The 225,885-nt window shown below is 34.9% G+C and carries 195 protein-coding genes, 4 tRNA genes, 1 rRNA gene and 1 riboswitch (1 of these 201 cut by a window edge); of the genes, 100 read left to right on the top strand and 100 right to left on the bottom strand.

What is annotated here, in order from left to right; all coding sequences use genetic code 11:
• Positions 1-1,050: ribosomal RNA gene (locus tag R1X58_RS07090) — 16S ribosomal RNA — on the bottom strand (it extends 468 nt beyond the left edge of the window).
• A gap of 900 nt (positions 1,051-1,950) precedes the next feature.
• Positions 1,951-2,955, bottom strand: coding sequence for a class 1 fructose-bisphosphatase (gene fbp / locus R1X58_RS07085; RefSeq protein WP_240572653.1), 1,005 nt, complete (start codon positions 2,953-2,955; stop codon positions 1,951-1,953).
• Between the two features lie 120 nt (positions 2,956-3,075).
• Between fbp and R1X58_RS07080 the strand changes: the two genes are divergently transcribed.
• The 3 genes from R1X58_RS07080 (at position 3,076) to R1X58_RS07070 (ending at position 6,764) form a co-directional block, all read left to right on the top strand.
• Positions 3,076-3,555 carry a GNAT family N-acetyltransferase gene (locus R1X58_RS07080; protein ID WP_240572652.1) on the top strand — a complete coding sequence of 160 codons (480 nt, stop codon included), beginning with the start codon at positions 3,076-3,078 and terminating at the stop codon, positions 3,553-3,555.
• Between the two features lies 1 nt (position 3,556).
• Positions 3,557-4,807: an aspartate kinase gene (locus R1X58_RS07075; protein ID WP_240572651.1), complete on the top strand. Its 1,251-nt coding sequence runs from the start codon at positions 3,557-3,559 to the stop codon at positions 4,805-4,807.
• 112 nt (positions 4,808-4,919) lie between these two features.
• On the top strand, positions 4,920-6,764 hold the full coding sequence (locus tag R1X58_RS07070; RefSeq protein ID WP_240572650.1) for a GNAT family N-acyltransferase: 1,845 nt from the start codon (positions 4,920-4,922) through the stop codon (positions 6,762-6,764).
• Positions 6,765-6,805: 41 nt separating this feature from the next.
• On the opposite strand, the gene R1X58_RS07065 is transcribed toward R1X58_RS07070, so the two are convergent.
• The 15 genes from R1X58_RS07065 to R1X58_RS06995 all read right to left on the bottom strand — a co-directional run bounded on the left by R1X58_RS07065 (position 6,806) and on the right by R1X58_RS06995 (position 21,694).
• Positions 6,806-7,165: a TM2 domain-containing protein gene (locus tag R1X58_RS07065; protein ID WP_240572649.1), complete on the bottom strand. Its 360-nt coding sequence runs from the start codon at positions 7,163-7,165 to the stop codon at positions 6,806-6,808.
• Between the two features lie 71 nt (positions 7,166-7,236).
• Positions 7,237-8,001, bottom strand: coding sequence for a sulfite exporter TauE/SafE family protein (locus tag R1X58_RS07060; RefSeq protein WP_240572648.1), 765 nt, complete (start codon positions 7,999-8,001; stop codon positions 7,237-7,239).
• 30 nt (positions 8,002-8,031) lie between these two features.
• Entirely contained in the window at positions 8,032-8,418 is a 387-nt protein-coding gene (locus R1X58_RS07055) for a VOC family protein (protein ID WP_240572647.1), read from the bottom strand.
• A 2-nt stretch (positions 8,419-8,420) separates the two neighbouring features.
• Positions 8,421-8,879 carry a DUF1801 domain-containing protein gene (locus R1X58_RS07050; protein WP_240572646.1) on the bottom strand — a complete coding sequence of 153 codons (459 nt, stop codon included), beginning with the start codon at positions 8,877-8,879 and terminating at the stop codon, positions 8,421-8,423.
• 22 nt (positions 8,880-8,901) lie between these two features.
• Entirely contained in the window at positions 8,902-9,837 is a 936-nt protein-coding gene (locus tag R1X58_RS07045; protein WP_240572645.1) for a 2-hydroxyacid dehydrogenase, read from the bottom strand.
• Positions 9,838-10,024: 187 nt separating this feature from the next.
• Entirely contained in the window at positions 10,025-11,434 is a 1,410-nt protein-coding gene (mgtE, locus tag R1X58_RS07040) for a magnesium transporter (RefSeq protein ID WP_240572644.1), read from the bottom strand.
• 3 nt (positions 11,435-11,437) lie between these two features.
• Positions 11,438-12,238, bottom strand: coding sequence for a 16S rRNA (adenine(1518)-N(6)/adenine(1519)-N(6))-dimethyltransferase RsmA (rsmA, locus tag R1X58_RS07035; protein WP_240572643.1), 801 nt, complete (start codon positions 12,236-12,238; stop codon positions 11,438-11,440).
• Between the two features lie 93 nt (positions 12,239-12,331).
• Entirely contained in the window at positions 12,332-12,655 is a 324-nt protein-coding gene (locus tag R1X58_RS07030; RefSeq protein WP_240572642.1) for a DUF4286 family protein, read from the bottom strand.
• Between the two features lie 88 nt (positions 12,656-12,743).
• On the bottom strand, positions 12,744-14,522 hold the full coding sequence (locus R1X58_RS07025; RefSeq protein WP_240572641.1) for a tetratricopeptide repeat protein: 1,779 nt from the start codon (positions 14,520-14,522) through the stop codon (positions 12,744-12,746).
• A 531-nt stretch (positions 14,523-15,053) separates the two neighbouring features.
• Positions 15,054-16,325, bottom strand: a complete 1,272-nt coding sequence (serS, locus tag R1X58_RS07020; RefSeq protein WP_240572640.1) for a serine--tRNA ligase — start codon at positions 16,323-16,325, stop codon at positions 15,054-15,056.
• Between the two features lie 73 nt (positions 16,326-16,398).
• Positions 16,399-17,337 (bottom strand): bifunctional riboflavin kinase/FAD synthetase, encoded by a 939-nt coding sequence (locus R1X58_RS07015; protein ID WP_240572691.1) that lies wholly within the window; start codon positions 17,335-17,337, stop codon positions 16,399-16,401.
• A gap of 68 nt (positions 17,338-17,405) precedes the next feature.
• Entirely contained in the window at positions 17,406-19,376 is a 1,971-nt protein-coding gene (locus R1X58_RS07010) for a M43 family zinc metalloprotease (protein WP_317293014.1), read from the bottom strand.
• 56 nt (positions 19,377-19,432) lie between these two features.
• On the bottom strand, positions 19,433-19,999 hold the full coding sequence (gene pth, locus R1X58_RS07005; RefSeq protein WP_240572638.1) for an aminoacyl-tRNA hydrolase: 567 nt from the start codon (positions 19,997-19,999) through the stop codon (positions 19,433-19,435).
• An 87-nt stretch (positions 20,000-20,086) separates the two neighbouring features.
• Positions 20,087-20,692: a 50S ribosomal protein L25/general stress protein Ctc gene (locus tag R1X58_RS07000; protein WP_240572637.1), complete on the bottom strand. Its 606-nt coding sequence runs from the start codon at positions 20,690-20,692 to the stop codon at positions 20,087-20,089.
• Between the two features lie 60 nt (positions 20,693-20,752).
• On the bottom strand, positions 20,753-21,694 hold the full coding sequence (locus R1X58_RS06995; RefSeq protein WP_240572636.1) for a ribose-phosphate pyrophosphokinase: 942 nt from the start codon (positions 21,692-21,694) through the stop codon (positions 20,753-20,755).
• Between the two features lie 147 nt (positions 21,695-21,841).
• On the opposite strand from R1X58_RS06995, the gene R1X58_RS06990 reads away from it, so the two are divergent.
• The 3 genes from R1X58_RS06990 (at position 21,842) to R1X58_RS06980 (ending at position 23,260) form a co-directional block, all read left to right on the top strand.
• Positions 21,842-21,921, top strand: a tRNA-Leu gene (locus R1X58_RS06990).
• Positions 21,922-22,209: 288 nt separating this feature from the next.
• Entirely contained in the window at positions 22,210-22,782 is a 573-nt protein-coding gene (locus tag R1X58_RS06985) for a hypothetical protein (RefSeq protein ID WP_240572635.1), read from the top strand.
• 46 nt (positions 22,783-22,828) lie between these two features.
• On the top strand, positions 22,829-23,260 hold the full coding sequence (locus tag R1X58_RS06980; protein WP_240572634.1) for a DUF2147 domain-containing protein: 432 nt from the start codon (positions 22,829-22,831) through the stop codon (positions 23,258-23,260).
• A gap of 68 nt (positions 23,261-23,328) precedes the next feature.
• Here the strand turns inward: R1X58_RS06980 and R1X58_RS06975 are convergent, their stop codons facing one another.
• The gene (locus R1X58_RS06975) at positions 23,329-25,155 is read right to left on the bottom strand and encodes a LamG-like jellyroll fold domain-containing protein (RefSeq protein ID WP_258226838.1); all 1,827 of its coding nucleotides are present in this window, start codon (positions 25,153-25,155) and stop codon (positions 23,329-23,331) included.
• Positions 25,156-25,404: 249 nt separating this feature from the next.
• On the opposite strand from R1X58_RS06975, the gene R1X58_RS06970 reads away from it, so the two are divergent.
• From R1X58_RS06970 to nadD, 3 genes are all read left to right on the top strand, one after another.
• On the top strand, positions 25,405-26,262 hold the full coding sequence (locus R1X58_RS06970) for a YicC/YloC family endoribonuclease (protein WP_240572632.1): 858 nt from the start codon (positions 25,405-25,407) through the stop codon (positions 26,260-26,262).
• A gap of 21 nt (positions 26,263-26,283) precedes the next feature.
• Positions 26,284-26,856: a guanylate kinase gene (gene gmk, locus R1X58_RS06965; RefSeq protein WP_240572631.1), complete on the top strand. Its 573-nt coding sequence runs from the start codon at positions 26,284-26,286 to the stop codon at positions 26,854-26,856.
• 71 nt (positions 26,857-26,927) lie between these two features.
• Positions 26,928-27,506: a nicotinate (nicotinamide) nucleotide adenylyltransferase gene (gene nadD / locus R1X58_RS06960; protein ID WP_240572630.1), complete on the top strand. Its 579-nt coding sequence runs from the start codon at positions 26,928-26,930 to the stop codon at positions 27,504-27,506.
• 87 nt (positions 27,507-27,593) lie between these two features.
• Here nadD and R1X58_RS06955 read toward each other — a convergent pair whose 3' ends face one another.
• The gene (locus R1X58_RS06955) at positions 27,594-28,535 is read right to left on the bottom strand and encodes a nicotinic acid mononucleotide adenyltransferase (RefSeq protein WP_240572629.1); all 942 of its coding nucleotides are present in this window, start codon (positions 28,533-28,535) and stop codon (positions 27,594-27,596) included.
• A 133-nt stretch (positions 28,536-28,668) separates the two neighbouring features.
• Here R1X58_RS06955 and R1X58_RS06950 point away from each other — a divergent pair, with 133 nt between their 5' ends.
• The gene (locus R1X58_RS06950; protein WP_240572628.1) at positions 28,669-29,670 is read left to right on the top strand and encodes an NAD(P)H-dependent glycerol-3-phosphate dehydrogenase; all 1,002 of its coding nucleotides are present in this window, start codon (positions 28,669-28,671) and stop codon (positions 29,668-29,670) included.
• A gap of 63 nt (positions 29,671-29,733) precedes the next feature.
• On the opposite strand, the gene R1X58_RS06945 is transcribed toward R1X58_RS06950, so the two are convergent.
• The 7 genes from R1X58_RS06945 to R1X58_RS06915 form a co-directional block, all read right to left on the bottom strand.
• On the bottom strand, positions 29,734-30,129 hold the full coding sequence (locus R1X58_RS06945) for a hypothetical protein (protein ID WP_240572627.1): 396 nt from the start codon (positions 30,127-30,129) through the stop codon (positions 29,734-29,736).
• Between the two features lie 39 nt (positions 30,130-30,168).
• Positions 30,169-30,747 carry a TetR/AcrR family transcriptional regulator gene (locus tag R1X58_RS06940; protein ID WP_240572626.1) on the bottom strand — a complete coding sequence of 193 codons (579 nt, stop codon included), beginning with the start codon at positions 30,745-30,747 and terminating at the stop codon, positions 30,169-30,171.
• A 97-nt stretch (positions 30,748-30,844) separates the two neighbouring features.
• Positions 30,845-32,275, bottom strand: a complete 1,431-nt coding sequence (locus R1X58_RS06935; protein ID WP_240572625.1) for a TolC family protein — start codon at positions 32,273-32,275, stop codon at positions 30,845-30,847.
• A 1-nt stretch (position 32,276) separates the two neighbouring features.
• Complete coding sequence (locus R1X58_RS06930; RefSeq protein ID WP_240572624.1) at positions 32,277-35,414, bottom strand: efflux RND transporter permease subunit; 3,138 nt, start codon at positions 35,412-35,414, stop codon at positions 32,277-32,279.
• A gap of 11 nt (positions 35,415-35,425) precedes the next feature.
• Entirely contained in the window at positions 35,426-36,550 is a 1,125-nt protein-coding gene (locus tag R1X58_RS06925) for an efflux RND transporter periplasmic adaptor subunit (RefSeq protein WP_240572623.1), read from the bottom strand.
• A gap of 217 nt (positions 36,551-36,767) precedes the next feature.
• Positions 36,768-37,787 carry a phenylalanine--tRNA ligase subunit alpha gene (gene pheS / locus R1X58_RS06920; protein WP_240572622.1) on the bottom strand — a complete coding sequence of 340 codons (1,020 nt, stop codon included), beginning with the start codon at positions 37,785-37,787 and terminating at the stop codon, positions 36,768-36,770.
• 128 nt (positions 37,788-37,915) lie between these two features.
• A complete protein-coding gene (locus R1X58_RS06915; RefSeq protein ID WP_240572621.1) occupies positions 37,916-38,272 on the bottom strand; it encodes a hypothetical protein in 357 nt (118 codons plus the stop codon).
• A gap of 73 nt (positions 38,273-38,345) precedes the next feature.
• Between R1X58_RS06915 and R1X58_RS06910 the strand changes: the two genes are divergently transcribed.
• Positions 38,346-38,888, top strand: a complete 543-nt coding sequence (locus tag R1X58_RS06910; protein ID WP_240572620.1) for a CvpA family protein — start codon at positions 38,346-38,348, stop codon at positions 38,886-38,888.
• Between the two features lies 1 nt (position 38,889).
• On the opposite strand, the gene R1X58_RS06905 is transcribed toward R1X58_RS06910, so the two are convergent.
• The 11 genes from R1X58_RS06905 to R1X58_RS06855 all read right to left on the bottom strand — a co-directional run bounded on the left by R1X58_RS06905 (position 38,890) and on the right by R1X58_RS06855 (position 51,081).
• On the bottom strand, positions 38,890-39,516 hold the full coding sequence (locus tag R1X58_RS06905) for a carbonic anhydrase (protein ID WP_240572619.1): 627 nt from the start codon (positions 39,514-39,516) through the stop codon (positions 38,890-38,892).
• 39 nt (positions 39,517-39,555) lie between these two features.
• Complete coding sequence (locus R1X58_RS06900) at positions 39,556-40,305, bottom strand: SH3 domain-containing protein (RefSeq protein WP_240572618.1); 750 nt, start codon at positions 40,303-40,305, stop codon at positions 39,556-39,558.
• 1 nt (position 40,306) lies between these two features.
• Positions 40,307-42,079 (bottom strand): BatD family protein, encoded by a 1,773-nt coding sequence (locus R1X58_RS06895; protein ID WP_240572690.1) that lies wholly within the window; start codon positions 42,077-42,079, stop codon positions 40,307-40,309.
• A gap of 82 nt (positions 42,080-42,161) precedes the next feature.
• The gene (locus R1X58_RS06890) at positions 42,162-43,037 is read right to left on the bottom strand and encodes a tetratricopeptide repeat protein (protein ID WP_240572617.1); all 876 of its coding nucleotides are present in this window, start codon (positions 43,035-43,037) and stop codon (positions 42,162-42,164) included.
• Positions 43,038-43,145: 108 nt separating this feature from the next.
• On the bottom strand, positions 43,146-44,183 hold the full coding sequence (locus tag R1X58_RS06885) for a vWA domain-containing protein (protein WP_240572616.1): 1,038 nt from the start codon (positions 44,181-44,183) through the stop codon (positions 43,146-43,148).
• A gap of 37 nt (positions 44,184-44,220) precedes the next feature.
• Positions 44,221-45,228: a vWA domain-containing protein gene (locus R1X58_RS06880; protein WP_240572615.1), complete on the bottom strand. Its 1,008-nt coding sequence runs from the start codon at positions 45,226-45,228 to the stop codon at positions 44,221-44,223.
• Positions 45,228-46,904, bottom strand: coding sequence for a BatD family protein (locus tag R1X58_RS06875; protein WP_394804319.1), 1,677 nt, complete (start codon positions 46,902-46,904; stop codon positions 45,228-45,230). The genes R1X58_RS06880 and R1X58_RS06875 overlap by 1 nt, the downstream gene beginning before the upstream one ends.
• A 7-nt stretch (positions 46,905-46,911) precedes the next feature.
• The gene (locus tag R1X58_RS06870; protein ID WP_240572613.1) at positions 46,912-47,781 is read right to left on the bottom strand and encodes a DUF58 domain-containing protein; all 870 of its coding nucleotides are present in this window, start codon (positions 47,779-47,781) and stop codon (positions 46,912-46,914) included.
• The gene (locus tag R1X58_RS06865; RefSeq protein WP_240572612.1) at positions 47,778-48,638 is read right to left on the bottom strand and encodes a hypothetical protein; all 861 of its coding nucleotides are present in this window, start codon (positions 48,636-48,638) and stop codon (positions 47,778-47,780) included. Before R1X58_RS06865 ends, R1X58_RS06870 begins: the two co-directional genes overlap by 4 nt.
• A gap of 114 nt (positions 48,639-48,752) precedes the next feature.
• Positions 48,753-49,754, bottom strand: coding sequence for an AAA family ATPase (locus tag R1X58_RS06860; protein ID WP_368734525.1), 1,002 nt, complete (start codon positions 49,752-49,754; stop codon positions 48,753-48,755).
• A gap of 187 nt (positions 49,755-49,941) precedes the next feature.
• Positions 49,942-51,081 carry a DUF4382 domain-containing protein gene (locus R1X58_RS06855; RefSeq protein WP_240572610.1) on the bottom strand — a complete coding sequence of 380 codons (1,140 nt, stop codon included), beginning with the start codon at positions 51,079-51,081 and terminating at the stop codon, positions 49,942-49,944.
• Between the two features lie 271 nt (positions 51,082-51,352).
• Here R1X58_RS06855 and R1X58_RS06850 point away from each other — a divergent pair, with 271 nt between their 5' ends.
• Positions 51,353-52,105: an SDR family NAD(P)-dependent oxidoreductase gene (locus R1X58_RS06850; protein ID WP_240572609.1), complete on the top strand. Its 753-nt coding sequence runs from the start codon at positions 51,353-51,355 to the stop codon at positions 52,103-52,105.
• Positions 52,106-52,108: 3 nt separating this feature from the next.
• On the top strand, positions 52,109-53,242 hold the full coding sequence (locus R1X58_RS06845) for an ATP-binding protein (protein ID WP_240572608.1): 1,134 nt from the start codon (positions 52,109-52,111) through the stop codon (positions 53,240-53,242).
• Between the two features lie 151 nt (positions 53,243-53,393).
• Here the strand turns inward: R1X58_RS06845 and amaB are convergent, their stop codons facing one another.
• Positions 53,394-54,947 (bottom strand): L-piperidine-6-carboxylate dehydrogenase, encoded by a 1,554-nt coding sequence (gene amaB / locus R1X58_RS06840; protein ID WP_240572607.1) that lies wholly within the window; start codon positions 54,945-54,947, stop codon positions 53,394-53,396.
• Positions 54,948-54,995: 48 nt separating this feature from the next.
• Positions 54,996-56,360, bottom strand: a complete 1,365-nt coding sequence (gene nhaA, locus R1X58_RS06835) for a Na+/H+ antiporter NhaA (protein WP_240572606.1) — start codon at positions 56,358-56,360, stop codon at positions 54,996-54,998.
• A gap of 150 nt (positions 56,361-56,510) precedes the next feature.
• Between nhaA and R1X58_RS06830 the strand changes: the two genes are divergently transcribed.
• On the top strand, positions 56,511-57,533 hold the full coding sequence (locus R1X58_RS06830; protein WP_240572605.1) for an isoaspartyl peptidase/L-asparaginase family protein: 1,023 nt from the start codon (positions 56,511-56,513) through the stop codon (positions 57,531-57,533).
• Here the strand turns inward: R1X58_RS06830 and R1X58_RS06825 are convergent, their stop codons facing one another.
• From R1X58_RS06825 to R1X58_RS06815, 3 genes are read right to left on the bottom strand one after another with little or no spacing between them, the layout of a single operon-like run.
• Positions 57,534-58,070, bottom strand: a complete 537-nt coding sequence (locus tag R1X58_RS06825; RefSeq protein ID WP_240572604.1) for a YciI family protein — start codon at positions 58,068-58,070, stop codon at positions 57,534-57,536.
• Positions 58,061-58,531 carry a CYTH domain-containing protein gene (locus R1X58_RS06820; RefSeq protein WP_240572603.1) on the bottom strand — a complete coding sequence of 157 codons (471 nt, stop codon included), beginning with the start codon at positions 58,529-58,531 and terminating at the stop codon, positions 58,061-58,063. The genes R1X58_RS06825 and R1X58_RS06820 overlap by 10 nt, the downstream gene beginning before the upstream one ends.
• Positions 58,518-59,186 (bottom strand): NAD(P)H-binding protein, encoded by a 669-nt coding sequence (locus R1X58_RS06815; RefSeq protein WP_240572602.1) that lies wholly within the window; start codon positions 59,184-59,186, stop codon positions 58,518-58,520. Before R1X58_RS06815 ends, R1X58_RS06820 begins: the two co-directional genes overlap by 14 nt.
• A gap of 56 nt (positions 59,187-59,242) precedes the next feature.
• Between R1X58_RS06815 and dinB the strand changes: the two genes are divergently transcribed.
• Positions 59,243-60,340, top strand: a complete 1,098-nt coding sequence (gene dinB, locus R1X58_RS06810) for a DNA polymerase IV (protein WP_240572601.1) — start codon at positions 59,243-59,245, stop codon at positions 60,338-60,340.
• A 64-nt stretch (positions 60,341-60,404) separates the two neighbouring features.
• On the opposite strand, the gene pyk is transcribed toward dinB, so the two are convergent.
• From pyk to R1X58_RS06785, 5 genes are all read right to left on the bottom strand, one after another.
• The gene (gene pyk, locus R1X58_RS06805) at positions 60,405-61,838 is read right to left on the bottom strand and encodes a pyruvate kinase (protein ID WP_240572600.1); all 1,434 of its coding nucleotides are present in this window, start codon (positions 61,836-61,838) and stop codon (positions 60,405-60,407) included.
• 3 nt (positions 61,839-61,841) lie between these two features.
• Complete coding sequence (locus R1X58_RS06800; protein ID WP_240572599.1) at positions 61,842-62,324, bottom strand: IPExxxVDY family protein; 483 nt, start codon at positions 62,322-62,324, stop codon at positions 61,842-61,844.
• Positions 62,325-62,443: 119 nt separating this feature from the next.
• A complete protein-coding gene (gene rnc, locus R1X58_RS06795) occupies positions 62,444-63,184 on the bottom strand; it encodes a ribonuclease III (protein WP_240572598.1) in 741 nt (246 codons plus the stop codon).
• 7 nt (positions 63,185-63,191) lie between these two features.
• Positions 63,192-64,442, bottom strand: a complete 1,251-nt coding sequence (gene fabF / locus R1X58_RS06790; RefSeq protein WP_240572597.1) for a beta-ketoacyl-ACP synthase II — start codon at positions 64,440-64,442, stop codon at positions 63,192-63,194.
• 12 nt (positions 64,443-64,454) lie between these two features.
• On the bottom strand, positions 64,455-64,688 hold the full coding sequence (locus tag R1X58_RS06785) for an acyl carrier protein (RefSeq protein ID WP_008269813.1): 234 nt from the start codon (positions 64,686-64,688) through the stop codon (positions 64,455-64,457).
• A gap of 187 nt (positions 64,689-64,875) precedes the next feature.
• Here R1X58_RS06785 and purN point away from each other — a divergent pair, with 187 nt between their 5' ends.
• From purN to R1X58_RS06765, 4 genes are all read left to right on the top strand, one after another.
• Positions 64,876-65,448, top strand: a complete 573-nt coding sequence (purN, locus tag R1X58_RS06780) for a phosphoribosylglycinamide formyltransferase (RefSeq protein ID WP_240572596.1) — start codon at positions 64,876-64,878, stop codon at positions 65,446-65,448.
• A gap of 37 nt (positions 65,449-65,485) precedes the next feature.
• The gene (locus R1X58_RS06775) at positions 65,486-66,127 is read left to right on the top strand and encodes a ribonuclease H1 domain-containing protein (protein WP_240572595.1); all 642 of its coding nucleotides are present in this window, start codon (positions 65,486-65,488) and stop codon (positions 66,125-66,127) included.
• 55 nt (positions 66,128-66,182) lie between these two features.
• A complete protein-coding gene (locus tag R1X58_RS06770) occupies positions 66,183-67,109 on the top strand; it encodes a PfkB family carbohydrate kinase (RefSeq protein ID WP_240572594.1) in 927 nt (308 codons plus the stop codon).
• Positions 67,110-67,190: 81 nt separating this feature from the next.
• Positions 67,191-69,089, top strand: coding sequence for an amidophosphoribosyltransferase (locus R1X58_RS06765; protein WP_240572593.1), 1,899 nt, complete (start codon positions 67,191-67,193; stop codon positions 69,087-69,089).
• Between the two features lie 716 nt (positions 69,090-69,805).
• On the opposite strand, the gene R1X58_RS06760 is transcribed toward R1X58_RS06765, so the two are convergent.
• On the bottom strand, positions 69,806-70,414 hold the full coding sequence (locus R1X58_RS06760) for a superoxide dismutase (RefSeq protein ID WP_240572592.1): 609 nt from the start codon (positions 70,412-70,414) through the stop codon (positions 69,806-69,808).
• Between the two features lie 126 nt (positions 70,415-70,540).
• On the opposite strand from R1X58_RS06760, the gene R1X58_RS06755 reads away from it, so the two are divergent.
• The 6 genes from R1X58_RS06755 (at position 70,541) to R1X58_RS06730 (ending at position 81,037) form a co-directional block, all read left to right on the top strand.
• On the top strand, positions 70,541-73,672 hold the full coding sequence (locus tag R1X58_RS06755) for a UvrD-helicase domain-containing protein (RefSeq protein WP_240572591.1): 3,132 nt from the start codon (positions 70,541-70,543) through the stop codon (positions 73,670-73,672).
• A 135-nt stretch (positions 73,673-73,807) separates the two neighbouring features.
• Positions 73,808-75,115 carry an OmpA family protein gene (locus R1X58_RS06750; protein ID WP_240572590.1) on the top strand — a complete coding sequence of 436 codons (1,308 nt, stop codon included), beginning with the start codon at positions 73,808-73,810 and terminating at the stop codon, positions 75,113-75,115.
• Between the two features lie 127 nt (positions 75,116-75,242).
• Complete coding sequence (locus R1X58_RS06745) at positions 75,243-76,634, top strand: OmpA family protein (RefSeq protein WP_240572589.1); 1,392 nt, start codon at positions 75,243-75,245, stop codon at positions 76,632-76,634.
• A gap of 79 nt (positions 76,635-76,713) precedes the next feature.
• Positions 76,714-79,482, top strand: coding sequence for a PD-(D/E)XK nuclease family protein (locus R1X58_RS06740; RefSeq protein WP_240572588.1), 2,769 nt, complete (start codon positions 76,714-76,716; stop codon positions 79,480-79,482).
• Complete coding sequence (locus R1X58_RS06735; RefSeq protein WP_240572587.1) at positions 79,483-80,325, top strand: alpha/beta hydrolase family protein; 843 nt, start codon at positions 79,483-79,485, stop codon at positions 80,323-80,325.
• A complete protein-coding gene (locus tag R1X58_RS06730) occupies positions 80,318-81,037 on the top strand; it encodes an NUDIX hydrolase (RefSeq protein ID WP_306468583.1) in 720 nt (239 codons plus the stop codon). Before R1X58_RS06735 ends, R1X58_RS06730 begins: the two co-directional genes overlap by 8 nt.
• Before the next feature lie 65 nt (positions 81,038-81,102).
• Here R1X58_RS06730 and R1X58_RS06725 read toward each other — a convergent pair whose 3' ends face one another.
• The 13 genes from R1X58_RS06725 to R1X58_RS06665 all read right to left on the bottom strand — a co-directional run bounded on the left by R1X58_RS06725 (position 81,103) and on the right by R1X58_RS06665 (position 100,243).
• On the bottom strand, positions 81,103-82,290 hold the full coding sequence (locus R1X58_RS06725; protein ID WP_240572586.1) for an aldose epimerase family protein: 1,188 nt from the start codon (positions 82,288-82,290) through the stop codon (positions 81,103-81,105).
• A 66-nt stretch (positions 82,291-82,356) separates the two neighbouring features.
• Positions 82,357-84,342, bottom strand: a complete 1,986-nt coding sequence (locus R1X58_RS06720) for an alpha-L-arabinofuranosidase C-terminal domain-containing protein (protein ID WP_240572585.1) — start codon at positions 84,340-84,342, stop codon at positions 82,357-82,359.
• Between the two features lie 22 nt (positions 84,343-84,364).
• Positions 84,365-86,728, bottom strand: a complete 2,364-nt coding sequence (locus R1X58_RS06715) for a glycoside hydrolase family 127 protein (RefSeq protein ID WP_240572584.1) — start codon at positions 86,726-86,728, stop codon at positions 84,365-84,367.
• A gap of 2 nt (positions 86,729-86,730) precedes the next feature.
• Entirely contained in the window at positions 86,731-87,717 is a 987-nt protein-coding gene (locus R1X58_RS06710; protein WP_240572583.1) for an arabinan endo-1,5-alpha-L-arabinosidase, read from the bottom strand.
• Positions 87,718-87,726: 9 nt separating this feature from the next.
• Complete coding sequence (locus R1X58_RS06705) at positions 87,727-88,701, bottom strand: glycoside hydrolase family 43 protein (RefSeq protein ID WP_240572582.1); 975 nt, start codon at positions 88,699-88,701, stop codon at positions 87,727-87,729.
• A 30-nt stretch (positions 88,702-88,731) separates the two neighbouring features.
• On the bottom strand, positions 88,732-90,432 hold the full coding sequence (locus R1X58_RS06700; RefSeq protein WP_240572581.1) for an arabinan endo-1,5-alpha-L-arabinosidase: 1,701 nt from the start codon (positions 90,430-90,432) through the stop codon (positions 88,732-88,734).
• An 11-nt stretch (positions 90,433-90,443) separates the two neighbouring features.
• Positions 90,444-92,000: an alpha-N-arabinofuranosidase gene (locus tag R1X58_RS06695; RefSeq protein WP_317293013.1), complete on the bottom strand. Its 1,557-nt coding sequence runs from the start codon at positions 91,998-92,000 to the stop codon at positions 90,444-90,446.
• A gap of 255 nt (positions 92,001-92,255) precedes the next feature.
• Complete coding sequence (locus R1X58_RS06690; RefSeq protein WP_240572579.1) at positions 92,256-93,821, bottom strand: RagB/SusD family nutrient uptake outer membrane protein; 1,566 nt, start codon at positions 93,819-93,821, stop codon at positions 92,256-92,258.
• A gap of 31 nt (positions 93,822-93,852) precedes the next feature.
• The gene (locus R1X58_RS06685; protein ID WP_240572578.1) at positions 93,853-97,212 is read right to left on the bottom strand and encodes a SusC/RagA family TonB-linked outer membrane protein; all 3,360 of its coding nucleotides are present in this window, start codon (positions 97,210-97,212) and stop codon (positions 93,853-93,855) included.
• Between the two features lie 99 nt (positions 97,213-97,311).
• Positions 97,312-98,466: a FecR family protein gene (locus R1X58_RS06680; protein WP_240572577.1), complete on the bottom strand. Its 1,155-nt coding sequence runs from the start codon at positions 98,464-98,466 to the stop codon at positions 97,312-97,314.
• A gap of 180 nt (positions 98,467-98,646) precedes the next feature.
• Positions 98,647-99,180: an RNA polymerase sigma-70 factor gene (locus tag R1X58_RS06675; RefSeq protein WP_240572576.1), complete on the bottom strand. Its 534-nt coding sequence runs from the start codon at positions 99,178-99,180 to the stop codon at positions 98,647-98,649.
• Between the two features lie 190 nt (positions 99,181-99,370).
• A tRNA-Ala gene (locus R1X58_RS06670) sits at positions 99,371-99,444 on the bottom strand.
• Between the two features lie 4 nt (positions 99,445-99,448).
• Positions 99,449-100,243: a universal stress protein gene (locus tag R1X58_RS06665; RefSeq protein ID WP_240572575.1), complete on the bottom strand. Its 795-nt coding sequence runs from the start codon at positions 100,241-100,243 to the stop codon at positions 99,449-99,451.
• Between the two features lie 175 nt (positions 100,244-100,418).
• Here R1X58_RS06665 and R1X58_RS06660 point away from each other — a divergent pair, with 175 nt between their 5' ends.
• Together R1X58_RS06660 and R1X58_RS06655 are read left to right on the top strand one after the other, a co-directional pair.
• Complete coding sequence (locus R1X58_RS06660) at positions 100,419-101,753, top strand: MATE family efflux transporter (protein ID WP_240572574.1); 1,335 nt, start codon at positions 100,419-100,421, stop codon at positions 101,751-101,753.
• 36 nt (positions 101,754-101,789) lie between these two features.
• The gene (locus tag R1X58_RS06655; protein ID WP_240572573.1) at positions 101,790-101,948 is read left to right on the top strand and encodes a hypothetical protein; all 159 of its coding nucleotides are present in this window, start codon (positions 101,790-101,792) and stop codon (positions 101,946-101,948) included.
• Between the two features lie 136 nt (positions 101,949-102,084).
• Here the strand turns inward: R1X58_RS06655 and R1X58_RS06650 are convergent, their stop codons facing one another.
• Positions 102,085-102,726 (bottom strand): 2OG-Fe(II) oxygenase, encoded by a 642-nt coding sequence (locus tag R1X58_RS06650; RefSeq protein WP_240572572.1) that lies wholly within the window; start codon positions 102,724-102,726, stop codon positions 102,085-102,087.
• 115 nt (positions 102,727-102,841) lie between these two features.
• On the opposite strand from R1X58_RS06650, the gene R1X58_RS06645 reads away from it, so the two are divergent.
• The 3 genes from R1X58_RS06645 to R1X58_RS06635 all read left to right on the top strand — a co-directional run bounded on the left by R1X58_RS06645 (position 102,842) and on the right by R1X58_RS06635 (position 105,069).
• Positions 102,842-103,294 carry a 6-pyruvoyl trahydropterin synthase family protein gene (locus R1X58_RS06645; protein WP_240572571.1) on the top strand — a complete coding sequence of 151 codons (453 nt, stop codon included), beginning with the start codon at positions 102,842-102,844 and terminating at the stop codon, positions 103,292-103,294.
• A gap of 213 nt (positions 103,295-103,507) precedes the next feature.
• The gene (locus tag R1X58_RS06640) at positions 103,508-104,269 is read left to right on the top strand and encodes a UDP-2,3-diacylglucosamine diphosphatase (RefSeq protein ID WP_240572570.1); all 762 of its coding nucleotides are present in this window, start codon (positions 103,508-103,510) and stop codon (positions 104,267-104,269) included.
• Between the two features lie 29 nt (positions 104,270-104,298).
• Positions 104,299-105,069: a M90 family metallopeptidase gene (locus R1X58_RS06635; RefSeq protein WP_240572569.1), complete on the top strand. Its 771-nt coding sequence runs from the start codon at positions 104,299-104,301 to the stop codon at positions 105,067-105,069.
• A gap of 42 nt (positions 105,070-105,111) precedes the next feature.
• Here the strand turns inward: R1X58_RS06635 and R1X58_RS06630 are convergent, their stop codons facing one another.
• The 3 genes from R1X58_RS06630 to R1X58_RS06620 all read right to left on the bottom strand — a co-directional run bounded on the left by R1X58_RS06630 (position 105,112) and on the right by R1X58_RS06620 (position 110,108).
• Positions 105,112-106,377 carry an MFS transporter gene (locus R1X58_RS06630; protein WP_240572568.1) on the bottom strand — a complete coding sequence of 422 codons (1,266 nt, stop codon included), beginning with the start codon at positions 106,375-106,377 and terminating at the stop codon, positions 105,112-105,114.
• 3 nt (positions 106,378-106,380) lie between these two features.
• A complete protein-coding gene (gene recJ, locus R1X58_RS06625) occupies positions 106,381-108,072 on the bottom strand; it encodes a single-stranded-DNA-specific exonuclease RecJ (protein WP_240572567.1) in 1,692 nt (563 codons plus the stop codon).
• 149 nt (positions 108,073-108,221) lie between these two features.
• Positions 108,222-110,108, bottom strand: a complete 1,887-nt coding sequence (locus R1X58_RS06620; RefSeq protein WP_240572566.1) for a hypothetical protein — start codon at positions 110,106-110,108, stop codon at positions 108,222-108,224.
• 163 nt (positions 110,109-110,271) lie between these two features.
• Between R1X58_RS06620 and R1X58_RS06615 the strand changes: the two genes are divergently transcribed.
• The 7 genes from R1X58_RS06615 to R1X58_RS06585 are packed head-to-tail and all read left to right on the top strand — an operon-like array spanning position 110,272 to position 116,481.
• Positions 110,272-112,515, top strand: a complete 2,244-nt coding sequence (locus R1X58_RS06615) for a molybdopterin-containing oxidoreductase family protein (RefSeq protein ID WP_240572565.1) — start codon at positions 110,272-110,274, stop codon at positions 112,513-112,515.
• Positions 112,512-113,045, top strand: a complete 534-nt coding sequence (locus tag R1X58_RS06610; protein WP_240572564.1) for a 4Fe-4S dicluster domain-containing protein — start codon at positions 112,512-112,514, stop codon at positions 113,043-113,045. Before R1X58_RS06615 ends, R1X58_RS06610 begins: the two co-directional genes overlap by 4 nt.
• 12 nt (positions 113,046-113,057) lie before the next feature.
• Complete coding sequence (gene nrfD / locus R1X58_RS06605) at positions 113,058-114,014, top strand: NrfD/PsrC family molybdoenzyme membrane anchor subunit (protein ID WP_240572563.1); 957 nt, start codon at positions 113,058-113,060, stop codon at positions 114,012-114,014.
• A 10-nt stretch (positions 114,015-114,024) separates the two neighbouring features.
• Positions 114,025-114,555 carry a YeeE/YedE thiosulfate transporter family protein gene (locus tag R1X58_RS06600; RefSeq protein ID WP_240572562.1) on the top strand — a complete coding sequence of 177 codons (531 nt, stop codon included), beginning with the start codon at positions 114,025-114,027 and terminating at the stop codon, positions 114,553-114,555.
• A gap of 18 nt (positions 114,556-114,573) precedes the next feature.
• Positions 114,574-115,164: a YeeE/YedE thiosulfate transporter family protein gene (locus R1X58_RS06595; RefSeq protein ID WP_240572561.1), complete on the top strand. Its 591-nt coding sequence runs from the start codon at positions 114,574-114,576 to the stop codon at positions 115,162-115,164.
• A 33-nt stretch (positions 115,165-115,197) separates the two neighbouring features.
• Positions 115,198-115,842, top strand: a complete 645-nt coding sequence (locus tag R1X58_RS06590; protein ID WP_240572560.1) for a rhodanese-like domain-containing protein — start codon at positions 115,198-115,200, stop codon at positions 115,840-115,842.
• A 21-nt stretch (positions 115,843-115,863) separates the two neighbouring features.
• Positions 115,864-116,481 carry a rhodanese-like domain-containing protein gene (locus tag R1X58_RS06585; protein WP_240572559.1) on the top strand — a complete coding sequence of 206 codons (618 nt, stop codon included), beginning with the start codon at positions 115,864-115,866 and terminating at the stop codon, positions 116,479-116,481.
• 57 nt (positions 116,482-116,538) lie between these two features.
• Here R1X58_RS06585 and R1X58_RS06580 read toward each other — a convergent pair whose 3' ends face one another.
• From R1X58_RS06580 to R1X58_RS06540, 9 genes are all read right to left on the bottom strand, one after another.
• Positions 116,539-118,443, bottom strand: coding sequence for a peptide-N-glycosidase F-related protein (locus R1X58_RS06580; protein WP_240572558.1), 1,905 nt, complete (start codon positions 118,441-118,443; stop codon positions 116,539-116,541).
• A gap of 12 nt (positions 118,444-118,455) precedes the next feature.
• On the bottom strand, positions 118,456-118,875 hold the full coding sequence (locus tag R1X58_RS06575) for an OsmC family protein (protein WP_240572557.1): 420 nt from the start codon (positions 118,873-118,875) through the stop codon (positions 118,456-118,458).
• 92 nt (positions 118,876-118,967) lie between these two features.
• The gene (locus tag R1X58_RS06570; protein ID WP_240572556.1) at positions 118,968-119,996 is read right to left on the bottom strand and encodes an aminotransferase class I/II-fold pyridoxal phosphate-dependent enzyme; all 1,029 of its coding nucleotides are present in this window, start codon (positions 119,994-119,996) and stop codon (positions 118,968-118,970) included.
• A 5-nt stretch (positions 119,997-120,001) separates the two neighbouring features.
• Entirely contained in the window at positions 120,002-121,012 is a 1,011-nt protein-coding gene (locus tag R1X58_RS06565) for a dipeptide epimerase (RefSeq protein ID WP_240572555.1), read from the bottom strand.
• Positions 121,013-121,103: 91 nt separating this feature from the next.
• Positions 121,104-121,673: a uracil-DNA glycosylase family protein gene (locus tag R1X58_RS06560; RefSeq protein WP_240572554.1), complete on the bottom strand. Its 570-nt coding sequence runs from the start codon at positions 121,671-121,673 to the stop codon at positions 121,104-121,106.
• 32 nt (positions 121,674-121,705) lie between these two features.
• Positions 121,706-122,260 (bottom strand): hypothetical protein, encoded by a 555-nt coding sequence (locus R1X58_RS06555; protein ID WP_240572553.1) that lies wholly within the window; start codon positions 122,258-122,260, stop codon positions 121,706-121,708.
• A gap of 91 nt (positions 122,261-122,351) precedes the next feature.
• Positions 122,352-122,696: a HopJ type III effector protein gene (locus tag R1X58_RS06550; RefSeq protein WP_240572552.1), complete on the bottom strand. Its 345-nt coding sequence runs from the start codon at positions 122,694-122,696 to the stop codon at positions 122,352-122,354.
• 21 nt (positions 122,697-122,717) lie between these two features.
• Positions 122,718-123,392, bottom strand: a complete 675-nt coding sequence (gene rsmI / locus R1X58_RS06545; RefSeq protein WP_240572551.1) for a 16S rRNA (cytidine(1402)-2'-O)-methyltransferase — start codon at positions 123,390-123,392, stop codon at positions 122,718-122,720.
• Positions 123,392-124,135, bottom strand: coding sequence for a hypothetical protein (locus R1X58_RS06540; protein WP_240572550.1), 744 nt, complete (start codon positions 124,133-124,135; stop codon positions 123,392-123,394). Before R1X58_RS06540 ends, rsmI begins: the two co-directional genes overlap by 1 nt.
• A 106-nt stretch (positions 124,136-124,241) precedes the next feature.
• Here R1X58_RS06540 and R1X58_RS06535 point away from each other — a divergent pair, with 106 nt between their 5' ends.
• The 4 genes from R1X58_RS06535 to R1X58_RS06520 all read left to right on the top strand — a co-directional run bounded on the left by R1X58_RS06535 (position 124,242) and on the right by R1X58_RS06520 (position 127,600).
• The gene (locus tag R1X58_RS06535) at positions 124,242-124,895 is read left to right on the top strand and encodes a thymidine kinase (RefSeq protein WP_240572549.1); all 654 of its coding nucleotides are present in this window, start codon (positions 124,242-124,244) and stop codon (positions 124,893-124,895) included.
• Positions 124,888-125,994, top strand: coding sequence for an alanine racemase (gene alr / locus R1X58_RS06530; protein ID WP_240572548.1), 1,107 nt, complete (start codon positions 124,888-124,890; stop codon positions 125,992-125,994). The genes R1X58_RS06535 and alr overlap by 8 nt, the downstream gene beginning before the upstream one ends.
• A gap of 64 nt (positions 125,995-126,058) precedes the next feature.
• Positions 126,059-126,460 carry a large-conductance mechanosensitive channel protein MscL gene (gene mscL / locus R1X58_RS06525; protein ID WP_240572547.1) on the top strand — a complete coding sequence of 134 codons (402 nt, stop codon included), beginning with the start codon at positions 126,059-126,061 and terminating at the stop codon, positions 126,458-126,460.
• Positions 126,461-126,610: 150 nt separating this feature from the next.
• Positions 126,611-127,600 (top strand): aspartate-semialdehyde dehydrogenase, encoded by a 990-nt coding sequence (locus tag R1X58_RS06520; RefSeq protein WP_240572546.1) that lies wholly within the window; start codon positions 126,611-126,613, stop codon positions 127,598-127,600.
• Positions 127,601-127,658: 58 nt separating this feature from the next.
• Here R1X58_RS06520 and R1X58_RS06515 read toward each other — a convergent pair whose 3' ends face one another.
• Positions 127,659-128,615: a M28 family metallopeptidase gene (locus R1X58_RS06515; protein WP_240572545.1), complete on the bottom strand. Its 957-nt coding sequence runs from the start codon at positions 128,613-128,615 to the stop codon at positions 127,659-127,661.
• A 181-nt stretch (positions 128,616-128,796) separates the two neighbouring features.
• Here R1X58_RS06515 and R1X58_RS06510 point away from each other — a divergent pair, with 181 nt between their 5' ends.
• Positions 128,797-130,881: a prolyl oligopeptidase family serine peptidase gene (locus tag R1X58_RS06510; protein WP_240572544.1), complete on the top strand. Its 2,085-nt coding sequence runs from the start codon at positions 128,797-128,799 to the stop codon at positions 130,879-130,881.
• A gap of 47 nt (positions 130,882-130,928) precedes the next feature.
• Positions 130,929-131,843: an ABC transporter ATP-binding protein gene (locus R1X58_RS06505; protein ID WP_240572543.1), complete on the top strand. Its 915-nt coding sequence runs from the start codon at positions 130,929-130,931 to the stop codon at positions 131,841-131,843.
• Between the two features lie 2 nt (positions 131,844-131,845).
• On the opposite strand, the gene R1X58_RS06500 is transcribed toward R1X58_RS06505, so the two are convergent.
• The 9 genes from R1X58_RS06500 to pdxA all read right to left on the bottom strand — a co-directional run bounded on the left by R1X58_RS06500 (position 131,846) and on the right by pdxA (position 139,283).
• Positions 131,846-132,310: a GreA/GreB family elongation factor gene (locus tag R1X58_RS06500; protein WP_306468582.1), complete on the bottom strand. Its 465-nt coding sequence runs from the start codon at positions 132,308-132,310 to the stop codon at positions 131,846-131,848.
• Positions 132,297-132,980 (bottom strand): monofunctional biosynthetic peptidoglycan transglycosylase, encoded by a 684-nt coding sequence (gene mtgA, locus R1X58_RS06495; RefSeq protein WP_240572542.1) that lies wholly within the window; start codon positions 132,978-132,980, stop codon positions 132,297-132,299. Before mtgA ends, R1X58_RS06500 begins: the two co-directional genes overlap by 14 nt.
• 25 nt (positions 132,981-133,005) lie before the next feature.
• The gene (locus R1X58_RS06490; protein ID WP_240572541.1) at positions 133,006-134,121 is read right to left on the bottom strand and encodes an NAD(P)/FAD-dependent oxidoreductase; all 1,116 of its coding nucleotides are present in this window, start codon (positions 134,119-134,121) and stop codon (positions 133,006-133,008) included.
• 186 nt (positions 134,122-134,307) lie between these two features.
• Positions 134,308-135,660 (bottom strand): acetyl-CoA carboxylase biotin carboxylase subunit, encoded by a 1,353-nt coding sequence (gene accC, locus R1X58_RS06485; RefSeq protein WP_240572540.1) that lies wholly within the window; start codon positions 135,658-135,660, stop codon positions 134,308-134,310.
• A 65-nt stretch (positions 135,661-135,725) separates the two neighbouring features.
• Positions 135,726-136,211, bottom strand: a complete 486-nt coding sequence (gene accB, locus R1X58_RS06480; protein WP_240572539.1) for an acetyl-CoA carboxylase biotin carboxyl carrier protein — start codon at positions 136,209-136,211, stop codon at positions 135,726-135,728.
• A 23-nt stretch (positions 136,212-136,234) separates the two neighbouring features.
• Positions 136,235-137,230: a beta-ketoacyl-ACP synthase III gene (locus R1X58_RS06475; protein ID WP_240572538.1), complete on the bottom strand. Its 996-nt coding sequence runs from the start codon at positions 137,228-137,230 to the stop codon at positions 136,235-136,237.
• A gap of 180 nt (positions 137,231-137,410) precedes the next feature.
• Positions 137,411-137,614 (bottom strand): 50S ribosomal protein L32, encoded by a 204-nt coding sequence (rpmF, locus tag R1X58_RS06470; RefSeq protein ID WP_027138009.1) that lies wholly within the window; start codon positions 137,612-137,614, stop codon positions 137,411-137,413.
• Between the two features lie 9 nt (positions 137,615-137,623).
• Complete coding sequence (locus R1X58_RS06465) at positions 137,624-138,163, bottom strand: YceD family protein (protein ID WP_240572537.1); 540 nt, start codon at positions 138,161-138,163, stop codon at positions 137,624-137,626.
• Between the two features lie 73 nt (positions 138,164-138,236).
• Complete coding sequence (pdxA, locus tag R1X58_RS06460) at positions 138,237-139,283, bottom strand: 4-hydroxythreonine-4-phosphate dehydrogenase PdxA (protein ID WP_240572536.1); 1,047 nt, start codon at positions 139,281-139,283, stop codon at positions 138,237-138,239.
• A 66-nt stretch (positions 139,284-139,349) separates the two neighbouring features.
• Here pdxA and R1X58_RS06455 point away from each other — a divergent pair, with 66 nt between their 5' ends.
• On the top strand, positions 139,350-139,946 hold the full coding sequence (locus R1X58_RS06455; RefSeq protein WP_240572535.1) for a riboflavin synthase: 597 nt from the start codon (positions 139,350-139,352) through the stop codon (positions 139,944-139,946).
• On the opposite strand, the gene R1X58_RS06450 is transcribed toward R1X58_RS06455, so the two are convergent.
• Positions 139,943-140,131 (bottom strand): hypothetical protein, encoded by a 189-nt coding sequence (locus R1X58_RS06450; RefSeq protein ID WP_240572534.1) that lies wholly within the window; start codon positions 140,129-140,131, stop codon positions 139,943-139,945. The genes R1X58_RS06455 and R1X58_RS06450 overlap by 4 nt on opposite strands.
• Positions 140,132-140,446: 315 nt before the next feature.
• Here R1X58_RS06450 and R1X58_RS06445 point away from each other — a divergent pair, with 315 nt between their 5' ends.
• From R1X58_RS06445 to R1X58_RS06405, 9 genes are all read left to right on the top strand, one after another.
• Entirely contained in the window at positions 140,447-141,736 is a 1,290-nt protein-coding gene (locus R1X58_RS06445; protein ID WP_240572533.1) for a phage integrase SAM-like domain-containing protein, read from the top strand.
• 25 nt (positions 141,737-141,761) lie between these two features.
• Positions 141,762-142,538 (top strand): hypothetical protein, encoded by a 777-nt coding sequence (locus tag R1X58_RS06440; RefSeq protein ID WP_240572532.1) that lies wholly within the window; start codon positions 141,762-141,764, stop codon positions 142,536-142,538.
• 78 nt (positions 142,539-142,616) lie between these two features.
• Entirely contained in the window at positions 142,617-142,904 is a 288-nt protein-coding gene (locus R1X58_RS06435; RefSeq protein ID WP_188229079.1) for a helix-turn-helix domain-containing protein, read from the top strand.
• Positions 142,905-142,962: 58 nt separating this feature from the next.
• Positions 142,963-143,409 (top strand): hypothetical protein, encoded by a 447-nt coding sequence (locus R1X58_RS06430; RefSeq protein ID WP_240572531.1) that lies wholly within the window; start codon positions 142,963-142,965, stop codon positions 143,407-143,409.
• Between the two features lie 225 nt (positions 143,410-143,634).
• Entirely contained in the window at positions 143,635-144,099 is a 465-nt protein-coding gene (locus tag R1X58_RS06425; RefSeq protein WP_240572530.1) for a PEGA domain-containing protein, read from the top strand.
• Positions 144,100-144,204: 105 nt separating this feature from the next.
• Complete coding sequence (locus R1X58_RS06420) at positions 144,205-144,330, top strand: hypothetical protein (protein WP_255802816.1); 126 nt, start codon at positions 144,205-144,207, stop codon at positions 144,328-144,330.
• A 53-nt stretch (positions 144,331-144,383) separates the two neighbouring features.
• Positions 144,384-144,599: a hypothetical protein gene (locus tag R1X58_RS06415; protein WP_240572529.1), complete on the top strand. Its 216-nt coding sequence runs from the start codon at positions 144,384-144,386 to the stop codon at positions 144,597-144,599.
• A gap of 15 nt (positions 144,600-144,614) precedes the next feature.
• A complete protein-coding gene (locus R1X58_RS06410) occupies positions 144,615-145,025 on the top strand; it encodes a hypothetical protein (RefSeq protein ID WP_240572528.1) in 411 nt (136 codons plus the stop codon).
• Between the two features lie 8 nt (positions 145,026-145,033).
• The gene (locus tag R1X58_RS06405; RefSeq protein ID WP_240572527.1) at positions 145,034-145,222 is read left to right on the top strand and encodes a hypothetical protein; all 189 of its coding nucleotides are present in this window, start codon (positions 145,034-145,036) and stop codon (positions 145,220-145,222) included.
• A gap of 54 nt (positions 145,223-145,276) precedes the next feature.
• Here R1X58_RS06405 and R1X58_RS06400 read toward each other — a convergent pair whose 3' ends face one another.
• Positions 145,277-145,975 carry a hypothetical protein gene (locus R1X58_RS06400; RefSeq protein WP_240572526.1) on the bottom strand — a complete coding sequence of 233 codons (699 nt, stop codon included), beginning with the start codon at positions 145,973-145,975 and terminating at the stop codon, positions 145,277-145,279.
• An 834-nt stretch (positions 145,976-146,809) separates the two neighbouring features.
• Between R1X58_RS06400 and R1X58_RS06395 the strand changes: the two genes are divergently transcribed.
• The 21 genes from R1X58_RS06395 (at position 146,810) to R1X58_RS06295 (ending at position 178,555) form a co-directional block, all read left to right on the top strand.
• Positions 146,810-148,267 (top strand): hypothetical protein, encoded by a 1,458-nt coding sequence (locus R1X58_RS06395; protein WP_240572525.1) that lies wholly within the window; start codon positions 146,810-146,812, stop codon positions 148,265-148,267.
• 2 nt (positions 148,268-148,269) lie between these two features.
• Positions 148,270-148,698 (top strand): hypothetical protein, encoded by a 429-nt coding sequence (locus R1X58_RS06390; protein WP_240572524.1) that lies wholly within the window; start codon positions 148,270-148,272, stop codon positions 148,696-148,698.
• 2 nt (positions 148,699-148,700) lie between these two features.
• Complete coding sequence (locus tag R1X58_RS06385) at positions 148,701-150,167, top strand: hypothetical protein (RefSeq protein ID WP_240572523.1); 1,467 nt, start codon at positions 148,701-148,703, stop codon at positions 150,165-150,167.
• Between the two features lie 6 nt (positions 150,168-150,173).
• Positions 150,174-153,545, top strand: coding sequence for a hypothetical protein (locus tag R1X58_RS06380; protein WP_240572522.1), 3,372 nt, complete (start codon positions 150,174-150,176; stop codon positions 153,543-153,545).
• A 12-nt stretch (positions 153,546-153,557) separates the two neighbouring features.
• Positions 153,558-154,286 (top strand): hypothetical protein, encoded by a 729-nt coding sequence (locus tag R1X58_RS06375; RefSeq protein ID WP_240572521.1) that lies wholly within the window; start codon positions 153,558-153,560, stop codon positions 154,284-154,286.
• A 3-nt stretch (positions 154,287-154,289) separates the two neighbouring features.
• The gene (locus R1X58_RS06370; protein WP_240572520.1) at positions 154,290-155,945 is read left to right on the top strand and encodes a hypothetical protein; all 1,656 of its coding nucleotides are present in this window, start codon (positions 154,290-154,292) and stop codon (positions 155,943-155,945) included.
• A gap of 1 nt (position 155,946) precedes the next feature.
• Positions 155,947-156,582, top strand: coding sequence for a hypothetical protein (locus R1X58_RS06365; RefSeq protein ID WP_240572519.1), 636 nt, complete (start codon positions 155,947-155,949; stop codon positions 156,580-156,582).
• A gap of 13 nt (positions 156,583-156,595) precedes the next feature.
• On the top strand, positions 156,596-157,321 hold the full coding sequence (locus R1X58_RS06360) for a transglutaminase-like domain-containing protein (RefSeq protein WP_240572518.1): 726 nt from the start codon (positions 156,596-156,598) through the stop codon (positions 157,319-157,321).
• 5 nt (positions 157,322-157,326) lie between these two features.
• Positions 157,327-158,253, top strand: coding sequence for an endonuclease/exonuclease/phosphatase family protein (locus R1X58_RS06355; protein WP_240572517.1), 927 nt, complete (start codon positions 157,327-157,329; stop codon positions 158,251-158,253).
• A 12-nt stretch (positions 158,254-158,265) separates the two neighbouring features.
• A complete protein-coding gene (locus R1X58_RS06350; protein WP_240572516.1) occupies positions 158,266-158,979 on the top strand; it encodes a fibrobacter succinogenes major paralogous domain-containing protein in 714 nt (237 codons plus the stop codon).
• Positions 158,980-159,193: 214 nt separating this feature from the next.
• A complete protein-coding gene (locus R1X58_RS06345) occupies positions 159,194-159,946 on the top strand; it encodes a hypothetical protein (protein WP_240572515.1) in 753 nt (250 codons plus the stop codon).
• A gap of 222 nt (positions 159,947-160,168) precedes the next feature.
• Positions 160,169-162,517, top strand: coding sequence for a type I restriction-modification system subunit M (locus tag R1X58_RS06340; protein WP_240572514.1), 2,349 nt, complete (start codon positions 160,169-160,171; stop codon positions 162,515-162,517).
• A gap of 8 nt (positions 162,518-162,525) precedes the next feature.
• The gene (locus tag R1X58_RS06335) at positions 162,526-163,854 is read left to right on the top strand and encodes a restriction endonuclease subunit S (RefSeq protein ID WP_240572513.1); all 1,329 of its coding nucleotides are present in this window, start codon (positions 162,526-162,528) and stop codon (positions 163,852-163,854) included.
• Positions 163,855-163,856: 2 nt separating this feature from the next.
• Complete coding sequence (locus tag R1X58_RS06330; protein WP_240572512.1) at positions 163,857-164,981, top strand: hypothetical protein; 1,125 nt, start codon at positions 163,857-163,859, stop codon at positions 164,979-164,981.
• A 118-nt stretch (positions 164,982-165,099) separates the two neighbouring features.
• A complete protein-coding gene (locus R1X58_RS06325; RefSeq protein ID WP_240572511.1) occupies positions 165,100-165,459 on the top strand; it encodes a hypothetical protein in 360 nt (119 codons plus the stop codon).
• A complete protein-coding gene (locus R1X58_RS06320; RefSeq protein ID WP_240572510.1) occupies positions 165,446-169,225 on the top strand; it encodes an NACHT domain-containing protein in 3,780 nt (1,259 codons plus the stop codon). The genes R1X58_RS06325 and R1X58_RS06320 overlap by 14 nt, the downstream gene beginning before the upstream one ends.
• A gap of 126 nt (positions 169,226-169,351) precedes the next feature.
• Entirely contained in the window at positions 169,352-170,770 is a 1,419-nt protein-coding gene (locus R1X58_RS06315; RefSeq protein ID WP_240572509.1) for a DUF262 domain-containing protein, read from the top strand.
• Positions 170,771-170,772: 2 nt separating this feature from the next.
• Positions 170,773-172,716 carry a DUF262 domain-containing protein gene (locus tag R1X58_RS06310; RefSeq protein WP_240572508.1) on the top strand — a complete coding sequence of 648 codons (1,944 nt, stop codon included), beginning with the start codon at positions 170,773-170,775 and terminating at the stop codon, positions 172,714-172,716.
• A complete protein-coding gene (locus R1X58_RS06305) occupies positions 172,709-175,765 on the top strand; it encodes a type I restriction endonuclease subunit R (protein WP_240572507.1) in 3,057 nt (1,018 codons plus the stop codon). Before R1X58_RS06310 ends, R1X58_RS06305 begins: the two co-directional genes overlap by 8 nt.
• A gap of 194 nt (positions 175,766-175,959) precedes the next feature.
• Entirely contained in the window at positions 175,960-176,607 is a 648-nt protein-coding gene (locus R1X58_RS06300; RefSeq protein WP_240572506.1) for an 8-oxoguanine DNA glycosylase OGG fold protein, read from the top strand.
• A gap of 256 nt (positions 176,608-176,863) precedes the next feature.
• The gene (locus tag R1X58_RS06295) at positions 176,864-178,555 is read left to right on the top strand and encodes an A1S_2505 family phage non-structural protein (RefSeq protein WP_240572505.1); all 1,692 of its coding nucleotides are present in this window, start codon (positions 176,864-176,866) and stop codon (positions 178,553-178,555) included.
• 253 nt (positions 178,556-178,808) lie between these two features.
• Here the strand turns inward: R1X58_RS06295 and R1X58_RS06290 are convergent.
• Positions 178,809-178,882: transfer RNA gene (locus R1X58_RS06290), tRNA-Ile, on the bottom strand.
• A gap of 47 nt (positions 178,883-178,929) precedes the next feature.
• The gene (mce, locus tag R1X58_RS06285) at positions 178,930-179,340 is read right to left on the bottom strand and encodes a methylmalonyl-CoA epimerase (RefSeq protein ID WP_240572504.1); all 411 of its coding nucleotides are present in this window, start codon (positions 179,338-179,340) and stop codon (positions 178,930-178,932) included.
• Between the two features lie 191 nt (positions 179,341-179,531).
• Here mce and rbfA point away from each other — a divergent pair, with 191 nt between their 5' ends.
• From rbfA to R1X58_RS06270, 3 genes are read left to right on the top strand one after another with little or no spacing between them, the layout of a single operon-like run.
• Entirely contained in the window at positions 179,532-179,936 is a 405-nt protein-coding gene (gene rbfA / locus R1X58_RS06280) for a 30S ribosome-binding factor RbfA (protein WP_240572503.1), read from the top strand.
• Complete coding sequence (locus tag R1X58_RS06275) at positions 179,937-181,142, top strand: ABC transporter permease (protein ID WP_240572502.1); 1,206 nt, start codon at positions 179,937-179,939, stop codon at positions 181,140-181,142.
• Positions 181,143-181,153: 11 nt separating this feature from the next.
• Positions 181,154-182,221, top strand: a complete 1,068-nt coding sequence (locus R1X58_RS06270) for an endonuclease/exonuclease/phosphatase family protein (protein WP_240572501.1) — start codon at positions 181,154-181,156, stop codon at positions 182,219-182,221.
• A gap of 102 nt (positions 182,222-182,323) precedes the next feature.
• On the opposite strand, the gene dusB is transcribed toward R1X58_RS06270, so the two are convergent.
• The 6 genes from dusB to R1X58_RS06240 all read right to left on the bottom strand — a co-directional run bounded on the left by dusB (position 182,324) and on the right by R1X58_RS06240 (position 189,854).
• Positions 182,324-183,319 carry a tRNA dihydrouridine synthase DusB gene (gene dusB, locus R1X58_RS06265; protein ID WP_240572500.1) on the bottom strand — a complete coding sequence of 332 codons (996 nt, stop codon included), beginning with the start codon at positions 183,317-183,319 and terminating at the stop codon, positions 182,324-182,326.
• Between the two features lie 79 nt (positions 183,320-183,398).
• Complete coding sequence (locus tag R1X58_RS06260; RefSeq protein WP_240572499.1) at positions 183,399-183,773, bottom strand: hypothetical protein; 375 nt, start codon at positions 183,771-183,773, stop codon at positions 183,399-183,401.
• Positions 183,774-183,827: 54 nt separating this feature from the next.
• Entirely contained in the window at positions 183,828-184,166 is a 339-nt protein-coding gene (locus R1X58_RS06255) for a roadblock/LC7 domain-containing protein (protein ID WP_240572498.1), read from the bottom strand.
• A gap of 350 nt (positions 184,167-184,516) precedes the next feature.
• Positions 184,517-185,275, bottom strand: coding sequence for a LytR/AlgR family response regulator transcription factor (locus R1X58_RS06250; protein ID WP_240572497.1), 759 nt, complete (start codon positions 185,273-185,275; stop codon positions 184,517-184,519).
• Positions 185,265-187,298, bottom strand: a complete 2,034-nt coding sequence (locus R1X58_RS06245) for a sensor histidine kinase (RefSeq protein ID WP_240572496.1) — start codon at positions 187,296-187,298, stop codon at positions 185,265-185,267. Before R1X58_RS06245 ends, R1X58_RS06250 begins: the two co-directional genes overlap by 11 nt.
• Before the next feature lie 96 nt (positions 187,299-187,394).
• Positions 187,395-189,854, bottom strand: a complete 2,460-nt coding sequence (locus tag R1X58_RS06240) for a TonB-dependent receptor plug domain-containing protein (protein ID WP_317293012.1) — start codon at positions 189,852-189,854, stop codon at positions 187,395-187,397.
• Between the two features lie 211 nt (positions 189,855-190,065).
• Between R1X58_RS06240 and lepA the strand changes: the two genes are divergently transcribed.
• The 5 genes from lepA (at position 190,066) to R1X58_RS06215 (ending at position 199,151) form a co-directional block, all read left to right on the top strand.
• Positions 190,066-191,862 (top strand): translation elongation factor 4, encoded by a 1,797-nt coding sequence (lepA, locus tag R1X58_RS06235; protein ID WP_240572494.1) that lies wholly within the window; start codon positions 190,066-190,068, stop codon positions 191,860-191,862.
• 148 nt (positions 191,863-192,010) lie between these two features.
• Entirely contained in the window at positions 192,011-193,429 is a 1,419-nt protein-coding gene (locus R1X58_RS06230; RefSeq protein WP_240572493.1) for a glycogen synthase, read from the top strand.
• Positions 193,426-194,691 carry a glucose-1-phosphate adenylyltransferase gene (locus R1X58_RS06225; protein ID WP_240572492.1) on the top strand — a complete coding sequence of 422 codons (1,266 nt, stop codon included), beginning with the start codon at positions 193,426-193,428 and terminating at the stop codon, positions 194,689-194,691. Before R1X58_RS06230 ends, R1X58_RS06225 begins: the two co-directional genes overlap by 4 nt.
• Positions 194,692-194,694: 3 nt before the next feature.
• Entirely contained in the window at positions 194,695-196,602 is a 1,908-nt protein-coding gene (gene glgB, locus R1X58_RS06220; RefSeq protein WP_240572491.1) for a 1,4-alpha-glucan branching protein GlgB, read from the top strand.
• A 149-nt stretch (positions 196,603-196,751) separates the two neighbouring features.
• Positions 196,752-199,151: a glycoside hydrolase family 31 protein gene (locus R1X58_RS06215; protein ID WP_240572490.1), complete on the top strand. Its 2,400-nt coding sequence runs from the start codon at positions 196,752-196,754 to the stop codon at positions 199,149-199,151.
• Between the two features lie 61 nt (positions 199,152-199,212).
• On the opposite strand, the gene R1X58_RS06210 is transcribed toward R1X58_RS06215, so the two are convergent.
• Positions 199,213-201,042: a cation:proton antiporter gene (locus R1X58_RS06210; RefSeq protein WP_240572489.1), complete on the bottom strand. Its 1,830-nt coding sequence runs from the start codon at positions 201,040-201,042 to the stop codon at positions 199,213-199,215.
• Positions 201,043-201,169: 127 nt separating this feature from the next.
• On the opposite strand from R1X58_RS06210, the gene R1X58_RS06205 reads away from it, so the two are divergent.
• The 15 genes from R1X58_RS06205 (at position 201,170) to R1X58_RS06135 (ending at position 217,702) form a co-directional block, all read left to right on the top strand.
• A complete protein-coding gene (locus R1X58_RS06205) occupies positions 201,170-202,954 on the top strand; it encodes a cation:proton antiporter (RefSeq protein ID WP_240572488.1) in 1,785 nt (594 codons plus the stop codon).
• 150 nt (positions 202,955-203,104) lie between these two features.
• A complete protein-coding gene (locus R1X58_RS06200) occupies positions 203,105-203,965 on the top strand; it encodes an MBL fold metallo-hydrolase (protein WP_240572487.1) in 861 nt (286 codons plus the stop codon).
• A 29-nt stretch (positions 203,966-203,994) separates the two neighbouring features.
• The gene (locus tag R1X58_RS06195) at positions 203,995-205,608 is read left to right on the top strand and encodes a S8 family peptidase (RefSeq protein WP_240572486.1); all 1,614 of its coding nucleotides are present in this window, start codon (positions 203,995-203,997) and stop codon (positions 205,606-205,608) included.
• 111 nt (positions 205,609-205,719) lie between these two features.
• Positions 205,720-207,564 carry a M1 family metallopeptidase gene (locus R1X58_RS06190; RefSeq protein ID WP_240572485.1) on the top strand — a complete coding sequence of 615 codons (1,845 nt, stop codon included), beginning with the start codon at positions 205,720-205,722 and terminating at the stop codon, positions 207,562-207,564.
• 107 nt (positions 207,565-207,671) lie between these two features.
• Positions 207,672-207,771, top strand: a riboswitch (TPP riboswitch).
• A 107-nt stretch (positions 207,772-207,878) separates the two neighbouring features.
• Entirely contained in the window at positions 207,879-208,082 is a 204-nt protein-coding gene (gene thiS, locus R1X58_RS06185; protein WP_240572484.1) for a sulfur carrier protein ThiS, read from the top strand.
• 22 nt (positions 208,083-208,104) lie between these two features.
• Positions 208,105-209,964, top strand: a complete 1,860-nt coding sequence (gene thiC / locus R1X58_RS06180) for a phosphomethylpyrimidine synthase ThiC (protein ID WP_240572483.1) — start codon at positions 208,105-208,107, stop codon at positions 209,962-209,964.
• A 9-nt stretch (positions 209,965-209,973) separates the two neighbouring features.
• Positions 209,974-210,564 carry a thiamine phosphate synthase gene (locus tag R1X58_RS06175; protein ID WP_240572482.1) on the top strand — a complete coding sequence of 197 codons (591 nt, stop codon included), beginning with the start codon at positions 209,974-209,976 and terminating at the stop codon, positions 210,562-210,564.
• A gap of 15 nt (positions 210,565-210,579) precedes the next feature.
• Positions 210,580-211,380, top strand: coding sequence for a hydroxymethylpyrimidine/phosphomethylpyrimidine kinase (locus R1X58_RS06170; protein ID WP_240572481.1), 801 nt, complete (start codon positions 210,580-210,582; stop codon positions 211,378-211,380).
• Positions 211,381-211,384: 4 nt separating this feature from the next.
• A complete protein-coding gene (thiE, locus tag R1X58_RS06165; protein ID WP_240572480.1) occupies positions 211,385-212,026 on the top strand; it encodes a thiamine phosphate synthase in 642 nt (213 codons plus the stop codon).
• A 2-nt stretch (positions 212,027-212,028) separates the two neighbouring features.
• Positions 212,029-212,799: a thiazole synthase gene (locus tag R1X58_RS06160; protein ID WP_240572479.1), complete on the top strand. Its 771-nt coding sequence runs from the start codon at positions 212,029-212,031 to the stop codon at positions 212,797-212,799.
• Between the two features lie 7 nt (positions 212,800-212,806).
• Complete coding sequence (gene thiH, locus R1X58_RS06155; protein WP_240572478.1) at positions 212,807-213,919, top strand: 2-iminoacetate synthase ThiH; 1,113 nt, start codon at positions 212,807-212,809, stop codon at positions 213,917-213,919.
• 61 nt (positions 213,920-213,980) lie between these two features.
• Positions 213,981-214,634, top strand: a complete 654-nt coding sequence (locus R1X58_RS06150) for a DUF3826 domain-containing protein (protein ID WP_240572477.1) — start codon at positions 213,981-213,983, stop codon at positions 214,632-214,634.
• 90 nt (positions 214,635-214,724) lie between these two features.
• On the top strand, positions 214,725-215,114 hold the full coding sequence (rnpA, locus tag R1X58_RS06145) for a ribonuclease P protein component (RefSeq protein WP_240572476.1): 390 nt from the start codon (positions 214,725-214,727) through the stop codon (positions 215,112-215,114).
• The gene (locus R1X58_RS06140; RefSeq protein ID WP_240572687.1) at positions 215,114-216,748 is read left to right on the top strand and encodes a S41 family peptidase; all 1,635 of its coding nucleotides are present in this window, start codon (positions 215,114-215,116) and stop codon (positions 216,746-216,748) included. The genes rnpA and R1X58_RS06140 overlap by 1 nt, the downstream gene beginning before the upstream one ends.
• Positions 216,749-216,817: 69 nt before the next feature.
• The gene (locus R1X58_RS06135; protein ID WP_240572475.1) at positions 216,818-217,702 is read left to right on the top strand and encodes an OmpA family protein; all 885 of its coding nucleotides are present in this window, start codon (positions 216,818-216,820) and stop codon (positions 217,700-217,702) included.
• A gap of 7 nt (positions 217,703-217,709) precedes the next feature.
• Here R1X58_RS06135 and R1X58_RS06130 read toward each other — a convergent pair whose 3' ends face one another.
• Genes R1X58_RS06130 through rpiB form a run of 3 tightly spaced genes read right to left on the bottom strand, consistent with a single transcriptional unit; the run spans position 217,710 to position 219,559 of the window.
• Positions 217,710-218,153 (bottom strand): GNAT family N-acetyltransferase, encoded by a 444-nt coding sequence (locus R1X58_RS06130; protein ID WP_240572474.1) that lies wholly within the window; start codon positions 218,151-218,153, stop codon positions 217,710-217,712.
• 53 nt (positions 218,154-218,206) lie between these two features.
• Entirely contained in the window at positions 218,207-219,124 is a 918-nt protein-coding gene (locus tag R1X58_RS06125) for a cation diffusion facilitator family transporter (protein WP_240572473.1), read from the bottom strand.
• On the bottom strand, positions 219,125-219,559 hold the full coding sequence (gene rpiB, locus R1X58_RS06120; RefSeq protein WP_240572472.1) for a ribose 5-phosphate isomerase B: 435 nt from the start codon (positions 219,557-219,559) through the stop codon (positions 219,125-219,127). It abuts the gene before it with no gap.
• Between the two features lie 780 nt (positions 219,560-220,339).
• On the opposite strand from rpiB, the gene rnr reads away from it, so the two are divergent.
• The 3 genes from rnr (at position 220,340) to R1X58_RS06105 (ending at position 224,182) form a co-directional block, all read left to right on the top strand.
• The gene (gene rnr, locus R1X58_RS06115; protein ID WP_240572471.1) at positions 220,340-222,532 is read left to right on the top strand and encodes a ribonuclease R; all 2,193 of its coding nucleotides are present in this window, start codon (positions 220,340-220,342) and stop codon (positions 222,530-222,532) included.
• 138 nt (positions 222,533-222,670) lie between these two features.
• Complete coding sequence (locus tag R1X58_RS06110) at positions 222,671-223,345, top strand: head GIN domain-containing protein (protein WP_240572470.1); 675 nt, start codon at positions 222,671-222,673, stop codon at positions 223,343-223,345.
• A 153-nt stretch (positions 223,346-223,498) separates the two neighbouring features.
• A complete protein-coding gene (locus R1X58_RS06105; RefSeq protein WP_240572469.1) occupies positions 223,499-224,182 on the top strand; it encodes a LysE family translocator in 684 nt (227 codons plus the stop codon).
• Between the two features lie 40 nt (positions 224,183-224,222).
• On the opposite strand, the gene R1X58_RS06100 is transcribed toward R1X58_RS06105, so the two are convergent.
• Together R1X58_RS06100 and R1X58_RS06095 are read right to left on the bottom strand one after the other, a co-directional pair.
• Entirely contained in the window at positions 224,223-225,488 is a 1,266-nt protein-coding gene (locus R1X58_RS06100; protein WP_240572468.1) for a hypothetical protein, read from the bottom strand.
• Positions 225,489-225,618: 130 nt separating this feature from the next.
• Positions 225,619-225,690 (bottom strand) — tRNA-Cys (locus R1X58_RS06095).
• Between the last annotated feature and the right edge of the window lie 195 nt (positions 225,691-225,885).

Here is a 225,885-nt window from a genome sequence, read left to right as displayed (position 1 = left end):
GACGACAACCATGCAGCACCTTGTAAGTAGTCCGAAGAAAGATCTATCTCTAAATCATGCAACTTACATTTAAGCCCTGGTAAGGTTCCTCGCGTATCATCGAATTAAACCACATGCTCCACCGCTTGTGCGGGCCCCCGTCAATTCCTTTGAGTTTCATTCTTGCGAACGTACTCCCCAGGTGGGATACTTATCACTTTCGCTTAGCCACTCAGACCGAAATCCGAACAGCTAGTATCCATCGTTTACGGCGTGGACTACCAGGGTATCTAATCCTGTTCGCTCCCCACGCTTTCGTCCATCAGTGTCAATACATTATTAGTGATCTGCCTTCGCAATTGGTATTCTATGTAATATCTATGCATTTCACCGCTACACTACATATTCTAACCACTTCATAATGATTCAAGATAACCAGTATCAAAGGCAATTCTACAGTTGAGCTGCAGGATTTCACCTCTGACTTAATCATCCACCTACGGACCCTTTAAACCCAATGATTCCGGATAACGCTTGGATCCTCCGTATTACCGCGGCTGCTGGCACGGAGTTAGCCGATCCTTATTCTTACGGTACCGTCAGAACTCTACACGTAGAGTGGTTTCTTCCCGTATAAAAGCAGTTTACAACCCATAGGGCAGTCTTCCTGCACGCGGCATGGCTGGATCAGTCTTTCGACCATTGTCCAATATTCCTCACTGCTGCCTCCCGTAGGAGTCTGGTCCGTGTCTCAGTACCAGTGTGGGGGATAACCCTCTCAGGCCCCCTACCTATCGTCGCCATGGTGTGCCGTTACCACACCATCTAGCTAATAGGACGCATACTCATCTTGTACCGTAACCTTTAATAAAAACTCCATGCGAAGTAATTATACTATGGGGTGTTAATCTTCATTTCTAAAGGCTATCCCCCAGTACAAGGCAGATTGTATACGCGTTACGCACCCGTGCGCCGGTCGTCAGCAGAGCAAGCTCCCTGTTACCCCTCGACTTGCATGTGTTAGGCCTGCCGCTAGCGTTCATCCTGAGCCAGGATCAAACTCTTCATCGTTAAATTTTAAATATTATTTAACAACTAATTGGAATCTCTAGTACTCAAAATGGTTTATTCTCTTAGTCGATTTAAATCGTTTCCAATTTAAATCTTACGCTGTCAATTCAATATGTTTATGAACTTATTTCTCTTTATCTCTTAACTCGTTTCCTCGTTAAGCGGGTGCAAATATAAAACCCTTTTTTTAACCTCACAATAGTTTTGATACTTTTTTTTTTGAAAAAATTTTTGAAGCTTTAAAACTTCGTTTTCTCAACTATATCAGCACTTCTTACAAGAACTTCGCTACTCATAACCTTCGCTATTTTTGCGGCTGCAAACATACAACCTTTTTTAATTCCGACAAGATGTTTTTGATATTTTTTTGAAGTTTTTCTCTTTGACCTGAAAATCAAATCTCTAAACCTCGTATCGCTATCTTTTTATGAACTTACCGCAGCAGACTCGCCGCTAACGGGCTGCAAATATACCACCCTTTTTCTCTACCAAACAAACTTTTTTATGCCTTTTTTAAAAAGTTTTTTATTCTCTCTTTATTACCAACGAGTTACAAATAAATTATTTTTAAGTTAACTCATTGTTTCTCTCTGATTAAGTCAAAAACCTTCGGTTTTATAGTACCTATATAAGGAAGAACTCTACTATTATATATTATAGGAAGATGATTTTGCCTTAGGGATGGAAGCAGTATCCTTTTTATGGCTACCTCCTACTTTCTTTATTTTATACTATATATATAAGTATTAACTAATACTACATATTATACTATTATGTATAGTAGCATAAAATGATATTGTCTTTCGGCTATACTCAGGACAGGGGAACGCCAAAAGGAAAACCATGTTATAAAAAAAGCGAACTTCTCAGTCCGCTTTCCTTACATCATTATATTGTATGTTATGAATTCTTCATAAACTCTTCACATTTATCGACCATATTTTTGCTTCCACAAATAAACGGCACACGTTCGTGTAACTCGGTTGGCTGAATATCCATTATTCTAGTAAATCCATCGCTAGCTTTTCCGTTTGCCTGTTCTGCTAAGAATGCCATTGGATTACATTCGTAAAGCAATCGTAACTTTCCTTTAGGATTTTTAGAACTTTGCGGATACATATAAATACCTCCTTTAATCATATTTCTATGAAAATCGGAAACTAGTGAGCCTATGTATCTGGATGTATAAGGTCTGTCTCCCTCATTTTTCTGACAATACTTAATATAGTCTTTAATTCCCTGAGGGAACTGAAGATAATTTCCTTCGTTAACTGAATAAATATAACCATCTTCAGGAAACTCCATTTTCGGGTGTGATAAATAAAACGACCCAATTGCCGGATTCAATGTAAAACCATTAACTCCATCGCCGGTAGTATAAACCAACATGGTTGATGTTCCGTAAACGATATACCCCGCAGCCACCTGCTTGCTTCCTTTTTGTAAAAAGTCTTCGATAGTCACAGGTGTTCCTACCGGCGTTACGCGACGATAAATTGAAAATATAGTTCCTACCGATACATTTACATCAATATTTGAAGACCCATCTAAAGGATCAATCAATACTACATATTTGTTACCATGATTTTCATCAATACTATTAATAGTAATAAAATCATCTTCCTCTTCACTGGCAATACCACAAACAATATTTCTCTTGGTAAGGGTTTGAATAAACTTTTCGTTAGCGTAAACATCCAACTTTTGCTGATCTTCACCTTGAATATTGGTATCTCCGGCAGCCCCAATAATATCAACCAGTCCTGCTTTATTAACTTCGTGGTTTACTATTTTTGCAGCTAAACGAATGGAATTAAGGAGACTGGAAAGTTCACCAGAAGAATATTTAAACGACGCTTGGTTTTCGATTATAAATTCTCCTAATGTTTGTTTTTTATGTGACATAAAGCGACGGTTTAGTTTGTACAAATATCCATTATTTTTTAATGAACTACAACGTTTTCAATTAAGAAAACAAATTAAATAATACAGTTTAAACTATCTTTGAAATAATTATTAATTATTATGAATTTCACAATTAGAAAAGCTATTAAAGCAGATATGACACGCGTACTGGAACTAATTAACCAGCTCGCTGTATTTGAAAAAGAACCTGATGCCGTTGAAGTTACCATTGAAGATCTTGAAAATGATGGCTTTGGAAATAAACCTGCATTTGAATGTCTGGTTGCCGAAGTAGATGGTAAAGTACAAGGTACAGCCATCATGTTTCACCGCTATTCAACCTGGAAAGGGCGCATATTACACCTCGAAGATTTAGTGGTTAGTGAAGATATGCGTGGTTCTGGTATTGGCACAGCTTTACTTGACGAGGTTGTTAAATTTGGTCACAGCTTAGGTGTTAGACGTATTAACTGGGAAGTTTTAGACTGGAACACTCCGGCAATAAATCTTTACGAGAAAAAAGGAGCCAATGTATTAAGAGATTGGAATGTTGTACATTTAAGCGAGCAAGGCATAAAAGATTATATAGCGAACTTATAACATGCAGGTATTTAAATTTGGTGGCGCATCGGTTAAAGATGCTGAAGGTGTAAAAAACCTGGCATCTGTACTTCAAAAAACAGGGTACAAAAATACGCTGATTGTGGTTTCGGCTATGGGAAAAACAACCAATGCCTTAGAACTTGTTATTAAAAACTATTTTGATAACAAACCAGAATTGCAAAGCTCCCTTCAGGATGTTATTAAATACCACAACGAAATACTATTAACACTTTTTGAAGACGATTCACACCAGGTTTATGCGAATGTAAAATCATTATTCGACGAACTTAACAGCATTTTAAAAAGTAATAAATCGCCCGATTATAATTTTGTTTACGATCAGATTATCGGTTTTGGCGAACTTATATCCACAACCATTGTCAGCGAATATTTAAACAGTATTGGCATTACCAATAACTGGATTGATGTTCGAAACCATATAAAAACCGACAATTATTACAGACGCGCACATGTAAACTGGGAAGCCACCCAAGAACGCATTACAAAACAATTTAACCCTAAGATTTTAAACATTACGCAAGGCTTTTTAGGAAGTGACGATAATAATTTCACAACTACGTTAGGACGTGAAGGCAGCGACTATACAGCAGCTATTTACGCTTACTGTTTAAATGCGAACAGTGTTACTATCTGGAAAGATGTGCCTGGTGTTTTAAATGCAGATCCGAGATTTTTCGAAAACGCGCAGTTGTTAAACAAAATAAGTTATCGAGAAGCTATAGAATTGGCTTTTTACGGCGCTTCGGTTATTCACCCGAAAACCCTACAACCACTACAGGCAAAAGAAATTCCGTTATACGTTAAATCGTTTTTACATCCAGAAGCAGCAGGAACGCGCATTGGCAAAAACATTACCCTCGACCCGATGATTCCCTGTCTTATTGTGAAAAAAAATCAAATATTAATATCGCTATCATCGTTAGATTTCTCGTATATCGTTGAAGAGAACATTAGCGAAATTTTTTATTTACTGCATCAATACAAAATGAAAGTAGATGTTATCCAAAATTCCGCGATTAGTTTTTCGGTTTGCATTGATGACAATTATAACAATCTTGAAAAATTACTACATCATTTAAAAGCAAAATTTAAGGTAACTTGTCAAGAGAATGTTTCACTATACACTATCAGACATTATAATCAATTAGCCATTGACCAAATTGAAAAAGACAAAACAATATTATTAAAACAATTAACTCAAGAAACCGTACAAATTGTTAGCAAGTAAAATTTAAAAGCCAACTAATTAAGGTTTAACAACCTACCTGTTTTACAGCAAACTTTAAAGGATTTTAAATCTCAATTATTGAGTAAATAAACAATTTAGTACTTTTACACCCATGACTAAACAGCAAAATACAGGGTTGGTTACTGCCAAAGAAGTCGCTAAAGTAATACATGTAGCGAAATATGGTTTTATAGGTACTTTTTTAGGATGGCTCCTGATGAAAGTGCTTAAAATTTCTACACTCAACAAAATTTACAACCGAAATAAACATTTAAACGAACTTCCTTTTTTGGATGCTATTTTAGATGATTTTAAAATAAAATTTGAAATCCCTGAAGAGGATTTAAAACGTTTACCTAAAGACGGGGCGTATATTACAGTTTCAAACCACCCACTAGGTGGAATAGACGGTATTTTACTTTTAAAATTGATGCTTGAACAACGCAAAGATTTTAAAATTATAGCCAACTTTTTGCTGCATAGAATTGAGCCATTGGTTCCTTTTATTATGCCGGTAAACCCATTTGAAAACCGAAAAGATGCCAAATCAAGTCTTGCCGGATTTAAAAACGCTATTCTACATTTAAGAGAAGGGCATCCGCTTGGTATTTTCCCTGCCGGAGAAGTTTCAACCTATCGCGACGGCAAACTCGTTGTCGATCGCCCATGGGAAGAAGCTGCCATGAAACTGGTTAAAAAAGCAGAAGTTCCTGTGGTCCCTATTTACTTTCATGCTAAAAACAGTAAATTGTTTTACAAACTTTCGAAAATTAGTGATACACTAAGAACGGCCAAATTACCTTCGGAGTTACTAACACAAAAACGCCGTACTATTAAAGTACGTATAGGCAGACCTATTTCTGTAGCCGACCAAAAGGAATATGCAAATCTTGACGATTTCTCAGAATTTTTAAGACGTAAAACCTATATGCTGTCTAATGCTTTTGAAGACAAACCAAAAATTTTAGACAATATTTCATCGACTCTAAAAACACCTAAACCTCCTAAAAATATTGTAACTCCGGTAGACAATGCCTTAATGACAAAAGAAGTTGATGCGTTACGTGAAGAAGATGCCAGATTGTTACAAAGTAAAAACTACGAGGTCTTTTTAGCCGAGCCAGGAAAGATTCCAAATGTATTAAGAGAGATTGGTCGTTTGCGCGAAATCACGTTTAGAGAGGTTGGCGAAGGCACTAACGAATCTATCGATTTAGATAATTTCGATACCTACTATCACCATATGTTTTTATGGGATAACGAAACCAAACTTATCGTTGGCGCCTACCGTATGGGTCTTGGTTCTCAGATTTTTGAAAAATACGGTATCAACGGGTTTTATTTACAGGATTTATTCAGGTTCGAACCCGAATTGTATAAAATGATGAGCCAGTCTATTGAAATGGGACGTGCGTTCATTATTAAAGAGTATCAGCAAAAACCAATGCCTTTATTCCTGTTATGGAAAGGTATCGTACATATCACGCTTCGTTACCCGGAACACAAATACCTGATTGGAGGCGTGAGTATTAGTAATCAGTTTTCAAACTTCTCAAAATCGTTGATGATTGAATTTATGAAATCGCATTACTACGACCCATATATTGCACAATATGTGCGCCCGAAAAAGGAATTTAAAGTCAAGCTGAAAGATGCCGATAAAGACTTTGTGTTTGATGAAACCGAAGCCGATTTAAATAAATTCGATAAAATTATTGATGAAGTAGAGCCAGGAGCATTACGTTTGCCTGTGTTGCTTAAAAAATATATTAAACAAAATGCGCGTTTAGTTGCTTTTAATGTCGACCCGCTATTTAATAATTCGGTAGACGGGCTAATGTATATTAAAATAGCCGACTTGCCTGAAAGCACCGTAAAACCGGTAATGGAAGAATTTCAGGCCGAATTGGAACGCAAGTTTATGAATGGTAATAACGAAGAAGAGAGCAACGACTAATTGCTCTCTTCTTTTTTTATAGCTCTATTTGATTTATTTTATTAAAACCAAGGTTTCTTTCCAACTTGATAGGTGTTATAAAAATCGGCATCCGTTTTCGTTAAATAAATGATTCCTTCAATAATAGGAATAATACTGGCAATTCCACACGTTACAACACTTGCGATTAACTGAATAATTCCCTCTTTAGTATAGCCTAAAACGAATTTATGAATTCCTAAATAACCCACTAAAATCGCTAAGATTCCTGCTAGTATCTTTTTATTTTCAGCCGGATTCTCAAAACTGCTGTAAGCCTCCTTTGCACCTTCTGTAAATTCTTTAGCAGTTTCCTTTGCTCCATCAGCAAATTCCTTTGCTTTATCCTTTAAATCGTCGTTTAAATTTTTATCTTCTGACATAAGTAAAACGTTATTAATTGATTAGACTCACTAAAATTAGTGAAAAATTCTATTCTATTGTAAACAATATATTACCTGAATAACATTACAACACCTCCAACGGCCGTAACAACAAGAATAAAGCGTCGGTAATTAACGTTTGAAATTAACCTGACGGCGTAGGCTCCTAAAAAGAAACCAATAATAACAAAAGGTATCAACACGGAATTCAATACTAAAGATTCTACACTTACCGTATGCCATACAAAAAAGTGGAAAGGCAATTTAAATACGTTTATTATAAAAAATAGCCAGGCTGCTGTACCAATAAATTCATTCTTTGGTAATCGTGTTGCCAGAAAATAAATGTTAGCAATTGGCCCTGCAAGATTACCAACCATGGTAGAAAAACCTGCTAAAAATCCCATCGATGAAGCAAACCAAACATTATTTGGCACATCGTTAAGCGGTTTTCTTTCGGTGTAAAACATAATAAATACCGAACCGATTATGATAATAGCCATAATGCGTTTAAAGAGCTCTTCTGAAATATCATTACCCACCCAAACACCTACTAATACACCAATTACCATGGCCGGCATAAGTTTCCAGATATAGTTCCATTTGGCATGTTTATTATAGTAAACCACCGCAAAAATATCTGCGACAATAAGCATAGGAAGTAAAATACCTGTAGAAGCCTTTTCTCCAAAAACAAAAGCCAGAACAAGAATGATAATAATACCTATACCTTTAATTCCAGATTTTGACAATCCTAAAACAAAAGCTGCAAAGGCAATAGCCACCCATTGAAATATAGTAAGATTAAATGCCTGAAGAATGTCTGAGTAATTCAATGGTATAACATGTTTGTTTGGAATACTAAATTACAAAAAGGCTTTATCTATAGGTTCCCAAAGTTCAATTTTATTCCCTTCATTATCCAGAATCCAGCCAAACTTACCATAATCGTATTCTTCCATTTCTCCAATTACAGTAACGCCTTCGGCTTTTAAAGTTTCTAATAATTCAGCTAAATTCTCAACCCGATAATTAAACATGAATTCCTTTTTAGAAGGCTCGTAATATTTTGTATCCTCAGGAAACGGACTCCATTGTGTGGAACAATCTTTACCTTCTGCATCGTTCCACCAAAAGGTACACCCGTAATCGTCTGTATTAAACCCTAAATGTTTTTTATACCAATCCTTGGAAGCCTTTGGATCTTTCGATTTAAAAAACAATCCGCCAATACCTGTAACACGTTTCTTCATAATTACTTCTTTTTAATGTTAGTCTCGTAGATAACAATCCATTGCTCAGGGGTAAGTTTCGTGCATAGCTCTGCAATTAAATCAATAGGAATATCCTCTACTTTTTTAAACCGAATGCAACTTTTACCCATATCCAGTTTACGTTTGCAATGTTTTGGATATTCACTCACAAACCAATCGTAAATTTCCGGAACTGCATACACCCCCATATGATAGAGGTTCACCGAATTTTTCTGTGAAGCAAAACTCATAAATGGCAAAGGTTCACTTGGTTTACAATGGTAACCATCAGGATAGATGGTATGCGGTACAAAATAGCCAATCATACCATATTGCATACCTTCCTGAAATCCTTCCGGAAGATTTTTATTGATAGTTTCTCGAAGTTCTCTCAATGCTTCCTGACGCTCTTCAGGAACTTGTTTTATGTATGCCTCTGGTGTTTCAGCTTGATATTGCATAATTAACTTTAGTTTCCTAAAGTTAACAAAATTTAGCTTTAATCTTATCGACTATAGTTTGGGCTAATCTTTCTTTGCTTTCCACTGTCCAACCGGCAACATGTGGCGTTAGCAATACATTTTCTGAATCGATTAAATACTGAAATGCCTCCGGCAACTCTGAAGAAAACAACGTTTCAAACGATGCTTTTTCGTATTCTAATACATCAAGACCTGCTCCAAGTATTTTACCTGATTTTAAGGCATCGACCAAATCCTGAGTCACAACACTTTTACCACGTGCGGTATTGATGAACCAAAACGGCTTTTTAAATCCATTGATAAAATCGGAATTAATCATTCGTAAGGTTAACGGGGTTTGTGGTGTATGTAAGCTAACCACTTCTACCTTTTCCTGAAATTCTTCTAAACGTACTTGTTTCGCATTGGCATCGCCAACACCATCTTTTATGTCATAACACAATACCTCAACATCAAATCCGCGAAGTTTTTTAGCAAAGGCTTTCCCCATATTTCCATAACCAATAATTCCAACCGTTCTGCCATCAAGCTCTATGCCTCTATTGGCTTCACGTAACCATTGGCCATGTCGCACTTCTCGATCGGCCTTATTAAGTTTATTGAATAATGACAACAACATACCTAAAGCATGCTCGCCAACCGCATTTCTATTTCCTTCAGGAGCAGCAATAAGGGCAATGCCTTTTTGCTCGGCATACTCGCAATCGATATTTTCCAAACCAGCACCAACACGACCGATGAATTTAAGATTCGTTGCAGCATCTAGAAATTGCTTATCGATAGTAAAGCGGCTACGAAGAATAATACCATCATAATCTGAAATTTTTGCTTCGACTGCTTCCTTTGAAGAAGTATAATCTTCATGATTGGTGAATCCTAAATCGTTTAACTGATTTAGCATAAGCTCGTGATTGGTGTCTAAATGAAGGATTTTCATGTGAAATAATTAGACCACAAAAATAACGATAATCGAGACACTGAAACAAGTTCAGTATGACAAATAATAGGCCGCGTTAGGGATGGCAGCGATATCCTTTTTTGAGATGCTGAAGAATTTCAGCACGAAGAAAAGATTTAGCGAACAGCCCGACCCTGAGCTTTGGCGAAGGATAACGCCCTAAACATTAAAATCCTAAAATAAGTTTAGCGATTGAAAAGTAAATTAAAATACCGAAAATATCGTTACTGGTTGTAATAAAAGGTCCCGTTGCAACCGCGGGATCGATACCTCTTTTATCAAGGAAAATAGGAATAAAAGTTCCAATTAAAGCAGCAATAACAATAACTGCTATAAGAGCTATACAAATTGTAGTTGATACTAAATATGGGGTATCGAATAAAAAGTGTGTTATTGGCAAAACGATTAATGCAATACCTAAACCATTAATCAATCCCAGTAAAAACTCTTTAAATAAACGTTTAAATATTTTGCCGTCAATGGTATCGTTAGCCAGACCCTGCACGACAATAGCTGAAGATTGCACCCCCACATTCCCTGCAGTGGCCTGAATTAAAGGCACGAAAGAAGTTAGCATTGCCAATTCCTTCATTAATGTTAAGTCACTTATTTTTGTTAAGTCACTTATTGCCGATTGAAATACAGTAATAATTGCCGCTGCTCCAAGTCCGCCAAACATACCAATAAGTAACCATGGCAAACGTGCTTTGGTGAGTTCGAAAATACTATCATCGGCTTCTACGTCCTGCGAGATACCGGCAGCTAACTGGTAATCACGCTCGGCCTCTTCTTTCATAACATCGACAATATCGTCGATGGTAATTCTACCTAAAAGCTTCATATCATCGTCTACCACGGGAATAGCCTCCAAATCGTATTTCTGCATGACTCTCGCCACATCTTCGGCATCGTCGTTGACGTTAACATAATCTACACTGGAAATATAGATATCGGCAATTTTCTGTTCGTTTTTAGCAACTATTAAGTCTTTTAGCGACAAACGACCAACAAGTTTTTCCTGCTTATCGACCACATACACCGAATGTACACGGGTTACTTCTTTGGCCTGTCCGCGCAAACGACGTAAGCAACCGGCCACCGTCCAGGTGTCATAGACCTTAACCAGCTCTTTTGCCATAAGTCCGCCGGCAGAATCTTCATCATATTTAAGAAGTTCTGTAATTTCAGCCTTATGATCTTCATCTTCAATTTGTGAGATTACTTCCTGGCGACGTTCTTCTGGAAGTTCAGCAATAATGTCGGCGGCATCATCGGTATCCAGCTCGGCAATTTCTTCGGCAATTTCTTTGGTCGATAAATTTCTAAGGACTTTTTCCCGATTGTCTTCATCGAGCTCCATTAAAATATCTGCCGTGGTTTCAGAATCCAGAAGTTTAATAACATACATCGCTTCTTCGAGATCCAGTTCATCAAGAATCTCGGCAATATCGGCGTAATGGAAATCGTCTAACAGGTTTTTAAGGTCCTTATCGCGGTTTAGACGGATAAGACTTTCTACCTGATTTACTAAATCGTCCGTTAGCTCAAATTGTATGTTTTCTGTTTCTTCTGCCAAATGCTATGCTTTAATATCGTTTTCTATTAATTGAGTAAGTTCTATAAACTGCTGAACATTTAATTGTTCCGGGCGTTTATCAAATATACTATTTGCTTTTAAATTATCGCTTAAATCGAATGTTTTTAAGCTATTACGAATGGTTTTTCTTCGCTGCTGAAATGCGGCTTTTACTACTTTAAAAAATAAAGCATCGTCGCATGGCAAACTGTAATCGGCTTTACGGATTAATCGCATCACTCCTGAATCGACCTTTGGTGGCGGATTAAACACATTTGGCGGTACCGTAAATAAATATTCGGCATCATAATATGCCTGAGCCAAAACAGATAAAATACCATAAACCTTACTGCCTTCTTTAGAGCAGATGCGCTCGGCTACTTCTTTTTGAAACATCCCTGAAAACTCCGGAATCTGGTCGCGCATCTCCAACATTTTAAAAACAATCTGTGTTGAAATATTATACGGGTAGTTTCCAATAATTGCAAAAGGTTCTCCCTTAAAAATTTCGTTTAAATCGTACTTTAAGAAATCCTTTTCAATGATTCTTGGTGCTAAATTCAGGTAATTAGCCTGTAAATATTCTACCGACTCCGTATCAATTTCAATCACATACGTTGTAATGTCTTTTTTAAGCAGATATTTTGTAAGTACACCCATACCCGGACCAATCTCTAAAACAGATTTGTAACCGTTTAAGGTAAGGGTATCTGCTATGTCTTGTGCTACGCTCTCATCATTTAAGAAATGTTGTCCTAAATGCTTTTTAGCTTTTACCTGATGTTGATTGGAATTATTTGCCACAGAATATAGAATATTTTAAATGCAAAAGTAAGTTTTATAATTCGGAATACCTGAGTTTACAATGAATTCAAGCTGAATTCCTAAAAACAGGGTTTACTTAAAGTCTACCGTATACTCGTCTACAATTTGTAACTCTGTTCTAAACGATAACACTTTATCTCCAAATCGTTTTACGGCATCGTTTCTTAGCACAGCCGCATGGTCTCTAAAATATTCATCTAAAGCCTCTCGAGAAATTGCTCTGTATTGCACTGAATACGTAACACCTCCCATTTCTTCTTCAACCAATACCCGTGTTAAAGTGGCTGTTTTAAACTTTCCAGTAGATAATACCTGCGGAATATGTTCTTTAATCCATGCTAACCATTGCTCGTGAATCGAGTCTTCTATATTTGAAGTTACGTTGTATATGTACATAATGAAACTATTTTTTGCAAAGTACCGTAGTTCTGTAACAGCATCAAAGTAATTTACCTTAAAATTGGAGTTTAAAGTTAATTTAAGGCTAATTAATAAAATCGCCACGTAAGGCACGATAGCGTTTTCTGGCATCTACAAAGTAAATGCTATCGGCATGATTAAATATAATTTGTTCGTAATAACTTTTAGCTTTTTCCGGCTGATTGAGAATATGCTCGTAAATATCGGCTATGCTAAAAAGTGCATCATCTACTAAAATACCATCACTATAATTTTCTACAATAGTTTCATAATTGGCTTTAGCCTGCTCAAACTGTTCAAGAGCTTCAAACAACTGGGCTTGCTTAAACAAGGCCTGAGGAATTATCGCTTCGGTTTTATGTTCATTCAGAATTTTATTCAGCAAACCTATCGCCTCTTCTTCCTTATTTTGAAATGCCAACAAGTCGGCTTTAGCATAAAGTTTTAATGCCGTCTGTAAAGAATCTGAATCGTATTTGTTATCGGTAATCAGGAGTTTTAAATCTAACGCATCATTAGCTATTAATTGTGATGTTGAGGCTTTAAGAATATTAAGCTGTGATTCCGCCCATTTAAAATCACCTTTATAATAACTCGTTTTTGCAACTTTAAAACGTGCTTCCTGAGAAATAGTGCTATTTTTTAAATTACGTTGAATCTGAGTATAATAAATTAAGGCATTGTTGAACTTTTCCTGTAGTACTAAAATATCGCCAAGCTCGAGCTTAACCTCTGCCTTTTGCATTTCATTTAACGGCAATTTTAAAGTGTCTTCTAAAAATTTAGTAGCCTTATCCGGTTCATTATTTGTAAACGCTAAAAAATGAGCATAGCCCAACTGTAATTTAAAAGTTAGTAAGGACACCCCATACTGATTAAATAAATCCTGATATTTTTTATCGATAGCCGAATAATCTTCCTTTGGTGTTTGCCTGGTTTCAATCTGTATTAAATTATAATGTGCATTGAGTAATACTTCTGTATCCTGAGCATTTTCAATAATGAACATTAAAATATCTTTAGCAATGTCCAGTTCGTCTTCACTTATGGTAATTTCTGCCAGATCTTCAATTTTATCGAGACTTTCAGGCTGACGCATAAAAATGGCCTTCTCCTGCATAAATGCCTTATTGTAATCCTTCTGTTGAATAAACAACCAACTCAGCAATTCATTCCAAAGTATTTGTGGTTCCTGTTGTAATTTTTTAAGCAGAATTTTTCTGAAAATGACATTGTTTTCATTATCGTCATTCTCACTTATAAACTCACTTATAAATCGTTTTACATTACTCAAGGCAATAGGATTGGCTTCGGCAAAATCGACGTAGCCAACAAACATCTCTTCAATATTTCCCAGCTCTCCATTTAATTGTGCCAATTGCAAATTGAAATTATACTCCGGGTTTAAAACCATTGCCTTTTCGTACGCCTGAATGGTTTCGTTTAATAAGGTGTGATTCTGAAAACTTTTTGAAACCGCAAATACATTACTCGGTCTTTCTTCTATACTTTTAAGTGCTTCATCGTAATAGAATCTGGCATTTTCCATATCGCCTTTAAGCTGATAATTATAACCTAGATCGACTTTAAAGGCCGGATAATTTATGCGCTCTATTAATTTTAAAAGAAATACCTCTGCTTCAGTATATTGTTCAAGCTCCTGATGAGTTGTTACAATTTGATTAATGTAATTCACATTTGAAGGTGATTCGGCATACAACTTCTTGTATTCAAATAACGCCTTTTCGAAATCGCCATTATTAAAATACTCGCGCGCCAGCACATCACTTTGTGAAAAAGCAGCCGAACTAACTATTAGAAATAAAATAATAAGACATCTCATACCGTAAATATAATAAATGCCCTTTGTAGAAGTGACATCTTCCTAAAATAAAAAATGCCCGAATAACATTCGGGCATAACCAACCAAAATTAATGTTCTATTAACTACCGTCTAAAACGAAAGTAACACTCGATTGGGGACAGTCTTAATTGCACCACATAAGTGATGATAGACAGTTTAGATTGAACACTTAATTATAAAAATATTTAGAATATTGAAATCTAACCGTTAACTGCTATTTTAAGTTAGCAACGCTCTCGGTTTTATGTTCAGAGTGAAAAATATCAACATCTGAAAATAAAACTTTAGAAGCGACAAAAATTAACGTGATAAGAATAAGTAGGCGCTTAACATTTTTCATGGTAGGTTAGATTTTTTAGTTTTGGAACTCCTAACTTCGAAAAATAAATCATAAACACCAAGAAATAAGGCAATTAATCGTTAAAAAACGTCACTAATTAACACTTTATCGATTTAAAAACAAAAAAATCGAGTAATTTGTAAGTTTTTTACTCGATTTTTGTTATTCTGTTAATCAATGATTTTAAAACCTGTATACGGTTGTAAAACCTCAGGAATTACAATGCCCTCTTCGGTTTGATAATTCTCTAAAATTCCAGCTAAAACACGAGGTAAAGCTAAAGAACTTCCATTTAAAGTATGCGCCAATTCGTTTTTACCTTCACTGTTTTTAAAGCGCAGTTTTAAACGGTTTGCCTGGAAGGTTTCAAAATTAGACACCGATGAAATTTCTAACCAACGATCCTGCGCTGTAGAGAACACTTCAAAATCGTAAGTCAACGCCGAAGTAAACCCTAAATCACCTCCGCATAATCTTAGAATTCTGTATGGTAATTTAAGCTCCTGTAAAATGGTTTTTACATGCTCTACCATACCATCTAAAGCCTCGTAAGATTTACTTGGGTGCTCCACACGTAAAATTTCAACTTTATCAAACTGATGTAAACGGTTTAACCCTCTTACATGCGCTCCGTAACTTCCAGCCTCACGACGGAAACATGGTGTATATCCAGTAATTCCAATTGGCAACTCGCTTTCATTAAGCACTACATCTCTAAAAATGTTTGTTCCAGGAACCTCAGCCGTTGGAATTAAATATAAATTATCGGCGGTTACATGATACATTTGTCCTTCTTTATCTGGTAACTGACCTGTACCGAAACCTGAAGCCTCATTCACTAAATGCGGCAACTGAAATTCTGTGTAACCTGCTTCTGTATTTTTATCTAAAAAGTATGCAATTAATGCACGTTGTAAACGCGCGCCTTTACCTTTATAAACCGGAAAGCCTGCTCCGGTAATTTTATTTCCTAATTCGAAATCGATAATATCGTATTTCTTAGCCAGTTCCCAGTGTGGTAAAGCCCCTTCGTATAATGTTGGAATATCACCTTCGCTGAAAACCTCTAAATTATCTTCTTCGCTTGAACCTGCCGGAACAATATCATTAGGTACATTAGGAATTTTATAAAGCAACTCATTCAACTCGGTTGATTTCGTATTTAATGCCTCAGTAAGTTCTTTTGAAAGCTCTTTTAACTCGCTTGTTTTTTCCTTTAGCACATTTGCTTCCTGAGCTTTTCCAGACTTGTACAAGTTTCCTATTTCTTTGGATAACGCATTCGATTCAGCTAAGGTGTTATCTAATTCTGTTTGAATTCGACGTCTGTCTTCATCAAATGCAATAACATTATTAATCATCTCAGTCGCATCGATATTACGTTTTGCTAAGCGATTAATTACCAAATCTTTGTTTTCTCTAATAAAAGGGACTTGTAACATGAGTATAAAATTTAAGCGACAAATTTAATGAATTGCAAAATATTAAGATTGCTTTTTAAACCTAAAAATCCAATTAAAAGTGCGATGCAATATATGTTAATGAAGTTTCTTTATCTTTTTGCAATTGTTCTTTTAAAGCCGCTACCGATTCGAATTTTTTCTCATCGCGAATACGGTGTAACAGGTCTATTTGAATTTGCTGTCCGTAGATATCTTTGTTGAAGTCGAAAAAATGAACTTCAATGGTTTCTTTATTCCCTTTAACGGTTGGGTTTGTACCAATATTCATCATACCGAAAACCTGCTTTCCATCAATAACAGATTTAACAACATAAGAACCTTGTTTCGGTATTAACTTATAATCTTCTTCTATTTGAATATTTGCCGTTGGATACTCTATTTGCCTCCCTAAGGCTTTCCCTTCAACCACAGTTCCTGTAAGCATAAAGTTATAACCAAGATAAGCATTCGTTTTATCAATATCGCCTTCTTCAAGGGCTGCTCTAATTTTAGTAGAACTTACTGAAACATCGTCAATATCCTGAGCCGAAATCTCTTCGACATCAAACCCGTAAAGTTCACCATACTTTCTAAGATCATTAATATCGGCATTCCTGTTTCGACCAAAACGATGATCGTAACCAATAATTACTTTTTTGGCATGAAGCGTATCTACCAGAATTTGCTTTACAAACTCCTCGGCTGTTAAACGAGAAAATTCCTGTGTAAACTTTTTAATAAGTAAATAATCTAAACCTAAGCCTTCTAAAATAGCACGTCGCTCGTCAATAGTATTAATTAATTTGATATTTGAATCCTTTTGCAACACCATGCGTGGATGCGGAAAGAAGGTTAGAATTACAGATTTTAAGTGCGACGCCTTACCTGTATTAATTAAACGGTTGATTATTTTTTGATGCCCTATATGAACTCCGTCGAATGTACCAATAGTTACTACGGTATCATGTTCAGGTAACTTATCTAAAGTGCTTATAACTTCCAAACTAAAAATTTTAAACAAAATTAGATATAATAGACCTATAAAAAAAGAAGTTTAGACGTTTCAGCTTTGATTCACTACTAATTTTTCACAAATGGGTAGGACACAAAATACCCTTCTTTTTCAATTCTTATAAAATATAATCCAGATTTTAATTGTGATGTATTAATATTCAAATCAGAATTATCCACAACATTAGACTTTCTAAGTTTTTGTCCTAAAGCACTATAAATCTCATAACCATCAGGTAAATCGCTGGTTATACCCAATGAAATATTTAGAGTATTTGATGCTGGATTTGGATAAATTTTAATATTCTCTTTTGAAAAATAATCATTCAAGCTTAAAGTTAATGCTGATAGTGAAGTTATTTCTTCATCTCCATAGCTTCCTCCTGAAACCACAATATTATCTTGGTCATCTGTCAATTGATATGATCCGTCTCCATATTCTCCACAACAAATACCGTCCCCTGCAGAATCCATAATTTTAAAAGTGTAGCAACCATCACTTCTTAAAGAAAATGTTCTGGTAATTTCAGTTCTATCACCATCGGTATAAGGACCACCAGTAAGACGCTTAACACCATCATCAAATTCCCAGGTAATCTCACTTCCATAATCATCTGGAATAATAGACAGATAAAGCATAGAAGTACCTGAAACATCAATTGCCGTATCAAAGTTAACGGTAGACTCGTTATTACAATCTCTAGCGTCTACATTTCCATTCGGGTTTGATACCGAAACAACCAAATTATGATTACCTAAAGCTACGTTTTGAATAGGCAAATCTACAATTATTTCTTCTAGATAATCTAACGACCCTGACCAATTAAATACTTGTTTTGCCCCTGAGTCAATCTGATAAGAGATTGTTGCCGAAGCCATTGTTGAGCTTCCATAATTTGTCAATCTAACTTGCGGTGCAATCTGTGAACAATCACTAAAATTCAATCCCTGTATTAAAATACTACAATCATCATCAACCGAAGCAGGAGGTGAGCATGCGTCAGATGTTATTAATGAACTTCTGTTTATTTCAGTTGCTAAAGTCGCTAGCATTCTATCTTTTTGATCTTGGGTAAAAATATTCATGCAGGAATCTTGCGTATAATCCATATAATTCTCAATCATATCCACTCCCCCTGAGTTAGGGCATGAATCGACACCTACTGGACAGTTATAATTCGCCTCGCTTACCGCCGGAGTATCTTCACAAAAATCTCCTGAATTAGCATTTTCCCCAGAACAGCCACCTTGGAACGTATGATATAATCCTAAAAAATGACCTATTTCATGAGTTGTTGTTCTTCCTTCATTATAGGGGCCATTTAACGAAAAACTACCATCATCGTAATTTATACTTCCAAAATGCTTATAATTAATTACAACACCATCTGTCTCACTGTTCCCTCCTGGAAGTTGAGCATAACCGAGCAGCCCAGACCCACCATTGAAAGCTACAGTCCATATATTCAAATAACTGGATGGGTCCCATATTGTCGAAGGCTTAAATGCATTAACTTTTGTATAACCGTCTTCCTGATCAGTCTCAACAACCCCATCTTGACCTATATCAATTCTGTCGATACCATTCGTAGGACAACCTTCTGGAGACTTTTGCACCAAACAAAATTCAATTTCAATATCAGCTCCGTCAGGATGATCATTATAACCTGGTGTCCCTATCTGACGTCTAAAATCTTGATTTAGCACATCTATTTGAGACAATATTTGAGCATCGCTAATATTAGAACCTAATCCTATATCTTCTCCGTTATGCAGCACATGAACAACCACAGGGATTGTTACTACAACTGACGTTTGTTTTGTGTTTGTTTGTTTTAAAGATTTACGAATCGATATGGCTTTTTTCAAATTATCCTCATACACCACACTACCCATCATTTCTGGATAATCTTTAAGCATAAGTTCATTATACATATCGGAACCACATCTTATTAAAGAATTTTGTTCTTTGTCGACTTGCGCCAAAACATTAAAACAAAAGCTTATTCCTAGAAGAAGGAAGATTATTTTTTTTTTCATAAAACAAAAAGTAATGCTCTAATTTACATTATTTAAACAAGAGATTAAAAAAAAGTTTACTTTCCATTAAAACTATTCATAGTATTTGATAATCCTGCTAACCCAAAGGATTTTATTAATTCAACCGATTTTTCCAAACGTTCTTTTAGCTTATCATTTTCTTCGTCTGTCCACTCACCAAGCACATAATCGACCTGCTGACCTTTATTAAAAGTATCACTAATTCCGAATCTATAACGATTATAATTGGTAGTGTTCAGTTTAGCTTGTATGTCTTTTAATCCGTTATGCCCACCATCGCTTCCTTTAGCTTTTACTCGAATGCTTCCAAATGGAAGATTTAAATCATCGGTAATAACTAATAAGTTTTCTAAAGGAATTTTTTCCTTAGTCAACCAATATAATACAGCCTTTCCACTCAAATTCATATAGGTATTTGGCTTCAACAAAATAAAAGTTCTTCCTTTTAATTTATATTCAGCGACGTCTCCTAATTTTTGAGTTGTAAAAGTAACATCTTCCGCTTTAGCGAAATAATCTAAAATTTTAAACCCAATATTATGACGGGTATGTTCATATTTGTCTCCTATGTTTCCTAAACCAACGATTAAGTACTTCTTCATAACATGTTATCGTAAATTGTAATCTTTTGTAAAAATAAAAAAGCATCCCGAATACAGGATGCTTTCATATTTAATTTAAGAATAGTCTTATTCAGCTGCAGCTGCTTCTACTTCTTCTTCTTCGTCCTCATCAGTATCAGCAACTGAGTTTCTAGAACGTCTTACTTGACACACTACAGTGTTATCTGGGTGCATAAATTTGTATGCATCGTTTTCTAAAGTAGTGATGTATAATTTACCACCAATTCTTAATGGCGTGATATCTGCTTCGATAAAATCTGGTAAGTTAGCTGGAAGAGCTTTAACTCTTAAGCTACGTTTGTTTTTACGTAAAACACCACCATTTTTAACACCACGAGAGTTACCAATTAATACTACAGGAATTTCCATAGTAATTTCTTTGTCTTCGAATAATTGGTAGAAGTCGATATGCATGATAGCATCGGTTACCGGGTGAAATTGGATATCTTGTAATACCGCGTTGTAAGTTTCACCATTTTCTAAAGCAATCACAACTGTATGCGCATTAGGCGTGTATACTAGTTTTGAGAAAGCTAATTCTTCTGCTGAGAAATGAACTGGCTTATCTCCTCCGTATAATACGCAAGGAACCTGACCAGCATTACGTAAGGCTTTAGTTGCTTTTTTGCCCACGCTTTCTCTTTGAGATCCGTTGATTGTAATTGATTTCATAATTATTTATTTATTATTACTTGTTTATATTGGAAGTACTAATGTACTTTCAAGTCTTTTTTACATTACAAATTTAGAAGCAATAGATTGGTTGTTGTGTACTTTTTCCATCACCTCAGCGAATAAATCGGCACAACTTAATACTCTAATCTTATCGCTTAATGGCTTAACAGGAATAGAGTCTGTTACTATAAGTTCTTCTAAATTTGAATTATTTAAATTATCGTAAGCATTACCAGACAATAACGCATGTGTACATATTGCTCTAACGCTTAATGCACCTCGCTCCATCATTAAATCGGCTGCTTTAGTTAATGTTCCTGCGGTATCAACCATATCATCAACTAATACCACATTCTTACCAGTTACATCACCAATTAATTCCATATGAGAAATTACATTGGCTTTTGCACGTTGCTTGTAACAAATAACTACATCACTTCCTAAGGTTTTTGCATAAGCATAAGCACGCTTAGAACCACCCATATCTGGCGATGCGATAGTTAAATTATCTAACCCTAAGCTTTGTAAATATGGTAAGAAAATAGTTGAAGCAAATAAATGGTCAACTGGTTTCTCGAAGAACCCTTGAATTTGATCAGCATGTAAATCCATGGTGATAATTCTGGTAGCTCCGGCAGCTTCTAAAGTTTTAGCAACAAGTTTTGCAGCAATAGGCACTCTTGGCTTATCTTTTCTATCTTGTCTTGCCCATCCATAATATGGTAAAACAGCGGTGATGTGTCTTGCCGATGCACGCTTAGCAGCATCAATCATTAACAACATTTCCATTAAGTTTTCCGGTCCTGGATTTGTCGAACCAATAATAAAGATACGAGTACCTCTAATCGACTCTTCATATGATGGTTGAAACTCCCCATCACTGTAAGTCGACATTTTCACTTTTCCTAATTCGGTTCCAAAAGCCTTAGCGATTTTCTCTCCCAGTACCTGGCTTTGGGTACATGCAAAAATTTTGGCTTCAGTTACAATTGTCGGCATAGCTAACTTGTTGTTTTTTAGCGCAAAAGCGCAGCTTGTTTTTTAACGAGGTGCAAATTTAGACATTTATTTTTACCTAAAAAGTATAATACCCAGTATTTTTATCGTAATTATGAAAATTTTATATATTTTTGCTCTCGCTAAAACGCTCAAGTGGCGGAATTGGTAGACGCGTCGGATTCAAAATCCGATTCTTCGGAGTGTGGGTTCGATTCCCACCTTGAGTACTTAAAAACCTTTGAAAATATTTTCAAAGGTTTTTTTATTTCATTCCTAAACTCCTTTTTTTTAACTTCTCCAATCAACAAAAAAATTATATGTTTTTGCAACATAAGTACTAACAAGGAAAGTTAATTTTCACAAACTTTACAAAACCCTTTCTTTGAAAACTTAAGAATATATATCCGATGTTTTCTATCATGGACAATTTAGGACTACAAACACTTTTTGTAAAAGTAAATTGTACCACTTTAAATGGTACAACCACAATTCGTCTAATCTAAAAACATCAACTCATGAAAACATTAATTTTAATTTGGTTTATAAGTCTTACTAGTCTTGCCTATTCTCAAACTATTCTTTTTAAAGATGCTATCCCAGAAACAATTGCCGAAGCTATTATCTTATCGGAAGTAGAAATTACAAATGCTAAATCAGCTTTAATTATAAACAATCTGTATTTAGATAAATCCACGGAATATTTATCATCCATATTTGGAGATAACATTCCCGAAAATATTATAGAAGTGCAACGTTTAATCGCCCAATACGACATTAAAAATTTAAAAAGTGACTGCCCCAGTTGTGATAAATTTAAAGCTATAATCCAAGGTTTAAAAGACTCGAAAGCTGTAATCGTTTTTAATAAAGATGGGCAAATAATTGAAACCTATGAAACATATAAAAACGTTTATCCTCCGCTAGATGTTAAAGATAAATTACTTTCTACACACCCTAATTGGTCTACCTCAAAATCATCACTTCTGTTTATTTATGAAAAAAGTGAAAACAAACCACGATCTAGATATATGGTTGATTTGATAAATGCTGACAATTCTCAAAAACTAACTTTTAATTTATCTGATTAATTTTTTTACAAAAATAAAAATCTATTTCACTCTAAAACAAAACATTATGAAAACAAAATCAGCTATAATCACCCTTATATTCTCATTAGGATTCCTAACATTCACATTTGCTCAACCTTCCTTAGAAGGCACTTGGAAATCGGTTAAGCAATTATATATCCTTCCAGACACAACCTATACAGCTACAGGAGACGACATGATAAACATGGTGAAAATAATAAACAAAACACACTTTGCCACCATTGTTCAGGCAGACTCTATTCAAAACAGCATGTTTAACGGTGGCGAATACACGTTTAGAGGAAACATTTATACAGAACATCTAAAATACTTTTCGGACCCTTCTCTTATCGGTAAATCATTTTCTTTTAAAAGCACCATAAAAGGAGATATCTGGACTATTGAAGGCCCTATTGAAAATGAAGGAGAAGAAAAACCAGTATGGAAAATTTATGAAGAATACATAAGAATAAAGTAAAGAAAAACTTTTTATAAAACAAGAGAACAGCAGTAATGCTTATTGCCTAAGCTATATATCGTCAATCATTACTTTAGCTGTTCTTTTCTTTTCGAATCCTTTAAATATTGCTTTGCTGTATTTGCAATAGTTTCAGCATCTAAAACACCTTCGTAGATATTAAATGTATCAATAGCTCCAAACCAAGTTTGATCTCCTGGATTACTATATCCCGAATAACACAAATAGGCAAGTTTATCACTAATATTTGCAATGATGTTAGATTTTTTACGAAGGTTTATTCGTGCATCCTCTAAAACCCCATCAATGTAAAATTTCAGAAAATTATTATCAAATGTAATCACCATATGATGATATTTACCATCTATTAATTCATCAGATAATATCCCAATAGTCGTTAACCATGGTCGGGATGAATAATTTTTACATGACAAAACTACGCCACTCCTTTGATTATGCTTTGCTGTCATCCCTATATAATCAACCCCATTATTCCCCCTTACATTTCCAAAGTAAGCTAGTGTAGTGTAGAGTGCATTATTATTTTTACCTGCTAAAATAAAAGTCTCCAATGTAATCGAAGCATATTCATTAATCTTTAATTCCTCTCCAGGTAGTTCTAAATATTCTCCTGAAGAATTTGTAACAAACAAACCATCTATAATCTCTACATCTCCTTTAATTATTCCATTAGCATTCCCAATAACATCATTGGTTGTTCCGTCTTCAAACGTATACGAATGCTTTAACACAGGTTTCGGAACATGAACACTATTGTCTTGCAATATGCGGTTTACATATTTTTTTGCTGAATTTCTAATAGTTTCCTCATCAAGTATACCCTCATAAATATTGAATGTATCTATAGCGCCGAACCATGTTTGGTCTTGTGAGAATCCTGATTTACCTAAATAAGCAAGCTTGTTACTTAAATTTTTTATGAGGTTATCTGAATTTAGGGAAGGACGAATACTGACTACACTTCCATCTAAATAATATTTCATCTCATTGTTATCATAAGTTGTTACAATATGATGAAACTCATCATCCTCAATACTCGGCGAGTAAATATTGCTCCCTGTTGCCCATGGATCCTTATAATTTAAGCATGAAATGGTAGATCCACTGTTCCCATTATTTACTAAAGTTTGATAAATATAATTAACACCAATTTCATTCTGTCTATCACCAAAGTATGATACCATTGTCCAGGTTCCATTACCCTTTCCTGCAATTACATAAGCCTCTAAAGTTATCGCTGAGTATTCATTAATTCTTATTTTTTTACCAGGCAGTTCTAAATACTCCCCCTGTTCATCTGTTATAAATAATCCATTTACAATCTCACCATCACCTCTAATAATTCCGTCTGCATCTCCAACAACATCATTAGCTACTCCATTTTCAAAGGTGTAAGCATGTTTCAATACTGGTTTATGCAATTGGTTCTTACTATTATCCTTTACAAGAGCAGTAAAAACAAACACAACAATTAATGAAAATATAATCCAAACAATATAATGTCTTTTTGTAATTGGAAGATAATAAACCTTCTTCTTTCTAATCTGTCCTCTTTTAGGAGCAATAAACTTTTGCAGAATTTTATTCTTACCTTCATTATCTGCCATATACCGCACTTCCAAAGGCGTATAATTATATTTTTCATGAAAACATCGGCTGAAATAATTCGGACTACTAAATCCCACTTCATAAGCAATTTCAGAAATACTCAAAGCGCTTTTAACTATAAGTTTCAAAGCTTCCTCTAAACGTATATCACGAACAAATTTGCTAATGGATTTACCATTAATCAATTTAATTTTACGATAAAGCTGAGAACGACTATAACCCGATTCCTTTGATAAATCTTCAACTCCAAATTGCTCATTTTTCAAGTTATCTAATACTATACCTTTGAGCTTATTTACAAAACCCTCTTCTCTAGAAACTGCTTTAATATTATTAGTTTTCATGAATTATGAATAAAAAATTCACAAGGGGCTTTCCTACTAAAGATACGAAAAATCAAGATTAATTAAACCCTCAGTTTTACACAACTGCATAAAACCAATTTTACTGCAAACACAATTTAAACATCTAAAAGTTAAATTACATACCTTTGTACCCTTTAAAACACTTTGTTTATGATATATTCAATGACAGGCTATGGTAAATCGGTTTTGCAATTGCCTACAAAAAAGGTAACTATTGAGTTAAAATCTCTTAACAGCAAAAATTTAGATTTAAACGCAAGAATGCCATCTATATATAGAGAAAAAGAATTGTCTATTAGAAAACTTCTGGCTGATAAGTTAGAACGCGGTAAAGTAGATTTCTCTATATATGTAGAAGCTACTGCCGAAGACACTTCAACGCAAATCAATACGCCTGTTGTTAAACAATATATGGAACAACTACGACAAGTGGTTGATGGTAACGACATTGAATTACTTAAAATGGCGGTGCGTTTTCCTGATGCTTTAAATACCGTGCGTGAAGAAATTGACGAAAACGAATGGCAACTAATAGAAGCTGAAATTCATAAAGCGGTAGACGATTTAAACAATCACAGACTAGACGAAGGAAAAGTTTTAGAACAGGATTTTAACGCCAGAGTTTCAACCATCGATAACATTCTTGAACAGGTAATAGCGATGGATCCGGAGCGTGTTCAAGGGGTTCGCGAGCGCTTACTTAAAGGTGTTGAAGAGTTAAAAGAGAAATACGACGAAAACCGTTTCGAACAGGAATTGGTGTATTACATTGAAAAATTCGATATTACCGAAGAAAAAGTGCGTTTAAAAAATCACTTAAACTACTTTATAGAATCTATCAATTCTGAAGATTCTAACGGAAAAAAATTAGGCTTCATCTCTCAGGAAATGGGCCGTGAAATCAATACTATTGGTTCAAAAAGTAACTATGCACCAATGCAGCAGTTAGTCGTACAGATGAAAGACGAACTGGAAAAAATTAAAGAACAATTATTAAACGTATTATAATAATACCTAAACACAATAACATTGAATCAAGGTAAACTTATTGTATTCTCAGCCCCATCAGGCTCAGGAAAAACAACCATAGTAAAACACTTATTAGGTATTGAAGATTTAAATTTAGAATTTTCAATATCGGCAACATCCCGTGAAAGACGCGGCAACGAAGTAGATGGCAAAGACTACTACTTTTTATCGCTTGAAGACTTTAAAAAACACATTAAAAACGAAGATTTTTTAGAGTGGGAAGAAGTATACCGCGATAATTTTTACGGAACTTTAAAAAGTGAAGTCGAGCGTATCTGGGCTATGGGTAAACACGTTATTTTCGATATCGATGTATCAGGAGGATTACGCATAAAACGAAAATTCCCTGAGCAAACTTTGGCACTTTTCGTAAAACCGCCAAGCATCGATGAATTAAAGATTCGTTTAAAAAACCGTAAAACCGAAAGTGAAGAAAAGATAAGCATGCGGGTTTCGAAAGCTTCTGCTGAATTGGCAACCGCACCACTTTTCGATAAAATTGTGGTCAACGACACCTTGGAGCACGCTCTAGAAGAAGCCGAAAAACTGGTTAGAGACTTCATTAACTCGTAAAACAATATCACGCCATAATTACCTTGTAGTTATGGCGTTTTTAAAACCATAAAAAACACAGTACTTACACTATGAAAATCGGATTGTATTTTGGCTCATTTAACCCTATTCATGTGGGCCATTTAATTATTGCTAACCACATTGCAGAACATAGCGATTTAGATGAAGTCTGGTTTGTAGTAACACCCCACAATCCTTTTAAAAACAAAAGTAGTTTACTCGATAACTTCGATAGATTAGAACTCGTGCATCGTGCCACTAAAGATTACGACAAACTTAAACCTTGCGATATTGAGTTCAATCTGCCTCAACCCAATTATACAGTAAACACACTGGTACACTTACAGGAAAAATATCCGAAGCATGAATTTGCTTTACTTATGGGTGAAGACAATTTAAAAAGCTTCCATAAGTGGAAAAACTATCAGGTTATTTTAGAGAACCATCATATTTATGTGTACCCAAGAATTTCGGGCGAACAGCAAACGACGATTTTCGATAACCACCCTAAAATTCATCATATCGATGCCCCGGTAATGGAATTGTCTTCAACCTTTATTAGAAAGTCTATAAAAGAAGGTAAAAATGTAAAGCCTATGTTACCGGCACACGTTTGGGAACATATTGATGATATGCTTTTTTACAGGTAACGTTTTCAAAACTCCAAAACGAAGAAACCGCTTAAAGAAGTCTCTTTAAAGCGGTCTCTTAACTACTAAATAACCAACCAAAAATTGTTATCCCCTTGTACTTGTTCTCGGGTTTTCTACTTTATCTTTTCTAGGCTTACGCATTTTCTCTGTGATTTCAGAAGTTGCTGTTTTGCCTTTTGTATCTGCTGTTTTTAAATATTGAATGTATCCACGCCCAGTGAATTGGTAAACCGATTGCGACGACGGATGATACAATTCTATCTTACTGTCATTTATAACGCTCAATTCAAAATATTCATTGTCGAAATAATCATAATCTAATGTTAAAGTTTTAAGGTACATATCTCCGGCAACATCACCTACACCATAGATACCGGTGTAATCCCAAATTAAATTATTGACACTAGTACCTGAGTTATCTTGCGAACTTCTAAATTCTGAATCATTTCCTCCTGCTAAAAACTGTAAAAAGTTTTCATTATCAAATTCGTTTAAAGCTCCGAAATCACTGGTATACGTCTTTTCCCAAGCATCGTATTCCTGTAAAAAATAATGAATGTTATCGTAGAACACAAAATCGTAATCGAAATTGCTTCGTTGATAGCCATCTAAAAAATAAGAGGTTTTATTTTTCGGATTATACAATTCTATAGTATTGTTATCTATCTGATAGACATCAAAAGTTTCAAAACCATCAATATCATGATTCACATCTAAAATCATATCATAAGTATCATATTCTCCTATATCAATTCCGAAGCCATTTCCGCTTTCACCTAAACCAACAATATTATTATTTGCATACACTACGCCATTTCTAAACGATATGGTAAATGCTTTCTGTAAAAACGGTGTCGTACCGTAACCAGCAGTACTATTGATATCGACATACCATAATTCGTAAGAATTTAATAATTGATTTAACGATATTCCTGGTTCTTCTTCCACTATTACTGTTTCCTGATAACAGGATGTGAAAAGTGTTGATATTAGCGCAAAGCTTAAAAGTAATTTTACAGTCTTCATAGTCATTCGTTTTTTGAGTTACTGACTTTAGAGTTTCAAAACGCGTGCCAAAAAAATTGTTTAATAATTTCTTCACATCCCTACAATGAATATTTTGTGTACTTTTGCTCAGTATTAAACATTTAAACTTTTCATGGAAAAACCTTTAAAATATGCGGTGTTTGGCGCTGGAAGCTGGGCAACGGCTATTGTTAAAATGCTTTGCGAAAATTTAGATGAAATTGGTTGGTATATGCGTAGCGTGTACACCAAAGAACACTTACTAAAAGAGCAACATAATCCTAATTATTTAAGTTCGGTTGAATTTCATTTAGAGCAGTTAAAAATAAGTAACGACATTAATGAAATTGCTGCTTTTGCCGATGTATTAATCTTCGCTATTCCATCTGCATTTATGCACAGCGAGCTTGAAAAATTAAACATCGATATTTCAAAGAAAATTATTGTTTCTGCTGTTAAAGGAATTATGCCTGAAAGCGGATTACTGGTTGGTGAACATTTTCATGATGTTTACAATATTCCTTTTGAAAACATCGCTGTTATTGCCGGTCCTTGTCACGCCGAAGAGGTGGCTTTAGAACGTTTATCTTATTTAACTATTTCTTGTGCAGATACCGGTAAAGCAAAGTCCATTGCTAAAAACCTATCCAGCGATTACATAAAAACCAAGGTTAATGATGATGTTGTTGGCGTTGAGTATGCTGTAATGTTGAAAAACATTTACGCCATTGCTGCAGGTATTGCGCATGGCTTGGGATATGGAGACAACTTTCAGTCTGTTTTAATGAGTAACTCGATTAGAGAGATGAAACGTTTTATTAAAAAGATGCACAAAATGAAACGTAACATTAACAACTCGGCTTACCTAGGTGATTTGCTTGTAACCGGATATTCCATTTTCTCAAGAAACCGCATGTTTGGTAATATGATTGGTAAAGGTTACACCGTAAAATCGGCTCAAATGGAAATGAGTATGGTTGCTGAAGGTTATTATGCTACTAAAAGTGCACACTTACTAAACGAAAAAAACAAAAGCAAAACAAAGTTACCCATTATAAATGCGGTTTACGAAGTGCTTTACGAAAACAAAGACCCTAAAAAGGTATTTAAGAAGTTAACCGAGAAACTGGATTAGACTAAAGATTTAAAACAAAAAGGCATCAAATATTTGATGCCTTTTCTATTTTATTATTGCAAACTACTTTACAACTACACCTTTTACTTTCATTAATGGTACCGGTTGTAAAGCCTTTAGGTTAATCGTATTTTTTCTGAACAGATAGGTCTTTTCAAACATTTGGTTCCCTTCAAAAAACGTTACTTTAAACTGATTATTCAAAGCAAAAAGCTCTTCCTGAATTAATTCTATTTTAGCATAACTTTTCGCCGGAAGTTTATCTAATTTTTTTCTAAAAGTTGACGTTATTTTTTGATCACTATATCCGTTTGTTACGATAAGAACAACATCTAAATCAACGTCTTTATCATTAATTATGTAAGCATTCCAATCCTGAGTTTTATAAATATCGTTATACTCATTTACTACCGCCACATAAACACCTTCTACTTTTGGAATTTCAATATCTTTTTTCATTGGTTTATCACTCTAAATTTATGTTGCAAAAGTAATAAACTATTCAAAATCTATTTTATAACCTTCAACAGTAATCCCTTGTAAGTTATAAACGATAAAATGATTTAAAAGTTCTTCATTGGTATAATTATCAAAAAAGGTATTGTTCTTAAGTGCTATCTCCTCGAAACGAACAAAATACAAATCGCAAAACAGCCTTAAATTAACCTCAGGCCTAATAATACCATCTGTTTGAGCTATTAATAAAAACGGATAAATAATGGTATTTAAGATATAATCCCTAAACTCATCGAAAACCAAATTAGCCTTAGGATAATATTTTTTAAGACCAAAAATGAATGATGGTTTAAAATGAGCTATATGTTGAAAAGCCTTTTTGTAGATTAAAATGATGGAGGAAATAGGATCGCCTTCAATACTTGTTAATTCATTTTTGTAATTCTTAATCAGTAACTCGACACATTGAATGACTAAATCTTCTTTACTATCGAAAAACTTATAAATTGTTTTTTTTGAAATTCCAAGCTCTGAAGCAAGCTCATCCATTGTAAAACGCTTGCTTCCAAACTTGGTAAAGTTTGAAACCGAACACTCTAAAACCTCTTCCTTTGTAGTCATTTAAAAAAACCTATTATTTCAAAAATCAAAGGTAAGAAGCTTAATTTAAAAATACATAAGACGCCCTAAAATTCCCTAACAGAACCTCATTCTCATATTATTTCCACCCTCCACCTAAGGCCTGATATAAATTTATAATCGACAAGAGTTGCTGTAACTTATTATCAATTATATTTAATTCAGCATTTAACACGTTTTCTCTGGCAGTTAAAAGATCTAAATAAGTTCCGAAACCATTTTGTAATAATTCATCTGAATTCTCTTCAGCCTTCCTTAAAGCTTCCACCTGATTTTTTACAAAATCGTATTTTGTTATTTCGGCATTGTACATATACAAAGCATTTGAAACTTCTGTTCCTGCAACTAAAATTGTTTTCTTAAAATTAAGCAGTGCCTGTTCTTGTTGTGCTTTTGCAACTTCGTTTTGGGTTCTAATTTGTCTTCCGTTAAAAATAGGTTGTGTTAATCCGCCAAGCATGCTTACAAAAAGGGAACTCGCATCAAACCAGTTATTTGAATTTAAACTTTGTAATCCTCCAGAAGCAGTAAGCGTTAATGATGGATAATAATAACTTCGAGCGACATTACTTAATTCAAACGACTGTATTAATCCGTATTCGGCCTGCATCACATCTGGACGGTTACTTAGAAGAGTTGCTGGCACACCCAATTTTAATTCAGTATCGATATGCTGACTATCTAAATGACTTCGTTCAAAATTTTGAGGCGTAATGCCTAGTAATATACTTAAAGTGTTTTCGGCTTTAAAAATAGCAGCTTCTAAATCCACTTCTAAAACTTTAGCACTATTATACTGAGCAATATTTTGATCGACCGCTACCTGAGTTACCTGTCCGGCTTCTTTTAATGCCTTTATAGTTTCGACGCCCTTTTCTCGAGTAACCACAGTTTGTTTTGTTATTTCTAATTGCGCATCTAAAGCCAATAATTGATAATAGGTTGAAGCTATAAGAGATACCAATTGGGTTTTAACAGCCTGATGTGCCGCTACCGATTGCAACAAACCGGCCTCATAAGCACGTTTTGTACTTCGAATTTTCCCCCAGATATCTGCTTCCCATGCCATTGTTCCTGAAAGATCAAACTGATCGACATGATCTCTACCCAAAGGAGTTAAAACAATTCCCTGCTGGCTATTTTCTGAAAAATAGGTTCTTGAAGCCGAGGCACTCCCATTTAAAGTGGGAAAATAACCTGCTTTACCCTGTTTTAAATAGGCTTGAGAAATTGCAATTTGCTGAATTGCTATTCGAATATCTAAATTGTTTTGAAGTGCAGAATCAATATATTTCTGAAGATATTCATCGGTAAACAATTCCTTCCAAGACACATCAGCCATAGAAAGACTGTCGGTTGGTAAATTGTCTGTTCTAAATAAATCTTCAGTTTCTTCCAACTCAGGGCGCTCATAGTTTTTAGCGACAAAACACCCCTGAAAAACAAAAGCCAAAAGAACTACCAAAAGGCCTTTATTATAATGCTTGTATGTTATATACGACACTTTCATATCACGATTCAATAGTTTTAGTTATAGGTTTTCGAGATACTTTTTCTTGTAACCACTGAAATACAATAAATAGAATTGGAATAATAAACACACCCAAAATGGTTCCTATTAACATACCTCCGACAGCACCGGTTCCAATAGATTTATTCCCTTCGGCCCCAACGCCTTTAGCCAATACCAAAGGCATTAATCCTAAAATAAATGCAAAAGAAGTCATTAAAATTGGTCGTAAACGCGCTTTGGCTCCATGAATGGCAGCATCGACTAACGATTCGCCCTGGCGTCTTCTTTGAATAGCAAATTCTACAATTAAAATGGCATTCTTAGCTAATAAACCAACTAACATAATTAAAGCTATCTGGAAAAACACATTATTTTCTAACCCCATTAATCGGGTAGTAATAAAGGCACCAAAAATCCCAACAGGTAACGACAACAGAACCGATAATGGTAAAATGTAACTTTCGTATTGTGCTGACAGCAAAAAGTAAACAAACAATAAACACAACATGAATATTATCGTGGTTTGATTTCCTGCACTTACTTCTTCTCTCGATAATCCAGAATATGCTATTTCTAAAGTTGCGGGTAAATTTTCGGCTTCTTGATTTACAATAGCAATGGCATCACCCGAACTATAACCCGGATTTGACGCTCCGGTAATTTTCGCTGAACTAAACAGATTAAATCGCGTTACAGACTGAGGACCATAAACTCTTTTTAATGACACAAACTGAGTAATTGGTGCCATATCTCCACTTCCTGTTCTGATATATAATTTATTCAAGGAACTTAAATCGGTGCGATTTTCTGGTAAGGCCTGAATATATACGCGATACTGTTTACCAAACCGAGCAAAATCTGCTGCGTAAATTCCCCCAATATACCCTTGCAATGTTGAAAAAATACTACTTACCGACACCCCATATTTTTTGGCTACTGGTACATTTATCTCTAATTCATACTGTGGATATCCTGTATTAAAAGCTGTTTGAGCATATTGAATTTCTGGGTGCTTCATTAAACTACTCAAAAAGTTCTGAGTAGATTCATCTAAACCTTTAACATCACCCCCAGATTTATCTAAAAGGTTGACTTCAAAACCAGACGACAATCCAAAACCTGGAATACTTGGCGGTGCGAAGAAAATTATTTTTGCTTCGGGAATTTGAGCTGCCATAGCAAAAAACTTTTTGGTAATCGCGTTTACCGACAACTCCTCTGTTTCACGTTCACTCCAATCATAAAGTTTAATAAAGCCTAAACCATAATTACTTCCTGCTCCGTTTATTAAACTTCTACCATTAACCACAGTAATGGCCTCAACGCCCTCTATTTTCATTCCTCGTTCATAAATTAAATTGGTAACAGCCATAGTTCTATCGGCTGAAGCTCCGGGAGGTAACTGAACATCTAAAAACAAAACACCTCTATCTTCACTTGGAACAAAACCCGTTGGCGTTGTTTTAGCCGACCACCATATACCAACACAAGCTAAAACCAATATTAAAAGTGTAACAATTTTATTTTTATACAGGAACCGTAATGACCGTCCGTAGCGTTCTGTTATAGCACTAAAACCGGCATTAAAGGCTGCGTAAAATCGTTGTAAAAGATTTTTATTTTTATGGTGATGTTCATCGTCATGCCCTTTTAAAAACAATGCACACAACGCAGGGCTTAAGGTTAAGGCATTAAGAGCAGAAATTAAAATCGCCACAACTAAGGTTACCCCAAACTGTTTATAAAACACCCCTGTTGGGCCTTGTACAAAGGTTACCGGTATAAATACTGCAGCCATAACTAAAGTTATAGAAATAATAGCTCCTGTTATTTCATGCATCGCATCAAGAGTCGCTTTTTTGCCATCCTTTTCTCCTTGATCTAATTTAGCATGTACTGCTTCGACAACCACAATGGCATCGTCAACAACAATACCTATGGCAAGTACCAAAGCAAAAAGCGTTAATAAATTCACCGAGAAACCAAAAACATTCAGGAAAAAGAAGGTTCCTATAATGGCTACTGGGACAGCTATAGCAGGAATTAAAGTCGACCTAAAATCCTGTAAGAAGATGAAAACCACAAGAAACACTAAAATAAAAGCTTCTACAAGGGTGTGAACCACCTTTTCAATAGAAGCCTCTAAAAATTCATTGGTATCGAATGGAATGATGAGTTCAATCCCTTCTGGAAAATCTTTTTCTAATCGTTCCAGTTCACTTTTAATCGTTTCAATAATTTCTTGTGCGTTAGACCCAGAGGTTTGAAAAATCCCCATATTCACACTAGGGTAACCTAAAGTGCTTGCGCTATATGCATAAGACTGCGCTGCCAATTCTATATCGGCAATATCTTTTAAACGTAAATACTGCCCGTTATTCAAAGCTTTAATAATAATATCGCTATACTGTTCTTCGGTTTTAAAACGGCCGCTATATTTTATGGTGTATGAAAACGATTCTCCACTATTTTCTCCCAAAGCTCCTGCCGAAGCTTCTAAACTTTGCTCTCTTAATGCAGCAACGACATCTGATGGATTAATATTATAAGCGGTTAGTTTTTCTGGTTTTAACCAGATACGCATCGCATAATCCTGTAAAGAAAATACCGTAACATTACCTACCCCTTTTACACGTTGCATCGTGGGAATAACATTTATTTTTAAATAATTCTGAAGAAATATACCATCGTAATCCGGATTAGTAGAGTAAAACGACAAGAACATTAACGCGGAAGTTTGTTGCTTATTGGTTTGCACTCCAGCCTGAATTACTTCCTGAGGTAATAAAGGTGTTGCTCGAGAAACTCGATTCTGAACATTTACAGCGGCAATATCTGGGTCTGTATCCTGATCGAAAAAAACAGTAATGGTTGCTGTACCTGCATTTGAAGCTACAGAAGTAATATAGGTCATTCCCTCAACACCATTTATTTGTTCTTCAATAGGAATAACAACACTCTCCATAATGGTTTCTGCGCTGGCTCCAGCATAGTTTGCATTAACTGTAATGGTTGGCGGGGCAATATCGGGATATTGTTCAACAGGAAGCGTAGCAAGCCCCATTACACCTAAAATTACAACGATAATAGATATTACCGTCGATAACACTGGTCTTTCTACAAATGTTTTTAACATGCTTTCAGGTATTATTTAAACATAGGTGCGATTGGCTTTATAACACTATCAAAATCGACTTGCTTTGGCGTTATAACCATACTGTTTCTAAGCTTACTAAGTCCTGAAACTACAATATTATCACCTGCTTTAAGCCCAGACTCAACAACATATAAATTATCTACAGCTCCCGATACTTTAATTACAGTTGCCTTAATTTTATTATCGCTTCCTAAAGTATAAATAACAACATCCTTTTGTTGTTCGAAGGTAGCCGATTGCGGAACCACTATAACATTTTTATATTCGGTTGGAATTCTAATATTTCCGCTATTACCATTAGTTAAGATTTCATTAGGGTTATCAAACTTAGCTCTAATATTAATGGTTCCTGTATTGGTATTAATTTGTCCTGTACTGGTTTCTATGGTTCCTTTTTCTGAATACACTTGGCCATTAGCCAAAATAAGATTTACTTGAGGTAAGTTTTTAATGCGATCGACTTTATTCTGACCCTTAGCACTTTGCAGATAATTAACATACTGCGCTTCATTTAAACTAAAAAACGCGTACACTTCCTCTATATCACTAACAGTGGTTAATGGCATAGCATCGTTAGGGCTTACTAAAGAACCTTCTCGAAAATTAATAGCTCCCACATACCCATCAACAGGACTTTTTACAGTAGCGTAACCTATATTAGCAACAATACTGTTATAGTTTGCCTTAGCTTGTTCTAAATTAGCTTTGGCAGTTTCTAATTGAACTTCGCTAATAATACCTTTGTCGACCAATGGAATTAACTTATCGACTTCAACCTGAGCTACATTTACGCGAGCTTTAGCTGCATTCGCATCCTGAGACAACGTTTGAGTTTCTAGCTTAAATAGCGACTGACCCTTGCGTACTTGCTGCCCCTCATCAACCAATACCTGCTGTATATATCCAGATGTCTTCGCTCTTACGTTACTATTAACAATGCCTTCTATACTTGTAGGATACTCTTCATACCCTGTAACCGATACCGGTCTTAATTCTGCCACAGGAAATGGCAAAGGCGCAGTAGATTGAGATTTTGTTTCAGTTTTATCTCCACAGCCCGAAAATAAAAAAGCGAGAATTCCAAGAAGTAAAAATGGTATGTATTTTTTTTTCATAGGATTGGTTTTACTTGGTCTTCCTTTAAAAATACAACTCTATTTTTGAATATTAAAATAATTTTCTGAATATCAATAAAGTAAAAAATAAACGCGGCTAGTTATTTAAACTTAAACACATAACAATTCCTTTTAAAATCTATCAATTCAAGACAAAACACAGAAACAAAAAAGCCGATAATTTCTCACCGGCTTAATTCTATATATTTTGATGCTTTTATAAAGCTGATTTAAACTGCTCTAAGAAACGCACATCGTTTTCACTTAATAAACGAATATCGTTAATCTGATGTAATAACATCGCAATACGATCGATACCCACACCAAATGCAAAACCTGAATATTCTTTAGAATCGATATTACAGTTTTCAAGAACATTCGGGTCTACCATACCACAACCTCCAATTTCTAACCAACCGGTTCCTTTAGTAATACGGTAATCAGATTCTGTTTCTAATCCCCAGTACACATCGATCTCTGCACTTGGCTCGGTAAATGGGAAATACGACGGACGTAATCGGATTTTAGATTTCCCAAATAACTGCGTTGTGAAATATTGTAATGTTTGTTTTAAATCGGCAAAACTTACTTCTTTGTCAATATACAATCCTTCAATTTGATGGAAAAAACAGTGCGAACGTGCCGAAATAGCTTCGTTTCTATACACACGACCTGGTGAAATGGTACGAATTGGCGGCTGATTTTTTTCCATATAACGCACCTGTACCGAACTGGTGTGTGTACGTAATAATACGTCTGGATTGGTTTGAATGAAGAAGGTATCCTGCATATCGCGTGCCGGATGGTATTCCGGTAAGTTTAATGCAGTAAAGTTATGCCAGTCATCTTCAATCTCCGGACCTTCACTAACGTTAAACCCAATGTTCGAAAAGATATCAATAATTTGATTTTTAACTATAGATATTGGGTGACGAGCTCCTAAATTAATTGGGGCTCCCGGACGTGATAAATCGCCGTAAACACCTTTTACTTCCTCTTTACTTTCTAACTCCTCTTTTAAGGCATTTACTTTTTCTTCAGCTGCTTTCTTTAGGGCATTAACGGCCTGACCAAACTCTTTCTTTTGCTCGTTTGCTACATTTTTAAACTCGGCAAAATACTGGTTTAATAATCCTTTTTTTCCTAAATATTGAATTCTGAAAGCCTCTACCTCTTCCTTAGTTTGCGCTTTAAACGCATCTGCTTCGGCTATAAGTTCTTTTATCTTATCTATCATAACATCCTTAAAATGATGGCAAATTTACTATTTTTTGTTTAGTTGCGTTAGGGATTGTAGTGTAAATCCTTTTGTTTTTACAAAAGATTGAAACGCAAAGCCCGACCCTTAAGGGTAACGCCCAGAATTTAATCGATATATTCGGCTTCGAGGAAGTAATTTACAATAGCCTCTTTCATTAATACACTTTGCTCACCGGCTTTTAAATGTGGCAACTGCGCCTTTACCTTGTAGTGTGGCCATTTATCGTCGTCGAAATAATCGAATTCGTAATATCCGTAAGGTTCTAAAAGGCGACAAATAGCAATGTGCATTAAATCTAACTTATGATCTTTTTTAAACTTCAGGTGCGGTTGGCCCAATTCCTGAACACCAATAAGATAAATAATAGCATCTAAATCTAACCTATCGCCATCGGCAAACTGTGCAGAAAGTTTCTCTACCACTAATTCCCATCGCTCTTTTAATTGTTCGTCTCTTGCCATTTATATTGTGTTTTGCAGACTATGCCTACGAAGTCGCAAAGTTAATTTATATTTGTTAAAAATCTTATAGAATATGAGTGTATTAGACATCGTTTTACTGGCCTTACTGTTATTTGGACTAATTAGAGGATTCTCAAAAGGGCTATTTGTAGAAGTTGCCTCTTTAGTTGCATTAATTGCCGGGGTTTACGGTGCGATTCACTTTAGTAATTATGCTGGATCTTTTGTTGAAGATAATGTAGACTGGGATGAAAAATACGTAAATATTGTATCGTTCTCTATTACATTTATTGTTATTGTTTTAGTTATTGCTCTTGCTGGAAAGGCTCTTACAAAACTTGCCGATTTTGCGGCATTGGGCATTATAAATAAAGCTTTGGGAGGCATTTTCGGAGCTCTAAAAATAGGTTTGATTTTAAGTGTGATTTTAATCGTTTTCGATTCGATGAATAAAACCCTGCCGTTTGCCAGTGAAGAAAACTTAGAAGACTCGGTTCTTTACGAACCCGTAAAGTCCTTAGCTCCTATGATTTTCCCGAGTATTTTGAACAAAAAGAATATTTTAGACGATGAAGAAAATGAGGCTGAACCAAGTATGGAAACCCAATCTATTTAATTTAATCTAGGTGGTAAATCTCCCGTATTTTTTCAAGAATGGCTTCAAAATCTATTTTTAAATCGATAAGTTCTCCTGTGTGAATATCGAATACCCAACCATGTACTTTTAATCCGCGTTCGCGCACTGCTTTTTGTACCGCAGAGGTTTTAATAAGATTTACACACTGTTCCTGAACATTAAGTTCTACAAGACGTTCATACTTTTTCTCTTCATTCTCAACGGCATTCAATTCCTTTTTATGAAGTCGGTAAACATCACGAATGTTTCGTAACCAAGGATTTAAAATTCCCAAATCGGCCGATTGCATGGCTGCTTTTACTCCTCCACAGGCATAATGCCCGCAAACTACCACATGATTTACTTTTAAATGCATTACGGCATATTCTATAACCGACATGACATTTAAATCGGTTGCAATAACCATGTTGGCGATGTTACGGTGTACAAAGGCTTCGCCTGGCCCTAAGCCCATAAGTTCTTCGGCCGTTACACGGCTGTCGGAACATCCAATAAATAACAAATCAGGATTTTGACCTTCGCCTAAGGCTTCAAAATAATCAGGATCGACTTCGAGTTTGCTTTCAATCCATTTCTTATTGTTTTCAAATACGCGCTCTAAATTCATAGTACAAAAATTACGAATTTAAAGGTAAGCTAAAAAACATTACAAGGCTTTAATATCTTGCTTGGCAATCCAGCCCGATTTTCCATCGGCGAGTTTTATTTTTTTCCAGTCTTCAACGGTATCGAGAATTTGAACCTTTGTACCTTCATGAAGTCTGAAGGCTTCCTCACTTCTATTGTTCGGCTCACTCTTTACTTTACTCTCCTGAACAAACACTATGGCAGGTCGGTCTCTTTTATCTAAATTATATTTATGAAAAGCCAATGATAAACTTACACAAATTAATACCAAAGCGGCTAAACTTCCAATAAATGCCATACGCTTTCTAATGGTTGAATACGCAAAGTAATAAGCTAAAAACAGAACAACAAAACTGAAAACGAAAGCTACCGCCAATTTAGCCCATCCATCAAAACTCATGGTATTGGTAAGCTTTTTAACGAATTTAGCAATACCACCTTCAGGCAATACATCAATGGCATCAATGGTCATGTTTCTTGCGAAACTTAAATTATTTTTAATATCGGCATCGTTAGGCGCTAATTGTAAAGCCTTTTCGAAATAATAAATACTTGGCGCGATATTATTCAGTTTATAATTGGCATTTCCTAAGTTGAAATACAATTCTGCCGATTCATTTTTAGTAGCTAAGATTGCTTCATACTTATCTATAGCTTCAGCATATTTTCCGTCGTTATAAAGTGCATTTGCTTTTTCAAAAAGCGTCTGATTTTGAGCAAACACTCCAAAACTTACCAAAACTAAAAGTGTAAATAATAACCTTTTCATCTTATCGTGCCTGTTTATCTATTAAAGAAATGGTCTTCGCCGCCTTATCGTAATCCTCCTTCATGGTCGCAATATCCATTGGCGTATATCGTGCCAATTCGCAGCTCTCTAATATGCTTTTAAAATCTTTAACCACATCATGTTCTACTTGCTTTTCAGTTAGTAATTCAGTAATATTCTCTTTACTTAAATCACTGGTTTCGATATGCAGTTTTGCTTTTAGATAATTATGTAATGCTTTCTCCAAAGCAATATAAAACTCTTCTTTTTTACCTAAAGATTTCTTGGCATGACCTAAATACTTTCTTGCCAGTTTATCTGCCTTACGAATTTTATTTCCGTAAACATCGGCATCGCGAACAGCTTTTTGTTTTCTAATAACAATAGCTATCGGGATTACTAAAAACGGAAATAATAATAAACTCCAGAATATATTAGTCTTGAAAAACTGAGAACGTTTCATGCTCTCAAATGCCGTATCTGTTTTTATAAACGCAAATTGATCGTTATTTAGTGTCACGGCTTGTTTTACCGTACTTGCAGTTCCTACGTTATTTGGAGAAGTATTATTGGTAGGACCTTCTAAAACATCAATAACCATTTCCTCCGACGACAAACGTTTATAGGTTCTCGTTTTTAAATCGAAATATGAAAATGAAATACTCGGAATCGGGTATTTACCTTTATACTGCGGCACTACCGTATAACTATCTGAAATACTTCCCTGCATGCCCGATAAATTAGTCCTCACCTCTTCATTGTATTCCGGTTCGTAAACCTCCAATGAACTTGGTAAAGATACCTTTGGCAACTTGAATAGTTTTAAATTACCGTTACCTTTTACAGCAACTTTAAGCTGAAGCGATTCTGCCGCACTTAACTCCTTTTTAGAGGCGGTAACATCGAAAGTAAAATCTCCCACAGCACCGGTAAAATCCGATGGTTTACCGGCTTCTGGCAAGGCTTTTACATGAATCGTTCTGTTTCCTGCAGAAACCGTTCTGTTAGTTCGAGTCATTAACACCCCTCCAAAAATATCGCGACGATTTGTAGGTACGCGTAAAGCAATATCCAATGTAAGAGGTTCAATAATTAATTCACCTGTTTTCTGTGGATATAACACGGTTTTACGTAATACTAAGAAGCGATAATTTTCACCTTTGTAGGTTCCGTTTTGTACTTTTTGTCCTTGGGTATCTATATTCTGACTCCAAAAATCATTAAAACGAGGCGTGTCAATTTCATTCCAGTTATCGACAGCAACTGTAGGCGACACATAAAGTTTATAAACCACAGTAATCGCTTCATTTAAATAAGGATCTTCTTTTGAGACCTCAGCCACTAAGTGCACACTTTCCGAAGCTATATAATCCGGATTATTAGGATCCTTTGGGATATCGACTGCTGCAGTCACTTCAATTTTAACAGGTACTGTTTTATATACTTCCCCATCTATAGTTATAGACGCCTGATTTATGGTAAATGATCCACGGCTTTTAGGAGCTAAAAAATAACTGTATGTTTTTTTAAAGGTGCGCACACCATTAATCCAGGAATTACTAACCGACTGATTTGGACCTCCAACAACAGTAAAATTTGAAAAATCGGGAGGATTAAAATTATCGCCATCCTGATTCATTTCAAAGTCGATGCGCAGGCGCTCGTTAACACCTAAAGTTTGCTTGCTTACTTTTGCTTCAAAGGTTACTTGTGCTGTTAAAATACTTGTAAATAGTATAACTAACAGAAAGGTTATGTGTTTTATAAGTTTCATCATATTACGACATTAGATCTTTTGTTTACCCATAGGATTTCGTTTGAAATTGCAATTTGTAAACTGAAAATCGTCTATCCGTTTACCAGTCTTTTTCTGTTTTTATTTTTACGCCTTTAACCTTTTCTGCGTTCATTTTTTCCTGAACTTTTTGCTCTTGGTTATTCATGGCTTCTAATAAATTCTTTATTTGCTGAGGCGACATTTGTCCTTGTCGAGGTTGCTGAGGCTGTTCTTTCTCATCGCCCTGTCCTTTATCATCTTTTTCGTCTTTAGGCTTACCATCTTCATTTTCTTTATCATCTCCATCCTTCTTATCCTGGTCGCCTTCGTCTTTATTATCTTTATTCTGATCGTCTTTGTCGTCGCCCTGATCTTTATCGTCTTTGTTTTGCTGATCTTCCTTATTCTCCTGATCCTTGTCCTTCTGCTGATCCTGATTATCTTTATTATCCTTATTATTTTCGTCCTGATCCTGCTGATCCTGATCTTTTTGTTGCTCAGCACATACTTTAGCCAACCCTAAATTGTAACGGGTTTCTTCATCTGAAGGATCATTCCTTAAAGCATTTTTATAAGCTTCAACAGCTTCCTTACACTTCTTATTCTCCATTAATACATTCCCAATATTGTGGAATGCCTTATGTTTTTCAGATTTTGAAGTCGCTGTTTTAGTAGCCTGCTCTAAACGGTACAAGGCTTCATCTATATTTCCTTTTTTAATATATGAGCTGCCTAAATTATAAATTCCTGCAACAGATGATGGTTGTTCTGAAACTGCTTTTCTGTAAGCCATCTCTGCTGAAACAAAATCGTCATCCTCGATTAAATTATTAGCTTCATAGACATAACCATCGGCCTTTTTTTGTGCCAACAAAGCAAGCTTTTGCGCTTCTTCATCCTGAGCAAAAGCATTACAAACAAATAATGATAATATGATTAATACTAAGTTTTTCATCACTAATTTTATAATTCTAAGATATAAAACCCTATATTTTTGATAGTTAAAAATTATATAAAATATTCTTTTTAAATCCCTTTAATAAGATTTCCGCTTTCGCGGAAATTATAGGTTTTCATTAAATAAATTCAATTTCTTTAACCAGGCGGTTTTACGGTCTAATAAGAAAATATCAAGCAATAAAAAGAAAATAGCGAAGCCTAAAAACCACTGAAACTGATCTTTAAAATCGGCAAACTGTTTGGTTTCAAATTCCTTTTTATCCATATTGTTTAAAATGTCTCGAATACTTTCTACAACCTCGTTAGTATTCCTTCCATTTATGTAAACTCCATTAGCCTCGCTGGCAATGGTTTTAAGTGTTTCTTCATTTAATTTTGTAATAACCGTTTCGCCGTTACTATCTTTCTTGTAGTTTAAAAGCACACCATTTCGCTTCTCTGGAATAGGACCTCCTTTAACATCTCCTACTCCAATGGTGAAAATACGAATGCCCTGTTCGTTAGCTTGCTCAGCTACGGCCGCAGCCTGCTCACTGTGATCTTCCCCATCAGAAATAATGATTAAAACACGGTTGGTTTGTTCTTCATCATCAAAATAAGTGGTTGCTAATTTAATGGCTTCATTGATTGCTGTTCCTTGCGACGATAACATATCGGTATTCATGCCTTGCAAAAACATTTTTGCAGACGCATAATCGGTTGTAATTGGTAACTGCGGAAATGCTTTTCCCGCATATGCGATAATACCAACACGGTCGCTTGCCAGATTATTAATAATTTGTGTTACCAGCTGCTTTGCTTTTTCCAAACGGTTGGGCGCAATGTCTTCGGCTAACATACTTTTAGAAACATCGACAGCAAAAACCACATCTACACCTTCACGCTTTACAGTTTCCAATTTAGAACCTACTTTTGGATTTACCAAAGCAATAGCCAAACATGCAAAAGCCAGACTTAAAACAATAACCTTTAATACCGATTTAAACAATGATGTATTAGGACTTAATCTCTTAAGCAAAGCTTTATCGGCAAATTTACGTTGTGCCCTGTGTTTCCATATTTGAAGCACCAAAAAGAATAGGATTATTACCGGAATAACACCTAATACCCAAAACCATATTTTCTCTTCTAATTGATACATATTCTCTCTTTATCTTTCTTGGAATTGTTTAATTGAATTAAACAAAACTTCTAAAAATAGTGTTACGTAGCAAGAATTCTAAAAGTAGCATGAAACCTGCTAAAATAACTAACGGACGGTATTTTTCGTCGTAGTTGTAATATTTAAATTCTTCTATTTCTGTTTTTTCCAGTTTATTAATTTCCTCGTAAATATCCTCAAGCTTTTTGTTGTCTGTCGCTCTAAAATACACGCCCCCTGTCACCTTAGCAATTTCCTTTAACAAAACCTCATCAATTTCAACCTGAATACGGCCATATTGAAATTCACCAGTTCTTGGGTCTATAGCCACCGGAGACAGCGCCATACCATTTGTTCCTAACCCAATCGTGTAGACTTTAATACCGTATTCAACAGCTAACTCACTTGCAATTTTAGGGTCTATAAACCCTGAATTGTTTACCCCATCGGTTAATAGAATAATCACTTTACTCTTGGCTTTACTATCTTTTAAACGGTTAACCGAAGTGGCCAATCCCATACCAATGGCAGTTCCGCCTTCAATAACGGTATTATATTCAATCTCCTTTAACGAACGTAATACAATGGTTTTATCGCTGGTAATTGGGGTTTTGGTATAACTTTCTCCGGCGTATTCCACCAAACCAATACGATCGTTTGGTCTTCCTTTAATGAATTCGGCTGCAACATTTTTAAGTGCTTCCAAACGGTTTGGACGTAAATCTTTCGCCAACATACTCGCCGATACGTCAATCGCCATAACAATATCGATACCGCGAGTTGTTTTTGTTTTCGTCGACACATCAACCGTGCGTGGTCTGGCTAAAGCTGTAATTAATAAACCTAAAGCCAATAATCGTAGTGCAAAAAGCAGGTGTTTAAATTTCGGCAACACCGAATTTGTGACTTTAAACCCTTTAATGCTTGATATTTTTAACTCGGCTGTTTGTTTATTATGTTTAAACACATACCACAAAATAGCTAATGGTAACAATAACAGTAACCAGAAAAATTCTTTGTTTAAAAACTCTATCCCTTCAAACATTACTTTTCTGATTTATTAAGTTCAACTGAGTTTAAAATACGCTCTACCATCTGATCTGCATAAGTATCATTCTTTTTCCATGTTAAACTAATTTGCTGAATAACACTTCCGGATGTAAAACCTAAAATAGCATAATTAGCTGTTTCAAATTTATCGGTATTTGGCACAGGCATATCTAAAGTTCCGAATACTTTTAATCCTTCAGCACCGTTAGGTGTGGTAAACTTTTCGCTTTTTGTAACTATATTTTGAGCTCCGGCTTGTTCTAAAACCTTCAAACTGTTATCTAAGGCTTTTTGCAAATCGATTTTATTCTCCTGCCCTTGATTTTGACTTAAATTTTTAATTTTAGTTGTCGTTACAACAACATAAAAACGATCAATTAAACTACCATAAGTAAACTGAGTTAAATCTATTTGTTGTGCAATATCTTCTGGTAATTCAGGCGTTGTACGTCTTAACACTTTAGGCGTAGAAATGGTTACCGGTGGCACACCATAATCACTGGTTACCCATTCGCCTTCTAAAAGTTCCTTCGTTTCGTGACCAATAATGGTATCCTTTACATAACCAAAACCATATTTAATTCCGAAACCAACAAAGGTTGCCGTTAACAGGAATAAACTAATAACTACCGTTAAAATGATTTTGTTTCGTTTCTTTTTACGTTCCTGCTCGGCTCTATATTTTTCATCCAGAAGCTTTTCTTCTTCACTTGGTTCTGGAAGAGCTTCTTTTACGTGATCGATTTCTAAGTCGATGGTTTTTCTATCTAATTTAGCCAATTCTACGTCTACCGCAGATTTCGCAAATTTCACCAAATCTGCACGTTTTAAGATGCTTTCAAGATTTTTAATGTCTTCCTGACTAATATCAACCTGATTACCATCTTTCAGTAATTTTAATCGGCTAATTAACTCATCAGTTGTACTTTCTAATGCACGATCGTAAACTTTTTCGTCGAGATATTTTCTAATGATAAAGGTTAACTCGGAATAGTAATCTTTAATTTCATCATTCTCTAAATAATGACTTTCATCTAATTTTTTTAAAGCCAGTTTTGCACGGTCGTAAGGAGGCAACAAAGCTATTTCCTCTTCTTCTGTTAACGGTTTCTTTCTCCAGATAAACCAATAAATCAGGAATGCAATAGCGCCTATAATTAATAAAGCTACCAACGCATATTTCCACCAAATACTCGCTGGTTTTTCAACTTCAATAATAGGTTTAATATCGTAAAGCCCTTGTTTTGTAGTATCTATAACCACATTTCTTACCTCTACCTGTAACGAATCGGTAAAAAAGGTTTTATCACCAACAATAATTTTTTGTCTCGGAATAGTATAAGCCCCTGAATCGAACTGCGTTAATCCGTATTTTTTAATCAGGTTGAATTTATCCTGTTTTTTTAATGTATCTATATCGTAAGAATCGATAACTTCCAAAGGATTGAAGGTTTGTCCTTCAGGAAAAACAACCAGATTCGTAGAATCGGTTTCCACAGAAACCGTATAGGTAATTTGTTGTCCGATTTTAATAGACGTAGAATCGATAGTCGATTTAACCTGCGCACCGGCAACAAACGAAAACAATACAAAACATACAGAAAACAAGATTGAAATCGGAAGGTTTTGACCTTTAGATTTTTGATTCATAATGTTCATTTTGTAACTCATATATGGTTTATCCTCTTCGTTTAAAATAGCCCAACATTTTTTTAACATAGCTCTCATCAACACGACAATCTATAGTACCTGCTCCAGCCTTGTTAAAGCTTTCTTTATAATAATTTACTTTTTCCTGATAGTACTTCGCGTAGTTTAAACGTACTTTTTTAGACGATGTATTTACCAACATATATTCCCCCGTTTCCTCATCCTGCATTTGCACAACGCCTAAGTTTGGAATCTCTTCCTCACGCTTATCGTATATGCGAATTCCGGTTACATCGTGCTTGCCTGCGACAATCTTCATGGTATGATGATAATCGTCTGCAATAAAGTCAGACAACACAAACACAATTGCCTTTTTCTTCATGACGTTTTGCATAAACTTTAAAGCTTCTGCTAAATTGGTTTGTTTGCTTTCCGGTTCAAATTCAATTAACTCACGAATAATACGAAGAACATGCGAACGTCCTTTTTTAGGCGGAATATAAAGCTCGACCTTATCGGAAAATAAGATTAATCCGATTTTATCGTTATTCTGTGTTGCCGAAAAGGCCAACGTTGCAGCAATTTCGGTAACCACTTCATTTTTAAATTGCTGATCGGTACCAAACATTTCTGAACCCGATACATCAACCATAAGCATCATGGTGAGTTCGCGTTCTTCTTCAAACACTTTTACAAAGGGTTCGTTATAACGTGCAGTAACGTTCCAATCGATATTACGGACATCGTCACCAAAATGATACTGACGTACTTCACTAAACGTCATACCACGCCCTTTAAAGGTAGAATGGTATTCTCCTCCGAAGATATGATCAGACAAACGACGTGTCTTAATCTCTATTTTTCGTACTTTTTTTAGTAAATCTTTTGTCGTACTCATCTAACTAAAGAATGATTTATTTCAAATCGATGTTTATTTTCATTTAAAACATCAATTATTTCATCCATTTTAATTTTTCCAAAACTTTCGAAGGTTAACTCTTGATTTCCTGAAATCGTACTAATGATTAACTTCGACGGTATATTATTAATTCTTGGAATGGCAGAATATCCAATTACATCCTTCCAATCTATAACAACTTTTCCATCCTTGTAAGAAATAAACTTATCATCAATTTTAAGAACATATTTATACTTTAAAGTCTTATAAATATCCAAACAAATCAAGAACGCAAATATCGCTTCAAAAATCAACAATCCATTATAATTAATATGTGATGTTTGGTACATATATAATGCCCCTAACATTAATATTAGATAGATTAAAATATTCCATTGAAAAGAACTTTTAAAAACTGTATTCTTTTTAATTGAATTATCAATATCCCTCACCAAAATTCTTTCAGAACCTAATCTCTCATAAAACCTTAATAAATCTTTTTCTTGCCTCGAGGTTTTAATTTCAATCCGTTTAAAAAACAACCTCTCATCAATCAAGTTTTTAACTTGAGCCTCTTCATAAAACCTATGTATATCCTTTACGTTATTTGCTGCCCAAATTTTATACTTCACCACATTTATTCCCCACCATAAAAAAGGTAATATTATACCTAAAACAAAACTAAAAATCGAACCTAAAATAAGAACAAGACTATTTTTGTTCTCTCTAAAAACATACATCAAGATTCCTGGAACTAAAAAAAAGAAAACCAAAAAAAGCATATATATAGGTCGTATCAATACCCTTTTTCCTTTTCTTAAAGCATCCGAAACTTTTATATTTCTATGATTATTCAATGTGAATTATTTTTTGTCCATTTTTTAATTTGTCATTCCGCACTTGATGCGGAATCTATCTGATTAAATTCCTAACAAATATTAATAAGATTTCTGCCTTCGCAGGAATGACAATTATGGCACTTCGATTTCGTTTACAATCTTATTGATGATGTCTACTGAAGTTACATTTTCTGCCTCAGCTTCGTAAGTAATACCTATTCTGTGTCTTAACACATCGTAAACCACAGCACGCACATCTTCTGGAATCACATATCCACGACGTTTAATAAAGGCGTAACATTTAGCAGCTGTTGCTAAGTTAATACTACCACGTGGTGATGCTCCGAATGATATTAATGGTTTTAAATCGGCAAGTTTATATTTTTCAGGGTAACGTGTTGCAAAAATGATATCAAGAATGTACTTCTCGATTTTCTCATCCATATAAACCTCACGCACCGCTTTTTGTGCATTTAAAATCTGCTCAATAGATACTACAGGATTTACTTTCTCCCAAGCCCCTTTTAAATTCGCGCGCATAATTAACTGCTCTTCTGCTATTTTAGGGTAGTCGATAACGGTTTTTAACATAAAACGGTCTACCTGAGCTTCCGGTAACGGATAGGTTCCTTCTTGCTCTACCGGGTTTTGTGTTGCCATTACTAGGAATGGTCTATCTAACGGAAAGGTATCATCTCCAATAGTTACCTGCTTTTCCTGCATCGCCTCAAGTAACGCCGCCTGAACTTTTGCAGGCGCTCTGTTAATCTCATCAGCTAAGACGAAGTTTGCAAAAATAGGTCCTTTTTTGATAGAGAAATCATTGACCTTCATGTTATAGATTAAAGTTCCTGTAACATCGGCAGGTAATAAATCTGGTGTAAACTGGATACGGCTAAAACTACCGTGAACCGCTTGCGACAAGGTATTAATAGCTAAGGTTTTTGCCAGACCCGGAACCCCCTCTAATAAAATATGCCCTTGACCAAGTAATCCGATAAGCAATCTTTCAACCATGTACTTTTGCCCTACGATAACCTTATTCATCTCAAGCATTAGTAAGTCTACAAAAGCACTTTCTTTTTCAATTTTTTCGTTAATTGTCTTAATATCAATTGTACCTGTATCTTCCATCATTATTAGAATTTTTAAAAGCCGAATATAATACGCTTATTCGAGCAATGCAAATTGTTAATTTTTTTCTTCGAAGCCTGTTAACAATTGGTTAAAATAAATATTTTAAGAAGTTAATAATAGGTTAAAACAAAAAAAAGCAATGCGAATTGCATTGCTTTTAAAATTTTAAGGATTTTATTAATTATTATGCAGAAGCTGTTAAAGCAACTTCACCAACTGCAGTATCTGCACCCGGATTAACTGTTACTTCAATAGTTACATCATCATAACCTTCAGCAGAAACTATTAATGTATAAGTTCCCGCAGGCACATCTTCTAAAAGGAAAGTGCCTTCAACTGTCTCAACCGAAATAACAACATCGTTAGATGCATCTTCATCTCCCATATCGTCAACAAGAATTGAGGCTGAAGCATTAATGCCCTCTGCCAAACCTGAAACCGTACCAGATACAGAACCCGGTTTTAATGCTAAAACAATAGGCTCTGCTATAGTAGTAATTTCTCCATTTACAACAACGACATCCATAGCACTTGCACTTCCATAATCTGATGATTCATTTTCTGGAGTAGCTATCACTTCATAGGTTCCTGCAGGAACTCCCCATAAAGCAAAACCACCATTCTCGTCTGTATAAGCAGAAATAACAAAATCATCTTCAGTCTCCTCTGTTCCCATATCGTCAACTAATACCGAAACCATCGCAGGAAGTGCTTCCATTGGTTCTACAGTACCTTCAATAATTCCAGAATTTACCTCTGCACTTGCGTAAATTACTGGCTTTAAAATAATATTATCTGAATTTCCAGCCATTACAATAGATTTCTCAACATCGAAATCTAATACGTAATCGTAAGTGAATCCTTCTTCTAAAACCGCGTCAATTTTCATTTTTAAACCTGATTGTTGATCGCTAGGGGTCTTCAATGGATGATTCTCCACGTTTCCTTCTTCGTCTATGGCAATATCGATATTGTTTCCATCACCTAACACTAAACGCATTTGGCTTAAGGTTCCGGCTGGAATCTGGAATTGATCAACCAATACTTTACTAAAACCTCCTGTAAAGTCTAATAAATTAACCATTCCGCCGTTAGCTTCAAGAGACATCCATCCACTTTCACTATCGCTGTTATCGTTCATTTTAATCATCACATCAACGATGTTTACATTTACGGCAGCATAATCGCCAGGGGCATCAACAAGTCTAACTGAAATTTTTGGTGCTTCGGCGCTTACTCCATCAGAATCAGAGTCTTTACAACCGAAAACGAAAGTTAATAATAACAGTGGTAAAATAAATTTTAGCTGTTTTAAAGTTTTCATAGGGTAATTTTTTTTAGATTAACTATTGTATATATACGCAGCAAAATAGAATACGGACTATATACAACCTCTATTTACTGAATGCAAAATCACTATAAAAGCGGTAAAGGCTATCAATAAAATAAAGTTTAATTTCTTTTTCATTTTTAAAATTCGGAGAATCAATTTACCCATTTAAACTTGTTTTTAAGTACTTTTATATATGAATTGCAGATAAATTGATATGAACTGTAAAATACTTGACCTTTAAATTTTATTACTAAAATTACTGATGACAAAAACAGCCTTAATAACCGGAGCAACAAGCGGAATTGGAAAAGCAACGGCATACGAATTTGCTAAACACGGTATTAAATTGGTGTTATGCGGCAGACGTTTAGAGCGTCTGGAAATGCTACAGAAGGAATTAAACACATTAACCAAAGTTCACATTTTAAACTTTGATGTAAGTAACAAAACCGAAACGTTTAAAGCCCTTGAAAATCTGCCCGAAGATTTTAAAACCATCGATATTTTAATAAATAATGCAGGAAACGCTCATGGATTAGACCCTATTCAAGACGGCAGTATCGACGATTGGGATGCCATGATGGACATAAATGTAAAAGGACTGCTTTATGTTAGTAAAGCCATTATTCCCCAAATGACCGAGCGTCAATCTGGGCATATTATTAATATTGGTTCATCGGCAGGAAAAGAAGTATACCCAAAGGGCAATGTATACTGTGCCAGTAAACATGCTGTATTAGCAGTAACTGAAGGCATGCGCATTGATTTAAATCCGTTTGGCATAAAAGTCAGTGCTGTAAATCCGGGATTGGTTGAGACTGAATTTTCACAAGTCCGTTTTAAAGGCGATGAAAAAGCCAAAGATGTATATAAAGGATTCAAAGCTTTGCAAGCCGAAGATATTGCAGAAATTATCTATTTTGTAGTATCGCGTCCCAACCATGTTAATATTGCCGATTTACTGGTATTTCCAACAGCGCAAGCCAATAGTACTACCGTGAAAAAAGAATTATAATTTATGATTAACAAACGCCTGCTTATAAAACATTTATTAGCCCACAATGATGAAAACAGCTTTTACGACAAAAAGCGCAAGGTTGATATTAGTTTTAAAGAAGGTAAGGCAAAGTTTTTAAAACATGTTTGTGCGCTATCAAATAGTAATCCTAAAAACAATTCGTATATTCTAATTGGCGTCGAAGATCACGACAACCAGATTGTTGGTGTCGACTTTTTTGACGATAGTAAAATTCAAAACCTGATTAATGCGTATTTAACCAATCCGCCAATTGTGCAGTATGAAAACATCTCGTTTCCACATTTACCCGACGACAAAGTTGTTGGATTGGTTACCATACGTCCTACAGGAAAAATAACCTCACTCCGAAAAAATATCTGGAAATATTACGGAGGATCTGTTTTCTTTAGAGATGGCAGTATGAGTATGCCTAAAGTGTTTGATATTGAAATAAAGGATATCAACTCTAAAATTGTTGAAGCCATTGAAAACAATGCACAAAACAATATTGAACACACCTTAAACGGCGTTTTCGACTTTATGAATCTTCATAAAGATTACAATCCACAGTATAAAGTTTTTAAGGAGTATTTTGTAGTCTGTTGGTCAGGGCAGAAGAAAGTTGTAAAAGATGAAACTTTTTACTCTCGAGTAGATATCAAACTCATCAACGAACAGGTACTACTGTTTTTTTCAGCTTTAGATGAAGTTGCCATAACCATAAACGACGATTCTTTTAAAATTGTTGAATATGTAAATCTTGGATTTCAAAACGCAAACAAGTATTACCAACTTGAAGAAACAATTATTCAATTTGAAAATAACGCCAGTTATAACATTGATACCAAATTACTTTTCGAGCCACCACAATACGATAAAAAGGTACTATATCATATTTACAATACCAACAACACTATTTTAGAGAAGCTAAAGAAAGGGCTTTCGTTTACCCCAAATGAAGAAGCCGATTTAAAAAATTTACCGGTTACCTACTTAATATGCTACTTTAATTCATTTCACGATGCCATCGATAAACTTAACGAAGCAAAACCTTATTTAAGAATTTATAGTGAATCGCTATACCAACTTTATAAAGAAACCATCAGAATTTTAAGAAAAGTAAAATATAGTTGATAAAAAGTTTCTTAATTTTAATTTAATATAAAATATTCACACCATATAGGAAAATTCATTATATTTGAACTGCTATTAATCTTTTTAAGATATGACCTTGTTTCTAATCGAGCTTGCTCAAACTGAAACAAGGTCTTTTAGTTTTCTGCAATTACAAATCGAATTTTATACCTTGAGCTAAAGGTAATTCTGTGGTATAATTAATGGTATTGGTTTGACGGCGCATATAGACTTTCCAGGCATCAGAGCCTGATTCACGTCCTCCGCCAGTTTCTTTTTCTCCACCAAAAGCACCACCAATTTCAGCTCCCGAAGTTCCTATATTTACATTAGCAATGCCGCAATCTGATCCTGCAACAGATAAAAAGCGTTCGGCTTCACGTAAATTATTGGTCATAATTGCAGAGGATAACCCTTGAACCACACCATTTTGAATCTCAATGGCATTCTCAACGTCTCCTGAATATTTAAGAAGATAAAGTACTGGTGCAAAAGTTTCATGTTGCACGATTTTAAATTCAGGTTGTGCTTCTGCAATGGCCGGTTTTACATAACAACCACTTTCAAAACCTTCTCCTGATAAAACACCGCCTTCAACAATTATCTTACCACCTTCTTGAACAACTTTAACTAATGCATTTTGGTAATTCTTAACAGCATCGGTATCGATTAATGGTCCAACATGATTTTTTTCATCCAGCGGATTACCAATACGTAATTGTTTATAGGCATCGACAATAGCCGATTTTACTTTATCGTAAATACTGTCATGAATAATTAAACGGCGTGTACTGGTACAACGCTGTCCTGCTGTTCCGACAGCTCCAAAAACAGCCCCAATAACCGTCATTTTTATATCGGCATCAGGAGTTACAATAATAGCATTATTACCTCCCAATTCCAGTAAACTTTTTCCTAAACGTGCAGCAACTTCCTGAGCAACAATCTTACCCATTCTAATAGAACCGGTTGCCGAAACCAGAGGTATGCGTTTATCTTTAGTAATAAACTCCCCAACCTGATAATCGCCATTTACTAAACATGAAATCCCTTCAGGTAAATTATTCGCTTTAAAAACTTCGGCTGCAATGTTCTGGCAAGCAATACCACAAAGCGGTGTTTTGTCACTTGGTTTCCACACACATACATCTCCACAAATCCACGCTAATGCCGTATTCCACGACCATACTGCTACTGGAAAGTTAAATGCCGAAATTATACCTACCACACCAAGCGGATGATATTGTTCGTACATACGATGCCCCGGACGCTCTGAATGCATCGTTAAACCGTGAAGCTGACGCGATAGTCCCACAGCAAAATCGCAGATATCAATCATTTCTTGAACTTCGCCAAGACCCTCTTGATAAGATTTTCCCATTTCGTAAGAAACCAGCTTACCCAGAGCTTCTTTCTTCTCGCGAAGTTTTTCACCAAACTGACGCACTATTTCACCACGCTGCGGTGCAGGCATTAATCGCCAGGTTTTAAATACCATTGTCGCTGTTTCTAAAACCTGTTCATAATCGGCTTTTGTAGTTGATTTTACCTGAGCAATAAGTTGTCCATCAACCGGAGAATAACTTCCGATTAAATCTCCCGAACCAAAATTATCCGACCCTGTTGATGTTCCTTCATTTATATCTTTAACCCCTAAAATTTCAAGAGCTTTATCTATACCAAAACTTACAGTTTCTGCCTGCATATTTTATCGATTTATTATTAATTTTAATATTCTTTACGAATATAACAATTAAATAACGGTTTTCTCGAACAGATATTCAGAAGATTTCACTGGAACTTCTTTTTCTTCTTTATGCTTTTTATTAACTACACTTCGAATAACCAGATAGCCTAAAATACCTGAAATGAGGGAACCCCCTAAAATTCCGACTTTAGCCGAACTCAACAACACTTCATCTGCAAATGCTAAATTGGCAATGAATAAAGACATGGTAAAACCAAGTCCTCCGAGTAAAGCTGCTCCTAAAATATATTTGAAATCAACCCCAACAGGTAAGTATGCTATCTTGGCTTTAACAGCCAACCAGGAAGCCAAACTTATACCTATAAATTTACCTAAAATCAATGCAATAGCTATCGGAACAGCTAAACCAAAATTAATCTCCGAATCACTAGCTAGACTCACTCCAGCATTGGCAAAAGCAAATACCGGCATGATAAAAAAGACAATCCATGGGTGTAAATCATGTTCTATTTTCTGCAATGGTGAATTAATGCTTTCTGAAGCCATTCTAATATCGATAGCCGCATGAACATGCTCTTCTTTTAAAATATGGTGTGTTGTAATATGCTCGCGTTCTTCAGAAAATCTTTTTAAAGACGCTTTAATTTTTTCAAAGAAACCATCTAAAGTTGTGGTTCTTGTTGCCGGAATAGTAAACGCCAGCAATACTCCTGCAATGGTTGGATGTATTCCCGATTTTAAAAACAAAATCCAAACAACAACACTTAATGGGAAGAAAATAAATTTAGAGAAGTATTTTTTCATTCCTAAAATTGTCATGAAAAGTAAAATAACAGCCGAATACAGAATAAGCATTAAATTGATGTCGGTGACATAAAACACCCCAATAACAACAACCGCCGCCAAATCGTCTACAATAGCAAAAGCCGTTAAAAAGACCTTTAATCCTAAGGGTACTCGTTTACCAAATAACTTTAAAACACCAAGTGAAAATGCAATATCGGTCGCCATTGGTACCCCCCAACCTGATTTCAATTCCGGATTTGAAATCATTGTGATATATATTATAATAGGAACAATAACGCCTCCCAAAGCGGCTATTACAGGCAATGATGCTTTTCTGATGGACGACAACTCCCCGTCTAATATTTCTCGTTTAATTTCAAGCCCTACGTGAAAAAAGAAGATAGCCATTAAACCATCGTTAATCCAAAGATAAAAGGGTTCGGTTAACTCAAATCCGTCATGTACAAATCCAAAGGTAAATTCACTTTTTAATAAATCGTGATACATAGAACTCCAAGGAGAGTTCGCTACAATTAATGCCAAAGCTGTAGTAAACAACAATAAAAAGCTTCCTGAGTTTGAAGACTTTATAAAGCGGTTTATAGGGTCTAATATCTTATTCATTTTTCAAAAAAAAATCTGTTTAGGATTCCAAGATACAAATAACAACCCCTGTAAAATATGACAATTATCAAGTTTAGAATGAAGCACTTATATGAAATCTAAATTTTATAAAAAACACCTACCTTTAAAACAACCAAAAATCCATATCTCATGTCTCGATTTATTTTAGCTTTTTGCTCTTTTATAATTTGTCTTTCATGTAAAAATGAAACTAAAAGTATTGAAGCCTTAACAGCTAAGGAACCAACTTTCGCCATCGTTATTCACGGTGGAGCCGGAACCATTTTGAAAAAAAATATAACACCTGAAAAAGAAGCGTTATATAAAGCAAAGCTGGAGGAAGCTATTAAAGTTGGTTATCAAATTTTAAAAAACGGAGGCAGTAGTTTAGATGCCGTACAAAAAACAATTAATGTTTTAGAAGACTCACCTTTATTTAACGCTGGAAAGGGAGCAGTTTTTACTAACGCAGGAACCAACGAACACGATGCCTCCATTATGGATGGAAAAACATTAAATGCCGGAGCATCAGCGGGAACTAAAACCGTTAAAAATCCGATAGATTTAGCTCGAGCGATTATGGAACATTCTCCCCACGTAATGTTATCCGGAGAGGGTGCGGAGCAATTTGCAACCGAACAAGATTTACATATTGTAGATACTTCATACTTCTACACAGAAAACAGATTTAATTCCCTTCAAAAAGTAAAAGCTTCTGAACAGGTTGCTTTTTATGATGACACTATTAAAGATTCTAAATTCGGAACTGTGGGTTGTGCTGCGCTCGATAAAAACGGTAATCTGGCAGCAGGAACCTCCACCGGAGGCATGACTAACAAACGCTGGGGACGCATTGGCGACTCCCCAATTATTGGTGCGGGAACGTATGCTAACAATAATACCTGTGCTATTTCATGCACCGGTTGGGGTGAATTTTTTATCCGTTCGGTGGTTGCTCATGATATCTCTGCTCTTATGGAATATAAAGGCTTATCAATTGAAGAAGCTGCCAAAGAAGTTATACAAAATAAAGTACCGGCTTTAGGTGGCGATGGCGGTATTATTGGGGTTGACAAACACGGTAATATTGCTATGGAATTCAATACGGCTGGCATGTACAGAGCAACTATGAATGCTAACGGCGACTTATACATTGGAATTTACGGCGAATAATTACCTCAATGAAAATCCTTTAGCAGCCCACCACGGATGAATTTCAACAATTAAACGTCCGGCTTTTACCATTGGGTCCGCATTGGCTAAACTATCAGCCATTTTTTGTGTAGGTACATTGTATATGGTAATACCTCGAATATCACCATCATCTCCAAAAGGTCCTGAAATATCTGCATACCCTAACTCATACATTTTACCTAAATAATTAAGGTGTGCTTCCTGCAGTAATTCGGCTTCTTCTTCGTTTTGCGAACGTATTGGTCCGCTTTTTAAGAAGGCCATAAAGTACTGCTGCATTAAAATGGTATCCTGTGTTTTTTCATCAACATAATCAAAAGTTTTAAACCCTTTAGTATTAAGTTCTTCCTTAATTTGTTGCATAGTTTTAACCACAGGTTTTTCAACAACTTCAATTGTATCCTTTACGTCTTCTATAGACTCAGAAATGACTTCCGTCTCTTTGGACTCATTTTTACAGGCAACAAAAGCCAATAGCAATACAAAAACCGATACTGTTCTTTTTATTATTTCCATAGTTTAAATGGGTGTTTACTTAGTTGTGAATTATAATATTTTACATCACCGGTGACTTCTGTTCCAAGCCACTCGGGTTTTATAAATTGATCTTCTTTAGTTACTAATTCTACTTCGGCTACAATAAGCCCTTCATTATCGCCGTAAAACTCATCGATTTCAAACGTATGCTTTCCGGCTTTTACTTCATAACGCGTTTTATCGATAACGCCTTCCTCGCAAATTTTTAAAAGGGCCTCTGCTTCATTTTTAGCAATTTCCCTTTCCCATTCAAAACGTTCAAGACCATCGCTTGACGACGGACCTTTCACCGTGATGAATCCTTGTTCCCCCTTTAAACGCACACGAACCGTTCTGGCTTTGTCAGTATTTAAAAATCCTTGAACTATTCTCGTTTGCTTATATGCTTCAGCTTTAAAAGCTGTAGACTTTACTAAAAATTTACGTTCAATTTCTATCATTTAGATTAGCTATGCTTTTAATTTTATCTGAAGGAATACGCTTTTCATTATAAACATTATTATCCAGCCACACCATCGCTCGCGCGATTGTCTCAGGTTTTATAGATTGGTACTTTTTCAATTTACCAACCAACAAAGGGTTTATCACTCGCATAAGCCATTTTGCTAAAGACTCACCCAAACGCTTTTCTTCTCGGTTTCCCGCAATTAATGACGGCTGCAACAAAAAGGTGTTTTCAACCTTTTGATCCAACACATCATGCTCCATGTCTCCTTTTAATCTGGAATAAAACACCGAGCTATTTACATTGGCTCCTAAAGCCGACACCACAATAAACGTATTGATGTTATTGCGCTTACACATTTGCGCTGCCATAACCGGAATGCCATAATCTATATTAGTGTAAATATCCTTATCTGGTGTTTTGGCCTTCGTAGTCCCAACACAACAAAACACCACATCGGCTTTAAATTGATTAGAACTCGATTCAAGATTAAATAAATCAACAAAATGTTCCTCCAACTTAGCGTGTTTTACCCCGCAGGCTCGTCGGCTAAAAACAATAACTTTTTTATACCTGTCATCTTCTAAAAGCAGCTGTAAAACCAGTCCTCCAACCAATCCGGTGGCCCCTAAAATAATTGCTGTTTTCAAATTATTGTTTTTAATGAAAATCGTTCGCTTTGATAAAGATATTATAAATTTACAATATGCTACCGACCTCTAACATAAGAAAAATTATTCATGTGGATATGGATGCTTTTTATGCGTCTGTAGAGCAAATGGACAATCCCGAGCTTAAAGGGAAACCCATTGCAGTTGGCGGTGGTGGTAAACGTGGTGTTATTAGTGCCGCTAGTTATGAGGCTAGAAAATTTGGTGTGAAAAGTGCCATGTCTGGAACATTGGCGGCTAAATTGTGTCCGGATTTGATTTTTGTGCGTCATAATTTTGAACGTTATACTGAAATCTCAAAGAAGATTAGAAAGATTTTCTTGGAGTATACCGACCTCGTGGAACCCTTGTCTTTAGACGAAGCTTACTTAGATGTTACCCATAACAAAAAAGGCAACCCAAGTGCCTCACTAATTGCCAAAGAAATTCGCGAACGTATTTTTAATGACATCGGATTGACAGCTTCTGCAGGTATTTCCATTAATAAATTTGTAGCGAAAGTAGCCAGCGATTATAACAAGCCCAACGGACAAAAAACCGTAAATCCGGAAGAAGTTATTGAATTTTTAGAACAACTCGATATTCGAAAATTTTATGGTGTTGGCAAAGTTACTGCTGAAAAAATGTATCAGTTAGGTATTTTCACAGGAATGGATTTAAAACAAAAATCTATTGAATATTTGGAAGAACACTTCGGGAAATCCGGTTCCTATTATTACTATGTAGTTCGAGGTATTCATACTAGCGAAGTAAAACCAAATCGCATTAGAAAAAGTTTAGCAGCCGAACGTACCTTTAGTGAAAATCTTTCCAGCGAGGTGTTTATGCTAGAAAAACTGGAACACATCGCCGATGAAGTTTCACGACGCCTTACAAAAAGTCATGTTTCAGGAAAAACAGTAACCCTAAAAATAAAATACAGTGATTTCTCTCTTCAAACCAGAAGTAAAACGTTGCCTTATTTTGTTTCCGACAAACACCTCATTCTAGATACCGCAAAGGATTTACTCTATCAGGAAAAACTAAAAAATTCGGTACGCTTATTAGGTATATCCTTATCCAATTTAAACACCGAAACAAAAAAAGAACCGGAACAAAAAAGCGTAAGTGTGCAGTTAAAATTTGGATTTTAATCTTAACAAAAAAGCCACTTAAATTCTTAAGTGGCCTTAATTTATATATTCTATTCTAGGACTTTTACTTAGTAATCTCTCTTACTCGAAGTGTATTTACCATACCTTTTTCGGCGATTGGCATAGACGCTAAACTCACGACCATATCTCCTTTCTTAACGAAACCTTGATCTCTAGCCATTCTGTTAATATCACCCACAGTTTCATCTGTAGACACAAATCTATCATAATAAAACGCCTTAACTCCCCATAATAAACTTAACTGCGTTAAGATGCGTTTGTTTGGTGTAAATACTAAAATATGACAAGATGGTCTCCAAGCTGAAATCTGAAATGCCGTATATCCACTATTCGTTAAAGTAGAAATCGCTTTCGCATCAATCTCGTTTGCCATTAATGCTGCATGATAACAAATCGATTTAGTAATGAAACGTTTTGTGCGTACATGAGGAGGTAATTGAGGCACTTGAATTAATGGTGAATCTTCAACGTTTTTAAGAATATTTGCCATTTGTCTAATTACCTGTACCGGATACTGACCAACAGAAGTTTCTCCTGAAAGCATCACTGCATCGGCACCATCCATAACCGAGTTTGCAACGTCGTTTACTTCAGCACGAGTTGGTGTCAAACTACTAATCATGGTTTCCATCATCTGAGTTGCAATGATTACAGGGATTCTAGCTTTTTTAGCACGTAATACCAATTGCTTTTGAATTAACGGAACTTCTTCTGCAGGCACTTCTACCCCAAGATCGCCACGAGCAACCATTAAACCATCACAGTTAGCAACAATAGCATCTATATTTTTAACAGCTTCAGGCTTTTCTATTTTTGCTACAATCGGAATTTTATGCTCGCTGTGCTTTTCGATTAAATCTCGTAATTGCTGTAAGTCTTCAGCATGACGAACAAATGATAATGCAATCCAGTCAACATCTTGACTAATTGCGAAAATCGCATCTTCAATATCTTTTTCCGTTAACGCCGGTTGAGAAATATTTGTATTTGGAAGGTTAACACCCTTTTTAGATTTTAAAGGACCTCCCTGAATTACTTTTGCTTTAACTTCAGAATCTCCATCTGTTGAAACAACTTCAAAGATTAATTTACCGTCATCTAAAAGAATACGCTCCCCTGGTTTTGCATCCTGAGGAAATCTTTCATAGGTCATGTAAACACGCTCCTTAGTTCCTTCGAAACGTTCTCCTGTTGCAAAAACAATTTCATCACCCGGATTAACAACAACCTCTTCCTTCATGACCCCAACACGAAGTTTAGGACCTTGTAAATCGGCTAAAATCGCCGCAGAAAAACCAAATTCATCATTCAGTTCACGTATCATTCTTATGCGCTCGGCAACATCATTATAATCGGCATGAGAAAAGTTAATTCTAAAAACATTTGCACCTTCTTCAAGCATTCCTTTTAGAACTTCTTTTGTACTTGTAGCAGGACCTAAGGTTGCTACTATTTTGGTTTTTTTATTTAATGGCATTAGCTAAAAAATTAAATTTTCTTTTGACTTCAATTTATTAATATCAACACTAAAGGCTGTTGCTACTTTAGGAATACTCTTTATACTTTGCAGTATATATTTTTCCTTATTGGTACTAAACTCGTTATCTATTTTTAAAAAATAATTAACTGCCTTGTGTTCCGGTATTAAGTAGGATAATCTTGTTATCTTTTCCTGTAAATCGAACAACGATTTACCCATGTCTGGTTGATGTATTTCAGTTTTACATGCATTGGAAACCAAGTTCCATGTGGTTAACTGTCTTTCATCTTTCCATTCAAATACAGAATAGGCTGACTGATCTATATTAACATCAATATCTGCATCTTTTCGAGCCAGACTAATTCCTAAATGTTTGTTTAAAAGATAAGCTAAACGGTAATCGTCAATAGAACAATGAATCGCAATTAAAGTATGTGATACTTCTTCAAAAACATCATCCAGAATAAGTTTGTGAATAGCCATAACTTATATTAAACGTTGTAAATATAATACTTAATAACATTCAACTGTTATAACTTTATATTAATATTTAGAAGAATTTTAACTAAAACGTTGTAGTTAATAGCTTTGTTTGATAAGTTTTACAGCATTTTTGATATTTTATTCTGAAATACAAAAAACGCTCGCTTTGATGCTTTTTCCTCTGCTTTTTTCTTTGAAGTAGCTCTGGCTTTTGCCACGACTTTATTGTCTATTGAGAGCTTAACCGAGAAGTGTTTTACTTCGTCAATTCCGGTATCGTCGTAAACATTATAGTTGAATGTTTTCTTCTCCTTTTGACACCATTCGATAAGTAAACTTTTATAACTGATAACTTTACCTTCCAGGCGTTCGATATCTACATAAGGAATAATAATGCGATTGTAGATAAATTTTTCACAGTATTCGTAACCGCGATCTAAAAAAATAGCACCAACTAAGGCTTCGAATAAATTTCCGTGAATATTTTCTCCAAACTGACCCGGCGGAATTTTGCTTTCAACCAAATTAATCAGTTTCAACTCCTTCCCCAGTTCGTTAAGATGCTCTCTACTAACTACTTTAGAGCGCATTTTTGTTAAGTAGCCTTCGTCTCCACTTGGCACTTCTAAATAAAGATGGGAAGCAATAACAGCACTTAACATGGCATCTCCTAAAAACTCCAAACGTTCATAATTAACAGCGTTTCCTTTACTGTCTTTAATATTCATCGAGCGGTGTGTAAATGCCTTTTTGAAGTATTTTAATTCTTTAGGTTTAAATCCCAGAATCTTATGTATTTGCATAAAAAAATTCCCGTTGCGTTTAAAACGGGAATTTAATATGTTACGAATGTTTCTCATTCGGGATTTAGTCTAATTTCTTGAATAATACACAAGCGTTATGTCCGCCAAATCCAAATGTATTACTCATAGCCACTTTAATGTCTCGCTTTTGAGCCTTATTCAAAGTTAAATTTAATTCAGGATCAATGTTTTCGTCTACCGTTGTATGGTTAATGGTTGGCGGAACAATTCCGTTTTCCATAGCCAAAATAGTCGAAATAGCTTCAATAGCACCTGCAGCACCTAATAAATGCCCGGTCATTGACTTGGTTGAATTAATATTTATGTGTTTTGCGTGATCGCCAAACACCTCTGAAATTGCTTTAAGTTCTGCAACATCTCCTAATGGTGTAGATGTACCATGTGTATTAATATGGTCTACGTCTTCAGGATTTAAACCTGCATTCTCTAAGCAATTTTTCATTACGGCTACTACGCCTTTTCCATCTGGATGTGGTGCCGTCATGTGGTAAGCATCAGAAGATAAACCTCCACCTATAAATTCTGCGTAAATTTTCGCACCTCTTGCTTTTGCGTGCTCATATTCTTCTAGAACAAGTGCTCCTGCACCTTCACCCAATACGAAACCATCTCTTGTTCCGTCAAACGGACGAGAAGCTGTTTCTGGGCTTTCGTTTCTAGTAGATAAGGCATGCATAGCATTGAAACCTCCCATTCCTGCAATTGTTACTGCTGCTTCGCTTCCTCCTGTAACAACTACATCACAATGTCCTAAACGAATAGAGTTTAGCGCATCGAACATAGCATTTGCCGAAGAAGCACAGGCTGAAACCGTTGTATAGTTAGGCCCCATAAATCCATGTTTAATGGATATATTTCCTGGTGCAATATCTGCAATCATTTTAGGAATAAAGAACGGATTGAATCTTGGCGTACCATCACCTTTTGCATAGTTCAATACCTCGTCTTGGAAAGTCTCCAAACCTCCAATACCTGCACCCCATATTACCCCAACACGTAGTTTGTTTACTTTGTCTAAGTCTAAATTCGCATCTGCAATAGCTTCGTCTGAAGCTACCATAGCATATTGCGTAAACCTATCCATTCTACTCGCTAGCTTACGGTCTATGAAGTCTGTTGCTTTAAAGTTTTTCAACTCACAAGCAAACTTGGTTTTAAACTTCTCGGTATCAAAATATGTTATAGGCGCAGCACCACTTTTACCACTAATTAGGCCTTCCCAATATTCATCTTTGGTATTCCCAATTGGTGTTAAAGCGCCCAATCCTGTGACTACAACTCGCTTTAATTCCATAAAGTACTTGGCTTATTTTGCTTCTTCGATATATGATATAGCTTGACCTACAGTTGCAATGTTCTCTGCTTGGTCGTCTGGAATCTGGATGTCGAATTCTTTTTCGAACTCCATGATTAATTCTACAGTATCTAAAGAGTCTGCTCCTAAATCGTTAGTGAAGCTTGCTTCAGTTACAACTTCGTTTTCATCAACTCCTAATTTGTCTACGATAATCGCTTTTACTCTTGATGCAATGTCTGACATAATCTTTTAATTTTAAGTTTTAATTAGTTGGCAAAAATAAAAAACTTTATTTTTATAACACACGTTTAACATTAAAAAAGTGTTTCTAATTTACTAAATTCCTTTTAAGAATTTAAATTTAACCCGCTAATTGTTAATAATTATTCTTTTTTTTGCCGAAGAAAACATAACATCAATAGGTCTGTAAATGAAACGTATTGTCATTTTTGCGTCAGGAAGTGGTTCAAATGCCGAAAATTTAGTTGCATATTTCAACAACAGTGATATAGCTTCTGTTGTGCAAATACTCACAAACAATCCGCAAGCAAAAGTTCTAGATCGCGCGAAACGATTAAAAGTTAGTGCGCTATCATTCAACAAGGTCGCTTTAACAGAAACAAACGACGTTTTAAATCTATTGAAAGCCACAAAACCAGATTTAATTGTCTTAGCTGGATTTTTATGGAAATTCCCGGAAGCAATAATAAACGAATACCCTAATAAGGTCATTAATGTTCACCCGGCTCTATTACCTAAATTTGGTGGTAAAGGCATGTATGGCATGAACGTACACCAAGCTGTTGTTGAAAACAAAGAAACTGAAACAGGAATCACCATTCATTACGTTAATGAAAATTACGACGAAGGCGCTATTATTTTTCAAGCTAAATGTGTTGTTGACGCAAAGGATACTGCCGAAGATGTTGCTGCTAAAATTCATGAACTTGAAATGGAACATTTCCCTAAGGTTGTCGAGCAACTATTAACAGAGCAAAACTAACACCTACAATATATTAGGTATACAGTCGCAATAAACCATGTCTAAAAAAAAGAAGAAATACTATACCATTTGGAAAGGACATAAAACTGGTGTTTTTGAAACATGGAACGATTGCAAAGCTCAAATAACCAATTACGAAGGTGCTCAGTATAAATCATTTGAAACCTTTGAAGCCGCCAAAAAAGCTTTAAACGGAAATTACAAAGATTTTATCGGAAAAAACAAATCGTTTAGCAGCACATTATCTCCCGAACAATTAAAGAAAATAGGGCAACCTAATTACAATTCCATTTCGGTTGATGCCGCTTCAAGCGGAAATCCGGGTGTTATGGAATATCGTGGTGTCGATACCAAAACCAAACAACAACTCTTTATTCAAGGTCCCTTTCAGGAAGGCACTAACAATATAGGTGAATTTTTAGCCATTGTTCACGGTTTGGCGCTTCTAAAAAAGAAAAATAGCAACCGTATTATCTATACTGATTCTAAGACTGCCATAAGCTGGGTTAAAAAGAAAACCTGCAATACAAAATTAGAGCGCAACGAAAAAAACAAAGATCTTTTTGAATTGGTAGACCGAGCTCTTAACTGGCTAAAGACCAACAACTACACGACAACCATAGTAAAATGGGAAACAAAAGCCTGGGGTGAAATCCCTGCAGATTTTGGACGAAAATAAATTCGGTTTTTAGCAGTTAAAAGACGTATATTTGCACCAAAATTAAAAAACCTCTATGGGTAAGTTAGTTATTGTTGGCACAGTAGCCTTTGATGCTATTGAAACGCCGTTCGGAAAAACCGACAAAATACTTGGTGGTGCAGCCACTTTTATTGGATTATCTGCTTCACATTTTAACGTAGACGCTGCAGCCGTATCGGTTGTTGGTGGCGATTTTCCTCAAGAATATTTAGACCTATTATCAAATAAAAATATTGATATTTCAGGAATTGAAATCGTTAAAGAAGGAAAAACATTTTTCTGGAGCGGTCGTTACCACAACGACATGAATAGCCGTGATACGTTAGTAACAGAACTTAATACATTAGCAGACTTCAATCCAGTAGTTCCTCAAGATTACAGAAATGCCGAAGTGGTTATGTTAGGAAATCTTCATCCTATCGTCCAACTAAGTGTTTTAGAACAAATGGAAGAAAAACCTAAGTTGGTTATTCTTGATACTATGAATTTCTGGATGGACTGTGCTTTAGACGATTTACATAAAGTAATCAATAAAATTGATGTAATCACCATTAACGATGAAGAAGCCAGACAATTAACTGGAGAATATTCTCTTTTAGTTGCTGCTAGAAAAATTCATGAAATGGGACCAAAATATGTAGTGATTAAAAAAGGAGAACACGGTGCCTTATTGTTTAACAACGATAATGTATTCTACGCTCCTGCTTTACCATTGGAAGAAGTTTTCGATCCAACAGGTGCCGGCGATACATTTGCTGGAGGTTTCGCAGGATATATTGCAAAAACCGGAGACACATCATTCGAAAATATGAAGAATGCGGTAATTTATGGTTCAACATTAGCCTCGTTTTGTGTTGAAAAATTCGGTACCGAACGTATGCAGAATTTAACCGAAGGTGAAGTCCATAAACGCTTATTACAGTTTAAGCAGTTAACACAATTTGAAATAGAATTAGCATAAAACCGCGCGCTCGAATTTGAGCGCGTTTTTAATTATAAACGTTATTATTTACGCAAAAGCGACAAACACAATAGATCTAAAATGAGTGATGCTTTAAAACACGAATGTGGTATAGCCGTGGTTAGGTTATTAAAACCACTAGAGTACTACAAAGAAAAATACGGAAGTGCATTTTATGGTGTAAACAAAATGTATCTGATGATGGAAAAACAGCACAACCGTGGTCAAGACGGGGCTGGTTTTGCAAGTATTAAACTAGACATGAAGCCTGGTGAGCGATACATAAGCCGTGTTCGTTCTGTAGCACAACAACCTATTCAGGATATTTTTGCTCAAATTAACGATCGTATCAACACCGAGCTTACAGCTCATCCGGAATATGCAAACGACGTTGCTGCACAGAAAAAAAACATTCCATACATTGGTGAGGTTATGCTAGGGCACGTGCGTTACGGAACATTCGGGAAAAACAGCGTAGAAAGTGTTCACCCATTCTTAAGACAGAACAACTGGATGCATAGAAACTTAATTATGGCCGGTAACTTTAACATGACGAATGTTAAAGAATTATTCGGAAACTTAATTGAGCTAGGTCAGCACCCTAAAGAATATACCGACACCATTACTATTATGGAAAAAATTGGTCATTTCTTAGACGACGCCGTTGCTAAACTTTATAAAGATCTTAAAAAAGAAGGATTCAGTAAAAAGAATGCTTCACCTCAAATTGCTGAGCGCCTAAAAGTCTCTAAAATTTTAAAAAGAGCGGCTAAAAACTGGGATGGTGGTTACGCTATGGCCGGTTTAATTGGTCATGGTGATGCGTTCGTATTACGCGATCCAGCAGGTATTCGTCCGGCATATTATTACCAGGATGACGAAGTTGTAGTTATCGCTTCAGAGCGTCCTGTAATTCAAACAGCTTTCAACGTAAAATTTGAAGATGTTCATGAATTAGATCCAGGAAAAGCTATCATCATTAAAAAATCTGGAGAAGTTCGTTTCAAACAAATTTTAGAACCATTAGAAAGAAAATCATGTTCTTTTGAGCGTATTTATTTCTCTAGAGGTGGTGATGCTGAAATCTATCAGGAGCGTAAAAAATTAGGTAATTTAGTAATGCCTAAAGTTCTTGAGTCTATCAACTACGATATTAAAAACACGGTATTTTCATTCATACCAAATACTGCTGAAACTTCTTTCTATGGAATGGTAGATTCTGCCGATATTTATTTAAATGAAAGAAAAACTGCTGCAATATTAGAAGGACAGCATTCGCTTTCTTCTGAAAAAATAAAAGAAATCTTATCAGAGCATATCCGCGTTGAAAAAATCGCTATTAAGGATGCTAAACTTAGAACTTTTATTACTGAAGATAGCAGCCGTGACGATTTAGTAGCACACGTTTACGACATTACTTATGGTGTAATTAAGCCAGAGGACAACTTAGTTATTATTGACGACAGTATTGTACGCGGAACAACACTTAAGAAAAGTATCTTAAAAATGTTAGACCGCTTAGGACCTAAACGTATTGTTGTTGTATCGTCTGCGCCACAAATTAGATATCCAGACTGTTACGGAATCGATATGGCCAACTTAGAAAGCTTGGTAGCATTTAGAGCGGCTTTAGAATTACTAAAAGAAAATGGACAGTATCATATAGTTGAAGAAGTTTACAATAAATGTATCGAGCAAACAGAATTAGCAGATAAGTATGTTCAAAATTTTGTAAAGGAAATTTATGATCCGTTTACAGATGAACAAATTTCTGATAAAATCGCTGAACTTTTAAGTCCGGACAGCATTAAAGCTGAAGTAAAAATCATCTTCCAACCTGTAGAGAATTTACATGAAGCATGTCCGAAGAATTTAGGAGACTGGTATTTTACAGGAAACTATCCAACTGTTGGAGGTAACCGAGTAGTAAACAGAGCTTTTATTAATTTTTACGAAGGGAATAAAGAACGTGCTTATTAATTAAGCACTTCTTAAAAGATAACCTCTAAAAATAGATAAATCTCATTTCATCTAAGATAAAATACATTTTAACTAAAAAAAATGCACTTTATCTAATAAATAATTTAATCACCTGAATTACATCTACTTTAGTGGAACCATAACATAAGTAGGTTAAGTTCATGGTAGATTTGGGGCAAAAAAAGGTGAACGCTTGTTCGCCTTTTTTTATGCTTTTTAGTTTCCTACACCAAAAACTCCTTAGCAGTTTAAAATTCCTACCTAATTCACTTTAAACCAAAATTTTAGCACTTCAACTAAAATATTTTAACACTTCGTACTTCCCATCTATATTTGCTGAACCATAACATAAGTAGGTTAAGTTCATGGTAGATTTGGGGCAAAGAAAGGTGAACACTTGTTCGCCTTTTTTTATGCTTTTTAGTTTCCTAAAAACCAGAACCTTTACATAAACTTAAATTTAAGGATATTCTCTTAAGCCAAATTATTGGTAGTTCACCCAAAATATTTTATCACAATTTTTTACCACAATATATTTGCTGTACCATAACATAAGTAGGTTAAGTTTATGGTAGATTTGGGGCAAAAAGGTGGGCATTCTGTCCACCTTTTTCATTTCTATTCCATTCTAAATACTTCTGAAAATTTCAAATTAAAGCATAAAAAAAATCGCCTGAATTACTCCAGACGATTTCTAATATAATTTCAAAAACTAATTACTTAGCTTCAGCGTAACGTCTTTCAACTTCATTCCAGTTAACTACTTTAAAGAAAGCATCGATATAATCTGGACGACGGTTTTGGTAGTTTAAGTAATATGCATGTTCCCAAACATCAAGACCTAAAATTGGAGTTGCTCCACAACCAATTCCTGGCATTAACGGGTTGTCTTGGTTAGCAGTAGAACAAATCTCTACTTTTCCACCTTTATGAACACATAACCATGCCCAACCAGAACCAAAACGTGTTGCAGCAGCTTTACTGAAAGCTTCAACAAATGCTTCCTTAGAACCAAATTCAGCTACAATAGCATCTTTTAATTCACCAGATAAATATCCTCTGTCTTCTGGATTCATTACAGACCAGAATAAAGAGTGGTTAAAATATCCTCCACCGTTGTTTCTAACAGCAGCGTTATTTAAATCTAAATTGGTTAAGATATCTTCAACAGATTTTCCTTCTAACTCAGTTCCTGCAATTGCAGCGTTGAAATTATTTGTATATCCTTGATGGTGCTTAGTATGGTGAATCTCCATAGTGCGAGCATCAATGTGAGGCTCTAAAGCATCGTAAGCATAACCTAATTCAGGTAATTCGAAAGCCATAATTTTTTGTTTTAACTATTAATAAATATTTTAAGTTCAAATTTACACATAAATGCCCTCAATTAAAAATAATTAATCGTTATGAAATGATTGATTGTTTCTATCTTGTGTTCAAATTTGAAATTTATGCTGCAAACCCCACCATTTACCATATATAATGCCTCTGCAGGAAGTGGAAAAACCTTTACTTTGGTTAAAGAATATTTAAAAATTTTATTCAGTTCTGATTCTTCCGATCAATTTAAACGCATTTTGGCCATCACTTTTACCAACAAAGCCGTGGCTGAAATGAAAGAGCGTATTATTGAAGTATTAAAGCAGTTTTCAGATCCTGAAATTTTAAGGCAATCAAACACCATGTTTGAACTTATTAGTAAAGATTTAAGTATGGAACCTTTAGAGCTTCATAAAAAATCTATCAAATTACTAAATACCATCATTCACAATTATGCAGCTTTCGATATTTCGACTATTGATGGATTTACACATAAACTCATAAGAACATTTGCCTACGATTTAAAATTGCCTATAAATTTTGAAGTAGAACTCGATCAGGATACGTTACTCAATCAGGCTGTAGATAGTTTAATTGCCAAAGCAGGAACAGACAAAGCCCTGACTAATGTTTTGGTTGAATTTGCACTGGAAAAAGCAGACGATGATAAAAGCTTCGATATCGCCTTCGACTTTAATAAAATAGCAAAACTCTTAGTTAACGAAAATGATATTCCGTTTATTGAAACGCTAAAACATAAAACGCTAACTGATTTCAACTCTTTGAAAATTCAGCTTAAAAAAGACATCAAAACAACTGAAGAAGCTATTACTGAAGCAGCTCAGGACACCTTAGATTTAATTGAAGGTGCTGGTTTAGAATATGGTGATTTTTCAGGGAGTTATTTGCCTAAACATTTTAAGAAAATAAGCGAAGGTAATTTTGATGTTGCTTTTACCTCTAAATGGCAGGAAAACATAGAATCTGCAACACTCTACCCAAAAAAAGTAAGCGGTGATGTTGCATCGACCATCGAGTCTATTCAACCTCAAATCGCATCGGCTTTTGCTTTAACAAAACAGGGTGTTTTTCATGTAAAATTCCTGAAAGCCTTTTATAAAAACATAACACCGCTATCCGTGTTAAACGCCATTAACAAGGAGTTAAAAGCACTAAAATCAGACCAAAATAAAATGCTTATTTCAGAATTTAATACCATTATTAGTCGGGAAATAAGCAACCAGCCCACGCCATTTGTTTACGAGCGTCTTGGCGAAAAATTCAATCATTATTTTATTGATGAATTTCAAGATACTTCGGTTATGCAATGGCAGAATTTAATTCCGCTATTAGACAACTCCCTTTCGGCAGATAAAGGAACAACCATGCTGGTAGGTGATGCCAAACAAGCTATTTACCGCTGGCGAGGCGGAAAAGCCGAACAGTTTATAGATTTGTTCCTTGATAAAAATCCGTTTCAAGTCGAAAAAGAGTTAAAAAATCTGCCAGCTAACTTCAGGAGTTTTAAAGAAGTAGTAGATTTCAATAATAAGTTTTTCAACTTTCTTGCGCAGCAGGTATTTAGCAACAACACCTACCAAGACCTTTATGAAAAAGGACAACAAGAGATTAGTAAAAGTGAAAGTGGCTACGTAGAATTATCCTTTTTAGATATAGATAAAGAAGATGATCGAGACGAGCTTTTCTGCAAGCAGGCTTTAAACACCATTAATCGTTGTTTAGAAAATAATTTTAAGCTGGAAGACATTTGTGTTTTAGTTAGAAAAAAGAAGGAAGGTGTGGCTGTGGCTAATTATTTAAGTCAGTTTAACATTCCTATTATATCTTCTGAAACCTTATTAATTAACAATGCTCCGGAGATTGTTTTTTTAAACAACATTTTAAAATTATTAATTCAACCCAAAAACAATGAAGTAAAAATTGAAGTTTTAAATTATTTGGTTGATTTCTTTAACATTGAAGATAAACACGAATTCTTTAGCGAACATTTAAAATTAGAGTTGCACGAATTCTTTAAAAGTTATGAAGATTACAACATTTATGTAAACAGTAATTATTTACTTCAGCTACCTTTATATGACCTTACCGAAACATTAGTAAGAAGTTTTAAGCTTGTTGAAAATTCTAATGCATATATTCAATTTTATTTAGACCTTGTTCTGGACTTTTCTCATAAAAAAGGATCGGACATCGCAGGATTTTTAGATTATTTCGATGCAAAAAAAGAATCCTTGAGTATTGTTTCTCCAAAAGGTCAGGATGCTGTTCAAATTATGACCATTCATAAATCTAAAGGTTTAGAATTTCCTGTGGTTATTTTCCCTTACGCAGATTTAGATCTCTACAGAGAAATTGAACCAAAAGAATGGTTTCCTATCAACGATGATATGTATCATGGCTTTTCTCATACCTTATTAAATTTCAATAAAGACTTCGAATATTTTGGAGATATCGGATTAGAAATCTTTAATAACCATCGTTCTGAACAGGAATTAGACAATATAAACCTTTTATATGTTGCACTAACACGTCCTGTAGAACATCTATATATTATTTCAACGAAAGATCTAAGCACAAAGGGAGAACCAAATAAAAATAAATATTCGGGTCTATTTATAAATTACCTGCAACATCTTAACCTTTGGGATAATAATCAAAACTCCTACTCTTTTGGATCTCCAGAAAAAACAGTGAATCATGAAAATTCATCTAAAGAAACCATTACCGTGAATGAATTTATTTCGACAGCTAAAGAAGACCATAACATAAATGTTGTTACAAAATCAGGAATGCTTTGGGACACAAATCAGGAAGAAGCCATTGAAAAAGGGAACCTTGTTCACAACATTATGTCTAAGATTATTTCTAAAAATGATGTTGATAATGCTATTAATGAATTTTTATCTGTAGGAACAATCAACCATTCACAAGCAGATCAACTAAAAGATGTTATTAACGAAATTGTTAATCATCCTAAACTACAAAACTATTATAACAACGATAACACAGTTTATAACGAACGTGATATCATCTCAAAAGAAGGGATCATTTTAAGACCAGACCGTATTGTTTTATTTCCTGATAATCAATGTGTAATTATTGATTACAAAACCGGAATGGAAGACAAAAAACATGCTCAGCAATTACAATCTTACGAAGATGTTTTAAACGAAATGCACATTTTTGTACTCAAAAAAATCCTAATTTATACAAACGAAGAGATAACAATTAAAGAAGTCTAAATCTTATAAATAAACTCTAATTTACCTTTCATGCGATTTTTATGCATTTAATCGAAAAAAAAAGATTCGTGTTTCAGAAACTTTATAAACCTTTAAATTTGCTAGCTTAAAAAATTGTTCAAACAAATCTGACACATGAAAAAAATTATTTTATTTTTCGCTTTAGTTGTTGTAGGCTTAAGCACCCTACAAGCACAGGATGCTAATAACCGTTGGTTAATTGGGATTGGTGTAAATGCGGTAGATACTTATCCAACAAATGTTGGAGATTCTCACTTCCCTGGCCAAAGCTGGTGGACTGACGAATACTTTAACGCAACAGACCACTGGAACATTGCTCCTTACCCTTCTTCTTTAACGGTTTCTCGTTACTTAGGTGGAAACTTCTCTTTTGGAGTTTTTGGTTCTGTAAACAAAATTTCAAAAGTTGGTGATGCTTCTACTTACTTAGGAAAACAAATTGATGACTTCTCATACTATGGTGTTGATGGATTCTTCAAATACAGCTTTAACACAGAAGGTGCTTTCGAACCTTTCTTAAAAATTGGTGGAGGTTACTCTTGGATTGACACAGTTGGAGCTGGAACATTAAATGGTGGTGCTGGTTTTAACTGGTGGTTCACTAAAAAGAAAAATGTTGCTTTAAACTTCCAATCTACTTACAAGCACTCTTTCGAAGATTATTTAATCCCTCACTTCCAACACAATGTTGGTATCGCTTACAAATTTGGAGGCAAAGATACTGACGGAGATGGAATTAAAGACAGCGAAGATGCTTGTCCAGAAGTTGCTGGTTTACCTGAATTCAATGGTTGTCCTGATAGCGATAACGATGGTGTTCAAGACAGCGAAGATGAGTGCCCAGAAGTTGCTGGTTTAAAAGAATTAAACGGTTGTCCTGATTCTGACGGTGACGGTGTTGCTGATAAAGATGATAGATGTCCTGATGCTGCTGGATCTAAAGAATTAAACGGTTGTCCTGATTCTGATGGTGACGGTGTAGTTGATATCGACGATAAATGTCCTAACGAAGCTGGTCCTGCATCTAACAACGGATGTCCTGAAGTTGTTGTAGATAACACTCAAGAATTAATCGATGCACTTGCAAAAACTATTTTCTTTGAATTTGATAGCGCTAGATTAACTCCAGACAATCAAATTACATTAAACAAGATTGCTGATTTAATTGAGAAAACTGACAAAACCTACAACTTAACTATTGAAGGTTATGCAGATAACGTTGGTCCTAAATCATACAACCAAACATTATCTGAAAAAAGAGCTAAAGCTGTTGCTGATTATTTAACTAGTACTGGAGTAGCTCCTGCAGACGTTTCTACAGTTGGTTTTGGTGAAAACAACCCAGTTGCTGATAACAAAACTAAAGAAGGTAGAGCTGAAAACAGAAGAAGTGAGATCAAAATCACACTAGTTTCTAAATAAAAAAACTTACATCTTTTTTTTTAAAAGCCTCACAATGTGAGGCTTTTTTTATTATATTTATTTTGTTAATAAATTTTAACAACTTAAATTTGTTTACGATTAACACTTAAAAATTAAACTTTTGAATATGAAAAATCTTAGCAGATTATTGTTCGCTATGTTGTTAGTGCTAGGCTACAGCAACATGAATGCGCAAGACAAAAACAATCCTTGGCAGATTACTATTGGTGCAAATGGCGTAGACGCTTACCCTTCTGGTGATGGCGTAGTAGGCAATGCTCAATTTAGTGAATCTATTTTCGATGAATTTTTCAATGTAGATGACCACTGGAATATCTTACCTTCATTATCTACAATTTCGGTATCTAAATACATTGGAGGAGGATTCTCTTTTGGTGTTGCCGGATCTTTAAACAAAATTGAAAAATGGGGTGACGTTCCTGGATCAGATCCAGAAGAAGTAAATGAAGTTGACGATTTATCATACTACGGTGTAGATGGTACAATTAAATACAACTTCTTACAAGGAACAACTATCGATCCATATCTTGGTGTTGGTGGTGGTTATACTTGGGTAGATGAAATCGGTGCCGGTACTTTAAACGGAACTATTGGTTTGAACATTTGGTTCAGCGAAAACATCGGTTTAACTTTCCAATCTTCTTACAAACACGCTTTCGAAGATTATTTACAAACACATTTCCAACACACTGCTGGTATCTCAATCAAATTTGGTGGAGCTGATAGTGATGGTGATGGTATTTACGATAAAGACGATGCTTGTCCTGAAGTTGCTGGTACTAAAGAATTCAACGGATGTCCTGATACAGACGGTGATGGTATAGAAGACAGCAAAGACGATTGTCCTAACGAAGCTGGTTCAGCTGAAATGAATGGTTGTCCTGATACAGACGGTGACGGTATTGCAGATAAAGACGATAAATGTCCTACAGTTGCTGGTTTAGCTTCATTAAACGGATGTCCAGATGCTGACGGTGACGGTGTTACAGATGCTGAAGATAACTGTCCTAACGAAGCAGGTCCTGCATCTAACAACGGATGTCCTTACGCTGATGCTGACGGTGACGGTGTATTAGATAAAGATGATTTATGTCCAGACAAAGTGGGTACTGTTGCTAACAACGGTTGTCCTGAAGTAACTGAGGCTGTACAAAAAGCTCTTAACGATTACGCTAAAACAATCTTATTCGATACAGGTAAATCAACAATTAAATCTCAATCTGCTCAAGTATTAGATGATATTGTTGCTATCTTAAAAGAATACCCTAACGCTAAATTTACAGTTGAAGGTCACACTGACAGCGTTGGTAGTGAGTCTTTTAACCAAAAATTATCTGAGTCTAGAGCTAGCTCTGTTAAAGATTACTTAACTAGCAACGGTATTGATGCAGCAAGACTTTCTTCTCAAGGTTACGGCGAGTCTAAACCAATTGATACAAACTCAACTGCTGCAGGTAAAGCTAACAACAGACGTGTTGAGATTAACTTAATAAAATAAGAAAACTAGATTCTAGTTTTTTACAAATAAGTTTTAGAAAAACGCTTCGGATATCCGGAGCGTTTTTTATTTTTATCCAATGACGACGTTTATTTTCGATGTTCTAAAAGATTTACAAGACAACAATAAAAATCTTTCAGAATTAACCTTTGTTTTACCAAGTAAAAGAGCCGGGCTCTTCTTAAAACACCAACTTCATAAAGTTTGTAAGCAAACTATTTTTGCTCCTGAAATTATAAGTATTGAAGAATTTGTCGAAGAACTTTCCGGATTAAAAACCGTTTCGAATACCGAATTACTTTTCGAATTCTATAATACCTATCTTGAATTAACTCCTAAAGAAGAAGCCGATTCCTTTGAAGTCTTTACCAAATGGGCGCAAATTCTATTACAAGACTTCAATGAAATTGACAGATACCGTATTCCTCAGAAAAAGATTTTCGACTATTTAAGCGATATTAAAGAAATAGAACATCACCACTGGTCGTTGGAAGAAAACCAAACGGACTTTATCAAAAATTATTTAGCGTTTTGGAACAAACTTCATAGCTATTATAATAACTTCTCTAAACAGCTTAAATTAAAACAAATAGGCTATCAAGGCTTACTATACCGAGAAGCGGCCGATAGCATTTCTAAATACATTGAAGAAAACCCGGCAAAGCAGCATTTATTTTTAGGATTTAATGCCTTAAACACCTGTGAAGAGACCATCATCCAAGCTTTATTAAAACAGAATTTAGCTGATATTTACTGGGATATTGATGCTGAATTTTTCAATAACACCTATCATGATGCCTCGTTATTTACCAGACAGCATAGAAAAAACTGGCCTCATTTTAAAGAACATGACTTTAAATGGATCACACAAAATTATACCGAAAATAAAAATATATCCACCTTCGGTATTCCAAAAAATATCGGACAGGCTAAGTATATAGGTTCACTTTTAAAAGACTTACAGCGCAACAATCCTAATCTTGAAAACACTGCGGTTGTTTTAGGCGATGAAGATTTATTAATTCCAGTTTTGAACTCCATTCCAGACGGCATTAATGCTCTTAATATAACCATGGGATTTCCCTTAAAATCCATTCCACTAGCCTGGTTATTTGAATCGCTGTTTTACATTCATAAAACTCCATCTAAAAGCTTTTATTACAAAGATGTGATTAACATTATTTCACATCAGTTCATCAGACCATTGTTTTACGTTGATGATGTAGACTATGCTTCAAAACTTATTGAAACTATTGATGGCAATAACATTATTTACCTAACAGCAGAGCGCTTAAAGGCTATTACTCCAAAATCAGGTGAATTGATTGATTTACTTTTCTCGAACTGGAATAAATCTATCTATTTAGCTTTAAAAAACTGCTCATCTTTAATTGTTATCATTAAAAAATATCTTGATCAGAATAAAGACTCGAACCTACTTGCCTTAGAATATTTATATCGATTTAACGAGTTGTTTAATGAACTTAACAACCTAAATTCTAAATATGAGCATATCACAGATATTTCAACCCTTTTCGGAATTTATAAAGAACTTTTAAGCTCAGAAACCCTAGACTTCCAAGGAGAGCCACTGCAAGGCTTACAGGTTATGGGAATGCTGGAATCGCGTGTTTTAGATTTTGAAACTGTCATTATCTCATCGGTTAACGAAGGAGTTTTACCTTCCGGAAAAAGCAACAATTCCTTTATTCCTTTCGATTTAAAAATCGAAAATAAATTGCCCACATACAAAGAAAAGGATGCGGTATATACCTATCACTTTTATCGTTTATTACAGCGTGCTAAAAATGTATATATTCTTTATAATACTGAAGCCGATGTTCTTACTGGTGGCGAAAAAAGCCGATTTATAACTCAGTTAGAACTCGAAAATAATCACAACATCAACCACCAAATTCTGGCGCCAAAAGTACCTGTTTTAAAACTAACAGAACATACTGTTGAGAAAACAGAACAACTGGTTAACGAAATTAAAGCTGTTGCAGAAAAAGGTTTCTCGCCTTCTTCATTAACATCGTATATTCGAAATCCTATCGATTTTTATTATCAAAAAATATTAAAAATTAAGGAACACGATGATGTAGAAGAAACCGTTGCTGCCAATACCTTGGGAACAGTTGTCCACAACACGCTCGAAGATTTCTATAAACCTTTAGAAGGCTCGTTTATTTCAGTGGAAATTATTAAAAATTTAAAAACCAGAATTGACGAACGCGTTACATTTCATTTTAAAAATGAATATAAGGAAGGCGATATTACTAAAGGTAAAAACCTGATTATTTATGAAATTGCCAAACGTTATGTTTCTAATTTTTTAGACTTCGAAATTAAAGACTTAAAAGCCGGAAATGAGATAAAAATCATAGCTATTGAAGCCGACAATAAAGTTGAAATTACAGATATTCCTAAATTAGATTTCCCTGTTAAACTGGTTGGAAAAGTAGACCGTGTTGACCAATACAACGGCATCACCCGAATTATAGATTATAAAACAGGGCGTGTTGACCAGAATCAGGTTGAAATTGTAAACTGGGAAGACTTAACCACCGATTATAAAAAATACAGCAAAAGTTTTCAAGTATTAACTTACGCCTACATGATGCAACTCATGAATCAAATAAACCTTCCCGTTGAAGCCGGTATTATCTCTTTTAAAAACTTAAGTGCAGGTGTTTTAAAATTTGCAAAAAAGGACAAATCGGGTTACGGAGCAAAAAAAGAAGTTTTAATTACTCAGGAAACTATTGATAATTTTAAGATTGAATTAAAAAACCTTATTTTAGAGATTTGCAACCCTAACATTCCGTTTACAGAAAAAGACGTTTAAATGCTAACCAAAAAGCAAACTATTATTAATGGCTTACACCAAAAACCCATTTTAATTGATGCAACCTACACATCAACTAAAATCAATCAGCCCATTATCATATTTTGCCATGGCTATAAAGGTTTTAAAGACTGGGGTGCCTGGAATTTAATGGCAAACGCTTTCGCGAAAGCAGGATTTTACTTTATAAAATTTAACTTCTCGCATAACGGCGGAACGGTAGAGCAACCCATAGACTTTCCTGATTTAGAAGCCTTCGGAAATAACAATTACACTAAAGAACTTGACGATTTAAAAACGGTTATAGACTGGGCTTGTAACTCTTCTGAAATTCAAAAGTTTGCCAATACGAATAACATAACCTTAATAGGTCATAGCCGTGGAGGAGGCATTACCTTAATTAAAGCAGAAGAAGACACACGAATTAAAAAACTTATTAGTTTAGCCAGTGTCTCTGATTTTGAAAATCGAATGATGCAACTTTACGAGGCCAGCCAATGGCAGGAAACAGGTGTTACATTTGTAGAAAATGGCAGAACCAAACAGCAGATGCCCCATTATTATCAGTTCTACGAAGATTTTAAAGCAAATCAAGACCGTTTTAATATTGAACGCGCCGCAAAACATTTAAACAAACCTCATCTCATTATTCATGGCGATGCAGATACTAGTGTATCTATTACTGAATCTAAACATATCCACAATTGGAATACAAACAGTAAATTTGTAACCATAGAAAACGCCGACCACGTTTTTGGAGCTAAACACCCTTGGGAACACAACAAACTACCACTTCAACTAAATACCGTAATTCAAAAGACTCTAAACTTTTTAAATGAATAACATGACAGCCACGAAAGAAACACATACCTACGAAAACGGAGAAAAAATTTATGTCGCCACCGATTGTATTATATTCGGTTTTGATGATGGTATTTTGAAACTTTTAGTTTTTGAGCGACGTGTAAAGCCCAAACAAGGCGAGTTATCTCTAATTGGAAGTTTTGTTAGTCCAAACGAGAGTGTTACAGAGGCGGCTCAACGTGTTTTAAAGGAGATTACAGGTCTGGAAAACATCTATATGGAAGAACTAAAATCTTATTCAGACACGAGTAGAGATGATGGCGCTCGCTGTATATCTATAGCGCAATACGCCTTAATACGTATTGGTGAATATGACAAAGAATTGGTTGCCAAACATGGCGCGCATTGGTTTGAAGTCGATAAATTACCTAAACTGGTTTATGATCATGGTGATATGGTGCAAGATGCTTTAGAGCGCTTAAAATTGAAATCGAGATTTTACCCAATTGGTATTGAGTTATTACCAAAACAATTTACCATTCCGCAGCTTCAAAAATTATACGAGGTTATTCATCAAAAGGAATTAGATCCAAGAAATTTTAGAAAGAAAGTTTTGTCTTTAAAGCTCCTTATTCCGTTAGATAAAAAAGATAAATCGGGATCTAAAAAAGGAGCATATCTTTATAAATTCGACTACAGAAAATACAAAAAGCTTGAAGAAAAAGGCTTTAATTTTTCTTTGTTTAAATAAAACATGCAGCATAAAAAAATCCCAATAAATTACTTATTGGGATTTTCTTTTGATTAACACTTTAATTATTTAGTATTGAACTTAAATATCGTTGTGGTTTGATAAGTATCATCAGGATTTAAAGTCACCGATGGAAACTCTGGTTGGTTTGGAGAATCTGGGTAGTGCTCGGTCTCTAAACAAAAGCCCGTTCTATGACCATAAGTTCCTCCGTTTTTAGAAGGTAATGTACCGTCTAAAAAGTTTCCGGTGTATAATTGAATTCCTGGTTCATCGGTATAAACTTCTAAAACTCTACCACTTGTTTTATCGTAAGCTGATGCCGCTAAACGCATCCCTTCATCCTGATTGTTTAACACCCAACAGTGATCGTACCCTAAACCACGTTTTAACTGTGTATCTTCAGCATTAATATCCTGACCAATTGGCTTCGCTGCCCTAAAATCGAATGGTGTTCCTGTAACATCTGTTAATTCTCCTGTTGGAATTAAAGTCTCGTCAACTGGTACTAACTGATCGGCATCAATCATTAACTCGTGCCCTAAAATAGTTTGAGACTCATCTCCTGTTAAATTAAAGTAAGAATGCTGTGTTAAGTTTACAATGGTTGGTTTATCGGTTGTCGCTTCATAAGCTACTTCCAGTTCATTGTTATTATTTAAGGTATAAACCACTTTTGTATCTAAATTACCGGGATACCCTTCTTCCATATCCTTACTTAAATACGTTAACACTAAAGAAGCGGTACTATCGGTTTGTGTTTCCGAAGCCGTCCAAACCACTTTATCGAATCCTTTTTTACCACCGTGTAAGTGATTTGGCCCGTCGTTAGTTGCTAAAGTATATTTTTCTCCATTTAAAGAAAATTTCCCTTTTGCAATACGATTCCCGTATCGACCAATTAAAGCTCCAAAAAACGTTGGATTTGTTTCATAAGGTGCTAAGGTTTCATATCCTAAAACAACGTCTTCATATTTTCCATTTTTATCTGGCGCTGTCCAGTGTGTAATAATACCTCCAAAGGTGATAATACTGACTTCCATACCTTTTTCATTTTTTAAGGTATACTGCTCTACAGCGATACTATCGGAAGTTATTCCGAAAGGTTTCTTTGAAATCGTTACTAAAGGTGTTGGTTCGGTTACAATCTCATCTTGAACCGTATTTTTTTTGTCACTTTTGCATTGCACACTTAGTAAAGCTGCACCCAATAAAGCAAACGTGTAAAGGCCTTTTTTAAATGTATTATTCATTTTATCTTTATTTAGTTATTCTTGAAACTGGATATAAAATTAGTCTTAAAATTGTTAAATTCACACTTATCGCAATTTAAATTTAATCACGGACACCGAATAAGGTTGTAATTTCAAATTAAGTATTCCGTTTTTATTCTGAATTTCAGCAGATACAGGAACAATATTATCTGGGTTTTCAAATGAATTTTCATCCTCCAGGTTTTCACTTTTAAGAACAATTAATGCTCCTTTTTTATAAACTTTTTTCCCTTTTAAATTTATAGTAACCTCCTGTGATTGCTTTGAGGTGTTTACCACTTTTACAATCACTTCGTTTGTTCCTGAATCGGTAACTGCTGAAGCATATAATTCGTTTTGTCCTGTTAAATCTTGACCATCACTGGTTACCGAAATTAAATCGGTTCCTCGATTAGTTGAAAACAACTTTTGAACCTGATAATTCGCTGTTCCGTATGACTGTAAGTTATTAAACCAAATCATATCTGGTGTCCATTGCCAACCTTCTTCGTGAGCCATAAGTGGTGCATACGATGTTAAATTCACAACCTCGGCATTACGCTCTAGTCCTGTTATAAAAGCAGCTTCAGAGAAGGCACACTCCCAGTTATTTCTATTTTCAGGACTTGCAATAGCTACACTTTGTGCTGCATATTCACCTGCAAAAATTTTAGGTCCCTTTCTGTCGTAACTATCATAACGTGTTGCGTTCTCTCTAAACCATTCTGGGCTACGATAATAATGTTCGTCTATAATTTCGGCATTTAGCTTTTTAAGCTCTTCCATGCCATATTCGAAGTAATCACCATCAGGAAATGGTCCGCTACCTGAAACAATAATCATATCCGGGTATTTTGCCTTAATAGCTTGTGCAAAAGCTTTATAACGCTCAATATAATCTGGTCCCCATTGTTCGTTACCTACACCAATATATTTTAAACGAAAAGGCTCTGGATGCCCCATCTCGTTTCTTAATTTACCCCAAGGCGTATTTATAGACCCGTTAGCGAATTCAATTAATTCTATGGCGTCCTGAACATAAGGATCTAGCTCATCCATAGGCACCAACTCCCCTGAGTTAAACTGACAAGCCATACCGCAGCTTAAAATAGGTAGAGGCTCTGCCCCTAAATCTTCAGACAACTGAAAATACTCGAAAAACCCTAAACCAAAACTCTGATAATAATCGGGTGTTAATCGATGACTAAACTCGGTATTCCATCGGTTTACCAAAACCTCTCTGTTTTCGATTGGGCCAACTGTTTTTTTCCATTGATAACGTCTTGCCAGTGTGCGCCCTTCAACAATACAACCTCCTGGAAATCTTAAAAACCCTGGATCTAAATCATATAATAACTGTACTAAATCTTTGCGTAATCCTTTTTCTCTGCCTTTCCATGTATCAACAGGAAATAAAGAAATCATGTCTAAATCGATTTCTCCTGTGCCTTCAAACGTGAATTTAAGTTTCGCTTTTGCCTGTGTTTTACTGGCTGTAATTTGTGCTTTATAATCTGTCCAGTCTGATGATGTTATATCTACTGAAGTTTCTCCTAAAACCACATTATTTTCATCAATAAACTGAACATTAATTTTACTGATATTTCCGCTATGCTTAGCTGCTGATAAATACAAATTATAGCTTTCGCCTTCTTTGATTCCCATGCCACGGAAGCCCTCGTTAATCAATTGATAGCCTTGATCGTTATTTACTTTAACTCTAATAAAATTAGTGTTTCCAGGGTTATCTGCATATTTCACAATAGATCCAATCCCGGAATTTTTATTAAACGAATGCTTGTCACTGTTGGGTTGCACCCAGCCCAAAAACGGATCGACCGTAAACTCGAACGATCTGTTTTTTATCATTTCTGCATACAAACCGCCATCGGCAGCAAAGTTGATATCTTCAAAAAACACACCATACATCGTTGGTTGAATCTCTGCTATTTTATTATTGATATCTACCTCTAAATCGGTTTGCCCAACCACCAAAAATGCATTTAGCATCAAGGATAAACCAATAGCTTTTGTTAAACGTTGTTGTATCATAATATTTAGTTTAGTTGTTGTATTAATTTTTAGTTTCACTAATTAATCGCACGCCATAAATGCCTCCCGCTACAGAACCTGCTTTGGCTTCAAAACGTACGTTTAAAATATCTTTCTCCTTAATTAAATCACTAGGAATTTCATAGTCTACATCGTAAAACACATTGCCTTTAGAACCGTCTAATGTTACCTTGGCTATTCGTGTTTCATTTATTAAAATATTGAAGGATCTACCTGTATCTCCACCAAAATAAGTGACACGTAACGCTTTTGCCTTATGTTCTTTATTTTTCATGTTATAACTAAACCAACCTGACGCATCACGCCAATGGCGGTTTTGATGCACACCATTATTTGATTGCTCTGATTCTATACCATGATCAGATTCTGGTTGCTGTTCTCCCGGCGCTACATAATCGATAGTTATCGATCTTAAATACGCTTCGGCTTTTTGCTTTTCTTCAAGAGCCTGTTGCATTTTAGCTAAACTTTCAGGTGTTTCATTCTTGAAATAAATAGCATATCGTTTCTCATGAATTTTATAAAATGGCTGAAGTATCAAACCTTTAAATTGATTTGGATACACCATATCTCCCGTTGAAAAGGTTAACGGCTTTCCTTCAACAGGTTTTATATTTTTTAAAATACTTTGAAGGTTTTCAGATACAAACATCGGCGCTTCTGTTAGAGGTAAAAATGGTCCGTTGGCGATATGCCCCCCGCGGCTATCATCGGCGAATAAACCTACCTGATTATCTTCTCCTGTTACCGCAGCCAAAACAATAGGTCCATACTTAACCGACACATAACCTGACTCATCCGGAATTTGCTCCAAACCCAAATGCATAGGCAATTCCATTTCAATATTGTCTCCCTTTTTCCATTTACGTGTTAAGGAAATATAGTGTCCCGGTTGGGTTTCAATCTCTATTAACTTTTTATTGATGAATAATTTTAACTCGCCCGGTTTTACCCAAGTGGGATAGCGCAATTTTAAAGTGGCATTTGTTTTCTTTTTACTTTGCCAAACCAGTTGCGATTTAGCCTCTTCCGGGAAGTTTGTATTTTGTGTTAATGTTGCTTGTTTTTCTTTCCAGTTAACTTTTGATGGAATAAACAAATTCACATAAAGTGTATCTTCACTTTTAGCATAAATAAGTTCGTTATACTTGGTATGATTTTCTAAACCAGAACCCACACAACACCAAAAACTGGTTTCAGGTTGCGAATACACACGGTAATGTCCCGGGCGCATCGGTGTAAAATAGACAAAACCACCATTAGGATTTTGTGAAGATAAAATATGGTTATATAGTCCTCTTTCGTAAAATTCAATGTATTTATTTTCTCCTGTGTCTTCAAACAACAGCTTGCTTAATTTAAGCATATTGTAGGTGTTACAGGTCTCAGGACCTTGCTCGCCTGCTAAAACGGAACTAAAATCATCTATAGGGTTGAAATGCTCACGCACGCTATTACCACCAATACTTAACGAACGATGTTGGGTCACATTATCGTAAAAATGAGAAGCGGCATTATGATATTTTGCATCGTGATCGAGCTGACTAATTCTTTCAAAACCTATAAACTTAGGAATTTGCGTATTGGCATGCATTCCAGTAAGGATATCTTTATTTTCAGCCAACGGATTTAACAATGCCTTTTCGGAAAAACGCTTTGCCAATTCTAAATAGGTTTTATCATCTGTAATCTTATAAACCTCAGCAAAGACTTCGTTTAATCCACCATGTTCCGAACGTAACACATCCTGAACCTGCACATCGGTCAAATCTTTAGTAACGTCAATAAACCAATCGGTTAATTTAATGAGCATATCCTTTGCCTCTTCTTTACCAGCATGCACCCAGGCATCTTTTAATCCTGCAAACGTTTTATGAATATTGTAAAGCGGCACCCATTTTCCATTCAAGCTGAAGCTTCCTGCTTCAATTTTTCCCGCTTTAATTTCCTGCCATAAGTCTGAACTTCCTGGAATACCTCCAATGTAACCATTGCCGTTGGCTTCCTGAATACGTTGTAATTCAGAAAGCGTGTAATCCAGTAACTCTTCGGCTTTAGCATCGTTAGTTGATGCCAAATACATAGACAAAGCCGACACATAATGCCCAAGAATATGACCATCTAACCCTGTATTTTCCCAATTGGTATAAGACGTCGCTTTTGGTTCTAATCCGGCTTCTCGTAAAAAAGGCGCTAATAATCGGTCTGCATTAAGTTTTTCAATGTAATTAAAATCGGTTTCTGAGGCTTGTTTAAAAACACCTGAAGTTACACTCACCTGATTTAAAGGGAATACCTCGACCTGCTTCTGTGCCTGAGAAAACAGAGTGCTTAATACCAATAAACTTCCGATTAACTTTTGCATGTCTATTCTAATTTTGTCTTTAAACTCGGCCAGCCAGCTTCGTCCCAAAGTAACTCACCAACCTTAAGCTTTGGTGAACCATTATCGTTAGCATCATAGGCATGGAAAAACATATAATCTTTTCCATTAAACGTATACGTACTGTTATGTCCGGCGCCATACCAGTTTTCATTCCCTTCAACGAGTAAAGTTCCGCCACCTTCAAAAAGCGGTTTTCCTTTTTTATCTAAATAAGGCCCTGTGGCGTTTTTAGAACGGCCAACCACGACTTTGTAGGTGCTTTTTTCTCCTCGACAACATAAATCCCAGGACAGGAATAAATAATAATAGTCATTCTTTTTGAAAATGAAAGGCGCTTCAAGAGCAGCATCACCCGGATTTGTATCCGCTAAATCGAAAGAACGTTCACGTCTGGCAATGGTGTGCCATTGCTGAGGTTCAGCAATAGACAATAAATCCGGATTTAGTTTCACCATTTTTAAACCATCCCAAAACGACCCAAAAGACAACCACGGTATATTCTCCTCATCAAAAATTAAATTGGGATCAATAGCATTCCATAAATCACGATTAGGTACCGATTGGATAACAATACCATGATCGACCCATTTATAATTTTCATGGGAAGGGTTTAAGGTTTTATTCGTTGCTACACCAATAGCAGAAGTATTTTTAGCAAACGCTGATACCGAATAATACAAGTAATAAGTTCCGTTATAAAACGAAATGTCGGGTGCCCAGATATGATTTTTAAAATCTGAAACCACCTGATCTGTCCACTCTGGTTTTTCAGGAAATACCGTAGGTTCCTTTTTCCAGTTTTTTAAATCTTTTGAACTAAAACAGCTAATGCCTCGACCTGTACAATACAAATAAAACGTATCATCCTGCTGAATCACCACTGGATCGTGTACACGAATGTCCTGCGCAAACGTCAGCATTCCGAAGAACAATACTATTAGACTTAATTTTGATGCAAGTGATTTCATAATAATCTTTTATTCCTGAATACCTTCCGAAGTCATAATCACGCGTTTCATCGTACCGTCTTCATTATAATACAAACGATCTACACAAACCGAACGTCTGAAACTTCCACCATGTGTTGGAATGCTTCCGTTATGATAGATGAAATAATCCTTCCCTTTAAATTCAATAATCGCCTGATGATTCGTGTTACTGTTTCCGGCTACTTCGTTTAAAATCCCTTTAAATTCCCAAGGACCAGTGATAGATTTACTCATAGCATAGGCTATTTTTTCTGGAAATTGGTACGCATAAGATAAGTAATACCAATCGCCTTTTTTATGAATCCATGGTGCTTCTGTAAAGTTTGGTAAATCGACGGTCATAATTGGACCATCTAATTCAATCATATTAGGCTTTAGCTTAGCATATTTACAAACCGTATTTCCCCAAAACAGATACGCCTGACCATCATCATCCACCCAAACTGTTGGATCGATATCGTCCCAGCTAATTTTAGTTTGAGTGGTCATATCGTTTGTAATTAGGGCCTTTCCAATGGCATCTACAAAAGGCCCGGTAGGACTGTCTGACACTGCCACACCAATCGCTTTTCCATGAATACTACCATGCTCGACTGTTACATACCAATAAAATTTCCCGTTATGTTCAATAACCTGCGAGGCCCAAGCCTCACCAGAAGCCCATTTAAAATCTGTAGGTTTTAAAGGCACGGGATGTTCCTGCCAATGTACCATATCTGATGATGAATACACCAGCCACTCATGCATGCGATAGGCATTAACATCGTTTGGTGCCTGATCATGGCCTGCATATAAATACACTTTATCATTGTGTACAATAGCCGCAGCGTCAGCGGTATATATCTCTGTGATAATCGGGTTATTAAACTTCTCTACGGCTAGCATAGCTTCCGAAGTTTTAGACGACTTACAAGACACGGTTAAGGCTAAAAGCCCGCTTAAACATACATAAGTTAATTTCATTCTCAATTTCGTTTTGTGTTGGTCATTGATTTATATTTTCTTGCCCCATACTGGCAATCCTCCACCAGTAAGTCCAGAATAAGTAATAGTCACTTTTCTGGTACTTGCTTCCCAGTCCCAGGCATCTTTCACTTTACATTTCACTCCATTAATGGTTAATGTTTTCGTCGAACTATCATAAGACCATGTCCCTGAAACGCCCCCGGTTACTTTTTTATCGGCTGTGAGGTTTATGGTTTTTGATGTCTGAATGATTTTATATTGATAATTCATTTCTATATGTTCCCAAGAGCCAATAAAAGAAGCTTCAGTAATCTCTGTTGTTGGCACACCTGCATAACGCTCTGGTGCAATAACAGGCCAGCCATCGTCAGTCCATTGAATTTCACGTACATGTCCCATCATAATCGCATTGGAAACGGCTATACCTGGAACATTTTCCGGTAATCGTGCCTGTGACGCATAAAACCATTCCTGCGTATCAGGATTTTGAAACACGGCATTATGTGAGAATCCAACCCACCCCGTATGATTTTTAAAACCATAAGGATGCGTTATCATTGGGTAACAATCTGCTCCAGCCGAAACATCTGCTCCATTAATACCCAAATAAGGTCCGGTTATATTTTTAGAACGCGCAACACGTGTATTGTAAGCAACCGATAATTCATCGTAAGCCATGAACAAATAGTAATAATCAGTATCCGGATTATATAGAATTTCAGGGCCTTCTGAAGCTTGCCAACGGCTACTACCACGCTTGGCTATGGTAACACCATAATCTTCTAAAGCGTCCAATTTATCAGGTTTACCGGTTTCTGGATTCAGCTTTAAAGCTGCAATGCCTGAATGCCATGACCCGTATATTAAATACTGTTCATTTTGTGGGGTTTCAATAAATGTTGGATCGATAGCATTGAATTTAAAATATCCACTCCAATCATTTCCGTTCGTTCTGGTATAGGTTTCCAAACCATCTGCCACAGAGCAAACGACCATCCCTTTATCTGTCCAGATATTCGATGCCAAATCATTGGTTTCCATTAAACCAATAAACGCACGCTCTGTCCATGAGGTATTAAAATCACTTCCAACAATAGGATCAATAACCACGATACTATAATACATTCTGAATTTATCGCCTACTTTTCTAACACACGGCGCCCAATAACCATACTCTGGATTTTCAATGGCTGGTAAAGCCGGATCCATTTTAGCACGCATGCTATTTAAAGTATCCTTTACCCAAACAGGAGCTGAAGTCATCGTACTACCTCGATATTCCCAGTTTACCAAATCTTTCGATCTTCTGTGATGAAAATGACCGTGACCGTCATGTGCATTGCCATAAGACGCATCAGTTTGGTACATGTAATAATACTCACCATCTTTTACCACCGATGGGTCATGTACATTTGCCAAATTCCATTGGGAACGACTACTCCACGAAGCTATCGATGAATAATTATCAGAATATGTTGGTCCGTTAAATGTTTCAACTACAGGAGGTTCATAACCACACTCAACAGCATTTTCTACCGAACCTGTATAGGTTCCTCCATTACCATCGGCATAGGTTATAATTTGTGTAGTTCCGTTACATTCTTTACTAATAACTGTCCCTGCTTTTTCAAAGTTTTCGCTATCATCCTTAGAACAGCTCATTATCGTTAAAGCCACTAAAAATAGAATTCTTAGAGCTTCAACCTTAAATGTTTCACACCTTTTCATAAGCTTGAGTATTATTTTCCCTCTAGCATCACAACAGAGAAAGGAGGAATGGTTACAGTAAGCTTATTCTTTTTTAATTTGAAATCTTTGAAGTCTTCAACCTTAACTGTTGAAGGATTATCAAATGTATTATGGTCTTGCAGTTTTTTAGAGGCTACAATATTCGCCGTAAAATCTTTTACATCTAAATTAGTACAATCAATTTCTATGATGTTTTCTTTTTTAGAATCGATATTTACCAGTGAAATATGCACTAATCCGTCTTTATCTTTTGAAGCTGAAGCTGAAATAGCAGGAAGTGATTCTCCGTTAAAAGTATACTTTGGTGACTCGAATGAAAGTGGTAACAATTTCGCATCCTGATGCGCTGTATACATTTTCATAACGTGATATGTTGGCGTTAGCAACATCTTTTCATCCTTGGTTAAAATCACCGCCTGTAATACATTAACCGCTTGCGCCAGATTAGCCATTTTAATTCTGTCTGCTCTTTCATGAAGCATATTTAATGTTAACCCCGCAATCATGGCATCACGCATAGAATTTTGCTGATAGGCAAATCCTGGGTTTGTACCTTCTTCAACGGCATACCAACTTCCCCATTCATCAACCACTAAAGCCACTCGTTTTTTAGGATCATATTTATCCATGATGGCAATATGATTATCTAAAATTTCGCTGGTTTTTAAACAGGTTTTCATGATTGAGAAATAATCAGACTCATCAAATTTTGTTGCCGAGCCTGACGGTGGCCATCCTGTACGTGTATAATAATGTACTGAAAGTCCCCACATCATGTGATGTGGTACATCTCTCATCATTACTTCGGTCCAGCGGTAATTATCAGCATCGGCACCCGAAGCAATTCTTTTAATATCTATTCCAGGATAGTTTCTGGCATAAGTCGCATATTGTCTGTACAAATTGGCGAAAAACTCTGGTGTCATATTACCTCCGCAACCCCAACTTTCATTTCCAATACCCCAGTATTTCACACGCCAAGGTTCTTCTTGCCCGTTCGCTTTTCTCCATTGCGCCATGCTGGTATTACCATCGTAATTACAATACTCGACCCAATCGTTCAATTCTTCAACCGTTCCACTACCTACATTTCCAGCAAGGTAAGGCTCAGCACCAAGCAACTCACAAAGTTCTAAAAACTCATGAGTTCCAAAACTGTTATCCTCTTCAACCATACCCCAATGGGTATTTACAATAACAGGTCTGTCTGCTTTAGGGCCAACGCCATCCTTCCAATGATATTCATCGGCAAAACAACCACCCGGCCAACGTAAATTAGGAATCTTTAATCCTTTAAGCGCTTCAACAATGTCGTTTCTAATTCCATTTGTATTTGGTATGTCACTATCTTCTCCTACATAAAAACCATCGTAAACAGAGCGCCCTAAGTGCTCGGCAAAATGCCCGTAAATATGTTTGCTAATTACTGGGGCATTATCATCCACCTGAATGGTTATAGAAGTTGTATTATCTTGCGCATTTAAACCCGATGTAGCCATTAAAAATAAGGCTAGGGGTTTTAATAGTTTAGTTTTTAAAGCTGTCATTAGTTGTTGGTATAAATTTTATACATTTTTCTCTACAAACACATTAAGTGTTCAATGTACACTTACAAATAAATCAAAAAAAGTTAATATATCCAAGACTGAGAGGCAAATAACTGTAACATTAACATTTATAAATTAATGTTTTATATGTACTTGTTTATTGATATGTGTACTTTATTAAAAATCATATGGCAAGTCTCAACCTTACTTGCCATATGAAAATTAACTAACTCAAATATTAAGTCCTACACAGGTTTAGTATCCTAAGTTTTGTGTTGTTCCCGGGTTATTATCAATTTCTAACTGCGGAATCGGGAAAAACTCTCTTCCTTCAGAATATGTGGCATACTCGGCATCTCTAGACTTTAACCAATTTAATTTATTAGTGTCTTCTAACCATCCCCAGCGACGTATATCATCGAAACGGTGCCCTTCCAGTGCAAACTCTAAAAAGCGTTCGTGACCAATTTGCTCACGCATTTCTGCCTGGCTCATTCCTGGTTTTGTAACACTTAAATCCGGCAGATTTACACGATCTCTAACCTCTTGAATATAGGTATATGCTGATGCCGTAGCTCCGGTTTCATTTAAGGTTTCGGCATACATTAACAACACATCAGAATATCGCATTAAACGCTCGTTAATTCCTGAACGCCAATCGTATTCATTAGCATATTCTCCATCCGAATTTTGATATTTTCTACAGAATAAATCATTTAAATCTGATGGATTATTACCATAAAATGTTGCAAAATCCTGTCCGTACAACATCATACCTCCTGGTTTATTATAAAACATTGTGGCATCTAATCGCGGATCGACCTCTCCAGAAATCGTCGACTCTTCATGAAATTCATTAAATAAAGTCCATGTAGGCTGTACATCGGTCCAACCAAAAGCTCTAGGTCCGTAAGTAATTGCTCTTGCCGAAGTTTTTCCCCAACCTGATTGTGGCGCACCACCCCAGCCTAAGTCTACACCGCCAGCTTCACGACTAAACTGAACCTCGAAAACAGATTCTGAATTGTTTTCATTTTTATCGGTGAAATTATCGCGGTAGTTAGATACTAATGCATATACATTTAAATCAATCACCGCTTTAAAAGCATCTCTTGCATTAGTAAAGTCCTGTGTAAACAAATATGCTTTTCCTAAATAGGCTAAAGCTGCCCCTTTGGTTGCACGTCCCACTTCACCTAAATCTAAACCAGAAATGCCGCTGGTATATGACACAGGTAACATATCTGCAGCCGTTTTAAAATCTTCGATAACCTGAGCCCAACCTTCAGCTTCGGTCTTTTGCGGATAAAAAGCTGCTAACTCAACAGGAACCGGTACATTTTTAAACATGTTTACGGCATGGAATAAATATAAGCCTCTTAAAAAGTAAGCCTGACCTAAAATTCTGTTTTTTAATGCTTCATTTTCCATAGCAATTCCAGGTACTTTATCTAACACTTGGTTAGCACGATAAATGCCCTGATAATACGTTTCGTAAGCCCATCCATAAATGGCGGCATCTGCTACGTTTGAATTAAATCGCCCTACGTTGTACATCGCTCCCCATGGGCTATTACTTCTACAATCGTCTCCTTTTAAATCTAATAATAAAGGCGTACTTCTCATATATGTTCCGTCGGTAAGCAAACTACCGTAAGCTGCATTTACACCTTGAAGCGCATCTTGGTCATCGGCCCAAAACGAATCTACTGCATCGTTATTTGGATCTACTTGTATTAAATCATCCTCTGCCACACAACTGCTAATCACGATTGATAAGGAAAGGAAAAGTGATACATATTTAAACTTTATATATTTCATTTTAATTTCTTTTTTAATTATTAATTACTCCTTAAAAACCTACTTGAACACCTAAAGAAATCGTTCTTGGATTCGGAAAAGACCCTCCATCATAACCTCTGGAGAACAACCCATCATTACTATTAAAATCGGGATCGTAACCACGATAATTACTAATAGTAAATACGTTTTGAGCATTAATATATACTTTCGCTTCCTGTAAAACACCATTCGCTCCAACCGGGATTTTATACCCTAATTCTATATTCTGAAGTTTCAAATAATCGGCATTTTCAACAAAGCGGTTAGAATCTCTAAGATTTGCATTCGGATCACCAATTATTGGGCGAGGTACATTAGTATCTGTATTTGTTGGTGTCCAGTAATCCAACATATCGGTATGGTGATTGGTATATTGCCCAATCATTAAATTACGATATAGCCCGTTGAAAGCTTTATGTCCTCCTGCTCCCTGGAAGAAGAATGATAAATCGAAATTTTTATAATTACAGCTAAAGTTTAATCCGTAGCTGTACTTTGGAATGGTAACACCCTGATAGGTTCTATCCTGATCGTTAATAATGCCATCGGCTGCGTCAGGTATACCATCGCCATCGGTATCAACGGTTAATTGATCTTTAAATTTAATATCACCAGCCGCAGCACCAATTTGTGTTGGTGAGCTTGCTACCTCCTCGGCAGATTGGAAAATTCCATCTGTCTCATAAGCAAAAATTTCGCCTATAGATCGTCCGACTTCGGTTTTTGAAGCAGCCCCATATATTGGGTTTCCATCAAGACCTATTTGTAACACTTCATTTTTAAGGGTTCCTAAATTGGCCGAAATGTTATACTGAAATTCACGAGCATTGTTACTGTATGAGGCTGTAAATTCGAATCCTTTATTCTCTACAGCTCCAGCATTTGTGGTGATACTCGCTGGAAATGCCCCAGTTGAATATGGTAATGGAACTCCAATTAATAAATCGGTAGATTTTTTCACATAATACTCTCCGGTAACCTCCAATGCGTTTTTAAAAAACCCTAATTCAACAGCTGCATTGGTAGTTTTTGTAATCTCCCAGTGCACATCCGGATCTAACGAACTTACAACAGTTGTTCCCGGTGCTAATTCGTTATTAAAGTTGTAACTCGCAAATTGGTTAGTAGTAGTTGCAAAGAAATATGGAGGAATAGTATTGTTTCCTAACTCACCGTAACCACCTCTTAATTTTACAGTGCTTAACCAATCTGGTAAGGTTATAAAATGCTCGTTACTAAGTTTCCAAGCTCCTGAAAATGAATAGAAATTACCTTTATTGTTTGTCTCACTAAATAATGAAGTTCTATCCTGTCTGAAGTTTGCAGTAATTAAATAACGATCGTCGTAAGAATAGTTTAATCTGCTTAAATATGAAATTCCAGTAATGGTACTTTCATATTCTCCGGTACTTGTTGCATCGGCATACTCCAAATGACTAATCGTTCCTGGTTCGTAGCCAACTCCTCTGGACCAATGGTTATAATATTCATTACGTTCCTGAATTAACCCACCTAAAACCGTAATATTATGCTTTCCTAACTCGACATTATAGGTTAACAAGTTATTTAAAAATGTTCTGGTTTGATTTCCTGTAGACACATCCAAAGATGCTTCATCGTTGGTAGTAATATAATACCAACCTAAATCGCTTGGTGGAATAAACGTTCTGTTTTTCCAGTCTAGTCGATCAAAACTGGCATCTAATTTATATTTTAAGCCTTTTACAATCTCTACTTCAGCCCAAACATCGCCAATAAAACGATTTCTTCTGGCCGTATTATCTATTAAGTTATTATACCCAATAGCATTCATGGAGATCGCACGTTGGGTTAAATTATCGGTACCGCCGTAACCCCCTAATCGATTTTCATCATACACCGGCATGGTTGGAATGGCCCCTACGATATCTGAAATTGCCGACTGTCCTGCCAGATATTCATTAAAGTTTTCTTTACCTGAATCGGTATACCCTAACTTAGCTCCATACTTGAATTTTCCTTTTTGACCATTCAAATTCAGATTGGTTGATATTCTTTCGTAGTCTTGTGGAGAATCAACATAACTGCTGTTTTTAAAGTAATCAAGATTTAAATTATACCCTAAACTTTCGGCTCCACCATTGAAACTTACCGAATGGTTTTCTATGTATCCGGTTTTAAAAGCCGCATCCTGCCAATCGGTATTAACATCACTAATATAAGCGGCATTGTTTGGGTCGTTACCCGGCGCAATGCTTAATCCTGCATTCACCTCGGCAGCACTTGTAATATTCTGATAGCCTTCTCTATCGGTTACCGACCATGTATTTGCTACATTTTGAATACCAAATAACGATTTAAGCTTAATATTAAATTGTCCTGCTTTTCCTTTTTTGGTTGTGATAATCACAACTCCGTTAGCACCACGAACACCATAAATAGCAGCAGCCGATGCATCTTTTAATACCTGCATAGACTCGATATCTCCAGGAGCAAAATCGAATGGACTGTCTACAATCATTCCATCAATAACAAATAGCGGATTGTTATTACTAAATGAATTAACCCCTCTGATTTTTATATTGACAAATCCACCTGGCTCTCCGGAAGATTGCACTGTTACTCCGGCAACCTGACCTTGTAACATTTTTGCGGCATCATATGTTACTGTCTTTTTAGCTTCATCGACATCTACAACACTTACAGATCCAGTTAAATCTGACTTTTTCTGTGTCCCATAACCAACAACAACAACCTCATCTAATGCTGCGGCATTTTCTCTTAACATGATAGTTAAAGATGTTTTTCCTTCTAAGGATACATCTCTGGTTGTATACCCAACATATGATACTATAAGCACAGCATCAGCATTGGAAACGGTTAAAGTAAACTTCCCGTCAAAATCGGTTTGGGTCCCCGTATTTGTTCCCTTAACAATAATATTTGCTCCCGGCAACGGTAACCCTGAACCATCGACTACAGAACCTGAAATTTGAATGCCCTGAACGTCATCTAAAATTAGCTCTGTTCTTTTCTTTATAACAATGGTGTTATTCTTAGACACTTCAAAGTTTAAATTATTGGCATCTAAACTTTCGTTAAGCAAATCCTGTATTTTAACCAGTCCCTTTTTTAAATGAACTTTTGGCGTGTTTTTAAATAAATCTTTCGGGTAAATAAAATGATAATCGGTTTGTTCCTTAATTATTTTGAACACCTTGTCTACACTTACTACTTCATCCTTGCTGATAAATACTTCTTCTTGAGAAAAAACGTTAACTGAATTCAAACTGAAAACAGTGGTACATAATAAGAAGATAAATGCTCTCATAATAAACAATAGCAGCCGTTTTCGCGTACGCGAACGGTCCGTAATTAATTTAATTTTCATAATTTAGTTGTTGGATTAGTTAAACATTAGTTTTAATTAATTTAGTTTAGGAGAGACGAAGTTCGATACCGCCAAATGTCAAAACTTCGCTCTCTTTTTTTATTTTAAAATGATGGTCTTATCGTTTATTTGGTAATCGGAAATGATTCCGAAATTTTGAATGGTTTTAAGAATCTCAAGGATATCCTGATTCTTACCTAAAACCCCAATAAATTCTTCCTTTTCAAGAGCTTTATTTTCGAAAATTACATCGGTATCATACCATCTGGATAGTACCGTCATAATTTCTTTTAGGTTTTTATTTTCAAAGCTGAAGATACCTTCTCTCCATGAAATTTCATTATACACATCAACTTCATACACTTTAAATGTATTGGTTTGTAAATCGAGGTTGGCCTGCTGACTTGGTTTTAAAAACTCTTTTTTGTCATTAAAACCAACCTCTACTTTACCTTCAACCAAAGTCGTGTATATATTAAATTCTTCCTTATATGCTTTTACATTGAATTCTGTTCCTAAAACCTTAATCTCCTGTTCATTGTTATAGACTTTAAACTTAGAACCTTTATTTTCGGTACTTGGGGACACATCAAAATAAGCTTCACCATATATTAATTCAACCTTACGTGTATCACCCTCTACAAAACTTACCGGGTATTTTAATTGTGATTCTGAATTTAACCACACTTTAGTACCATCTGAAAGTTCAACATAAAACTGTCCTCCGCGTGGAATGGTTAAATAATTATAAGCGAGTTGTCCCTTTTTCGAATCCGGCTTTTTATAAACTAAATTTTCACCATCACTATTGGCATTCTCTCCCTCGAACGAAGTCCCTTCTCCTAATTCTACATGTGTACCATCTTCCAGAGTTAATGTTGCCTTATCAGAACCTATTTCAATATTATTTACAATAATTTGAGGAGTTTCATCTGGAGTATAATTTTGTTTGATTAAGAACCCTATGGCTAAGAATGTTACTAAAACAGCCGCCGCCGCATAATACCAATTCATTCTTTTAACTGGTTTTGATATTTTCTTTTTAACCAGTTGCCAATCCGCTTCTTTATCAATTTTACTTGATAATACCTCTCTATTCTCAATGGCTTCCTTATTCGTTAATTCGTTTAGAATATAAGCTCGATCCTCTTCAGAGAAAAGCTCTGTTTTAAGCAACTTTTTTGGAGTCCTATTGTTTAATAAAGACTTTGCAGTCTTGTTTGATAGTTTAAATATTTTATTGAAAACTGACATTTAAAATATGCTTTATTAACCTAATTATATGCTTATTTAACTATAAGACGATAAAGTTTCTTGGGAGGGTTAAAAAAATTTTACTTTTTTTTAGAAATTAAAAAAAACGCCCTTAGCAAATCATTATAAATTATTGATTTACAATAAAAAGCATCAAAAAATTACGGTAGTAATAAAATATTATTCTAAAGCAAAAGAGATAAAAAGAAAGTACTCTTTAAGAATAGGTTTCAACTTTTTATAAGCTATTTTCTTTTGTGCCTTAACTGTATTCACCGAAATATTTAGTTCGTTAGCGATATCCTGATTACTATAATCCTGAATACTTAATAGTAATATTTCGGCGCACTTTTTTGGTAAAGTGGCAATAGCCTGATGTATAATTTTAGAGGTTTCCTGCACAGCAACTTCCCTCATAAAAAAAGGTTCGGTTTCTAATTTTTGAATATCAGCATCACTTAGCTTATTTGTAGACTTGTAGGTTTTACTTTTAAGATAATCCAGGCATTTATTTTTTACAGAAGTGTATAAATATGTTTTAATGCTATTTTCACTTTTAAAGGTAATTTTATCTTCCCATATTTTCACAAAGACATCCTGTACAATATCTTTTGAAAGTTCTAAATCGCCAATATACTTATGGGCAAACAAACACAAAGACATGTACTGATCATCAAAATACGCCTTAAATTCCTTCAAGCTAATGCTATGCATTTACTACAACTATTAATCTGGAAATTAAATTACTTTATTAAAGTTAGACAAGTTTTCTTTAACACGTTTACTTCTTTTCAAAAAAAGAACGTGTCTTAAAAAGTCTTTCAAATATAATTAAAATGCTGAGTGTAATTCTAATTTAAACTTTAGGCATAAAAAAACTCCAAGGCATAACCTTGGAGTTTTGTGGAGAATACCGGGCTCGAACCGGTGACCTTTTGGCTGCCAGCCAAACGCTCTAGCCAACTGAGCTAATCCCCCTCATTTATTTTAGACCACTTAATACCAATACCGGTATTGAGCTATAAAATTCCTTTTTCAAAATTATATTTTTTTCCCAGGCTTTCACAAAAAATCCGCGTTTACGTCTTACAACGCAAAGCATATCTGGCTGATTTGCCTGAAAATGTTCCAACACACCTTGATAAGTTGTTGCATTTACCGTTTTTGAAGTAGAATCTACTAAAGCTTTTAAATCGTCGTTTAAAATAAAATCGCCTTCACCATAAAACGGTGTTTTCACCAATAATAAATTTACTACCGATTTAAATTGTTCCTTAACCGATTTCAGCGGATTTAAAACATCATCTTTTTTAATAATAGCCGACTTCACCGCAAACAAAATATTAGACACCGGCTCGAACTTATAACCTTCAGGAACAATTAAAGCAGGTATTTGGGTATGCTTTATAATTTTACCCGATGTTTTTCCTAAATATACTTCATCACTTATTGACGTTGTACGAGGTTCTATTAAAATTAAATCGATATCACCAACTTTACAAGCCAACTCCAGAGTATCAATTAATTTCCCTTTAAATGTCTTAATAACTATTTCAACATTTTTAGTGTCTATTTGAGATACCAAATCTGTTAAATAGGCTTTACTCTCTCGTTCAATAATATCATCAACTTTTAGCATTGTTCCTGCTTTTGTGTACACATTATACACTTGCACCACGTATAGCTTCGCGCCAAAAGCCTGAGCAAAATCTACAGCATACTGCAAATTACTTAAGGCATTTGATGACGATCCAACAGGAACCAGAATATTTTTCATATTGATGATTTTTGAAGTTTAAATTTAATATAATTATTGAAAAACGAGCGCAAATGTAAAACATTTTACATCACACTAAACCGAATTATAACATTCCGTTAAGACCAATTATTAATTCATAAATTCTAAACCATTAAAAATTACGACCTTTGCCATTCGTTTACGCTGAAAATTTATGAATCAAAACCTAAGCTTTAAACATATTAATAAACTGGCCATTCCTGCTTTAATTGCCGGAATCTCTGAACCCATTCTCTCTATTACCGATACAGCTATTGTTGGAAACATGGAAGTCAACGCTACCGAATCTCTTGCTGCTGTAGGTATTGTGGGCACTTTTATTTCGATGCTTATTTGGGTTTTAGGCCAAACCAGAAGTGCTATTTCCTCAATCGTATCTCAATATGTTGGTGCCAATAAGGTAGAAAAAATTAAAAACCTTCCGGCGCAGGCGATATTCATAATCACATCGCTTAGCATCATTATTATCATAACAACGTTTCCTTTTACAAACACCATTTTCAAACTCTATAACGCCTCCGGCTTAATTTTAGATTACACCGCAGAATACTACAAAATTAGAGTCTTCGGATTTCCGTTTACCTTATTTTCTATTGCTGTGTTCGGCACCTTCAGAGGTTTACAAAACACCTACTACCCTATGATTATTGCCATAGTCGGGGCTTTAACCAATATAGTATTAGATGTCGTTCTGGTATTTGGTATTAATAGTATCATCCCTGCTATGAATATAAAAGGTGCTGCTTACGCCAGTCTTATTTCTCAAGGCATCATGGCTATACTTTCGGCGTATTACCTGTTAAAGAAAACCGACATTCCTTTAAAGCTAAGTTTTCCTTTTAACCATGAAATCAAAAGGTTCATAATTATGATTCTTAATTTATTCGTGAGAACCCTGGCGCTTAACGCCACACTTTATTTTGCCACAAGATTTGCAACGAGTTACGGAACGGCTTATATCGCGGCTTATACCATTGCCATAAACCTATGGTTCTTTGGTGCGTTTTTTATCGATGGCTATGCCAGTGCAGGCAATATATTATCAGGAAAACTTTATGGCGGCAAAAATTATAAAGATCTTATGACTTTAAGCAATAAACTTATTCGATACGGTGTTGTCGTTGGTATTATCCTAGGCATCATCGGAGGAATAGGTTACTACCCATTAGGCCATTTATTCTCAAAGGATCCTCAAGTTTTAAACTTGTTTTATAATTCCTTTTGGATTGTACTCATCATGCAACCCTTTTGTGCATTAGCCTTTATATTTGACGGGATGTTTAAAGGACTTGGTATGATGAAATATTTAAGAAATATCCTCTTATTTTCCACTTTCATCGTCTTTATTCCTATTCTGTTCTTACTAGACAGTTTAGGCTATAAACTTCATGCTATTTTTATAGCCATGACCTTTTGGATTATCTCCAGAGGGTTTCCTCTTATTCTCTTTTTCAGAAAAAAGTTCCTGACCCTGTCTCAAAACTCTTAAATTTGTTCGACAATCAATAATTATATGAATTTATTCATGACATTTTTACTTCAAGTAGATATTGAGGATAAAATAAAAAATGCCCCAGACAAAGGTTACGAAATAGGTGTCTTTATAGGTACCATGCTTCCCTTTATTGTACTTGTACTTATTGCATATACCATATACGCGTACAACAAAAAAAAGAATCAATAATTTTAGGCTACTTTTTCAAAAAGTGTACCTTTAAAAACAAATTTAAACCTTTAAAATTATGGGCAACAGACTGTTTTTAATATTAGCTATCGTGTTAGTCATCATCTACGTTTACAACCGCAGAAAAAGACGCTAATTATCTTGTTTTTAACCAGCCGGTTATACTTAAACGCTCGGTATTAACCACTTTTACTTCGTGTTCAATAATCTGGCTTTCAAAAATAACCATACGACCAGGGAACGGATAAATTACTTTTTCAGTTTCCTGTCCGTTTTCATCTAAATACAACACCAACTCACCACCATTTTCAGGCAACCAGCCATCTTCGTTTAAATAACAAACTATCGATAATTTTCGGCGGTCGTCATTTTGAAACGTATCTATATGGCGTTTATAAAAGGTATTTTGTGGATAGACCGCATAGTGGAATTCCTTCTGCAAAATTCCCATAAAGCAGGTTTTATTTAAATACCCTACCAGGTCGTTTACCTTATTAAAAAACACCTGTTCTACAATATCTGCTTTTGCCTCGTCTATCCATAAAATCATGTCACCACGAATCGATTTTTCGATGGTTTCGTTTACTCGATTTCCAATAGCCGCTTTTTTAAAAGCATCTTCCTCGTGCTTATTAATAAGCGACTGTCTTAGCAGATCGACTTCCTCGTGTGTAAAGAAGTTTTCTACTATACTAAATTGTTGGGTTGAGATGTCCGAAATAATCTGTTCGTATAACGGATTTTCAACAAAATCAATAGCCTCAAAAAGTTGACTCATAAATAATTAAGACATAAAAACTATCAATCCTGAGTGGATAAAAGCGCGCAAATGTAAACTAAAATCTAATTGCTTTTACAAAATGAATATCTTTGTATTAAATTTTTTTATTTTGATGACCTATATCCGCATAACAAAACTGTTTTCTTTCGAAACTGGACACGCCCTTTACGGGTACGATGGTAAGTGTAAAAATGTACACGGGCATAGCTATAAACTATCTGTAACTGTATTTGGCAAACCCATTTCAGACAAAAACAATGTAAAATACGGCATGGTTATAGACTTTGGAGACCTTAAAAAAATTGTAAAAGAGGAAATTGTAAATGTCTTCGATCACGCCACGGTTTTTAACAAAAATACACCTCATGTCGAGTTGGCTAAAGAACTTGAAGATCGCGGCCACAATGTGCTTTTAGTAGATTACCAGCCAACCAGCGAGATGATGGTAATCGACTTTGCAAAAAAAATTATGAAACGTCTGCCAGAACACATTACGCTACACTCGCTAAAACTTCAGGAAACAGATAGTTCGTACGCCGAGTGGTATGCTAACGACAACCTATAGGGCGTTACCCTCCACTATGTTTCGGGTCGGGCTTTGCACACTCGCTTTTAAACTTTTTACAAAAGTATAAAGAGCTCAAACAATTGCTTCAAATGCGAAGCATTCACGATTTCCAGATAAATAAGAATACATGAGCAATCCCTAACGTAAGCACAAAACAAGAAACATGAATAAAGCGATTCCTGCCTTTGCAGGAATTATTATATTTACAACATGCAAATTCCAGAAGGAAAAAAAATATATTTCGCCTCAGACAACCATTTAGGCGCACCCACAGCAAAAGACTCATTACCACGCGAAAAAAAATTCGTTGCCTGGTTAGATGAAGTCAAACACGATGCTGCGGCTATTTTTTTGTTAGGCGATTTATTCGACTTCTGGTTCGAGTACAAAACCGTAGTACCAAAAGGGTTTACCAGAACATTAGGCAAACTCGCCGAAATAACAGACTCGGGTATTCCCGTTTACTTTTTTGTTGGTAATCACGACTTGTGGATGAACGGCTATTTCGAAGAAGAACTTAATATTCCCGTTTACCACAAACCACAGGAATTCACCTTTAACAATACCAAGTTTTTTATTGGTCATGGTGATGGTTTAGGTCCGGGCGATAAAGGTTATAAACGCATGAAAAAAGTGTTTACCAATCCGTTTTCAAAATGGTTATTTCGTTGGTTACACCCCGATTTAGGCGTTAAGTTAGCGCAATATATGTCCGTAAAAAACAAACTCATTTCGGGCGACGAAGATGCTAAATTCCTTGGCGAGGATAACGAATGGCTGGTACAATACTGCAAACGCAAATTAGAAACCAAACACCGCGATTACTTTATTTTTGGTCACCGTCATTTACCATTAGAAATCGATTTAAACGAGCAATCGAAATACATTAATCTTGGCGATTGGATTTCATATTACACTTATGGCGCTTTTAATGGGAAGGAATTCGAATTAAAAGTTTTTAATCCAAAATAACGTAAAAAAAAACCTAAGCAGTACAATTTATGGTTGGTATTCTATTCATCTTTATTGTACTTTTTGGTATCTATGCCGTTGTTTCAACACGACGTAAAAAACCAAGTCAATTTCCAAAACCCTGGCATAACATTTTACTACAACATGTCATTTTTTATAAAGGCTTAAAACCAAACGAACAGCAACGATTTCAAAACAGAATGATGCTGTTTTTAAGTGAAGTTTATGTTGAAGCTGTTGGCTTTCAATTGGAAGACCTTGATAAAATTCTTGTTGCGGCAAGTGCCGTTATTCCCGTATTTTACTTCCCCGAATGGCATTATAATAATTTAAGTACCGTTTTAATTTATCCTGATCATTTTAACGAAGATTTTGGATACAAACAAACCGAAAAAAAACGACAAATTGCAGGTGTAGTTGGTAGCGGGCGCTTAAAAAATCAAATGATTTTATCACGAAAAGCACTCTATGAAGGATTTGATAGTAAACGCGATAATTTCAACACAGGCATCCACGAATTTATTCATTTAATTGATAACTCCGATGGAATAACCGATGGCGTACCGGAAGCTTTAATTCAACACCCTTATGTTATTCCGTGGTTAAAAACCATTCACAAAGAAATGGAAGCTATAAATAACAATACCTCGGATATTAGAAATTATGGTGGCACCAACGAAGCCGAATTTTTAGCTGTTGCTTCAGAGTATTTCTTTGAACAACCGGAACGTATGAAAGTAAAGCACCCCGATTTATATGAAATGCTAAAAATGTGTTTTCATACTAAAGAAATAAGCTAAAAAAAATAAGTCCTCTCAATAATTATCATGGTGTAGCTTGATTTAAGAAGCAGCATGTTCTTCCAGATCTTTGGTTAAGTCAAGTTTTCTAAAAGATGGAGAAACTAAAGCTGTAGAAATTACAGTAATTAACGTCATAGTTCCGCCAAAAACAACTGCTGTTACCGTCCCCATAAGTCTGGCGGTTAAACCACTCTCAAAAGCCCCTAATTCGTTTGAAGATCCAACAAACATCGAGTTTACCGATGATACGCGTCCGCGCATATTATCAGGTGTTTTAATTTGCAAAATGGTTTGACGAATTACCATGGAAACCCCATCGGTTACTCCGCTAAAAAATAAGGCTACTACCGACACCCAAAATATGGATGACAATCCGAAAACGATAATACAAAGTCCGAAACCAAAAATAGCTCCTAACAATTTCATTCCGGCATTCTTACTAATAGGAATATAGGCCGTTACCAGCATGGTTAAAAAAGCACCAATGGCCGGAGCAGCACGAAGCACGCCAAAACCTTCACTCCCCACTTTTAAAATATCTTGTGCAAAAACCGGTAATAAGGCAATCGCACCACCAAACAATACCGCAACCATATCTAAAGTTAAAGCGCCCAAAATGGCTTTGGTTTTAAATACAAAACGAACACCTTCCTTTAAACTTTCAACCACAGGTTCTCCAATTTTAGGGTTTAAAATAGGTTTCGGTTTAATTTGAAGTAAGATGATTAGCGATAAAATAATCAATCCGAAAATGATACAAAGCGACCAATGCACACCAATCCAGCTAATCGCAAACCCACCAAAAGCAGGCCCCAAAACCGCTGCCATTTGCCAGGTAGAACTGTTCCAGGTTGCAGCGTTAGGATAAACTTTTTTAGGCACTAATAACGCAACTAAGGAAAAAATCGTTGGTCCGAAAAACGATCGCAAAAAACCACCAAAAAACACCAACGCATAAATGCTATACAAAATGGTTTTAGTAGACCAGCCGTCTACCACTTTTGGCCAGGTTAATAAAAACAAACCCAAGCTAATTAATGAAAATGCAGAAATACATTTGGCTAACAAATTTCGTTTTTCATTCTGGTCTACAATATGACCTGCAAACAAGGCCATGGTAAACGCCGGAATAATTTCCATTAACCCAATAACGCCCAACGATAGCGGATCTTTGGTTAAGCTATACACCTGCCATTCGATAACAATAAATTGCATCGTCCAACCAAAAACCAACACAAACCGAAGTAATAAAAATATATTAAACTCCCGGTAACGTAGCGCCGCGTATGGGTCTTTTTTAGTCATGATTTACTTGATATCTCTTAATTTAAGTTGTAAAGATACATTGCCTTGCCATTCGTTTTCATCAATGGAATACACGGCGTCAAAGGGCGCCTGACTGGAGATAATATCCATTTTTTCACCTAAACCAAAACCAATACCCACAATAGGATTAGAATCGGATTGTTTTACGGTAACACGCAAATGCGTTTGGTCTGCTCCAACGCGTTTTCCCCAACCGGTATCCATTAAATTTGCTGTCATAAAAACAGGCGTCATATTACTTGGACCAAATGGTGCAAACTGCTTTAATATTCGGTAGAATTTAGGGGTGATATCGTTTAAATTAATTTGAGCATCAATTTTAATTTCAGGAACCAACAGACTTCTGTCTATGGTTTTAGTAACCTCATCTTCAAAAGCCTGTTTAAAGGCTTCATAATTTTCTTCTTTAAGGGTTAAACCCGCTGCATATTTATGGCCACCAAACTGTTCAATATGTTCGCTGCATGCCTCTAAAGCATTGTACACATCGAACCCCACCACCGAGCGCGCCGATGCCGCTAACTTATCACCGCTTTTAGTAAACACCAAAGTTGGCCGATAATAGGTTTCTGTTAAACGTGAGGCTACAATACCAATAACGCCTTTATGCCAGCTTTCATGGTATACCACCGAGGTGATTCGGTCCTCCTCTTTATTGTCTTTAATCTGTTCTAAGGCCTCTTCTGTAATTCGTCTATCAGTTTCACGACGATCTTCATTATAGGCATTTATTTCCTCAGCATATTTGGTAGCCAAAGCTTCATTTTCTTCAGCTAATAAAGTCACGGCATAATTACCGTGTTTCATGCGTCCGGCAGCATTAATTCGTGGTGCAACTGTAAAAACGACATCAGTAATCGTTAGTTCATTTTTCTTATTTACCTGATCGATAAGCGCTTTAATTCCGGGTCTTGGAAAAGCATTAATCACTTTCAATCCATAAAAAGCCAAAATCCTGTTTTCGCCCGTTATCGGTACAATATCGGCACCAATCGCTGTGGCAACCAAATCTAAATATCCAACTAAATCCTCAAGGGTTTTCCCATCTCTATCAGCTAAAGCCTGAATGAGTTTAAAACCAACACCACAGCCACATAATTCTTTATACGGATATTCGCAATCTACACGCTTAGGATCTAATACAGCGGCAGCTTCCGGAATGGTATCGCCCGGTCTATGATGATCACAAATAATAAAATCGATGCCTTTTTCTTTAGCATATTCAACTTTATCAATCGCTTTAATACCACAGTCTAAAGCTACAATTAGTGTAAAATCGTTATCGCTGGCAAAATCGATACCTTTAAATGAAACGCCGTAACCTTCATCATAGCGATCTGGAATATAAGTCGCAACCTGCTCGCTTCGGGTTTTTAGATACAAACTCATCAAGGCTACCGAGGTTGTTCCATCAACATCATAATCGCCATAAACCAGAATATTTTCGTTATTAGCAAAGGCCTGTTCGATTCGGGCAACGGCTTTATCCATATCTTTCATAAGATACGGATTATGTAAATCGTTTAAATCGGGGCGGAAAAAAGCCTTCGCTTCATCAAACGTTTCAATGCCACGCTGTAATAACAACGTAGCAGTAATATCATCAACTTGAAGTGCTGTTTTTAAAACAGCTAATTTATTGTTTTCTGGCTTTGGTTTAATTGTCCACCGCATAGTCTGAAGTCTGTATAATCCATCCGTAAATGTTTACACATTTACACTTACAAAACTGCGAAACATTTCCATAACACCACAATTTTTTTCTAATTTAAATCAACAGCTTGAATTTTAAAAGAGGCTAACTTCATGAAAATCACAAAATATTACTCAGGTAAAATACAAGCCTTACTCAATCGCTTTAAACTGGCCTGCAACCCCTCTTCTAGAGTTTGTTGCATAACTTTGGAAGTGTCGTTATGACACTGTAAACAGGCACCAACAAACAACAAACGCTGTTGCTCTTTAACATTAAAAGGTCTGAAATTGGTTCGTGTAGATGTTGAAGCTTGCCCGTTGCCTTGCTTCATAAAAGGCACCCAGGCATCTTCAGGTAAACCATCATGCGGATTCAAGGCATATTCTGGGGTAAACACCCATTCTCCTTTTCCTTGATTTATATAATAAACCAAGTTTCCATTGCCATAGCCTAGAGTATAAGGGTTGGCATGGCATGATTTACAGTCGCGTACCGCTTTTGCGGTGGTATGTGTTGCATTTGGCGCAAAAAGCCTATGAAAAGATACATAGGTATCCGGATGCCCGCTATAACTTCCTTTGTCTATGGTCATGACCATCCCGGGAATTGCCGGTTCAATAATGTTTCCTTCCTCGTGTTCCCTCACACCCAATGCAGGTAATGATGCAGAAAACTCAGCCACATATTCCTTCCATTGACCTTTAACAAGCTTCTTATCCAACAAATCAAAAGCCTGTGCCTCATTGCCATCAAACTTATTATGACAACCAATACAGCGTGGTGTCCACGAGGAATGACAAGCACTACAACTCACATTTTTATGAGCATTATCGCGAGAACAAACCTCCGATTGCGGTGCTAAAGGATGTAATTTCTGGTCCTTTTTTCCTATTAAAAAGGCATTCCCCAAAGAATCTATATAGGTATTTATTAAAGGGTGTCCATCTTTTTCTGTTATTAATATTTCTTTGTCGGAATGCTCATATCCCCTGTGCAAATAAACCAATCGGCTTTCTCTATCAATGGAATTAAAAGGAACCGTACGAGGTTTAGATTTGAAATGGCAATCGCTGCATTGCAGAGTTACGGCATCTTCGGCATGTGCATAGGTCTTTCCATCTCCCATCACCTCATGCGAGGAATGACAATCTATACACAATAAGCCCTTGGTATGGTGCACATCTTCCTGTAACTTCTTATAAACCCTTTTATCTTCAAGAACTACATGTCCTTGGGTGTGAAGCAAATCAGATTCATCCAGTAAAGTTTCCTGAAGCCCTATATAATTGGTAGAAATTCTACTAGATCGGCTGTGACATCCAAAACAATGGGTATCATCCATAAACACATCACTGGAAGGGTGTACTTTTGGCAACTTTATTTTGTTAGAAGCTATATAGGTGTTAAGATCGGCTTTGGCCTGTTGTGAATAATTTAAATGACAGGCATTACACCCTCCTCCACGACTTAATTGGGTAATAGGGCCATAATCGGTTTTTTGAGCGCCCAAATGGCAATTGGCACATAAATCCCGTAAATGTTTATCGGCGGCAGAATACTGCAAATCTTTAATATGGTAATGGGCATTCAAACTATCGGATTCTCCAAACACAAATTTATCGACCGCCACCAAACCACTATTGGTCGTCATTAGGGAGTGCTCTACATTATGTAATTCGTTGATATGACATGTTCCGCAGGTTCTTTGGGCATCTATCAAGTTTCCGGGTATCAAAACCATACCCTTATGTGCTCCCGCTTTGTTAAAATCAGCTGTATTCCCTAGATGGCAATTGGCACAACCAATTAGTTCCGGATTATGGTATTCTGAAAACCCTTTGGTTTGCTGATGACACTGCAGGCAAGATTCTCCTTCGGATACGGCCTTACCTTCATATTGTACATCAATAAATTCATGAGACCGAAAAGCATCTGCATGCCTTACGACATAAAGCAAGCCAAATAGCAATACGGCCACAATCAAAATCCATCGAAAATAAGTCTTTTCTTTCATAGTAAGTACATAATCAAATTTACAATAAATTTATTCCTGAACATCATTAAAAAAATGTTTCTATTGTAACAAATGTTACTCCCAAGTACCTGATTTTATTATACTTTTAGTACGCTCAAACATTGAAAAAAATTCTTAATTTTAAGAACCAATCCATATAACTATGGTGACTTCCAGACGAAAATTTATAAAAATTTCAGCTTTAGGGGTAGGGGGAATAACACTTTCCGCTTCAGCTGTCAATTTATTAGCCTCCAATCCTCTGTTGGATGCTGCAGCAAAAAAGAACCTTGCCAAAAAACTTTCCAGAACCGCTACCTATTGTGAGGTATGCTTTTGGAAATGTGCCGCATGGGCCTATACAGACGAAGAGGGAGATATTAAAAAAGTGATAGGGAATGATGACGACCCACACTGCAACGGAAGACTCTGTCCAAGAGGTACTGGAGGTCTTGGTATGTACAGTGACGAAGATCGACTGAAAACCCCATTAATAAGAACAACCATAAACGGCGAAGAAACCTATAGGGAAGCCAGTTGGGAAGAAGCCTTAGACCTGATTGCTGAAAAATTCACTGAAATAAAACAGAAATATGGACCCGAGTCGTTCGCTCTTTTAAAACACGGTTCTCCTGGAAGTCATTTAGAACACCTCTTTAAAGCCTATGGCTCCGATACTATTGCCGAACCTGCCTACGCGCAGTGTAGAGGCCCAAGGGAAACAGGCTTCGGACTAACCTTTGGCTCTTGGGTAGGCTCCCCTGAACCTACCGATATTAGAGACACCAAATGTCTAGTGCTTATTGGTTCCCACATTGGAGAGAATATGCACAATACACAGGTTCAGGAAATGTCTGATGCCATAGATAATGGCGCTACCATTATTACTGTAGACCCGAGATTTTCTACAGCAGCCAGTAAATCTTCTCATTGGTTACCAATCAAACCAGCTACCGACATTGCCTTACTTTTATCCTGGATGCATGTATTGATAGAAGAAGAACTTTACAATAAAAAATACGTTGAAAAATATGCCATTGGCTTCGATGAACTAAAAGCACACGTAAAACCATTTACACCAGAATGGGCCTACGGTATCACCACCATAAAACCGGAAAGCATAAGGGAAACGGCGCGCCTAATGGCTGCAGCAGCCCCGGCTACTATCATTCACCCAGGACGTCATGTTACCTGGTATGGAGATGACTCGCAACGCGAACGAGCCATTGCCATTCTTAATGGACTTTTAGGCTCTTGGGGTAACCGAGGCGGTTTCTATTTTAAAGAAAAAATCAGTATTCCAAAATATCCGCATCCAGCATATCCTGAGCCGAAATGGGGCTGGCATGAAATAGGTGAGCAATATCCATTTGCTGAAATGGGCAATACTTCGGAAGTAGTCAAGGCGACTATTCCTAATGAAGATAATCCATACCCTATAAAAGCATGGATGATTGCCGGCACCAATTTAATCAACACACTACCTCAGCGAGAACAAACTCTTGAGGCAATTAACGCTCTTGAATTTTTGGTCGTGGTAGATACCATGCCAATGGAAATCACAGGCTATGCGGATGTGGTACTACCTGAATGTACCTATTTAGAACGTTATGACGGTATCCGTTCTGCAACCAACAGACATCCATCAATTGCGGTTCGTATTCCTGCTGTAAAACCCAAATACAATTCGAAACCTGCCTGGTGGATAAGCAAACAAATTGGTGACCGCATTGGTTTGGGCGACTATTTCAATTACAACGATTTTGAGGAGGTCATTGAATGGCAGCTCAACAAAATGGGGACTTCTTTGGATGAAATGAAAAAGATTGGTGTTAAGAACTTCGAAAGAACCTCTGGACCATTATTCCTGGAAGAAGGACAAGATTATGAATTCGGCACCCCAAGTGGAAAAATAGAATTCTATTCGCAACAATTGGCCGATTTAGGATTTGATCCTATGCCTGTCTACACGCACCATCCACAACCTCCACAAGGATTTTACAGATTGAATTACGGAAGATCTCCCATGCACACGTTCAGCAGAACCATTAACAATCCTTATTTAAGCGATTTAAAAAGTGAAAATACTCTTTGGGTAAACCCTAAGGTAGCCCGAATATTAGACCTTAAAAAAGACCAGCCCGTTTGGCTTAAAAATCAGGATGGTATTCTGTCTGCATTCCCCATTAAAGTAAGAGTTACAGAGCGTATCCGTTGGGATTCTGTATATATGTACCATGGCTTTGGCCATAACAATAAAAAATTGACCCGCGCCTTTGGGAAAGGTGCGAGTGACGCAGAACTTATTTCCAAGATTGTCGTAGATCCACTAATGGGTGGCACCGGATTAAGAGGCAACTTTGTTTCTATTTTAACCGAAGATCCACATAAAAACACAAAGGTATGAGATATGCAATGGTGATAGACACCTTAAAATGTGTTGGCTGCAGTGATTGTGTCGTGGCATGCCAAACAGAAAACAATGTGCCTCATGGCTATTGCAGAGATTGGGTAACTGAAGCTGTTAGCGGCTCCTACCCTAATCTGGAACTGGAATTGCGTTCGGAACGCTGCAACCATTGTGCCAATCCGCCATGTGTAAGATGCTGTCCAACGGGAGCCAGTCATGTTATTGAAGGTGGTATTGTATTAGTGACTGCCGACCAATGTATAGGCTGTGGTGCCTGTATAGAATCCTGTCCTTACGATGCACGATACCAACACCCTGACGGTTACGTAGACAAATGCACCTTTTGCCACCACCGACTGGAAAAAGGACAATTACCTGCCTGCGTATCTGTGTGTCCAACAAAATGCATGTATTTTGGTGATTTAGACGACCCGAACAGCGAAATTTCTCAATTGTTGAAAAACAGAAAATATAAAACCCTATCGCCAGAGGCAGGGACCGATCCCCACGTGTTTTATCTCATTTAAAGCTAAAGTACCATGCAAGAAGAATTATTTACAAGCGGCCGAAACATTCCAAACATTGATCCTTCATTACAAATTTGGCATTGGCCCATCTCCTTATACCTATTTCTCGGCGGACTTGCTGCAGGCATCTTATTTTTTGCAGCATTATTCTACCTCATGGGTAAAGAAAAACAATATCCCGCTCTAAAAAAAGCGGCTGTAATACCTCCAATAGCCCTATCCGTTGGTCTATTGGCATTGGTTTACGATTTAACACATCCTTTATTCACCTGGCAATTATATACCACCTTTAGGATAGAATCTCCAATGTCTTGGGGAGCCTGGGTACTACTCATTACCACCCCACTTTCCTTTTTATGGTTGTTCAGCTTCTACAGAAGCACTTTCCCTAAATGGGAATCGAAACTCAAACTCTTTAAAAAATTTAAGTTTCTGGAAAAATTTGAAAAATTCCTTATTACCAACAGAACCTATATGGCATACGCCCTGATTCCACTATCCATAATTTTAGGCGTCTATACTGGTATTTTATTATCGGCATTCAATGCCCGACCTTTATGGAACAATGCCATTTTAGGACCTCTATTCCTAACCTCGGGACTATCAACCGGAGCGGCAGCCATAATTTTGTTGTCTAGAAATAGAGAAGAACGTCATCTGTTCAGTAAAATAGATTTAGGTCTTATTATAGTAGAAATAGCTTTAATCATTCACATGATTATGGGTTATTATGCAGGTTCTCAAGTGCAACTGGAAGCGATGGATCTTTTAGTAGGCGGTGAATTCACCCTCATGTTTTTTGGCTTCGTTATACTTTTGGGCTTACTCGTACCCGCTATTTTAGAAGTTATTGAATTATTAGGCTTTAAAGTCCCTGTTGCCGTGCCGGCTGCCTTAGTTATAATTGGCGGACTTCTTTTTAGATTTATTATGGTAGAAGCAGGACAACTTACACGATACCTTTACTAAATTATTTACTATGAATACAAAATATAAAACAAGCCCACACCAATACTGGAACCCGTATTTTGGAGGATTCCTACTAGGCATCATCATTATTTTCACATTTTATCTTACCGGTAGAGGACTGGGAGCCAGTGGTGCCATAAAAAGCAGCGTGGTTACCGTGGTTGAAAATGTAGCTCCAAAACATGCCGAAAGCAACAGTTATTACAGTCAGTTTATAACAGATGATAAATCACCTATGAACACCTGGCTAGTGTATGAAGCCTTGGGTATTTTAATAGGAGCCTTTATTTCGGGAAGTATCAGCGGACGCATCAAATGGCGCGTTCAACACTCTCCTAAAATTACGGCTAAACGTCGTTTAATATTTGCGCTAATAGGAGGTATCTTATTTGGATTGGGAGCTCAGATTGCAAGAGGCTGTACCAGTGGTGCCGCTTTAAGTGGCATGGCGGTGTTGTCTACAGGAGGCTTCCTTACTATGCTTTCCATTTTTGGATCTGCCTATGCTTTTGCTTATTTTTTTAGAAAGAACTGGATATAACATTAAAAAGAAAAAATTATGGGACCTTTAATTCCTGGTGGTTACATCCCTTTAGAATGGGATAGCATTATAGCCATATTCATTGGAATCGCCTTTGGCTTTGTCTTAGAAGCTTCGGGCTTTTCATCGTCAAGAAAATTAGCAGGCGTGTTTTACGGTTACGACTTTGCTGTACTTAAAGTATTTTTTACGGCAGCAGCGGTATCCGTAATCGGCATTTACTATATGGATTATTTAGGATATCTGGACATCTCTAAACTTTATGTGCACCCCACCTACTTATGGGGAGCTATCATAGGCGGCATTATTATGGGTGCCGGTTTTGTTACTGGAGGATTTTGTCCCGGCACCAGTTTGTGTGCCGTAGCCATAGGCAAATTAGATGCCTGGATATATGTATTTGGTATTATGGTGGGTGTTTTTATATTTTCGGAACTCTTCAATCTTTTTGAACCTATATACGATGGTTATAACTTTGGCAACATTACTCTGATAGACTCCTTTGGCTGGAATCCATATTGGGTTATTTTTATTTTTACCATTATTGCTGTCCTGGCCTTTGGCATTGCCGACTTGGTCCGAAAAAAAATTAAAAGTGTGTTTTACTAAAAAAACAAATACAATATAAACCAGAAGAAAACCATGAAATTTCTTTCAAACAGATATCTAATTCTGGGTGCCATACTGATTATTTTAGCAGGTGGACTCCTATTGCTTCCAAAATATGAAAAACAGGAAGGCATTCGCTCTAAACAATTGTTAAGTCATGCCATCAGCCCGGAACGTTATATTTCGACCGATGATATTTCACATAAAATTATTAGCCAGGATCCTTCGTTTATTTTGGTAGACGTAAGAGACGAAGAAAGCTATAACAATTATAGCCTACCCAATGCCATTAATATTCCGCTTTCAAAATTGTTGGATGAAGATTCTTTAACATACCTCAACCAAGACCAGTTTGACGTGGTATTCTATTCTAACAACACGTTTCTAGCCGATCAGGCTTGGATGTTATGCGATCGCTTAGGGTTTAAAAACCTGCATGTTTTAAAGGGAGGCCTCAACACCTGGTATACCACCATAATCAATCCCACAAAACCAAATGAGGCCATGCCCGAAACTGAATTTAAATTGTATTCTACAAGAAAAGCAGCCAGCATGTATTATGGCGTAGCATATCCAGACCAGAATTTTGGAAATGACTTACCAACAACACCGGAAACACCTAAAAAAGTAGTTACTGTAGAAAAGAAAAAGAAACGTAAAGCTGAAGGCGGCTGTTAAATCTATAATTAACCTAACACTATGAAAGAATTAGAGAAAACCAAACAAATATCCATTGCTGCCACGTTATTTATTTTGGCTGTGCTGATAGGTTTTTTAACCTACAAACGCCCAAAAAACACCTATGCTTTCAACACCAAAAGCACTTTGGAAAAAATCACCTCAACAGATTATTGCCTTCCCTATTCGCTTATTGAAAATGAAGATGTGGCATTTATAGACATTAGAAACTCTTTTGAATACAACAAAGGCCATTTAGAAAATGCCATAAACATGCCTTCTGTAGATATTATGAGTGAAGCCTCGCTAAAACTACTGCTGGATTTAAAAAAATCGAATACAACAACGGCGCTTTACGGAAGCACACCCGAAGAAGCTAACATTCCTTTTCTTATCTTATATCAATTAGGCTTCGATAATCTTAAAATCCTTCCTGTAGAACTCAGTTATTCCCAAAACAAACTCATCACCAAAGAATCCAAAATAGAAAACCTTCCTTACGATATTAATGGGTTTATCATGGATTCAAAAAAGCATTTAGACAGCTCTAATACCATAGTTCCACCAAATGCAAATGTGCCTAAAAAAGTGATTACAGTTGAAAAGAAAAAGAAACGTAAAGCTGAAGGGGGCTGTTAAAAGTCCTTATTTTAATCTTCTGGCTTTGGTTTTAATAGTTCACCAAATCTATTTCTTTTATTCTTTTAATCGTATTCTGTTTTTATAAACTTCCTTGTCGTTCATAAACACCTTAATATAATAACGCTTAGCCGGTAAATACGATAAATCGTAAGTCAACGATCCTTTACTGAAACTCTTATATAAATGATTTTCAACCACATCTGTTTCATTTTCCTGATCAACAATAAGCACCTTTACTTCCGAAGGAATATTGCAAAAATAATCTAATGTAATCGGGCCTTGAGTTCGTGCCGGAAAAACACCTACAGAAGGCGCATCATCCAACTCGTAAGACATATCGGGTTGTACCGAAAAATAATAATTAATAGCGCTACCAAAATCTGAACCAAATTGTTTTATGGCTTTGCCTTGAGCATCAAGTAATTTTATTTCGCCACGACCGTCTTTTGCTTTATACCAGAATTCTAATCCATCGCCTTCTGAATCGCTGAACTTAAAATTATAATTCCCTTGTTTTAAAGCAATGGTATCTTGATATACTGTACTTTGCTTCATATTCACACTATCTTTTGCAAAAACCACCTCTCCGAAACTATTTTGAATACTGTATGTGTTTTGCCAAGGTTTGTTATTTGTTTTATAACGAACCACGACGGTATCAGGAAATATGTCCGGGCGTTCGTAATCGGACTCTAATGTGTTATCTGCCTTAAATCCGTCTGATTTTCCGTTAGGTTTAGATATAACCACATGAAATTTCCCATGCTTTTGTTTACTAAATACTTCTGTTGGTAATGTTATTGCGGCTTCATCTCCAAAATTAATATGACCCGTCCAATTGAATTTCTGAGGTTTTTCACCTGCAATAAAATACTGAATCGTCATTTTCTTTAACGGATTACTACCATTATTTTTCACCTGAATAACCGGCAAACCACCAAACGGATTTTTCCGACTATGAATCAACTTTTTAGAGGGCTGAATAATATCTAAAAGCGTCACATCATTTTTGGCATTTGGAGCTTCATATTCAACAACAACAGCTGATAGCAACTCGTTCGCACTTGGCTTTTCAGTTTCGTAAGCTTCCATATTAATATCAAGGTTATATGGTTTTCCTGCCTCTGTATGTAGCATCACTTCATCAGGTTGCAGTAAATACCCTGGACACCAGTTGGCGCGATCAAAAATCCACGTTCCTGCCTGCGGAAATAAAGGATTATCACCACATTCCATCCATAAATCTTTATGATCTATAACCTCGCCATTAAACTCAATATCTCTGTACTTGCTACAAAACTCACCACAACCATTTGCATCCATACCATGCCCTGTTTGAAGGATCTTTATTTTAGAAAATGCGGTTTTATCATGCGCTTTAAATGTTACTGGCACCAAATGGTTTTCAATTGGATCGTCTTTGTATCCATATTTAAAATTTCCATCGTATACTTTATGAATCGCCAACGGATTAGCCACTGGTGTACCATAGGTAATTTCAAAATCCACAGTGACTTTCCAGCCACGGGTTTTATTGTTTTCATAACCCGTATGTATATAATCAATCTCAACCTCATCTCTTAAAATCAAACTGAAATCGGTCACATCTACATGCCACTCAAACCCCCAGTCTTTTTGAAAAAACCCTCCGTAAGGTGTTAACATACGTGCAATTTCGTAAACGGTAGTATCGCTTTTTTGACGCGCTTTAATATGATCTACATAATCCCAGTCGGCACAACGCATTTTATCAGGACATTCGAATTTTAAATTTAAAATAATGCTTCGGATATTTTCTGAAGCCTTTGGAAAAACTGCTGTACGTTTATAACTATTACTCCCTTTAGACGGGTCGGTAACTATAGTTTCTCCCTGATGCGAAATGACGTGAGCTTTCTCCTGTGCTTGTCCTAAAAAACTAATAAGAACAAGACAGAATAAGATTTTAAAAGTATTCAATGGTAGATAATTTTAACTGTTAAAAAACGTGTTTACCTGTACATCGGCAAATTGGCGGAACATTTCCATAACCCCGCAATATTTTTCAACCGATAAGTCTACTGCTCTTTGTAGTTTTTTCTCATCTAAATTATCTCCAAAAAAGTGAAAATTCATCGCTACTTTATCATAAAATTTTGGGTGCTCTTCAGTTAAATTCGCATCAATTTCAATTTTAAAGTCGGCAACATCAAGTTTCATCTTTTTAATTAAAGCCGCTACATCTAAACCCGAGCAACCTGCCAAACCAGATAACATTAAAGCTTTCGGGCGATAGCCTTCACCTTTTCCTCCACTTTCTTCGCCTGCATCAATAAATAAATTGTGTCCTGAAGGATTAGTACTTTCAAACTTCATGTCTCCTAACCAGGTTGTTGTAATATGATTTGTCATCGTTTATGAAATATTTTTTGTTACTTGTAAATATCAAAAATAACAAAACAAGATGAGTTACATTATTTGATTAACTCATAATTTAATTCAGATTAAGTTACTCTCTTTAAAACTTGCTTCAACCTCAACAAATCCTCGCGAGTATGATTGGCCGTAATAACAATTCGACTCATTAGTCCTTCATAATTGGGGTACTTAAAATTCGCTATTAGAATACCGTTATCATACAAAAGCTTGTAAACAGATTCATCATTACAATAAATAACCGGATAATTTACATCATATTTAAATTTAGAGGACAACTGCAATTCTGAAAAAAAGAATTTTAAATTATCCTTGAGCTTCTGCATTTGCTGACTGTATAATTCTTTAGATTTTAAAAATGCGTCCAAATACGCAGGATTTGCAGCAGATGATGAAATAAATAGATTTTCCTGTTTCAGTATTTCAATAAAATCAGTATCAGAAACTATTATACCACCAGATAATCCCAAAGCTTTACCTAACGAAGACACCATAATTTTTCTGTGAATATTTTTATATTCAACAGTATTAAAAACACCTTCTCCCGATGGCCCTACAATACCCAAACTATGAGACTCATCGATAATTAAAGTGATTTGCTTAGCTTCCGATATGTGTTCTAAAAAACTAAATGATGTTGGATAAACTTCGGAAGATAACACAGCATCTAAAACAATAATCACATCTTCTTTAATAGCATTGGTTAAATCTGGATGTAAAAACCTATTTTCAAAAACAGACTGACTACTAGAATCTAAAATAGCCGGATGACTATTGGGGTAATGAAAAAACGAACATTTATTCTTCTTAAAATACTCAACTACGAGTCTGCCTGCCAACATACCAGAAGATACCGTTAAGGCACTTTCAGCTCCAATAAATTTTGAAAACAAAGTTTCAAATTCATCGTATACAGCCAATTTAACATTAGCATTACGAGAACTACCATAACTGGTTCCCCACTGTTTAATGCTATTAAATAACTGTTCCTGAAAAGCAGGTAATGTAGCCATGCCTAAATAAGACGTACCGCCAAAATATAGAAATGTTTCATTATTCTGAGAAATAAGCCTATCGGGAAAACAATCTATAATCATATAAACTAAATCAGTTTTACACCTATTCCATTCAAATCGCTGTAAGTTACCACGCCATCAGTAATAGTTACCCCTTCGGCAATATCTTCAGAAAGCAGTAAAGCGCCATCCATATCTACAAAATCCAGAAGCGGTAATAAATGCGCTATAGCTGAAATACCTACAGAAGACTCCGTCATACATCCTACCATAGTTTTCATACCCAGACTTCTCGCTTCTAAAAGCATACGTTTTGCTGAAGTTAAACCACCACACTTAACTAACTTCACATTAACCCCATGAAAATGATTATGACATTTTAAAACATCAGCTTCAACCTGACAGCTTTCATCTGCAATAATAGGCAACACGGATTTAGAGTACACTTCTTTATGAGCATCCCAGTCCTTTGCAGGTAAAGGTTGTTCTATAAATTCAACACCCAATTGCTTCAATGCTTTAGCGTTTTTCAACGTTTCTTCAACCTGCCAACCACAATTGGCATCAACCCTAAAAACAGCATTTGTGTTTTTTCGTAATGCTTCAACTATTTTAATATCGTCTTTTGTCCCTAATTTAATTTTATAAATGGGCCATGGCATCTCCTGCATTTTAGCCACCATTTTATCAACGGTATCGATACCAATAGTATAATTGGTTAACGGATTATTACTAATATCATAATCCCAAAGTTCATAAAGCATTTTACCCTGCAATCTGGCATATAAATCATTGTAAGCCATGTCTAGAGCACAGATAGCAAACATATTATGTTTTAATTTACTATAAATACTTTGCCAGAATTCTTCAGGAGAAACACCATCTAAAGATTCTATAAATGGTTTTACATCAGTAATATCTTTTATCAGTTTATCAATGGTTATTCCGTAATATGGATTCGACGTTGCCTCTCCATAACCTGTAAATCCCTTAGAACTTAACTTAACAATTAAACTGGGTTGTATATCATGAGATTCTCTCGAAATTGTAAATGTGTGCTTTAATTTTAAATCGAAAGCTTTAAGTTGAAGATTCATAAAGAAATGGGCTTTAATTGAAATCTAAAAATAATAAATTAAAGCTCATAAACCACATTTCCAACAGAATATAAAATCCTACAATTTTGATTTATAGAATAGCCTGAACTCTTGCTTTTAGTTCTGGTAAGACATCTAATTCAAACCATGGATTTTTGGTAAGCCAAAAACGATTACGAGGTGATGGATGCGGTAAGGGTAAATATTTTGGAAAGTATTCGTTGTAGTTTCTCACGGTTTCAGTTAGTGTTTTCTTAGCTTCATTTTTCAGATAATAATTCTGAGAATATATGCCGATTAGAAGCACTAACTCAACTTGTTTTAAACTGTCTAATACAGGTTGATGCCATTTTGGTGCGCATTCTGGTCTTGGCGGCAAATCGCCTGTTTTTCCTTTGCCGGGATAACAAAACCCCATAGGAATAATGGCAAAATTTTCAGGATTATAAAACTGTTCGGGAGTTACACCTAACCAACTACGCAATTGCTTACCACTGGCATCATCCCACGGAATACCCGACGCATGTACTTTGGTTCCCGGTGCCTGACCTACAATAACAATTTTAGACTCCGGGTATGCTACCATAACCGGTCTTGGCCCTAAGGTTAAAACATCTTTACAAATCTTGCATTGTTTTATGTTTTGTAACAGGTCTTGCATTAAAAAAATATCACTAAGAGGATTTTAATATATTAGTTATTAGATCCATATTCATAATTTTTGAGTTCTTCAAGTTCTTTAGAAATTCTTTCTAACCATTCTACCTGAACTCTTTTACTAAAATTAGATTCTTCATATAAATTATTAATTTCACTAGACTTATTCATATATTTCCTACAAATAGATTCATAAACTTTTATATCACTTACTTTTTGCTTATTTAAACTATCATATGCTTTACGTATTTTTCTAGCATAAATCTCGTAAATATCAAAATGCCCTTGTTCATGTACTAGAGATAAAGAGTCAGAAATTTTATTCCAAGAATCAAACTTTTTCATATAGGAATTAATTCGAAATACAGGAATATCTCCATTCCAATATTCAAGGACAGCAGTTATCCCTGCTTTAATTATAGCTCCTGCACTAATATAATTTTCATCATCAACCTCGCCCTTAAAGTCGTCCCAAATCAATTTTCTTTCAGACCGCCAAAATAATAAACTATCAGTCTCTAAATCTTCGACTTGTCCTACCGTTCTATTGCTAAAACACAGAAGAACTATAATTAAAATTATTAATCTCATCTACTATTTTCTTCTATTTACATTTAAAACAAAAACGCTTTAGTATCACTTAGACACTAAAGCGTTTTAAATATATAAAATTTTAAAACCTTTATTTAGCTGCTAAAGGCTCGCCTTCAAAAATTAAGCCTTCAAAACCGGTTTTCATAAAGTTTCTAATATTTTGGTGTCCTGTACCTTCTGGATCGTTTAATACCTCATCAAAATAAAATTTACCAAAGCAAGCTAAAGTTTCTTCTTTTGTAAAATTTTGATGTTTTGCGAAAGCAAATAATTTACAAGAGCCTGAATTTTGTCCGGCTTCATTTTGTAATTCTCCGTTTTTAAAAGCGGTTGGCGTAAATTCAAAATTAGCTTCAACAGCTACCATTGTATCATTAAATTCTACGGCTTCAGGTGTACTTAGTAATTTTGCTTTAAATGTTTCTAATGTCATTTCTCTTTATTCTAATTTCAATTATTTTCCTTTTCCAGCAACTACAACCACAATTTCTCCTTTTGGAGGTTTGTTGGTATAATGTTCTAAAACCTCTTTGGCGGTTCCACGAACTGTTTCTTCATATAATTTAGTAAGCTCACGTGAAACTGAAACCTGTCTGTCTTCACCAAAATACTCACAAAAATGCCCTAAGGTTTTAACCAGTTTATGCGGACTTTCGTAAAAAATCATAGTTCGGGTTTCTTCGGCAAGCAATAAAAATCGTGTCTGACGTCCCTTCTTTACAGGCAAAAATCCTTCAAACACAAACTTATCATTCGGCATTCCAGAATTCACCAAAGCAGGCACAAAGGCGGTTGCTCCTGGCAAACAATCCACGTCGATTCCGTGTTCTATACAAGCGCGGGTTAATAAAAATCCGGGATCGGAAATGGCCGGAGTTCCGGCATCACTAATTAAGGCAACCGTTGTTCCACTTTTTAATTTTTCAATAATCGTTTCAACCGTTTTATGCTCATTATGCATATGATGCGATTGCATGTGGGTTGAAATTTCGAAGTGCTTTAAAAGCTTCCCCGAAGTTCGGGTATCTTCGGCCAATATTAAATCGACATCCTTTAAAACTTCAATAGCTCTAAAGGTCATATCTTTTAAATTCCCAATGGGTGTTGGTACTATGTAAAGTTTACTCATTAATTAAATTTACCTTCAATAATCTCCATAAATCGCGTCTCGTACTCCTCTTTATTTGCCCAACCCTGATGGTCCGGTTTAACCATAGTTTGTATAAATTCTTTGGCTTCAACAAAAGAACCAATAGTATTAATTTGAGAAATTACACGATCATAATCAGCGCCATTCCCTTCAAAGAGATGCTTGATAAAAGCCAGTTTATCATTTAAACCAATGGCTAATCCGCCATTTTTCAGTTTATCGTTTAAGGATTTTTTTTCGTTTGAATGGCCGTTCTGCTCTTTCGGAACGGGGTCGAAAATAGGCATATTTTTATAATCTGCAGTAAGATCTTCCAAATCGTTTTTATGATACTGCGTTTTCGGTAAAATATCCTCTAAAGTTGGTTTCGAGTCCAGATCAATATCCGGCATAAAAGCTACCATATTTTTTATTTTTTCAATGGCAGGCTCCATAATACCATCATCCTCCTTTTCGTCAAGGTTAATAAATAACCTGTCATCTATTTCACGGTTATCACTAATCTTATCATTAAAAGCTGAATCAATCATACCAAAAAAGTTTTCTTCATCAGAAATCGCAGGCAACTCACCGTCATAATTTTCGTAGGCAAACTTTAATACCGAAAGCTTTTCCAGAAGAAGTGTCGCTTCGGTATGCATTTTAACAACATCTTCTCTACCCTTGAGTTTAAGAATTCTATGTGCAATACTGACTAACTCAGATTCTAGTTTCTTCTTCATAGCTATATTTTTAAAATTAATGTCTTTAAGGTTTTTGATTTTTAATAAATTTAGTTCACCTTTATACAAACATATAATCGCTTTATTTTAGTGTTAAATTTACAAAATGTTTCTTGAAAATACAGTAAATCATAAAGAACAATTTGGATGGATTGAAGTCATCTGTGGATCAATGTTTTCCGGTAAAACCGAAGAATTGATTCGCCGGTTAAAGCGTGCCCAGTTTGCAAGACAAAAAGTTGAAATTTTTAAACCGGCTATCGATACCCGATATAATGATGAAATGGTGGTGTCGCATGACGATAACGAAATTCGATCGACTCCGGTTCCTGCAGCTGCTAATATTCCTATTCTTGCCGATGGATGCGATGTTGTAGGCATTGATGAAGCCCAGTTTTTTGATGATGAAATTGTACGCATTTGTAACGATTTAGCCAATAAAGGGGTTCGTGTTATTGTCGCTGGTCTGGATATGGACTTTAAAGGTAATCCGTTTGGTCCTATGCCTAACCTTATGGCTACTGCCGAATATGTAACTAAAGTACATGCCGTATGCACCAGAACAGGTAATTTAGCCCAATATAGCTATAGAAAATCTGCTAACGACAGCTTAGTACTTTTAGGAGAAACCGACGAATACGAGCCTTTAAGCCGTGCTGCTTATTTTAAAGCGACTATGCGCGATAAAGTGAGAAACATTAAGGTAAACGATGCTGAACAACTTACTCCAAAACCCAAAGATACCGATAACAATGCCTAAAGCGGAAGAGACCATCTTAGAAGTCGATTTAAAAGCGCTAAAACACAACTTAAATCATTTAAAGTCAAGAATACCTAAGGAAACAAAATTCTTAGCTGTAGTTAAAGCCTTTGCTTATGGTAGCGATGCCTGCGAAATTGCCAATTATTTAGAAGAGTTAAATGTCGATTACTTTGCCGTTGCCTATACCAACGAAGGTGTACAACTAAGAGAAGCCGGCATTACCAAGCCTATTTTAGTGCTTCACCCGCAAACCGTAAGCTTTACAACTTTAGTGGAACACCAACTGGAACCTAACTTATATAGTCCTAAAATTTTAAAGGAATTTATAGAAGTAGCATCAAGTTTAAACTATAAAAACTATCCTGTGCATGTTAAGTTTAATACCGGATTAAACCGTTTAGGGTTTGCAGAACATCAGGTAAGCTATTTAGCCGAAACTCTAAATTCAACTTCTGTTATTCATTTGAAATCTATCTTTTCGCATTTGGCTGCCAGCGAAGATTTAAACGAACGTGAATTTACTTTAAATCAAATTAATCTTTTCAAACATATCGCAGAAACCTTATCGGAAGCTATTGGTTTTAAACCTATGATGCATATCTGTAATACTTCAGGAATTTTAAATTATCCGGAAGCCCATTTCGATATGGTAAGAAGCGGCATCGGACTTTATGGCTACGGCAATTCTGAAAAAGAAAACAAAAACTTTAAACCGATAGGAGCCTTAAAAACGGTTATTTCTCAAATTCACAATATTGAACCAGGTGAATCGGTAGGCTATAACCGTGCCTTCACCAGTGAAACCCCTGTTAGAACCGCCACCTTACCTTTAGGTCATGCCGATGGTATTGGCAGGCAATACGGCAACGGTAAAGGCTACGTGGTTATTAATGGTCAAAAAGCACATATTGTAGGCAACGTCTGTATGGATATGATTATGGTTAACATTACCGGTATTGACTGTAAAGAAGGAGACGAGGCTATTGTATTTGATGCGGTAACCACAGCTGAGGATTTTGCCGAAACAGCAAATACCATTTCCTACGAATTGTTAACCTCTGTATCTCAACGTGTAAAACGTGTATTTTTGAAATAAATCGTTTACAGGTTTTAAAGATTTTAACTACTTTAGTAAAACACTAACTATAAAATAACTTCATATGTTAAAAGAGTTTAAAGAATTTGCCATGAAAGGCAACCTAGTCGACATCGCTGTCGGTTTTGTAATGGGTGCTGCGTTTAAAGAAGTGGTTACTTCGTTTACCGGAGGTATTGTATCTCCACTTATTGGTTTAATTTTCAAATCAGACTTCAAAGATTTAAAATGGATTATAACAGAAGGTGTTGCTAATACCGAGGGTGTTGTAGAAGGAGAAGTGTCTGTACTTTGGGGTGCGTTTTTAACCAATGTTATCGACTTCATTATCGTGGCCTTTGTTATGTTCATGTTAGTTAAAGGTGTTAACAAAATGAAGAAGAAAGAAGAGCCTGCACCAGAACCTCCAAAAGGTCCATCTCAAGAAGATTTACTTGCAGAAATTCGCGATCTGCTTAAAAAATAACTAAATGTTAAATAAATAACAATGTGTTATTTGTTGTTAAAAAGCCTTGGTTTTAAAGAATCTAAGGCTTTTTTTTATTTTTAAAATGGAATTAATAGTTAGTTTTGTCACTCGAAAAAATTAAGAACAAGATTTAAACTATTATAAAAGATGAAAGTAGCTGTTGTTGGTGCCACTGGTATGGTTGGCGAAGTGATGCTAAAAGTATTAGAAGAACGTAACTTTCCTGTTACAGAATTATTATTAGTCGCTTCAGAGCGTTCTGTAGGTAAAAAAATAACATTTAAAGGTGAAGAGATTACTGTTATTGGCTTAGCTGATGCTGTTGCTGCGAAACCACAAATCGCTATATTTTCAGCAGGTGGTGACACCTCATTAGAATGGGCTCCTAAATTCGCTGAAGCTGGAACTACTGTAGTAGACAACTCTTCTGCCTGGAGAATGGATCCATCAAAAAAATTAATCGTTCCGGAAATTAATGCAGGTGAATTAACAAAAGACGATAAGATTATTGCTAACCCTAACTGTTCTACAATTCAGATGGTTTTAGCTTTATCAAAACTTCACGAAGCTTACAAAATGAAACGTATCGTTGTATCTACTTACCAATCGGTTTCTGGTACCGGGGTTAAAGCTGTACAACAGTTAGAAAATGAGATTGCTGGTGTTGAAGGTGAAATGGCGTATCCTTACCCAATTGGTCGAAATGCATTACCACACTGTGATGTATTTATGGAAAATGGCTATACCAAAGAAGAAATGAAATTAGCTAAAGAACCTCAAAAAATCTTTGGTGACAGTTCTTTCGCTGTAACAGCAACTGCAGTTCGTATTCCAACTTCAGGAGGACACAGTGAATCTGTAAACGTGCAATTTGAGAACGATTTCGATTTAGCTGAGGTAAGACAGTTAATCAGTGAAACACCTGGTGTTGTTTTACAGGATAATACAGCTACAAACACTTACCCAATGCCAATTTTAGCGCACGATAAAGACGAGGTATTTGTTGGTCGTTTAAGACGCGATGAATCTCAACCAAATACATTAAACATGTGGATTGTTGCCGACAACTTACGTAAAGGGGCTGCAACAAACACCATTCAAATTGCTGAATACTTAGTAGAAAATAACTTAGTATAACAGCATAACTAGATGAGACTATATCAAGCTCCTGTATTTCTACAGGAGCTTTTTTTATTTAATCCTGATTGATAAAATAAATGTCGTCTGTTGATGATGCCTTCTTCAAAATCGTTTGAAAAATATACTCACAAACCATTTTCTCTCCTACCAGATTAATAAACTCTAAAGTATCTTCAGGTGTATGGTATTGCGGATGTCCACCAGTGTGCATTCCTAAAACCGAAATCCCCTTTTTATAAAACGAGACATGATCTGAACCTCCTACTCCGCCCGCATGCACTCCCGGATTTAATCCTAATGAAACACCTAAGTCTTTCATAAAATCGACACCTCCCGGAAACGTTCCAGCACCACCCATATATACCTGTTTTTTATCGTTAAGCCTACCAACCATATCCATATTAATCATCAGCTTGATGTTTTCGTTAGGCACTAAAGGGTGTTCTGTGAAATATTTACTTCCCAATAAACCTTGTTCTTCCGCTCCAAAAGCAATAAAAATAATGCTGCGTTTCAATTCGCCTCTATGCGCTGCTAATTTTTCTGAAATCTCTAACAAAGCCGCTGTTCCACTGGCATTATCATCAGCTCCAAAATGAATAGCATTTTTCTTATCAGACTTCGATGACGGTCCGCCAAGTCCCAAATGATCGTAATGCGCGCCTAAAACAATGTATTCGTTTTTCAATTCCGGATCGTTTCCTTCAATAAAACCAACCACATTACACGTAGGTGCCAATGGTTTTTCTGGCTCACCTTCAGCAACTCGTAACTTAGCCTCAAACGGTTGTTTGTAACCTTCATCAAAGGCCTCTATTCCCGAAGATTTAAAATCTTTAATAATGTATTTCACTACACGTTTATTCGCCTTAGTACCTGGATAACGTCCACCATTTTTTTCAGAGGTTAAAAATATAATATGGCTTTCAATCTCCTTTTCTGTAACCTCGGGCTGAGCAAATAAAGAGAAAGAACCTACTAAAACCAATGCAATTGATAAGAATTTATTCATAAGTTAATTTTTATAAAAAAATAAAATAACGAATTTAAAGACGAACCACATAAACTTTTAAGACGAACAACGTAAACTGAACCATTTTCGTTATTTTTCGTTAAATCCATTCCATATTTAGTTGTTTTTTCAATTCGATTTTTCCATATTTAGCAAAACAAACCCTCGAGAATAATAGCCTGTGAAATATCCAAAAACGAAAACTGTAGATGTTGTAGATACTTATTTTGGTATTGATGTAAAAGATCCTTATCGCTGGCTGGAAGATGACCGAAGTACTGAAACTGAAGCCTGGGTAAAAGCACAAAACAAAACCACATTTGATTATCTTAATACTATTCCATTTAGAAATGAACTAAAAAATCGTCTGTCACATTTATGGAATTATGAAAAAATTGGCGCCCCTTCAATTGAAGGCGGGTATACCTATTTTTCTAAAAATGACGGTCTGCAAAATCAGAGTGTGATTTACAGAAAAAAAGGAGAGAACTCTGCTGAAATCTTTCTTGACCCCAATACGTTTTCAAAAGACGGCACTATATCTCTTGATGAATTAAGTTTCTCTAAAAGTGGCAAGCTTTTAGCTTACTCGATATCTGAAGGTGGTAGTGACTGGCGTAAAGTGATTATTATTGATGCTGAAACCAAAGCTAGTTTAGAAGACCCTTTAAAAGATATTAAGTTCAGTACCATTTCCTGGTATAAGGACGAAGGCTTTTATTACTCAAGTTACGATAAGCCTGTAGGTAGTGAACTTTCGGCAAAAACAGATCAGCATAAAGTATACTACCACAAACTAGGAACTTCTCAAAAAGAAGATGCACTTGTTTACGGCGGAACACAGGAACAAAAGCATCGTTATATCAATGCACATGTTACACGTGATAATCGCTTTTTAATTATCATTCCAAGAATATCAACTTCCGGAAATAAGCTTTTAATAAAAGACTTATCGGTTGCTGATAGTGATTTTATCACTATTTTAAATGAGGATTACAGCGATACTTTTGTAATTCATAACGAAGGTTCAACCTTATTTTTAGTCACCAATTTAGATGCACCAAACCGACGTATAGTAAAGGTAGAGGCTTCAAATCCGACGCCTGAACATTGGGAAGATTTTATTGCAGAAACAAATTGTGTTTTAACACCCACCAAAGGAAGCGGTTATTTGTTTGCGCATTATATGATTGATGCGATTTCGCAGGTAAAACAATACGATTGGAGAGGCAATTTTATTAGAGATATTGAACTTCCGGGCTTAGGTACAGCCAGTGGCTTTTCAGGAAAAAAAGAGGCGTCTAAGTTATATTTCAGTTTCACTAACTATAAAACACCAGCCAGTATTTTTGAACTGAATCCAGAAACCGGAGACACTAAAACCTATTGGCAACCCTGTATAAATTTTAACCTGGAGCAGTACGAAAGTAAACAAGTGTTTTACACCTCAAAAGACGGCACCAAAGTACCTATGCTCATTACCTCTAAAAAAGGCATTGAACTTCACGGGAAAAACCCGACTATGCTTTACGGTTATGGCGGATTCAACATTAGCTTAACGCCTGCCTTTAGCATCACCAATGCCATTTGGCTGGAACAGGGCGGTATTTTAGCAGTGCCTAATTTACGAGGTGGTGGTGAATATGGTCGCGAATGGCATGATGCTGGCACACAGCTTCGCAAACAAAATGTCTTTGACGATTTTATCGCTGCCGCGGAATACCTCATAAATAATAATTACACATCCTCGGAATACTTAGCGCTTCGGGGCGGTTCAAACGGCGGCTTATTAGTTGGCGCTGTGATGACTCAGCGTCCTGATTTAGCAAAAGTAGCTCTCCCTGCCGTTGGCGTTTTAGATATGTTACGTTATCACACCTTTACTGCAGGTGCCGGATGGGCATACGATTACGGTACCTCCGAAGACAATAAAACCATGTTCGAATATTTAAAAAACTATTCGCCGTTACACAATGTAAAATCAGGTATTAAATATCCTGCAACATTAATTACGACAGGCGATCATGACGATCGTGTAGTCCCCGCACATAGCTTTAAATTTGCAGCTGAATTACAAAGTAAACAAACTGGAAATAGCCCAACGTTGATTCGGGTTGAAACCGATGCTGGTCATGGCGCAGGAACTCCAGTTAGTAAAACCATTGAAGAATATGCCGATATTTTTGGTTTCACCCTTTACAACATGGGCTTTAAAACTTTACCTAATTCAATTGAAGAAAATTTAGAAAATGTAAGTACATTATAAAGCCCGAACCCTTTCTTTTCAATCATTTTTTAACCTACTTTTACAACATGTTACAAATAAAAAACCTTTCGTTTCGTTACAGGAAACAGGCTATTTTAGATCATATTTCATTTTCCGCCAAACCAGGAGAACACCTCTCTATTATTGGTGAAAGTGGCTCCGGAAAAAGCACCCTTTTAAAACTACTTTACGGTTATTACGATTTACCTGAAGGAGAAATTTACTGGAAGGATAATCAAATTCTAGGACCGGAGTATAATTTGGTTGTTGGCTATGACTTTATGAAATACGTAGCCCAGGAATTCGATTTGATGCCCTTCATTTCTGTGGCCGAAAACATAGGTGCCTTCTTATCTAATTTCTACCCTGAAGAAAAACAGAAACGTATAAACGAGCTTCTTAAAGTCGTGGAATTAGAAGCTTATGCAGATATTAAAGTTAAAGAATTAAGTGGCGGACAAAAGCAACGTGTAGCCATTGCCAGAGCCATTGCTAAAGAACCTGAAATTTTACTGTTAGATGAACCTTTCAGTCATATCGATAATTTTAAAAAACAATCACTAAGGCGAAGCCTTTTTAAATACTTAAAAGACAACCAGATTACCTGTATTGTCGCAACCCATGATAAAGATGATGTATTGGCCTTTTCAGACCAGATGATTGTGCTACACGATGCTAAAATCATGGCTCAGGATACACCTGAAAACCTTTTTAACAATCCGCAAAACAAATTAATTGCTTCATTTTTTGGTGAATATAATGAGATAGAAAATCATGGTATTGTTTACTCACACCAATTGAAAATAAACGGCGAAGGTGATTTAAAAGCAACGGTTAAACAAATATATTTTAGAGGCACTACCTATCTTATAGAAGCTGATTTAAACGGAAATCCTATACTTTTTGAACATGACCATGCATTAAAATTCAATGAAGAAATTCAATTGTCAATCTTAAAATAGTATTATAAAATATCAAGTATTTTAAAACTGTTTCCTCTAAAATCAATAGCATCAAGTACACCTTTACCCAGTAATAACTGACCAATAGGTGTACTTGGTGAAATGGCATAAAACGCAACATCATTCACTTTCAATTCACCAAGACTTACAGCTACAAAATAATTAGCTTGCGAAGTGAATACCACACTGCCTAAGCCTACCTTTTTTGAAGCTATTTTTACATCAATTCTAGAAAGCACTTCTTTTATTTTATTAATTTCTGCGAGTTGTTGACCGGCCTTTTCTCGCTCCAACTGTAACATGGCTCTACCGGTTTCATGCTTGTCACCTGCCGTACTTTTGGTTTCTGAAGATAACGATTCCTGAATTTGAGCAATTTGTTTTTTAACCGTTTCCAAACGACTAGATACCAATACAGCACACTGTTCGTAAAGTGCCTGCTTTATTTCCAAATTATTTTTTGTCATAAGAAAATGGTCCATAAAAATGCATTTGTTTCACTATCCAAACCTTTCTACCTTGAATATACGCCGATGCCGGATTCGCTCTATAACGTTGCGGACTTGGTAAAACTGCAGCTATTGCGGCGGCTTCATACTGCGATAATTTAGCCGCTGGTTTTTTAAACCAGTATTGAGCGGCAGCTTCAGCACCGTAAACACCTTTACCCATTTCAATACTGTTTAAATACACTTCCATAATACGTTCTTTACTCCAAATAAGTTCTATTAAAAACGTAAAATAAGTTTCCAGCCCTTTGCGAAACCAACTGCGTTCTGGCCACAAAAAAACATTCTTAGCTGTTTGCTGACTTATGGTACTTCCGCCACGAACACGTTTGCCCTTTTTATTGTATTCAATAGCCTTTTCTATGGCCTGGATATCAAATCCGTTGTGGTTTAAAAAGTTCTGGTCTTCACTACAAACCACGGCCAATTGCAGGTTTTTCGATATATGATCTATCGATTCCCAATCGTGTTTCCAAAAAGTTCTTTGTCCGCTATCCTGTTCAAAATAACGTATAACCATAAGTGGAGTAACCGGCACCGGAACCCATTTAAACAACACCACAAATCCGACAGTGATTATAACAAACCACGCAAATATTTTTAATAAAAACCGAAACAGTTTTTTCATCTAATACTAAATCTATTTTTTGAAATTAATGACATGCCAATTCGGCAAGTTCTTTACCAACCAAACTACCAATTGCGATACCCATACCTCCTAAACGTACGCCACAAAACACCTGATTTGACAACGGTTTTACAATCGCCTTTTTTTGATGACCAATCCCCATAACACCACTCCATCGATGCTCAACTTCGAAAGGCGTGTTAGGTAAAATAACCGTTTTTAAAATGTCTTCCAATCTATTTTGAATTTGTTCTGTTTGGCCAAATTCTATAGTTTCTTCACCTTTAAAATCCAGATTACGGCCACCTCCAAACAGAATGCGATTATCGATATTTCTGAAATAATAATAGCCTTTATCTAAATGGAATGTCCCTTTAATATGTAAATCTTTTATTGGCTTGGTTATAAGTACCTGGGCTCTGGCAGGTTTTACCTCCTGATTGATTAACTGAGATGCAAAACCATTGGTGGCAATTAACAGTTTTGAACTTGAAAACTCAAATAAATTCGTTTTTATTTTTACTGAATTTCCATTTTCAACAAAACTCTCTACTTTACAATTGTTAAGAATTTTAATGCCTTTTGACTGCACTTTTTTCAATAAAGCTTCCATCATAAGTCCTGTATCAATCTGACCTTCGAAAGTGTTAAAAATAGTACGCTCCTTTATATTTTTAAACTGAAAACTATTGGGTTTTATACCATAAACTGAAGCATTAAAAATGGGTTCTAACAACTTATTAATCTTGTCGATTTTTTCCAAACAGGATTCATATAAATCATCCTGCTCTAAAAAGAGTTCGTACCCTCCATAATTTTTATAACCAATCGCCTTTTCTCCTAAAGTTTGTTTTAAAAGGTTTAAGCCATCGACACGCTTTTTAACGAGTTGCAAGACCTCTTCTTCGCTATGCGTCTTTAAATCTTCTATAATCTCGCTTAAACTACCAAAACAAGCAAATCCGGCATTCTTTGTACTGGCTCCCTGTGGTAAAAACCCTTGCTCTAAAATTAAAATGTTGGCCTTTGGAAATCGTTCTCTTAAATACAAGGCACAACTTAATCCCACAATACCACTGCCTATAATAGTAAAGTCGGTATTGCTAAGCCAAGATTTTATTTCCCAATAGGAGAGGTTCACTATTTTTGATCGTTAGTTTTTAGTAAAAATAGTGATTTCGTGTTAAGGATGGAGCAATTGTTGGAGCTCTTTTAATTATCATAAAATAATTAAAAAGCGACTTGCGAGAGCCTGACTTTTTCTTAAAAAAAGGAAAAGTAACACCATAAAAAAACTCCGAAAGTGGCTTCCGGAGTTTTTATTAATTTATTCTTGAACTGGCTTTTCCATAACGAAATCTTCCATGAACTTGGTGGTATAATTACCCGCAACATAATCGGGGTTATCCATAAGCTGACGATGGAAAGGAATCGTGGTTTTAATACCTTCGATTACGAATTCGTCTAAAGCACGTTTCATTTTGCTAATCGCTTCTTCTCTTGTTTGCGCCGTTGTAATTAACTTAGCAATCATAGAATCGTAGTTTGGCGGAATCGTATACCCAGCGTAAACGTGAGTATCTAAACGTACACCATGTCCTCCTGGAGCGTGTAATGTTGTAATTTTTCCTGGAGACGGACGGAATCCATTATAAGGATCCTCGGCGTTAATACGACATTCGATAGAGTGTAAGTTTGGTAAATAGTTTTTACCAGAAATTGGCACTCCTGCCGCTACTAATATTTGCTCACGAATCAAGTCGAAATCAATTACCTGCTCGGTAATTGGGTGCTCTACCTGAATACGCGTGTTCATTTCCATGAAGTAGAAGTTACGGTGTTTATCTACTAAGAACTCAATCGTTCCTGCACCTTCGTACTTAATGTACTCTGCCGCTCTAACCGCTGCCATACCCATTTCCTCTCTTAACTCATCAGTCATGAATGGTGATGGTGTTTCTTCGGTTAATTTTTGGTGACGACGTTGTACTGAACAGTCTCTTTCTGAAAGGTGACAAGCTTTACCTGTAGAATCTCCAACAATCTGGATTTCGATATGTCTTGGCTCTTCAATAAGTTTTTCCATGTACATATCGTCGTTTCCGAAGGCTGCTTTACTTTCCTGACGCGCAGAATCCCAAGCAGCTCTAAGATCTTCTTTCTTCCAAACGGCACGCATACCTTTACCTCCACCACCGGCAGACGCTTTAAGCATAACCGGGAATCCAGTTTCCTTAGCTACTTTTTCACACTCCTCGTAAGAGTTAATAACACCATCACTACCTGGTACACAAGGTACACCAGCCGCTTTCATAGTGGCTTTAGCGTTGGCTTTATCTCCCATTTTATCAATCATCTCTGGAGATGCACCAATAAATTTGATACCGTGTTCTTCACAAATTTTAGAAAACTTAGCGTTTTCTGATAAGAACCCGTACCCTGGGTGAATGGCATCTGCATTAGTAATTTCAGCAGCTGCAATAATGTTAGACATTTTTAAGTACGATTCGCTACTTAAAGCTGGCCCAATACAAACCGCTTCGTCTGCAAATTTTACGTGTAAACTTTCTGCGTCGGCTGTAGAATATACTGCAACCGTTTTGATGCCCATTTCTTTACAGGTTCTAATAACACGAAGTGCTATCTCCCCTCTGTTGGCAATCAGTATTTTTTTAAACATATCTTTATGAGTTTAAGAGTTTAGGGTTTATAAGTTCTACTGAACTTTAAACTTTAAACTTCAAATTAAGATGGATCTACTAAAAATAACGGCTGATCGAATTCTACCGGAGAAGAATCGTCAACTAAAATCTTAACAACCTTACCTGATACTTCAGATTCGATTTCGTTGAAAAGTTTCATCGCTTCGATGATACATAATACATCACCTGCTGCTATAGTTTGACCTACTTCTACAAATAATGGCTTATCTGGAGCTGGTTTTCTATAGAAGGTACCAATAATTGGCGATTTGATTGTGATATATTTTGATTCCTCAGTTGCTGGAGCCACTGGTGTAGCTGCTGGAGCTGAAGCTGCTGCTTCTGCTACTGGAGCTGGAGCTGCTGCTACCTGTGGAATTTGTGCTGCTATAGGAGCATATTGCACAGTTGTTGCCTCTTCTGATCCTGTTTTAATGGTGATTTTAAAATCGTCCATTTCTAATTTAACCTCACTTGCACCTGATTTTGCTACAAATTTGATTAAGTTTTGAATCTCTTTAATGTCCATAATTGTATTAATTAATTATTGGGTTATGAATTATAGGCCCATTTTAAGTAAATAGAACCCCAATTGAATCCGCCACCAAAAGCGGCAAAAATTAAATTATCTCCTTTTTTAAGCTTAGACTCGAAATCACTTAGTAATAACGGTAATGTAGCCGATGTTGTATTTCCATATCTGTGGATATTTATTAATACTTTCTCTTCAGCTAATTCAATACGTTGTGCAGTAGCATCAATAATACGCTTGTTGGCCTGATGCGCTACTAACCAATCAACGCTGTCTTTATCTAAATTATTACGTTCTAATATTTTTACAGTTGCATCTGCCATGTTTGATACTGCATTTTTAAACACAGTACGTCCTTCCTGAAATGCATACTGACCACCTTTAGCCATAGCTTCTTCAGTGATTGGGAAAGCAGAACCTCCGTAAGTGGCTTGTAAAAACTCTCTTCCGGTTCCGTCACTTCTTAAATATTCATCTTGGAATCCTAATCCTTCTTCGTTAGGTTCGAATAAAACTGCTCCGGCACCATCACCAAAAATGATACACGTTGCTCGGTCTTCGTAATTAATAATTGATGACATTTTATCTGCACCAATTAATAATACATTTTTGTATCGACCTGACTCGATATAACTAGCAGCAACCGACATACCGTATAAGAAACTAGAACATGCAGCATCCATATCGAAAGAGAATGCATTAGTAGCACCAATTTCAGACGCCGTGTAAGCAGCTGTAGAAGCAGCTTTCATATCTGGTGTTGCCGTTGCAACAATAACAAGTTCTATGGTTTTAGGATCGATGCCTTTCTTGTTGATAAGGTCTTGCGCAGCTTTAATAGCTAAATAGGACGTCCCTTTTCCTTCTTCTTTAAGAATACGACGCTCCTTGATTCCTGTTCGTGAAGTTATCCATTCATCATTTGTATCAACCATTGTTTCAAGAATTTGATTGGTTAATACATATTCTGGCACATAAGCGCCAACAGCTGTTATAGCCGCTGAGATTTTACTCATAACTTTATAGTTAAATTGACCGAAAAATCACTAAAATTGATCAAAAACACGTCAAAATTTGTGAAAATTACTAAAAAATAGCTTAATAACTCGCAAATTACGTGTTTTTACGCGTTAGAAAAAGCATATCATAAAAAAAACGCTCACATGTGAGCGTTTTTTTATATGCACGCATAGTTATTATGCTATGTTTTCTACTGCTTCAGAATTGTCAATTAATACTTGACCTCTGTAATAAAGTTTTCCTTCATGCCAGTGAGCTCTGTGATATAAGTGAGCCTCACCTGTAGTAGGACATGTAGCAATCTGTGGCGCAGTTGCTTTGTAATGGGTTCTTCTTTTATCTCTTCTTGTTTTCGAGATTTTTCTCTTAGGATGTGCCATTTTCTATCGTTATTTATCCGTTAATAGTTTCTTTAATGTATTCCAACGAGGGTCTATATCGTCCTCGGTTTTATTCTCTTTCTTTCCTTTCGGGCTTAGTTCTTTTAACTTTTTAAGTATGTCTGAATCTAATGTTCCGTCTTTAATTCCAGGATGCACGCGCTTAATTGGCACAGCTAATATGATTGATTCATATATATACTGCTGAACGTTAATTTCATAAGTACCGTGAGGTACAATTAGTATATTAACGTCTTCATCATTATACTCGTCACCAAATTTAACTACCAAATCGAACTCATTTTCGATACTTTGATCGTACGGTTCGTTAGTTAAATCACAGTTAACATTAACAAATCCTGAAATTTTAAAGTGCAACTCCAGTAATGTAGATTTCTTTTCTAACTCAAGATCTACTTTTACTTTTACATCATTAAATTCCTGATACTCAAAATAATCAAAGAACGCTTGCTCAATTTCATACTCAAAATGGTGCTTTGCTAATTTTAGCCCTACAAATGGAATTGTATACTCTTTTAATGGCTTCATTATCAAATCTATTTTGAGCCTGCAAATATATAAATTTTTATTTAAGCAGCATTACTTATAAACATTTTTTTGTTTATATCTTTTTTGATGATTTTTTTAACGGGTTCGACGTAAGTTCCTCATACTCATTTCTATTTCTAAAAATTTGAATCGCTGCAAATACAGCTTCCTTAAACGAACTCTCGTCTGCAATGCCTTTTCCGGCTATTTCATAAGCTGTTCCATGGTCTGGAGAGGTTCTAACTTTGTTCAAACCAGCGGTATAATTCACTCCCTGTCCAAACGACAGCGTTTTAAACGGTATTAACCCTTGATCGTGATATGAAGCCACAATGGCATCGAAACTTTTGTAATTATTAGAACCAAAGAAACTATCTGCTGCATATGGCCCATAAACCAGTTTACCTTCGTCTTTTAACTTTTTAAGGGTTGGTCTTAAAACAGTATCGTCTTCATTGCCAATAACACCATTATCCCCTGTATGCGGATTAATTCCCAGTACTGCAATCCGCGGTCTAACAATATTAAAGTCTACTTTAAGAGAATTATAAACCGTATTAATCTTATTAATAATTAGATCTTCGGTAATATGATTTACCACATCTTTAACCGGAACATGATCGGTTAATAAACCTACTCGTAAACCATCAGACACCATAAACATTAAGCTTTCACCTTCCAGTTCCTGAGCTAAATAATCGGTATGGCCAGGAAATTTAAACTCTTTCGACTGAATATTATGTTTATTAATCGGCGCTGTGACCAGCACATCTACATCACCTTCCTTTAATGCCTTTGTTGCCGATTGCAATGATTTTATTGAATAAGCTCCTATTTTGAAATCTTCTTTACCAAATTCAATATTCACAGGTTCGTTCCAACTATTAAAAACATTTACCTTTCCTGAAGCGATTTGATTAAGACTATTAGTGACATTAAAATTGATTTCGGATTTAAAATGCGATTTGAAAAAATTCATCGTTTTAGCAGAAGCAAAAATTACAGGTGTACAGAAATCTAATACTCGAGCATCTTCGAATGTTTTTAAAATAATTTCTCCTCCAATACCATTTAAATCCCCGATAGAGATTCCTACAACTATATTTTCTGATTTCTTCATTAAAAATGATAACTTTTGTTCGTAATTTTGACACTACAAATTTAGTTAAATAAACAAACCATAGATATGTTTACAGGAATTATTGAAGATATTGGAGTAATTACAGATTTAAAAAAAGAATTAGATAATCTTCATATTACCGTAAAAAGTAATATCACTTCCGAATTAAAAATAGACCAAAGTGTAGCTCACAATGGTGTTTGTTTAACTGTAGTTAATATTAAAGGAGACGAATATACCGTTACTGCTATAAAAGAAACACTGGACAAAACCAATCTAAACACCTTAAATGTAGGAAACAAAGTAAATCTTGAACGCGCTATGAAACTAGGTGATAGACTAGATGGACACATCGTTCAAGGCCATGTAGATCAAATAGCAATCTGTGAAAATATAGATGAAGCTAATGGTAGCTGGGTATTTACATTTAGATATGACTCATCTCTAAATAATATAACCATTGAAAAGGGTTCTATTACAGTAAATGGCACAAGTTTAACAGTAGTGAATTCAAAAAGAAACTCTTTTAGTGTAGCCATTATTCCTTATACCTACCAACACACCAATTTTAATACTTTTAAAATAGGAACTAAAGTAAATTTAGAATTTGACGTTTTAGGAAAGTATGTATCTAGATTGGTTAATCTTGGAAAATTGGATTAGTTTTTTTTAGATAGAAGTTTTTTCGAACCATAAAAAACTCCAAACGATAAAACAGCAAAAATCCCAAAATCAACTGATAACCCAGGAGGAGGAGTTGGAGGAGGTGGATCAGGTTGACCTAAACAAACAAAACTTATTAATACAAATAAGATTGAGGCTAATATATTCTTGTTTTGTATTCTCATTGCCTACAAATTTAATTGTTTTGTTGATTTAACAAAATTAAACTCGACGATATACACAAAATAGTTTGTAATTCAAATCATTACAAAAAAAAAGCCTTTCAATTTCTTGAAAGGCTTTACGATTTCAAATCATGGTCCCACCTGGACTATTTTTTAGTTTAATCTATTTTACCTTATTTGACTTCAAACACACCCTAAGACCCTTTAAATAAAGGTGTTTCAGGATTATTAAAATATTTTATGTTATTTTACATTATTCATTATTAACAATAATGTTGCCCCTTATGTTGCCCCCTTTTAATAAAACAATGACATATGAGTAATATAAATTCAACAGCCGGAACAATTGCTTTTAGATTAAAACAATCAACTTCAAAAAAAGAAACACCCATATTATTTGAGTATAGTTTTGGCAGAGGCAACAGAATTAAATATTCCACTGGATATAAAATCACACCAAAATATTGGGATAGTAAAAACCAAAAAGTTCGAGCGATAGCATCGATAGAAAACAGAGACGATATAAATAACAGAATATTAGAAATTAAAAGAGACTTCTCCTTAGCTTTATCTAAACTTGAAGAAGTTGAAAAGCAGGATAAAAATGTCCTAAAGTCGATTTATGATGAAATCATGGGAAGAAGCGAACCTAAAGAAGTTCCGCTTCCCAAAATAAAATTTCTTCAATTTGCAGATGATTTTGTTGAAACAAAAGAAAATACAGTTAATTCAGGTATTAATTTAACCGCCGTAACGATTAGGTCATACAAACAAACCATTAAACAACTTAAAGATTTCAATAATACCTACAGATATAAATTAGACTTCGATACTATCGATGTCCCTTTCTATTATGCTTTTGTTAGTTTCCTAGAGGAAAAGGAATATTCACTTAATACCATTGGCAAGCATATTAAAAACATCATAGCATTGATGAATCGTGCAACAGAAGATGGTATTAACACAAACTTGAAATATAAACACCGTGACTTTAAGCGGCTTTCTGAAAAAACCACTTCTATTTACTTAAATACCGAAGAAATTGAAAACTTATATAAACTTGACTTATCCTTCAACAAAGACTGGGAACGCGCTAGAGATATTTTTCTTATTGGTTACTATACCGGCCAACGTGTATCTGACTATAACGGATTGACAGATAAAAACATTAAGACTTTTGATGGTAGAAAAGTTTTTGAAATCTACCAAAAGAAAACCAAAAAAACGGTCTACATCCCCATTCACCCAAGAATAAAGGAAATCATGAACAAAAGATACAAAGGTAGTTTACCGGCTAAAATGCCAGACCACCTTATCAATTCTCTAATTAAAAAGGTAGGCAGAAAAGCCAAGATCAAAGACGACGTTGTAACTAAAAAAACTGTAGGAGGTAAACTTTCAGAAAAGACCATTGACAAGCATGAACTAATAGGCACACATACAGCGAGACGCTCATTTTGCACCAACGCCTACCTCTCTAAAATGCCCGTTATTGATATTATGGCTTTAAGTGGACACACTACCGAAAAAGAATTTTACAACTATATCAAAGTAACACCTCAGGAACGAGCTGTAAAAATTGCTGATTCTGCATTTTTCAAATAATATTATTTTTATACCAAAAACCTTCATGTATCACAACATATTTGCCCTAGACCAAGTTTCACTTAAAGAACGTAAAGCAAACAATGAAACCACGCCAGAATATCTACTAGAAAATTTCAATTACTATTCAGATAAGTTAGAAAAAGACTTTTACTTAAGGGTCTTTTTAAGAAAAGCTCTTTTCGATATAGACATTATGGATTTAGATGACTTCTTAAAACATCAATACGACTATTCACAAGATCAAATTAAATTTTTAAAAGCATTAAAATCAAAGGTTATCCCTTCACTAAACAATATCATCAATAACAACTACTCCACACTCGAAGGAGGTAGTTTTTATAACGAAATAAAACTGGAAGATGGTTTTGTTGAAACTGAAGGTATAATTAAACACCGTGATTACGAAACAAGTATGTTTTACCACATCACCTCCATCCAGAAACTCTCTGAAGACTTAAGAGAAAGAGAAACTATTATAAATAACTTCATTAAAGAAACTAGCGAACAAGGCAACAACAATAAAAACACTTTGAAATGGGCCGGAAAACCAAGCCACTTAGGATTAATCATCCGTTCTCTTATTGATGAAGGTTATATAACTGCTCCTGAAGGCGGAAATGGGGAAATCAATCTAACTGAACTTTCAAGACAAATAATAAATTCATTTAATCTTGAACAAACCACCACTACCAACACATTAAGAGTTTACACAAATATTGATCATGAAAGACACCTAACCTTAAAAGAAACATTTGATAATCAAGGATTTCACATACCAAACAGCAATATAACAAGTTAGGTATCGATACGTAGTGATACTCTAAAATACTCCCTTATTACTGACCTTCGCTCCAAGCAAACAGTAAAATAGAGTATCATGAGATCAACCCAAGTCACCATACACAACATCACACCTGAAGAATTATCTGAGCATATTTCCAACGTTATTGAAGCCAAATTAAAAACGCTTCAACTACCTCAACAAAACGAAAATCAGATATCGGACGATCTTCTTACCGTTGAAGAAACACTTCAATATTTAAAGTGCTCTAAGCAAGCCCTGTACAATTGGCGAAAAAGTGGTATTCTACCATCATACCGCCTAGGCAATCGCGTATACTACAAAAAGAGCGACATTCTGGCGAAGCTCAAAAAACAAGCTTAATACTCACACCTATTTTACTGTTTACTTCACAACAACAAATACAAAACCACCCAAAACCATGAGAAAACAAGCCATCTGCAAACATTGCAACGACATTTTTGAACAAAGAAGAACTAATCACGTTTACTGCACTATAAGCTGTAAAACTAAAGCCTGCTACAAAAGAAACAACTATAAGTATGTTTCTGGACACTACCAAAAATCAGAAATTAGCACACCAGAAAACAATCTTCCCGCCGTACAAACGGAAGACATCACGACTACCCTAGAAAAATTAGAAGCTCAATTAGAAAACATTTCAAAAAACCAACAAATAAACGCAACAAATATTGCCACTGTAATGTTGGGAACTGCCGATGTTAATGGGACTACTAATCTTTTAAAAGCTACTTTTGCCCCGAACCTTTTACCTGCTAACAAAGGAGACATAGAAGAAATTCAAAAGGCAATAAGGGAACTAAAATTTATTGTAAAAATGAAGAACAATTTTAAACTTACCCCTTAAAATTTGTGCAAAATACATATGCATCATAAGCTTAATTTCTTTTTTCATTACCCCAGTATAATAATTCTGCTACGACTTTATCACTTTAAAATCGTAATCAAATGACGCACAGTAAAGTAGGATAAATCTTTTTTATTTGTATTAAATTTTACGGTTTTCCATTAGTATTAACTTACAAATAACACTAGCTTTATTCCAAATTTTAAACTAAAAACAACCATTTTTATGAAAAAAGCTACAATTGCTTTAGGATTTGCATCATTAGTATTAACTACTAGTTGCGCTTCTATTTTTACAGGATCAAAAAGAACTGTTTTATTCGAATCTAACCCATCAGGAGCTAAAATTTATGTTAACGGTTTTGAAAAAGGTATTACACCTGCTCAAATCAAAGTAAAAGCCGATGATCGTGTAGATTTTAGAATCGATAACTATAAAGAAAGAGTTGTAGTTATGGACAGTAAATTCAACTTAGTTTCAATATTAAACGGATTTTCAATTATAGGGTGGGGCGTAGATGCCATAACAGGTTCTTTAAAACGAGTTGATACGAAATATGTAAAAGTTGATTTAGAAGAACAAACAAAATCTATAGCTGTTGAAAACTACCTAAAAAACGGTAAAATAGACAAGGTTAACATTGATACCGAAAACAAAATTGTTGAAACAGTTATTGTTTTAAATGATTAAAATCACTTTTCAATAAAATCAAACAAAACCCTTACGGAATACCGTAAGGGTTTTTTATTACTCATTATTAAGTTTATAGCACCAAAACACTTAATAAAAATAAACATGTGGCATAAAATTATTCAAGTAACCGATTGGTTTGGTGAAATGGCAGAACGCTATCGTTTAATAAAAGATTTCAATAGAGCTGCTAAACATTCATTTATTTCAGGCTATGCCCCTACCTTCTAGAAGCAAAAATTACACGTGGAGAAAGCGCCTATAGACACGCATTTTCAAAATGGATGGGTGGTGGATATAGAATTAAAGCCCTTTCCGGACAAACTCTCGACAGGACCGAATTAATAGATATAGGTCGTGTTGTTTTAGACAACGAAGAACTAATAAGAAAGATGATTTCTTTAGGCTGGGACACCTTAGAAGTACATTCAAACTACGGTTTTTTAGGTCTAAAATGGGAATTACAGAAACATGCCAACATCGGCGGATTTATCGATTAAAATAGGAGAATAGAAATGATACAAACAACATCAGAAATAGGAAAAGCGGCAGCTAACTTAACCGAACCAGCAATATCCATTTGGTTTTGGGTTGCGACAGCCGAATTATTAATCATTGGCTTTTTGGTTTATAAAATAATATCTACGAAAAATAAACTTCCACTAAGTGAAATCTCCAAAAGCAAACTCAAAAACGCTCAAAAGACAGATATTGACATGAATAATATTATGAATAGTATTGTAGGGTCTAGAGACCTATACAAACAGCTCAGTAGAGTTTGCCATCCTGACCGATTTATTAACACAGATCACTACGAATCTGCCGTACTAATTTTTCAGGAAATATCTAAAAATAAAAGAAATCACGATAAGCTGGCTCACCTACAAAAAAGAGCCGAAACCGAGTTAAACATTAATTTTAAATAAAGAATATTATGGACGATGGTGCATTTATATTAATTCAATTAGCCTTAAGAGTTGTTGGGCTTTTAGTATGTGTTAACAAAGCAAAATCACTAAACAGGAGTCAAGGCGGGTGGGGTCTATTTGGGTTTGTATCTCCGATACTTGCCATGATTTGGATTCATTTTATGAAACCTATTACCGACTGGGAACGTAGTTAAAATTATGGCCAAAACGTAAAATAAAGTTTAATTTAACGGATTAAGCTAAAAAAACTAGTTATTGTAAGTATCACATACATACTTCTTAATCATATATTCAGTAACACCCTTTAATGTTTTACCTGTTATTGGGTGTTTGCCTATTGAAGTAAAAAAATCTACGTCACCATTTTCATTTTTGCTATACCATAACTGGACCTCGCCTGAACGATCAAAAAACTGAGTACTACAATCAGGTTGAATTTGTCTAAAATTTTCAATTCTTTCCTCTTTATATATTTTAAGCTGGCCCAGATTATATTTTTCAGTATCAAAATCAACTTCAACATACCTATCCTCTTTCCAAACCATCCACCTTTGTGTATTAATTGACGTGTAAACACCAAATCCGATTAACAACAAAGTTGAAACTATTAAAGTAATTAAATGCCTTTTAAAAAAGCTTTCCTTTCTTAAACTCCCTTTACCATTTTTTCTAGCATCGGCTTCATTACCAGCCACGAAATCTTCATAACCTGAAAACCCCAGATATTGACTTAATTTATCAAGTAATTCGGTATTAGGGTTATTTCCAATATCTCCGTTTCCCTGAATGTATTTCTCATAATATCTAACAAAAGTTACCTTATTTACAGAAAACTTAAACTCATCCATAAATACTTTTTCCAGATGAGCAGCAAGCCCATGCTTAGAATCTTTACCAGATTGTTTAGCTGCTCTATCAAAAACTTCCTGAAATAACTTTTGTTTCATAATCAATTATGTTTCAGGCCTAAAAATAAAAAACAATACAAACATACAACACACATATTTGTTCAAACATTAATGATTGAATAATGTAACAACTATGTTTCCCCTATTCCGCTAACATTTCCATTCATTTGCTCAAGAACTAACACAGAGATTTTAAAAACATTATCTGTTAAATGTTCAAATCGGAGCGACAACGTAGAGCTGTTTCGTACCGGGAAGTAACTAAACTTCTCTACACCTGTCCTCCATACTTCCCGAACCAGAGATACGTCTCTAAAAATCAATTTAAAGCTGAAATCCGAATCAAGTCGGACAGCACTTCTATTATCAAATTTTTAAAACTATAATTATGAAAAAAGCATATTTAATCTTGTTTTTAACCCTACTTAACCTGAGCTTATATTCATGTTCACCCGAATCAAACGCTTCGGATAATAACATTCAACAAACAGATGAAACTGATTGTTGCGGAGACGATAACCCAATTACTCCCCCTCCACCTCCAGAAGATTAACATTACAAATAGCCTTACGGAATACCGTAAGGCTTTCTTTTCCAATAAGTTTAAATTTGAAAATCACAATAAATAAAATTAGCCATAGCCACAAACAACTCTCAGTGACAAACTTAATTTCTACACTTATGAGTAATATATTTCTAAATCACAAAGTAGACAATTCACTAAAAAACATTCACTTAGAATTTTTCCGAACGCATATACTTACAACACGTCGGTAATGTAGCCTAAAAAAGCAAGAAATATCCTTGAAAAGCTTGGTAATTATTATTTACTTTATAAAATCTAGCTAATCAACCAATATTTAAACCAAATTGATGAAATCATTCACATTAATATTGACAAGCTTAATTTTAATAGTAAGCTGTACTTCCGAACCAAATAAATCCGAATATTTAATAGATTTCAATAAATTCATTACTAATCTAAAAACACAAAAAGAAGAAAAACAAAAAATCGATTGGACTTCAAAGGAAGATTCATTAAATATTCTTTTATATAAAAAATCACATTTTAGATTAAATAGTAAAGACCAAAAAACGATTGAATCCTTTATTGAATCTTTTAATGCTTTAAAAGAAAACAACTTCGAATCAAGTGGAAAAGTTAACTTCTATTTTGAAAATTCAGCCAGTATGAATGGGTATTTAGATGGTAAAAATTTTAAACAAGTATTACATCGAATTTATGGTAATTTATCTACAGATAATGTTAATTCATATTTCGTTAACACTAAGGAATATTTCCAAGATGACATTTTAAAAAAAATAGATAATAAAGATATTAAAGTTGGCGATATAGGAAACTCAGATCACCAGTTCATATTTTCGAATGCTATAGATAATGCAAAAAACAATAACTTAAGTATTGTAATTACAGATGGAATATACTCCGTGAAAGGTGGTGATATAGATATCGTATCCATTGACATTGAAAATACCTTCAAAACGGCTTTATCTAAAAACGAAATTGAAACAGCTGTACTTAAATTATCTTCAAATTTTAATGGAATATATTATTCTGAAACATGTGAACCGGGTAAAAAAGCAATAAAAATTAATCAAAACAGACCCTATTACATTCTAATGTTTGGTAATTCTAAAATAATAGATAAAGCTTTAGAAGAAATCGCTATAATAAAAGAATTACCAGGTTTTGAACAACAGGCTCGCTTTTTCTTAACGGAAAACTTAAAAGCCAACTATACTATATTAACAAAAGGAGAAGAAAAACATGGTATTTTCAAAGCGACAACTAGAGGAACTGATTTATTTCACGAAATAGAAGATGTTGAAAAATTTGAAAAACCAGGCTTTAACTCAACTCCAAAAAATGAGAATTATTTCTCATTTGGATTAGCTATAGACTATTCAAAAATAAATCTTCCAAACTCATACAAACAAAATCAGGAAAACTACCTAGTTAATGACCAACTAGGGTATTCAATAGTATCCATTTCTAACATAAATGATTTGGATAAATCTTCAAAAACTTATGAAGAATTGCAACGTATTAATGACAAAAATCAAACCAATTTTACTCACGTTATTCAACTTAAAGCTGATAGAAACTTATACGGTAATTTTCAAATGCAATTACTTAATAAATTACCTAAATGGATAAAGGAAACTGGTATTGAAAATGACTGTAATATAAATAGTGATGATAAACACACCTTTGCCTTTGACCAACTAATGATAGGTATTTCTAAGGCTTACCAAAAAGTTAATAACAATAAAGAATATCTAGATATCAATTTAAAAATAACACCTTAATTATGAATGATTTTATTGCTAGCTTGTATGACCCATGGTATAATTATGAATCCTATAAAGAATTACTAGATAGTGTATATAACGCTTTCGATTTTCAAAAATTAGGAATATCTATAATTGCTGTTTCATTACTTCTTCTTATTATATTCTATAAATTTTGGGACCCAGTTAAAAAACCACGATTAAAATGGGGTATTACTTTACTAATTGTTTCTGTAATCATGTTTTGCATTACATATGGGATACTTTTCAGCAATGTTGAGTTATTACAAATCATAGGCAATTATACTGGAGATTTTGGTGAACCAAACCCTGAATTTTTCATTTTTCAAATGGCTCTATATACTTCTCTCTATGGAATAATATTATCATTTGTGTTATCCTTTTTAATCAAACACCTAAGTGTAGGAAATAAACATAATCCTTTTTAATTATGGCAAAATTATATGTTTTTGGAATAGGCGGAACCGGATCGAGAGTTCTTAAGTCACTTACTATGCTGATGGCATCTGGTGTAAAACTTCAAAATGGCTTTGATACAATAGTTCCATTAATTATTGATCCTGATGCAGCAAATGGGGATTTAAACAGAACTGCTGACATTCTCACAAAGTACCAAAACATTTATAAAACTGTAGGTGAAAACAATAAAATGTTTGGCACAAAAATTTTAACCCTGAAGCAGTTAGTAGATGAAAATATACCGAACATATCCGATCATTTTAAATTTGGATTGACAAATACTGGACAAAAATTTGGTGATTTTATAGATTTCAATGGTTTAGACAGAGAAAACAGGGCTTTAGTTGAGTTGTTATTTAGCCAAGAAAACTTAGAAGCCGACATGACAGTTGGCTTTAAAGGGAATCCTAATATTGGTAGTATAGTTTTAAATCGCTTTGCAGATTCTCCTGAATATAAAGAATTCACCAATTCATTTAATCCAGGAGATGCCATATTTATTATCAGTTCAATTTTTGGGGGAACGGGAGCTTCTGGTTTCCCTTTACTTTTAAAAAATTTAAGAGTAAATAGCCCTGAAATTGTAAACTCTAATGAAATTTGCACCTCCACAATTGGAGCAATTACTTATTTACCATACTTCAAAGTTTCCAACCAAGATAAAGAAGGACAAGCTATAGATTCTTCTACCTTCTACAGTAAATCCAAAGCCGCTTTAAGTTATTATCAACATGCTATTTTTGATAAAGAAGAATCCCTAGATGCATTTTATTATTTAGGTGATTATTCCAATAATAACATGCCTTATGCTGAAGGAAAAAGTGAACAAAAAAACAATGCTCATTTTTTAGAATTGGCAGGAGCACTATCTATTATTGACTTCACTAAAGATATTCAAAATTTAGGCAAAGGATATGATACTACTATAAAAGAATTTGGTATCGAATCGCATCACGGAAATAAACTAAAACTTGAACATTTGGGACAATGGTCTAAAGACCAAATTAGTCTACCATTAAGTAAGATGGTTTTATTATATAAGTTTCTTATTAAGTCTAAAAATGTTTTATCTGATAGCAAAGGTGGATTTAACAACCAAATTAACCAACAATTTTACAAACAAGAATTTTACACTGTATATTTCTATAAGTTCCTAGAATATTTCAACGAATGGATATCAGAAATGGATAATAATGATGTTTCATTCTCGCCATATCATGACAATCAAGACCATGATACTTTAATGGATTTTATAAAAGGAAAAGAAGTTTCACGAGGAGGACTTTTTAAGCGCAATAAATCTAGTGCTGATTTAATTATAAAAGAAGCTGATCTAATAATTAAGAATAAAACCTATGATGACGAAGGGGATGAATCAAAATTCTTAAAAGTACTGGACGATGTATTAACGCAGCAATTAACCAATATTTTAAACTAACTAAAAATGTCAAAAAAAGTTTTTCGTATACATAACGATGGGGCTCAAAATCCAGATTGGTTTGCTTCTGATAAAATAAATTCTACATTAATTGATAATATAGAAACTGATGGTGGTGATGGAAAAAAATTACCAACCTCAATTCCTAGTCCTTTTGCGAGAATTGACCTAGTTAGAACAGCTTTTGCAGCTTTAGGGTCGTCAGGAGATCTTGATGGTATAACACGCAATGGAAAAGCTGTTGCTAGTGACAACCATAAACTAGTATCAGACGCATTGGATATTGGTCAGTTGTTTTTTAATTTTAAAAGACATGAAAAGGACTTACAGCTTATTAGTTGGAACAAAGAAGAAAGCTTAAATAAACTATTAAATGGAAATCCAAGTCAAAAACATTTAGGAAATACTCTAAAACTGTTTTTACAACAAGACAGAAAGCAATACAACTTTAGTGAATTCGATAATATTTACATTCTTCTATATAAACATAAAATTATTGGAGGGACATCACCAAGAACATTATTTTTTGCTGCTCCAAATGCTCAAGAGACAGATATAAAATTTGGTAGAGACACAATGTTAGATGACATGCTACTCCCTTTATATCAAAGAGACCCAAATTATATTAAATATTTAGTAGCACTCTCCAAAACTCCAAATTTCAATCAATATTTCCCAGAATTCAATAGTTACATTCTAAAAACAGTTGATAAAATTTACAACATAGACCCTAACTTACATGATGAACTAATGAAGTTAGACTATGAGTCATACTTAGCAACTTTTAAGCCTCTTTTTTATAATAATAACCCTGGACAACCTGTCGAAGTAATTAATGGTCTATTCTTAAAACAGTTTGAAAAAGATCCTTCGACTATAGAGGATAAAAGTGATTTTACGATAAAATCTTCCAAAATTATCGATGGGATTAAACCATTAGTTTTACCTGTAGACACTTTAAATCTGCCTTATATATACACCGAAGATAAATGGGACATCAAGACCAAGGTACCTTTTCAAGATAGTACCCCTCTTAATGAACGTCTTTTACCTGATCAAGGTATAAAGTACCCATATCTAACGATGAATGATTTTTTATGCGAATCAATTATCAAACTTCCATTCAGTATAGATCAAGACAAATTTTTAACCACCGGAAATGGAAATTACTTAATTCCCTTAAAACCCTTGTTTTTCCAATACTTTTCAGTGGACGACTTGAAAAATCAAGAATTAATTAAAATCAAGGAATTAGCAGGAAGCAGTGTACAAGTAGACTTAAATATCCCAATCAAAAAAGGATATATCTCTTACTCAAAAATTTATAATTCGAAATCTATTTCTTCAACCGACAACAAAGGAGAAAAAGGAATTATTTTTGACAAACATTTTTCATTAGCTCTTTACCCCTTTAATAAAAGTGAACAGGTAAATCTTAATTACACTGTCGGTTTAGTTGATGTTAATCCAGATAATTCCAATAAACTAGCTGTTCAGCTATTCAATGACCGTAAAACAAAAATAATTTCTCCAAAAACAGTAAAGGAAAGGTCGAGTAGTCCTTTCATTACTTCACAAACTATTACTGATGAAAACTTTGATGCTATAATTATTACTGTCGGTTCTCATGAAAATTATATAATACCATTATGGAATGAATACACAAGAGTGGGTGGAGACATTTACCAATTTGCAATAGATTTTGGAACTACCAACACTCATATTGAATATACTATCGAAGGGCAAGGAGGTGCAAAAGGTTTTAATATAAGCGAACACGAAGAACAAATCGCTTTTTTAATGCCATCAGATGCTTCTAGAAGATTGGAAGCAATCAGAACTATTGACGATGGAGAATCCCATCTTATGCAGGAAATAATCCCTAAAAGAATTGGTGATACTGAAATGATAAAGTCTCCTTTTAGATCAGCTCTTTTACAAAACAAAAATGTCAATTACGAACTTGCAACATTTCCATTTGCAGACACAAATATTGGCTTTGAATATGAAAAAAAACCAATAAGACCATACCTAAAAACCTTTACAAACTTAAAATGGTCTAAAGAGGCAAATAATGAAAAACAGGTAAAACATTACATTAACGAAATTTTAATGCTTTGTAAAAACAAAGTTCTAAAAAACAATGGCGATTTAAGCCAAACCAAAATTATCTGGTTTTATCCTGTTAGCATGACTACAAGTCACTTAAATCGATTTAGAAGAATTTGGCAAGATTCTTTCAATGAAATTTTTGATATTAATGACGACAACCTATCAGATTTTCCTGAAAGTATTGCCCCTTTTTATCACTATAAAAGTGATGGAAATATAAGAACCGCTGCAAAACCATCTGTTTCAATAGATATTGGAGGCGGAACCTCAGATGTTATGATCTTTTTTAATGAAAAACCGCAATTAATAACATCCTTTAGGTTTGCTGGTAATGCTATTTTCGGTGATGGTTTTAATGGAAATATAAAAGCCAACGGATTTGTTCAAAAATACAAAGAGATTATTGAAAACACTCTAACCCAAAACAAATTAGTTGAAGAAGTAAATATCTTAGATAAAATCTATACTGAATACCAATCCTCTACAGATTTAATAAACTTTCTATTCTCATTAAATGAAAATAAAAATATTCAAGAAAAGAGCCTAGATATTGACTTTGGTAAAAAATTAATTGATGATGATGATTTCAAAATAATCTTTTTATTATTCTATTCTGCTATGGTTTATCATATTGCAGAATTAATGAAATTAAAAGGTATACAAAACCCTAGAAACATTGTCTTTAGCGGAACAGGTTCAAAAACATTAAAAATCTTAGATTCTAGCAAAAAACTAAATTCATTAACAACTCTATTTGAATCAATTTTCAATCACGTTTACAAGACCGAAAACTCTGAATTAACCCTTAAAACTACAGAAAACCCAAAAGAGGTAACCTGTAAAGGAGGTTTTAACATTGACAAAGAGCTTGACGGAATAAAACATACAGATTTAATAGAAGTTAACTTAGGAAACTTCGATAACCCGACAATACAATCGAAAACAACCAGTATTGAAAACACTGTCAAATATAAAGACATCAACAAAGCCTATCTGGATGGAATTATTAAGAATATAGATGAATTCTATGACCTTTTTAATGTTTTAATAAAAAAGTTAGATTTTAAAGGAGAATTTGGCGTGTCTAATAAGTCAATAGAAATATTTAATAGGATTAAACAAAATGATCAGCTCGATTATTTAATGCAAGGTGTAAAATCTTTAGAGGAAGATTCTGCAGCAGAAGAACCTGTTGCCCAAACTTTATTCTTTTTCCCTTTAATTGGTTTACTCTACGATTTAGCTTCAACCATTAATGAATCCTAATAACTTAATGCAATGAAATTTATTAATCTAATATTTGCTGGCTATTTTTTGATTGGACAAGAACCAAATGTAGATATAGGCAATCAACCTAATGAAATAACAAGCTTTTTTCTTTACGGTATTTTATTCCTTTCGATTATTTTGAATATTATTCTAATACTTTTAATCAAAAAAAGCAAAAGGACCAAGCCTTCAAAAAATACAACTGAAAATCATCAAGAATTTTATAAATCTAACTATCAAATTTTAACCAAAAACAATCAGTTATTAAAAGAAAAAATAATTGCTCTTGAAAGAGAGATAGAGATTCACAATAAAAAGAAGGAATCAAATGATGCTCAATCTTCAAAAGTATCAATTACCAATGAAAACCAATTCTATGAAGATGATGTGATTAATACCTATGAATTTAAAAACATAAAGCCAAAATCCGTTTACTTACCTTCTCCTTTTGAAGAAAAAAGGTTTTCCGCAGAAGATGTTAGTGATGAAATAAAAACATCATCCTTATACGAAATCATTTTAGACTCTTCTAATATAACGGGCCAATTAACTTTAATAAAGGGTGCTGATTTCACCAAAGCTTTAAATTCTCCTGATCACTATTTAGAAAAAGCTTGCGTTTTCGAAAACGCCTTTAATTCAAATGCTAAAGGAATAAATGTTATTCATCCTGGGAAAGTAAAATTGGAAGATCAAGATTGGGTTATTACTGAAAAAATTAAAATAGAGTACTTATAAAATATGCCATTAGTCCTTTTAAAAATAAACTTAGAAGCCCTAGAATACCTAATTATTGGGATTTTAGTAATTCTGCAAATCTACCTTGCTGTAAGATTATATTTTAAACTAAATTCATACAAGCAAATTTTCAGAAAATTACCTTTTGTTTCTCAAAAACAAATTCCGCTTGAATTATACAATAGTGGTAATGTTAATGATATTTTATTTTACAAAAAGTTAGAGGACGATTTTCTAGATGACGACATCTATATAGACTTAACCTATATCGAATCAAGTTCAAACAATGTTATTATAAATAAAATTAGCAGTAGAATAAATTCTTATTTAATCAAAAACAAAGGGGCCTCTATTGACTTCCATATACTTAAAGATGTAATTGACAGAAATGTTGAAATAGCTGAAGAAGAAATCAACAACCGTATTCCTGCCCCTCTTTATATTGGTTTAGCTGCTACTATGGTTGGAATTATTTTAGGTTTATGGCGTATTAATTTTGGCAGTAGCGGTAGTAACAATATTGCATTAGATTCAATAAAACCTTTAATAGATGGTGTAAAAATAGCCATGTCTGCTTCTGTGATAGGATTATTTATCACAACACTATTTTCTGTATTCTTTTACAAACGTGCTAAATCTCAGGTTGACGAAGATAAAAATTCCTTTTTGTCATTATTACAATCGGAGTTGTTGCCTAAGATGAATAAATCTAAACTTCCTGAGGTTGATGTACTGTCAACCAAACTAGATTCATTTTCAAGAAATACAACAGGTGTTGTTTCAAAATTAGATAGCATCGTTAAAGAATCTTCAAATGCCGTATTCAGAGAACAAAAGCTTATTGAAGAAATCAAAACGTTAGATGTTAAAAAAGTTGCTAAAGTTAATCTTGATGTCTTCAATAAACTTGAAGGCATGATGGATACTTTCAGTAAATTTTCTAAGCATTATAGAGATTTAGATAAATCTTTAGACAATACAAATACTCTAGTTATCAGTTTAGGAAAATTCGTATCTAACACTCAACACATTAACGATATTCTTGAAAGCATAAAAGAAACCATTATTCGTAATAATGAATCAACAATTTTCTTTAACACCCATATTGAATCTTTATCTCGCTATGGTGATGCCGTAAATGAAGCTGTAGCTTCTACCGATTCTAAAATGTCCAAAGCAATTGACGAATTAGTAGAATCAGCCAATAAACAATTTGAATCATTTAACGAAGCCATAGCAACTTATGACTCCAGATTAACAAAGGCATTTGAAAATTCGATTAATAAATTTACTGAAGTAATAGATCTGCATGTTCAAAGAACAGAAGTTGCGTTTAACTCTTCTCGACCAAAATTTGAAAAACTAAATGAACTAGACCGTTTACAAAAATTAGACGCACTAGATAAATTAGCAGATATTGACAAGCGTTTAATCTCTTTGGAAGATAAATTAAGTGAGGTAATTAGTCATAGTAACTTTAAGTTAATTGAAGCTTTAAGCTATTTAAATCCACAAATAAAAGAGATGGATTCATCTTTAATTGAAGACAATAAAAACATGAAAAATATAATTCTTAATTATGTTATGACTGCTCTTAAATTAACTGCATATGTTGTAATTATTTCTGGTGGTCTTTATTTCATTTATCTAAATATCTAAAATGAAGAAATCAGGTTTTTTCTGGGTTAGTTATGCAGACCTTATGACTAGTTTATTTTTCATAATGTTGGTTCTTTATGTCATAACCCTAACTATTCTTCAAGGTGAAATGGGTAAAATAATAGCTCAAAATGAACAGTTAAAAAAAATAACTCAAATCGAAGAGCAATTTCGTCCGCTTCAAAAAGATGCCTCGTTCCACTACCTTGAAAATTGCAATAAATATGTTGCAAAAGACTTAATTGGAATTGAAATATTTGAATCCAATGAATCAATAATCAAACAAAAATATATAGAAAACACAATCATTGTAGGTAAGAAAGTTGAAACATTTTTGAATGCACTTATAGCAGAAAATAACGATTTCAAATACCTACTTATAATAGAAGGAAATATGGCTAATACATGGGACATGAAATTAAACAAGGATTCCGCCTATGGATACAAAAAAAGCTATGAAAGAGCGCTTGCTGTATACAACCTTTGGTTAAAGAACAGTATTACTTTCCGCAAGGAAAATATTGAAGTTCTTATAACGGGAAGTGGATTTAACGGACTATGTAGAGATGAAATTGAAGATAACAACAAACGTTTCTCTATTCAAATATTACCTAAAGTATCTAAAATAGATTATTAACTGTAATTACTAAATGCGCTTTACTACCCTATTTATATTAACCATAATGTTAAACTCTTGTTCTGGATGTTCTAACTCAGGCAGAGCTAAAATTGTTGCTAAAGCAAGATCTGAAGCTGCAAAACAAGAAAGCACACCTACCCCACAAACCATAATTAAGGATGTTGAACCTGAAATAGTAGAGATAATAGACATTGTCACTCCAAAGGAAAAAGAAGAAATTGATAAAAATCTAATCAAAGAAAAAATTCCAAAAGCGAAGGGCAAACTCATTCAGGTAGAAGGTTTAGTTTTAAAAGAAGTAGCAGAACTAACTATAAAATTAAATACTTCCAGTTCACCAATTGAACAAATCCTAGCTTTAAAAAACCATATTCAATCAAATTGGCACTACATTTTTGATCCAGATACGGGCAGTGATACTTGGAGGTCTGCCGAAGCTACAATATCCCTGAAGTATAACGGTCAATACTCTGGAGACTGTGATGATTTTGCAATTTTAATGGCTTCTATAGCTAGACAAATTGGATTAAGTTCTCGAATGGTTGGAGGGTTTGATGGAACAAGTGGCCATGCTTTTGCTGAATTTTTAATTCCATATGAAGAATTAACTAACCCTTTAATTAAAACCATTGATCTAAGAAAGGATTATAGAGGATTTTGGGGAAGTTTAGACTGGTTTTCTGGTTATGAACATAACAGATACACTGAGGATATTAGATTGTTTGACGACATATAACTTGTATGAACATTAAAAAAATAAATTATCTTTTTTTACTTTTTTTATTTACCGCATTTTCATGTATTTCAAATAGCGGAAAATCTGCCTTGGCAGAACAACAACTCAATTTAATTCCAAATAAAATTGAGTCTTCCTCTAATAATTCTATTACTAGCCAAAACCAAAATGAGAGCTTAAACATAATAAGTTGGAACATTCAAGATTTGGGTAGAAGTAAAAATGATAATGAACTACATCAAATAGCACAGATACTTAGAAACTCTGATCTAGTCGCTATTCAGGAAGTTGTGGCCAAAGACCCTGCTGGAGCACAGGCAGTGGCCAAAATTGCTGACGAATTAAACAGAATGGGAAACAAATGGGATTACAGAGTTAGTGACCCTACAAATAGCCCTTCAGCATATATTAGTGAGCGGTATGCCTATTTATGGAAAACTTCCAAAGTTAAGCTTCTTAACAAAGCATCTTTAGATAAAGAATTAGAAAATGAATGTCTTCGAGAACCCTTCATTGGTAAATTTCAAATGAAAAAAGGAGGAGAACCCTTTTATGTTATCAACTTCCATTCGCGTAAGTTTAATGACCGACCAGAAGAGGAAATCATACATTTTAAGTATTATCCTGAGCGACTTAACTCGGAGCGAATCCTTTTGGCAGGAGATTTTAATTTAAACGAGAAACATAATGTCTGGGAGAACTTATATAAAATAGGATTTAAACCAGCCTTAAAAGACACTAAAACCACTCTAAAAATTAAATGTAAAAACGGTAATTACTTAAATCACTCCATCGACAACATATATTTCACTCAATCAGGTATTAAAATGATCTCTTCGGGTTCCATAGATATTGTAGAAAATTGCGGTAATCTAGAAAAAGCTAGATTCCTATCAGATCATTTGCCCGTGTATTTAAACTGTAAACTTTAAAAAAATTCATTTATGAAGCTTAAGTTATTTATACTTTATTCCATTATAGTCGCTTTCTCAAGTTTAGGCATCTTCTCTTGTAAACAAAAGGATTCAAAACCTTCTCCTCAAAAATCAGAAATAGATACCACTACAGTTAAAGAAAGAGAGATCGAATTTTTTCCAAGCACCAAAATAGGCAGCCAAATATGGATGATAGATAACTTAAGTACTGAAGTGTTTTCAAATGGTGATTCTATCCTTGAAGTTAAAACAAAACAAGAATGGAGAGATGCTATTAAAAACAAAATTCCTGCATGGTGTTTTGCTTCTGATTATAAGGGAGATTCCATCAAAATTGGAAAAATATATAATTTTTTTGCAGTTTCCGACGAAAGAACAATAGCACCCTACGGATGGAGAGTGGCGAGTAATAAAGACTGGTCAAAAATGGTAAACACCATTAATAACACTCCCGAAAACATTACAAATATTAATTCTGACCTCTTTTGGCAACATTTACCTCCTGTAATAGATAATACGGATTTTAAGGACTTAAAAGGTGGTTATATTTACAAAACAGGAAAATTTTATTCAGTAAACAAAAACAGCTTCTACTGGACATCAGATTATAGAATCACTACAAATGCATTTAATAAATCAATGTGGTTTGACTATGGAGGTATATTACGAACCCCTAATTATGAAGAATTTGGATTTTATATTCGTTGTTTAATGGATTATTAATAACCTCTAAAATAGCATGGAAATGTTTTATGAATGGGCCAACTGGATTTATAATTACTGTACAGATTTCTGCATTAATATGTCCTATCTCTTTTCAATTGATTATGTGACATTTGGAAGCATTTTCTTTGGGGTTTTCATGAATCTAGTTATCCTAATACTTGTATTTATCAATTTACTTTTCTTGAGAAAAAACACCTAAAAAATTTAACCTATGAAATTGGCGCCCTCTGAAGTAAAAAAAGCATATAAAATCAGCAAAATAATTCAGCATCGAATAGATATGACTAAAGAATTAAATTTAAGATCCACAGATATTTTTCCTGATTTAGTTCGAAAAGGTCTTTATGAAGAAGATAAAAATAACGGCATCCATTTCAGAAGGTTTTTGAAAAAACTTGCTCAACATGGCGAATTAAGATCGTTGATTCCTCAATGCACTCATATCGCTCCTGCAAAAGGAGAAAAATTTAATGAATGGTATTTCAACGATGCTAAAGATAAAATGCCTGAAACAAGGCCATTAAATGGTGGTGATATTTTAAAAAGTAAAACAACTTCCCAAAATCCAAATTTAGTTATAACAGACAAACATAGAATGGATCTAGACGAAGCTATTGATATTATAAAAATGCTAATAGCAGGAATTAACCCAGTTACAGAAAGATTTCAAGATGATTTAGGTGTTTGTAATGAAATAGTAGTAAAAGAAGCTTTAAAAACTATTATTGATCCTGTAAGTTATAAAGAAAAAGAAGAAATTAAACCTAAAAATATACCACCTAAGCTACCAAAAAGAATATTTCGTAATACAGAAGAAAAACTACTATCGGCAAGCTCTTTAGGTAAATTAAAAAATAAAAATTACCAGGATGTTATTAAAATCATGAATACCTATGAATTAATTGTAAGCACAAATATCATAACAACTATGGGGGGTAGAACAAGGTTTGAAATTCAAACATAATGACGAAGGTCAAAAATGGATAGTTTATCCTGAATCACTAGCGGAATTGTTATAGTATTAGCATACAGGTGTAAAACGTAAAATAAAGTTTAATTTAACGTTTTAGCCACAAAAACAGCATAGATAAAACACCTTTTTAGGTTAATTATTTTAGTTTTATAGTTTCTATTCAACACCGTATTTTGATTAAAAAATACAACACCTAAAGTTTAAAAACATACCATGAACAAACAATCACATAATAAATTAGTATCCTTTATCTGGTCTATTGCAGACGACTGCTTAAGAGATGTTTACGTACGCGGAAAATACAGAGATGTTATTTTACCTATGATCGTATTGCGTCGTTTGGATGCCCTTTTAGAACCTACCAAAGAAGCCGTTTTAGAAGAACTGGCATTTCAACGTGACGAAGCAGGTTTTACCGAATGGGACGAAACAGGACTTCGTGAAGCTTCTGGTTTCGTATTTTACAATGTAAGTACCTGGACCCTTCAAAAATTAAAAGATACAGCAACCAACAGTCAGCAGATTTTACAGACTAACTTTGAAGATTACCTGAATGGCTTTAGCCCAAATGTTAAGGAAATCATCGACAAGTTTAAATTACGCAGTCAGGTGCGCCATATGGCCAATAAAGATGTTTTGTTGGACGTATTGGAAAAATTCACCTCACCCTATATCAACTTAACGCCTTACGACAAAGAAGATCCTGAAGGCCGAAAACTTCCTGCACTTTCTAATTTAGGGATGGGGTATGTGTTTGAGGAGCTGATTAGAAAGTTCAACGAAGAAAATAACGAAGAAGCTGGAGAACACTTTACGCCACGAGAGGTGATTGATTTAATGACTCACATTATTTTCGACCCTATAAAAGACAATTTACCACCCGTAATGACCATTTACGACCCTGCCTGTGGTAGTGGAGGGATGCTTACCGAAAGCCAGAACTTTATTAAAGATGAAGAAGGCGAAATAAAGGCTACAGGAGATGTGTATCTGTTTGGTAAGGAAATTAACGACGAAACATACGCCATCTGTAAAAGTGATATGATGATTAAGGGCAATAACCCTGAAAACATCCGAGTGGGCTCTACCTTATCAACCGACGAATTTGCTGGTACAAAATTCGACTTTATGCTATCCAATCCACCTTACGGAAAATCATGGAGTAGCGAACAAAAATACATCAAAGACGGAAAAGACGTTATCGACCCTCGTTTTCAAATTCAACTTAAAAACTACTGGGGTGTACTGGAAGATGTCGATGCCATTCCGCGTTCTTCCGACGGACAATTGTTGTTCTTAATGGAAATGGTTTCTAAAATGAAACCTTTAGAGCAAAGCGCCACAGGAACCCGTATTGCTTCGGTGCATAACGGAAGTAGTTTGTTTACAGGTGATGCAGGCGGTGGTGAAAGTAATATCCGTAGGTATATTATTGAAAACGATTGGCTGGAAGCCATTGTGCAATTGCCAAACAACCTGTTCTACAATACGGGTATTACCACCTATATCTGGATTTTAAGCAATAATAAGGCTGCCAACAGAAAAGGCAAAGTACAACTGATTGATGCAGGACAATTGTACAGGAAGCTGCGAAAAAACTTAGGAAACAAAAACTGTGAGTTCGCTCCAGAACATATTACCGACATTGTATCTCTATATACCCAAATGGCCGAAGCCCAACGCGAAGGCGAACAAGGTATTGCAGCACAGGTTTTCGACAATGACGATTTTGGCTATTACAAAGCGACAATAGAACGCCCAAAACGTTTAAAGGCGCAATTTACCAAAGAACGTATTGAAACCTTGCGTTTCGACAAAAGCTTATCAGAACCTATGCAATACGCTTATGAGACTTTTGGAGATGACGTTTACACCAATTTAAAGGCTCATGAGGAAGCTATCTTGGATTGGTGCGAAAAACAAGATTTAAACCTATCGGCTGCCAATAAGAAAAAGCTTTTAAAAGCAGAAACCTGGCAAAAGCACTTAAACCTTGTGAAAGCAGGAACAGCCTTAATGGATGCTATTGGAGACGAAGAATACAGCGATTTCAACGAGTTTAAAACCATTGTTGACAAAGCCATTAAAGCGAGCAAAATAAACCTAAGCGCTACCGATAAAAAAGCCATTTTAAATGCTGTAAGCTGGTACGATACCGAAGCCGAAAAAGTAATTAAAAAGCTAGAAAAACTATCGGGTGATAAATTAGCAAAACTACTGAGCCATTTAGATTGTGAAGTTGATGATTTAGCAGATTTTGGTTATTACCCAACGTCTAAAAAAGGGGAATACCTAACCTACGAAACCGAAAGTGATTTACGTGACACCGAAAACGTACCGCTAAAGGATAACATACACGACTATTTTAAGCGCGAAGTACAACCGCATGTAGCAGAGGCCTGGATTAATCTGGAAGCTACTAAAATTGGTTGCGAAATAAGCTTTAATAAATACTTTTATAAACATACACCGTTACGCAGTATTGAAGCCGTAACTCATGACATTTTAGACTTGGAAAAACAAAGTGATGGTTTAATTGCTGATATCTTAAACTTGGTATAATGGTAGACATGGCAACAAAAATATACCGTTACGACAGTTATAAAGATTCTGGTGTAGAATGGTTGAGTGACATTCCTACTCATTGGGAAATTAGAAGAATCAAATACCTTTTTCAAGAAATAAACGAAAGAAGTGATGATGGAAAAGAAGACTTGCTTTCCGTATCACAATATACTGGCGTAACCAATAAAACCGAGAAAGTAGAGGAAGGAGGCATGCTTACAAATGCATTTACTTTAGAAGGATACAAAAAAGTAAAAAAAGGGGACTTAGTAAGTAATATCATGTTAGCTTGGAACGGAAGTCTAGGTTTTTCTCCTTTTGATGGAATTACCAGTCCTGCATACTCGATCTATAGAATTTTAGGAGAAAATAACAATCAATTTTTTCATTATTTATTTAGAACAGAGTTATACAAAGCAGAGTTTAAACGAAATTCATCTGGAGTTATAGAGAGCCGCTTAAGGTTATATACCGACGACTTTTTTAGAATAGAATCTATTTTACCTCCCCTCCAAGAGCAAACCGCCATCGCGCAATTTTTAGATGATAAAACAGCTAAAATAGACCAGGCCATTACCATAAAAGAGCGACAAATCAACTTGCTTAAAGAACGTAAACAAATCCTCATACACAAAGCCGTAACCCGTGGTTTAAATGATAATGTGGCTTTAAAAGATTCTGGTGTGGAATGGATTGGTGAAATTCCTGAGCATTGGGAGGTGAAACAATTTCGTTACGTCTTTAATCTTGGAAAAGGATTAACTATTACTAAAGAAAACCTTAAAGAGGAAGGTGTTTTTTGTATTAATTATGGGGAAATACATTCAAAATACGGTTTTGAAGTTGATGAAAACAAACACCCTCTTAAATGTGTTGATGAAGATTATCTATTAAACAATCCAAATTCAATTATTAAAACTGGAGACTTTGTATTTGCTGATACATCTGAAGATATTGAAGGTTCAGGTAACTTCACCTATTTAAAAAGTGCAAACGAAATATTTGCGGGCTATCACACAGTTATAGCTAAACCTAAATCAGCCATTAATTCTAGATTTTTTGCCTACGAGTTCGAAACAGAATCTTTCAGGAATCAAATTAGAACAGAAGTTAAAGGTGTGAAAGTATATAGTATTACCCAAAGTATTTTAAAGAGACCATTCATTTGGATTCCTCCTTTAAATGAGCAAAACGAAATTGTAAATTATTTAGATAATGGAACTCAAAAAATAAATTCGGCTATTAACTTAAAACAGAAAGAAATAGAAAAATTGAAAGAATATAAAGGCAGTTTGATAAATAGTGTGGTAACTGGGAAGGTAAAGGTGTGTTAGGGATGTTTAGAGGACAAATAATCATTGATGCATTTAGACTAAGGTCCGTAAATAGTCTTGTGCCTTTTAATTTAGATGTTTATAAATACCAAGCAACAGACTTTTTAAAATCGGCAAGAATACAAGAGGAGGATTTTAGTTTAGATATATTAGATGTGGCTTATTATACAGGAAGAACTATCTGCACCTATACTTTAACCAACCAAGAGCTATATTTTGATATTATTTCTTCTCTATTAAGCCATTTGAATTTTGTTGATTTAAATAACAACAACCTTACCTTAAGTGAGTCAAGATATAAGCGATTAAGAGATTTCTCAAAAAGTACTCGAATAGGTGAAATGGCTCAAGGAATCAATACTTATTTTGTAACTAAAAGATTGGGTTTTCCTTATTTTATTGATTATGATTTAGCTAAAGAAAAAACCAACTTAGGATTTGAAAGTCATGGAAAGTCTCCCGATTTTGTCATATTAAATTCGACATTAACAAAAGTTGGCTTATATGAGTCAAAAGGTAATATGAATGGTAATGCGACTAATGATTTATTAAGTGCATTTATACAAATAAATGATGTTTATAGTCCTCCTTGTATTGATTGTAAAACCCCTGTAAGTTTAAGGTTTCAGAATAATAATGACCATAGTAATAAAAAAATACGCAAGATTAGAAAGTCTTCGATTAATTATGCATTTGTAGAAACAGATTGTTCAACACGTAAAGAGAATATTCCATTAAAAAAATTACATTATGCTTCATGGTTTTATTTAGTTGGAGATTTTAGTAGGGTACAAGCTATTTTAGAAGAAAATAATGTACCTCAAATAAACGAGAATGACACGTTTTATGAGTTAGATAACACTACCGATAAAAAAAACCCTATTTATTGGGTAAAACAACCTCTGAGGCTAGAGAATAACAGTTTTCTAAATGGTTCTGGAATATTTTTCTTTTTGTTAGGTCATTTAAGATCTCGGGAAAATTTTAAAATAGGAATTTATAAAAAGATAATTGATAGTTTGGTTAATGAGGTAGATGAAGGATTTCAGTTACCTGAAGAGAATATTGCCTACTTAAAAAAATACCCCGATGGTACATTGTTGTATTTTAAAGAAGATAAATTATAATTATGAAAATTAGGTCAAGTTTTATTGTTTCTAAAGTGGAACAGCTACAAGAGTATAAAAGTAGTTTAATAAATAGTAAGGTAACAGCGAAACTTAAGGTGTGTTAAATTTATAAGATATGGAAGAAATTTTATCGAAATGGTTATTACGTAAAAGATGGCTCTACTTAATCGTTGGTTCTGGAGCATTAACATATCTAATTTTTGAATTAAGTATACCTAATATGCCTGAGGAAGCTATTCCTAATTACATGAAAATTGAAGAATCTTATGGGACAATAACTAAAGCAATAGTGGGATATATTGTCGATAGATTCGCCAGTGGCACAAATTATTTAAATGTAGCTATTGTATTAATAATTCTACTTTATTGTTTATATCTGGAAAAACAGCGATTTGAAAGCACTGGAAAAACCTTCAATTATTTCGGTTTTGTTCAAAATATTAACCAAACATTTAATGGGGATGACAAAAATTAGAAATATCGGTGTTTTCCAAAGGATAACGCAAAAATACTATCAAGTAACCCGTCAATCTTTTGATGTTAACAAAGATTATTTTGACAAACTAAAAACAAGACATTTTACAAAAGAATTTACTTCAAAATATAATGAAAACCTTTTTGTAGATCAGGACAAAAATGCAGGTCAAAACCTTATTAATGAGATACTTTTAAGTGATAATTATTTTTCCTATTTATCTAATGAATTAAGAATTTTAGAGAGTTGGGTAGAGGATTTTAATGAACAATATCAAAACCTTAAGAGTCTTTTAGCTATTGAAGAAATTGAAATTAACAAGAATTCAAAACAATACAAACAGTTAGAGCTTTTAGAAGTTAAAAGCCTTGATTTTCTTAAGAATATTGAAGAAAATAGAGCAATCATAAATGGTGGTTTGGTCTTGCCACTCCAGTTTAAAACATTAGACAATACAAATCTAGAAATAGCTGAAGATTTTGTTTTTGAAAGACTGCATGAGTACAAACCTGAACTTCGTTTCATAGAGGTTGAGCCATCCGAAAATTTTGCAATAGTTATTGTTTTTAGAAGACTTTCAGAAATAGTTATACAGCTTAAAAGTGTGAACAGATTATTGAAGAATCAAAAACATGCTCAAACCAAATTTATTCATGGTAATGCTGGAATGGGGAAGTCAAATATATCTGTTTTTCTATATAAGGAATTACTAAAGCATGATAAGCCAGTCATTCTTTTAAATGCAAAATCTTTTAATGGTAACCCCGATAGTTTTGATCAACTATTTATGAATAATCTTTTAGTGCCAGACAACTATCAAATTGAAGAGGTTCTTGAAAGACTAAATATTTATGCGCAAAATAATATATGTAGGGTTACAATAATTATTGATGGTTTAAATGAAACTAGTTGTACCCATAGTGGTTTTAGTAAAATATGGGGAAATAGTTTAGATAATTTTATAGAAGTACTTGAAAGATATCCCTATTTATATTTAGTAGCTACATTAAGAACATCATACATTTCTCGAATATGGCAGGGTAACTCTATTCCTTACAGTCAAATTCAACTAAAAGGGTTTAAGAAAGAAAAATTAAACGACTTAATTAAGAAGTATTTTACAGAATACAATATAAAGCTTGATAAGGTAACGGGAACAGATGTATTCTATTTCAGTACTCCTTTATATCTCGATTTATACTGTAAAATGTTGAATGGGAACAAATCTAAGGAGGTAGAGCCTCTTTTAGGATTAGATGGTTTTAAACAGGTTTTTGACAATTACAAGGATTCTTTGGTTGAGAAAACATGGTTTAAATTAAGTTTAATTTCAAAAGATCAAGTGCTTGAAGGTATAGATAGAGTTTCGGAAGAGATGATTGAAGAGTTAGAGGCTTTTGTTCCAAAAAAGACTTTTTTTGATAAAATGCAAGGGAAAGAAGTCGATGTGATTGACAAAACAATCGGTTTTGAAATTTTGGAAGAATATTTAATTTATTTAGATGAAAATCTTAACGGCAAAGATGTTATTATTCATACCCAGCAGGAAGTTGGAGGGTATCTTCTTGCCAATAAATTAATTTCTGATAAAGGTAGTGTTGATGAAGTTGTTGAATCACGTTTTTTCCATGATTACATATTAGGAAAAAGTGGTAAATTTCACCAGTTAAAAGACGATATATTAAAGTTTTTAATTTCTGAGGCAGGAACGGATTCCTTGCTATATACCGATTATATTGACAATGATGTTGTTAAGAAGTTTACGACGCTATTTCTATTTCGAACAAAAGCTTCAGATGAAACTATCGCATTAGCGAGCAAATTACAGGATAGTACATTTAGTTTAGAGGAGGTAAGGACATTGATTGATGATGTATCAAGCTCATTTTATGAAAAGGAGGCTGGCATAAACTTTTTCTTCTTAAAAGAAGTTTTCTTAAAACTTGGAAATCTAGATTTAGATTTTAGTTGGACACTTTACATATATAATTATTATGGAGAATTTAAAGATCTATTAAATTATTATGTAACAAATCAAGAGCAGCTAGATGGTTCAGAAGATGATAATTTATATGTTGAAGTTGTTATTTGGTTATCAGAAACAACAATTAGAGATCTTAGAGATAAAAGTACACGTTTTCTATTAAGATATTATGAAAGGTTTCCAGAATTATTACTTAACAAAATTTTGGAATATGCTAATACTGAACGTTTTTACATTAATGAAAGATTATCTTTAGTTTGTTACGGTGTTTGCTTGCGGTTACAAAATGAAAAAGACTTTATCCAGAATCATTTAGGTGCAATAGCCGAGTCCTTATATAATCTTCAATTTTCGCAGGAGCCTACTAACCCAACATATAATTATATCGCGATCGACAGTTATAAGCATATTATTGACTTAGCTGTTATAAAAGGGGTTTTTAACCTATCTGATGAAAATCTAATTCGTTTAAATAATTATAGTTTTGTCAAAGATGATTGGTTTGAAATTACCCCAACAGATATTGACAACGTTCCGATAGCTTATAATTGGGATTCAAGTGGTAATCCAGATCCGTTAAGAGGTGATTTTGTTCATTATACAATACCGCGTTTAGATAATAGAAATCACGACAACCGAGTCTCTCATACAGCTAATATTTATAAAGAATTAATTAGGTTGGGTTATATTTCTGATATGCAAAACTTGTCAGAAAGAGAACAATCTTTTTACTATGGCAATAGACTATTAGGAAGTAAAGTTAAAATAGATAGGTTAGGTAAAAAATATTCTTGGATGGCATATTTTAACTATGCAGGTTATCTATTAAATCAAAATAAGCTTGGGGTTTGGCTAGAGGAAGACACTCCATATTCCAAACTTTATAATAGACTTAGCGATACTGAAATTGATCCAAGTTATGAAGAATACATTCCAATTTCGGAAAAGTTAATTGAAGTTGACTTTTTTAAGAATAGGTCATTAACGGAGGGGAGTTGGATTAGTAAACCAAATTATGCCTTACTAGATATAATTTATATAAAAGATGATTATACCTTATTGTCCGCATTTGTAGATCAAAAATTAGATGAAAATTACAAAACAAGATCTTGGGTTGAAGCAAAATCATTTTTCGTAGACAAAGATAAAGTTACACCTTATATTGAGGAAATAGAAAATAAAGAATATGATTGGAAGGATAGCTTAAACGATGGAGGAATGCTTTCCAAGACATATTTTGGTGAATTATATTGGGCGGACAATATTCCTGATTTAAAAAAAGAGTGGGGCAGTTTACCACTAGAATCTACAATAGAAGTTACAAGAAAAATTACTCACTTTGAAGTTAGAGAGTCGGGAGAATTTAATTATGAGGATATTGGAAAGGAAAAAACAGAAACCGTTAATAAAAAATGTTCTTTCGAATATGAACCTACATTATTAGATTTTCTGTGGGAGTCTAGTTCTGATAATAGCGCTTCCTTAAGATGCGATATTCCGTCACCAAATATTGGTAAGCATTTGCAATTAACAGTCAACTCAAGAGATGCCCAAATTTTAAATTCGAATTTAGAAGTCTGCTTTAAAAAATATTTTTACGAATATGGACATAACTCTGATAGTTTTCATTTTTTCAAAACTGATTTATTAAAAAATTATTTGGAAGACACGAATCAATTATTAATGTATCAACTAAAACAACATACTTATGATCAAGCTACAGAAGCTCATCATGAACACTTTAGAGGTATGAGGTTTGTTTTTTCAAAATTAAATAGATAAAAATGTATACAATCGAACGAAATAAATTAAAAAAAGATCTGAATCAATATAAAAAAGTATGGCTAAAAGAGTATAAAAGTAGTTTGATATATAGTATAGTAACAGGGGAATTTAAGGTTTATTAGTATGAGTGTAAAAGTAGTAAGTTGTACGTTGCAAGAATTATTCAACACCAACAAAAAAGCTATTGAAAACACAGCGATTCAAGGGCAGCTAATAATACCTGAATATCAGCGTCCGTATGTTTGGAAAGAAAAGCAAATTAACCAATTGTTAGATAGTGTTATAGAACATGAAAAAATATCTCTAGGCGAAAAACCGATGTATTACTTAGGAAGTATTATTTTACATCAAGATGGAGATGCTTTAAAAATTATTGATGGACAACAGCGAATTACGACCTCATTACTTATTCAAAAAATTATAAATCCTTCTTTTCAATCCAATATTAGTTATAGTTCAGGTATAAGCATTTCTAACATAAAATACAATTTGTCTTATTTAAAAAGTGTATCCGAAAAAAATATTTTTGAATACCGTGATGAAGATGTTTTGCATTTTTTTAAACCAGAAAATATAAATGTTACATTAATTGTAACATCTACCGAAGATTTAGCATATACGTTTTTTGAAACCCAAAATACAGGTGGTGTTCGTTTGGACGGAAGTGACATTTTAAAAGCACATCATCTCCGAGCCATAGATTGCAAAAAAACAATTAATTATCAAGCAAGAAGGTGGGAACATTACGACAAGAATAAAGTAGAATATATAGTTCAATTATTAACCAAAATTCGTTTTTGGGACAATAGAAAATGGCGTTCTTTTCCTTTCTACAGAGATTCCAGAGGTATAAAAAACGCTATTATTGATGAATATACCATAAACACCAAAAACAATTTTGAAGATATCTCATATCATTACAGTGCTGTTAAAAATGAAGGTGGTAGGTTATTTCAGTTACATGAAAGTAATTATAAGCAATTAAAACAACCGTTAGCCAATGGTAACAATACTTTAGATTATATTAACGAATACATTCATTTATATGATGTATTGTTTGGTACTGTAGATGATCACAGAGTTTCGGATAATTTTTATGAGTTCAGAAATAAAGTTTTACACGGTAGTAATGGTACATTGTTTTTAAAAGAACTATTTGAAATTGCATTAATTGCCTATGTAAGTCGTTTTGGATTTTATAAATTGTTTGATGCTAGCTTATGGTTGTACCGCATAATTTATTCCTTACGAATTACAAATCAACGAAATGTAAGGGAAGATAGCGTGTTTAAATTTGTGTCTGCCAACCAATTTATAGACAATATCTTAGAAGTATTTACAACCGACGAATTGTTCCTATTCTTAAAGAAATTTAATTACAAGTTAGATACTTCGTATTTTGAAGAAAATACCGCAAAAGGGAATCACATAAAAACTCTAACTAACTATTTTTCAAAGATAAAAACAGTAAAATATTATAAACAACATCCATTGGAATTTGATAAGGATTTAATGATTTCCATAACACAAAAACTAAATTAATTATGGAAAACAAATTCAATACAGATATCGTAAGTCTAGCTTCACTTGATGCATATGATTTTTCTATTCCAACATATCAAAGACCTTATGTTTGGGGGAACGAACAAATTAAAAAGCTGCTAGATGATTTTTTGGTATCATTTCGTAACACAAACAATGAATCTTACTATGTAAGTACTTTTCTAACCAAAGAAAATGGAACGCACGCCGAATTAATTGATGGTCAACAGCGTTTCACTACGCTCTGGATTATTGCATTTGTAATGCATAAACTTAACTCTAATTCCACAATCATACATTTTCTAAAAAAGGATGATAAACTACGATTGGGTTTTGAAATTAGAAAAGAAGTAAGTGATTATTTAGAACATTTATTAGACGCTAATCTCGATTCTAAAAAATACGATGAAAATTTAATTGTTAGTTACCCATATTTAAAAAACATAGCAAATGCTATTGTTTTTGTTAAAAGCTATTTAGAACAACTTAAGTTTACTAATGCAGAGTTAAAAAAATTCGGTGATTTTATTTATTACAACGTTAAGTTAATTAAAAACACAACACCAGAAAATACCGATTTAAACAAGTTGTTTTCAACCATTAATAGCGCGGGAATCCAGTTGGAACAAAGTGATATCGTTAAAGCAAATTTGTTAAAATGCATTGATAACAAAGTGCTTTATAGCAGAATTTGGGAAACCTGTGAAAACATGAGTAATTTTTTTGAAAGAAATGCTCGTGTTTCCTTCCTAAAAACAGATTGGAAGGCAGTAAAACTAGAAAATTTTATAGACTTTAATGAAAATATCTTCAAGTATCAAAATGATGAGGAACATGATGAAAATAATGAACTTTTCTCAATAGATGTTCTTACCACGGATGAAATTAGTGAATATCAATTCCCTTCTAAACAAGTTGAAACTGAAAAAGACAGAAAGAAATCGGAAGAAATATATTGCAGGTCTATTATTAATTTTCCCCAATTGCTTTTACATACGTATAGAATCCATTTAAAACAAGAAGGCAAAGATGATTTTGAAGGCACCTTTCATTCGAATCGATTAATTGAAATATTCAAAAATTTAACCAATAAAAACAATAGTGATGAAATAAAACGGTTTTTTAAATTACTATGGAAAGTACGCTACTTATTTGATAAGTATATAGTGAAGTGGATAACAGATTTAGACAATAAAACCGAAACATTAGAGCTAGTAAATTTTAACCGAAACGAAGAAAGCTATTATAGTAGAACTAAATATGAAAAATCGCCTTCTATGATGCTACAAAGTGTTTTGTATTTTACAGGAGATTATTTAAGGCAATATTGGTTAACGTCTTACTTAGGTTTTTTGGTTGATAACCACAATAATCTTAAAGCTACGGATGAATTTCTATTAAACAAACTAGAGAAAATCGACAATTCGTTTTCATTAAACACCACAATAAATGATAAAGACATTTCTTGGTCGCATATTAATGCGGTTAACGTAAGTGAAGAATTTTCTTTTGAAAATTATTTAAAATCAGGAAATCATGGAACAAGTTTCAAGCATTATTGGTTTCAAAAGTTAGAATACATCCTTTGGAAACAATGGCAATTTGAAAAAGATGATAAATTCAATAAGTTTAGAATCACCTCAAAGAATTCTGTAGAGCATATTTATCCTCAAAATCCTGAAAATAGAATTCAACACCCTGAACTAGATAAAGAACATTTGGATTCCTTTGGGAATTTAGTGCTTCTGAGTGTCGCACAAAATAGCGAATACAGCAATAAATCGGTAAATGTTAAAAAATCTATGTTTAACGAAAAATCAGAAACATACGATTCTTTAAAATCGTATTACATTTTTAAAGATTTATCTTTATGGAATTCCACCTCTATTGAGAAACACAAAAATGAAATGATTACTAAAATTGAAAGTTTTTATAAGCATGCATAGCCAAACTAACGAACAAGCATTAGAAGCAGCAATAGAAAAACAATTAACAGGAACCAGTCTTGAAGAAATAAAAACTCAAGATATTTCAATAAATGCTGTAAATGAAAACGCAGAAGTTTATGGATCGGGTAAAGGTTATTTCATTGGACAACCTTCCAATTTTAATGCTCAGTTTGCTATTGACGAACAATTTTTTTGGCAATTTTTAGAAACAACACAAAAAGAAGAATTAGAAAAAATACAAAAGCAAAGCGACTGGAAGTTAAAAATTCTAAATCGCTTTGATCGTATGATAAAAAAATATGGGGTATTACATCTACTTCGTAAAGGATTGGAAGTTGATGATGCGCAATTCACCCTGTTTTATCAATCTCCAATGGCTAGCAGCAGCCAAAAGGTCGTAGATAACTTTAAAAGCAACCTGTTTAGCATTACCAGACAGTTACGCTATAGTATTGACAATCCCAGAGAAGAAATTGATTTAGTATTATTCATAAACGGTCTGCCTATTGTTACTATGGAGCTAAAAAATGCATGGACTGGGCAAAATGCAAGGGTACATGGGCAAAACCAATATAAAACAGAACGTGATAATAAACAGGTCTTGTTAAATTTTGCTCGCTGTATTGTACATTTTACTGTCGATACCGATGAAGCCTATATGACGACGAAATTAGATGGTAAAAACACTTATTTTTTACCATTTAATAAAGGCAATAAACACGGTAAAGGGAATCCTGAAATTCCTGAAGGCACCATTGGCCATAGAACTCAATATTTATGGGAAGAAGTCTTCACTAAAGAAAGTTTAGCAAACATCATTCAGCATTTTGTAAGACTGGATGGTAAAAAGAAAGATCCGCTGAATTCCAGAACACTTTTCTTTCCACGATACCATCAAATGGATGTCGTTCGTAAAATTATTGCTGATGCAAGTGAAAAAGGTGTCGGACAAACCTATTTAATTCAGCATTCCGCAGGTTCTGGAAAATCTAATTCCATTACCTGGGCAGCGTATCAGCTTATTGAAACTTATCCAAATAGTGAAAATTTACCCGGTAGTAAAGGCCTGGATAGGCCTTTATTCGATTCTGTTATTGTAGTGACTGATCGTAGATTACTTGACAAACAGATTAGAGAAAACATCGCTGATTTTTCAGAAGTTAAAAACATCATTGCCCCTGCTTATTCGTCTAAAGAACTAAGAGAAAATTTAGAACAGGGTAAAAAAATCATTATTACAACCATCCAAAAATTCCCTTTTATCATTGATGGTATTCAGGATTTAAGTAATAAACGTTTTGCTGTCATTATTGATGAGGCCCACAGTAGTCAAAGTGGTTCTGCTCACGATAGTATGAACCGTGCCATGGGAAGTGAATCAGAAGACGAGGATATAGATACTCAAGATAAAATTGTGCAAGCCATGAAGTCTCGTAAAATAAGAGATAATGCCTCTTACCTAGCCTTCACAGCAACACCGAAACCGATCACTCTTGAAAAATTTGGAGTTAAACAGGAAGATGGAAGTTTTAGACCATTTCATCTGTATTCCATGAAACAAGCCATAGAAGAAGGCTTTATTATGGATGTACTTAGTAACTACACCACACTTAAAAGTTACTATGAAATTGAAAAATCAATTGAAGACAACCCTTTGTTTGACTCCGTTAAAGCTCAAAAGAAGCTAAGGGTTTATGTTGAAAAAGATCAGAGAACAATCAATACGAAGGCTGAAATTATATTAGACCATTTTATTCCTAATGTTGTCAATAGAAAAAAACTAAAGGGCAAGGCTAAAGGTATGGTAGTGACTCAGAGTATTGAATCTGCTATAAGATATTATAAAGCCCTACAACGTATTTTAAAAGACAAGGGGCAACCATTTAAAATTGTTATTGCATTCTCTGGCACGAAACAAGTTGATGGCATAGAATACACTGAATCAGATATGAATGGGTTTTCAGAAAAGGACACAAAAGATAAATTTGATGAAGATGAATACAGAATTTTAGTTGTTGCCAATAAGTATTTAACTGGTTTTGATCAACCGAAACTATGTGCTATGTATGTCGATAAAAAACTTCAGGGCGTTTTAGCCGTTCAGGCATTATCAAGATTGAACAGAGCTGCTGCAAAATATGGCAAGAAAACAGAAGATTTGTTTGTTCTGGATTTCTTTAATTCCACAGATGATATCAAAGATTCCTTCGATCCCTTTTATACGTCAACTACTTTAAGTGAGGCAACTGATGTTAATGTTTTACACGAATTAAAAGATATTTTAGATGATGTAGGGGTTTATGAATGGCATGAAGTTGAAGACTTTAACAGTAAGTTTTTTAATAAAGAAGACGCGCAGGTTTTAAGTCCCATCATAGAACGTGCATCTGAACGCTTCATAAATGATTTAGATTTAGAAGACGATGAAAAAGCCGACTTTAAAATAAAAGCAAAGCAGTTTGTGAAAATTTATGGCCAAATGGCTTCCATTTTACCGTTTGAGGTTTTAAACTGGGAAAAGTTATTCTGGTTTTTAAAGTTCTTGATACCTAAATTACCTATTCAAAACCCCGAAATTGACGCTTTAGATGAATTATTAGGATCAATTGATCTTTCAACCTATGGTATAGAGCGCGTGCGCTTAAATGAAGCTATAGGACTTGATGATTCCGATAGTATTGTTGATCCGCAAAATCCAAATCCTAGAGGAGCACATGGAAGTGATGAGGAAAGAGATCCGTTAGATTTAATTATCAGCAGTTTTAATGAGCGCTGGTTTCAAGGATGGGATGCCACACCAGATGACCAGCGAGTAAAGTTTATAAGCTTAACGAAATCTATTCAGGCACATCCCGATTTTCAAACTAAAGTTGCACAAAATAATGATGCCCAGAACAAGGATTTGGCTTTTAAAAAAATACTGGATGATGTAATGTCGAAACAGCGAAAACAAGAATTGGACCTATATCGCTTATACGCCAAGGATGAAACATTCTACCAGGCATTTTTTGATACCATGAAACGTCTTTCAAATGCAAATATGTAGTTTAATACGTTAAATTAAACCATATTTTACTGATTTATCACAATAAATTTTTTATTAATAAATATGTATTAATTGATATTAACAGCAATAGCTTTTTTCTTAATTAGTTGTAATAAATCAAACAAAGCACATATATTTTCAAAAAGAGCTATCCCCTGATTAAATTCTAATATAATTGTCAACAATATTTTAAAATGATTGATTTAAAGCCATATAGATTAAAAATATCTAATATAAACACAATTCAAGATTCAAAATTCACATATAGGACTAAAACATGGTCAAAATTAAACCCTGAGGTTAAACATTTAATACAGGATTTTGAAAACAAAGACATCACCCGAGAAGATGTAATCAAATCATACAACCAATACTATAATAATTCGAGAGACTATTTACGAGCATTTTTATTAACTATGGTATGGGGGTTTGCAGATACCGGCTATGGCACCCATAGAACAAATAACTATATATCCTCAGAAGCCAATCTCAAAGCTATTAAAGAGGCCATAGATGCTGTAAAACAAAACGATTTAAAAAAAGCATTTAACACCCTTAAGAAGATAAAAGGCTTAGGGGTAAGCTACATTACCAAAATATTATATTTCGCCACCAGAGGAGCTAATCATATACATTATGCACTAATATATGATATTCGAGTTGCTTCAGCTTTAGTACAACTAACCTCCCCAAAAGAAGTTTTTGATATTGTGACAATTAGCCCATCAAACAAATATCCGGATTATGTCAAGTACAACGCAATGCTCCATAGTCTTGCTGAAAAATACCAATTACAGGCAGAATCCATAGAAATGTTCTTGTTTGAGCAGAAGTTTGATTAAATAATCCAAAATGATGTTTACATACTATTTTCAGCCATAAATAGTACCTTCATTTAATTCTATTTTTGCTTAACATAAACCATATTTTAAATACACTTCCAGCGAAATAAATTATTGTACATCACAATTAAATACTTTAAATTTATTAACAGTTCAATAAATTAATTTAAAGCAAGTAACCTGCATTAATATAATACTATTTAATAAGAATAGTGGTTAGAAATTGTTTGGAATTATCAAAAAACAGACTAATAAAATGCGTTTTTGGGATATTTTTAAAATTAACAAAATAGAAAATCAGACTAATAAATCAGATCTTGAAAATCATATTGATAATGATAAAATCTTTAATTCTAATTTATTTCAATATGATTATCTTAAAAGTTTAAGCAATAGTAATAATATTCAAAAGTTCACTCCAACAAAAATTGATTCATTGTCTTTTAATGACATATTTGTTTTTGGAGGTAATATAGAAGGTCATCATGATGTAGGTGATGCTAAATTGGCCTTAAATAAATTTGGAGCTATATATGGACAAGGATCAGGTTTGCAAGGAAAGTGTTATGCGATACCTACAATTTTTTCTGACATAAACGCAGTTATACCATTTGTTAACGAATTTATAGATTTTGCAAAAAAAAATAATGATAGAAATTATTATGTTACTCGAATTGGCTGTGGCATTGCTGGATTTAAAGATGAGGAAATTGCACCACTATTTGCAAAGGCATTAAACTTAAGCAATGTTTATCTTCCTGAATCTTTTGTACTTGTTCTAATTAAAACTCAGGACCCGGACATACTTAATATATTCAAAGAAATTGATGAAGACAGAAAATATTCATTAGATCACTATTCAAAACTTTCCGATAATCATTTAAGAAATAATGAAGATTTTGTTTATATAAAGGATGAATATCCTGGCTATATGGAAAAGCTCTTATACTTCGAGAAAGAGCTAAGTTCAAAATTTGATTGCCATTTGGGCATGGAGATTGAGGATCATCTTAATTCTTATTTACGTTTTTGGATTAAAAAATCAGGAAAAAGACTGTCAAACGATGAATTAAATTCTAATCATGTCAATTTTATTAAAAATATTGAATCTACCCTGAGAAAAACTTGCAAACAATGTGGCTCAATAACAAATTTTAACTCATTTTTATGTGAAGAATGTCACTATAATGGGAATAGAGAGGAATTTACTTTGTCTGTATCATCCAATTTATATTTTTTAAATAATAGGTATTTAAATAGAATTGAAAAATATCAAAACAAATACTTTATAAGAAAAGACATAAGATATATCAACCCATTAAATGAGTTTGATTATGCCAAATTCGGGTATTATTTCTTTTATAAAAAGGACCTATATGTAATTTCTGACAATCCTAAATATAAAGGTTTAGATCTTAAAAATAATTTTATAAATTCTGTTTATGGTAATTTTATGCGTTCAGATTTATTCATGATAAAAGGGTTATATGCCGGTAAAGACACCGGATTCATTGACGATAATGATGCTAAAATTTATACAGGAGATATAATAAGGTTAAAAGAAGTAGGACATTATTCTGTTAGTGACGCTTTAAAAAGTTTTAAAAAAGACAGATTTGTAGCAAATGAAAATCAACTTTTAATTGAAGTTTATGGGGTAGTTTCATCACAAATATATTTCCCAGAAGCATATCATGCAGTATTGCAGGGAACTGGTGGTTTTTTATGTTATGGAACAGAAATGGAAATTATTGGAAATATTTTTTATGATTTAACACCTAATAAACGTATTGATATAAGAAAAAAAGCCATTAAAATTGCTCACTCTAATAATGATCCAAATGGATTTTGGAATATCCATACAACAGAAAACATATCAGAAAATTTGAAATTAATAAAAACCCCTAGCTTTAAATTTTATAAAGAATCTAACGAAAATAATTTATAACCCAAAACCTGTTAGATTTTGAGCTATATTTTAAATTTACTTAGCTCATGTAGGAATTAGAGAGTAATGGTTTAAATAAAAATTATAGGCAAATTATTGCTAATTTCACTTAATTTACTCACATTTAACAAAGTAAACCATTGATTTACAGCAACATAAAACACAGCCAACCTGCGTTGCCCCTAATGTTGCCCCCTTAAAAATAAAAAGCCTCGTAAACTCAACGTTTACAAGGCTTTACGATTTAAAATCGTGGTCCCACCTGGGCTCGAACCAGGGACTTTCTGATTATGAGTCAGATACTCTAACCAACTGAGTTATAGGACCGAAATCGGCTGCGAATTTAAGACTATTTTTATAACCCCACAAGAAAATTATTCTTTAAAATTAATTTCCTGACAAAGTTCTATTAAAACACCGTTGGTTGATTTTGGATGCATAAAAACAACTAACTTATTATCAGCACCTTTCTTTGGCACATCGTTTAAAACCTTGAATCCTTCTGCTTTTAATCTTTTTATTTCTTTTTCTATATCCTCGACATCAAAGGCGATATGATGCACTCCTTCTCCCTTTTTCTCAATGAATTTTGCGATCGGACTATCAGCTTTTGTCGCTTCTAATAGTTCAATTTTATTATCGCCGACTTTAAAAAACGATGTTTTCACACCTTCACTCTCTACTTCTTCGGTTTTATAACTTGGTACTCCAAGTAGCTTCTCAAATAATTCGTTAGAATTCTCAAGGCTTTTAACAGCTATTCCAATATGTTCAACTTTATTCATAGCATGACTTTAATTTAAGATACAAAATTTGTAAATCAAAAGTAAGATTATCTTTAAATATCCTGTATTTTTGCACGATAAACAACCTTAGTGCTTAAAATGAAGACTTTGGTAAATATAAATTTTAATTTCGAGATAAATCTCGGTATATTTAAATCTCACTTAGTGAGTAACCTTTAAAAGGTATAAACATGAGCAACGTAGAGGAAAGTCAAAGACAGAAGAAAATAGGATCGGTTTTACAACGCGATTTAGTTGAAGTATTACAGGGAGCAGCTACTCAAGGTGGTATGCAGGGCGTTATTATATCGGTATCTAAGGTTAAAGTAACAGTAGATTTAAGTGTTGCGAAAGTATATTTAAGCATTTTCCCGAATGCTAAAGGCAAAGAATTATTAGAAGGTATTAAATCAAACACCCCTTTAATTCGTCACGAATTGGCACAACGAACCAAAAACCAGTTAAGACGTATGCCTAATCTGGAATTCTTTATTGACGACTCGTTAGAATACATCGAAAAAATTGATCGTTCGTTAAAAGGCGAAGACAACCCTATTAAAGACCCTAGTATTTTAGATAAAAGAAAAAAATCATAATTGAGTTTTCCGTTATATATAGCTAAACGTTACTTACGCTCTAAAAGCAGCAACAATGCTATTAATTTTATAACTATTATTGCTATTGTCGGTGTTATTTTGGGCGCCGCTTCTCTATTTATTGTGCTCTCAGGTTTTGCCGGACTTAAAGATTTTACACTTCAGTTTTCTAGCATTGTCGATCCGGATTTAAAAGCTGAAACTAGTTACGGAAAATCTTTTGAACTTTCAAATGCTGAAGTAGCTCAATTAGATACCCTTAATAGCATAGCTTCATACTCTAAAATTGTTGAAGAACGTGTTATCATTTCCTCTAACAATAAAAACACCATAGCAACCATTAAGGGTGTCGATCAAAATTTTGAACAAATTGTCTCTGTAGATTCTATTTTAGATACCGGAAGTTGGCTCGATCAGAATACCAGAGAAATTGTTGTAGGCTGGGGACTATCAAACACCCTTTCTTTGGGGCTTTTAGACTACACCAAACCCTTAAACATTTATGTACCTAAACCAGGGAAAGGCCAGATAACATCTACTAAAAATGCATTTAATACGGTAACAGCAAATAATGTTGGTATCTTTTATATTAATGAAGATTTAAACGATAATTACATTTTTGCTCCTATCGATTTAGCGCAAAACCTGTTAAACTATAAACCGAATCAAATTACAGCTATCGAATTCAAATTGAAACCAAGTGCTGATATCGAATCTGTAAAACAAGAAATCAGTTTTATTTTAGGCGATAAGGTGCTTATTAAAAACCGTGAGCAGCTAAACGACGCTCTTTACAAAATGCTGAATACCGAAAATCTTGCTGTTTATCTCATATTTACCTTAGTTTTAATTATTGCGTTTTTCAATATTGTAGGTTCGTTAATTATGATGATGCTAGACAAAAAACAAAGTTTAAACACCCTATTTAATATTGGAGCAACCGTTAAAGACATCCGTAGGATTTTCTTTTATCAGGGCAGTTTAATGAGTATTGTCGGTGGTCTTCTTGGACTTATCATTAGTGTTATTGTTGTGATTCTTCAGCAACGTTATGCCTTACTAATGATTACACCATCGTTACCTTATCCGGTAGCCATTAAATGGGAAAACTTTTTTGTTGCCTTCCTAACAATATCGGTTCTTGGCGTTATAGCTTCAAAAATTGCCTCTGCGCGCATTACCGAATCTTTAGTAAAAACCAACTAAACCACGAAAATATGTTTAATCATAAACTAAAAACCCATAGAAAGTTAGGTCTTTTTATAGGTTTCATGTCTCTCTGCTTTACTTTTTTAAATTGCAAAAATGAAAAAATTATCAAGCTAAAAGTCCTTCAATTTAATATCTGGCAAGAAGGTACCGTTGTTAAAAATGGATTTGACGCTGTTGTAGATGAAATTATAAGAACCGACGCCGATTTAATTGCCTTTAGTGAAGTTAGAAACTATAATGGCGTTGATTTCAGCAATCATATTGTTGAAGCTTTAAAAGCCAAAGGACACACATATTACGCGCAACCAAGTCAAGATACCGGATTACTTTCTAAATATCCAATTATTGAGCAAACCGCCCTATATCCTGTTAAAAACGACCACGGTTCAATTACCAAAGCCATCATTAATATTCTTGGTGTTGAAGTCGCTTTCTATAGCGGACATCTAGATTATTTAAACTGTGCATTGTATTTGCCTCGTGGTTACGATGGGTCGACTTGGAAAAAGCTGGACAGTATTGTTACGGATGTTGAGCAGATTCAAAAAAACAACTTAGAATCGATGCGTGATGAGGCTATAGATACTTTTATCGCTGACGCGGAAAAAGAAATCGAACGCGGTCGTCTTATTGTTTATGGCGGCGATAATAACGAGCCTTCTCATTTAGACTGGATTGAAGCTAACAAAAACCTTCACGATCACAATGGCGTAGTAATCAACTGGAGAAATACCGCCGAAGTCGAAAAACATGGTTTTAAAGATGCTTACCGCGAAGTTTATCCTAATCCTGTAACACATCCGGGATTCACCTATCCGGCAGATAATCCTTTAGTGCCTATTAATAAACTTGCCTGGAGCCCCGAAGCCAATGATAGAGATCGTATTGATTTTATCTTTTACTATCCCGATGAACGACTACAACTTATAGATGCAAAAATTCTTGGTCCTAAAGGTGATGTTTCTAAAAATAAACGTGTTTTAGAATCTACCGACGACGTATTTATAGAACCACTTAACATCTGGCCTACTGACCATAAAGCGGTATTGGCAAGTTTTGCTTTAAAATTCTAAACTCCTGCAAAAGCGATAGCAGCGACAGCTTTTGTGAAATTTAATCTATGATTTTACAAAACTACAGCGGATAGCGCGGTGGCTTGCCATTTGCTCTAAAAATTAACTTGAGAACTGGTAATCCGAAAAGTTTTCTAAAACCTCATCGAAGGCAGCGAACACATCTTTCGGGTCGTCGCTGGTTACCATTTTAGTACGATAATCTTTAAAATGCGGAATACCTTTAAAATAATTGGTGTAATGACGGCGCGTTTCGAAAACACCAAGCACTTCTCCTTTCCAGTCGATAGACATTTGCAGGTGTCTGCGAGCAGCTTCTACTCGCTCTTCGATTGAAATGGGTCCTAAATGCTCACCAGTTTTAAAGAAGTGTTTTACTTGTTTAAAAAACCAAGGATTACCAATACTGGCACGACCAATCATGGCTCCGTCCAACCCATAACTATCGCGCATTTCCACAGCTTTTTCGGGCGTATCAACATCGCCGTTTCCAAAAACAGGAATATGCATTCTTGGGTTATTTTTTACTTGTGCAATAGGTTTCCAGTCGGCATTGCCTTTATACATTTGAGCTCTTGTACGACCGTGAATAGCAATCGCCTGACAGCCTACATCCTGTAAACGTTCGGCAACCTCAACGATACGTATAGACTCATGATCCCAACCTAAACGGGTTTTTACGGTAATGGGAATACTGGTACGTTTTACCATTTCGGCAGTAAGTTGCTCCATCAAGCATACATCTTTTAAGATTCCTGCTCCTGCTCCTTTACTTACTACTTTTTTTACCGGACAACCAAAGTTAATATCGATAAAATCTGGTTTCGACTCGGCAACGATATCTATGGTTTGCAGCATACTGTCCATATTGGCTCCGAAAATCTGAATGCCTACAGGGCGCTCCTTTTCATAGATATCCAGCTTCATAACACTTTTGGCAGCGTTACGAATTAAACCTTCACTCGACACAAACTCCGTATACACCACATCGGCACCTTGTTCTTTACACAGGGCACGAAATGGTGGATCACTCACATCTTCCATTGGTGCTAAAAGCAATGGAAATTCCGGTAAAACTATATCGCCAATTTTGGGCATATGCTTCAAAAATTAATATCCTAAAAACAAATAAAGCTGTATTAAATACAGCTTTATTTGGTGCAAAGATACTAATTTTCTATAGTTTAGAAGCAATATCAGCAGTATATTTCCTTAAGGTAGCTCGCGCCATACCTAAGTTTGCTTTGCTAGAATCTACAGCCAAATACACAAAGTACTCTCCGTTTTCAGCTAAATTGATAATATGAATTTGAGAGTTTAGTGTAATTAGAATATCGTCGATTTTCTCATTTAACTTTAAAGCTCGGATAGCATTTAACTTTGCTTTTACAACTTCTAAGTTATAAGCTGAAGCTAATTCTGGATCGAAACTTGGATCTAAAGTATTAGAAATATAAGACATTCCTGTCTTTACTTCGGTTACTGCAACAGCAACGAATCCGCTTAAATTGCTTTTTAAATCATTTACGAATGTGTTCAAAAAATCTGCCATAATTTTTAATGGTTAAGTTTATAATTATTTTGGGTTTTTATTGGGGAGAGGTTTTTAGACCTCGGTTTCTGCAAATAGACTTTGTAATCTTCTATGAATAAGGGCAAGTTTACTTGCATCGTATGTAACGACCCCTAAATACCTATCTGCCTCTATCTTCTTTACAACAAACAATCCGGATTTGGTATTGAGAATAATATTGTCTAATTCACCCAGGTCGAAGTCTTCAGCAATTTCTCTGGACATCGTGGTAATCATACTTGACATTGCAGCAAAATTTTCGGCTAAATCTAAATACATGGATTCCTCTAGAACGCCATCAGAATCGAAGATAAATCCACACTCTACGTCAATATCATGTATTAACGCATCTAAATCGACTGGTTTAGGCATAGGTTGTAGGTTTTAAGATTAGGGTAATTCAAATATAACGAGTCCAAGCCTGACTTCAAAGTGTTATTTAACATAAATACTCCTATGTTTTTATGTATTCTGTTAAATTTTTCCTATTTCATTAATATGTTTATATTTACAAGGCAAAAACCCAAATTTACCACCTATGAAAAACAAGATGTCTTTAGAAAGTCTAGAAAAAAAAATAGACAAACAGCTTATTGAATTCAGAAAATATAGAACGAAAAATGGTTCACAGGCCAAAAAGAAGGGTTTATTAACCAAACTTTTTACTTAAAATTATTAATTCATACAAAAACAAAGCCTGCTATTTATTCAGGCTTTACTTTTTAAATACCCATCCATTTTTTTATTATTTCATTATACGTTCGTCCTGTTGTTATGGATGTTTTAGAATTATTATTTAGTGAAATAATGAATCTGTTACTAAAATACTTTTGAACCTCCTTTACGTGATTTGTATTAACAATAATACTTCTGTGAACCCTTAAAAATTCCTTTGGCAACTTTTGTTCAAGGCTGAGTAGTGATTGTTCACTCAAATGTTTTTCATTTGGAGTATATACCGTAACATACTTTTCTTCAGCCTCAAAATAGAGTACTTCTTCCAGTTTTATAAAAACAATTTTATCTCCTTTTTTTATGGTTATAGAAGTCATTTTAGAATCGGTTTTTAAAACAGATAGCTTTCTAATTGTATTTAAAATATTTTCGTTTGAACTCCTATCGAACAGCTTAAGCTTTTTAATAGTGGTTTCTAATCGTTCTTTACGTACTGGCTTTACTAAATAATCCAGACTATTGGTCTCGAAAGCCTGCAAAGAGTATTGGTCGTATGCTGTACAAAATATAACTATAGGAATAACCTCTATAGACTGTAACACCTCAAAACCGTTTAGACCAGGCATTTCAACATCTAAAAAAATAAGATCCGGGTTTAGTGTATTAATTAGCTCTTTAGCTTCAGTTCCGTTTTTGGCAATACCTATAATTTGAAACGTTTCAGGATATACCCCCAACAAACGCTCTAAACGGTCGCGAGCAGATTGTTCGTCGTCAATAATTATAGTTGTATACTTAGCGCTCATAAGGTCTTAATGAATTATAATCAATAACAATTTCTATTTTCTTTTCGGGTTGATTTTGCCAATTTAATTTAGCGTTCGATTTATAACTTAAACGCAACAAATCGAATACCGATTGTAAGCCATGCCCACTAACTAAACCTTCAGGAAAATCTGGTCCGTTATCGTATACCGCAATCGCTAAACCCTTTTCAGTTTTAGTTATCACTAACTTTATAAAACCTTTGGTTTCCAGTTTAGAAATACCGTGTTTTACTGCATTTTCTACCAATGGTTGCAATAAAAACATAGGTAATGCTTCGTTCTCTAAATTTTCATCTATTTCAATGGTAAACTCCAAACGATCTCCAAACCGAATTTGTTCAATTTCGAGATAGGTCTGCACCATTTCAACCTCGTCTTTTACAGTGCTCATTTGTTTTCCTTGTCGGTTTATAGAATAGCGAAATAAATCGGATAACGACAAGGCCATTCGCTCTGTTTTATTGGCATCGGTATGCGATAACTCGGCAATAGAGTTTAAAGCATTGTATAAAAAATGCGGATTGATTTGAGACTGGAGCGATTTTAACTCGGCCTGAGTATTTAAAGCTTTAAGCTCACTTAATTCTACATCTTTTTGTTTAATAATATTATCGGAATAACTTTTTAAATACAACAAAACACCTCTTGCTATAGCCACTACTAAAGCAATAGCAAAAAAAGGGTTAATTATCACCATGACGTTTACACCTTCGTGGGTAATATATTTTGATACAACATAATAATAAACAGAAAACGGAATGACAATAGCAATAAACAGTAAACCAGATTTTAAAAATAATATGGTATAAAATTTCATACTTTCTTTAAGAAATAACTTTTCCAAACCCCAAATAAAAAATGAAACAACCAAACTTGGGGTTATTACCATAAATACCATCAACTTAAAAAAGTGAGACCAAGTTGAATAAATCAATAAATCAAGATTGGATAAATGATTGTATAAACCTTGCAATCCAACAATTCCTGAAAAAACAATTAAAGCAGGTATTAAAGAATTAAGGTAACTTACTTTAAAATAAGGATTAACAAAGAAATTTTTAGAAAAGACTACCAAACATAAAACCAATACGGCAATAATCATTGCTGATATCGTTTTTAGTTCGCTTGAACTTAAATAATGCATGGCAAATCGCCAGTTGTAATGGCTATACATATATTCTTCAAACTGTTGGTTGAAGTCTGGAGCATATAGTTTTTTTAACAAAAATTCATCTTGATATGTAAATACATAAGATTGCGGATAATACTCCTTAAAATTAAATACAGCACCAGGAACAGTAGATGTATTAGCCTGTGGGTTTTCCTTTATTTCGCATAAACTTCGAAGCATTTCATATTTTATTAACTTCGTTTTCTCCTCAAAACTTATTGTTTCATTAAATGCGAAGCGAATATTTGGCCAAGTGAAATAACTACCCCAACTCGCATAATCACTATAATCAGTTCTTTCAATATATGCTGTCGAATCTAACTGTGTTTTAATTAATTTTAGAGGTGCAAGTTTTTCAAAAGGCTTAACGTTATCAGAGCTAAATTGCATTCTAATGGCTGCATCCCATAAATCAATACGCCTAAAATTCCCTATTTTTTCTCCTGGATCGCTTTTATCTTTACTGGTAAACATAACATCGATAAAAACACCCGTGTAGTTACTAAAATAATCAATGGTTTTATGCGGCAGTAACGCCTTTAGTTCCTTTATAGTATTATTGACAGCCAAACTATCTTCCTTAGACGCATTATAAAGCGCAAACAATATTGGTGTTTGAAACCTCTTAATAAACTGCCCCATTCCATCATTTGTGGTGAGTCGGTCTTTTATATATTCCCAGTTTGGGTCTGCTGCTTTTTTTAAAAATTTATTTTGGGAAAAATCCCATTCTGGGTTATTTATCTTAGCTCTGGACAAATTATCTAAATACGGGTAGATAAAAATCCCTAGAAGCAATAAAATAAGTAATGTTGGTTTGATGTGTTTCATGGTCGTTGTGTTATATTATAACCACAAAACAACCTAAAACCCTTATACAAAGAAACCTTTTTCTGACGAACGGCACAGAGCTGGAATGAACGGTTTTTACTTTTCAATAGAATATTCTGCAGTTCTTACAACAGGAATACCTGATAAAGTAAGTCCTTCAAGCATCACTTTTACTTTAGTTTCTACCTTACTGTTATCATACTCAACTGCTACAACACCTTTATCATCAGGATGCACGTAAGGATTCCAGTATAGAGTATTTCTAATAACATCATTATTATTCAAATCGAACTCGGCATCTTCACCATAACTACCAGAATAAAACACACGGGCATCATAATACCCATCAACCGTTTTAGTAATGGAATGAAATTCCTTTTTAGGTTGATTATTAACCGAGCCTATTTTTGTATAAATTAAAATAACTCCATTACCTCCGTCAGGGCCAAAAATAGCAGCGCTGGGCCCTTTAAACACTTCTACCCGATCTACATTTTCAGGCATAATATAACTAATGTCTGCTGAAGAAAACACTGGAAATCCGTCGAGAATAATATGTGCCGGACCATTAAATCTCATAAAGCGAATGGTATCGTTGGTTACCAAAACACCCGGCACCAAAAATTGAATCAGTTGATAAATATTACTATATGGAGGCGTATCTTCATCTACATAATACTTATATTCCGGATTACCGTAATAACTAGGGGTTTCATCTTTCTTCTGGGCAATGATTTCAACTTCATCTAAAATATTTTCTGGAGATACTCCGTAGGCTATGTATTTGTTATAAACATGCTTTTTAATCGATTCCAATTCAAGCGTATCAACAAGGTCTTGCTGAAAAGCTTCATATTTAAAATTTGTAGACATCGGTTTAGATTCTAAGCTATCTAGCAACAACTCGCCTTTTCCTTTACCCTTTTCATTTCTGGTATTCACCATCATTGTGGTTTTTCCGGTATAACCAACATCTTTAAAACTGAAACGACCCATTGAATCTGAAATCTCACTAAACAACTGCATGCCTTCCTTTTCATTTAGTAAAGCCAACGTAATGTTATTATTTGGCTTTGGCTTACTTCCAAGTAATTGTTTCACCATTCCAGCTACAGAAAATCCTGTTTCTATGGCATACTTTGGTAATTTAGGATTCTCAGGCAATGTCTTCCATAAAAAATCGCGCCAACCTTGTGTTAACAACAAAAGATCTAAGCAAGCCAGTCGTTTGGAATTATTCCTATCAAAATAAAATGCCGGATTACGCACCTGTCCTTTAATATCAGACTCCATTAAAAAATAAGAACAAATATTTGTTCCGTATTTTGAAGTTTTGTTGACACTACTTTCATCTATACTCGCTAATGAAAAGCTTGCAGGTAAAGGTTGACCCGACTTGTTTTTTGAAACAACCTGGATTTCTACTTTTTCCTCTGGCTTGTAAACCTTCTTATTGGTTGTTAAGCTAATGTCTAAATCTTCTTCGTCTCTTTTATCTATATACACCAAACGTTCACTTTGTGGAAGGGCATTTTTATCGTAAATCGTTATCTGGCAAATCCCCTCTGGAATCTGGTCTTTCGGTAACTCGAAAGATACCTGCTGCGTGTTGAGTTGTATCTCTCCTTCAAAATAGGAAATCCCCCTAACTCTGGCCACTATGGCAACCGTTTCACCCTGATGCTCCTGAAATGTTTTTGCATTGGTTTTAATAGAAATAATATCCCTCCCCTTGATTTTTGAGGCTCCTATAAGAAACCCGCTTTCGCTAACTTTAGGTAGGGGTACTTCGATTGTTTTTCCATGTTCAGAAGTTATTTCAGCCTTTAATGAACTTTGTAAATCCGACTGAATTTGAAATTTACCCATACCCTCATGCAAACTGGCAAATAATGTTACCAATTCTCCTTTAGAATCGACAACTCTTCCCGTTACTTTTTGTGGATTTCCAAAATTATCCGACGCTTTAAAAGCTACAGTACTTATAACACCATCGACTAAATTTCCTCCTTCAGGAAAAAACTGAAATTGCAAAGCTTGTTTTATTTCTGGTTCGGTCTCTTCTTTAGTCTTCTTTCGTTGATTTTGCTTTTTGTTGGTTTCGCTTTTATTAGAATCATCGTTGAAAACATCAATAATTTCTATCTCCTTTTTAAAAACAAAATCGTCACCAAAATTTCGATCCCAGTTGGTATAAGCTCGCAATTGATAAACGCCCGGTTTTTTCACGCCTAAGGAATCCGTTAATTTAAAATCCCCATGACCTACTCCTTGTTCCAATCGTGTTTTATGTCGTGCAATAATTTTTGAATTGGGAGAAATCAACTCTACATACAAAATCTTACTTTGGTCTAAAAGCATGTGATTATAAGCCAAAACAGAATAGGCCTTATACCATAACGATTCACCAACGGTATAACAGGATCTGTCCGTATGCACATAAACCTTTTCTATGTTAGGAACTGTTGTTTTATCCTGCGCTTGAAGAAGTCCTGTGATTAAAACAAATAGACTAAGCAAAAAACATTTTAAGTTCTTGTTTTGTTGGTTTAACATGTTTAGTTTGTAAATAGGTTAGTTGCAATTTCTTAGACACTAAATGTAAGTAAAAGTTTAATTTTTAGGTAATCGGTAACCATAACTTATCACTTTTCCTATCTGAAAAAACATTTATAAGCCTGAAACGTAACTCGTGACAATATTTTTAGAGATATACAACTTGAAAACATCTATATTTGCAAATTATATCTAGGTTTAGATTTGATTTATGAAGAATATTAGAAACTTTTGCATTATTGCACATATAGATCACGGGAAAAGTACACTTGCAGATCGTTTATTAGATTTTACTGGTTCGGTAACTGAAAGAGAAAAACAAAACCAGTTATTAGATAATATGGATTTAGAGCGCGAGCGTGGAATTACTATTAAATCGCACGCCATTCAAATGGACTACGTTTACGAAGGTGAAAAATACACTTTAAACCTTATTGACACTCCTGGCCACGTCGATTTCTCATACGAGGTATCTCGATCTATTGCAGCTTGTGAAGGTGCACTTCTTATTGTTGATGCAGCCCAAAGTATTCAGGCCCAAACCATATCTAACCTGTATTTGGCTTTAGAAAACGACCTGGAGATTATTCCAGTTCTAAATAAAGTCGATTTACCAAGTGCCAACCCAGAAGAAGTAACCGACGATATTGTAGATTTATTAGGTTGCGATCCTGAAGATGTTGTTCACGCCAGTGGAAAAACAGGTTTTGGTGTCGACAACATTTTAAAAGCTATTATCGAGCGTATTCCAGCACCAAAAGGAGATCCGAATGCGCCGCTTCAAGCCTTAATTTTCGACTCTGTTTACAACACCTTTAGAGGTATTGAAACTTATTTTAGAGTATTTAATGGTGAAATTAAAAAAGGCCAGCACATTCAATTCGTTGCAACCGGTAAAGACTATTATGCCGATGAAGTTGGAACGTTAAAACTAACTCAAGTTGCTAAAAAAGATATTAAAACCGGAGATGTTGGCTATCTTATTACAGGTATTAAAACCGCAAAAGAAGTAAAAGTTGGTGATACCATTACTGATTTTGAAAGACCAACACAAAATATTGTAGAAGGTTTCGAAGATGTAAAACCAATGGTATTCGCCGGAATTTACCCTGTAGATACTGAAGATTACGAAGAATTACGTGCCTCAATGGAAAAACTACAGTTAAATGATGCTTCGTTAGTTTTCCAACCGGAAAGCTCGGCAGCATTAGGGTTTGGTTTCCGTTGTGGATTCTTAGGAATGCTTCACATGGAAATTATTCAGGAGCGTTTAGAACGTGAATTCGATATGACGGTAATTACAACCGTGCCTAACGTATCGTACCATGCGTTTACTAACAAAAATCCTGACCAAACCATTATTGTAAACAACCCGTCAGATTTACCAGATCCTTCAACTTTAAATCGCGTTGAAGAACCCTATATTAAAGCGACCATCATTACCAAATCAGACTTTATTGGTAACGTTATGTCGTTGTGTATCGAAAAGCGTGGTATTGTAACCAATCAAACCTATTTAACTCCTGAACGAGTAGAATTATCATTTGAAATGCCTTTAGCTGAAATTGTATTCGATTTCTACGATCGATTAAAAACCGTATCTAAAGGTTATGCATCTTTCGATTACCACCCAATTGGTATGAAACCATCTAAATTAGTACGTTTAGACATCTTATTAAATGCTCAACCTGTTGATGCGCTTTCAGCCTTAATTCATGCTGAAAACGCACAAACTATCGGGCGAAAAATGTGTGAAAAATTAAGAGAACTTATACCTCGTCAGCAGTTCGATATTCCAATTCAGGCAGCTGTTGGAGCCAAAATTATATCTCGTGAAACCATCAAAGCTTTACGTAAAGACGTAACAGCAAAATGTTATGGTGGAGATATATCTCGTAAGCGTAAATTACTTGAAAAACAGAAAAAAGGTAAAAAGCGTATGAGACAAGTTGGTAACGTTGAAATTCCTCAGCAAGCATTTATGGCGGTATTAAAGCTTAACGACTAACATTTATGTAATCAGCACGCGTTTTTATAAGAAATTATTATTGATATTTTTGAATTATTTCGATAATGTAATTTTTTCTTTAAAAATGAACGTATGTTAAAAAAGTGGACAATATTTTTGTAAGTTTATAACAAAGCAAAAATATTTAATGACTATTTTACATATAAGTGCAGAATGTTATCCCGTTGCTAAGGTAGGCGGATTGGCTGATGTTGTCGGTGCTTTACCAAAATATCAAAACAGTGCAAACAACACATCACAGGTTATCATGCCGTTTTATGATAACAAGTTTACTCAAGAAAATACGTTTTCTTCAGTTTATGATGCACAGCTAAATCTAGGCGATTCGGTTTTCGATTTCCAGATTTTAGTTCTAAAAGATAAGCCATTAGATTTTGATGTCTTTTTCGTTAATATTCCCGATTTGTTATTTAAAGATTATGTGTATTCTTTTGATGATACCGAGCGTTTTTTAGCATTTCAAATAGGAGTATTAGACTGGTTGCTAACCTGGCATGATTACCCGGATATTATACACTGTCACGACCACCATACTGGTTTGGTGCCATTCATGCTTCAGGAAAGTTATAAATACGAAGCTTTTAGAAAAATTCCGAATCTTATTACTATTCATAATGCGCAATATCAAGGCTGGTTTTCGCATGATAAGGTAGGCTTGATTCCTCCTTTCAACTTTGATCATGTGGGATTACTGGATTGGGGAAATCAAATCAATCCTCTGGCAGCAGGTATAAAATGTGCCTGGGGGGTTACTACGGTATCGCCTAGTTACATGGAAGAATTAAAACAGGCGGCCAATGGCTTAGAAAGCTTATTAAGTGCCGAAAGCCCAAAATGCACAGGAATTTTAAATGGCATAGACACCAATGTCTGGAATCCGGAAACCGATACTTACATTGTAAAAAATTATTCGATTAAAACAGTTGATGAAGGTGCTGCTGTCAATAAAAAACACCTGTGCGACACCTTTAATTTAGACTTTAAAAAACCTTTGTTTGCTTTTATTGGCAGACTGGTAGACGAAAAAGGATCAGATCTGTTTCCTGAAGTCTTTAAAATAGCACTCGAAAAAGACAACCTTTCTATTTTATTACTGGGATCGGGAAGTAAAACTACCGAATCTCAATTACAAGATTTAAAACCAGACTTTGCTGGCACCTATAACGCATTTATAGGTTACGATGAAAAGTTATCACATATCATTTATGCCGGGGCCGATTTTTTACTAATGCCCTCTCGTGTTGAGCCTTGTGGCTTAAATCAAATGTATGCACTGCGATATGGAACCATTCCTATTGTAAGAAGCATTGGCGGTTTAAAAGATACCGTAACTGATATTAATGAAAAAGACGGCTTTGGTATTTGCCATCCAAATACAACCGTTTCAGAAATAACCGAAGCTATAGATAGAGCTATTACCCTATTTAAAGACCAACCAAACTATAAAGGCATTAGAAGCAAGATTATGGCCATCGACCATTCTTGGGACGCTTCTGCTGAAGAATACATTAATTTATATAACACATTAAAAACTAGCCAGCAATGATTAACAACAAGGTTTTAGCCATCATACTTGGTGGTGGACAAGGATCTAGATTACACCCATTAACGCAACAGCGCTCAAAACCGGCAGTACCTATCGCCGGAAAATACAGGTTGGTCGATATTCCTATTTCTAACTGTATTAATGCAGACATTAAGCGTATGTTTGTCTTAACACAATTCAATTCTGCTTCATTAAATCGCCACATTAAAAACACATACCACTTTAGTTTTTTCAGTAGCGCGTTTGTCGATGTATTGGCTGCAGAACAAACTCCAGACAACAAAGGTTGGTTTCAAGGAACAGCAGATGCCGTTCGCCAAAGTATGCACCACGTATTAAGGCACGATTTCGAATACGCGTTAATTTTATCTGGTGACCAGCTTTACCAGATGGATTACGACAAAATGATTGATGCTCACGAAAAATGTGGAGCAGAAATCTCTATTGCTACCATTCCAGTGAACGCAAAAGATGCTACTAGTTTTGGTATTTTAAAATCGGATGAAGAAAGTATAATAACGGCATTCATAGAAAAACCAGATGCCAGTTTGTTACCGGATTGGACATCGGAGGTTAGTGATGAAATGAAAGCTGAAGGCAGAAATTACCTGGCTTCTATGGGTATTTATATCTTCAATCGCGATTTATTAATCAAATTAATGAATGATGAATCGACTATCGATTTTGGTAAAGAAATCATTCCACAGTCTATTGCAGAACATAAAACCTTAAGTTATCAGTATGAAGGCTACTGGACCGATATTGGAACTATTGAATCTTTCTTTGAAGCTAATATTAGTTTAACGGCTAACATTCCTAAATTCGATTTATACGACGAAAACAGACGTATTTATACGCATGCCAGAATGTTGCCAACAACAAAACTTGCCGGAACCACATTAGACAAAGCCGTTATTGCTGAAGGATGTATTATTGCAGCTGCAAAAATTGAAGAATCGGTTATTGGTATTCGCGCACGCATAGGTAAGGAATCTACGGTAATTAAAACTTATATGATGGGTAACGATTATTATGAAACCCTTCAGGAAATAGAAGAAAAAGACATTAAAATATTATTAGGTATTGGCGAACGATGCTTTATTAAGAATGCTATTTTAGACAAAAACTGTCGTATTGGAGACGATGTAAGAATTAATGGCGGTGACCATCTTGAAGACACCGAAAACGATATGTACGCAGTAAGAGACGGCATTGTAGTCGTAAAAAGTGGCGCAACTATACCTAACGGATTTGTAATATAATATATGGCTCAAACAAAAGTTTATAGTCTTTTCACAGACTTCGATATCAATTTATTTAAAGCTGGTAAACACTATAGGCTTTACGAAAAATTTGGCTCACATTTAGTAACAGTTGATGGCATTGAAGGCACCTACTTTGCGGTATGGGCACCAAGCGCCAAACGCGTATCTGTTATTGGTGACTTTAACTTCTGGACCGAAGGCGAACATGAATTAAATGTTCGTTGGGATAGTAGCGGTATTTGGGAAGGTTTTATTCCGTTTGTTGGCAAAGGAAATCTTTATAAATACAAAATTGAAAGTCACAATCAGGGTATTAAAACTGAAAAGGCCGATCCGTATGCCAGACGTTGCGAACATCCACCAAAAACAGCGTCGATAGTTTGGGACGATAACTACAAATGGAAAGATGCCGACTGGATGAAAACCCGTAAAAAGCACAATGCTTTAAACGCGCCATACTCGGTTTATGAAGTTCATTTAGGATCCTGGAAACGCAATGTTGAAGAAGACCGTTCGCTTTCATATTTCGAATTGGCAGACGAACTGGTAAATTATGTTAAGGAGATGAACTTTACTCACGTAGAGCTCATGCCGGTTATGGAGTTCCCTTACGACCCATCATGGGGTTATCAGATTACAGGGTACTTCGCTCCTACCTCACGTTATGGTTATCCGGAAGAATTTAAATATTTAGTTGATAAATTACATCAAAACGATATAGGAATCATTTTAGACTGGGTGCCTTCACATTTTCCTGAAGACGCCCATGGTCTAGGGTTTTTCGATGGTTCAAACCTATACGAACATCCTGATAAGCGCAAAGGTTATCATCAGGACTGGAAGAGTTTAATCTTTAATTACGGTCGTAATGAAGTGAAATCTTTCCTGATTAGTAATGCTATTTTCTGGCTGGAACAATACCACGCCGATGGTCTGCGTGTTGATGCTGTAGCCTCGATGTTATTCTTAGATTATTCTCGTGAAGACGGCGAATGGGAACCAAATATTTTCGGAGGCAGGGAAAATCTGGAAGCCATCGAGTTCATGAAAGAACTGAATAAAGAAATTTACGCTTCATTCCCTGACGTACAAACCATCGCCGAAGAGTCAACAGCTTTTCCAGGCGTTTCTAAACCTGTTTTCCTTGGCGGATTAGGTTTTGGTATGAAATGGATGATGGGCTGGATGCACGATACTCTTGAATATTTCTCAAAAGATCCGGTGTATCGCAAATACCATCAAAACGACATCACCTTTAGTTTGGCTTATGCCTTTTCTGAAAATTTTATGTTGCCGCTGTCTCATGACGAAGTGGTTTATGGTAAAAATTCCATTTTAGGCCGTATGCCTGGTGATGAATGGCAACGCTTTGCTAACCTTAGAGTTTTATTTGGATATATGTTTACGCATCCGGGTACAAAACTGTTATTTATGGGTGGTGAAATTGGTCAGTATAACGAATGGGATTTCCAGGGCAGTTTAAACTGGAACCTTCTGGAATTCGATCCGCATAGAAACTTCCAAAATTATTATAAAGCCTTAAATACACTATACAAAAACACGCCGGCATTATTTGAAAAAGGTTTTTCTCATGATGGTTTCCAATGGATAAATTACGGAGACCATGAAAACTCGGTGATTTCATATATCAGAAAAGGTGAAAACCCGGAAGAAAATGTTGTAGTGGTTTGTAATTTAACACCAACAATTCATAAAAAATATCGCATTGGTTTACCGGTACCCGGAAAAATTAAAGAGATATTTAATAGTGATGATGAGGCCTTTGGTGGTAGCGGTGTTTTAAATTCTAGAGCAATTACCATTAAAGATAAACCTTGGAACGGAAAAGATTATTCAGCCGAAATTACCTTGGCACCGCTAGCCATTTCTGTTTTCAAGTTTAACTAACCAAAACGTTTTCGTTACACATTACGCAATTATATTACTGATATGTTGCGCTTTACGCAATTTGTGTCTTATATTTTTGCTGATTATAGCCCATTAGAAATCAATTGTTTTAGTACTTTTAATGATGCACATACTAAAGTTATAATTTTATGATTTTAAATACAGAATTAGAGTATAAAGGAAACTTGTTTCCGTCCAATATAATTTCCTACGAAAAAAATCTTGACACCCTTTATTTCACTTCGCAAAACGGAGTAATTTTACAAATAACTGTCATTCGCGACAGTGTATTGCGTTTTCGATATACCACCACTGGTATTTTTGAAAACGACTTTTCTTATGCGATTACCAAATATGCCAGTAGAGGGTACAACCATTTAGAAGTTAAGGAAGAGGAAGATAAATACATCATCATCACCTCAAAACTAAAGTGCCATATTAACAAAGCTGATTTGAGAAATGCTATTTACGAAGCACAAACCAACGAACTGCTTTGTGAAGACGAATTAGGTTTCCACTGGGAAGAAAGCTATGAGTTTGGCGGCGATATTGTAAAAATGTCTAAGGTAGCTCAGGAAGGCGAAAGTTACTACGGTTTGGGTGATAAACCAGCCGATGTAAATTTAAAAGGAAAACGCTTTGAAAACTGGGTAACCGACTCGTATGCCTACGGAAAATATACCGATCCTATTTATAAAACCATTCCATTCTACACCGCGCTTCATCATAAAAAGTCCTATGGTATTTTCTTCGATAATACCTTCAGATCGTATTTCGATTTTTGTCAGGAGCGTCGTAATGTTTCCAGTTTCTGGGCACAGGGTGGTGAAATGAATTACTATTTCATCTATGGTCCTGAAATGTCTGAAGTGGTTGCGAATTATACCGATTTAACCGGAAAACCACATCAATTACCGCCGCTTTGGGCCTTAGGTTATCACCAATGTAAATGGAGTTATTATCCTGAAGCGAAAGTAAAAGAAATCACCAATAAATTCAGAGAGCTAAAAATTCCTTGTGATGCTATTTACTTAGACATCGATTATATGGAAGGATTCAGATGTTTCACATGGAGTAAGGAATATTTCCCGGACCCAAAACGCATGGTTAAAGAACTGGCTGATGACGGCTTTAAAACCATTGTGATTATCGATCCGGGCATTAAAATCGATAAGGAGTATTCGGTGTTTAAAGAAGGACTGGAAAACGATTATTTCTGTAAACGCGCCGACGGTCCATACATGAAAGGAAAAGTATGGCCGGGAGAGTGTTATTTCCCCGATTTTACGAACCCTGAAGTTCGTGAGTGGTGGTCCAACCTTTTCAAGGAATTAATTGAAGAAATAGGGGTTAAAGGTGTTTGGAATGACATGAATGAGCCTGCTGTAATGGATGTACCAGGAAAATCATTTCCAGACGACGTAAGACACGATTACGAAGGTAACCCTTGTTCTCATAGAAAAGCACATAATATTTACGGTATGCAAATGGCAAGAGCCACCTATCAGGGGCTTAAAAAGTTCGCTTATCCTAAACGTCCGTTTGTTATTACACGTGCTGCTTATTCCGGAACGCAGCGATACACCTCAAGTTGGACAGGCGATAATGTGGCTTCCTGGGAGCATTTATCGATTGCCAATATTCAGGCACAACGTATGTGTATGTCCGGATTCTCGTTTATAGGTTCAGATATTGGTGGATTCGCTGAACAACCTAACGGTGAACTTTACGCCCGTTGGATACAATTAGGTATTTTTCATCCGTTTTGCAGAACACACTCTTCTGGAGATCATGGCGACCAAGAACCATGGACCTTTGGTAAAAACATTACCAATGTGGTTCGTAAATTCATTGAATTAAGATATCAGCTTCTACCCTATTTATACACCGCTTTTTGGCGCTATGCTGAAGAAGGCATTCCTATCTTAAAATCGTTGGTTTTATACGACCAGCAAGATACCCATACCCACTACAGAAGCGATGAGTTTATTTGTGGTGAAAAAATACTGGCATGCCCTATTTTAGAGCCTAATGCTAAAGGGCGACGCATGTATTTTCCAGCCGGAGAATGGTATAATTTCTGGACTGACGAAATTGTGGAAGGCGGACAAGAACTTTGGGTTGACGCCGATTTAGACAGTATGCCAATCTTTATTAAATCAGGTGCTTTAATCCCTAAATATCCTGTTCAGCAATATGTAGGAGAAAAAGAAATTGAGGAGTTAAAACTGGATGTATACTTTAAAATTGGAAAAGAAACCTCTCAGGTTTACGAAGATGCTCACGATGGCTACGATTATATAAAAGGCAGATATAGCTTAAGAAACTTCACCTTAACAGGTAAAACAACCGAGCTTATTATACAGCAACATAAATTAGGTAAGTATACCACACCGTATGATACCTTTAAACTGCAATTACACGGTTTGCCTTTTAAAATTAAAAAAGTGATTATCGATAAAGTAGAATATTCTTTTAAAGATATTAAACTTAACGGCGATAATTCTTTTATTATCAACAAGGACTTTACCGACTTACATATTTTATAAACTCCACACAAAAACAAGTTGAAAACAAAAAAACGCTGGAATTAACCAGCGTTTTTTTATTCTAAACATCAATAGATTCATAGGGTTTACCCAAGTAGACCAGTTTGAACTCTTTTTCTATCTTAAATTCTTTAGTAAGAGTACAAATAATGTGTAATTCACCATCACGATCCTTAACGAATAAAGGAATCGCCTTTTGCTCTCTGTTTAACTTATCAATCTTCTTAAGATATTCTTCTTTTGTATTGATATTAATTTCATGAATTACCGGATAATCTCTGGCTACCTCACTGAAGTTAATAAAATCATCTTTAGTAGAGAAAATCGTATCTAACGAAATATCCTCCTGATTTTTAATTTCCTGAGATGAAATCAAGCGGTAAGATCCGCGCTCTCCCAAATGGTCTTTAAATTTACTAATACTGTATTTGTTAATCTCATCACTTCCTGTAAACGCCAGTAAATAGCCTATATCACTTAATTCCACATCATTCGTTAAATCTTCCGAATAAATATTCGCCTGCATCGCATCTAAATCCAAGTTTTTTGCCTTTTCGATATTATCCAGGTTGTTATCAATTAACACCACATGACGGGCGTTTTGTTTTAAATATCTCGCTATAATTCTGGACGCTTCAGAAGCACCAATTATTAAAATACCTTTGCTGGCTTTTAAATAAACCCCTATCCATTTGGCTACATATCTTGCCGATGCTGCATTTAAAAGCACCGTAACCAATACTGTTGTAAATACTAAAGGCGTAATATATTCTGCATAAGGTTCACCACGTAAGGTCAATTTTGTCCCAAATAACGAGGCAATACCAGCGGCAACAATACCTCTTGGTCCTACCCAGCTTATAAAGGCTTTTTCGTTGAATTTAAGGCCCGAATTTGCACAGCTTAAGAAAACACCTAATGGTCGTAAAACAAAAATGATAATTGCCATGAGTAATACCGTTTTCCAATTGTATACGATTAATAAATCTTCCAGATTTATATTTGCCGATAGCAATATGAACAAAATAGATATAAGTAATACACTCAACGATTCTTTAAAGTAAAGCAGCTCCTTTAGGTTTGGCAATTTACTATTTCCAAGCACCATTCCCATAACCACAACTGCTAAAAGTCCGGATTCATGGGCGAATATATCAGACTCTACAAATACCAAAAGCACAACAGATAAAGCAGTAACATTCAGCAAATAATGAGGAATCAGCTTTTTCTTAATAGAGAAATAAAGAATCAACGCTGCTGTGGTTCCAAAAGAAATACCTACAATTACAATTTTACCAAACTCTATTATAGCCTGAAGCGTATATCCATTAGTTTCTTCAATACTAATGAACTCAAACATTAAAACCGCTGCTAAAGCTCCTATTGGATCAATTAAAATACCTTCCCATTTTAATACGGTTGAAATTTCCTTTTTAAGCGGAATATTTCTCAATATCGGAGCGATAACTGTTGGTCCGGTAACGATAATGAGTGCAGAAAACAAAAACGACACCTCCCAGCTTAATCCGAATATAAAATGCGCTGCCAAACCACCTCCAATAAATGTGATAAGTCCACCAACACTAATTAATTTTAAGATAACGGGACCTACTTTTGAAATTTCATTTCGCTTCAAAGTCAGTCCTCCTTCAAACAGAATAATACCAATAGCTAAGGATACAAAACTGTACAGACTGTCGCCCGGAAATAAGCCTTTATCTCCATTCCAAACCGGCTCGATCCACTTACTACCATCTGCAGAAAATAAAGTAGAAATGGGTCCAACAAAAAGCCCTATAAGAATTAGGGGTAAAATTGCCGGAAGTTTCATCCTCCACGCAACCCATTGTGACAATATTCCTAAAATTACAATACCCGAAAGTTCTATCATGTACAATTTCTTTTACCAAATACAAGAGCAAAATATTAAAAAATGAGTACTAAACACCTATGTTTCTGTGGTTATTTACAAAAATTTCGGATATTTATAATATACCGTTTAAACTAAATAGGCTTTTATGGAAGGATTTGATATTTTAAACCTCTTCTTTGTTCTGCTTTCTGCTTGGGGAGCCGGAGCCTTAATTAAACGTATAGGGTATCCTGCTATTTTAGGCGAACTATTAATTGGAATCATTATTGGTCCACCATTACTGGGTCTTGTAGAAACCTCAAGTACCTTAACCATTCTATCTGAAGCTGGTGTAATTCTACTTATGGCTTACATTGGAATGGAAATTAACTTCAAAGATTTAGGGAAAGCTTCCTGGGCAGGACTTCTTGCCGCTATTGGTGGTTTCGTCGTTCCGTTTGCTTTGGGGTATTATGTTGTAACTTTATCTGGAGGGACGAGTGTAGCCGGGCTTTTTGTAGGTATTGCCGTTGGCGTTACTTCTTTAGCTACTAAAAGTCGAATTTTGGTAGACCTAAACTTATTAGATACCAGAATTGCTTATGTTTTAATGGCTGGTGCGCTATTTTCTGACACCTTAGCTCTTATTATTTTTGCCGGATTGTCAAGTTTTATAGATGCAGGCTCTGTGAATATGACTGAAATAGTCTTCATCAGTGGAAAAATAATCCTGTTCTTTTTATTCTCAACATTATTCGGACTTTATCTATTACCAAAACTTATAAAATGGCTAGAAACTAAAAAAATTGACAACCGAACGTTTTACTTTACGCTTTTACTGCTCATTGTTTTTGGATTATCTGAATTAGCTGAGCTTGTTGGACTTCATGGTATTTTGGGAGCTTTTATGGCAGGATTGTTTGTTAAAGATGATCTCTTCAATAAAAAAATAAGTAAAGACATTTCTAACGTTTTCCATGATGTTTCAGTAGGTTTTATGGCTCCCATTTTTTTCGTTACCGCCGGATTTCACGTTTCTCTTGATGTTTTTCAAACCGATTTAAATCTTTTACTTCTTATTCTGGCAGCTGCATTTATTGGAAAAATTGTTGGAACCATTATATTTTATTTACCTAGCGGATATGGCTGGCGAGAAGGTTTGGCTGTTGGAACAGGAATGAATGGTCGAGGTGCTGTAGAAATTGTGATTGCAGGCATTGGTTTGCAAAAAGGCGTTATTACACAGGAAATATTTTCAATCCTTGTGTTTATGGCTATTTTAACTACGCTCTCGGTACCTCTGTTTTTAACATGGTCTACAAACTGGTTAAAAAAACGAGGGGAACTGGTGAAACAATATTCCAAAAAAGGATATCTCATTTTAGGAGCTAATCCATTAGGTTTACTTCTTGGGGAACACTTAAAAGCCAGTGATAAAATCACCTTTATTGATGCTAATAAAGTAGTATCGGAACAGGCAGAAACCAAAGGATTCAAATGTATACATGGTAATGTGTTAGAGGAAACAACATTAACCGAAGCCTCTGCTAAAGATTACAGAACATTTATTGCCATCACTGAAAATACTGAAATCAATCTATTAGCCTCTCAATTAGCGAACGATAATTTTTATGTTCCCGAAAAATATGTTGTTATCTGCCCTAATGAAAATAAAGAAGGCGCAGGAGTTAGCCTGTTAGGAGCCGCATCTACCCTATTTGCCAGTCGAACAGATATAAAACCCTGGATAGAAAAAATTCAGTCTTCAAATTACAAAGAAGTTCAGGTTAAAATAACAAAAGAAACAACTACCCGTTTATGGGTTAAATCTCAATTACAAAAAGATAAAAACATGCTACCCCTTGTTATAATTGATACCAACGGAAACAAACGCCCTTTTGGATATAATGATAGTTTAGAAGTCCGTGAGTCTGTCATTTATATTGAATAACTGCTCAAAAGGAACAGTAACTTTTAAATTCCATTTTAAGTTAATGGTTTAAAAAGCAGTACTCATAGCCATAACATTATGTTATTTAATTCATAATATATTCTTAACATTTTTAAGCAATTAGTCTATTTTTAGTAATTTGCACCACTTATGAAGTTATACCCAATAAACGCTGGTAATTTTAAGCTGGATGGTGGTGCTATGTTTGGTGTTGTTCCAAAGTCTATATGGCAAAAAACCAACCCTGCCGATGCTAACAATATGATTGATATTGCTGCACGCTGTTTACTTGTTGAAGACGGCGATCGATTGACGTTAATCGATACCGGAATGGGTAACAAACAATCAGATAAATTTTTCGGATATTACCACTTATGGGGTGATGATAGCATCGATAAATCCTTAAAACAATACGGATTTCATCGCGATGATATTACCGATGTGTTTTTAACGCATTTACATTTCGACCATAGTGGTGGTGCTATCCAATGGAATAAAGACCGTACCGGTTACGAGCCTGCCTTTAAAAATGCGCAATTCTGGAGTAATGAAAACCACTGGCAATGGGCTGTGAATCCAAATCGTAGAGAACAGGCTTCATTTTTAAAAGAAAACTTACTACCTATGGAAGAAAGCGGACAATTAAAGTTTACTTCGCTTCCTAAAGGTGATCTTTTAAAACAATCGGAATTGGGTTTCGACATCTTTTTTGCCGACGGCCACACCGAAAAACAAATGATTCCGCTTATTCAATATCAAGGTAAAACCATTGCTTTTATGGCAGATTTACTACCAACAGTAGGCCATTTACCTTTACCATACGTGATGGGTTACGATACCCGACCGTTATTAACTCTTGATGAAAAGGAAAAATTCTTAAACCTCGCAGCAGACCAAAACTTCTACTTGTTTTTAGAGCACGATGCACACAACCAGATTATCACGGTTCAGCATACCGAAAAAGGTGTTCGATTAAATGAAGTCTTCACTGCCGAGGATATATTCAAATAAAAAATTAGATTAAATTAATTACAATCAAAATGAAAACAATTCAAAGATTATCATTAACGGTTACAGCAACTGCCATATTATCTGGTTGCGGTGGCTCTAGTTTTATATCAACTCCTGTTGAAAATGTCGATTCTTCGCCATTAAAAGTTTCTGAATTAACCGAAAAAGAAAAACACACTTGGGGACATTTAGATTTAGTAAAAGATACCATTCCTGGAATGAGTGTTGAAAAAGCATACGAAGAGTTACTTAAGAATAAAAAAGGAGCTAGTGTTATCGTTGCGGTTATCGATTCTGGTATTGATATTGACCATGAAGATTTAAATGATGTGATTTGGACTAACGAAGATGAAATTCCTGGAAACGGTATTGACGACGATAAAAACGGTTACATTGATGATGTTCACGGATGGAATTTCTTAGGTGATGGTTACGACGAGCAATTAGAGCTTACTCGTATTGTTGCTAAAGGAGATACAAGTAACCCACAATACGCTGCTGCTAAAGCTGAATACGACGAAGAATTCCAAAAATGGAATGACAGAAAAATGCGTTATGAGCAAATTTATGCGCAGTTAAAAGCTGCCGATGAAACATTTGCTAAACATTTTGGTAAAGCAGATTATACAAAAGAAGACATTAACGCTATTGGCGCTACAACTGACGAAGATTTAAACAAAGCTGTACAAATGGCTAAGTTCATGTTCGGTAACGGTTTAGATTCTATTCAAGAAGCTAAAGAAGAAATTAACAGTGGTTTAGAGCACTTTGCTGATCGTTTAAACTACAACCTAAACGTGAACTTTAACGGTCGTGTTACTGGTGATAATCCAGATGACATGTCGACAAAATTCTATGGTAACGGAAACGTTAAACCTGTAAAAAAATCAGAAAGTCACGGTACACACGTAGCTGGTATTATTGCTGCCGAGCGTGGTAATGGTTTAGGTGTAGACGGTGTTGCAAACAACGTACAAATTATGTCTGTAAGAGCTATTCCAAATGGTGATGAGTACGACAAAGATATCGCTTTAGCTATTCGTTATGCTGTAGATAACGGAGCAAAAGTAATTAACGGAAGTTTTGGAAAAAGCTATTCTCCACACAGCGACTGGGTTCGTGAAGCTATTAAATATGCTGCAGATCACGATGTAGTTTTTGTTCATGCTGCTGGTAACGAAAGTAAAGATGTTGATGTAAAACCTAACTTCCCTGACGATAACGTAAACTATGTTGAAATTGCAAACAACTACATTAGAGTTGGTGCTTTAGAGCCTAAATACGGATCAGGTTTATTAGCTGGTTTCTCTAACTACGGTAAAAAGAATGTAGACGTATTTGCTCCTGGTGCTAAAATTTACTCTACAACTCCAGAAAATGAATACGATACTAAAGGAGGTACATCTATGGCTGCTCCTGCTGTAGCTGGTGTTGCTGCTTTAATTCGTTCTCATTTCCCCGATTTAAATGCAGGTCAGGTAAAACAAATTATCTTAGATTCTGGTTTACCATTAAACCTTAAAGTTGTTGTTGCTGGTGATACTAACGATGTTAGACCATTTAGCGAGTTAACAACTTCTGGTAGAATAGTTAACGCTTACAATGCATTAATTATGGCTGCTAAAGAATCTTCAGCTAAATAAAAGAAGATATTCTATACAAAAAAAGAGGCTTGAGCCTCTTTTTTTGTATAGACCTTTTGGTATTTTGTTCAAAGAACAGTACGTTTAACTACTCAATTAAAAATCCCCCTGATGAAACAATTTTTTATCTCTATTTTAAGCTTATCTTTACTGGCATCTTGTGGTGGTTCTAAAGAATATGCTACCATTACACCAACTGTACCGGTAATACAGAATACACCGGCTACGTCAACATACTGGCAACAACATGTAGATTACACTATGGATATTGATATGGATGTAAACAACTATCAATACAAAGGAAAGCAAACCTTAGTTTACACAAATAATTCTCCAGATGTTTTAAATAAAGTTTTTTACCATTTATATTTTAATGCCTTTCAACCAGGAAGTGAAATGGACGTACGTTCTCGTACTATTGCCGATCCTGATGGTCGTGTAAAAGATCGCATTAGTAAACTTGGGCCAGATGAAATCGGATACATTAAAGTAAACTCATTAAAACAAAATGGCTCAGCTTTAACTTACGATACTGTTGGAACAGTTTTAGAAGTTAACCTGGACAAACCTATTCAACCAGGTGAAAGCGTAACTTTCGACATGGTTTACGATGCACAAGTACCTGTGCAAATTCGTCGAACAGGACGTAACAACAACGAAGGCGTAGCACTTTCAATGTCTCAATGGTATCCTAAATTAGCTGAATACGATTACGAAGGCTGGCACACCGACCCATATATTGGTCGTGAATTTCACGGCGTTTGGGGTAATTTCGATGTTACACTTCACATTGATAAAAACTATGTAGTAGGAGGAACCGGATACCTTCAAAACCCAAATGAAATAGGGTATGGGTATGAAACATCTACGGTAAATCGTCCAACTGGCGATAAATTAACCTGGCATTTTGTTGCCCCTAATGTGCATGATTTTACTTGGGCTGCCGATCCTGAATATAACCACGACACCATGCAGGTTCCTAATGGGCCACTTTTACATTTCTTATACAAGAAAACCATGGCTAAGGATAAGCTTGATAACTGGAAAAAACTTCAGAAAAAAGCCGTTGAGTTGATGCAATTTTACAGTGCTAATGTTGGGCAATATCCTTATAAACAATACTCAGTTATTCAAGGTGGTGACGGCGGAATGGAGTATGCCATGTGTACCTTAATTCTTGGGGAAGGTACTTTTGATGGCTTATTTGGTGTAACAGCTCACGAAATGGCACACACCTGGTTTCAGTTTTTATTAGCAACTAACGAGTTAACAAACTACTGGATGGATGAAGGGTTCACGGAATATTTTGGTGAATTAGCCGGAAGTCAAATTTTAAATACTTCTTTTGAAGAAGCGACACAACGTGTATATAAAGTGTATTTTTCGTATGCTAAATCAGGAACAGAGCAACCACAAACCACCCACGCCGACAGATTCAACTTCAACCGTTCATCATCTATTGCAGCGTACTATAAAGGGTATGTGTTTTTAAATCAGTTGGCTTATGTTATTGGTGAAGAGAATCAAAAAGAAACCATAAAACAATATTTTAAAGACTGGTCTTTTAAACACCCAACACGTACCGATTTTATCAGAGTAGCTGAAAAAGTTTCAGGTCTAGAGTTAGACTGGTACTTAAACGACTGGACGCGCACCACAAATACCATCGATTATGGTGTGAAAGTGATTAACGGAGATAATGTTATTCTTGAACGTATTGGTTTAATGCCAATGCCTATTGATTTAACAGTAACCTACACCGATGGAACAACTGAAGATTTTTACATTCCGTTACAAATGATGCGCGGTGAAAAACCAACTTCAGCAACCATTGCTGCAGACTGGGCATGGGCGTATCCTGTGTATACTCTAAAAGCAAATAAAGCAGTTAAATCGGTTCAAATCGACCCTAAAAACATGATGGCGGATATTAACAGAGAAAACAATAAAATGTAAAGGTTAAACCCTTTTTTTAATCATATTCAAAAGGCTTCTTTTTAATTAAAGAGGCCTTTTTTTATAAATATTATGCTATAACACTTTATTTTTTAATACCTTCGTCTTGTAAACTTTAGGGGTGTTCTAAAATGAATTTAGAACTGAGACATACCCTTTGAACCTGATACGGTTAGTACCGTCGAAGGGAAAAGTTGAATAGACTGTTGCAATACGGGCTAGCGCACCTTTTCATAAATACGCTTCACCTCGTGGAGTGTCTTTTTTCAAAGTCTTTATTTCCTCTTTGGTTTACAATATAAAATGTATTGTAAATGATAACTATTCAACTAAACGAACGTAAATTAAATATTGATACCAACATCAATATTTCTCAATTACTGCTTCAGGAAAACTATCCACAAATTGGCATTGCTGTAGCCATTAATCAGCAGATTATTTCGAAAGTCAATTGGGCAAATCAACTACTGCAAGACGGCGATAATATTCTCATCATTCAAGCTACCCAAGGCGGATAATTAACTTTGAAAACCACAACCCATGAAAAAAAAAGACACCGCGCCTAAACAAGGACAAATTACAAGGCACCCGTTTCCTAACTCCAAAAAAATTTACGTTTCAGGAAAAATCCATCCACAAATAAAAGTGGCCATGCGTGAAATTTCATTGAGTGATACCAAAGATACCTTTACAGGAAAATTAACCCCAAACGAACCGGTAACGGTTTATGATACGTCGGGACCTTACACCGATCCTGAGAAAGAAATAAACGTGCATAACGGTATTGAACGCATTCGTGAACAATGGATTTTAGATCGTGGAGATGTAGAACAATTAGATACCTTTTCATCGGAATATTGCAACCAGCGTTTAAACGATTCCAGTTTAGACCACATGCGTTTTGCACATCTTAAAAAACCATTACGTGCAAAAAAAGGAAAGAATGTCACACAATTACATTACGCTAAACAGGGTATCATTACTCCAGAAATGGAATACATTGCGATTCGTGAAAATCAGCGAATCGATGAAATGACTGAAATTAGAAAGCAACATCCAGGTCAGGATTTCGGAGCAGCTATTCCTAATAAAATTACACCTGAATTTGTTCGTGATGAAGTGGCTCGTGGGCGTGCCGTTATTCCATCAAATATTAATCACCCGGAAGCGGAACCTATGATTTTAGGTCGTAACTTTTTAGTAAAAATCAATGCGAATATTGGTAATTCAGCCACAACTTCGTCCATTGAAGAAGAAGTAGAAAAAGCGGTTTGGGCTTGCCGTTGGGGTGCCGATAATATCATGGATTTATCTACAGGACAAAACATTCATGAAACCCGCGAATGGATTATTCGTAACTCACCAGTCCCTGTTGGAACCGTACCTATCTATCAAGCTTTAGAAAAAGTAAATGGGGTTGCCGAGGATTTAACCTGGGAAATTTTCCGCGATACCTTAATAGAACAAGCCGAACAAGGTGTCGATTATTTCACAATCCACGCTGGCGTGTTATTACGTTATGTACCTATGACGGCTAAACGTGTTACTGGTATAGTTTCTCGTGGAGGGTCCATTATGGCTAAATGGTGTTTGGCACATCATAAAGAGAGTTTCTTATATACTCATTTCGAAGAGATTTGTGAAATATTAAAACAATACGACGTTGCGTTTTCTTTAGGTGACGGTTTACGTCCGGGTTCTGTTGCCGATGCTAATGATGAAGCACAGTTTGCTGAATTAGAAACTCTAGGCGAATTAACTCAAATAGCCCGTAAACACGAAGTACAATGTTTTATTGAAGGTCCAGGTCACGTACCGATGCATATGATAAAGGAGAATATGGAAAAGCAAATCGAGGTTTGTGATGAAGCACCTTTCTATACGTTAGGTCCTTTAACTACCGATATTGCACCGGGTTACGACCATATTACTTCTGGTATTGGGGCCGCAATGATTGGTTGGTATGGCTGTGCGATGTTATGCTATGTAACACCAAAAGAACACTTAGGTTTACCAAATAAAGAAGATGTTAGAGTAGGTGTGGTCACCTATAAATTAGCTGCTCATGCTGCCGATTTAGCCAAAGGGCATCCGGGTGCGCAACATCGTGACAATGCTTTAAGTATGGCGCGCTTCGAATTCCGTTGGGAAGACCAGTTTAACCTAGGCTTAGATCCAGAGCGTGCGCGTGAATACCACGATGAAACCTTACCTGCAGAAGGTGCTAAAATTGCACACTTTTGTTCGATGTGTGGCCCAAAATTCTGCTCAATGAAGATTTCACAGGAGGTACGTGATTTTGCAAAAGAAAATGACATTGTAGAAAACGAAGTCATTAATAAAGGTATGGAAGAGAAATCACAGGAGTTTAAAGAAAAAGGTTCTGAAGTTTACCTGTAAAAGTAAAATATGATTGTTCTAATTGCCCCTGAACATACTATTAACAATGAAATACAAATCCTTCATGAATTATTTCGTGAAGGATTGCAATACTATCATCTACGAAAACCGCATCATGATTTTCAGTTTTATTGTGATTACCTGAATCAAATCGATTCACAATATCACAATAGAGTAGTGGTTCATGAATTTCATAAGCTTTTAGAACATTATAACTTAAAAGGCATTCATTTTCAAGAAGCTAAAAGACGAGAAACTTCAACGGAAGCTTTTCAAAAGTTAAGAAAAAAACTACATATATCAATTAGCAGTTCCTATCATAGTCCCGAAGAACTAACCGATTGCAAGTTTAATTTTGACTATCACTTGTTAAGTCCGGTGTTTTCATCCATTTCAAAACAAGGGTATCAAGGGCAGGGTTTTGATGTGAATAATATTAACAAAACCATTATAGGTATGGGTGGTGTTACCACCAAAAATCTTTCAGAATTTGATAAACTAGGTTATAAAGGTGTTAGTGTGTTGGGAGGAATTTGGCAGAGTGAAACGCCTATTGACGATTTTAAAATGATGTTTCATCACTACGAAAATAAGCTCTAAAATATATTAAGAAAGATGCTGAAACAAGTTCAGCATGACAATCATTTTATGCAAAACGACAAAAAATACATATTATCTATTGCTGGTTTCGACCCGAGTAGCGGGGCAGGACTCAGTCAGGATATCAAGACTTTTGAAGCACATAATCTTTACGGATTATCGGTTTGTACCGCTATTACTGTTCAAAATGATGTGGATTTCAAACAATGTATCTGGACAAATCCTGAGATTATTTCAGCTCAAATTGAAACCTTATTTGAACGTTTTGAAATATCAGTTGTTAAAATTGGCATTGTAGAATCTTGGGACATTCTTTTAGATATTTTAAAGCAATTAAAGCAGCTAAACCCTGACATAAAAATTGTTTTAGACCCTATTTTAAAAGCCAGTTCAGGTTTCGATTTTCATTCTAAAACGCATCAAAATACCTTAAATTCTATTTGGAAGTATTGCGATATTATCACGCCAAATTATGATGAAATTAAATATTTATATCCCGAATTAAACATTCAGAACACGATAGAACATATTTCTTCCTTAACAAATATCTACCTAAAAGGTGGCCATCGTGAGGATAAAAAAGGATGGGACGAACTATATTATAACCGCATTGTTATGGTAAATATTCCGCCAAATACAGAAACTATTTCAGAAAAACATGGCAGCGGTTGTGTATTATCGTCAGCTTTAGCTTCAAATTTGGCTTTAGACTTTTCTTTAGAAGACGCTTCAAAACTCGCAAAATATTACACCGAACGATTCCTAAATTCTAACACTGGTTTACTTGGCTCTCACACTTATCAAACACAAAAATAACACTATGAATATCCCTAAATTACACTATATATCACAAGGAAATACGCCTGAAGAACATCTTGAAAATATTCAAAAGGCATGTATTTACGGTGCCGAACTGGTACAGCTTCGTCTAAAAAATAGAGACGAAAATACACTTTTAAAAACTGCCGAAAAAGCACGGGAAATAACAGGCCATTTTCAAACGCGACTCATTATAAACGACCATTATAAAGTAGCAAAAATCGTGAATGCCGATGGGGTTCACTTAGGAAAAACTGATGCTTGTCCTCTGGAAGCCCGCGAGTATTTAGGAAAATGGTTTATGATTGGAGGCACCGCAAATACCCTTGAAGATTGCCAGATTTTATTAAGTAAAAAGGTCGATTATATTGGTTTAGGTCCTTTCAGATTTACCAAAACCAAAGACAATTTAAGTCCGATATTAGGCTTAGAAAGTTATCAATCCATCCTTAGTCAACTGCAATCTGAAACTCCAATAATTGCCATTGGTGGTATTATTGAACAGGATATTCCAGAACTTTTACAAACCGGCATTTACGGTATTGCTATGTCTGGTGCTATTACAGGAAATTTCAATAACATTCAAACGTTCAACAAGTTACTAAACGCATCAGCAACTTTTGAACAACGACACACTTTTTAATTATGAACGATTTACTTACTATAGCCGATAAAACTTTTCACTCCAGATTATTCACCGGAACGGGAAAATTCAGTTCCAATCAACTCATGTCTGATGCTTTAATAGCCAGCGAAAGCGAACTGATTACTGTGGCACTAAAACGCGTAGATGTGAATAATGAACAGGACAAAATGCTAAAAAGCATCATGCGTCCACATATTAATTTATTGCCAAATACGTCGGGCGTTCGCGATGCTAAAGAAGCGGTTTTTGCCGCACAATTGGCACGAGAAGCTTTAGAAACCAACTGGATTAAATTAGAAATTCATCCAGACCCAAAATACTTATTACCCGATCCTATTGAAACTTTAAAAGCCGCCGAAGAATTGGTAAAATTAGGATTTGTAGTGATGCCATACATTCACGCCGATCCGGTTTTATGCAAACGATTAGAAGAGGTAGGCACACAATGTGTGATGCCTTTAGGAGCGCCGATTGGTACTAATAAAGGTTTAAAAACATTGGATTTCTTAGAAATTATTATCGAGCAAAGCAATATTCCGGTAATTGTTGATGCCGGAATTGGGAGTCCGTCGCACGCCGCTTTCGCCATGGAATTAGGCGCCGATGCTGTTTTAGTAAATACCGCTATTGCTGTTTCGAAAAATCCGGTAGCAATGGCTAAAGCCTTTAAAATGGCTGTTGAAGCCGGACGTATGGCTTACAATGCGAAACTGGCTTCGGTAAAACAGCACGCTGAAGCCAGTAGCCCATTAACCAGTTTTTTAAGCTAAAATTATCATGAACACTTCATTTCAAAGCATTTTTGATACTTATAACTGGGATGATACTCTAGCAAGTATTAACGCTAAAACAGCTCAGGATGTGGAGTTTGCACTGGAAAAAACCAAACGCGATTTAGAAGATTTTAAAGCCCTGATTTCACTTGCAGCTAAACCATATTTAGAACAAATGGCACAGCAAAGCAGGTTGATTACTAAAAAGCGTTTTGGAAATACCATTCAAATGTATGTGCCTATGTATTTAAGTAACGAATGTCAAAACATTTGCACGTATTGCGGTTTTAGTATGACCAATAAAATTCCGCGAAGAACATTAACCGATGCCGAAATTTTAAAGGAGGTTTCTTTCCTAAAAGAAAAAGGTTATGATCATATTCTTTTGGTTACTGGTGAAGCCAATAAAACCGTTGGCGTGCCGTATATAAAACATGCGATGGAATTGATTAAAGATCAATTTTCGAACATTACCATTGAAGTTCAGCCGTTGCATCAAAATGAATATGAAGAACTAATTCAAGCTAATTTATATGCTGTTTTAGTGTATCAGGAAACGTATCACAGAGCCGAATATAAAAAGCATCACCCGAAAGGGAAAAAATCTAATTTCGATTTCCGATTAGAAACACCAGACCGCTTGGGACGAGCAGGAATTCATAAAATAGGGTTAGGCGCTTTATTCGGATTAGAAGACTGGCGTGCCGATAGTTTCTTTACAGCCTTGCACTTAAAATACCTTCAAAAGACCTATTGGAAAACAAAATATTCCATTTCCTTTCCTCGTCTACGACCACATAGCGGAGGTTTAGAACCTAAAGTTGAAATGACCGATCGCGATTTAGTGCAAACCATTTGTGCGTTTAGATTGTTGGATGAAGACGTGGAATTATCAATGAGTACGCGCGAAAGTGAAACCTTTAGAAACCACATTGTGCATTTAGGTGTCACCTCATTAAGTGCCGAATCTAAAACCAATCCGGGTGGCTATGTTATAGATCCCCAATCATTAGAGCAATTTGAAATTTCAGATGAGCGTTCCACAGAAGTCATTGCAAAAATGCTTCAAGAAAATGGTCTGGAACCTGTTTGGAAAGATTGGGAAAACAGATGGTAGAATTTGAGATTGCACAACAATTAAAGTACCTTTATGCTTTTAAAAATTTCAACCTAAAAGCATGCTAAATTCAATTAAAACAAAAACCTTTAAAACCTTAATTATCGCCCTAATTTTATCTTCAACCTCTGGTTTTGCGCAAACTGAAAGTTTATGGGATAAAGCTAGTGGCTGGGTTAAAGAATTAAATCTTAGTGATGAAACCAAAGAAACCACAGTAACTTCATTAATTACATCACATTTAACAGCCGTTCGCAACTGGCATAACAGTCATTCGTTTGAAGAAGTTCCTGCCGGCATTAACCCAAGAACCGGAGAAAAATTATCAGATTTAGACCGCTCTATCATTGCCGATTCTGCTATGCCAGATAGCGTTCACACCGATTTAATGACGGGTTTAAATACTAATTTAACTGAGAATCAAGTAGAATTCATTTTAGATAAATACACGATTGGAAAGCTAGATTTCACCATGAAAGCCTATCGTGAAATTGTACCTTATTTAAAATCTTATGAAGAAGCCGAACTGATTAAAAACCTAAAAGAAGCTCGAGAAATGGCCATTGATTTTAAAAGTATGAAACAAATTTCAGCCATTTTTGAAATCTATAAAACCAAAAACGAACAGTATTTAAACAGTAATGGTCGCAACTGGCACAAGATGTATAAAACTTATGTAAACAAGATGAAAGCTCAAAAAGCAAGGAATCAATAACAGGTAAAGTCATAAAACTACTTACAAAAATCACTTATTTATTAAGTGATTTTTTTATTTCCGTACCTTTGAAAAATTAAAATACACATCTTGAAATTTACTTACAACAAAAACGAAAAACTTAAAAGTAAAAAGCTGATTGGACAGCTCTTTAGTGAAGGACAATCTGTTTCGGCTTATCCCTTGCGTTTGGTATATCTACCTACTACTTTTGAAACACCTATCAACGCCCAAACCGGGGTTTCTGTAAGTAAAAGACAGTTTAAAACCGCTGTAGACCGCAATAGAATAAAACGTTTACTTAGAGAAGTTTATCGCCTGAATAAGGCTTCATATTTTAACAACATTTCTACACAATATGCGTTTATGATTTTGTACATTGGCAAAGACAAACCTACATTATCCCAAATTGAAAACAGAATGCAGCACTTGTTTAGCAAGTTTTTAAACAAGGTTTCTGAAACTGAAAACGAAGCATGATGAAAAAATTACTTAAAAAACGTATAATTATTCCAGTTTTGGCCTGTGGTTTATTTTTCACCACAACAGCCTTTCAAAACGATTTTTTTGAGATTGCAAAACAGCTTGAAATCTTCACCACACTGTTTAAAGAACTCAACATGAATTATGTTGATGAAACCAATCCAGGGGACTTAATGGATACAGCAATAAAAAGCATGTTAGCCGATTTAGACCCGTATACCAACTTCATGAACGAACAGGATGTTGAAGCTGCAAGAATTAATAATACGGGTGATTATACAGGTATTGGTGCCAAAGTAAAAACCCTAAAAGATAAACTGGTTATTGTAGAACCTTATAAAGATTATCCAGCTGATAAAGCTGGTTTAAAGGCTGGTGATGAAATTATAAAAGTAGGTAATAACCTTATTGCAGATTATAAAGAAGATGCCGGCGAACTCTTGAGAGGCGTTACCGGAAGTTCGGTTGAAGTGACTTATAAGCGTCAGGGAAAAACCAATACGGCAACGATTAATCGCGCTGAAGTTGAAATTAAAGCGGTGCCTTATTTTTCATTAATTAATAACAAAACAGGATATATTGTTTTATCGCGTTTTAATGAAAAAGCGGCAGCTGAAACTAATTATGCCCTTCGTGATTTAAAAGCTCAGGGCGCTCAAAAAATCATTTTAGATTTACGTGGCAATCCAGGTGGATTATTAAATGAAGCTATTAAAATTGTAAACCTGTTTGTACCAAAAGGGCAATTGGTCGTAACTACAAAATCGAAGGTTAAAAAATATAATAAAACCTATTACACTCAGGATAATCCAATTGATACCGACATTCCTTTGGTGGTATTAATCGATGGCGGTAGTGCCTCGGCAAGTGAGATTGTTTCAGGCTCATTACAGGATTTAGATCGTGCTGTTATTGTTGGTTCCAGAAGTTTTGGTAAAGGCCTTGTACAACGTCCTAAAGAGCTTATTTATGGCACCCAAGTTAAGATTACTATTTCAAGATATTACACACCTTCTGGCCGCTGTATTCAGGCTTTAGATTATTGGCACCGTAATGAAAAAGGTGAAGCAGTTCGTGTTAAACAGGAAAACTACAACGAATACAAAACCAAAAACGGCAGAAAAGTTTTTGATGGCGGCGGCGTTTTCCCAGATGCAAGTTTCGATGCTTCAAATAATTCAGCAATTACAAGTGCTATAGTAAACAACGATTTAGTGTTTAATTACGCTACCGATTACTACTATAAACATAAACTCGATAACGTTGATAATTTTAAATTAACAGATGCCGATTTTAACGATTTTAAAACCTATTTAAAGTCTAATAATTTCACTTTTGAAACCGAAACCGAGAAAGCCTTAAATAAAGCTTTAGAAGCCGCTACAAAAGAAGAATTAAACGACGATATAGAAAAGGATTATAAAACGCTACTAGATAATTTAAATAAGTCTAAAACCAGTATTATAGACGCCAACAAAACCTATTTGTTAGAACAGTTAACAGAAGAGATTGTTAAGCGTTACGTATATCGTGAAGGTTTGTACGATTATTACAAGACACATGATACGAAAATTAAGAAAGCAACCGAAATTCTTAACAATCCATCAACTTACAACGATTATTTGCATTAGTTCTTAGGGAATATTTATAAAACTTCATTAAAAATAGTATATTTATAATACTGTCATTTGCCGCAGATTATGAATAAACTAATAACTTTTATACTTATATTTTTTGGTAGCTTCACCCATTCTCAAAATAATATTACTCACGAAGTTTATTTTGATACGGATAAATATGAAGTTATTCCAACTGAAGAAAACAGGTTATTACTATTCATTTCTGGTTTAGCTGATGTAGACATTGAATCTATAGCCATCTTCGGATTTTGCGACGATGTTGGAGCCGATAGCTATAATTTGAAACTTTCAAAGCAACGTGCTGAAGCAATTAAAGCCATGCTTTCTAATCATGAAATAAGTGAAAATGTCATCACTAATGTCGATGGAAAAGGTGAGGTTTTACTAAAAATTGTAAACGAAACCAACGTCTCAAAAATTAGAGGTTTAAACCGAAAAGTTGAAATTATTATCAATCCAAAACCTCCAATACTTCGAAAAAAAGAAGAGGAAAAAATAGAAATTCCAATAGAAGAAAAGCCACTGGAAACAGCCGAAGTTATTAAGGGTGAATTAAAGGTTGGTGATAAAATTCGCTTCGAAAATATTCTATTTAAAACAGGTTACAGTATTATTAATCCAGAGTCTAAAAAAACACTTAACGATATCGCTGAAGCTTTAGTTGAACGTGAAGAAATTTACTTTACCATTCAGGGTCATGTCTGCTGTACACAATTTAGTAGAGATGCCATCGATCGTAAAACAAAGCAACGTAATTTATCAGTCGCCAGAGCTAAATTTGTATACGATTATTTTGTTAAAAAAGGCGTAGATAAAAAACGTATGCGTTATTTAGGAATGCGAAGAAAATTTCCTTTAGGAGGTGATCCTAAATTTGACAGACGTGTTGAAATAGTTATTAATTACATTGATGACAGACCTAATAGAAGGGAAGAAAATAATTAAATAAGAGTTATTCCCTAACCATGGCAATATGTGGAATATCGTCTTCCAAATACGATTCCCCAACTTCAACAAAGCCTAAATTATTATAAAAATTCTTTAAATAAAGTTGTGCAGAAAGTCGGATTGTAGACTCATTAAAATGTGTTTTTATCGCCTCAATCGACGCCTTCATGATATCATATCCATACTTAAAATCACGTTCATTTAAGTGTACAACTACACGTCCGATACTCGAAAATTCAAAGTAATCTCCAGGTTTAAAAATGCGTGCATAAGCAACTATTTTATCGTGTTTAAAACCTAAAATATGAAGGGCTTTTTCATCCTTCCCATCGACATCCTGATACACACAATTCTGCTCAACAACGAAAACTTCAGAGCGCAATTGTAAAATATTGTATAACTCGTGAACTGATAATTCATCAAAAGCTTTAACCTTTATTTGCAGCATATTTCAGATATTAATAATTAACTACAACACTTATTAACAAGATACTAAAAATTTTAATCTTGTACAATAATATCCTTATCGTCTGATTTTCTGAATTCTGGCTGAATATTAACATGATTGATGTGATACCTTATCAACACTAAATCCTCTATATTGTGTAAAACTTCATCAAACTCTGACAGGGTAATATCGTGGTGAAAATCGATGTGAGCCTCTAAATGAACTTCATCTTCATTAAGTTGCCACACATGTACATGGTGTACATTCTTAATAGCATCAAAAGCTGAAATCTCATCGACAATTTTTTGAATAGGCACATGATCTGGAGTAAAGAGCATCAATACTTTAGTAGATGATTTTAATAAATCGTACCCCATATAAATCAGATAGATTGCAATGGCTAATGTTAAAGCACTGTCTACCCAGAAAATCTGGTAAAACTTCATTAATAACCCACCAATTAGCACAGCAACACTTGCTAACATATCTGTTAATAAGTGTAAATAAGCACTACGCATATTCATGTTAGATTCGCTATCTTTTTTTAAAAGTAACACACTGGCACCGTTTGCAATAATAGCTATTAACGATAACCAGATTACCAGTCCGGTTTTGATTTCTTCAGGCTGTTGAAAACGTTTAATAGCTTCAATAATTAAAAGAATAGCAACAATTATTAAAGTGGAGGCATTTATAAAAGCGGCTAAGATTTCAGCACGCTTATAACCAAAGGTTCTATATATAGAAGCTTGTTTTTTGGAAAGTTTATTAGCCACATAACTCACTACTAATGAGAGTACATCGCTAAAATTATGAAGTGCATCACTTAGTAATGCTAAACTTCCGGACAATAAACCACCAATAATTTGAGAGGCCGTAATAATAATATTTAATACAATAGATATTAAAAGATTACGACCTCTTAAATCTTTATGAACATGTGGGTGGTTATGCGAGTGCCCGTGTGACATTTAACAAGATAAAGGAATTTTATCTATACGGGTTTGGTGTCTACCACCTTCAAATTCTGTATTTAAAAAGACATCTACCATTTCAATAGCTTGTTGAATCGCCGTAAATCTGGCAGGTATACATAATATGTTCGCATTATTATGACTACGAATTAAATGTACAATCTCTTTATTCCAACATAAACCAGCACGTATTTTTTGATGTTTATTAGCAGTCATAGCCACACCATTAGCACTACCACAAATTAAGATTCCGAAATCGGCATCTTTGTTTTCAACATCGGTAGCTACCGGGTGAACAAAATCGGCGTAATCTACACTATCATTACTATCTGTACCATAGTTTTTTACAGTATAGCCTTTTGATTCTAAATGCTTTACGATAGCGAATTTATAATCAGTTCCAGCGTGATCGTTTCCTATAGAAATATTCATTGTTTATGTATTAAAGTAAAATATACTGCAAAAGTACTAACTAAAAATGACTTAAAAGAGTTGTCGATTAGTATATTAACAACTTGTTAATACGTGTTAATACTTACTCAAAAAAAAATCATTGTTCTTTCAATTTTTTTTTCAAACAAAAACTGCAAGCATACTACCAAAAAATAACTCCACTTTTTTTAGCAAAATTATTAGACACTAAAATAACGGATATAAACACAGATATTAAAATTAAATATTAAAAAAAAGCTGTTAGCATTGGTTATCAACAGCTGTTAATAGAGCTATAAAATCATTTAAAAATTAGATATTTACAAGGTTTATAACTGTTAACAACCAACTAATAGCTTGTAAAGAACGAATATTCCTAATCATCTTAAAAAAAGTTATTCCAGATATTAACAGACAATAATAACAGATATATTTTTTTTAAATTTTAAAAGAAGATAAATGATAATTATATGTATTGTGGATAACTCTGTTTTTCATTTCTTTCTTTAATTTTTGATTTGGTGGTTATGGCGTATTAATTATTTCAAGGAACTAAAGTTTAAAGTTGGTGTTTTGAAATAGCATTTGATATTTTAGTTATTAGAAGTTTTCCGTTGATTTATAACAGTGAGTTTTGACAATTAACATTCTCTAAAGCTTGTTTCGAATTTTAATTGTAACTTTGGAAAAGAAAATAGCTGTCACTTCCGCTTTTAACAAAGCTATTTTTATAACAGATTTTCCTGTATCTTAGGAAATGAAAATGATCAAAGAAATTACATGAGTAAAAAGAAAAAAAGGAAATCGAAAAATGGTATTTCCAATCTATCAAATACAATTCTTAGTATTTTAAAAAAAGAAAGAAACCAAACGTTTAACTATAAACAAATAGCGGCTAAGTTAGGCGTGAACGATGCGAGCAGTAGAAATCAAATCATAAAAAAATTACGCGACCTACAAGGAAAGAATGAAATTGAAGAAGTTGATCGCGGAAAATTTAAAGCTGTTATTAACACTGAATACCACACTGGTATTTTAGATCTGTCTGGTAAAGGTACCGGATATGTAATTTGCGACGATTTCGATGAAGACGTTTTTATTGCCTCAAATAATATCAACAAAGCCCTGAATGGAGACGAAGTTGAATTTTACGTTTATAAGCGCCGTAAACGTGGCAAAATGGAAGGGGAGATAGTCAATATCATAAAACGAGAGAAAAACGAATACGTGGGTGTTATACAGCTTCATGAGAAGTATGCGTTCGTTATTGCTGATAGCAATAAAATGTATAAAGATATTTTCATCCCGATTAACAAGGTTAATAAAGCCCAGGATGGCGATAAAGTTTTAGTACGTTTGGAAGATTGGCCAGAGAAAGCCGATTCACCTTACGGGAAAGTTCTTGAAGTTTTAGGAAAACCAGGAGAACACAATACAGAAATTCATGCCATTCTTGCCGAATATGGTTTACCGTTTGAATTTCCATATGAAGTTGAAAAATATGCCAACAATTTAGATACGTCGATTACAGCTGAAGAAATTGCGAAGCGTAGAGACATGCGTACCGATTTAACGTTTACAATCGATCCTAAGGACGCAAAAGATTTTGATGACGCCTTATCCTTCACCGTCCTAAAAAATGGCTTATATGAGATCGGAATACACATTGCAGACGTGTCGCACTATGTGAAAGAAGGAACGGTTTTAGACGATGAAGCTTACGAGCGTGCTACTTCTGTGTATTTAGTGGACCGTGTGGTGCCTATGTTACCTGAGGTTTTATCGAATAACGCCTGTTCATTACGTCCGCATGAAGAGAAGTATACGTTTTCGGCCGTTTTTCAAATGAACGATAAATGCGAAATTAAAAATGAATGGTTTGGTAGAACTGTAACCTATAGTGATGCCCGTTTTGCTTATGAAGAAGCTCAGGCGATTATTGAATCGAAAACAAATGACATTCCACAGGAGGTTTCATTAACTGGTGAAGCGTATCAAGCAGATCAAAAAATTGCCGATGCGATTTTAAAAATGGATGAGCTGGCGAAAAAAATGCGAAACAAGCGTATGAAGTCTGGAGCAATTTCATTTGATAAAGTTGAAGTAAAATTTAACTTGGATGAACACGCGAATCCGATTGGTGTATTTTTTAAAACCAGTAAAGATGCTAATAAGCTTATTGAAGAATTTATGTTATTAGCCAACAGAAAAGTGTCTGAATTTATTGGAAAGCAAGCACCGAAAAAAACATTTGTGTATCGTGTGCATGATGAACCTGATGTAAGCAAGCTGGCAAATTTACAAGGCATTGTTTCGAAGTTTGGATACAAACTGAATTTTAAAGACCGAAAAACAACGTCGGCGTCTTTAAATAATTTATTAACCGAAGTAGTTGGTAAAAAAGAACAAAATCTTGTAGATACTTTAGCGATTCGAAGCATGAGTAAAGCGGAATATACCACGCATAATATTGGGCATTACGGATTAGCGTTCGATTATTATAGTCATTTTACCTCGCCAATTCGTCGTTACCCAGATGTTATGGCACATCGATTGTTACAACATTATCTCGATGGTGGAAAATCGGCAAACGAAGAAGCTTACGAAGATAAATGTAAACATTCCAGTGATATGGAAAATTTAGCAACCAAAGCCGAACGCGATTCTATAAAATACATGCAAATTCGTTTTATGGAAGATCATAAAGACGAACAGTTTGTTGGTGTGATTTCTGGCGTAACCGACTGGGGAATTTATGTCGAGATTATCGACAATAAATGTGAAGGAATGGTAAGTGTTCGCGATATGAACGACGACCATTATGCGTTCGATCAGGATTTGTATGCTATGATTGGTCGCTCGACAAAAAATATGTATCAGTTAGGTGATGAAGTTGTGGTAAAAGTTAAAAACACCGATTTGGTTAAAAAGCATCTCGATTTTAACTTGATTGGGAAATATGAAAACGAATAATTATATGTTGTTTTAAATTATATAAAGCTCTTTAAATTTTTTTAAGGAGCTTTTTTTATCTCTTAAAAAAATCCAAAAGCAAAATTACAACGGTATAATTATTGATAATTTTACATTCAAATCAAAAAAAGTACAGAAATGAAAACCTTAGTGAAAGTATTTGTTCTATTTATAACGACCATAATTTATGCGCAAGATCCAGTTGAAACAAATCTTGATGAATTTAACGAATTAAAAGTTTACGATTTAATTCAGGTGAAACTGGTAAAGTCGAATGAGAATAAAGCAGTTGTTTCCGGAAAGAATAAAAACAATGTGGTCCTGACTAACAAAAATGGCGTTCTTAAAATTAAAATGGAATTCGAAAAACTCTTTGATGGCGATGCTACCGAAGTGGTTTTGTATTATACGTCTTTTGATATCATTGATGTTAACGAAGGTGCCAAAGTAGAAAGTGAAGACGAGATAAAACAATTTGAAGTAAATTTAAGAGCTCAGGAAGGCGGTATTATAAATGTGCCAGTAAATGTTTCGGTGATTAACGTAAAAGCGGTTACAGGTGGTATTGTTGAAGCTAAAGGAACAGTTAAGGAGCAAACCATTGCTCTTAGAACTGGAGGTATTTATAAAGGCACAAATTTAGAATCACAATACACAGATATTTCTGTTAATGCAGGTGGTGAAGGATATGTTAGAGCAGAAAAACAAGTTGATGCTACCATACGTGCCGGTGGTAATGTGTATGTTTACGGAAAACCAACAACCATTAACGAAACCACAGTTATTGGAGGTAAAGTGCATAAAATGAATTAGAGGTTAATAAAACTCAAATATGTTAAAAGTCGGTAAAACAATTACCGACTTTTTTTATTCTAATAATGGAATAATGAAGCGGTCTTTTGTAGTTTTTCTAACAGTATGTTTTTAAAATATTTCTTTACTTTGTATTGAAACTCTCGCACGATTATGTTTGATGATATTTTAGCCGCTATTCCTTTTGGCGTTGTATTGGCATTTACAATAGGTCCGGTATTTTTTGTTCTTCTTGAAACCAGTATAACCAAAGGCTTTAAAAGTGCCTTGATTTTTGATTGCGGTGTGATGCTTGCCGATGTTATTTTTATTCTGGTAGCATTTTTTAGTACCAATAAATTACTCGATAAAATTAAAGACGATCCTAACTTTTTAATTTTTGGAGGTGTCTTGTTGGTGGTTTATGGTATTATTTCGTTTATGAAAACCTCGAAATCATTCAGAGAAATTGTTCGCGAATACCATAAAGTTGAAATTAAAAAAGGCTACGGAAAATTATTTTTAAAAGGCTTTCTTCTGAATTTTATAAATATTGGTGTGTTGCTAGGATGGGTAGCGTTTATCGTTTTAGGGAATTCGTTAACCACCTCTGAAGATGGCGTCGTTGTTTTTTTATCAACGATTTTAATTGTTTACTTTTTAATAGACCTGGTTAAAATTGTAATTGCTAAAAAACTTCGTCATCAATTAACACCCCGTTTAATATTTAAAACCAAAAAAATTATTGCTTTGGTTATTTTAGGATTTGGTGTCTTATTACTTACCCAAGGGTTCTTCCCTAAAGAAAAGGAACTCATTAAAGAAAAACTGGAACAGATTAATCCTGTGAATAGGTAGGTTTAAAGTTGTTTTATTAACTACTGTTAGCACAATTTTTTTAATTTTTAAAGGTTCTAATAAGTCTTTGGTTTATTTCATCTTTTACTCTTACAAAATCAAAAATTGGCCATTCTAAATAAGAATCAATATTTAATTCATCTACGATTATTGCTTTTGCAAAAAGTTCTTCTAAATCATCGTGCTTGTCACTTAAAATATTGTGAGCAATTTTAAAAATTGGCGTAGCTGTTCCAACTTTTATTTTCTTCAATACTTTTTTTACTTCATTCTCTTTGTTTTGTTTTTTTAGGGAAATGGCGTTATTTACTTTAATACGAAGGATATAATCTTCTTGGTCTTCATTTTTCGGTTCTATTTGTTCAGAATATTTGCAAGTTTTACATACAAGATCATAATTCTTCGAGTTCAAGTCTTCGAAAGTTTGTATCATTATTTCATAAATAGCATTGTCAATATTATCTTTATCCCAATTCCCCCAACAATTAAAAATTAGTAGTTGTCCTGCAAGTTTAAATTGGGTCCATGATTTAAAAAAATAATCTTTATCAATATGGACTACATCTCCAATTTGATAATTGAAAGGATTTTTTGTTCTTGAAATGTACTTTTTATTTACAATGGAAGAATTGTGAACTATCAAATGTCTTCTTTCTCTAATTTCAATGATTTCATCCCATTTTATTAAGTCTTTTTCAAGTGAAATAGAGAGTTTATTTTCAAAATGTTCGAGAATTTCATTAAATGACTTGTCAATTATTAAGCTTTCTACCTCTTTTACAATTAAATCTTTTGTAGCTTCTTCTATACTGTCGTATTCATTAAGTTCCTTTAATGTAAATTTAAACTCCTTTTCGTTGAGAGAATTTTTAAATTTATTGTAATAATAACTTAGAAGGTCAGCAATTAGGTACTCAAAATAATTATTAAGCATTAAGAAAGAACTACGAGAAAGGATTTCATAATTTCTCGGTGATATTTTCGGTTGCTTTTTTAATTTTCTGGCAAATTTAGTCAGGTACGTTTCAACTTCTTCTTTTGATAAAGTGTCATTTTTTTCATCCTTATTTTTAAGAAGCTCCATTTCTTCTTTAATTTCGGATAATGCTTGATCAAAAAATTCTTTAGACTTTTCTTTTATCGATTCGTCTTCACCTGAAGCTAAATTACCAAACTTATTAAAGTATAATTTGACACTATTTAAGTTTTCGAAATATGTAGTGTAAATAGATTCTACATTATAATTTTTCTCTTTTTTACTTTCCTTCTTCGAATCAGAATTGTTAGAATCCTTTTTTTCTTTCATATGTTTATTCGAATTTGTGCTAAATTATTAATATTATAATCGTTTTAACGCAATCCCAATTTACACTTTTTTCTCACAACCTAACATAAAAGCATAAAAAAACCTTCAAGAACTCTTGAAGGTTTTTTTGAGGTGTCGAGCGGATTCGAACCGCTGTAGCAGGTTTTGCAGACCTGTGCCTAAGCCCCTCGGCCACGACACCATAAATTTTAGCAGTAATTAATTTTTATATAGTAAATCTACAAAAAATATGTCAACTGCCGTTAAGCGGTTGCAAATGTAAAAAAAAATAAGACTTTACAATAACTTAAAATTAATTTTTCCGCGATAATCGAGATTTATGTGGTTGTAAGCTTTTTTCGGAATGAAAATTCGCTTATTAACTAACGTCTTTAAA

Source organism: Aestuariibaculum lutulentum, from assembly GCF_032926325.1.
Lineage (GTDB): Bacteria > Bacteroidota > Bacteroidia > Flavobacteriales > Flavobacteriaceae > Aestuariibaculum > Aestuariibaculum lutulentum.
The sequence above is the reverse complement of the archived record's forward strand: the minus strand, read 5'-3'. Positions and strand labels throughout refer to the sequence as shown.

Coding starts and splice junctions, on each gene's coding strand:
- fbp (WP_240572653.1), bottom strand. CDS start 2,955: ATGTCACATAAAAAACAAACATTAGGAGAATTTATAATCGAAAACCAA.
- R1X58_RS07080 (WP_240572652.1), top strand. CDS start 3,076: ATGAATTTCACAATTAGAAAAGCTATTAAAGCAGATATGACACGCGTA.
- R1X58_RS07075 (WP_240572651.1), top strand. CDS start 3,557: ATGCAGGTATTTAAATTTGGTGGCGCATCGGTTAAAGATGCTGAAGGT.
- R1X58_RS07070 (WP_240572650.1), top strand. CDS start 4,920: ATGACTAAACAGCAAAATACAGGGTTGGTTACTGCCAAAGAAGTCGCT.
- R1X58_RS07065 (WP_240572649.1), bottom strand. CDS start 7,165: ATGTCAGAAGATAAAAATTTAAACGACGATTTAAAGGATAAAGCAAAG.
- R1X58_RS07055 (WP_240572647.1), bottom strand. CDS start 8,418: ATGAAGAAACGTGTTACAGGTATTGGCGGATTGTTTTTTAAATCGAAA.
- R1X58_RS07050 (WP_240572646.1), bottom strand. CDS start 8,879: ATGCAATATCAAGCTGAAACACCAGAGGCATACATAAAACAAGTTCCT.
- R1X58_RS07045 (WP_240572645.1), bottom strand. CDS start 9,837: ATGAAAATCCTTCATTTAGACACCAATCACGAGCTTATGCTAAATCAG.
- R1X58_RS07030 (WP_240572642.1), bottom strand. CDS start 12,655: ATGTACATATACAACGTAACTTCAAATATAGAAGACTCGATTCACGAG.
- R1X58_RS07025 (WP_240572641.1), bottom strand. CDS start 14,522: ATGAGATGTCTTATTATTTTATTTCTAATAGTTAGTTCGGCTGCTTTT.
- serS (WP_240572640.1), bottom strand. CDS start 16,325: ATGTTACAAGTCCCTTTTATTAGAGAAAACAAAGATTTGGTAATTAAT.
- R1X58_RS07010 (WP_317293014.1), bottom strand. CDS start 19,376: ATGAAAAAAAAAATAATCTTCCTTCTTCTAGGAATAAGCTTTTGTTTT.
- pth (WP_240572638.1), bottom strand. CDS start 19,999: ATGAAGAAGTACTTAATCGTTGGTTTAGGAAACATAGGAGACAAATAT.
- R1X58_RS07000 (WP_240572637.1), bottom strand. CDS start 20,692: ATGAAATCAATTACAATCAACGGATCTCAAAGAGAAAGCGTGGGCAAA.
- R1X58_RS06995 (WP_240572636.1), bottom strand. CDS start 21,694: ATGCCGACAATTGTAACTGAAGCCAAAATTTTTGCATGTACCCAAAGC.
- R1X58_RS06985 (WP_240572635.1), top strand. CDS start 22,210: ATGAAAACATTAATTTTAATTTGGTTTATAAGTCTTACTAGTCTTGCC.
- R1X58_RS06980 (WP_240572634.1), top strand. CDS start 22,829: ATGAAAACAAAATCAGCTATAATCACCCTTATATTCTCATTAGGATTC.
- R1X58_RS06970 (WP_240572632.1), top strand. CDS start 25,405: ATGATATATTCAATGACAGGCTATGGTAAATCGGTTTTGCAATTGCCT.
- nadD (WP_240572630.1), top strand. CDS start 26,928: ATGAAAATCGGATTGTATTTTGGCTCATTTAACCCTATTCATGTGGGC.
- R1X58_RS06955 (WP_240572629.1), bottom strand. CDS start 28,535: ATGAAGACTGTAAAATTACTTTTAAGCTTTGCGCTAATATCAACACTT.
- R1X58_RS06950 (WP_240572628.1), top strand. CDS start 28,669: ATGGAAAAACCTTTAAAATATGCGGTGTTTGGCGCTGGAAGCTGGGCA.
- R1X58_RS06945 (WP_240572627.1), bottom strand. CDS start 30,129: ATGAAAAAAGATATTGAAATTCCAAAAGTAGAAGGTGTTTATGTGGCG.
- R1X58_RS06940 (WP_240572626.1), bottom strand. CDS start 30,747: ATGACTACAAAGGAAGAGGTTTTAGAGTGTTCGGTTTCAAACTTTACC.
- R1X58_RS06935 (WP_240572625.1), bottom strand. CDS start 32,275: ATGAAAGTGTCGTATATAACATACAAGCATTATAATAAAGGCCTTTTG.
- R1X58_RS06930 (WP_240572624.1), bottom strand. CDS start 35,414: ATGTTAAAAACATTTGTAGAAAGACCAGTGTTATCGACGGTAATATCT.
- R1X58_RS06925 (WP_240572623.1), bottom strand. CDS start 36,550: ATGAAAAAAAAATACATACCATTTTTACTTCTTGGAATTCTCGCTTTT.
- pheS (WP_240572622.1), bottom strand. CDS start 37,787: ATGATAGATAAGATAAAAGAACTTATAGCCGAAGCAGATGCGTTTAAA.
- R1X58_RS06915 (WP_240572621.1), bottom strand. CDS start 38,272: ATGGCAAGAGACGAACAATTAAAAGAGCGATGGGAATTAGTGGTAGAG.
- R1X58_RS06910 (WP_240572620.1), top strand. CDS start 38,346: ATGAGTGTATTAGACATCGTTTTACTGGCCTTACTGTTATTTGGACTA.
- R1X58_RS06905 (WP_240572619.1), bottom strand. CDS start 39,516: ATGAATTTAGAGCGCGTATTTGAAAACAATAAGAAATGGATTGAAAGC.
- R1X58_RS06900 (WP_240572618.1), bottom strand. CDS start 40,305: ATGAAAAGGTTATTATTTACACTTTTAGTTTTGGTAAGTTTTGGAGTG.
- R1X58_RS06895 (WP_240572690.1), bottom strand. CDS start 42,079: ATGAAACTTATAAAACACATAACCTTTCTGTTAGTTATACTATTTACA.
- R1X58_RS06890 (WP_240572617.1), bottom strand. CDS start 43,037: ATGAAAAACTTAGTATTAATCATATTATCATTATTTGTTTGTAATGCT.
- R1X58_RS06885 (WP_240572616.1), bottom strand. CDS start 44,183: ATGTATCAATTAGAAGAGAAAATATGGTTTTGGGTATTAGGTGTTATT.
- R1X58_RS06880 (WP_240572615.1), bottom strand. CDS start 45,228: ATGTTTGAAGGGATAGAGTTTTTAAACAAAGAATTTTTCTGGTTACTG.
- R1X58_RS06875 (WP_394804319.1), bottom strand. CDS start 46,904: ATGAGTTACAAAATGAACATTATGAATCAAAAATCTAAAGGTCAAAAC.
- R1X58_RS06870 (WP_240572613.1), bottom strand. CDS start 47,781: ATGAGTACGACAAAAGATTTACTAAAAAAAGTACGAAAAATAGAGATT.
- R1X58_RS06860 (WP_368734525.1), bottom strand. CDS start 49,754: ATGGAAGATACAGGTACAATTGATATTAAGACAATTAACGAAAAAATT.
- R1X58_RS06855 (WP_240572610.1), bottom strand. CDS start 51,081: ATGAAAACTTTAAAACAGCTAAAATTTATTTTACCACTGTTATTATTA.
- R1X58_RS06850 (WP_240572609.1), top strand. CDS start 51,353: ATGACAAAAACAGCCTTAATAACCGGAGCAACAAGCGGAATTGGAAAA.
- R1X58_RS06845 (WP_240572608.1), top strand. CDS start 52,109: ATGATTAACAAACGCCTGCTTATAAAACATTTATTAGCCCACAATGAT.
- amaB (WP_240572607.1), bottom strand. CDS start 54,947: ATGCAGGCAGAAACTGTAAGTTTTGGTATAGATAAAGCTCTTGAAATT.
- nhaA (WP_240572606.1), bottom strand. CDS start 56,360: ATGAATAAGATATTAGACCCTATAAACCGCTTTATAAAGTCTTCAAAC.
- R1X58_RS06830 (WP_240572605.1), top strand. CDS start 56,511: ATGTCTCGATTTATTTTAGCTTTTTGCTCTTTTATAATTTGTCTTTCA.
- R1X58_RS06825 (WP_240572604.1), bottom strand. CDS start 58,070: ATGGAAATAATAAAAAGAACAGTATCGGTTTTTGTATTGCTATTGGCT.
- R1X58_RS06820 (WP_240572603.1), bottom strand. CDS start 58,531: ATGATAGAAATTGAACGTAAATTTTTAGTAAAGTCTACAGCTTTTAAA.
- dinB (WP_240572601.1), top strand. CDS start 59,243: ATGCTACCGACCTCTAACATAAGAAAAATTATTCATGTGGATATGGAT.
- pyk (WP_240572600.1), bottom strand. CDS start 61,838: ATGCCATTAAATAAAAAAACCAAAATAGTAGCAACCTTAGGTCCTGCT.
- R1X58_RS06800 (WP_240572599.1), bottom strand. CDS start 62,324: ATGGCTATTCACAAACTTATTCTGGATGATGTTTTTGAAGAAGTATCA.
- rnc (WP_240572598.1), bottom strand. CDS start 63,184: ATGAGAAACATTCGTAACATATTAAATTCCCGTTTTAAACGCAACGGG.
- fabF (WP_240572597.1), bottom strand. CDS start 64,442: ATGGAATTAAAGCGAGTTGTAGTCACAGGATTGGGCGCTTTAACACCA.
- R1X58_RS06785 (WP_008269813.1), bottom strand. CDS start 64,688: ATGTCAGACATTGCATCAAGAGTAAAAGCGATTATCGTAGACAAATTA.
- purN (WP_240572596.1), top strand. CDS start 64,876: ATGAAACGTATTGTCATTTTTGCGTCAGGAAGTGGTTCAAATGCCGAA.
- R1X58_RS06775 (WP_240572595.1), top strand. CDS start 65,486: ATGTCTAAAAAAAAGAAGAAATACTATACCATTTGGAAAGGACATAAA.
- R1X58_RS06770 (WP_240572594.1), top strand. CDS start 66,183: ATGGGTAAGTTAGTTATTGTTGGCACAGTAGCCTTTGATGCTATTGAA.
- R1X58_RS06765 (WP_240572593.1), top strand. CDS start 67,191: ATGAGTGATGCTTTAAAACACGAATGTGGTATAGCCGTGGTTAGGTTA.
- R1X58_RS06760 (WP_240572592.1), bottom strand. CDS start 70,414: ATGGCTTTCGAATTACCTGAATTAGGTTATGCTTACGATGCTTTAGAG.
- R1X58_RS06755 (WP_240572591.1), top strand. CDS start 70,541: ATGCTGCAAACCCCACCATTTACCATATATAATGCCTCTGCAGGAAGT.
- R1X58_RS06750 (WP_240572590.1), top strand. CDS start 73,808: ATGAAAAAAATTATTTTATTTTTCGCTTTAGTTGTTGTAGGCTTAAGC.
- R1X58_RS06745 (WP_240572589.1), top strand. CDS start 75,243: ATGAAAAATCTTAGCAGATTATTGTTCGCTATGTTGTTAGTGCTAGGC.
- R1X58_RS06740 (WP_240572588.1), top strand. CDS start 76,714: ATGACGACGTTTATTTTCGATGTTCTAAAAGATTTACAAGACAACAAT.
- R1X58_RS06735 (WP_240572587.1), top strand. CDS start 79,483: ATGCTAACCAAAAAGCAAACTATTATTAATGGCTTACACCAAAAACCC.
- R1X58_RS06730 (WP_306468583.1), top strand. CDS start 80,318: ATGAATAACATGACAGCCACGAAAGAAACACATACCTACGAAAACGGA.
- R1X58_RS06725 (WP_240572586.1), bottom strand. CDS start 82,290: ATGAATAATACATTTAAAAAAGGCCTTTACACGTTTGCTTTATTGGGT.
- R1X58_RS06720 (WP_240572585.1), bottom strand. CDS start 84,342: ATGATACAACAACGTTTAACAAAAGCTATTGGTTTATCCTTGATGCTA.
- R1X58_RS06715 (WP_240572584.1), bottom strand. CDS start 86,728: ATGCAAAAGTTAATCGGAAGTTTATTGGTATTAAGCACTCTGTTTTCT.
- R1X58_RS06710 (WP_240572583.1), bottom strand. CDS start 87,717: ATGAAATCACTTGCATCAAAATTAAGTCTAATAGTATTGTTCTTCGGA.
- R1X58_RS06705 (WP_240572582.1), bottom strand. CDS start 88,701: ATGAAATTAACTTATGTATGTTTAAGCGGGCTTTTAGCCTTAACCGTG.
- R1X58_RS06700 (WP_240572581.1), bottom strand. CDS start 90,432: ATGAAAAGGTGTGAAACATTTAAGGTTGAAGCTCTAAGAATTCTATTT.
- R1X58_RS06695 (WP_317293013.1), bottom strand. CDS start 92,000: ATGACAGCTTTAAAAACTAAACTATTAAAACCCCTAGCCTTATTTTTA.
- R1X58_RS06690 (WP_240572579.1), bottom strand. CDS start 93,821: ATGAAATATATAAAGTTTAAATATGTATCACTTTTCCTTTCCTTATCA.
- R1X58_RS06685 (WP_240572578.1), bottom strand. CDS start 97,212: ATGAAAATTAAATTAATTACGGACCGTTCGCGTACGCGAAAACGGCTG.
- R1X58_RS06680 (WP_240572577.1), bottom strand. CDS start 98,466: ATGTCAGTTTTCAATAAAATATTTAAACTATCAAACAAGACTGCAAAG.
- R1X58_RS06675 (WP_240572576.1), bottom strand. CDS start 99,180: ATGCATAGCATTAGCTTGAAGGAATTTAAGGCGTATTTTGATGATCAG.
- R1X58_RS06665 (WP_240572575.1), bottom strand. CDS start 100,243: ATGAAAAATATTCTGGTTCCTGTTGGATCGTCATCAAATGCCTTAAGT.
- R1X58_RS06660 (WP_240572574.1), top strand. CDS start 100,419: ATGAATCAAAACCTAAGCTTTAAACATATTAATAAACTGGCCATTCCT.
- R1X58_RS06655 (WP_240572573.1), top strand. CDS start 101,790: ATGACATTTTTACTTCAAGTAGATATTGAGGATAAAATAAAAAATGCC.
- R1X58_RS06650 (WP_240572572.1), bottom strand. CDS start 102,726: ATGAGTCAACTTTTTGAGGCTATTGATTTTGTTGAAAATCCGTTATAC.
- R1X58_RS06645 (WP_240572571.1), top strand. CDS start 102,842: ATGACCTATATCCGCATAACAAAACTGTTTTCTTTCGAAACTGGACAC.
- R1X58_RS06640 (WP_240572570.1), top strand. CDS start 103,508: ATGCAAATTCCAGAAGGAAAAAAAATATATTTCGCCTCAGACAACCAT.
- R1X58_RS06635 (WP_240572569.1), top strand. CDS start 104,299: ATGGTTGGTATTCTATTCATCTTTATTGTACTTTTTGGTATCTATGCC.
- R1X58_RS06630 (WP_240572568.1), bottom strand. CDS start 106,377: ATGACTAAAAAAGACCCATACGCGGCGCTACGTTACCGGGAGTTTAAT.
- recJ (WP_240572567.1), bottom strand. CDS start 108,072: ATGCGGTGGACAATTAAACCAAAGCCAGAAAACAATAAATTAGCTGTT.
- R1X58_RS06620 (WP_240572566.1), bottom strand. CDS start 110,108: ATGAAAGAAAAGACTTATTTTCGATGGATTTTGATTGTGGCCGTATTG.
- R1X58_RS06615 (WP_240572565.1), top strand. CDS start 110,272: ATGGTGACTTCCAGACGAAAATTTATAAAAATTTCAGCTTTAGGGGTA.
- R1X58_RS06610 (WP_240572564.1), top strand. CDS start 112,512: ATGAGATATGCAATGGTGATAGACACCTTAAAATGTGTTGGCTGCAGT.
- nrfD (WP_240572563.1), top strand. CDS start 113,058: ATGCAAGAAGAATTATTTACAAGCGGCCGAAACATTCCAAACATTGAT.
- R1X58_RS06600 (WP_240572562.1), top strand. CDS start 114,025: ATGAATACAAAATATAAAACAAGCCCACACCAATACTGGAACCCGTAT.
- R1X58_RS06595 (WP_240572561.1), top strand. CDS start 114,574: ATGGGACCTTTAATTCCTGGTGGTTACATCCCTTTAGAATGGGATAGC.
- R1X58_RS06590 (WP_240572560.1), top strand. CDS start 115,198: ATGAAATTTCTTTCAAACAGATATCTAATTCTGGGTGCCATACTGATT.
- R1X58_RS06585 (WP_240572559.1), top strand. CDS start 115,864: ATGAAAGAATTAGAGAAAACCAAACAAATATCCATTGCTGCCACGTTA.
- R1X58_RS06575 (WP_240572557.1), bottom strand. CDS start 118,875: ATGACAAATCATATTACAACAACCTGGTTAGGAGACATGAAGTTTGAA.
- R1X58_RS06570 (WP_240572556.1), bottom strand. CDS start 119,996: ATGATTATAGATTGTTTTCCCGATAGGCTTATTTCTCAGAATAATGAA.
- R1X58_RS06565 (WP_240572555.1), bottom strand. CDS start 121,012: ATGAATCTTCAACTTAAAGCTTTCGATTTAAAATTAAAGCACACATTT.
- R1X58_RS06560 (WP_240572554.1), bottom strand. CDS start 121,673: ATGCAAGACCTGTTACAAAACATAAAACAATGCAAGATTTGTAAAGAT.
- R1X58_RS06555 (WP_240572553.1), bottom strand. CDS start 122,260: ATGAGATTAATAATTTTAATTATAGTTCTTCTGTGTTTTAGCAATAGA.
- R1X58_RS06550 (WP_240572552.1), bottom strand. CDS start 122,696: ATGACATTAGAAACATTTAAAGCAAAATTACTAAGTACACCTGAAGCC.
- rsmI (WP_240572551.1), bottom strand. CDS start 123,392: ATGAGTAAACTTTACATAGTACCAACACCCATTGGGAATTTAAAAGAT.
- R1X58_RS06540 (WP_240572550.1), bottom strand. CDS start 124,135: ATGAAGAAGAAACTAGAATCTGAGTTAGTCAGTATTGCACATAGAATT.
- R1X58_RS06535 (WP_240572549.1), top strand. CDS start 124,242: ATGTTTCTTGAAAATACAGTAAATCATAAAGAACAATTTGGATGGATT.
- alr (WP_240572548.1), top strand. CDS start 124,888: ATGCCTAAAGCGGAAGAGACCATCTTAGAAGTCGATTTAAAAGCGCTA.
- mscL (WP_240572547.1), top strand. CDS start 126,059: ATGTTAAAAGAGTTTAAAGAATTTGCCATGAAAGGCAACCTAGTCGAC.
- R1X58_RS06520 (WP_240572546.1), top strand. CDS start 126,611: ATGAAAGTAGCTGTTGTTGGTGCCACTGGTATGGTTGGCGAAGTGATG.
- R1X58_RS06515 (WP_240572545.1), bottom strand. CDS start 128,615: ATGAATAAATTCTTATCAATTGCATTGGTTTTAGTAGGTTCTTTCTCT.
- R1X58_RS06505 (WP_240572543.1), top strand. CDS start 130,929: ATGTTACAAATAAAAAACCTTTCGTTTCGTTACAGGAAACAGGCTATT.
- R1X58_RS06500 (WP_306468582.1), bottom strand. CDS start 132,310: ATGACAAAAAATAATTTGGAAATAAAGCAGGCACTTTACGAACAGTGT.
- mtgA (WP_240572542.1), bottom strand. CDS start 132,980: ATGAAAAAACTGTTTCGGTTTTTATTAAAAATATTTGCGTGGTTTGTT.
- accC (WP_240572540.1), bottom strand. CDS start 135,660: ATGTTTAAAAAAATACTGATTGCCAACAGAGGGGAGATAGCACTTCGT.
- accB (WP_240572539.1), bottom strand. CDS start 136,211: ATGGACATTAAAGAGATTCAAAACTTAATCAAATTTGTAGCAAAATCA.
- R1X58_RS06475 (WP_240572538.1), bottom strand. CDS start 137,230: ATGAGTAAAATCTCAGCGGCTATAACAGCTGTTGGCGCTTATGTGCCA.
- rpmF (WP_027138009.1), bottom strand. CDS start 137,614: ATGGCACATCCTAAGAGAAAAATCTCGAAAACAAGAAGAGATAAAAGA.
- R1X58_RS06465 (WP_240572537.1), bottom strand. CDS start 138,163: ATGAAGCCATTAAAAGAGTATACAATTCCATTTGTAGGGCTAAAATTA.
- pdxA (WP_240572536.1), bottom strand. CDS start 139,283: ATGAAGAAATCAGAAAATATAGTTGTAGGAATCTCTATCGGGGATTTA.
- R1X58_RS06455 (WP_240572535.1), top strand. CDS start 139,350: ATGTTTACAGGAATTATTGAAGATATTGGAGTAATTACAGATTTAAAA.
- R1X58_RS06450 (WP_240572534.1), bottom strand. CDS start 140,131: ATGAGAATACAAAACAAGAATATATTAGCCTCAATCTTATTTGTATTA.
- R1X58_RS06445 (WP_240572533.1), top strand. CDS start 140,447: ATGAGTAATATAAATTCAACAGCCGGAACAATTGCTTTTAGATTAAAA.
- R1X58_RS06440 (WP_240572532.1), top strand. CDS start 141,762: ATGTATCACAACATATTTGCCCTAGACCAAGTTTCACTTAAAGAACGT.
- R1X58_RS06435 (WP_188229079.1), top strand. CDS start 142,617: ATGAGATCAACCCAAGTCACCATACACAACATCACACCTGAAGAATTA.
- R1X58_RS06430 (WP_240572531.1), top strand. CDS start 142,963: ATGAGAAAACAAGCCATCTGCAAACATTGCAACGACATTTTTGAACAA.
- R1X58_RS06425 (WP_240572530.1), top strand. CDS start 143,635: ATGAAAAAAGCTACAATTGCTTTAGGATTTGCATCATTAGTATTAACT.
- R1X58_RS06420 (WP_255802816.1), top strand. CDS start 144,205: ATGTGGCATAAAATTATTCAAGTAACCGATTGGTTTGGTGAAATGGCA.
- R1X58_RS06415 (WP_240572529.1), top strand. CDS start 144,384: ATGGGTGGTGGATATAGAATTAAAGCCCTTTCCGGACAAACTCTCGAC.
- R1X58_RS06410 (WP_240572528.1), top strand. CDS start 144,615: ATGATACAAACAACATCAGAAATAGGAAAAGCGGCAGCTAACTTAACC.
- R1X58_RS06405 (WP_240572527.1), top strand. CDS start 145,034: ATGGACGATGGTGCATTTATATTAATTCAATTAGCCTTAAGAGTTGTT.
- R1X58_RS06400 (WP_240572526.1), bottom strand. CDS start 145,975: ATGAAACAAAAGTTATTTCAGGAAGTTTTTGATAGAGCAGCTAAACAA.
- R1X58_RS06395 (WP_240572525.1), top strand. CDS start 146,810: ATGAAATCATTCACATTAATATTGACAAGCTTAATTTTAATAGTAAGC.
- R1X58_RS06390 (WP_240572524.1), top strand. CDS start 148,270: ATGAATGATTTTATTGCTAGCTTGTATGACCCATGGTATAATTATGAA.
- R1X58_RS06385 (WP_240572523.1), top strand. CDS start 148,701: ATGGCAAAATTATATGTTTTTGGAATAGGCGGAACCGGATCGAGAGTT.
- R1X58_RS06380 (WP_240572522.1), top strand. CDS start 150,174: ATGTCAAAAAAAGTTTTTCGTATACATAACGATGGGGCTCAAAATCCA.
- R1X58_RS06375 (WP_240572521.1), top strand. CDS start 153,558: ATGAAATTTATTAATCTAATATTTGCTGGCTATTTTTTGATTGGACAA.
- R1X58_RS06370 (WP_240572520.1), top strand. CDS start 154,290: ATGCCATTAGTCCTTTTAAAAATAAACTTAGAAGCCCTAGAATACCTA.
- R1X58_RS06365 (WP_240572519.1), top strand. CDS start 155,947: ATGAAGAAATCAGGTTTTTTCTGGGTTAGTTATGCAGACCTTATGACT.
- R1X58_RS06360 (WP_240572518.1), top strand. CDS start 156,596: ATGCGCTTTACTACCCTATTTATATTAACCATAATGTTAAACTCTTGT.
- R1X58_RS06355 (WP_240572517.1), top strand. CDS start 157,327: ATGAACATTAAAAAAATAAATTATCTTTTTTTACTTTTTTTATTTACC.
- R1X58_RS06350 (WP_240572516.1), top strand. CDS start 158,266: ATGAAGCTTAAGTTATTTATACTTTATTCCATTATAGTCGCTTTCTCA.
- R1X58_RS06345 (WP_240572515.1), top strand. CDS start 159,194: ATGAAATTGGCGCCCTCTGAAGTAAAAAAAGCATATAAAATCAGCAAA.
- R1X58_RS06340 (WP_240572514.1), top strand. CDS start 160,169: ATGAACAAACAATCACATAATAAATTAGTATCCTTTATCTGGTCTATT.
- R1X58_RS06335 (WP_240572513.1), top strand. CDS start 162,526: ATGGCAACAAAAATATACCGTTACGACAGTTATAAAGATTCTGGTGTA.
- R1X58_RS06330 (WP_240572512.1), top strand. CDS start 163,857: ATGTTTAGAGGACAAATAATCATTGATGCATTTAGACTAAGGTCCGTA.
- R1X58_RS06325 (WP_240572511.1), top strand. CDS start 165,100: ATGGAAGAAATTTTATCGAAATGGTTATTACGTAAAAGATGGCTCTAC.
- R1X58_RS06320 (WP_240572510.1), top strand. CDS start 165,446: ATGACAAAAATTAGAAATATCGGTGTTTTCCAAAGGATAACGCAAAAA.
- R1X58_RS06315 (WP_240572509.1), top strand. CDS start 169,352: ATGAGTGTAAAAGTAGTAAGTTGTACGTTGCAAGAATTATTCAACACC.
- R1X58_RS06310 (WP_240572508.1), top strand. CDS start 170,773: ATGGAAAACAAATTCAATACAGATATCGTAAGTCTAGCTTCACTTGAT.
- R1X58_RS06305 (WP_240572507.1), top strand. CDS start 172,709: ATGCATAGCCAAACTAACGAACAAGCATTAGAAGCAGCAATAGAAAAA.
- R1X58_RS06300 (WP_240572506.1), top strand. CDS start 175,960: ATGATTGATTTAAAGCCATATAGATTAAAAATATCTAATATAAACACA.
- R1X58_RS06295 (WP_240572505.1), top strand. CDS start 176,864: ATGCGTTTTTGGGATATTTTTAAAATTAACAAAATAGAAAATCAGACT.
- mce (WP_240572504.1), bottom strand. CDS start 179,340: ATGAATAAAGTTGAACATATTGGAATAGCTGTTAAAAGCCTTGAGAAT.
- rbfA (WP_240572503.1), top strand. CDS start 179,532: ATGAGCAACGTAGAGGAAAGTCAAAGACAGAAGAAAATAGGATCGGTT.
- R1X58_RS06270 (WP_240572501.1), top strand. CDS start 181,154: ATGTTTAATCATAAACTAAAAACCCATAGAAAGTTAGGTCTTTTTATA.
- dusB (WP_240572500.1), bottom strand. CDS start 183,319: ATGCCCAAAATTGGCGATATAGTTTTACCGGAATTTCCATTGCTTTTA.
- R1X58_RS06260 (WP_240572499.1), bottom strand. CDS start 183,773: ATGGCAGATTTTTTGAACACATTCGTAAATGATTTAAAAAGCAATTTA.
- R1X58_RS06255 (WP_240572498.1), bottom strand. CDS start 184,166: ATGCCTAAACCAGTCGATTTAGATGCGTTAATACATGATATTGACGTA.
- R1X58_RS06250 (WP_240572497.1), bottom strand. CDS start 185,275: ATGAGCGCTAAGTATACAACTATAATTATTGACGACGAACAATCTGCT.
- R1X58_RS06245 (WP_240572496.1), bottom strand. CDS start 187,298: ATGAAACACATCAAACCAACATTACTTATTTTATTGCTTCTAGGGATT.
- R1X58_RS06240 (WP_317293012.1), bottom strand. CDS start 189,854: ATGTTAAACCAACAAAACAAGAACTTAAAATGTTTTTTGCTTAGTCTA.
- lepA (WP_240572494.1), top strand. CDS start 190,066: ATGAAGAATATTAGAAACTTTTGCATTATTGCACATATAGATCACGGG.
- R1X58_RS06230 (WP_240572493.1), top strand. CDS start 192,011: ATGACTATTTTACATATAAGTGCAGAATGTTATCCCGTTGCTAAGGTA.
- R1X58_RS06225 (WP_240572492.1), top strand. CDS start 193,426: ATGATTAACAACAAGGTTTTAGCCATCATACTTGGTGGTGGACAAGGA.
- glgB (WP_240572491.1), top strand. CDS start 194,695: ATGGCTCAAACAAAAGTTTATAGTCTTTTCACAGACTTCGATATCAAT.
- R1X58_RS06215 (WP_240572490.1), top strand. CDS start 196,752: ATGATTTTAAATACAGAATTAGAGTATAAAGGAAACTTGTTTCCGTCC.
- R1X58_RS06210 (WP_240572489.1), bottom strand. CDS start 201,042: ATGATAGAACTTTCGGGTATTGTAATTTTAGGAATATTGTCACAATGG.
- R1X58_RS06205 (WP_240572488.1), top strand. CDS start 201,170: ATGGAAGGATTTGATATTTTAAACCTCTTCTTTGTTCTGCTTTCTGCT.
- R1X58_RS06200 (WP_240572487.1), top strand. CDS start 203,105: ATGAAGTTATACCCAATAAACGCTGGTAATTTTAAGCTGGATGGTGGT.
- R1X58_RS06195 (WP_240572486.1), top strand. CDS start 203,995: ATGAAAACAATTCAAAGATTATCATTAACGGTTACAGCAACTGCCATA.
- R1X58_RS06190 (WP_240572485.1), top strand. CDS start 205,720: ATGAAACAATTTTTTATCTCTATTTTAAGCTTATCTTTACTGGCATCT.
- thiS (WP_240572484.1), top strand. CDS start 207,879: ATGATAACTATTCAACTAAACGAACGTAAATTAAATATTGATACCAAC.
- thiC (WP_240572483.1), top strand. CDS start 208,105: ATGAAAAAAAAAGACACCGCGCCTAAACAAGGACAAATTACAAGGCAC.
- R1X58_RS06175 (WP_240572482.1), top strand. CDS start 209,974: ATGATTGTTCTAATTGCCCCTGAACATACTATTAACAATGAAATACAA.
- R1X58_RS06170 (WP_240572481.1), top strand. CDS start 210,580: ATGCTGAAACAAGTTCAGCATGACAATCATTTTATGCAAAACGACAAA.
- thiE (WP_240572480.1), top strand. CDS start 211,385: ATGAATATCCCTAAATTACACTATATATCACAAGGAAATACGCCTGAA.
- R1X58_RS06160 (WP_240572479.1), top strand. CDS start 212,029: ATGAACGATTTACTTACTATAGCCGATAAAACTTTTCACTCCAGATTA.
- thiH (WP_240572478.1), top strand. CDS start 212,807: ATGAACACTTCATTTCAAAGCATTTTTGATACTTATAACTGGGATGAT.
- R1X58_RS06150 (WP_240572477.1), top strand. CDS start 213,981: ATGCTAAATTCAATTAAAACAAAAACCTTTAAAACCTTAATTATCGCC.
- R1X58_RS06140 (WP_240572687.1), top strand. CDS start 215,114: ATGAAAAAATTACTTAAAAAACGTATAATTATTCCAGTTTTGGCCTGT.
- R1X58_RS06135 (WP_240572475.1), top strand. CDS start 216,818: ATGAATAAACTAATAACTTTTATACTTATATTTTTTGGTAGCTTCACC.
- R1X58_RS06130 (WP_240572474.1), bottom strand. CDS start 218,153: ATGCTGCAAATAAAGGTTAAAGCTTTTGATGAATTATCAGTTCACGAG.
- R1X58_RS06125 (WP_240572473.1), bottom strand. CDS start 219,124: ATGTCACACGGGCACTCGCATAACCACCCACATGTTCATAAAGATTTA.
- rpiB (WP_240572472.1), bottom strand. CDS start 219,559: ATGAATATTTCTATAGGAAACGATCACGCTGGAACTGATTATAAATTC.
- rnr (WP_240572471.1), top strand. CDS start 220,340: ATGAGTAAAAAGAAAAAAAGGAAATCGAAAAATGGTATTTCCAATCTA.
- R1X58_RS06110 (WP_240572470.1), top strand. CDS start 222,671: ATGAAAACCTTAGTGAAAGTATTTGTTCTATTTATAACGACCATAATT.
- R1X58_RS06105 (WP_240572469.1), top strand. CDS start 223,499: ATGTTTGATGATATTTTAGCCGCTATTCCTTTTGGCGTTGTATTGGCA.
- R1X58_RS06100 (WP_240572468.1), bottom strand. CDS start 225,488: ATGAAAGAAAAAAAGGATTCTAACAATTCTGATTCGAAGAAGGAAAGT.